Source organism: Pseudoalteromonas sp. CH_XMU1449-3, assembly GCF_037027245.1.
GTDB classification, from domain to species: Bacteria; Pseudomonadota; Gammaproteobacteria; order Enterobacterales; family Alteromonadaceae; genus Pseudoalteromonas; species Pseudoalteromonas shioyasakiensis.
The window spans coordinates 1-230,686 of sequence record NZ_JAYMDY010000005.1 but is presented as its reverse complement, the minus strand read 5'-3'; the positions used below and the strand labels follow the sequence as shown (position 1 = coordinate 230,686).

General features: G+C 41.7%; 206 protein-coding genes, 3 pseudogenes and 1 riboswitch (1 of these 210 cut by a window edge). Of the genes and pseudogenes, 118 read left to right on the top strand and 91 right to left on the bottom strand.

Annotated elements, in window-relative coordinates; all coding sequences use genetic code 11:
- The 5 genes from WA256_RS08760 to lpxC form a co-directional block, all read left to right on the top strand.
- On the top strand, nucleotides 1–114 hold the 3' end of the coding sequence (locus tag WA256_RS08760; RefSeq protein WP_058585895.1) for a D-alanine--D-alanine ligase. The gene continues 807 nt to the left of window position 1, outside the view; 114 of the gene's 921 nt are visible here — the last part of the coding sequence; its start codon lies off the left edge, out of view; the stop codon is at nucleotides 112–114.
- A gap of 1 nt (nucleotide 115) precedes the next feature.
- Entirely contained in the window at nucleotides 116–895 is a 780-nt protein-coding gene (locus WA256_RS08755) for a cell division protein FtsQ/DivIB (protein ID WP_054561046.1), read from the top strand.
- A complete protein-coding gene (gene ftsA, locus WA256_RS08750; protein WP_054552726.1) occupies nucleotides 892–2,124 on the top strand; it encodes a cell division protein FtsA in 1,233 nt (410 codons plus the stop codon). The genes WA256_RS08755 and ftsA overlap by 4 nt, the downstream gene beginning before the upstream one ends.
- Nucleotides 2,125–2,145: 21 nt before the next feature.
- On the top strand, nucleotides 2,146–3,393 hold the full coding sequence (gene ftsZ / locus WA256_RS08745; RefSeq protein ID WP_054561045.1) for a cell division protein FtsZ: 1,248 nt from the start codon (nucleotides 2,146–2,148) through the stop codon (nucleotides 3,391–3,393).
- 104 nt (nucleotides 3,394–3,497) lie between these two features.
- Nucleotides 3,498–4,409, top strand: a complete 912-nt coding sequence (gene lpxC / locus WA256_RS08740; RefSeq protein WP_036971181.1) for a UDP-3-O-acyl-N-acetylglucosamine deacetylase — start codon at nucleotides 3,498–3,500, stop codon at nucleotides 4,407–4,409.
- A gap of 71 nt (nucleotides 4,410–4,480) precedes the next feature.
- On the opposite strand, the gene yjjG is transcribed toward lpxC, so the two are convergent.
- Genes yjjG through WA256_RS08725 form a run of 3 tightly spaced genes read right to left on the bottom strand, consistent with a single transcriptional unit; the run spans nucleotide 4,481 to nucleotide 6,655 of the window.
- Nucleotides 4,481–5,155, bottom strand: coding sequence for a pyrimidine 5'-nucleotidase (yjjG, locus tag WA256_RS08735; RefSeq protein WP_054561044.1), 675 nt, complete (start codon nucleotides 5,153–5,155; stop codon nucleotides 4,481–4,483).
- Nucleotides 5,156–5,166: 11 nt separating this feature from the next.
- Nucleotides 5,167–5,706, bottom strand: coding sequence for an inosine/xanthosine triphosphatase (gene yjjX, locus WA256_RS08730; RefSeq protein ID WP_054561043.1), 540 nt, complete (start codon nucleotides 5,704–5,706; stop codon nucleotides 5,167–5,169).
- 49 nt (nucleotides 5,707–5,755) lie between these two features.
- The gene (locus WA256_RS08725; protein ID WP_335990585.1) at nucleotides 5,756–6,655 is read right to left on the bottom strand and encodes a phosphoribulokinase; all 900 of its coding nucleotides are present in this window, start codon (nucleotides 6,653–6,655) and stop codon (nucleotides 5,756–5,758) included.
- 230 nt (nucleotides 6,656–6,885) lie between these two features.
- Here WA256_RS08725 and WA256_RS08720 point away from each other — a divergent pair, with 230 nt between their 5' ends.
- A complete protein-coding gene (locus WA256_RS08720; RefSeq protein ID WP_335990583.1) occupies nucleotides 6,886–7,755 on the top strand; it encodes a hypothetical protein in 870 nt (289 codons plus the stop codon).
- Nucleotides 7,756–7,820: 65 nt separating this feature from the next.
- The gene (locus WA256_RS08715; RefSeq protein ID WP_335990581.1) at nucleotides 7,821–8,186 is read left to right on the top strand and encodes a hypothetical protein; all 366 of its coding nucleotides are present in this window, start codon (nucleotides 7,821–7,823) and stop codon (nucleotides 8,184–8,186) included.
- A 39-nt stretch (nucleotides 8,187–8,225) separates the two neighbouring features.
- Here the strand turns inward: WA256_RS08715 and WA256_RS08710 are convergent, their stop codons facing one another.
- The 6 genes from WA256_RS08710 to WA256_RS08685 form a co-directional block, all read right to left on the bottom strand.
- Nucleotides 8,226–10,796, bottom strand: a complete 2,571-nt coding sequence (locus WA256_RS08710) for a M1 family metallopeptidase (protein ID WP_335990579.1) — start codon at nucleotides 10,794–10,796, stop codon at nucleotides 8,226–8,228.
- A gap of 112 nt (nucleotides 10,797–10,908) precedes the next feature.
- Nucleotides 10,909–11,586, bottom strand: a complete 678-nt coding sequence (locus WA256_RS08705; protein ID WP_335990577.1) for a hypothetical protein — start codon at nucleotides 11,584–11,586, stop codon at nucleotides 10,909–10,911.
- A gap of 217 nt (nucleotides 11,587–11,803) precedes the next feature.
- Nucleotides 11,804–12,154, bottom strand: a complete 351-nt coding sequence (locus tag WA256_RS08700; RefSeq protein WP_054552718.1) for a DUF2750 domain-containing protein — start codon at nucleotides 12,152–12,154, stop codon at nucleotides 11,804–11,806.
- A 17-nt stretch (nucleotides 12,155–12,171) separates the two neighbouring features.
- On the bottom strand, nucleotides 12,172–12,750 hold the full coding sequence (locus WA256_RS08695; RefSeq protein ID WP_269407368.1) for a glutathione S-transferase family protein: 579 nt from the start codon (nucleotides 12,748–12,750) through the stop codon (nucleotides 12,172–12,174).
- 59 nt (nucleotides 12,751–12,809) lie between these two features.
- Nucleotides 12,810–13,091, bottom strand: a complete 282-nt coding sequence (locus WA256_RS08690) for a peptidylprolyl isomerase (RefSeq protein ID WP_054552716.1) — start codon at nucleotides 13,089–13,091, stop codon at nucleotides 12,810–12,812.
- Between the two features lie 72 nt (nucleotides 13,092–13,163).
- Nucleotides 13,164–13,739, bottom strand: a complete 576-nt coding sequence (locus tag WA256_RS08685; protein ID WP_062566483.1) for a glutathione peroxidase — start codon at nucleotides 13,737–13,739, stop codon at nucleotides 13,164–13,166.
- Nucleotides 13,740–13,814: 75 nt separating this feature from the next.
- On the opposite strand from WA256_RS08685, the gene WA256_RS08680 reads away from it, so the two are divergent.
- The 3 genes from WA256_RS08680 to WA256_RS08670 all read left to right on the top strand — a co-directional run bounded on the left by WA256_RS08680 (nucleotide 13,815) and on the right by WA256_RS08670 (nucleotide 17,546).
- Nucleotides 13,815–14,306, top strand: a complete 492-nt coding sequence (locus tag WA256_RS08680; RefSeq protein WP_062566482.1) for a GNAT family N-acetyltransferase — start codon at nucleotides 13,815–13,817, stop codon at nucleotides 14,304–14,306.
- Between the two features lie 143 nt (nucleotides 14,307–14,449).
- A complete protein-coding gene (locus WA256_RS08675; RefSeq protein ID WP_062566601.1) occupies nucleotides 14,450–16,399 on the top strand; it encodes a hybrid sensor histidine kinase/response regulator in 1,950 nt (649 codons plus the stop codon).
- Nucleotides 16,400–16,418: 19 nt separating this feature from the next.
- Nucleotides 16,419–17,546, top strand: a complete 1,128-nt coding sequence (locus tag WA256_RS08670) for a response regulator (protein WP_062566481.1) — start codon at nucleotides 16,419–16,421, stop codon at nucleotides 17,544–17,546.
- A gap of 20 nt (nucleotides 17,547–17,566) precedes the next feature.
- Here the strand turns inward: WA256_RS08670 and queG are convergent, their stop codons facing one another.
- From queG to WA256_RS08630, 8 genes are all read right to left on the bottom strand, one after another.
- Nucleotides 17,567–18,700 (bottom strand): tRNA epoxyqueuosine(34) reductase QueG, encoded by a 1,134-nt coding sequence (gene queG, locus WA256_RS08665; RefSeq protein ID WP_269407471.1) that lies wholly within the window; start codon nucleotides 18,698–18,700, stop codon nucleotides 17,567–17,569.
- Between the two features lie 70 nt (nucleotides 18,701–18,770).
- Entirely contained in the window at nucleotides 18,771–19,433 is a 663-nt protein-coding gene (locus WA256_RS08660) for a hypothetical protein (RefSeq protein WP_335990571.1), read from the bottom strand.
- Nucleotides 19,434–19,493: 60 nt separating this feature from the next.
- A complete protein-coding gene (locus WA256_RS08655) occupies nucleotides 19,494–20,711 on the bottom strand; it encodes a methyl-accepting chemotaxis protein (protein WP_289097019.1) in 1,218 nt (405 codons plus the stop codon).
- Between the two features lie 84 nt (nucleotides 20,712–20,795).
- Nucleotides 20,796–21,494 carry a glycerophosphodiester phosphodiesterase gene (locus WA256_RS08650; protein WP_335990569.1) on the bottom strand — a complete coding sequence of 233 codons (699 nt, stop codon included), beginning with the start codon at nucleotides 21,492–21,494 and terminating at the stop codon, nucleotides 20,796–20,798.
- A complete protein-coding gene (locus tag WA256_RS08645; RefSeq protein ID WP_058585886.1) occupies nucleotides 21,491–22,357 on the bottom strand; it encodes a DMT family transporter in 867 nt (288 codons plus the stop codon). Before WA256_RS08645 ends, WA256_RS08650 begins: the two co-directional genes overlap by 4 nt.
- An 87-nt stretch (nucleotides 22,358–22,444) precedes the next feature.
- Nucleotides 22,445–23,971: a polyamine aminopropyltransferase gene (locus WA256_RS08640; RefSeq protein ID WP_335990565.1), complete on the bottom strand. Its 1,527-nt coding sequence runs from the start codon at nucleotides 23,969–23,971 to the stop codon at nucleotides 22,445–22,447.
- On the bottom strand, nucleotides 23,961–24,779 hold the full coding sequence (locus WA256_RS08635; protein ID WP_063527314.1) for a hypothetical protein: 819 nt from the start codon (nucleotides 24,777–24,779) through the stop codon (nucleotides 23,961–23,963). The genes WA256_RS08640 and WA256_RS08635 overlap by 11 nt, the downstream gene beginning before the upstream one ends.
- A gap of 20 nt (nucleotides 24,780–24,799) precedes the next feature.
- Nucleotides 24,800–25,648, bottom strand: coding sequence for a DUF350 domain-containing protein (locus WA256_RS08630; protein ID WP_130166204.1), 849 nt, complete (start codon nucleotides 25,646–25,648; stop codon nucleotides 24,800–24,802).
- Nucleotides 25,649–25,829: 181 nt separating this feature from the next.
- On the opposite strand from WA256_RS08630, the gene rnr reads away from it, so the two are divergent.
- Together rnr and rlmB are read left to right on the top strand one after the other, a co-directional pair.
- Nucleotides 25,830–28,313, top strand: coding sequence for a ribonuclease R (rnr, locus tag WA256_RS08625; protein WP_335990561.1), 2,484 nt, complete (start codon nucleotides 25,830–25,832; stop codon nucleotides 28,311–28,313).
- The gene (gene rlmB, locus WA256_RS08620) at nucleotides 28,310–29,056 is read left to right on the top strand and encodes a 23S rRNA (guanosine(2251)-2'-O)-methyltransferase RlmB (RefSeq protein WP_054561023.1); all 747 of its coding nucleotides are present in this window, start codon (nucleotides 28,310–28,312) and stop codon (nucleotides 29,054–29,056) included. Before rnr ends, rlmB begins: the two co-directional genes overlap by 4 nt.
- Nucleotides 29,057–29,125: 69 nt before the next feature.
- On the opposite strand, the gene WA256_RS08615 is transcribed toward rlmB, so the two are convergent.
- Entirely contained in the window at nucleotides 29,126–30,052 is a 927-nt protein-coding gene (locus tag WA256_RS08615) for a manganese-dependent inorganic pyrophosphatase (protein ID WP_054552703.1), read from the bottom strand.
- 151 nt (nucleotides 30,053–30,203) lie between these two features.
- On the opposite strand from WA256_RS08615, the gene WA256_RS08610 reads away from it, so the two are divergent.
- The 5 genes from WA256_RS08610 (at nucleotide 30,204) to WA256_RS08590 (ending at nucleotide 37,317) form a co-directional block, all read left to right on the top strand.
- Complete coding sequence (locus WA256_RS08610; protein WP_335990557.1) at nucleotides 30,204–30,695, top strand: hypothetical protein; 492 nt, start codon at nucleotides 30,204–30,206, stop codon at nucleotides 30,693–30,695.
- Between the two features lie 11 nt (nucleotides 30,696–30,706).
- Complete coding sequence (gene mutM, locus WA256_RS08605; RefSeq protein WP_054552701.1) at nucleotides 30,707–31,516, top strand: bifunctional DNA-formamidopyrimidine glycosylase/DNA-(apurinic or apyrimidinic site) lyase; 810 nt, start codon at nucleotides 30,707–30,709, stop codon at nucleotides 31,514–31,516.
- A gap of 74 nt (nucleotides 31,517–31,590) precedes the next feature.
- Complete coding sequence (locus WA256_RS08600) at nucleotides 31,591–32,817, top strand: efflux RND transporter periplasmic adaptor subunit (protein WP_335990554.1); 1,227 nt, start codon at nucleotides 31,591–31,593, stop codon at nucleotides 32,815–32,817.
- Nucleotides 32,818–32,819: 2 nt separating this feature from the next.
- Nucleotides 32,820–35,954 (top strand): efflux RND transporter permease subunit, encoded by a 3,135-nt coding sequence (locus WA256_RS08595; protein WP_335990552.1) that lies wholly within the window; start codon nucleotides 32,820–32,822, stop codon nucleotides 35,952–35,954.
- Nucleotides 35,947–37,317: an efflux transporter outer membrane subunit gene (locus WA256_RS08590; protein WP_335990550.1), complete on the top strand. Its 1,371-nt coding sequence runs from the start codon at nucleotides 35,947–35,949 to the stop codon at nucleotides 37,315–37,317. The genes WA256_RS08595 and WA256_RS08590 overlap by 8 nt, the downstream gene beginning before the upstream one ends.
- 225 nt (nucleotides 37,318–37,542) lie before the next feature.
- On the opposite strand, the gene WA256_RS08585 is transcribed toward WA256_RS08590, so the two are convergent.
- Genes WA256_RS08585 through WA256_RS08570 form a run of 4 tightly spaced genes read right to left on the bottom strand, consistent with a single transcriptional unit; the run spans nucleotide 37,543 to nucleotide 41,137 of the window.
- The gene (locus WA256_RS08585) at nucleotides 37,543–38,031 is read right to left on the bottom strand and encodes a DUF3299 domain-containing protein (protein WP_054552700.1); all 489 of its coding nucleotides are present in this window, start codon (nucleotides 38,029–38,031) and stop codon (nucleotides 37,543–37,545) included.
- Nucleotides 38,032–38,039: 8 nt separating this feature from the next.
- Nucleotides 38,040–39,362, bottom strand: coding sequence for an ABC transporter permease (locus WA256_RS08580; RefSeq protein ID WP_335990546.1), 1,323 nt, complete (start codon nucleotides 39,360–39,362; stop codon nucleotides 38,040–38,042).
- Nucleotides 39,349–40,047: an ABC transporter ATP-binding protein gene (locus WA256_RS08575; protein ID WP_335990543.1), complete on the bottom strand. Its 699-nt coding sequence runs from the start codon at nucleotides 40,045–40,047 to the stop codon at nucleotides 39,349–39,351. The genes WA256_RS08580 and WA256_RS08575 overlap by 14 nt, the downstream gene beginning before the upstream one ends.
- Before the next feature lie 16 nt (nucleotides 40,048–40,063).
- Nucleotides 40,064–41,137 (bottom strand): CDP-glycerol glycerophosphotransferase family protein, encoded by a 1,074-nt coding sequence (locus WA256_RS08570; RefSeq protein WP_335990541.1) that lies wholly within the window; start codon nucleotides 41,135–41,137, stop codon nucleotides 40,064–40,066.
- Between the two features lie 217 nt (nucleotides 41,138–41,354).
- Between WA256_RS08570 and WA256_RS08565 the strand changes: the two genes are divergently transcribed.
- The 9 genes from WA256_RS08565 (at nucleotide 41,355) to WA256_RS08525 (ending at nucleotide 50,433) form a co-directional block, all read left to right on the top strand.
- Nucleotides 41,355–42,461 (top strand): phosphoribosylaminoimidazolesuccinocarboxamide synthase, encoded by a 1,107-nt coding sequence (locus WA256_RS08565; RefSeq protein WP_058585875.1) that lies wholly within the window; start codon nucleotides 41,355–41,357, stop codon nucleotides 42,459–42,461.
- A gap of 166 nt (nucleotides 42,462–42,627) precedes the next feature.
- Complete coding sequence (locus tag WA256_RS08560) at nucleotides 42,628–43,278, top strand: methylamine utilization protein (RefSeq protein WP_335990538.1); 651 nt, start codon at nucleotides 42,628–42,630, stop codon at nucleotides 43,276–43,278.
- A complete protein-coding gene (locus tag WA256_RS08555; RefSeq protein WP_055020757.1) occupies nucleotides 43,268–45,583 on the top strand; it encodes a bifunctional diguanylate cyclase/phosphodiesterase in 2,316 nt (771 codons plus the stop codon). Before WA256_RS08560 ends, WA256_RS08555 begins: the two co-directional genes overlap by 11 nt.
- Entirely contained in the window at nucleotides 45,570–46,403 is an 834-nt protein-coding gene (locus WA256_RS08550) for a DUF3034 family protein (protein WP_058585872.1), read from the top strand. The genes WA256_RS08555 and WA256_RS08550 overlap by 14 nt, the downstream gene beginning before the upstream one ends.
- Nucleotides 46,403–46,822, top strand: coding sequence for a group I truncated hemoglobin (locus WA256_RS08545; protein WP_442961423.1), 420 nt, complete (start codon nucleotides 46,403–46,405; stop codon nucleotides 46,820–46,822). Before WA256_RS08550 ends, WA256_RS08545 begins: the two co-directional genes overlap by 1 nt.
- A gap of 81 nt (nucleotides 46,823–46,903) precedes the next feature.
- Nucleotides 46,904–47,974: a CDP-glycerol glycerophosphotransferase family protein gene (locus WA256_RS08540; protein ID WP_335990533.1), complete on the top strand. Its 1,071-nt coding sequence runs from the start codon at nucleotides 46,904–46,906 to the stop codon at nucleotides 47,972–47,974.
- On the top strand, nucleotides 47,971–48,378 hold the full coding sequence (locus tag WA256_RS08535) for an adenylyltransferase/cytidyltransferase family protein (RefSeq protein WP_335990531.1): 408 nt from the start codon (nucleotides 47,971–47,973) through the stop codon (nucleotides 48,376–48,378). Before WA256_RS08540 ends, WA256_RS08535 begins: the two co-directional genes overlap by 4 nt.
- 145 nt (nucleotides 48,379–48,523) lie before the next feature.
- Nucleotides 48,524–49,594, top strand: a complete 1,071-nt coding sequence (locus WA256_RS08530) for a capsular polysaccharide export protein, LipB/KpsS family (RefSeq protein WP_335990529.1) — start codon at nucleotides 48,524–48,526, stop codon at nucleotides 49,592–49,594.
- Nucleotides 49,594–50,433 carry a sulfurtransferase gene (locus WA256_RS08525; RefSeq protein WP_335990527.1) on the top strand — a complete coding sequence of 280 codons (840 nt, stop codon included), beginning with the start codon at nucleotides 49,594–49,596 and terminating at the stop codon, nucleotides 50,431–50,433. Before WA256_RS08530 ends, WA256_RS08525 begins: the two co-directional genes overlap by 1 nt.
- Here WA256_RS08525 and WA256_RS08520 read toward each other — a convergent pair.
- The 3 genes from WA256_RS08520 to WA256_RS08510 all read right to left on the bottom strand — a co-directional run bounded on the left by WA256_RS08520 (nucleotide 50,408) and on the right by WA256_RS08510 (nucleotide 54,999).
- Entirely contained in the window at nucleotides 50,408–51,946 is a 1,539-nt protein-coding gene (locus WA256_RS08520; RefSeq protein WP_335990526.1) for a tetratricopeptide repeat-containing sulfotransferase family protein, read from the bottom strand. The genes WA256_RS08525 and WA256_RS08520 overlap by 26 nt on opposite strands.
- An 83-nt stretch (nucleotides 51,947–52,029) precedes the next feature.
- Nucleotides 52,030–54,462, bottom strand: a complete 2,433-nt coding sequence (locus WA256_RS08515) for a TonB-dependent receptor (protein WP_335990524.1) — start codon at nucleotides 54,460–54,462, stop codon at nucleotides 52,030–52,032.
- Between the two features lie 180 nt (nucleotides 54,463–54,642).
- On the bottom strand, nucleotides 54,643–54,999 hold the full coding sequence (locus WA256_RS08510) for a DUF5522 domain-containing protein (RefSeq protein ID WP_062566463.1): 357 nt from the start codon (nucleotides 54,997–54,999) through the stop codon (nucleotides 54,643–54,645).
- A gap of 43 nt (nucleotides 55,000–55,042) precedes the next feature.
- On the opposite strand from WA256_RS08510, the gene WA256_RS08505 reads away from it, so the two are divergent.
- Complete coding sequence (locus WA256_RS08505; RefSeq protein WP_062566462.1) at nucleotides 55,043–55,366, top strand: hypothetical protein; 324 nt, start codon at nucleotides 55,043–55,045, stop codon at nucleotides 55,364–55,366.
- Nucleotides 55,367–55,406: 40 nt separating this feature from the next.
- On the opposite strand, the gene WA256_RS08500 is transcribed toward WA256_RS08505, so the two are convergent.
- Nucleotides 55,407–56,375 carry a class 1 fructose-bisphosphatase gene (locus WA256_RS08500; protein ID WP_269407386.1) on the bottom strand — a complete coding sequence of 323 codons (969 nt, stop codon included), beginning with the start codon at nucleotides 56,373–56,375 and terminating at the stop codon, nucleotides 55,407–55,409.
- Nucleotides 56,376–56,535: 160 nt separating this feature from the next.
- On the opposite strand from WA256_RS08500, the gene WA256_RS08495 reads away from it, so the two are divergent.
- Entirely contained in the window at nucleotides 56,536–58,965 is a 2,430-nt protein-coding gene (locus WA256_RS08495) for a zinc-dependent metalloprotease (protein WP_335990520.1), read from the top strand.
- Nucleotides 58,966–59,070: 105 nt separating this feature from the next.
- On the top strand, nucleotides 59,071–59,853 hold the full coding sequence (locus tag WA256_RS08490; RefSeq protein WP_054551020.1) for a YggN family protein: 783 nt from the start codon (nucleotides 59,071–59,073) through the stop codon (nucleotides 59,851–59,853).
- 61 nt (nucleotides 59,854–59,914) lie between these two features.
- Here WA256_RS08490 and WA256_RS08485 read toward each other — a convergent pair whose 3' ends face one another.
- A complete protein-coding gene (locus WA256_RS08485) occupies nucleotides 59,915–61,489 on the bottom strand; it encodes a methyl-accepting chemotaxis protein (RefSeq protein ID WP_054561198.1) in 1,575 nt (524 codons plus the stop codon).
- A gap of 154 nt (nucleotides 61,490–61,643) precedes the next feature.
- Nucleotides 61,644–62,342: a 16S rRNA pseudouridine(516) synthase RsuA gene (gene rsuA, locus WA256_RS08480; protein ID WP_054551021.1), complete on the bottom strand. Its 699-nt coding sequence runs from the start codon at nucleotides 62,340–62,342 to the stop codon at nucleotides 61,644–61,646.
- A gap of 58 nt (nucleotides 62,343–62,400) precedes the next feature.
- On the opposite strand from rsuA, the gene zapE reads away from it, so the two are divergent.
- Entirely contained in the window at nucleotides 62,401–63,513 is a 1,113-nt protein-coding gene (gene zapE / locus WA256_RS08475; RefSeq protein WP_335990515.1) for a cell division protein ZapE, read from the top strand.
- A 59-nt stretch (nucleotides 63,514–63,572) separates the two neighbouring features.
- Here zapE and WA256_RS08470 read toward each other — a convergent pair whose 3' ends face one another.
- Nucleotides 63,573–66,593 carry a TonB-dependent receptor domain-containing protein gene (locus WA256_RS08470; RefSeq protein ID WP_335990513.1) on the bottom strand — a complete coding sequence of 1,007 codons (3,021 nt, stop codon included), beginning with the start codon at nucleotides 66,591–66,593 and terminating at the stop codon, nucleotides 63,573–63,575.
- Between the two features lie 330 nt (nucleotides 66,594–66,923).
- On the opposite strand from WA256_RS08470, the gene WA256_RS08465 reads away from it, so the two are divergent.
- A complete protein-coding gene (locus WA256_RS08465; RefSeq protein ID WP_335990511.1) occupies nucleotides 66,924–69,053 on the top strand; it encodes a winged helix-turn-helix domain-containing protein in 2,130 nt (709 codons plus the stop codon).
- Here the strand turns inward: WA256_RS08465 and WA256_RS08460 are convergent, their stop codons facing one another.
- Together WA256_RS08460 and WA256_RS08455 are read right to left on the bottom strand one after the other, a co-directional pair.
- Nucleotides 69,054–69,383 carry a 5-carboxymethyl-2-hydroxymuconate Delta-isomerase gene (locus WA256_RS08460; RefSeq protein ID WP_054560998.1) on the bottom strand — a complete coding sequence of 110 codons (330 nt, stop codon included), beginning with the start codon at nucleotides 69,381–69,383 and terminating at the stop codon, nucleotides 69,054–69,056.
- Nucleotides 69,384–69,393: 10 nt separating this feature from the next.
- Complete coding sequence (locus WA256_RS08455) at nucleotides 69,394–69,981, bottom strand: outer membrane beta-barrel protein (RefSeq protein WP_166340506.1); 588 nt, start codon at nucleotides 69,979–69,981, stop codon at nucleotides 69,394–69,396.
- Nucleotides 69,982–70,084: 103 nt separating this feature from the next.
- Between WA256_RS08455 and WA256_RS08450 the strand changes: the two genes are divergently transcribed.
- The 6 genes from WA256_RS08450 to WA256_RS08425 all read left to right on the top strand — a co-directional run bounded on the left by WA256_RS08450 (nucleotide 70,085) and on the right by WA256_RS08425 (nucleotide 75,024).
- A complete protein-coding gene (locus WA256_RS08450) occupies nucleotides 70,085–70,555 on the top strand; it encodes a CreA family protein (RefSeq protein ID WP_055196731.1) in 471 nt (156 codons plus the stop codon).
- 3 nt (nucleotides 70,556–70,558) lie between these two features.
- A complete protein-coding gene (locus tag WA256_RS08445; RefSeq protein ID WP_335990505.1) occupies nucleotides 70,559–71,341 on the top strand; it encodes a hypothetical protein in 783 nt (260 codons plus the stop codon).
- Nucleotides 71,342–71,347: 6 nt separating this feature from the next.
- On the top strand, nucleotides 71,348–71,968 hold the full coding sequence (locus WA256_RS08440; protein WP_054560994.1) for a LysE family translocator: 621 nt from the start codon (nucleotides 71,348–71,350) through the stop codon (nucleotides 71,966–71,968).
- A 7-nt stretch (nucleotides 71,969–71,975) separates the two neighbouring features.
- Entirely contained in the window at nucleotides 71,976–72,491 is a 516-nt protein-coding gene (locus WA256_RS08435; RefSeq protein ID WP_130166213.1) for a gamma-glutamylcyclotransferase family protein, read from the top strand.
- Entirely contained in the window at nucleotides 72,488–74,035 is a 1,548-nt protein-coding gene (locus WA256_RS08430) for a serine hydrolase (RefSeq protein ID WP_335990502.1), read from the top strand. Before WA256_RS08435 ends, WA256_RS08430 begins: the two co-directional genes overlap by 4 nt.
- A 68-nt stretch (nucleotides 74,036–74,103) precedes the next feature.
- On the top strand, nucleotides 74,104–75,024 hold the full coding sequence (locus WA256_RS08425) for a histone deacetylase family protein (protein ID WP_062566451.1): 921 nt from the start codon (nucleotides 74,104–74,106) through the stop codon (nucleotides 75,022–75,024).
- Here WA256_RS08425 and WA256_RS08420 read toward each other — a convergent pair.
- Nucleotides 75,021–75,314: a hypothetical protein gene (locus WA256_RS08420; protein WP_335990499.1), complete on the bottom strand. Its 294-nt coding sequence runs from the start codon at nucleotides 75,312–75,314 to the stop codon at nucleotides 75,021–75,023. The genes WA256_RS08425 and WA256_RS08420 overlap by 4 nt on opposite strands.
- A 78-nt stretch (nucleotides 75,315–75,392) precedes the next feature.
- On the opposite strand from WA256_RS08420, the gene WA256_RS08415 reads away from it, so the two are divergent.
- Nucleotides 75,393–77,897, top strand: coding sequence for an EAL domain-containing protein (locus WA256_RS08415; protein ID WP_335990497.1), 2,505 nt, complete (start codon nucleotides 75,393–75,395; stop codon nucleotides 77,895–77,897).
- Here WA256_RS08415 and WA256_RS08410 read toward each other — a convergent pair.
- From WA256_RS08410 to rsmD, 13 genes are all read right to left on the bottom strand, one after another.
- The gene (locus tag WA256_RS08410) at nucleotides 77,894–78,703 is read right to left on the bottom strand and encodes a DUF2797 domain-containing protein (protein ID WP_054560988.1); all 810 of its coding nucleotides are present in this window, start codon (nucleotides 78,701–78,703) and stop codon (nucleotides 77,894–77,896) included. The two genes, WA256_RS08415 and WA256_RS08410, sit on opposite strands and share 4 nt — an antisense overlap.
- Nucleotides 78,704–78,749: 46 nt before the next feature.
- Nucleotides 78,750–81,248, bottom strand: a complete 2,499-nt coding sequence (locus WA256_RS08405) for an EAL domain-containing protein (RefSeq protein WP_335990496.1) — start codon at nucleotides 81,246–81,248, stop codon at nucleotides 78,750–78,752.
- Between the two features lie 94 nt (nucleotides 81,249–81,342).
- Nucleotides 81,343–82,629, bottom strand: a complete 1,287-nt coding sequence (gene purD / locus WA256_RS08400) for a phosphoribosylamine--glycine ligase (RefSeq protein ID WP_335990493.1) — start codon at nucleotides 82,627–82,629, stop codon at nucleotides 81,343–81,345.
- Nucleotides 82,630–82,644: 15 nt separating this feature from the next.
- On the bottom strand, nucleotides 82,645–83,466 hold the full coding sequence (locus WA256_RS08395; protein WP_335990491.1) for a class I SAM-dependent methyltransferase: 822 nt from the start codon (nucleotides 83,464–83,466) through the stop codon (nucleotides 82,645–82,647).
- Between the two features lie 102 nt (nucleotides 83,467–83,568).
- The gene (gene purH, locus WA256_RS08390) at nucleotides 83,569–85,155 is read right to left on the bottom strand and encodes a bifunctional phosphoribosylaminoimidazolecarboxamide formyltransferase/IMP cyclohydrolase (protein WP_335990489.1); all 1,587 of its coding nucleotides are present in this window, start codon (nucleotides 85,153–85,155) and stop codon (nucleotides 83,569–83,571) included.
- A gap of 492 nt (nucleotides 85,156–85,647) precedes the next feature.
- Nucleotides 85,648–85,938, bottom strand: coding sequence for a DNA-binding transcriptional regulator Fis (gene fis / locus WA256_RS08385; RefSeq protein WP_002957804.1), 291 nt, complete (start codon nucleotides 85,936–85,938; stop codon nucleotides 85,648–85,650).
- 21 nt (nucleotides 85,939–85,959) lie between these two features.
- On the bottom strand, nucleotides 85,960–86,931 hold the full coding sequence (gene dusB, locus WA256_RS08380) for a tRNA dihydrouridine synthase DusB (RefSeq protein ID WP_054551040.1): 972 nt from the start codon (nucleotides 86,929–86,931) through the stop codon (nucleotides 85,960–85,962).
- Between the two features lie 271 nt (nucleotides 86,932–87,202).
- The gene (gene prmA, locus WA256_RS08375) at nucleotides 87,203–88,084 is read right to left on the bottom strand and encodes a 50S ribosomal protein L11 methyltransferase (RefSeq protein ID WP_055020740.1); all 882 of its coding nucleotides are present in this window, start codon (nucleotides 88,082–88,084) and stop codon (nucleotides 87,203–87,205) included.
- A 64-nt stretch (nucleotides 88,085–88,148) separates the two neighbouring features.
- Nucleotides 88,149–90,008 carry an RNA polymerase sigma factor RpoD gene (gene rpoD, locus WA256_RS08370; protein ID WP_062566445.1) on the bottom strand — a complete coding sequence of 620 codons (1,860 nt, stop codon included), beginning with the start codon at nucleotides 90,006–90,008 and terminating at the stop codon, nucleotides 88,149–88,151.
- 123 nt (nucleotides 90,009–90,131) lie between these two features.
- Entirely contained in the window at nucleotides 90,132–91,883 is a 1,752-nt protein-coding gene (gene dnaG, locus WA256_RS08365; protein WP_062566444.1) for a DNA primase, read from the bottom strand.
- 136 nt (nucleotides 91,884–92,019) lie between these two features.
- Entirely contained in the window at nucleotides 92,020–92,466 is a 447-nt protein-coding gene (locus WA256_RS08360; protein WP_054551044.1) for a GatB/YqeY domain-containing protein, read from the bottom strand.
- A 21-nt stretch (nucleotides 92,467–92,487) separates the two neighbouring features.
- Entirely contained in the window at nucleotides 92,488–92,703 is a 216-nt protein-coding gene (gene rpsU / locus WA256_RS08355) for a 30S ribosomal protein S21 (protein WP_002957797.1), read from the bottom strand.
- 145 nt (nucleotides 92,704–92,848) lie between these two features.
- Nucleotides 92,849–93,466 (bottom strand): 16S rRNA (guanine(966)-N(2))-methyltransferase RsmD, encoded by a 618-nt coding sequence (gene rsmD, locus WA256_RS08350; RefSeq protein WP_335990458.1) that lies wholly within the window; start codon nucleotides 93,464–93,466, stop codon nucleotides 92,849–92,851.
- 209 nt (nucleotides 93,467–93,675) lie between these two features.
- Between rsmD and ftsY the strand changes: the two genes are divergently transcribed.
- The 5 genes from ftsY to glsB all read left to right on the top strand — a co-directional run bounded on the left by ftsY (nucleotide 93,676) and on the right by glsB (nucleotide 99,666).
- The gene (gene ftsY, locus WA256_RS08345; RefSeq protein WP_335990456.1) at nucleotides 93,676–95,862 is read left to right on the top strand and encodes a signal recognition particle-docking protein FtsY; all 2,187 of its coding nucleotides are present in this window, start codon (nucleotides 93,676–93,678) and stop codon (nucleotides 95,860–95,862) included.
- 53 nt (nucleotides 95,863–95,915) lie between these two features.
- Nucleotides 95,916–96,593, top strand: coding sequence for a cell division ATP-binding protein FtsE (ftsE, locus tag WA256_RS08340; protein ID WP_054560978.1), 678 nt, complete (start codon nucleotides 95,916–95,918; stop codon nucleotides 96,591–96,593).
- Entirely contained in the window at nucleotides 96,590–97,576 is a 987-nt protein-coding gene (ftsX, locus tag WA256_RS08335) for a permease-like cell division protein FtsX (protein ID WP_335990453.1), read from the top strand. The genes ftsE and ftsX overlap by 4 nt, the downstream gene beginning before the upstream one ends.
- Before the next feature lie 225 nt (nucleotides 97,577–97,801).
- Nucleotides 97,802–98,665 carry an RNA polymerase sigma factor RpoH gene (gene rpoH / locus WA256_RS08330; RefSeq protein WP_054551048.1) on the top strand — a complete coding sequence of 288 codons (864 nt, stop codon included), beginning with the start codon at nucleotides 97,802–97,804 and terminating at the stop codon, nucleotides 98,663–98,665.
- 80 nt (nucleotides 98,666–98,745) lie between these two features.
- Nucleotides 98,746–99,666, top strand: coding sequence for a glutaminase B (gene glsB / locus WA256_RS08325; RefSeq protein ID WP_054560977.1), 921 nt, complete (start codon nucleotides 98,746–98,748; stop codon nucleotides 99,664–99,666).
- 6 nt (nucleotides 99,667–99,672) lie between these two features.
- On the opposite strand, the gene WA256_RS08320 is transcribed toward glsB, so the two are convergent.
- Nucleotides 99,673–100,977, bottom strand: a complete 1,305-nt coding sequence (locus WA256_RS08320) for an inosine/guanosine kinase (protein WP_054560976.1) — start codon at nucleotides 100,975–100,977, stop codon at nucleotides 99,673–99,675.
- 180 nt (nucleotides 100,978–101,157) lie between these two features.
- Here WA256_RS08320 and tadA point away from each other — a divergent pair, with 180 nt between their 5' ends.
- Nucleotides 101,158–101,655, top strand: coding sequence for a tRNA adenosine(34) deaminase TadA (gene tadA, locus WA256_RS08315; RefSeq protein ID WP_054560975.1), 498 nt, complete (start codon nucleotides 101,158–101,160; stop codon nucleotides 101,653–101,655).
- Here tadA and WA256_RS08310 read toward each other — a convergent pair whose 3' ends face one another.
- Nucleotides 101,656–101,826 carry a hypothetical protein gene (locus WA256_RS08310; protein WP_165385080.1) on the bottom strand — a complete coding sequence of 57 codons (171 nt, stop codon included), beginning with the start codon at nucleotides 101,824–101,826 and terminating at the stop codon, nucleotides 101,656–101,658.
- 94 nt (nucleotides 101,827–101,920) lie between these two features.
- Nucleotides 101,921–103,390, bottom strand: coding sequence for a membrane-bound lytic murein transglycosylase MltF (mltF, locus tag WA256_RS08305; protein ID WP_062566442.1), 1,470 nt, complete (start codon nucleotides 103,388–103,390; stop codon nucleotides 101,921–101,923).
- Between the two features lie 311 nt (nucleotides 103,391–103,701).
- Between mltF and purL the strand changes: the two genes are divergently transcribed.
- The 4 genes from purL (at nucleotide 103,702) to WA256_RS08285 (ending at nucleotide 110,765) form a co-directional block, all read left to right on the top strand.
- Nucleotides 103,702–107,586: a phosphoribosylformylglycinamidine synthase gene (gene purL / locus WA256_RS08300; RefSeq protein WP_058585839.1), complete on the top strand. Its 3,885-nt coding sequence runs from the start codon at nucleotides 103,702–103,704 to the stop codon at nucleotides 107,584–107,586.
- Between the two features lie 190 nt (nucleotides 107,587–107,776).
- Nucleotides 107,777–110,245: an intermembrane phospholipid transport protein YdbH family protein gene (locus WA256_RS08295; protein WP_335990440.1), complete on the top strand. Its 2,469-nt coding sequence runs from the start codon at nucleotides 107,777–107,779 to the stop codon at nucleotides 110,243–110,245.
- Entirely contained in the window at nucleotides 110,238–110,420 is a 183-nt protein-coding gene (locus WA256_RS08290) for a YnbE family lipoprotein (RefSeq protein ID WP_054551055.1), read from the top strand. Before WA256_RS08295 ends, WA256_RS08290 begins: the two co-directional genes overlap by 8 nt.
- A gap of 9 nt (nucleotides 110,421–110,429) precedes the next feature.
- Nucleotides 110,430–110,765: a YdbL family protein gene (locus tag WA256_RS08285; RefSeq protein WP_335990434.1), complete on the top strand. Its 336-nt coding sequence runs from the start codon at nucleotides 110,430–110,432 to the stop codon at nucleotides 110,763–110,765.
- Between the two features lie 75 nt (nucleotides 110,766–110,840).
- Here the strand turns inward: WA256_RS08285 and WA256_RS08280 are convergent, their stop codons facing one another.
- Together WA256_RS08280 and waaA are read right to left on the bottom strand one after the other, a co-directional pair.
- Nucleotides 110,841–111,383: a DUF1415 domain-containing protein gene (locus tag WA256_RS08280; RefSeq protein ID WP_063529699.1), complete on the bottom strand. Its 543-nt coding sequence runs from the start codon at nucleotides 111,381–111,383 to the stop codon at nucleotides 110,841–110,843.
- Nucleotides 111,384–111,433: 50 nt separating this feature from the next.
- Nucleotides 111,434–112,693 (bottom strand): lipid IV(A) 3-deoxy-D-manno-octulosonic acid transferase, encoded by a 1,260-nt coding sequence (gene waaA, locus WA256_RS08275; RefSeq protein WP_335990432.1) that lies wholly within the window; start codon nucleotides 112,691–112,693, stop codon nucleotides 111,434–111,436.
- Between the two features lie 153 nt (nucleotides 112,694–112,846).
- On the opposite strand from waaA, the gene WA256_RS08270 reads away from it, so the two are divergent.
- The 3 genes from WA256_RS08270 to hldE are packed head-to-tail and all read left to right on the top strand — an operon-like array spanning nucleotide 112,847 to nucleotide 116,394.
- Complete coding sequence (locus WA256_RS08270) at nucleotides 112,847–114,334, top strand: capsule assembly Wzi family protein (RefSeq protein ID WP_335990430.1); 1,488 nt, start codon at nucleotides 112,847–112,849, stop codon at nucleotides 114,332–114,334.
- Nucleotides 114,335–114,364: 30 nt separating this feature from the next.
- Nucleotides 114,365–114,955 (top strand): D-sedoheptulose-7-phosphate isomerase, encoded by a 591-nt coding sequence (locus WA256_RS08265; RefSeq protein WP_054560969.1) that lies wholly within the window; start codon nucleotides 114,365–114,367, stop codon nucleotides 114,953–114,955.
- Nucleotides 114,955–116,394, top strand: coding sequence for a bifunctional D-glycero-beta-D-manno-heptose-7-phosphate kinase/D-glycero-beta-D-manno-heptose 1-phosphate adenylyltransferase HldE (gene hldE / locus WA256_RS08260; protein WP_335990426.1), 1,440 nt, complete (start codon nucleotides 114,955–114,957; stop codon nucleotides 116,392–116,394). The genes WA256_RS08265 and hldE overlap by 1 nt, the downstream gene beginning before the upstream one ends.
- Here the strand turns inward: hldE and WA256_RS08255 are convergent.
- The gene (locus tag WA256_RS08255; RefSeq protein ID WP_335990424.1) at nucleotides 116,384–117,106 is read right to left on the bottom strand and encodes a 3-deoxy-D-manno-octulosonic acid kinase; all 723 of its coding nucleotides are present in this window, start codon (nucleotides 117,104–117,106) and stop codon (nucleotides 116,384–116,386) included. The genes hldE and WA256_RS08255 overlap by 11 nt on opposite strands.
- A gap of 124 nt (nucleotides 117,107–117,230) precedes the next feature.
- On the opposite strand from WA256_RS08255, the gene WA256_RS08250 reads away from it, so the two are divergent.
- The 6 genes from WA256_RS08250 to glpG all read left to right on the top strand — a co-directional run bounded on the left by WA256_RS08250 (nucleotide 117,231) and on the right by glpG (nucleotide 122,451).
- Nucleotides 117,231–118,289, top strand: coding sequence for a glycosyltransferase family 9 protein (locus WA256_RS08250; protein WP_335990422.1), 1,059 nt, complete (start codon nucleotides 117,231–117,233; stop codon nucleotides 118,287–118,289).
- Nucleotides 118,289–118,840, top strand: a complete 552-nt coding sequence (gene gmhB, locus WA256_RS08245) for a D-glycero-beta-D-manno-heptose 1,7-bisphosphate 7-phosphatase (protein ID WP_130166226.1) — start codon at nucleotides 118,289–118,291, stop codon at nucleotides 118,838–118,840. Before WA256_RS08250 ends, gmhB begins: the two co-directional genes overlap by 1 nt.
- A 149-nt stretch (nucleotides 118,841–118,989) precedes the next feature.
- Entirely contained in the window at nucleotides 118,990–120,186 is a 1,197-nt protein-coding gene (locus WA256_RS08240; RefSeq protein WP_054560964.1) for a glycine C-acetyltransferase, read from the top strand.
- A gap of 55 nt (nucleotides 120,187–120,241) precedes the next feature.
- Complete coding sequence (gene tdh / locus WA256_RS08235; protein ID WP_054551064.1) at nucleotides 120,242–121,267, top strand: L-threonine 3-dehydrogenase; 1,026 nt, start codon at nucleotides 120,242–120,244, stop codon at nucleotides 121,265–121,267.
- A gap of 54 nt (nucleotides 121,268–121,321) precedes the next feature.
- Nucleotides 121,322–121,639, top strand: coding sequence for a thiosulfate sulfurtransferase GlpE (glpE, locus tag WA256_RS08230; protein WP_054560963.1), 318 nt, complete (start codon nucleotides 121,322–121,324; stop codon nucleotides 121,637–121,639).
- Complete coding sequence (gene glpG, locus WA256_RS08225) at nucleotides 121,636–122,451, top strand: rhomboid family intramembrane serine protease GlpG (RefSeq protein WP_062566430.1); 816 nt, start codon at nucleotides 121,636–121,638, stop codon at nucleotides 122,449–122,451. The genes glpE and glpG overlap by 4 nt, the downstream gene beginning before the upstream one ends.
- A gap of 41 nt (nucleotides 122,452–122,492) precedes the next feature.
- On the opposite strand, the gene WA256_RS08220 is transcribed toward glpG, so the two are convergent.
- A complete protein-coding gene (locus tag WA256_RS08220) occupies nucleotides 122,493–122,861 on the bottom strand; it encodes a flagellar basal body-associated protein FliL (RefSeq protein ID WP_371351978.1) in 369 nt (122 codons plus the stop codon).
- A 201-nt stretch (nucleotides 122,862–123,062) separates the two neighbouring features.
- On the opposite strand from WA256_RS08220, the gene WA256_RS08215 reads away from it, so the two are divergent.
- Both WA256_RS08215 and ubiA read left to right on the top strand, forming a co-directional pair.
- On the top strand, nucleotides 123,063–123,608 hold the full coding sequence (locus tag WA256_RS08215) for a chorismate--pyruvate lyase family protein (RefSeq protein WP_063527719.1): 546 nt from the start codon (nucleotides 123,063–123,065) through the stop codon (nucleotides 123,606–123,608).
- Complete coding sequence (gene ubiA, locus WA256_RS08210) at nucleotides 123,605–124,483, top strand: 4-hydroxybenzoate octaprenyltransferase (protein WP_063527718.1); 879 nt, start codon at nucleotides 123,605–123,607, stop codon at nucleotides 124,481–124,483. Before WA256_RS08215 ends, ubiA begins: the two co-directional genes overlap by 4 nt.
- Here the strand turns inward: ubiA and WA256_RS08205 are convergent, their stop codons facing one another.
- The 4 genes from WA256_RS08205 to WA256_RS08190 form a co-directional block, all read right to left on the bottom strand.
- Entirely contained in the window at nucleotides 124,484–125,104 is a 621-nt protein-coding gene (locus WA256_RS08205; RefSeq protein ID WP_063527717.1) for a 2OG-Fe(II) oxygenase, read from the bottom strand. It abuts the gene before it with no gap.
- Between the two features lie 141 nt (nucleotides 125,105–125,245).
- Entirely contained in the window at nucleotides 125,246–126,133 is an 888-nt protein-coding gene (locus tag WA256_RS08200) for a LysR family transcriptional regulator (protein WP_063527716.1), read from the bottom strand.
- A 118-nt stretch (nucleotides 126,134–126,251) separates the two neighbouring features.
- Complete coding sequence (locus WA256_RS08195; RefSeq protein ID WP_058585823.1) at nucleotides 126,252–127,778, bottom strand: response regulator; 1,527 nt, start codon at nucleotides 127,776–127,778, stop codon at nucleotides 126,252–126,254.
- 51 nt (nucleotides 127,779–127,829) lie between these two features.
- Nucleotides 127,830–128,237, bottom strand: coding sequence for a DUF2721 domain-containing protein (locus tag WA256_RS08190; RefSeq protein ID WP_054560956.1), 408 nt, complete (start codon nucleotides 128,235–128,237; stop codon nucleotides 127,830–127,832).
- 86 nt (nucleotides 128,238–128,323) lie between these two features.
- Here WA256_RS08190 and WA256_RS08185 point away from each other — a divergent pair, with 86 nt between their 5' ends.
- The 3 genes from WA256_RS08185 to tsaD all read left to right on the top strand — a co-directional run bounded on the left by WA256_RS08185 (nucleotide 128,324) and on the right by tsaD (nucleotide 130,339).
- Nucleotides 128,324–128,689 carry a putative signal transducing protein gene (locus WA256_RS08185; RefSeq protein WP_055198283.1) on the top strand — a complete coding sequence of 122 codons (366 nt, stop codon included), beginning with the start codon at nucleotides 128,324–128,326 and terminating at the stop codon, nucleotides 128,687–128,689.
- Complete coding sequence (locus WA256_RS08180) at nucleotides 128,673–129,263, top strand: YjaG family protein (protein WP_058585822.1); 591 nt, start codon at nucleotides 128,673–128,675, stop codon at nucleotides 129,261–129,263. The genes WA256_RS08185 and WA256_RS08180 overlap by 17 nt, the downstream gene beginning before the upstream one ends.
- A gap of 62 nt (nucleotides 129,264–129,325) precedes the next feature.
- On the top strand, nucleotides 129,326–130,339 hold the full coding sequence (gene tsaD, locus WA256_RS08175; protein WP_054560954.1) for a tRNA (adenosine(37)-N6)-threonylcarbamoyltransferase complex transferase subunit TsaD: 1,014 nt from the start codon (nucleotides 129,326–129,328) through the stop codon (nucleotides 130,337–130,339).
- A gap of 9 nt (nucleotides 130,340–130,348) precedes the next feature.
- Here the strand turns inward: tsaD and plsY are convergent, their stop codons facing one another.
- A complete protein-coding gene (gene plsY, locus WA256_RS08170; protein WP_063527714.1) occupies nucleotides 130,349–130,951 on the bottom strand; it encodes a glycerol-3-phosphate 1-O-acyltransferase PlsY in 603 nt (200 codons plus the stop codon).
- A gap of 228 nt (nucleotides 130,952–131,179) precedes the next feature.
- On the opposite strand from plsY, the gene folB reads away from it, so the two are divergent.
- From folB to trmB, 8 genes are all read left to right on the top strand, one after another.
- The gene (folB, locus tag WA256_RS08165) at nucleotides 131,180–131,536 is read left to right on the top strand and encodes a dihydroneopterin aldolase (RefSeq protein ID WP_055021570.1); all 357 of its coding nucleotides are present in this window, start codon (nucleotides 131,180–131,182) and stop codon (nucleotides 131,534–131,536) included.
- Nucleotides 131,537–131,538: 2 nt separating this feature from the next.
- A complete protein-coding gene (gene folK / locus WA256_RS08160) occupies nucleotides 131,539–132,027 on the top strand; it encodes a 2-amino-4-hydroxy-6-hydroxymethyldihydropteridine diphosphokinase (protein WP_054560952.1) in 489 nt (162 codons plus the stop codon).
- Nucleotides 132,024–132,827 (top strand): undecaprenyl-diphosphate phosphatase, encoded by an 804-nt coding sequence (locus tag WA256_RS08155; protein ID WP_054560951.1) that lies wholly within the window; start codon nucleotides 132,024–132,026, stop codon nucleotides 132,825–132,827. Before folK ends, WA256_RS08155 begins: the two co-directional genes overlap by 4 nt.
- A gap of 160 nt (nucleotides 132,828–132,987) precedes the next feature.
- Nucleotides 132,988–134,331 carry a UDP-N-acetylmuramate:L-alanyl-gamma-D-glutamyl-meso-diaminopimelate ligase gene (mpl, locus tag WA256_RS08150; RefSeq protein ID WP_063529487.1) on the top strand — a complete coding sequence of 448 codons (1,344 nt, stop codon included), beginning with the start codon at nucleotides 132,988–132,990 and terminating at the stop codon, nucleotides 134,329–134,331.
- Nucleotides 134,332–134,353: 22 nt separating this feature from the next.
- A complete protein-coding gene (locus tag WA256_RS08145; RefSeq protein WP_054551081.1) occupies nucleotides 134,354–134,977 on the top strand; it encodes a flavin prenyltransferase UbiX in 624 nt (207 codons plus the stop codon).
- Nucleotides 134,974–135,903, top strand: coding sequence for an ABC transporter ATP-binding protein (locus WA256_RS08140; protein ID WP_054551082.1), 930 nt, complete (start codon nucleotides 134,974–134,976; stop codon nucleotides 135,901–135,903). The genes WA256_RS08145 and WA256_RS08140 overlap by 4 nt, the downstream gene beginning before the upstream one ends.
- Nucleotides 135,903–136,670: an ABC transporter permease gene (locus WA256_RS08135; RefSeq protein WP_036970898.1), complete on the top strand. Its 768-nt coding sequence runs from the start codon at nucleotides 135,903–135,905 to the stop codon at nucleotides 136,668–136,670. The genes WA256_RS08140 and WA256_RS08135 overlap by 1 nt, the downstream gene beginning before the upstream one ends.
- Nucleotides 136,670–137,335 carry a tRNA (guanine(46)-N(7))-methyltransferase TrmB gene (gene trmB, locus WA256_RS08130; protein WP_062566421.1) on the top strand — a complete coding sequence of 222 codons (666 nt, stop codon included), beginning with the start codon at nucleotides 136,670–136,672 and terminating at the stop codon, nucleotides 137,333–137,335. The genes WA256_RS08135 and trmB overlap by 1 nt, the downstream gene beginning before the upstream one ends.
- Here trmB and WA256_RS08125 read toward each other — a convergent pair.
- Nucleotides 137,332–139,182, bottom strand: a complete 1,851-nt coding sequence (locus tag WA256_RS08125; protein ID WP_287203427.1) for a bifunctional diguanylate cyclase/phosphodiesterase — start codon at nucleotides 139,180–139,182, stop codon at nucleotides 137,332–137,334. The two genes, trmB and WA256_RS08125, sit on opposite strands and share 4 nt — an antisense overlap.
- A gap of 248 nt (nucleotides 139,183–139,430) precedes the next feature.
- Here WA256_RS08125 and panP point away from each other — a divergent pair, with 248 nt between their 5' ends.
- The gene (panP, locus tag WA256_RS08120; RefSeq protein ID WP_058585814.1) at nucleotides 139,431–141,059 is read left to right on the top strand and encodes a pyridoxal-dependent aspartate 1-decarboxylase PanP; all 1,629 of its coding nucleotides are present in this window, start codon (nucleotides 139,431–139,433) and stop codon (nucleotides 141,057–141,059) included.
- A gap of 19 nt (nucleotides 141,060–141,078) precedes the next feature.
- Here panP and argE read toward each other — a convergent pair whose 3' ends face one another.
- Nucleotides 141,079–142,230, bottom strand: a complete 1,152-nt coding sequence (argE, locus tag WA256_RS08115; protein WP_335990398.1) for an acetylornithine deacetylase — start codon at nucleotides 142,228–142,230, stop codon at nucleotides 141,079–141,081.
- Between the two features lie 221 nt (nucleotides 142,231–142,451).
- On the opposite strand from argE, the gene argC reads away from it, so the two are divergent.
- From argC to WA256_RS08075, 8 genes and pseudogenes are all read left to right on the top strand, one after another.
- Nucleotides 142,452–143,462 (top strand): N-acetyl-gamma-glutamyl-phosphate reductase, encoded by a 1,011-nt coding sequence (gene argC / locus WA256_RS08110; protein ID WP_063528784.1) that lies wholly within the window; start codon nucleotides 142,452–142,454, stop codon nucleotides 143,460–143,462.
- Nucleotides 143,462–144,223: an acetylglutamate kinase gene (gene argB, locus WA256_RS08105; protein WP_054560942.1), complete on the top strand. Its 762-nt coding sequence runs from the start codon at nucleotides 143,462–143,464 to the stop codon at nucleotides 144,221–144,223. The genes argC and argB overlap by 1 nt, the downstream gene beginning before the upstream one ends.
- 7 nt (nucleotides 144,224–144,230) lie before the next feature.
- Complete coding sequence (locus tag WA256_RS08100) at nucleotides 144,231–145,151, top strand: ornithine carbamoyltransferase (RefSeq protein WP_054560941.1); 921 nt, start codon at nucleotides 144,231–144,233, stop codon at nucleotides 145,149–145,151.
- Nucleotides 145,152–145,160: 9 nt separating this feature from the next.
- Nucleotides 145,161–146,363, top strand: coding sequence for an argininosuccinate synthase (locus tag WA256_RS08095; protein ID WP_054551091.1), 1,203 nt, complete (start codon nucleotides 145,161–145,163; stop codon nucleotides 146,361–146,363).
- A 52-nt stretch (nucleotides 146,364–146,415) separates the two neighbouring features.
- A pseudogene (argH, locus tag WA256_RS08090) lies at nucleotides 146,416–148,280 on the top strand (argininosuccinate lyase).
- Nucleotides 148,281–148,531: 251 nt separating this feature from the next.
- Nucleotides 148,532–148,738 (top strand): hypothetical protein, encoded by a 207-nt coding sequence (locus WA256_RS08085; RefSeq protein ID WP_175078446.1) that lies wholly within the window; start codon nucleotides 148,532–148,534, stop codon nucleotides 148,736–148,738.
- A gap of 7 nt (nucleotides 148,739–148,745) precedes the next feature.
- Nucleotides 148,746–149,273: a hypothetical protein gene (locus WA256_RS08080; protein WP_335990392.1), complete on the top strand. Its 528-nt coding sequence runs from the start codon at nucleotides 148,746–148,748 to the stop codon at nucleotides 149,271–149,273.
- A 589-nt stretch (nucleotides 149,274–149,862) separates the two neighbouring features.
- On the top strand, nucleotides 149,863–150,396 hold the full coding sequence (locus WA256_RS08075) for a hypothetical protein (protein ID WP_335990389.1): 534 nt from the start codon (nucleotides 149,863–149,865) through the stop codon (nucleotides 150,394–150,396).
- A 9-nt stretch (nucleotides 150,397–150,405) separates the two neighbouring features.
- Here WA256_RS08075 and WA256_RS08070 read toward each other — a convergent pair whose 3' ends face one another.
- The gene (locus WA256_RS08070; protein WP_130166237.1) at nucleotides 150,406–151,782 is read right to left on the bottom strand and encodes a capsule assembly Wzi family protein; all 1,377 of its coding nucleotides are present in this window, start codon (nucleotides 151,780–151,782) and stop codon (nucleotides 150,406–150,408) included.
- The gene (coaD, locus tag WA256_RS08065; protein WP_130166238.1) at nucleotides 151,779–152,261 is read right to left on the bottom strand and encodes a pantetheine-phosphate adenylyltransferase; all 483 of its coding nucleotides are present in this window, start codon (nucleotides 152,259–152,261) and stop codon (nucleotides 151,779–151,781) included. Before coaD ends, WA256_RS08070 begins: the two co-directional genes overlap by 4 nt.
- Nucleotides 152,262–152,477: 216 nt before the next feature.
- On the opposite strand from coaD, the gene WA256_RS08060 reads away from it, so the two are divergent.
- Together WA256_RS08060 and thiI are read left to right on the top strand one after the other, a co-directional pair.
- Entirely contained in the window at nucleotides 152,478–153,131 is a 654-nt protein-coding gene (locus WA256_RS08060) for a TetR/AcrR family transcriptional regulator (protein ID WP_063529113.1), read from the top strand.
- Nucleotides 153,132–153,239: 108 nt separating this feature from the next.
- Entirely contained in the window at nucleotides 153,240–154,697 is a 1,458-nt protein-coding gene (gene thiI / locus WA256_RS08055) for a tRNA uracil 4-sulfurtransferase ThiI (protein WP_248528453.1), read from the top strand.
- Between the two features lie 128 nt (nucleotides 154,698–154,825).
- Here the strand turns inward: thiI and WA256_RS08050 are convergent, their stop codons facing one another.
- Both WA256_RS08050 and WA256_RS08045 read right to left on the bottom strand, forming a co-directional pair.
- Nucleotides 154,826–155,719, bottom strand: a complete 894-nt coding sequence (locus tag WA256_RS08050) for a ketopantoate reductase family protein (RefSeq protein ID WP_335990381.1) — start codon at nucleotides 155,717–155,719, stop codon at nucleotides 154,826–154,828.
- The gene (locus tag WA256_RS08045) at nucleotides 155,712–156,062 is read right to left on the bottom strand and encodes a VanZ family protein (protein WP_055021578.1); all 351 of its coding nucleotides are present in this window, start codon (nucleotides 156,060–156,062) and stop codon (nucleotides 155,712–155,714) included. The genes WA256_RS08050 and WA256_RS08045 overlap by 8 nt, the downstream gene beginning before the upstream one ends.
- Before the next feature lie 158 nt (nucleotides 156,063–156,220).
- On the opposite strand from WA256_RS08045, the gene WA256_RS08040 reads away from it, so the two are divergent.
- The 3 genes from WA256_RS08040 to WA256_RS08030 all read left to right on the top strand — a co-directional run bounded on the left by WA256_RS08040 (nucleotide 156,221) and on the right by WA256_RS08030 (nucleotide 159,294).
- Nucleotides 156,221–156,703: a YajQ family cyclic di-GMP-binding protein gene (locus WA256_RS08040; RefSeq protein ID WP_054551104.1), complete on the top strand. Its 483-nt coding sequence runs from the start codon at nucleotides 156,221–156,223 to the stop codon at nucleotides 156,701–156,703.
- 143 nt (nucleotides 156,704–156,846) lie between these two features.
- On the top strand, nucleotides 156,847–157,086 hold the full coding sequence (locus tag WA256_RS08035) for a hypothetical protein (protein ID WP_054551105.1): 240 nt from the start codon (nucleotides 156,847–156,849) through the stop codon (nucleotides 157,084–157,086).
- A 163-nt stretch (nucleotides 157,087–157,249) separates the two neighbouring features.
- Nucleotides 157,250–157,406: riboswitch (cobalamin riboswitch) on the top strand.
- Nucleotides 157,407–157,440: 34 nt separating this feature from the next.
- Nucleotides 157,441–159,294, top strand: a complete 1,854-nt coding sequence (locus WA256_RS08030; protein WP_335990376.1) for a TonB-dependent receptor domain-containing protein — start codon at nucleotides 157,441–157,443, stop codon at nucleotides 159,292–159,294.
- Between the two features lie 149 nt (nucleotides 159,295–159,443).
- On the opposite strand, the gene msrA is transcribed toward WA256_RS08030, so the two are convergent.
- From msrA to WA256_RS08015, 3 genes are all read right to left on the bottom strand, one after another.
- Nucleotides 159,444–159,977 carry a peptide-methionine (S)-S-oxide reductase MsrA gene (gene msrA / locus WA256_RS08025; protein WP_335990374.1) on the bottom strand — a complete coding sequence of 178 codons (534 nt, stop codon included), beginning with the start codon at nucleotides 159,975–159,977 and terminating at the stop codon, nucleotides 159,444–159,446.
- A gap of 84 nt (nucleotides 159,978–160,061) precedes the next feature.
- Nucleotides 160,062–163,160 carry an efflux RND transporter permease subunit gene (locus tag WA256_RS08020; protein WP_105181282.1) on the bottom strand — a complete coding sequence of 1,033 codons (3,099 nt, stop codon included), beginning with the start codon at nucleotides 163,158–163,160 and terminating at the stop codon, nucleotides 160,062–160,064.
- Nucleotides 163,161–163,162: 2 nt separating this feature from the next.
- Entirely contained in the window at nucleotides 163,163–164,215 is a 1,053-nt protein-coding gene (locus tag WA256_RS08015) for an efflux RND transporter periplasmic adaptor subunit (protein WP_130166251.1), read from the bottom strand.
- Nucleotides 164,216–164,456: 241 nt separating this feature from the next.
- Between WA256_RS08015 and WA256_RS08010 the strand changes: the two genes are divergently transcribed.
- The 4 genes from WA256_RS08010 (at nucleotide 164,457) to WA256_RS07995 (ending at nucleotide 167,813) form a co-directional block, all read left to right on the top strand.
- The gene (locus tag WA256_RS08010; RefSeq protein ID WP_335990371.1) at nucleotides 164,457–165,164 is read left to right on the top strand and encodes a DUF2982 domain-containing protein; all 708 of its coding nucleotides are present in this window, start codon (nucleotides 164,457–164,459) and stop codon (nucleotides 165,162–165,164) included.
- A 33-nt stretch (nucleotides 165,165–165,197) separates the two neighbouring features.
- Nucleotides 165,198–165,530: a hypothetical protein gene (locus WA256_RS08005; protein ID WP_062566407.1), complete on the top strand. Its 333-nt coding sequence runs from the start codon at nucleotides 165,198–165,200 to the stop codon at nucleotides 165,528–165,530.
- Between the two features lie 83 nt (nucleotides 165,531–165,613).
- Entirely contained in the window at nucleotides 165,614–167,290 is a 1,677-nt protein-coding gene (locus tag WA256_RS08000) for an Lcl C-terminal domain-containing protein (RefSeq protein WP_335990368.1), read from the top strand.
- Between the two features lies 1 nt (nucleotide 167,291).
- Nucleotides 167,292–167,813, top strand: coding sequence for an Lcl C-terminal domain-containing protein (locus WA256_RS07995; protein ID WP_304637865.1), 522 nt, complete (start codon nucleotides 167,292–167,294; stop codon nucleotides 167,811–167,813).
- Here the strand turns inward: WA256_RS07995 and WA256_RS07990 are convergent.
- A complete protein-coding gene (locus WA256_RS07990) occupies nucleotides 167,801–168,910 on the bottom strand; it encodes a tRNA nucleotidyltransferase (protein WP_335990365.1) in 1,110 nt (369 codons plus the stop codon). The two genes, WA256_RS07995 and WA256_RS07990, sit on opposite strands and share 13 nt — an antisense overlap.
- Nucleotides 168,911–169,035: 125 nt before the next feature.
- On the opposite strand from WA256_RS07990, the gene WA256_RS07985 reads away from it, so the two are divergent.
- Nucleotides 169,036–169,953 carry an ExeA family protein gene (locus WA256_RS07985; RefSeq protein WP_054560922.1) on the top strand — a complete coding sequence of 306 codons (918 nt, stop codon included), beginning with the start codon at nucleotides 169,036–169,038 and terminating at the stop codon, nucleotides 169,951–169,953.
- A gap of 13 nt (nucleotides 169,954–169,966) precedes the next feature.
- Complete coding sequence (locus tag WA256_RS07980) at nucleotides 169,967–171,019, top strand: general secretion pathway protein GspB (RefSeq protein WP_130166245.1); 1,053 nt, start codon at nucleotides 169,967–169,969, stop codon at nucleotides 171,017–171,019.
- 18 nt (nucleotides 171,020–171,037) lie between these two features.
- On the opposite strand, the gene WA256_RS07975 is transcribed toward WA256_RS07980, so the two are convergent.
- On the bottom strand, nucleotides 171,038–172,246 hold the full coding sequence (locus WA256_RS07975) for an HD-GYP domain-containing protein (RefSeq protein WP_062566401.1): 1,209 nt from the start codon (nucleotides 172,244–172,246) through the stop codon (nucleotides 171,038–171,040).
- A gap of 160 nt (nucleotides 172,247–172,406) precedes the next feature.
- Entirely contained in the window at nucleotides 172,407–176,210 is a 3,804-nt protein-coding gene (putA, locus tag WA256_RS07970) for a bifunctional proline dehydrogenase/L-glutamate gamma-semialdehyde dehydrogenase PutA (protein ID WP_062566400.1), read from the bottom strand.
- 166 nt (nucleotides 176,211–176,376) lie between these two features.
- Between putA and WA256_RS07965 the strand changes: the two genes are divergently transcribed.
- Nucleotides 176,377–176,859, top strand: a complete 483-nt coding sequence (locus tag WA256_RS07965; RefSeq protein ID WP_054551119.1) for a winged helix-turn-helix transcriptional regulator — start codon at nucleotides 176,377–176,379, stop codon at nucleotides 176,857–176,859.
- Between the two features lie 48 nt (nucleotides 176,860–176,907).
- Here the strand turns inward: WA256_RS07965 and WA256_RS07960 are convergent, their stop codons facing one another.
- Nucleotides 176,908–177,507 (bottom strand): TIGR04211 family SH3 domain-containing protein, encoded by a 600-nt coding sequence (locus tag WA256_RS07960; RefSeq protein ID WP_335990358.1) that lies wholly within the window; start codon nucleotides 177,505–177,507, stop codon nucleotides 176,908–176,910.
- Nucleotides 177,508–177,720: 213 nt separating this feature from the next.
- Between WA256_RS07960 and WA256_RS07955 the strand changes: the two genes are divergently transcribed.
- The 3 genes from WA256_RS07955 to WA256_RS07945 all read left to right on the top strand — a co-directional run bounded on the left by WA256_RS07955 (nucleotide 177,721) and on the right by WA256_RS07945 (nucleotide 180,371).
- Nucleotides 177,721–179,241: a CYTH and CHAD domain-containing protein gene (locus WA256_RS07955; protein WP_054560917.1), complete on the top strand. Its 1,521-nt coding sequence runs from the start codon at nucleotides 177,721–177,723 to the stop codon at nucleotides 179,239–179,241.
- A 37-nt stretch (nucleotides 179,242–179,278) separates the two neighbouring features.
- Nucleotides 179,279–179,887 (top strand): START domain-containing protein, encoded by a 609-nt coding sequence (locus WA256_RS07950; protein ID WP_335990356.1) that lies wholly within the window; start codon nucleotides 179,279–179,281, stop codon nucleotides 179,885–179,887.
- 79 nt (nucleotides 179,888–179,966) lie between these two features.
- Complete coding sequence (locus WA256_RS07945; RefSeq protein ID WP_063529953.1) at nucleotides 179,967–180,371, top strand: diacylglycerol kinase; 405 nt, start codon at nucleotides 179,967–179,969, stop codon at nucleotides 180,369–180,371.
- A gap of 52 nt (nucleotides 180,372–180,423) precedes the next feature.
- On the opposite strand, the gene metK is transcribed toward WA256_RS07945, so the two are convergent.
- A complete protein-coding gene (metK, locus tag WA256_RS07940; protein ID WP_054551125.1) occupies nucleotides 180,424–181,575 on the bottom strand; it encodes a methionine adenosyltransferase in 1,152 nt (383 codons plus the stop codon).
- A gap of 266 nt (nucleotides 181,576–181,841) precedes the next feature.
- Between metK and tkt the strand changes: the two genes are divergently transcribed.
- The 3 genes from tkt to WA256_RS07925 all read left to right on the top strand — a co-directional run bounded on the left by tkt (nucleotide 181,842) and on the right by WA256_RS07925 (nucleotide 185,018).
- Nucleotides 181,842–183,833 carry a transketolase gene (gene tkt / locus WA256_RS07935; RefSeq protein WP_054560913.1) on the top strand — a complete coding sequence of 664 codons (1,992 nt, stop codon included), beginning with the start codon at nucleotides 181,842–181,844 and terminating at the stop codon, nucleotides 183,831–183,833.
- A gap of 294 nt (nucleotides 183,834–184,127) precedes the next feature.
- Nucleotides 184,128–184,553, top strand: a complete 426-nt coding sequence (locus WA256_RS07930) for a GCN5 family acetyltransferase (protein WP_335990353.1) — start codon at nucleotides 184,128–184,130, stop codon at nucleotides 184,551–184,553.
- Nucleotides 184,554–184,658: 105 nt separating this feature from the next.
- Nucleotides 184,659–185,018: a DUF6559 family protein gene (locus WA256_RS07925; RefSeq protein WP_335990351.1), complete on the top strand. Its 360-nt coding sequence runs from the start codon at nucleotides 184,659–184,661 to the stop codon at nucleotides 185,016–185,018.
- Nucleotides 185,019–185,074: 56 nt separating this feature from the next.
- Here WA256_RS07925 and WA256_RS07920 read toward each other — a convergent pair whose 3' ends face one another.
- Complete coding sequence (locus WA256_RS07920; RefSeq protein WP_335990349.1) at nucleotides 185,075–185,317, bottom strand: hypothetical protein; 243 nt, start codon at nucleotides 185,315–185,317, stop codon at nucleotides 185,075–185,077.
- Between the two features lie 263 nt (nucleotides 185,318–185,580).
- On the opposite strand from WA256_RS07920, the gene ppnP reads away from it, so the two are divergent.
- From ppnP to WA256_RS07905, 3 genes are all read left to right on the top strand, one after another.
- Nucleotides 185,581–185,892 (top strand): pyrimidine/purine nucleoside phosphorylase, encoded by a 312-nt coding sequence (ppnP, locus tag WA256_RS07915; RefSeq protein WP_054551131.1) that lies wholly within the window; start codon nucleotides 185,581–185,583, stop codon nucleotides 185,890–185,892.
- 182 nt (nucleotides 185,893–186,074) lie between these two features.
- Entirely contained in the window at nucleotides 186,075–186,431 is a 357-nt protein-coding gene (gene hpf / locus WA256_RS07910; RefSeq protein ID WP_054551132.1) for a ribosome hibernation-promoting factor, HPF/YfiA family, read from the top strand.
- Between the two features lie 602 nt (nucleotides 186,432–187,033).
- Nucleotides 187,034–188,206 carry an NRAMP family divalent metal transporter gene (locus WA256_RS07905; protein WP_442961422.1) on the top strand — a complete coding sequence of 391 codons (1,173 nt, stop codon included), beginning with the start codon at nucleotides 187,034–187,036 and terminating at the stop codon, nucleotides 188,204–188,206.
- A 120-nt stretch (nucleotides 188,207–188,326) separates the two neighbouring features.
- On the opposite strand, the gene WA256_RS07900 is transcribed toward WA256_RS07905, so the two are convergent.
- Together WA256_RS07900 and WA256_RS07895 are read right to left on the bottom strand one after the other, a co-directional pair.
- Nucleotides 188,327–189,514: a vWA domain-containing protein gene (locus tag WA256_RS07900; RefSeq protein ID WP_335990342.1), complete on the bottom strand. Its 1,188-nt coding sequence runs from the start codon at nucleotides 189,512–189,514 to the stop codon at nucleotides 188,327–188,329.
- A 1-nt stretch (nucleotide 189,515) separates the two neighbouring features.
- A pseudogene (locus tag WA256_RS07895) lies at nucleotides 189,516–189,875 on the bottom strand (AAA family ATPase); the annotation flags it as partial.
- 264 nt (nucleotides 189,876–190,139) lie between these two features.
- Between WA256_RS07895 and WA256_RS07890 the strand changes: the two are divergent.
- Nucleotides 190,140–190,979, top strand: a complete 840-nt coding sequence (locus tag WA256_RS07890) for an AAA family ATPase (RefSeq protein WP_287201675.1) — start codon at nucleotides 190,140–190,142, stop codon at nucleotides 190,977–190,979.
- 45 nt (nucleotides 190,980–191,024) lie between these two features.
- Here the strand turns inward: WA256_RS07890 and WA256_RS07885 are convergent, their stop codons facing one another.
- The 8 genes from WA256_RS07885 to WA256_RS07850 form a co-directional block, all read right to left on the bottom strand.
- On the bottom strand, nucleotides 191,025–191,918 hold the full coding sequence (locus tag WA256_RS07885) for an HNH endonuclease (protein ID WP_335990340.1): 894 nt from the start codon (nucleotides 191,916–191,918) through the stop codon (nucleotides 191,025–191,027).
- A gap of 77 nt (nucleotides 191,919–191,995) precedes the next feature.
- On the bottom strand, nucleotides 191,996–194,107 hold the full coding sequence (locus WA256_RS07880; RefSeq protein WP_287201670.1) for a hypothetical protein: 2,112 nt from the start codon (nucleotides 194,105–194,107) through the stop codon (nucleotides 191,996–191,998).
- Nucleotides 194,108–194,117: 10 nt separating this feature from the next.
- Nucleotides 194,118–195,929, bottom strand: a complete 1,812-nt coding sequence (locus tag WA256_RS07875) for a DUF4209 domain-containing protein (protein WP_287201667.1) — start codon at nucleotides 195,927–195,929, stop codon at nucleotides 194,118–194,120.
- Between the two features lie 11 nt (nucleotides 195,930–195,940).
- Nucleotides 195,941–198,505: an EcoAI/FtnUII family type I restriction enzme subunit R gene (hsdR, locus tag WA256_RS07870; protein ID WP_287201666.1), complete on the bottom strand. Its 2,565-nt coding sequence runs from the start codon at nucleotides 198,503–198,505 to the stop codon at nucleotides 195,941–195,943.
- On the bottom strand, nucleotides 198,505–199,743 hold the full coding sequence (locus WA256_RS07865) for a restriction endonuclease subunit S (RefSeq protein WP_287201665.1): 1,239 nt from the start codon (nucleotides 199,741–199,743) through the stop codon (nucleotides 198,505–198,507). The genes hsdR and WA256_RS07865 overlap by 1 nt, the downstream gene beginning before the upstream one ends.
- A complete protein-coding gene (locus WA256_RS07860) occupies nucleotides 199,740–201,212 on the bottom strand; it encodes a class I SAM-dependent DNA methyltransferase (RefSeq protein WP_287201663.1) in 1,473 nt (490 codons plus the stop codon). The genes WA256_RS07865 and WA256_RS07860 overlap by 4 nt, the downstream gene beginning before the upstream one ends.
- Nucleotides 201,213–201,265: 53 nt before the next feature.
- Nucleotides 201,266–201,817, bottom strand: coding sequence for a recombinase family protein (locus WA256_RS07855; protein WP_287201692.1), 552 nt, complete (start codon nucleotides 201,815–201,817; stop codon nucleotides 201,266–201,268).
- A gap of 547 nt (nucleotides 201,818–202,364) precedes the next feature.
- Nucleotides 202,365–202,655, bottom strand: coding sequence for a hypothetical protein (locus WA256_RS07850; RefSeq protein ID WP_287201659.1), 291 nt, complete (start codon nucleotides 202,653–202,655; stop codon nucleotides 202,365–202,367).
- 386 nt (nucleotides 202,656–203,041) lie between these two features.
- Here WA256_RS07850 and WA256_RS07845 point away from each other — a divergent pair, with 386 nt between their 5' ends.
- Together WA256_RS07845 and WA256_RS07840 are read left to right on the top strand one after the other, a co-directional pair.
- The gene (locus WA256_RS07845; RefSeq protein ID WP_287201657.1) at nucleotides 203,042–203,770 is read left to right on the top strand and encodes a helix-turn-helix transcriptional regulator; all 729 of its coding nucleotides are present in this window, start codon (nucleotides 203,042–203,044) and stop codon (nucleotides 203,768–203,770) included.
- Between the two features lie 118 nt (nucleotides 203,771–203,888).
- Complete coding sequence (locus tag WA256_RS07840; protein WP_287201654.1) at nucleotides 203,889–204,110, top strand: AbrB/MazE/SpoVT family DNA-binding domain-containing protein; 222 nt, start codon at nucleotides 203,889–203,891, stop codon at nucleotides 204,108–204,110.
- A gap of 133 nt (nucleotides 204,111–204,243) precedes the next feature.
- Here WA256_RS07840 and WA256_RS07835 read toward each other — a convergent pair whose 3' ends face one another.
- The 6 genes and pseudogenes from WA256_RS07835 to WA256_RS07810 all read right to left on the bottom strand — a co-directional run bounded on the left by WA256_RS07835 (nucleotide 204,244) and on the right by WA256_RS07810 (nucleotide 211,658).
- Nucleotides 204,244–204,756, bottom strand: coding sequence for a hypothetical protein (locus tag WA256_RS07835; protein WP_287201651.1), 513 nt, complete (start codon nucleotides 204,754–204,756; stop codon nucleotides 204,244–204,246).
- A gap of 10 nt (nucleotides 204,757–204,766) precedes the next feature.
- The gene (locus tag WA256_RS07830) at nucleotides 204,767–206,923 is read right to left on the bottom strand and encodes a hypothetical protein (RefSeq protein WP_287201648.1); all 2,157 of its coding nucleotides are present in this window, start codon (nucleotides 206,921–206,923) and stop codon (nucleotides 204,767–204,769) included.
- Nucleotides 206,916–209,312: a hypothetical protein gene (locus WA256_RS07825; RefSeq protein ID WP_287201646.1), complete on the bottom strand. Its 2,397-nt coding sequence runs from the start codon at nucleotides 209,310–209,312 to the stop codon at nucleotides 206,916–206,918. Before WA256_RS07825 ends, WA256_RS07830 begins: the two co-directional genes overlap by 8 nt.
- Entirely contained in the window at nucleotides 209,313–210,773 is a 1,461-nt protein-coding gene (locus WA256_RS07820) for a tyrosine-type recombinase/integrase (protein WP_287201644.1), read from the bottom strand. It lies immediately after the preceding gene.
- Between the two features lie 95 nt (nucleotides 210,774–210,868).
- Nucleotides 210,869–211,372, bottom strand: a pseudogene (locus tag WA256_RS07815) (AAA family ATPase); the annotation flags it as partial.
- Nucleotides 211,373–211,424: 52 nt separating this feature from the next.
- Nucleotides 211,425–211,658 (bottom strand): DUF1653 domain-containing protein, encoded by a 234-nt coding sequence (locus WA256_RS07810; protein WP_371319660.1) that lies wholly within the window; start codon nucleotides 211,656–211,658, stop codon nucleotides 211,425–211,427.
- Nucleotides 211,659–211,721: 63 nt separating this feature from the next.
- On the opposite strand from WA256_RS07810, the gene WA256_RS07805 reads away from it, so the two are divergent.
- The 11 genes from WA256_RS07805 to rpoS are packed head-to-tail and all read left to right on the top strand — an operon-like array spanning nucleotide 211,722 to nucleotide 219,298.
- Nucleotides 211,722–212,204, top strand: coding sequence for a DUF2947 domain-containing protein (locus WA256_RS07805; RefSeq protein ID WP_058585776.1), 483 nt, complete (start codon nucleotides 211,722–211,724; stop codon nucleotides 212,202–212,204).
- Between the two features lie 59 nt (nucleotides 212,205–212,263).
- Nucleotides 212,264–212,896 carry a hypothetical protein gene (locus WA256_RS07800; protein WP_335990330.1) on the top strand — a complete coding sequence of 211 codons (633 nt, stop codon included), beginning with the start codon at nucleotides 212,264–212,266 and terminating at the stop codon, nucleotides 212,894–212,896.
- 22 nt (nucleotides 212,897–212,918) lie between these two features.
- A complete protein-coding gene (ftsB, locus tag WA256_RS07795) occupies nucleotides 212,919–213,209 on the top strand; it encodes a cell division protein FtsB (RefSeq protein WP_335990328.1) in 291 nt (96 codons plus the stop codon).
- Nucleotides 213,199–213,900 (top strand): 2-C-methyl-D-erythritol 4-phosphate cytidylyltransferase, encoded by a 702-nt coding sequence (gene ispD / locus WA256_RS07790; RefSeq protein ID WP_335990326.1) that lies wholly within the window; start codon nucleotides 213,199–213,201, stop codon nucleotides 213,898–213,900. Before ftsB ends, ispD begins: the two co-directional genes overlap by 11 nt.
- Nucleotides 213,897–214,379: a 2-C-methyl-D-erythritol 2,4-cyclodiphosphate synthase gene (gene ispF / locus WA256_RS07785; RefSeq protein WP_055198208.1), complete on the top strand. Its 483-nt coding sequence runs from the start codon at nucleotides 213,897–213,899 to the stop codon at nucleotides 214,377–214,379. The genes ispD and ispF overlap by 4 nt, the downstream gene beginning before the upstream one ends.
- The gene (truD, locus tag WA256_RS07780; RefSeq protein WP_062564836.1) at nucleotides 214,376–215,404 is read left to right on the top strand and encodes a tRNA pseudouridine(13) synthase TruD; all 1,029 of its coding nucleotides are present in this window, start codon (nucleotides 214,376–214,378) and stop codon (nucleotides 215,402–215,404) included. The genes ispF and truD overlap by 4 nt, the downstream gene beginning before the upstream one ends.
- Nucleotides 215,405–216,169, top strand: coding sequence for a 5'/3'-nucleotidase SurE (gene surE, locus WA256_RS07775; RefSeq protein WP_054560899.1), 765 nt, complete (start codon nucleotides 215,405–215,407; stop codon nucleotides 216,167–216,169). It abuts the gene before it with no gap.
- Nucleotides 216,159–216,797: a protein-L-isoaspartate(D-aspartate) O-methyltransferase gene (locus WA256_RS07770; protein ID WP_054551144.1), complete on the top strand. Its 639-nt coding sequence runs from the start codon at nucleotides 216,159–216,161 to the stop codon at nucleotides 216,795–216,797. Before surE ends, WA256_RS07770 begins: the two co-directional genes overlap by 11 nt.
- A gap of 11 nt (nucleotides 216,798–216,808) precedes the next feature.
- Complete coding sequence (locus WA256_RS07765) at nucleotides 216,809–217,387, top strand: YqaA family protein (protein WP_335990322.1); 579 nt, start codon at nucleotides 216,809–216,811, stop codon at nucleotides 217,385–217,387.
- 42 nt (nucleotides 217,388–217,429) lie between these two features.
- Nucleotides 217,430–218,254 carry a peptidoglycan DD-metalloendopeptidase family protein gene (locus WA256_RS07760; protein WP_287201630.1) on the top strand — a complete coding sequence of 275 codons (825 nt, stop codon included), beginning with the start codon at nucleotides 217,430–217,432 and terminating at the stop codon, nucleotides 218,252–218,254.
- Between the two features lie 60 nt (nucleotides 218,255–218,314).
- Complete coding sequence (gene rpoS / locus WA256_RS07755; RefSeq protein ID WP_335990320.1) at nucleotides 218,315–219,298, top strand: RNA polymerase sigma factor RpoS; 984 nt, start codon at nucleotides 218,315–218,317, stop codon at nucleotides 219,296–219,298.
- Between the two features lie 86 nt (nucleotides 219,299–219,384).
- Here the strand turns inward: rpoS and mutS are convergent, their stop codons facing one another.
- Nucleotides 219,385–221,958: a DNA mismatch repair protein MutS gene (gene mutS / locus WA256_RS07750; RefSeq protein WP_335990319.1), complete on the bottom strand. Its 2,574-nt coding sequence runs from the start codon at nucleotides 221,956–221,958 to the stop codon at nucleotides 219,385–219,387.
- A 21-nt stretch (nucleotides 221,959–221,979) separates the two neighbouring features.
- Between mutS and WA256_RS07745 the strand changes: the two genes are divergently transcribed.
- Nucleotides 221,980–222,477, top strand: coding sequence for a nicotinamide-nucleotide amidohydrolase family protein (locus tag WA256_RS07745; protein WP_054560895.1), 498 nt, complete (start codon nucleotides 221,980–221,982; stop codon nucleotides 222,475–222,477).
- Between the two features lie 58 nt (nucleotides 222,478–222,535).
- Nucleotides 222,536–223,582 carry a recombinase RecA gene (gene recA, locus WA256_RS07740; protein ID WP_054560894.1) on the top strand — a complete coding sequence of 349 codons (1,047 nt, stop codon included), beginning with the start codon at nucleotides 222,536–222,538 and terminating at the stop codon, nucleotides 223,580–223,582.
- Nucleotides 223,583–224,059: 477 nt separating this feature from the next.
- Here the strand turns inward: recA and WA256_RS07735 are convergent, their stop codons facing one another.
- Both WA256_RS07735 and WA256_RS07730 read right to left on the bottom strand, forming a co-directional pair.
- A complete protein-coding gene (locus tag WA256_RS07735) occupies nucleotides 224,060–226,183 on the bottom strand; it encodes a TonB-dependent siderophore receptor (protein WP_335990317.1) in 2,124 nt (707 codons plus the stop codon).
- Between the two features lie 192 nt (nucleotides 226,184–226,375).
- A complete protein-coding gene (locus WA256_RS07730) occupies nucleotides 226,376–227,542 on the bottom strand; it encodes a DcaP family trimeric outer membrane transporter (RefSeq protein WP_335990314.1) in 1,167 nt (388 codons plus the stop codon).
- 282 nt (nucleotides 227,543–227,824) lie between these two features.
- Here WA256_RS07730 and acs point away from each other — a divergent pair, with 282 nt between their 5' ends.
- Both acs and WA256_RS07720 read left to right on the top strand, forming a co-directional pair.
- Nucleotides 227,825–229,765, top strand: coding sequence for an acetate--CoA ligase (gene acs, locus WA256_RS07725; RefSeq protein WP_054551154.1), 1,941 nt, complete (start codon nucleotides 227,825–227,827; stop codon nucleotides 229,763–229,765).
- A gap of 96 nt (nucleotides 229,766–229,861) precedes the next feature.
- Complete coding sequence (locus WA256_RS07720; protein WP_054551155.1) at nucleotides 229,862–230,512, top strand: response regulator transcription factor; 651 nt, start codon at nucleotides 229,862–229,864, stop codon at nucleotides 230,510–230,512.
- The last annotated feature ends 174 nt before the right edge of the window (nucleotides 230,513–230,686 follow it).

The following is a 230,686-nucleotide window of genomic DNA, read 5'->3' as shown; positions in this document are numbered from 1 at the left end:
GAAGTAAACACGGTACCAGGCATGACAGAAAAGTCTTTAGTACCAATGGCAGCAAAAGCGAATGGTGCAAGCTTTGAGCAATTAGTTGTTCGCATTTTGGAGCAAACCCTTTAATATGCATCCTTTTTTAGAAAAAGCGCAACAATTAAAACAGCAGCTAAATTGGTCGTTGATTTTTGGTGTGAGCTTTTTTCTAGTAGTGATTTTTGCATTAGTAAAAATCACTACAGGCGTCTCAGATTGGTTGGTAGAGAACAAAGACGCACAAATAAAGCACTTATCAGTACTTGGGCAACCCCAATATACTGATGAGAAAGCAATTATTGGTGCAATAAAAAAAGCCGACTTATCGAGTTTTTTTGAATTAGACGTAAAACATGTGCAACGCTTAGTACAAGGCTTGCCGTGGGTGGCAACGGCATCGGTCAGAAAGCAATGGCCAGATACCTTGCAAGTATACGTTGTTGAGCATCAAGCTGTAGCGCATTGGAACAGTGACTTACTGTTAAACCAAGCTGGCGAAGTGTTCCAAGCAAGTAGTGATAAATTACCTACAAGCTTGCCACAGCTATATGGCCCAGAAGGCAGTGAAATCGAGGCGTGGACTGCTTTTAGTCAATTTCAAGAAATGCTCAAAGTGAATAACTTAGAGCTGACCAGTTTAGCGCTTTCTGAGCGCTTTTCGTGGCAGTTATGGCTTGATAACGGCATTCGCCTGAACTTAGGCCGCAAAGAAAAAGCAAAGCGTGTACAGCGTTTTATTGACGTGTATCCGCGCATGGAACAACGTGCAGATGCACAAATCGATGTTGTTGATTTACGGTATGATACCGGTCTTGCAGTGAGCTGGAAGCCAGTGCAAGAAGAACAATTAGAAAATAAGAGTAAGGCATGACCAAGTCAGCAGAAAGAAACCTAGTGATTGGATTAGACGTTGGCACATCGAAAGTTGTGGCCACCGTTGGTGAAATCACCGCAGATAACAAACTAAGCATTGTGGGTGTTGGCAGCCAAGTATCGCATGGTATGGATAAAGGCGGCGTTAACGACCTTAACCTTGTTTCTGAATCGATTCGTCGAGCTATAGATGAAGCTGAGTTGATGGCTGATTGTCGTATTAGCTCTGTTTATTTAGGTATTTCTGGAAAACATATCCAGTGCCAAAATGAAAGCGGTGTAGTGGCAATTAACAACACGGAAGTGACTGACGAAGATATTGAAAATGTCATTCACATTGCTCGTTCAGTGCCTATTTCGGCAGAACGAAAAATGCTCCATGCATTGCCACAAGAATACAGCATCGATATGCAAGAGGGGATTAAGAACCCACTTGGTATGAGTGGTGTGCGTATGGAAGCTCGCGCGCACATCATTACTTGCTCAAACGATATGGCAAAGAATATCGAGAAATGTGTTGAGCGTTGTGGCCTTGAAGTGGATCAGTTGATCTTTACTGCACTGGCATCATGTTATTCAGTACTCACAGATGACGAAAAAGAGCTCGGTGTAGCCGTGTTAGATATCGGTGGGGGCACCATGGATATCACCATTTATATTAATGGTGCGCTTCGTCATTCAGCGGTTATTCCAGTAGCGGGTAACCAAGTGACTGGTGATATTGCAAAAATATTTAGAACACCTATATCACATGCTGAGTCACTCAAAGTACAATATGCGTGTGCGAGTAGCCAAATGGCAAGCAACGAAGACACAATTGAAGTACCGAGTGTTGGTGGCCGACCTGCGCGTATTATGTCGCGCCATACTTTAGCTGAGGTTGTTGAGCCACGTTTTAGAGAATTATTCGAGTTGGCGATGGAAGAGATACGCCGCTCAGGTTTTGAAGACCAAATTGCTGCAGGTCTCGTCATTACTGGCGGAACAGCAAAAATGACGGGTGCAATGGAAGTGGCAGAAGACATTTTCCAAATGCCAGTCAGAATTGGCAAACCAATCGGGATTGTTGGTTTGACAGATTATGTAGATGATCCTTCGTACGCGACCGCGGTTGGTTTGTTACAATACGGCCGTACAATGCAATCGATGAATGCACAAAAGTCGAAAGCTGAAGGTGATAATAATTGGTGGAACCGTATTACTAAGTGGTTCCAAGGTGAGTTTTAAGACTCAAGTCGGAGAGTAAACATGTTTGATATGATGGAACAGCACAGCGAAGAAGCTGTCATTAAAGTAATTGGCGTGGGCGGTGGCGGCGGTAACGCTGTTGAGCACATGGTAAAACAACAAATTGAAGGCGTACGTTTCATTGCTGCGAATACGGATGCACAAGCATTACGTAATTCATCAGCAGATGTAACTGTACAGCTAGGTACACAAATCACCTCTGGTCTAGGTGCGGGTGCTAACCCTGAAGTGGGTCGTAACTCTGCTGAAGAAGATGCTGAGACTATCCGTGCCAGCCTTGAAGGCGCTGACATGGTGTTCATCGCAGCTGGTATGGGCGGTGGTACTGGTACAGGTGCTGCGCCAGTGGTTGCTAAAATTGCTAAAGAGTTAGGCATTTTAACGGTTGCTGTTGTAACGCGCCCGTTTGACTTTGAAGGTAAAAAGCGTGCTGCAGCTGCTGAACAAGGCATTAATGAATTGTCAGAAACTGTAGACTCACTTATTACAATTCCGAACAATAAATTGCTTAAAGTTTTGGGCAAAGGCACTACACTATTAGATGCCTTCGCAAAAGCGAATGACGTGTTATTTGGTGCGGTACAAGGTATTGCAGAGCTAATCACACGTTCTGGTCTAATCAACGTGGATTTCGCCGACGTACGTACTGTTATGTCAGCGATGGGTACTGCGATGATGGGTACAGCATCTGCGTCTGGTCCTGACCGTGCACAAGAAGCTGCAGAAGCGGCTATCTCAAGCCCACTACTTGAAGATGTCGATTTAACAGGTGCTAAAGGTATCCTAGTTAATATCACTGCAGGTATGGATATTGCGATTGAAGAATTTGAAATTGTTGGTAACCACGTTAAAGCACTTGCGTCAGAAAACGCAACAGTGGTTGTGGGTGCGGTAATTGACCCTGAAATGAGCGACGAGTTACGTGTAACGGTTGTTGCAACAGGTTTAGGCGGCGATCGTCGTCCACAGTTTGGTATTGTTGATAATGGCTTTAAGAAAGCATCAGGTTCTGATGTACAAAGCTCAATGAACCAAACAACTAGCAGCATGTATGTACCAAGCTTTGCAAGTCAAGGTAGCAGCGATGATGTAAGCATGTCATCAGCGTCTGAAAAGCAAGAGCCAGTACAACAAAGTACAACGAGCAGCTCAGTATCTAGCAGCACTGAGAGCAGCAAAAAATCTGATAAGTCAGAAGGGGGAGATTATTTCGATATCCCTGCTTTTCTTAGAAAGCAAGCTGACTAAATAGACTTTTACTGGTTATTTTGTTCGATAAATAAACAAATTGGCAGCTGGATGTATTTATGATACAATTCGCCGTCTAACTGTAACTATAAGTGAGCGAACCTATGATTAAACAGCGTACGATTGCAGAAGTAGTCAAAGCCATAGGAATTGGACTTCATAAAGGTGAGAAGGTCACTATTACTCTCCGACCTGCGAGCGCAAATACTGGGATAGTATTTCGTCGCGTAGACCTTGATCCGGTTGTTGATTTTGAAACAACACCAGAAGCCGTTGGTGATACGCAACTGTGTACCTGTTTAACAAACAAAGATGGCGTTCGCTTATCAACGACTGAGCACCTTATTGCGGCGGTAGCGGCAATGGGTATTGATAATCTAATTGTTGAATTAGACAGCTCAGAAGTACCAATTATGGATGGTAGTGCATTACCATTCATCTATTTGTTACAAAAAGGCGGCATTAAAGAAGTAAATGCAGCTAAGCGCTTTATTCGTATTAAAGAAAAAGTACGCATTGAAGAAGGCGATAAATGGGCTGAGATCGAACCATACGATGGTTTCCACATCGATTTTGAAATTGCGTTTGATCACCCAGCAATCAATGAAAGCCGCCAACGTATCGGTTTAGATATCACGGCACAAAGCTTCACTGAAGAAATCAGCCGCGCACGTACTTTCGGCTTTATGAAAGATATCGAGTATATGCACGCTAACAACCTAGCATTAGGTGGTAGCATGGATAACGCAGTTGTATTGGATGAGTTTAAAGTACTAAATCCAAACGGCTTACGTTACAGCGATGAGTTTGTTAAACACAAGATCTTAGACTGTGTGGGCGATATGTTTATGACAGGCCACAACATTCTAGGTAAAATCACGGCTTATAAATCAGGCCATGATTTAAACAATAAACTACTTCGTAAAATTATGGCGACTGAGTCAGCATGGGAATGGGCAACATTCGATACCCCAGTGACTATGCCAGCACCAGGCCTAGAAGTAGCGACAGCTTAATCGCAAGCATATTACAGTTATAAAAAATGACGCTTTAAGCGTCATTTTTTTTGCCAAACTATTATCAAGAATCATAAGCCTAGAATAGCTTCAAGCTCGACCAACTGATTGATTTGATAAGTTGGTTTAATATCCTCTGGTAGCTCAACTCCCGGGTGTTGTAACCAACACGTGTCGATACCCACATTGTGACCACCTAAAATATCGCTGGCAGCTGTATCGCCTACCATTAAAATCTGTTCTTTTGGCGGATTCCCCATTAATTGAAATGTATGTTGAAAAATCTCTGGGGCAGGTTTTGCTTTACCGACTAACTCTGAAATAACCAGCCAATCGAACATATCCTGTAAACCGGTGTGCTCTAGGCGTTTTTGTTGTAACTTAGCAAACCCATTGGTAATAATGCCTAGCTTGGCGTGTGGTTTTAACTTTGTAAGCAAGTCAACTGCACCAGGTAATGGCACACAAATAGAGGCCATAGCATCCAAGAAGCCATCGTTAAGCTCTTTTGCTGGCACATCGAGTCTATTAGCCCATTCTGTAAAGCGAGTTATCTGTAGCTCGCTGGCGGTAATTTCATGCTTTTGATAAGCAACCCAAAGCGGCTTATTGGTTGCTTGGTAATGATGATAATCTGACTCAGTAAATTCTACGCCGTAATGTGCAAACATCACTTTTAAACCTTCGAATGCATTAAAACTAAATAGCGTTTCATCTGCATCGAATAATACGTGGCTATACTTCATGGTTATCCTAATTACTGGTTGAATAGGGTAGGGTGTGAAAATGGCGCCATGGCCAATGTCAGCGCTTGTACATAAGTACTTTCGCGCGTAGCAAGATGATTGGTTAATAAGCCAATAGCACCACCTTGTTGTTTGATATTAACGGTATTGAACGCCTCATCCATGACATCACCTAGTTCTTTACCAGCTAGCAAGGCATCGTAAAAAGGTTGCGGTAACGGTAGGTTGCTACTGCGACCAACGCTAAATTGCTGCTTGTTTGCAATCACTACAAAGGCAAAGGTTGCAGCGCCATAACTAAATTGTTCTGCGCCGCCTTCCATTGCTGCATAAAAGTCGGCGTCAAAGTGATCTTGGCAATACTTAACACGGTTTTCAGCGCCGATACGGGTTTCATCTTCGCCTAGCGGCTGATCAGGCACACCAGAAGGTGCATCTTCACCTTTGCATTCAATGGTATGATTTGGGAAATAAAGACTAAAGACATGTTTAGCCGCGTTAATTTTAACGGGGTTCTTTGAACCAACAATAACACGTAAAGTTTGTTTCAAGCCGACGACTCCATTGTTTTCACCAGAGTCAGCAGTGTACCCGAGTGAGTTAAATCGGCAAGTCAACCGGGGCTAAATTTTCAAGGGCGCGTTTTTTCAAAATAATATCTTTGATCAACGGCGTTAACACAAGCTCCATAGCTAAGCCCATTTTACCTCCAGGTACCACAAGGGTGTTGATACGAGACATAAAGCTGCCTTCAATCATGCTCAAATAGTACGGAAAGTCGACGTCATCTATGCCACGAAAGCGAATAACAACAAAGCTTTCGTCTAAAGAAGGAATATCTTTTGCGCTGAATGGGTTTGAGGTATCAACCGTTGGCACTCGCTGGAAGTTAATATGAGTACGCGAAAACTGCGGAGTAATATGATTTATGTAATCGTCCATCGAGCGCACAATAGAGCCCATTACCGCTTCACGAGAGTGGCCTCGTTCAGAGGTGTCACGAATGAGCTTTTGGATCCACTCAAGGTTGATAATAGGCACCATACCAATCAATAAATCGACATGCTTAGCAACATTATGATTCTCATCGACAGCACCACCATGTAGACCTTCATAGAATAAGATATCTGTATTTGATTCTAAGTCTTGCCAAGGGGTAAAGGTGCCCGGTAATTGGTTATAAGGGACCGCTTCGTCGAAAGTATGTAAGTAGCGTCTGATTTTACCTTGCCCGGTTTCGCCATATTGATAAAAAAGCTCCTCAAGGGCGCCAAAATCGTTAGCTTCTCGGCCAAAGTAGCTAATATGCTTGCCTTCTTGTTGTGCTTCACGGACTTTTTTATCCATTTCTGGACGTGTATAACGATGAAAGCTATCGCCTTCGATGAAGGCTGCATCAATGCTTAAGCTTCTAAAAATGTGCTTAATCGCATTGGTGGTTGTAGTAGTCCCCGCCCCAGATGAACCGGTAATAGCGATGATAGGGTGTTTAGCTGACATAATTATTCTCGTTATTGTTGATACCAGTCGGCTTGAATTGTTAACCATTCTAGCGTGTTAAATGGTCAGTTACTTAGCTCGATTGGTATTATCGTGCATAAAATCAATCAGTAGAAACTGATAAAAAACGAACACGTCCTAGTTATAAAGGTCGAGCATGGTAAGGTCAAGTGACTGGCGGATTAATTAACGCTATCATGGGCTGATAAAAATTAAAACGAGAGAACAACATGAAATTGATTTCGTCTTTACTTTTCGTCGCAGCAGGGACATTTTTTACCAGTCACGTACATGCAGCGATGCCTAAAAGCGAAATATTACTTGCCGAGTTAGACACCCCATATGGTATGCAGGTGTCGCGAGTAACAGATGATAAAGCTTATAATAATCAACCATTTTTAGTTGATACAGGGCTTTACTATACCCATGAGGTTGTTGACGAAAATGGCCAGTCACAAACCGATATTGCGTTTTATGACTTTACATCTAAGAGCAGCGTGAATATCACCAACACGCCTGTCAGTGAATACTCGCCTACGCTGATGCCAAATCAGCAAGCCTTGTCGGCAATCGTGGTCGAAGCAGATGGCAAGCAAAAGTTATGGCAGTATCCATTAGCAGAAGAGCCAGCTGCAAGCCGAATTTTTGAATGGATTGAGCCGGTTGGCTACCACGCTTGGGGCGCTGATGAAGACCTGATCATGTTTATTTTAGGTGAGCCGCATACATTGAAATACACTCGTGTTGCAGCTGCTAAACCGCGTGTCATTGCCGGTGATATTGGCCGTACTTTAATTTTTGATGAGCACACAAACAGTTATTTATTTAGTTATAACAAAAACAACCAACATTGGGTTGCACGCTTTGCGCCGCAAACTGAGGAAGTTAGTGATTTATTTAGATTACCTGAGTCGGTGCAAGACTTTGCTTTAATTGACAAAGACACTGTGGCTTATGCGGTTAATAATCGAGTTCATAAGCGCAGCCTTACAGAGCCTGAAGTGGTATCACTGTGGCTCGATTTAAGACGCTTTTGTGAAGGCTCAATCTCACGGTTAAATTACAAACAGAGCAAACTGGCATTTGTATGTAATAAATGATTAACGCTTTCAGCCTGATTGCTGTACTGTGGCTAAACTATCCACGTTATATGTAAGGAATGCCTTTGTCTTTTTCTGCCGAGCAAGTGAGTGTACAGCTGGTAAAAGCGGGCTGCCGCAGTAATTTTAAGATTAAGAATATTAACGAATTTATGCCAGCTAGCTCAAAAGAGGCATTTTATGTTCATGAGCAAAGTGGCCAGGCTAAAATTGTTATTAGACCTATATTTGAAGTATTCAGTGCTGATTTTGAGTCAATAGAGGGCATTACGCGAATCAAAGGCTACTTTCACAGTAGTGAAATGACCCGCTTTCCAACTCGCATTTATAAAAGTGCACAGCCCATTCATTATGGTATTGCATTTAAAGTCACTTCACCTGACGCTGCTGAGCAATTTATAACTAAGTTAACTGCTATTTTAGCGCAATAAAAAAGGGCCACATTGTGGCCCTTTTCGCATTTGCTTTAATTAGCGTTTAAGGAAGCTATTCACCGAGTTTAGCTCACGGTTTTTCAGTGCAATACAATCATTGATGCTTTCTTCAAGCTTACTAAGAGAACGTGCATAACCTGGTACTTCAGTGATTTTATCGTTGAAGAAGGTTTTGGTTTTCTCTAGGCTTTTCGCATCGCAGCTTGCCGTCGTGAAGAACGGTAAGTTTGGAACAAAGAACGGCGGTAAGTTCTTAGTGATGGCATCGTAATTGTTGTAAATCCACTCAATAAACAGTGCTTCACGCTCTTTACCATAGCCTAACCCACCTAGTAAGGTACGCATATCAGAGGCTGTTACGTTATCTGTTAAGCTGTATTCTAGAACCGCTTTTTGTAACTCAGGTTTACCAAAGTAACCCATCGCTGCCAGCATCTTAGTACGAACTTGTGGATCTTTGGTGGTTTTAAAGGTTTGTTTGTACTTTTCAAGTAACTTTGCATCGCCATGGTAAGCCGCAAGGTTTAAGTAAGTTGAGGCTAAATATGGGTCAACATTTTCAGGGTTGTTTAAGTACAGTGCCGCTTGTGCTTTTGCGGTATCAATGACTTTTTGATCTTGGCCATCAAAACCTAGACGGGCAATAACTTGCGCACGTAACTGTGATACCGCCGCGTCTTCACCTGTTTTTGCCGTTAATCCATATTGCTTAGCAGCTGGTGCAATGCTGTTACGGATAAACTTAGGCCATAGGTCACGGTTGCTGTCGTCTTCGAATACGCGTTTTTGAGAAGCAAGGTAACCTAATGCTGTGTTTGCCACTAATGGGTGAGCATCACTCACAAAGGCTTCTAAAGTTTGCATTAAGTGAGCCGCAGAGATAACACCTGCATCAAGTAATGAATCAACCGCAGAAAGTAGCGCTAAGCGTTCACGAACAGTTAGCTTGTCAGCAGCGTTCTCTAGTAGGGCATTAAACTGAGCATCATCTAATACCCAGCGGTAATAACCCATGGCACCTTGATCTGGGTAGATCCACTCAGGTTCAAAGTCGAGAGTTAGTTGTTGTGTTTCTTTATTCAGCAGTACACTTGCGGTTTTAACTTTGTCGCCCGCACCATACTTGATTGCAACCGGAACATTCCACAGTTGTGCAGGCGCATCAACGCCAGCATTTACAAAGCGGCTTTGGCTGATATTAATTTTCTTACCGTCTTGCGTTACTTTGATAAGTGGGAAAGATGACTGTTCGATAAACGATTTAAGAACACTTGCTACATCTTTATTAGACGCTTCGCCTAGTGCTTGCCATAGATCAGCAGCTTCTGCATTTTTATACGAGAATTTCTTCAAATAAGCACGAATACCTTTCTGGAATGCCTCTTCGCCAATCCAGTTTTCAACCATAGATAAAACCGCACTCCCTTTACTGTAGGCAAGGCCAAGGCCATCCATGATATCAGCTTCAGTTTTGATTGGCTTACGAATAGGTTTAGTACTTAGACGCGCATCTAGTGCCATCACATGGTTTTGTGGTAAGTCTAAGTGCGACTCAAATTCTGGGTTGATTTGTGCAGTGATTTTCGCTGCCATCCAGCTTGCGAATGCTTCGTTTAACCATAAATCATTCCACCACTTCATAGTCACTAGGTTACCGTACCACTGGTGAGCTAACTCATGGGCAATGATTGATACATTACGCTCTTTTTTGCTGCGCGTTGCTGTTGCAAGATCTACTAGTAAAATGTCTTCACGATAAGTCACTAGGCCTGCGTTTTCCATTGCGCCAAATGGGAACTCTGGTACTGCCACTGAGTCTAGCTTTTTGTATACGTAAGGAATGCCAAAATAATCTTCTAGCGCTTTTAACACACGCGGCATATTTTCTTTTGCGTAATCAGCAAGGTGAATTTTACCTTGCGGAGTCAGTACACGGCCAGGGATTGGCATGCCTTTAATTTCAAGCTCTTCAAACGGGCCCACAGCCATAGCGACTAAGTACGAAGGAATAGGTGGCGTTTTGTCGAAAAAGTGCGTTGTCATATCGCCATCAACTTTGGTTTTTAAAACCGGTGTATTGGCATACACTTTTTGTGATGTTGGCGCTGTGATAGTTAGCTGAAATGGAATTTTATAACTTGGCTCGTCAAAAACCGGGAATGCACGACGCGCATCGCTCATTTCAAATTGCGTGAAAAGATAAGGTGTGCCTTGATCTAAAGTTTTATATAAACCAACACTTTGGCGGTTATAAGGTGCGGTAAAATCAACTTTTAAAGTGTATTTACCTGGCTGAATTTTTTCTTCACAAGCGAATTTAACTTTGCCTGTTTTTAGCATTTCAGCACTTAGGTCACAGTTTTCTGCACCTAAAATTTTCGCCATGCTAACTGCATAATCAATACCGTTTAATTCGATATAATTCGTTGCTTTTAGAACCTCTAAAGCAATTTCGGTATGACCAGAAAAATTGTCTTTTGCAGGATCAAGCGTAAGTTCTACTTGTTGTGAGCTAGGCTTGGCAAGCTTTTCGATAACATATTCATTGGCATGGGCAGAGCTAACAGCAAGTGCAACACTCACCGTTAATAGGCTTTTTAAGAACATAAGTATCCCTGATTTTTTGTTGTTAGAAAGGCACCTGCTATGAGGGGCGAGTCACCATGCTATCAGGTTTTAATTTGAACAGTAATAAATAGTTAGTAACAAAGTTTGTCAGTTAATTATGGCGGTCAATGAAACGCTGCCAATGCAGTTGCGGGTTTATTTGTCGTATGTTTTGCAGCACGGTATTTAATAACTGCATATCAGCAAAGCGTTGCTCGTTGAAATCTTTAAAACCAAGCAAGTAGTTAAAGGCGTCTTTGCAGCTGGCTTGCAGTGCATGAATTCGCACTTGTTGTTCAAAGTTGAGCCGTAAGCTGCTTATCGCGGTTTTCATACCTTGCTGATCAACAGTAGGAATAGCGCACTTTTGTAAATAACCAGCGCGTTCACCTTCACCCGAAAACCAAATACGTACTTTTTCGCTGTAGCGACCAGATTTAGCGGGTAAATCAAACATCAGTCGTTGCTGATTTTGCTCATTTAAATAGCCTAAGTATTGGTCAAGTCCTGCATCGAGTAATGCATTGTGGATAGGCACATAGCGGGGTTTTATCTTGCCATGTGTATGAAAATCAAAGCAGCGAATTCCATCAAGGGTGACAATATTATCAAGGGTTAAATGGCCAATTTCATCGCTGTAGGCACCGGTGTAATAGGCAAATAAAGGCAGCCAAAAGTGCCAATGCTTAGCTTGTTCACGTGCTAAACGCTGATCACCATAAATGTAACCATTATACAGGGTATGTAATTCCATGGCCGAAAAGGGCCTACGACCAAGATGGGACTTCAACCTAATACCTTGATAATAAAGATGTGTCGAAGAGTATAACTGATATACCCAAACCACCTCAAGATGCGAGCTTCAGTTGGAATTAAAAGCGATTTAGGCAAGGCATTGATTGCAAGTAATAGTGGTTCTATTGTTAAAATCAATATAAGTATCAAGTTTCCAGCTAAACGACACTGCCATAAATACGGCCGTGTCGTTATAAGCTTAAGGATTGCGATTAATCGCAAAGAGCTTTAGCTAGACCAACAGGTTCGATTTCAACGCATACTTGATCATCGTTCCAGTTTAAACCAACAAGCGCATCATCTTCGTTAAGGTCTTCAACCCACTCATCAAGAAATTCGTCTAGGCCAATTTCAACAGGGGTATAGTCTTGCCACTCATCTTTACATTGTGCTTTTGCAGCGTCTTCAGTACCCCAAAGTAATAGCACATCTGTGTCGCTAAATTGGTTTGATTCACAGACAACAAAACCACCATCTTCGGCACCCAGTGCCCACATAGATTCGTTCAAACGAACTTTTTCTACAAAGCTAACTAATTCTGATTCAATTTCGATATCGCTCATTTGCGTAACCCTTATCTTTATATTCGTGGATCTGTTTGTTGTACCGCCGCTTTATCGGCGAATTTATGATAAAAATCAACTAAGTTTTCTAGTTGGCTAAAATCAGTTAATTCGCGGAAGCGGATCCAATCTAGCAAGCAGTATAAACTGATGTTGAGGTATTCACAGCTTTTAAATACTGGCTCCGATAAATGAGTATTTAAATAGGTTAATGTTTCAACAATTCGTTCATTCTGTAAATTAAAAAATAGTTTGTCGCTGTTGGTATCAAACCCTGAACGCTGACAAAGTAAAATTTCTACCAGTGAATCATTGCAGGCATTGATAATGGTTAAGTAGTTCTCTTGCTGCCAGCTAAGTAACGGCTGATCAGCTTTTTCGAGCAGGTAGCGAATAATTGAGTTGGAATCACATAAGGTAAAATCATGGTCGATTAATACAGGAATTTTTCTGGCAGGGTTATGAGCAATCATGGTTTGTCTGTCTTGCTCAGAGAAAATATCCAAATTAACAAAATCAATAGGTAGGTTATTAAGTGCCGCCCAAATCCGAATACGGCGCACAAAAGGTGAGGTAGTAGAGCCTAGTAATTGCATGATGGTATCCTTTGCAAAAAAAGCCGCTGTGAAGCGGCTTTTTGAAATCAATTTGTCAATTAGTCAGTACGGCTTGTTACTTCTAGAAGATGATAACCAAACTGGGTTTGCACTGGGCCTTGAACTTGGTTAATTGGTGCAGAGAACACGACTTTGTCGAACTCTGGAACCATCATGCCAGGGCCAAACTCACCTAATGCGCCGCCATCTTGACCTGATGGGCAATTAGAATGAGCACGAGCAAGCTCTGCAAAGTCAGCTCCTTGCTCAATTTGCTGTTTTAAATCTAAACAGTGAGCTTCACTGTCTACGAGAATGTGTCTTGCACTGGCTACTGCCATAACATCTCCTAATGTGTGTTTTAGTATTAAATTACTAGTTTAGTTCAATATTTACCGAACGAAAAATTAAATTTATTTTGCAGTCAGCTCAGCTTCAATTGCATCGCGTAAAGTTTGCGATTGTGGCTTAGTTTTACTATTAAAGCGCTGCACTGTCTTACGGTCAGCAGACACTAAATATTTGTAAAAGTTCCAGTTAGGTGAGCTGGTTGCTTCGTTTAGGTGCTTGAATATCGGGTTTGCATCGCTACCGCGAACGGCACTGGTAGCAAGCATATTAAAGGTTACGCCATAATTGATGAAACATACTTTTGCAGTGTCTTTTTCATCGTCTTCTTCTTGGAAAAAGTCATCTGATGGAAATCCTAATACGACCAAGCCTTGGTCTTTATATTCTTTATGAATAGCCTCTAAGCCTTCAAACTGGCCGGTAAAACCACAATTACTAGCTGTATTGACTATTAGGAGTGGTTTGTCTTTGAATTCGCAGAAGTTAATTGACTCTTTTGAGCGTAACTTTCTCATAGTGACATTGGTAAAATCATCACATTGGCTGCTTGCTTTAGCAGCTGGCGTAGCCTCAGTAGTTTGTGCTGCAAGGTTGGTTGTTATTAGGCCTGCTGCAAGTAACAAAGCATATTTATACATAGTTATTTCCCGCTAGTTATTTCTGATGAATATACGCTAATATGCAGCAAAGTGATCATTTAATTTCAGCTATTTATGACGATTCGCAAAGCAACACAGACCGATTTAACTGACATAGTCGCTATTTATAACGAGACCATCCCTGGTCGTATGGTAACTGCAGATACAGAAGAGGTATCGGTTGCAGACAAACAAGCTTGGTTTGATAGCCATACAGAGAAAAGACCTATTTTTGTTTTTGAGCAACAAGGTAAAGTGCTTGCTTGGCTGAGTTATAAGTCATTTTATGGCCGACCTGCCTATGATGGTACAGTTGAAATTAGCATTTACATCACCCAGCAAGCTCAAGGGAAGGGGCTAGGTAAACAATTGCTTACATTTTCAGAACAGCATGCAAAAACACTTGATATCAAGGTGTTATTAGCTTTTATCTTTAGCCACAACCTACCGAGCATAAAACTGTTTAATCGCTTTGATTACAAGGTCTGGGGAGAGCTTCCTGAGATTGCGATCATGGATGATAAAGCCTATAGCCTTACTATTTTAGGTAAGCGTTTAGACAGTTAATTAGCTAAAAAGCTAATAAAAAATGCGGTACAAATTGTGACCCATTGCGATTTTAGGCTACGCTAAAATAGGTATTTATTATTAAGCGAGTCTAGTCTACTGTGCGAAGAATATTGATTGTTGATAGCAATAGTGTTTTAGCAATGCGGGTCAAGGTGCTGCTAGAGCTTATTGGCTGTCGAGTTGAGCTATTACATTTTGCAATGGTTGATGATGCTGTTTTAGAGCAAGACTTTGATCTTGTTGCAGCTTCTCATGGTGTGCCAACCACTGTTATTAAAACGCTAATGGGAGTGTTCTCACAAGAGCATTTCTTGCTGTTAGCGCCTAAAGCGCAGCGTAGTGATTTACTAGAGCATTTTAGTGAAGTAAATCGCCTATTACCTAATGCTGTGGTGATTTACCCCTTCTTTGCAAATAAAGAGATTAGCTCTTTATTAGAAGGGGTACTTGAGCTCGACAGCGATAATATTCTTCAACTTCCTACCGTGTTACTTGTCGATCACTGTGCTGAACGTTTGGCGCAAATAGCCCTAAACCTCAAAGGGGCACATATTAAAACCTTCACAGCTGATAATACTGCATCTGCTGTGGATGTTATTAAAGAACAGAGCATTGATTTACTCATTAGTGATTTTACTTTTACTGATGGCACAGGGCTTGAGCTCTTTAATAAGCTCAAAACATGTCAGCCTAATAGTCGTTGTTTACTTTATACCTCTAAGCCAGATCAAGTCTCGATGGTAGCAGCTATTCGTCAAGGGGTAGAAGATGTGCTCATCAAGCCGATTGATGATAATAGTCTGCTGCAATCAGTACATAAACTTTGGCAAACAGAACTATTAAGGCGTCATAACACTGAATTAGTAGAGCGTTTGCAAAATACAGTTGATGCACTCATTGAAAAAGACAGCTTATTACGGGTTATTTTTAAGCATACACCCGATGCCATCATTCTATTTGAGCGTGGTGGTAAGGTTATAGAAACTAACGACGCCTGCGAGCAGCTGTTTGAAAAGCCGCTGAAAGAATTTGAGAATTGCTCTGTTTTTGAATTTTTTGATGTGGCATCAACTGAGCGCATCAAAGATAAGATTGCGACTTTAAGTAAAAACCGACAATTTAGTTGTGACTTACGACTACTCAAGAAAAATGGCAGTGAGGTGCCTTTAGTTGGCTCGTTTAACGAAATCGACCACCACGGAGAAATTGCGCTAGCGGTGATCTTTAAGAACGTTACACATCTTAAAGAGAAAGAAGATTTACTCGTTGAAGCTAAAGATTTGCTTGAAGAAGAGGTCAAAGCCCGTACTGCTCAGTTAGAGCATGCTAAAAATGTGGCAGAAGCGGCAAATCATAGTAAATCTGAGTTTTTAGCGAACATGTCTCATGAACTTAGAACACCTATGCATTCTATTTTAAGCTTTGCTCGCTTTGGGCTTGATAAGGTTGCTAATGACGATTTAAGTAAAGACAAGTTAAACAAGTATCTATCTAGAATTGAGCAAAGTGGTGAGCGATTATTATCGCTGCTAAATAACTTACTCGATCTATCAAAGCTCGATGTCGGGAAATTCCCGTTCAATCCGCAAAAGCATAACTTAAGCAATATTATAAAAACCAGCATTGATGATGTGTCGGGCACAGCCCTTGAAAAAAGTATTGCTATTCGGCCTATAGGTTTTGAACAAGGCATTGTGCTTGAGTGCGACGAAGAACAAATTAATCAAATTATGCGTAACTTGATCGGTAATGCACTGAAGTTTAGTGAGCCGAATAGCGAAATTGATATTAGTTTAGCGGTGAATGAGCAGATGGCCGAAATCGCTGTTATTGACCGCGGAATAGGGATCCCTGAACAAGAGCTTGAAAAGATTTTTGCTAAGTTTGAGCAAAGCAGTAAAACCAACAGTGGTGCGGGAGGCACTGGGCTTGGATTAGCTATTTGTCGGGAATTTGTAGCCTTACATCAAGGCACTATTTCGGCAAGTAATAATGAGTACGGGGGGGCCACTATTTTGGTACGGCTGCCCTTAGAAATAGACTTGCCGCAACACTTGGCAAATGAACAACAGTCTATATCGATGAATTAATAAAACGGAAGAGATAATCATGGCCTTGAAACGTATTTTAGCGGTTGATGATGAACCATTTAATTTAGAAATTATTGAAGAGATCCTTGAGGATCTCGATTTTGAGCTGAAAATGGTTAATAGCGGCCCAGAATGCTTAGAAGTCGTTGAAGAGTTCGACCCTCAAGTGATTTTACTCGATGTGAGCATGCCACAAATGAGTGGTTACGATGTCTGTCGTAAGCTCAAAGAAAACCCCAATACGCAAAAAATTATTGTGATGTTTGTCTCAGCCAGAGGCACCGTTGAGGAGCGCATGGAAGGTTATTCTGTTGGTGCAGAAGACTACATTGTTAAACCATTTAGCCATAATGAGCTCAAGCTTAAGTTACAACATTTGAATCAAGTGCTAATTGAAAAGGAATCGCTAGAACAACAAGTTGAAGATGCTACGTCAACGGCATTTAATGCGATGGCAAACAGCAGTGAAATGGGACAAATTGTTAATTATATTGAGCATATAGGTTCAATAGATAACGAACATGAACTCGGCAAAGCCTTTTTAAACTGTTTAGGTGCATTTGATTTACAAAGTAACGTTGAGTTTAGGTTAGATAACGAAGTATTACATTTCTCTGTGTCGGGTGTGTGCTCGCCGATTGTGATCGAGCTGTTTGAAATGCTGAAAAGCAAAGGTCGATTGCACGAGTTCTCAAATCGGATTTTAGTAAACTATGAAATGATCAGTTTGCTTATCTTAAATATGCCTGGACAAGACCCCGATAAGCATGGTCGAATTCGAGATCATATTTGCTTTTTAGTCAGTGTTACAGAGCAGCAGCTTAAAGCGATTCTCACTAAAAAAGAGCTACTTCAGCAGCAGCAACAGTTAAATGATGCTGTAAGTAAGGTGCACAGCAAATTTACAGGTTTGATTGAGCTTTTAAATGAAAACCGTATCAATAACGAAGCTGTATTTAAGCGGCTTCAAGAAGACTTAGAAAGTCGCATACCGACCATGGGCTTAGATGAAGACCAAGAGGTGTTCATCTATCAAAAGGTCGATGAAACCATTCAAAACTCAGTGGCTCGAGAGGAGTCAGTAAAAGGGGTTAAAGCAGCCTTTAAAGAAATTGAAAATGACTTATCACTATTATTAACGCGATAGGGCAAAGCTTGAACTAGTCATCAAGCATCTCTGGGTAGGCCTTTTTCAACAATGCGAATTAAGCGCGCCGTTTTACGAAGCTTTAACTGGCGCTTATTTTTTTGCTGATCAAGCGCCCACTCGATATGCTCAGCGACCAAAGCTGTAGCGGTTGTTAACCTTTGCTCTAAAGCCTCGATTATTTGCTCGTTGTAATCAGCGTTACCTAATCCGACAGCAAGGTTTCTTAACCAGCGCTCGTGACCAATACGGCGTATAGGGCTGCCTTCGGTATTTTTAAGAAAGGTTGCTTCATCCCATGCAAATAAAGTCAGTAATTCTTGATCTTTAAGTTGCTTTCTTGGGTGAAAGTCAGCTTCATCGGTGAGTTGACCGTAGCGATTCCATGGGCATACTAACTGACAGTCATCACAGCCATAAATGCGATTCCCTAACAGTGGGCGATACTCTTCAGGAATTGCGCCTTGTAATTCAATAGTAAGGTAAGAGATACATTTACGGGCATCGACTACATAAGGCTCGACAATCGCACCGGTTGGGCACAGTGTCATACAGGCAACGCATTTCCCACAGCCTTCAAAGCTATTTTCTTCATCAATAGGGAGTGGTATATCAACAAACAGCTCCCCTAAGAAAAACCAAGAGCCCGCTTCTTTATTGATTAATAAACTATGTTTTCCACGCCAGCCCAAGCCTGCCTTTTCGGCTAGTTGCCTTTCAAGCACTGGAGCTGAGTCAACAAAGGGGCGAAAACCGAGCTGGCCAACTTGCTGCTCTATTTTTTGGCCTAACTTTTTCAGACGGTTGCGAATTAACTTATGATAGTCACGACCCAATGCATAGCGACTAATGTACGCTTTATCAGTCTGTTTGAGGTTTTTAGCAAAGCTTGCATCAGGCGGCAGGTAGTTCATTTTTACTGAGATGACTCGCTGCGTGCCAGGTACCAGCTCTGCTGGGCGCGCTCGCTTCATACCATGGGCTGCCATGTATTCCATCTCACCGTGATAGCCTAAATCTAACCAGCGCTGTAGCTGCGCTTCATGCTTCGTTAGGTCAATATCAGTGATCCCGACTTCTGCAAAGCCAAGGTCTTTTCCCCATTGCTTTATTTGCAGTGCGAGTTGTTCATAATCAATAGAAGGAGTTGTCACGGTCAATAAAAAAGTAGCCAAGAAGCGGCTACTTTAACATAGTTTGAGGTAGGCTCTGAACAATAATCACTTATTGTAGGGTAATTCCATCGTCAGTAATAACAGCGATTAGTAAGCCGTACTCGACATTGTTTTCAGTATAAACACGCGATAATCCACCTTTACTGTTTTGCCTCACAGTGTTGTTGCTGATTAAATCATCTAGGCTCTGGCTAATAGTATCTGTATTATCGCTTTGCAGAATAATGCCGCATAGTTGATTTGAGCACTGCATGTCATACACAGTAATGTCTGCGTGTTTTTCTTGGTATTTTATTGTTTCATCGTAAACCAGTTCTCTAATTTGCGCTTTGTTGGGATCAGTTAAGCCATTCGCTAACTCAGAAACATAATCTTGAATTTGTGCAAATCCCATTTCATTTAATGGCTGTGTATTAAACACTTTTTGACCGTTTTCTTTGTCTGCTACGAGTTCATCCAATGAGCTTAGTGCACCTATGGAGGTGTCTGTGTCGGTAAAAGCATCGTCAGAACTTAGTGAGTCAGTCTCTCGAGATAATTGCGGGTTTATTTTTGTTTGAAGTGTTGATGACTTAATAGCAAGGGATGCGGTTTCTTCTGCTGTTTCTTCAGCCGTAACATTGTGTGTAGTGTTATCCTCGAGCAGGTTAAAAACTTTATAAGTAATAAAAAGCGTGCATAGCGTGAGCACTGCAAAGAAAACATTTTTCATTTAAATTCCCTTTTGATGTTTTCTTATACAGTACTGTAACTAAATGAATTAAGTCAATTTTTACACAAAGCGTTTTAATTGCTCTTGGGTTTGTTGGCTCAGTTTGTGTGATTGTTGGCAATCAGCGAGTGATTCATCAATTTGCTGCTTAGCTTGCTCACCCAAAGCCACAATTTGCTCAACCGTTTGATGGGTCTGGGTTTGGGTTTGCTCTAGTAAATGCACCGCGCTGACAATCTGTTGTAGTTGTTGTTGGTTTTGCTCAAATTCGCCAAGCATATTGCTAAAGCCTGTTGAGGTGTTGCTAATCGCTGTTTCAGCTTCACTCGAGTGGCTAATTAACTGCTCAGACTCTTTATTGGTTTCGCTAACAAGGCTATTCATTTGATTAATAAAGTCACTGATCTGGCGAGTTGCGTCGTTAACTTTAACCGATAGCGATCTAACTTCATCGGCAACCACCGCAAAACCTCGGCCTGCTTCACCTGCACGTGCCGCTTCAATTGCAGCATTTAGGGCAAGCAAATTGGTTTGGTCAGAAAACTCTTCAACCATTTTTAAAATGGCGCGAATGTTCTCGCTGTTTTCTTTAAGGCCAGACACCGTTGCTGAGAAGTTACCCAAAATTTGGCTAATCATCGCGACCTTTTTAACTAATGCCGATAACTCAGTGGCTGAGTGCTTAACAAAGTTTAAGTGTTCACTATTAACATGATGCACGCTGTCAGTATTTGCTGAGATATTCTCAAGGCTTGAAGTAATTTGGTTGCTTGAATCAGTAATGGTTTGGCTGAATTTTATTTGCTGGTGGCTCATTTCTGCGGTTTGCTGCATTGAATGAGTCATCTTTGAACTACTATCTGCACTGGCTTGTGCACTTTGGTAAGTGGTGGCTAATAGGTTTGCTAAATGAACAGTAAAGGTATTGTACTGCTCACTTAAATCACGAAACTCATCATAGGTAAAATGCGGTAGCTTGGCAGATAAATCAGCATCATGGCGGTTGATTTGCTCAAGTGTATCGCGCATTGCTTGCACTGGGCGCACAATTAAAAAGCGCATGTAGAAAACAGTAAAAATAAAGCTGGCGACTATAACAAAGGTCATTAACCAAAATAGTCCCATACCAGCTTGCTGTTCTGAAAGGCTGCTATAAAGCCAGATCAAAGTAATGGCTTGAAACGCAAACACAAAACCTAAATTACCGACAATCTTACGTGTGAGGGTGTAAAAGAAAGTTTGTTCGATAAAATTGTAAATGCGCATATAGCTACTCATTAAGGTGTTGTGTTGATTCATTTTGGCGTAATTTTTTATTATTCAATGTCACATAATTCAACAGTATAGCTTAGTTTTGTTGAGTTACAGTGACTGCAGTGTCATTTGTGTATGACACGGAAAATTAGTAAAAATACCATCTACGCCATACTCTAGCATTAATTCGATATCTTCCACTTTATCGACCGTGTAAGCATAAACTTGAAGGCCGCGTTGTTTTGCGTCAGCAACAAACTCATGGTTTATAAAGTTTTTATCTACATGAATGCTATAGGCATGCAGTTTTTGCGCAAACTCGCTGTAATTAATTGGGATAGAAGCGGTAAGTGCACCAATCTTTACCCACGGCAATTTTTGCTTTAGCCACATCAGTTGGTGGTGATCGAATGAAGAGACTAGCAGGTTATCCCGAGAAATTTTCCCAGCGCTAACGTTTGATTCTATAAGCTCTACAAATTTATCTAACGAAAAAGTATGTTTAAGCTCTAAATTAAGTAAGGTTTTATCAGCAACCCAATCGATTGCCTGTTGTAAAGTCGGTACGACTTCGCCATTGCCTGCATCGTATTGTTGAATTTGCTCTTTTGAGCAGGCATTTACCTTACCGCGACCAGAGGTTGTACGATCAAGCCAAGTGTCGTGAATAATCATGTAATCATCAAGGCAGCTTTGCACATCAATTTCGATGCCATCTACTGCTAAATCAACAGCTGCGATAATAGCGCTTTGAGTATTTTCTGGGTAGGTACCACTGGCACCTCTGTGAGCGAATACTTTCATCATTGCTTATACCTACGAGTCACTGACCATGTTTCATAAAAAGCGGCACTAATCACCAGTGCGCCACCAATAAGAGTGCTAATTGAAGGTTGCTCATGCAAAATTAAAAAAGCGAAAAACGTACCGTATAAAGGCTGCAAACACGATATCAAACCAGCGGTTGAAGCTGATAAGTTTTTTAGGCTTGCTGCAAACAGTGAATGCGGTGCTGCTGTAAAAATAACCCCTACGGTAATTAATAGCAGCCAATTTATTGTATCAACTTGTAATGGCGGTACTTCGACAAAGGCGCACAGCATAATGCAGGCGATCCAAGTTTGATAAAGCATGGTTTGTGGGCCGCCATATTGGCTAAAGTAACGCTTGTGAACGATATTTCGAAACGCAAAAAAGAACGCTGACAAAATGCCAATAGCAATACCTAGGGTGACATCATTGCCTAAGCTGGCATCAGGAATAAGTAAATAAATACCAAGCATTACCACCAAAGCGCTAAAAATATCTTTGAGCTGTGGTTTACTGCCATGAAATAAAGGCTCTAAAAATACCGTGATAACAGGGTAAGTAAAAAAGGCAATCATACCGACTGCAATACCTGCTAGTTGCATACCTGCGAAGTAGGTGAGCCAATGTATTCCAACAGTGACTCCAAGTAACAAGGCTATAAGGTAGTCGCGACGCGAGTGAAGTTTAATCGCTTTGTGTTGAATTGTAAGTAAGATCAGTAAGGCACAGCCTGCAATTGCTGTTCGGTAAACGGTAATATCTAATGCACTTAGGCTGACTAGCTTGGCGAATAATGCAGTACCACCAAAGAGTAGCACTGCAATATGTAAGTATATTAGGCTCTGTTTGTGCGCCTGCATTACAAACCTTGTTATTGTTGTTATTAACTCTCTTTGTAACGGTAATCCTTTACTTTGTAAACTCCCCAAATGGGCTAATCCATTCGTTTAGTTCCAATATTTCCATCCCTGCAAGTAATAGTGCAGCACATTAGGCTCATCAAGCGTCGATACTTTTTCATTGTTAGCGCTAATATCCGGGGTAAAAATAAACAATTGTGCGTCATTTTCAGGGCGGTAAAAGCGGGTTTTAACATGCAATACTTGTTGGTTACTGCACATCAAGTTGCAAGCCATAACAAAGCCCCATTCGCCAAAAGAGGGCACATTCAAATGATAAGGCAAGGTGTGCGCAAAGCCTGCTGCACTGAGCGTGTTATTGATAGACCAAAATGCTTGCTTCGCAAAAAATGGGCTGGTGGCCTGGGTCACTACAATACCGTTATTTGGTAGTCGTGTTTTTACTAGTTGATAAAACTGCTGACTGTAAAGGCGAGCTAAATTGATTGCTTTTGGATCCGGTAAATCAATAAAAATAATATCGAACAGCTGTTCGTTTTGCTCAATAAACACATAAGCATCTTGATGAATAACCGTCACTTTAGGGTCACTGAGTGAGTGCTTGTTAAGTGTTGTCAGGTTGTGATTAGTTTGCGCAAGCTTAGCGACTGCTGGATCTAAATCGACTAGGGTAATAGATTCTATTTGCGGGTACTTCAAAAGCTCTCTAGCTGCTAAGCCATCGCCACCGCCTAAAATTAGAATACGTTTGGCATTACCATGGCGCACCATAGCGGGATGGATAAGCGCTTCGTGATAGCGATACTCATCAATCGATGAAAACTGTAAGCCACCGTTTAAATAAAGCCGAATATCATCTTTATGACGAGTCAGTACGATTTGCTGATAGGGCGTTTGCTCCGAGTGTACTACACGATCATCGTAGATTTGGCTTTGCCAAAGATGGGTGAGCTGTTTACTAGCAAATAAGCAAAGCACTAATACTGAGCAGACTAAAACTAATGTGAGTCTTAGCACTTTTCGACGATTTGGGCTGATATGGTCGATAAAGTACCACAGCAATAACAGCGCAATACTTAGATTCATTAAGCCAAAGCTTAAGGCTGTTTTAAAAACCCCAAGCCAAGGTAAAAATAGAAAAGGAAACAGTAAAGTCGCAAGCAGGGCGCCAAAGTAGTCAATAGATAACACATTAGCGAGGTTTGCTTTTAGCGCATAATGTTTTTCCATTAGGCGACTTAACAGCGGAATTTCTAAGCCAATCAAAATCCCTATTAGCGTAGTGAGTAAAATACTAATTGCTTGCAGTGGTAAGCCAAACGCATAACAGAAATACAATAAGGGCACACTTAAGCCACCAAGTAGTGCAAGCAGTAGCTCAAAACCGATGAAATACACCAGCAATGGCTTATCAGGCACAAAACGCGAAAAATAAGAGCCAACTCCCATTGCCGCCATATAGACGCCAATTGTCAGAGAGAATTGGGTGATGCTATCACCCAAAAAGTAGGCACCAGTGGTTGCGATCAGTAGCTCATAGATAATTGAGCAAAGGCCAGCAACAAAAATACTAAACAGTAAAATGTGGCTTTCGCGAATTGAGTTATTTTCCACCTGGGCCGCCTCGTGAACGGAAACCTGCACTGCCAATACTTTGTTCACGCAATTGTTTATCAACGCTTATCGTGAGGTGGTGATAGGAGTAAACTTGCCAATCTTGCTCTTTGTCACCTTTGCTATATGCCAAGAAGGAAAAGAAGAGCACGGGTGCTAAAAACAGTAACACAATAGGCCAAACAGAGATGCGCGATTCCATTGCTTTTATAGCCTCAGGGTTTAACTTATTGATTGGTTTATAAGTAATATCGGAGCCTTCACGCTCAGCTTCTAAACGATGCAGCATTACAAATAGCGCTACACCGCCGATGAAGCCAGAAATCCATAACAGCGGTAGCATGAAATTACTGTTACCTTTGATTGGGATAATACGAAACGTATAACTAAAATGTTCGGCACGCTTATTTGGGCCAAACGTACTACTGACGTAGGCGCTATATTGCCCCTTCTTAGGGAAGTGGACATCGTGATGAGTATAATCACGGTACTCAGTCCATTTACCATCTGAATCGTGTCCGGTTTCAGCCCAAAGCTCATCAGAGTAACTAAATAAATAGTGACCATCAGGGTCAAAAATTTCGATATCAATGGCTTTCCATGAGTTTAAAGGCAGTCTGCCTTTAATTTCTAAGCGCATCATTTGGCCATCTTCTGGCACTGTAAATAGGTAAGGTTTGTCTTGTCCGTCGTAGTCTTTAAAGTTGCCATATTGGCCACTAATAAGTGGCGCTTGTAGATCTGCACGTATCACTAAGCAAACAACAAATGTGATAGCGGCAATAATAAAAAGCTTATAGATGTTCATCCATTACTCCATAAATAAGCTTAAATAGCGATAGTGATGATAACAGCAACACAGATTGCAATGCTGCTTTCAATAACCGCAACGGCGGTGTTTTTGTCGTGCATTGCTTGGTCGAGTGAAATTTTGCTAAAGATAATTTTATCAACGAGGTAACGCACAATTGGTAAAATTAAAAAGCCAAATAATGCGTCAATAAAGAATAAGCTTAAGCTTTGTTGCCAAGTATGAAATCCACCAATGAGCGCATGACACAAGATAATAGCTAACGCCAACATAGTGCCTGAAAAGCTAAGTGCAACGGCTTTGTTGCCTTTTTCGAGCTGTTCATGAAGATTAAAAGCAGTGAGGTGATCATAGCCTTTGGCAAAAATGATCAGCATTAGTTGCCCTAAAAAATAAAACACTATGGCTGATAACCAGCTGCCTTCACCGGTTAATGCGCCACCAATGATCAGTGCTGCGGCCATATAGTTTGCTGCTTGTACTAAGCCCACAGCCTCATTTTGTTGGTTAATTAATTGCTCTTGGTTACAGAACAAACGCAGCAGTAATTTGTCATTTAAAATACGTGAGCAAGTTAGCAGCACCATACCTAATACACTGTACAGTGATACATTCATCAAATCGCTTAGTAAACCTTGACTAGGCCCAGCTAAAACAAAGCCATAAATAATGGTAATTGCCCCTAAGTAGCCGCCAATAGATAAACCCAAGGCACTGTTGGCATTATCGGTTAACTGGCTGGTGGTGTTATAAGGGGTTGCTAAGTTATACGACAGTTTTGCAACGGCTATGATTGCAATGAATAGACCAATATAGGCGCTGTTGTAGGCCATCGTTGCGAGGTAGTGGGTTACGTTAATATCCATATAATTATGTTAGCTTGTTGTTATTTTCCGAAAATATTAACACAGAGTGTTTGTTGCAAAGAATATCAAAGCTTCATTTTTGGCAGAATTAATCAATTTCTTAAAAGTTTCATAGCTTTTGCCTGTCTCATTGTTAGGTTATGGGTTAAAATAACAACATAACCAACTAACAAGATAGTGAATGTCAAAACAGGATCCAAATCTCAGTCGAGAACAAGAAAAGTACGAAAACCCCGTCCCTAGCCGTGAGTTTATACTTACTCACTTAGAATCTCGCGCCAAACCAGCAAACTTCACACAACTTTGTGACGAATTACATGTGAATGATACAGAGCGTCAAATTGCGTTCAAACGTCGTTTACGTGCTATGGAGCGCGATGGTCAACTGTATTTCAATAAGTTTAAATGCTACGCATTGATCGATGAATCAGGCCTAGTTAAAGGCAAGGTCATTGGTCATCGTGACGGATTCGGCTTTTTAGAAGTTGAAGGTGAGAGTAAAGATTGGTTTATCGCAAAGCACCAAATGAATATGGTGTTGCACGGTGACATTGTGCTTGCTAAAGGCAATCGCAAAGGCTCAAGTGGCAAATGCGATGCACGCATCATTAAGGTATTAACCAATGAACGTGCACCGATTGTTGGCCGCTATTTTGTTGAGCATGGTATTGCAGTTGTTGTGGCTGAAGACCCACGCATAACGCAAGATATTATGATACTACCGGGTAGTGAAAATGGCGCGCGCCACAACCAAATGGTGCAGGTGCAAATTACCCAAAACCCAAGCCGACATATGAATGCGGTAGGCAAAGTCACTGAGGTACTGGGAGAACACTTAGCACCGGGAATGGAAATTGAAGTTGCACTACGCAATCACGATATTCCTCACGTTTGGCCTGAAGCGGTTGAAAAGCAAGTTGCTCATTTAGGTGAGTTTGTTGATGAACAAGCAAAGCAAGGTCGCGTTGATTTACGTGACTTACCGCTGGTGACAATCGACGGTGAAGATGCCCGAGACTTTGACGATGCCGTTTATTGTGAGCGCAAACCATCAGGTGGTTGGCGTTTATGGGTGGCCATTGCCGATGTGTCGCACTACGTAGGAATGAACACGCCTCTGAATAAAGAAGCGATTGAACGTGGTAACTCAGTATACTTCCCTGAGCAAGTTATTCCGATGCTGCCAAAAGTGTTATCGAATGGCTTGTGCTCATTGAACCCAAAAGTTGACCGTTTATGTATGGTTGCTGAGATGACGGTGTCAGAAGCGGGTAAGTTGTCTGGGTATAAATTTTACGAAGCGGTGATGAATTCACACGCTCGTTTTACTTACACCAAAGTGAATGCAATTTTACAAGGCGATGAAAAGCTGCGTGAAGAGTACGCCAAGATGGTGCCACATTTAACTGACTTACAGCAAATGTACATGGCACTTAAAGCTGCTCGCCAAGAGCGTGGTGCGATTGAGTTTGAAACCTTAGAAACGCGCTTTGTGTTTAATGCACATCGTAAGATTGAATCAATCGTGCCAGTGGTTCGCAATGATGCACACAAACTTATCGAAGAGTGCATGATTTTAGCGAACGTATCGGCAGCCCGATTATTAGAAAAGCACGAGGCAAGTGCGCTTTATCGTGTGCATGATGAGCCTGATGCTGAAAAACTTGGTTTCTTCAGAAACTTTTTATCAGAGCTTGGTATCGAAACTGCGATTTCTGATGAGCCAACACCAAAAGAAATAACGCAAGTGTTAGCTAAATTAGGCGACCGCCCAGAAGCTGAGCTTATTCAAACCATGTTGCTCCGTTCAATGAAGCAAGCGGTTTATCAGCCAGATAACATTGGCCACTTTGGTTTAGCTTTACCAGCCTATGCCCACTTTACATCGCCAATTCGTCGTTACCCTGATTTAGTGGTGCACCGTGCAATTAAAGCGGTACTTAAAGCGCAAGGTCAGCAAACATCGGGTGAGTATGCCTACACTGATGACGAAGTTGATATTTTAGGTGAGCAGTGTTCAACCACTGAACGCCGTGCTGATGATGCGACTCGCGAAGTGGCAGATTGGCTTAAATGTGAATTTATGCAAGACCATGTTGGTGACGAATTTGGTGGGGTGATCTCATCGGTAACTAACTTTGGTTTATTTGTACGCTTAGATGATTTACAAATCGACGGCATGATCCATGTAACTAACCTGGGTAATGAGTACTTCCATTACGATGGTGCTAAGCATTGCTTGATTGGTGAACAAACTCACACCGTTTATCGTCTAGGCGATAAATTAACGGTTCAGGTGTCATCTGTCAGTCTTGATGAGCGACGTATAAACTTAGTGTTAGCAGGTGAGGCGCAACCAGACCGTTATGCGCGTCGTCGTGGTCGTAGTGCCCCTGCAAAACCAAGTGTTCGTGCCCAGCTCAAAGCAGGTAAAATTCCTGGTAAAAAACCGCAGTCAGGCAGCTTTGAGGCAAAATCAGGCGACAAAGAGAATGAAAAACGTGGCAAGTCTTCACCTTCTAAAGGGCGCAAAAAGCCTAATAGTAAACAAGCTGATGCTGTAAAAGCCGGCAAAAAGAAGAGTAAGAAAAAAGCCACCAAAAAGGCAAAAAGACCGGGTAAGAATGCCCGTAAACGTAATGGCCGAGGAGCAAATAATACGTGAGTAATGAATTAATTTTTGGTTTTCACTCAGTTGAAGCAATATTAGCAAAAGAGCCTGAGCGCTTTTTAGAAATATACGCTTTAAAAGGGCGTGAAGATAAACGTTTAAACCCGGTTATTGACCAAGCACGTAAATTCGGTATTTCTGTACAATTTATGCAGCGTAAAGCGCTTGATAATAAAGCAAATGGTGAGCAGCACCAAGGCATTATCGCTAATGTGAAAGCGGCGCGCATGTATAACGAAAAAGATCTAGATGAGATCATAGCCCGTGAAGAAACGCCTTTCTTATTGGTGCTTGATGGTATAACTGATCCGCATAACTTAGGTGCCTGTTTACGTAGTGCAGATGCTGCGGGCGTGCACGCGATTATCGTTCCTAAAGATAAGTCTGCAAAACTGAACGGCACAGCGCGTAAAGTAGCATGCGGTGCGGCAGAAACAGTGCCATTGGTGCAAGTAACCAATCTTGCGCGTACGTTACGTGAAATTAAAGATGCTGGCGTTTGGGTTGTCGGCACTGCCGGTGAAACAGATACAGAGTTATTTGATGCAAATCTAACAGGGCCAATGGCTGTTGTTATGGGTGCTGAAGGGGATGGTATGCGCCGCCTTACTCGTGAGCATTGTGATTTATTAGTTAAAATCCCAATGGCTGGTTCGGTATCTAGTTTAAATGTGTCAGTTGCGACCGGTATTTGTTTATTTGAAGTGTTACGCCAGCGTAATGCAACGCAAATCTAACTGCCGCGAAAATTTCAGACACAAAAAAAGCCGATGTTACATCGGCTTTTTTGTATCTATTTCGTAAGATTAGATCTTTGCGAAAGCGTCTTGTAGTGGTGGTACTACTTGCTTCTTACGGCTTAATACGCCATCTAACCATACGCGACCGTCTTCTGATTTAACATCATAGGCAGCTTCGATTACTGATACGTCATCAGACGCAATTAGCATTTCAGAGCCTTCTTTCATGATATCAGTTAACAGGAGTAATACTGAGTGGCGACCGCCTTCTTCTTTAAGCTTTGCGATGTCAGCTTCAAGGTCTGCTTTGATCTCATCAAATACAGCAAGGTCGATAACTTCTAGCTGGCCAATACCTACTAGCTTACCGTTCATGTTGAAGTCTTTGAAATCACGCATTACTAAATCGCGTGCAGGCGTGCCTTCAACTGCTGATTTAACCTTGAACATTTCCATGCCAAGTTCTTTGAAATCTTCAATACCAGCGATTTCAGCAAGTGCTTCAACACACTTGATGTCAGCTGTTGTACACGTTGGTGATTTAAAGATTACAGTGTCGCTTAAGATAGCGCATAACATGATGCCTGCGATATCTTTTGGAATCTCTACGTTGTAGAAGTCATACATCATTTTGATGATAGTGTTTGAACAACCAACTGGACGGATCCAACACTCAAGTGGTGTTGATGATGTTAAATCGCCTAGTTTGTGGTGATCAACAACACCTACAACACGTGCTTCATCGATGTCATCAGGTGCTTGTGTTTTTTCTGTGTGGTCAACGATATAAACGTCTTCGCCTGCGTAGCTAAGTTTTAGCTCAGGTGCTTCGAAACCGAATTTATCTAGGATAAATTGTGTTTCAGGTGATACTTCACCTAAACGCGTCGGGATCGCAGGTTCATTGATCTGGTTTTTTAAGTAAGCAAGCGCAATTGCACCGCAAATTGAATCTGAATCAGGGATCTTATGACCCACTACATACATTGACATTGACGGAACTCCTTTAAATTTGGCGGATATTTTAGCAAAGTATCGACAGATTGATACATAACAGACATGAAATTTTGTTGATCAATTACAACTGCCAATTAATGTCCTTTTTGGTTACACTTTAAGATATTGAAAACTGAGGAAGATACTGATGCGCTTGAGCCGAAAAGCATGGAATAATGTGGTGATTATTTCGATGCTATTGATGATTTTTTTCTTCAATGGCCTACATAAAAAGCTCAATACACAGCCCGTTGAAGAAGGAGTACAAGCATTACTCCCAGAGCAAAGCTTCATTTTAGCAATGGCATTTCCAGAATTAAAAATCGAGCGTATCGGCACCTCTTGGCGTAGCCAATCACAGCAAGAAACCACATGGCAAGGCAATGAGCAGCAGCTCGAACAACTTGTTGAACTTTGGCAACATCAAAAACTGACTATTGCCAGTCTCCCTGTTAGTAAAATTTCACAGACATCGGCTGATTATGTTGCCTCAGTATGGTTAGCAGGGGAGCAGTTGCCAGCGGTGTATCAGTTGTACAACATAGATCAGCAATACTATTTATTAGATAAGCGGTTACAACGAGTATTTGAGCTTGAACAAGCTGATGCTGCTAAGTTATTTCCGTTATACCCGTTTTAAGAGAGTCACAAATGCCTGAATTACCAGAAGTTGAAGTTAGCCGTTTGGGAATAACGCCGCATGTGCTTAACCAAACAGTGACCAAAGTAAATATTCATAACGCCAGTATGCGTTGGCCTGTGCCTGATGATGTATATCAATTACAAGGACTTAAAGTTACTTCAGTGGAGCGTAGAGCAAAATATTTATTACTCGGTTGTGAGCTGGGTAGTGTTATTTTGCACTTAGGAATGTCGGGCAACTTACGAGTTGTGAGCGCAGATGAGCCATTAAAAAAGCACGACCATATCGAATTTATTTTAGCCTCAGGTAAAGCGCTAAGACTCAACGACGCACGTCGCTTTGGTGCCTGCTTATGGCAAGCACCAGGCGAATGTCATACCTTGCTAACCAAGCTTGGGCCGGAGCCACTTACCGATGAGTTTGCTGCAAAGCGTGTTTACGAACAGTCTAGAAATAAAAAAGTACCAATTAAACAGTTTATTATGGATAACGCTGTAGTAGTTGGTGTAGGTAATATCTATGCCAATGAGTCGTTATTTAAGGCCGGAATTCACCCGAAACGAGAAGCCGGCAAGGTGTCTTTAAAGCGTTATCAGCAATTAGTGCCTATTATTAAAGAAACACTTGCTGCGGCTATCACGCAAGGCGGCACAACATTAAAAGATTTTGCTCAAAGTGATGGTAAGCCCGGTTATTTTGCCCAACAATTACTAGTTTATGGTCGCAAAGGTGAGCCATGTGTAACGTGTAAAGAGCCATTAAAAGAAATTAGATTAGGGCAAAGAAGCACTGTGTACTGCTCTAATTGTCAAAAATAACAAAGAATCCCTCATCTATGTAGTATTGCAACAGATAGCAAGATAGAGACAGGCTTAAGGAATGAGAAGGTTTTATGCTATTAAACAAATACGTCATAGGGTGCGTGTGCTTAGCGGCACTGCTGGGTTGTTCTAAAGAGCAACCTCAAGTTATCGTTGAGGAAGTGGTTACCGCTGAGGTTAAGCAGTTTGATGTGCCGCTGTATGGGAATTACGTGGCACGTACAGATGCATCACTTGATGTTGAAGTACGCGCAAGGATCACTGGCTTTGTACAAAGCGTAGAATTTGTTGAAGGTAGCTGGGTAAACGAAGGTGATTTACTCTACACCATTGATGATAGACCTTACCGAGCTAAGCTTAATCGCGTTAAAGCCGCACTACAAAAAGACCAAGCGGCGCTGGCAAAAGCAAAGCGCGATGTAACCCGTTTAAAACCCCTCTTCGAGCAAGACGCAGCAAGTCAGCTCGACTACGACAATGCAATTTCTATTCAAGAGCAAGCGCAAGCGTCATTATCAGCAACCCAAGCAGAACTTGAAGAAACCAAGCTTGATTTAGAATATACCCGTATTACAGCGCCAATTAGTGGTATGGTTGGTAGCTCTGAAGCCGATCTCGGTGCTTTGGTCGGCAGTAACGGTATTTCACTCCTTACTACTATTCAGCAAATAGACCCTATTTTCGTTAATTTTAATATGTCGGCACTTGATTATTTGAATGCCAAGCGGCGTATGACCAGCATGATGGAGCAGCTACAAGCCGAACAACAAGGCAAGGCGCTAGAAGGCTTTGTACGTATTTCTTTACCTGATGGCAGCGAGTATCGATATTGGGGTGATGTGAGTTTTACCGACCCTAAAATTAGCCCGAAAACGGGCACCTTTAAAGTAAGAGCAAAGCTACCTAACCCTAATAGTGAGCTATTACCTGGGCAATATACAAAAGCACGGATTAAATTATCTGAGTTGAAAGATGCCATTGTCGTCCCTGAGGAAGCCACCCAAGTTGAACAGGGTGGTATTTATGTGATGGTGGTACTTGATTCAGGTGAGATAGAGCGGCGCTTTATTGTTGTTGAGCATTACGGTGAACAAGGAATTGTTGCTAGCGGTGGCTTGAGTGCGGGTGAGCAAGTGGTGGTGAAAGGTTTACACCGTATTCGTCATGGTCAGCAAGTTAAGGCGATTTCGTTAGCCGAGTTTGAAAAGCGCCAATTAACGCCAAACACGGGCTCCATTCCACTGGCGCCAGATAAACCAAGCAAACAAGATGATGAAAAAAATCAGCAGGGAGCTTAACTATGTTTTCGCATTTTTTTATCAAGCGTCCAGTGTTTGCTATCGTTATTTCGTTAGTTATTTTACTCACAGGCTTGGTCTCGCTCTTTACTCTACCGATTGATCAATACCCTGATATTGCTCCGCCGTCGGTTAAAGTGTCTGCTTCATTCCCTGGCGCAACGGCTGAGACCGCATCGGAGTCGGTAGCCATTCCTCTTGAGCAAGAATTAAATGGCACACCGAATATGTTGTATATGGAGTCAAAGGCAACTAACTCTGGCAGTGTTGGGATCACACTCACCTTTGATGTTGGCACCGACCCAGATCTCGCCCTTGTTGATGTGCAAAACACCGCAAGCCAAGCAGGTAGTAATTTACCTGTTGATGTGCAAACTGAAGGGGTGAATGTCTCTAATGAAAGTTCCGTTGAGCTGTTGAAACTGGCACTGACCTCTGATGATCCTCGCTATGACGAAATCTATTTGAGTAACTACGCCAGCATCAATGTTGAGGCGGCTTTAAAGCGTGTTCCGGGGGTTGGTAAAGTGCGTAACACCGGCTCGCGTTCTTATGCTATGCGGGTCTGGTTAAAGCCCGATATTTTAGCGGGTTACGAATTAACCGTGAATGATGTGACCGCAGCAATCAAAGCACAAAATAAAGAGGCCGCTGCTGGGGAGATCGGGGCTCAGCCAATGAGCGATGCAATTAAGCTTAATTTTCCGGTGCGGGCACAAGGACGGCTTAATAAGGTTGATGAGTTTAATAACATTATGCTGCGAGTTAACAGTGATGGCTCGATGATCCGTTTGCGAGATGTTGCAAGGGTTGAGCTGGCATCGTCTGCGTACACTTTAAATTCAAAACTAAATGAACAGCCCGCCACTATTTTGCAGGTTTATATGTTACCAGGCTCTAATGCATTAGCGGTTACTGAACGTGTTAAGGCTGAGATGGAACGCCTGAGCGCGGCTTTTCCAAAGGGAGTGAAATGGCAGTTATTTTATGATGCATCTGAGTTTATCAAGCTGTCGATTAATGAGGTGATCAATACCCTTATTCAAGCGCTGATCTTAGTGATTTTAGTGGTGTATTTATTTTTGCAAAACTGGCGAACAACTTTAATACCCGCTTTAGCTGTGCCGGTGTCAATAGTGGGTACCTTTATCGCCTTGGCTGCATTTGGATTTACCATTAACAATGTCAGTTTATTGGCTATGGTATTGGCAATCGGCATCGTCGTTGATGATGCGATTGTTGTAGTCGAAAGTGTTGAGCGACTGATCAATGAGCAAAATATGGAGGTAGTTGCTGCTACTAAGCAAGCGATGACAGAGCTTTCTGGCGCCATAGTGGCAACCTCTTTAGTACTGGCAGCGGTGTTTGTGCCGGTGTCATTTTTAGCCGGTATTACGGGCATTATGTACCGAGAATTTGCGATTTCAATTACCGTTGCGGTACTCATTTCGACCCTAGTTGCGTTAACCTTAAGCCCTGCTTTATGTGCGATTTTCTTAAAACCTAGCCTCCCATCAAACAATAAGATTTTTGTTAAATTTAATAATTGGCTTGAAGGTGTTGGCAAAAAATACACCTGGCTTGTAAAGGCATGCTCTGAAAAAGCAAAACGTAGTTATATTGGCTTTTTTATAATGCTAGGTGGCTGTTACTTTGTGTTCAGCCAATTACCAAGTAGCTTTATGCCGCAAGAAGATCAAGGACGCTTTTTTGTTGATATCACCTTGCCAGATGCGGCAACGGTCTCACGTACCAATGAGGTGATAAGTAAAGCTAACCAATTTGTTATGAGCCATGCTGGGGTGGCTTATTCATTCACGCTAGCAGGTGAAAACCGCCGTGCTGGTAGTGCGCAATCACATGGTCAAATGGAGGTGATTTTAAAGCCTTGGCAAGTGCGTGCAGAGCAAGGTTTTACGGTCACGAGTGTGATGAATGATATTCGTAAGCAGCTGTACGCCATTCCCGATGCTGAATTTAATGTGTTTCAGCCATCGGCTGTGGCGGGGCTTGGTTCGGGCTCTGGCGTTGAGTTTGCACTACAAGAAAAAACAGGAGGCAACTTAACAAGCCTAGTTGAATCGCTTGAGGTTTTACTGGCAAATTTAAATAACCGCCCTGAAGTTGCTAAAGCAAGTAGCTCACTGCGTGGCTCAGTACCTCAGCTGTTTTTAGAGTTAGATAGAGAAAAAGCCATGGCATTAGAGGTGCCGATTGCCGATGTTTACAGCACAATGAAAGTGCTTACTGGCTCATCAACAATTAACGACTTCAACTTATTTGGCCGGGTTTATCGGGTTAAAGTTCAAGCTGAAGATGAATTTAGAGCACGCCCTGAAAACCTCAACGAATTTTATGTGCGTTCTAAAAATGGCGCTATGGTGCCATCAAATGTGCTTGCTAAGCTTAATCTAACAACCGGTCCGTCTGCGATAAATCGCTTTAATATGTTTACCAGTGCCATGGTGAATGTATCGCCAGCTGAAGGCTATGCATCGGGTGATGTAATTAACGTAATTAAAGAAGAAATGGCAAAACTACCGCCTAACCTTGGCTATGAATGGACAGGATTAACCTATCAAGAAATTCGCTCATCGGGTCAGCTAAGTATCGCTATCAGCCTTGCTATTGTGTTTGTATTTTTATTTTTAGCGGCGCTCTATGAAAGTTGGAGCTTGCCGTTTGCTGTACTACTAATAAGCCCGATAGCCATGTTGGGAGCCTCTGTATTGACCTTAGTGACGGGGCATGAAAACAATTTATTCTTTCAAGTCGCCTTTATTGCCTTGATTGGCCTTGCGGCAAAGAACTCAATTTTGATTGTTGAGGTGGCTAATCAGCTTTATCAAGAAGGTATGGACGCCGCTGATGCAGCAATAGAAGCCGCCCGTTCTCGCTTTCGGCCTATATTAATGACTGCAGCCTCTTTTGTGCTTGGTGTATTGCCGTTAGTACTTGCTTCTGGCCCCGGAGCGGTTGGTCGACAGTCAGTATCTATGCCTATTTTAGGGGGGATGATACTGGCAAGCTCTGTCGGCATAATATTAGTGCCGCTGTTTTTTATTACCGCGGCACGCTTTGTAAAAAAACAGCAAACACCGGCCTCTAAAGTAGTAGAGGAGCAAGTCGATGCATAAATTGTTACCATTGCTTTGTTTCGCCTGCATTCAAGGCTGTGCTGTAGGGCCTGATTTTGAAGCACCTGAGCATAGTGAAGTTGCTAATTTTATGGGCGCAACAGCTACACCACAGTCGGAGGCTTTAGCGGGCTGGAAGCAAATTTATAGCGACCCTCATTTGCAAAAGCTGATTAGCCAAGCGCTTCTTAACAACCAAGATATGTTAATTGCGCAATCGAAAATTATTGAAGCGCGAGCTCGGTATCGAATTACGGATGCCGCTTTATGGCCAGATGTGAATGTAGGGCTTACTTCAGAGCGAGAAGAAGAACTCAATAGCAGCCCAGAAAATACCTTTGACTTAAAAGGTTATTTAAGTTGGGAGCTAGATTTATTTGGTAGTAACCGACGCGCAAGCGAAGCCGCACTGGCAAATTATTATAGTCAAGAGCAAGCAAGAAACGCGTTGCAGCTCGCCTTGATTGCTGATGTTGCGCAGCAGTTTTTTGCCCTCAAAAAAGTTGAAGAGCAATTAAAAATTAGCCTGAGTACGATAAAGCTTCGCGAGAAGGAACTTGAAATTGCGCGTATTCGTAAAAAAGGCGGTATTATTTCAGGGTTAGAACAGCGCCAAGCCGAGGTTGAATTAGAGTCAGCGAAAGTGAAGATCCCGCCTTTACAGCACAGTGAAAGGCGGATTATTAATCAGTTAAAGTTTTTGATTGGTGATGCCAATGCTGATGTGCAAGGGGGGAATGAGTTATCTGTGCAAACTCTTCCTAAGCAATTACCCACAGGACTACCTAGTGAACTGTTAAAGCGTAGACCAGATGTGCAGCAAGCAATGTATCAATGGCAAGCGGCCATGGCTGAAATTGGGGTCGCAAAAGCGGCGTTATTCCCAAAACTTAAGTTGTATGCCGAATATGGCAGTGAAAGCACTGATTTTAGTGATTTGCTCGCCAGTAATTCGCAGGTTTGGTTGCTGGGCTCAGAGCTGTTAATGCCAATATTTAATATGGGACGCAATCAGGCAAATTTAACGGTGGCGGAACAACGAGCTTATCAGGCAAGTATTCAATACCAAAAAACAGTGCTGGTGGCACTGCAAGAAGTAAGCAATCAGCTTTCGAACTATCAGTCGGCAGAGCAAAGCTATGATGCGCAAAGGAGCTTGGTGCTCAGTAGCCAAGATTACTATCGCTTAGCACGCCTTAGGTATAGCAATGGTGTTGCCAGCTCCCTTGATTTAATGGATGCACAGCGCCAGTTATTTTCGGCAGAAATAGCTTTATCGCAGGCAAAGAATGATCGTCTGCAAAGCCTAGCAACGCTTTATAAAGCCCTTGGTGGCGGATGGTATGATACCAATCCGCAATAATACTTAATCATTTTGAGGGATTAAACCTGTCGCTATCTGCGTTAAAAATTTCTGATTTAGAACAACTAAATAACGAAATTTTTGCCTTGCTATCAACGAGGTTTTATTGCCTCAAAATAGATCACTTAATTAAGCGAATTGGTATGAATTGAGCGAACAGGAACTGGAAAAAGAAAAAGTGGTAGATTAATTAAAAGAGCATGCAAAAGCATGCTCTTTAAAAACTTATAACTCAAATGGTGCTACGCCAACGGCTTTCATCTTGTAGCCTACTTGAGCAATTTCACCAGACCAGGTTTCTGTGCTGATAACGCCAGTCACGACAATCGCATCGTATAGGCTTTCGATTGGTACACCGTCTTTAATCGTGACATGCACAATTTGGTTTGGCGGCGGTGGTGGTACGTGAATACAAGCACCAAAGTAAGGTACCAATAAAAACTCGGTGATCACTTCGCTGTCGCCTTCAAGGGGAACAACAAAACCAGGCAAACTTACTGATTGACCATTAAGTTCTTTTACCACGGGAGCATCAAGGTCTGGTTGCACCCAGTTTTGTTCTGAGCCTTCATGGTTTGCTTGCGCTTGGGTATCGATTTGCACATGACCTTTTGGAATTAAATCTTCCCAGAAGATTTCTTTAGGTGCGCCAGCATTAGCTCCAGCACACACAACTAATGCGACTAAAGCGACGAATTTTCGAAAAAACGGCATAACATTCCTTAAATTTTAATACTCATACCATCAGCAAGAGAGTAGAAATACGCGCGAGTTGCGGGAATTAACCCAACAATAAAGCCTGCAACCATTATCGCAGCTAAAAGCATGAGTTCATAGGATGACAATAAGGCTATATTTAGGCTTATTCCGGCATGGCTTTGCAAGTAATCTGCGCCGAGTAGCATTAAAGCATAGAATAATGCGATACCAACAATGCAGCCAAGCCCTGTAATGAGTAATGATTCGACACTGATCAAGGTGAAAATATGCCATGGCCTTGCGCCAACAGAGCGCAAAATTGCAAGTTCTCTGCGGCGTTGATTTAAGCTTGAAAGCAGGCTCGTTAACATGCCAAGCAAACTGATCAGCACCACGACGATAGAAAATAATAGCAAGATTTTTTCAACGATAGAGAGCATTTCCCATAGTTCACGCAAAGTAACCCCCGGCATGATGGCAAGCAGTGCCTCATCTTTGTATTGGTTGATATTACGACGTACTTGTAAGGTATAAAGTGGTGAATCGAAACCAAGTAAAAAAGCGGTTATTTGTTTTGGTGTGCCAACTAAATCAACATCATCATGCTGGTCGTGGTCGTGGTCGTGGTCGTGGTCGTGGTCGTGGTCGTGGTCGTGGTCGTGGTCGTGGTCATTTGCATCAGCCTGAGCGGCTTCATGCTGATGAGCATGACCACCATGAATCGCTTCAATTGCTGCAAGTGGAATATGCAGGGTTTTATCAACAGGCGTGCCCGTTGGATTTAAAATACCGACCACTTTAAATGGGTTATCGTCATGATTATGAAAACTGGTATTGCCCATGCCGTGCGCAATCACCACTTCATCGCCTAGCTGATAGCCTAAGCTGCTGGCAACCTCTGCACCTAAAACAACCTCAAATAAGTGATTAAATTCATGACCTTGTGAAAAACTCAACGACTGCTTTTTAGCAAAACGATAGTGCTCAAAATAGTCTTTATTTGTACCAAGTACAGCTAAACCTTTATGGCTGTCGCCAAGTGACATAGGAATAGCCCATTTTACACCCCGTTGCCCAGAGATGTATTGGTAACTTTTCCAACTCACGCCATTATTAGCATGACCAATGCGAAATACCGAAGACAGCAGCAACTGGATATCACCGGTACGCGCACCTACAATTAAATCAGTGCCAGAAATTGTATTGCTAAAGCTACTTTTAGCATCAACTCGAACCCGCTCAATCGACATCAATAACATTACGCTGATAGCAATGGTAAATAGAGTGAGTAGGGCGCTGGCCTTTCGGTTTAATAAACTTTTTGTGGCGAGTTTAATGAGTAGCATCTGTGCCTCCTTGTAACTCAACAAGGCTGATACTGCGGGTAAATAGCGTTTGTAATGTTTCATCATGGCTAACAAAAATTAGCGTGCTATTTGCTGCGCTTGCCTGCTCAAATAACAATTTTACGAAGGCTTGGCGATTTTGCGTGTCGAGTGCTGAGGTAGGTTCATCTGCAATAATAATTTCAGGGCTGCCTATAAAGGCTCGCGCAGCGGCAACTCTTTGTTGCTGGCCAATACTCAGCTGTGCAACGGCTTGATGTTGCAAGTTATCATTTAGCCCTAGAGCGCTCAGTAAGCGGCTTGCTTCAGCGGCTATTGTTGCACTATTTTTTAATGCGTTTATTTGCCTTTGCTTTGAAAATTGGCAACCCAAAGTCACATTTTCAATAGGCGATAAATAAGGTAGTAAATTAAAGTTTTGAAAAATATAGCCAATATGGTCGGCACGAAAACGGTCCCGTTTACTATTACTAAGTTGGTTAATCGCTTTACCAAGCAGCTCGATATTGCCCTGTGTTGGCACTGTGACGCCAGCAAGCAATGATAGTAACGTTGATTTACCACAACCACTCGGACCGTGAAGAAAAACATGTTCGCCTTGATCAATATCTAGCTTAGTAATATTGATCGTCGGCTCGGGTTGTTTTGCGTGCCATTTAAAAAGCACATTTTCAAGCGTGATCATAACGACCTATGAATTGTTACCATCGCCAGTAATTTAATTTTCTACGCATTTTAAAATTACGAATAAAATTACGTGGTTTCGGCTTAAGTGCAGGATTGCTCAATAGTAATTCATTGCTAGCAGCAAGTACACGTTGACTCGATAAGCCGTCTTGATATGGATGCAGTTGCTGGCAGAAGTGCTCAATTTTCGCCATTAATTCAGCAGGCTGTGTGAAGGCATAATCAATCGCTTCAGTTAGTTTATTGACATCTGTAATATCAATAAGATGTTCGCCAGGTGCTTGATTGCAGAAAGTTACGACGGGTTTTCTTTGTAAGATAAACATAAGCAAAATAGATGAGGTATCACACAGCATGACATCCGCTGCTTGCAACAGCGGTAATACATTATCTGTCTCGACAAAGGTTAGGTTTTCGTTTTGTAGAGCCTTGTATCGTTCAACAAGCTCGCTTGGCATTTTCGGGTGAAATTGCACCAAAATTCGCCATTTACCTTGCTCACTGTACGCTTTTATTTGTTCGTATAATTTAGGTGCAAGAGAAAGGTTTCTAGAAAAAGTTGAACAAATTAAAAGAGTTTGCCTTTTATCGCCTTCATCTACGTATGGATTGTTTTCTATTTTTGAAAATAATGGATCTAGAGTAGGCCAACCTGTTTCTTTAGTTAAAAAGAAACCATGCTTTTTAGCTAGTTTCTCAAACTTAGAAGTTGTATTAGGGCCTTGGGTACAATACAGGTCAAAGCAGCCTCGGATGTTAAAATGATCTTCGTATCCTTTTCGATTTAGTTTTCCAGAATTAAAGCCGTGAAAAACAGCTACTTTTTTGCCTGGGATAAAGTTTGGAATTACATTCCCGGGAATGTATGAAATGTCTGGTTGCCACTGGATTACATCATCTATAGTTTCTAAACACGATTCATCTGAACGAAGGAAGTTCTGATTAACTTCATCACCATAGAAAAACCATTTAACTTCACCACCACGAGCTAAAATCTCCCGTTGCAATGGGCGTAAGATCGCGTACGAATAGTTCTGCGAAATAAACATTAAATATTTTTTTTCTGCGGTAGTTGCTAAGTAATCCAAGAAAACCTCCTATTTCGAGGGCACTAGTATAGCGAAATAATGTTTATGACAGCAAAATTACTGAAAGTTTAAATTTTTATGGTTTTTATTACATCCGCAGGCTGCTGATGATAGTGCAATGATTGAGCTTTCAAAGCGTCTAGATTATTATAGGCGGCCATAACCCCAATCCCATACATGTGCTCACAAGAGCATGCCAAATACTATCGGAGATAGCATGACTAGCTATAAAGTTTTAGACGTAAACGATGATTTACCGATCCGTACTAAAGGTGCGGTACACAGTGGTAAAGTGCGTTCAGTTTATTGGTTAACTGATGAAGACAGCGCTCGTTTAATTAATGAAAAAGGTTATCAAGTTCCAAAAGGAACTGAGCTAGCTATTATGGTTATTTCTGACCGTATTTCTGCGTTTGATTGTATTTGGCAAGGTGAAAACGGTTTAAATGGTGTGCCTGGTAAAGGCATCGCGCTAAACTCTGTGGCATCTCATTGGTTTAAGTTATTTGATAAAGCAGGCCTTGCTGGTAACCATATTGTTGATATTCCACACCCTTATGTATGGATTGTGCGTAAAGCAAGTACTGTAAAAGTTGAAGCCATCGCTCGCCAATATATTACTGGTAGTATGTGGCGTGATTATGCGAAAGGCACGCGTAATTTCTGTGGTATTGATTTACCAGAGGGACTAGCTGCGAACCAAAAGCTAGATGAAGTGTTAATTACGCCATCAACGAAAGGCATTATCACCGGTGTTGCTGATATTCCTGAAGTAGATGATGTGAACATTACCCGTGAAAACATCACCAATAACCTATCTGTTTTCAACTTCAAATCTGAAGACGATGTCGCTAAATATGAGCAACTACTTGTTGAAGGTTTTAAGCTGATCAGTGATGAACTTGCACAGCTAGACCAAATCTTTGTCGATACTAAATTTGAATTTGGTTATGTTGAAGACATTGATGGTTCAGATAAGCTTATCTACATTGATGAAGTGGGTACGCCTGATTCGTCACGTATCTGGGATGGCCCAGCTTACCGTGACGGTAAAATCATTGAAAACTCAAAAGAGGGTTTCCGCCAGCTATTAATTAATAACGTGCCAGACAGCGATGTGTTATTAAATAAAGACCGCATGGACGAGCGTGAGCAGCTTGCTAAAGACTATACCTTGCCAGAATCAGTGATGCTTGAAGTGTCTGATACTTACGTTGGCATTGCGAGTAAAATCATTGGTCAAGAAATTACTATTCCAAGCGACCCACGTAGTGAAGTAATCGCTATTTTAGATAAAGAATACGGCTTAATTAAGCACAATTAATTGCTATTTTTTAACTTAGATATGCTCTAAGTCAATATTATTAAAGCCAAGTTGGTTTTCTAGTAAAACTGCTTGGCTTTTTTCTTGCTTTTCATACCCTCTCTCATTAACTTAAGCTAAGATTAATCTATACTTATTAGCAAACTAGGCTAAGCAAGGTTCAATTATGACGTTTTTTGCGCACTGTGCTCGCACGGTATATTCTTTTGTAGTTCTGTGCAGCGCAGCAACTGCATTCGCTGCTGATATTTCATTTACCGTTCGTGATCAATTTGGTAAGCCTTTGGCTGATGCTGTCATCGAATTAGAAAATAATGCGAACTCACCGAGCACGCAATTACCCATAGCGATAATGGACCAGGTTGATAAACAATTTTCACCTAATGTATTGGTGATACAACAAGGGCAGTCTGTTGATTTTCCTAATAGCGATAATATCCGCCATCATGTTTATTCTTTTTCAAGTGCTAAACCATTTAATATTAAGCTTTACGCTGACCGTCCAGAAAAACCAGAGTTGTTTGATAACAGCGGAGTTGTAGTCTTAGGCTGTAATATTCACGACTCTATGGTGGGTTATATCTATGTCGCAAATAGTGCTAATACACTAAAAACAGCAGAGGATGGCAAAGTACAATTAAAAGGTATTACTGTTCCAACTAGCATAACGATTTGGCACCCAAACCAAGCAAGTGAAATCAATAAAAAATTATCAGTCACTGTAACTGAGCAAGTCGCTGATATTACAATTAATACGAATGAACCTGCACCGCGTAATACGTTTGGTGAGATGTTTAAGGCAGATAATGATTCATAGTTTAAGAGGGCGGATCATAGCCTTATGCGTAAGCCTGGTTTTATTAACTAGTTTAGTCAGTTTAGCGAGCTCTTGGTGGTCGACAAATCGCTTTAACGATCAAAAGCTACGTGAAGATATTAATGTCGCTGAAAATGTTTTTAAGCAATATTTAAGCGCTAAAGAAAGCCTGTTATTAACGGCTGCAAAGGTGCTGACCGCAGATTTTGGCTTTAAACAAGCGGTCGCAACTCAAGACGCCGATACCATTAGTAGTGTATTGAATAACCACAGTCGCCGAATAAATGCTGATTTGATGTTGCTTGTGGATTTATCAGGGCAATTGGTTTCAGCAAATACTGAATTTAATCATAGGCCAGATGAGTTTTCTGCATTGATGAATGAATTACTCATTGATGCTGAGCAATCAAATTTCATTGTACTTGATCAAACCCTTTACCAAGTTATTTTACTGCCAGTGCGCGCACCTCGAACTGTTGCCTATAGTTTAGTGGGCTTCGAGATTAACGATCTGGTTGCTGCAGAGCTTAAAAACCTCACCACAATGGATGTGAGTTTTATTGGTGAAGATGATGGTGTGGTAGAGACATCGCTGCCCAAGCAACCACAAAGCACTTCTGTATTAGCGCATTTTAATAACGAGACAACGCAGCGCATATTTGGTGAAAAGCCGGTCTATAGAAACCGCCTGGTTGAACTACCATCTTTGCCCGGACACCTAGTTTCTGTGCTATTAAGTGCTGATTTAACCCAGAGTTATCGTGAGTTTGAACAGCTGTTTTTCACCATTATTGTGCTTGCTGCTATTACGGTTGTGATAGGCGTATTGACCAGTGGAATCTTAGCTAAAAATCTCACAACACCGCTTTCAAAGCTTACTTTACTTGCTCAGCAATTTGCCCGTGGCAACTATAAAGCTGAATTTGTAGGTAAAAAGCAAAGTAGTGAAATCACCACCTTAATTGATGCCTTTAACAACATGGGTAACGACATTAAAGAGCGTGAACAGCAAATAAGTTTTCAAGCTAGCCATGATTCATTAACTGGCTTTTATACCCGTTCTGCTATGTTAGAAAACATGGAAAACTTGTTTGCCGAAGGGGCTGAGTACACACTGGTTGCTATAGATATCCGCGGCCTTCGCCATATCAATGATAAATTAGGCCCGCGTATTGGCGATGATTGTTTAAAAGCGGTTGCTGAGCGGATTGGTGAATACTCAGCTCATCATAATGGTGTTAATGCTCGGATTGGCGGTGACGAATTTTTAACTTTATTGCCAGCCGATGAAACGAAACAGTTTAAAGATGCGGTAATGAAGTTAGTTGCTCAGTTACAGGCTGGCTACTTAATTCAAGGCTTAAACATTACGTTACGCTTTAGTGTTGGGGTGGTGCATTGCCTTTCGCAAAATGTCAGCCCTGAGGATTTAATGCGTCGCTCGTTAATTGCTGTTGATACTGCATCTTGCGAGCATAAAACTATTCATTATTATCAAGAAGGTGAAGACGAAGAACATCTTGAGCGCCTTGCAATAATTGATGAACTTAAGCAAGCCCTTGTTGATGATGACGGTCAGCTGTTCATGACCTATCAGCCAAAACTAAATATTAAAACTAATAGCATTGATAAAGTTGAGTCGTTAATCCGCTGGCAGCGCAAAGACGGTCAGTGGGTTTCACCAGAACTGTTTATTGATTTAGCAGAGCAATCGGGGGTGATTGTTGAGTTAACTTCTTGGGTTGTTAAAACCGTAGTGTCGCAAGTTGCAGCATGGCAACAGCAAGGTATTACTATGCAGGCTGCAATTAATGTCTCTGCGCAAGATATTGCATACCCAAGCTTTTACTCACACCTTGCTAAACAGTTAGAAAAACATGCTGTTAATGGGCGCTTGATCACAATTGAGCTTACAGAACGCGATATGATTGAGAACGAAGAGCAAGGTATTAAGGCGCTAGAAAACCTCAAAACCTTGGGGGTTAAAATCTCGTTGGATGACTATGGTGTAGGGCAAACATCGCTTGGGCGCTTAAAGTCATTACCGATTGATGAGCTAAAACTTGATAAGTGTTTTATTTTGCAATTAGATCAGTCACGTCAAGATCAATACATAGTGCAATCTACGGTGACTCTAGGTCATCAGCTGGGCTTTTCGGTTGTTGCTGAAGGGGTTGAGAACAAAAATTCACTGGATATTTTAGTGCAAAATAAATGCGATTATGCACAAGGGTATTATTTAAGTAGGCCACTAAAATCAGAGCAGTTTTTGCAGTGGTTAGAGGTGTACAATGAAGCGTCTTAATTGGTTGTTTTGTCTGGCTTGCCTCGGTTTTGCAAGTTCAGGATTAGCTGCATCGGGTAAATTACTAGCAACGCCTGGTGTCTCACAAGTTGAAGGTAGTGCGGGTGGTGGTATTGTCCCTTGGGCGCAGCTTGCAGGCTATGCAAGTGATGATGAAATAGCAATAAATGGTTTTTGCAGCCGTGCAGATGTGAGCGATTACCGCTTAGATGTTTGTGGCGCGCAGCTAAATATTTATGATCGCGTTGAATTTAGTTACGCAGAGCAACGCTTCGAAGTTCCCGCATTAAATACCGATATTGAGCAATCAATTACAGGGGCAAAAGTGCGCTTATACGGTGATATCGTTTACAGTAAATGGCCGCAGTTGAGCTTGGGTGTACAACATAAATCACTTGATGACGGCAGTATCGCAAACTTACTCGGCGCCAAAGATACCAGCGGTACCGATGTATACCTTGCTGCTAGTAAATTACATTTGGGCGCGCTTGCTGGGTATAACTGGTTTTGGAACACCACCTTTCGTTATAGCGATGCTAATCAGCTTGGCTTGTTAGGCTTTGGCGGCCCTGATAGCGATAAAGAATTGTTATTTGAAGCATCGACAGCTGTGTTTTTAACCCACCAAATAGCTGTGGGTGTTGAGTATCGTGAAAAGTCCAATAACCTAGGCTTAGGGGAGCAAGATTGGCAGGATGTGTTTGTTGCTTGGTTTCCTAATAAGTATGTTAGCGTGACTGCTGCTTGGTTAGATTTAGGAAGTATTGCTGGGGCTAAGGATCAAACAGGTTGGTATCTTTCTGTAACAGGGTATTGGTAATGATGAAAACACTTTTTACATTTGTATTTGCCGTTATGTTATTTGGTTGTGCAAGTAGCAACAATAGCACCTTGTATCAGCAAATTAATGGCGAACAAGGAGTTGAAAAACTGGTTGATAGTTTTATCAATCAAATAGGCCGTGACGAACAAATTTTAGCTTATTTTAAACAAACGAATGTCGCCCATTTTCGACAAGGTTTTATTACTCATTTGTGTAGCGTCACCAACGGTCCTTGTGAATACAAAGGCGACAATATGGTTGATATCCACACTGGAATGAACATCCCTGAAAAAGACTTTAACCGAGTGGTAGAGCTTTTGATTAATGCTATGGACGAACAACAGATCCCGCAAACGGTACAAAATAAGATTCTGAGTCGCTTAGCACCGCTGCGCCCTGAGGTAATTGATATTTAGCTAATATAAACTTTAATTGTGGGCTGAAACAAAAATGTAATTTATGTACAATAGCTATTGATTTAAGTTATTAAGTTGTAAATGATGCAGTTATATTTTGATGTTCAACATCTATATTATATTCCACAATACCTGCCTGTTTTAAAGGAGTTAAAAGCAAAAGGCCACAAAGTCTCAATGGTTTTTTATAAAGAACAAGATGAGCGCAGTCGTGCAGTATGCTGTGACTTTATAGATAAAAATGCAATAGTTGCAAAGTGGTTAACAAACACAAGTGAAACCTTTGACTTTTATCAGAACTCAGATGCAGATTGGGTCGTATTTGGCAATACATTCGCAGGTGCTGAGGATTTAAATAAAAAGACTGTACTGATGCAGCATGGGATAGGCCCAAAACAGTGTTATTACGACGTATCGAACAACAAGATGACAGTGCGGTTTGTTGAAGGTGAACACCGACTTCAACGTTTAAAAACACTCTATCCCGAAGGTAACTTTATTGATAGTGGTTACGCAAAATTAGACCCTATTTTTAATCAAACACTTGACTCTATAAATCTCAGAAAGCTAGGTCTAGATCCAACAAAGAAAACCTTGCTGTATGCACCTACTTTTTATCCAAGTTCTTTAGAATGTTTTAGCGATGATTTTCCTGAGCATTTTGATGAATTTAATATTATCGTTAAGCCTCATTTCTTTAGTTTGTTTAAGAAAAAATATAAAAAACAACGTTTAAAGCTTGAGAAGTGGGCTAGCGCTAAGAATGTTTACCTTGCTAATGAGTACGATTTTGACCTTACTCCTTTTTTAGAACTTGCTGATATAATGATTTCTGATGCATCATCAGCCATATTTGAGTTTGCAGCATTAGAAAAGCGTGTTATTTGGTGTGATTTCTATGAGCTGCGCTGGTCTTACAGAGGTATTTTTTCTTACAGGTTAAAAGCTCGACTTGATGAAGATATCGAATACTTCAATGAGCTATGTACTCGTGCAGGAAGTTATAAAGATTTAAAGCAGTTATTAACTTCAAGTGTTAACGAAACAGCCGAATTTAAAGAAAAAAGAAAAGAAATAGTCTATAAACTGGCAGGTATTACGGATGGTCACTCTGCTAAGAGAATTGTATCATATTTAGAGGAGCACCAATGAAGCGGGTAATTACATTTGGCACGTTCGATATTTTTCATGTGGGACACATCAATATATTAGAACGAGCTAAAGCGTTAGGAGATTATTTAATTGTTGGTGTATCTTCCGATGAACTAAACTTCTCAAAGAAAGGTCGAAAGCCCGTATATAGTGAAGCTGATAGGCTTAAAATTATTAGTTCATTGAAGTGTGTCGACGAAGTATTTGTAGAGCATTCTCTAGAATTAAAAGGTGAGTACATAAAAAATCATCAAGCCCATTTGCTAGTTATGGGGGACGATTGGGCTGGTCGATTTGATCAATTTAGCCAACTTTGTGATGTAACTTATTTAGAGCGTACTCCCTCTATCTCTACAACAGAAATCATAGAAGTTGTGAGGCAACCTTCAAACTGTCATTTATAATTAATAAAATAGCTGTATGCGCTTACGTTCAATCAAAAAATAAGATGTGTATATGGCTTTTTTATTTATCTCTCGCAACAATGTGCACGCCCGCTATTACAAAGAACTGACTAGGAAACTGCCTTTAAAGAGTAAAGTGCACTGCATGGGCTTACCTAGATTTACTGCTCTTAAATACTTTAGCAAGGCAATACAAATTGATTTTAGTAAAATAATTTCGGAGCAACTATTACGTAAACAAGCTCGTAATGGTTTGTGGCATAACCCGCTAATAATTAAAAGTTACTCTGCTTTGATGCTGCTGGTGGAGCGGTGTCGGTTCGCTAAGTATTATGATTTATTGAAGTCAGAATCGCCACAAGCTTTAGTCATTTGGAATGGTAATAAATTACCGAATGTTACTGTTTGTATGGCTGCTAAGGCTTTAGGAGTGACCACCTATTACTATGAAAATGGGTTACTGCCCGGAACAACAAGCTTAGATCCAAAAGGTATTAATTTTGCGGCTTCTGTACCGCGGGATAGTCAGTTCTATTTAAACTTTGATCCGCAGGGGAAGTTGCCATTTTCTGCGCCTGATTTAATTCCTAGAGCGAACCATAAAAAGCGTTGTAAGTTTGACGCAATCGAGTTACCCAAAAAATACTTATTTGTGCCATTTCAAGTTCCACACGATACCCAAATAGCTTGTTACTCTCCTTGGCTTAAGTCAATGGAAGAGTATTACGATGCTGTTGTTTCAGCTGTAAAACAGTTAAATGATCCAGAACTTAAAGCTGTTTTTAAAGAACATCCTTCATGGCATAAGCACTATGAGCACTTGTACGATAGAAATGATGTTGCCGTTTTTGCCAACGGAAATTGTACTCGAGAGCTTATCAATGGCGCTGAAGCCGTGCTCACTATTAACTCGACCGTTGGCTTAGAATCTTTATTACTTGATAAAAAAGTGATTACCTTAGGGCTTGCTTGTTACAACATTGATGAGCTTGTACTACACGCGAGTGATCAAGCGACTTTGATTAAGTGCTTAGAAAAACTACAAAATGGCTGGCAGTCTAACAGTATTCTGAGAGATAAGTTTTTTACCTACTTAAAGCATGTGTATTGCTTGCCTGGTGTTTGGAAAGAATGTACAACTGAGCATGTTGAAGCGGTCGAAAAGCGCTTAACTCAACAAGATACATTTGCACAGCTATCGCAAAAGGAAAGCTAATGAAGAACATCGTCTCGCCAGAATGGCTTAACGAGCATTTAAACCAGGATAACTTGGTTATCTTCGATGCAGGAATGGTACGTCCTGGTTTACCGGGTGAGTATGCGCCTAAGGCTATGCTTCCTAATGCACAGCGTTTTGATTTCAAGAAGGCGCTAGCAGATAACAGTAATCCTGTACCAAGCATGATGTGCAATAGCGAGCAGTTTGAAGAGCATATGCAGCTTGCTGGTGTTAACCAAGACTCTCTAGTTGTGATTTATGAAGACCAAGGCTTGTTCAGTTCTGCCCGTGCGTGGTGGATGTTTAAAGCTATGGGCTTTGATAACGTAAAAGTTTTAAGTGGCGGTTTAGCTAAGTGGCAGGTACTTGGTTTTGCTACACAAGCAAGCTATTCAGCTGCTTCTGGTCAAGGCAATTTTGTTGCCAGCCCGCGTGCTGATTACTTTATTAGTGCTGAGCAAGTACTTAACTCACTTGATGAACAAAGCACACTAACACTCGATGCTCGCCCTTATGAGCGCTTTACCGGTGAACACGCTGAGCCGCGCGAAGGTATGCGCAGTGGTCATATTCCAAATAGTCGCAGTTTATCTTTAGCAACAGTGCTAAATAACGGTGAACTTAAACCCCTTAGCGAATTGCAGGCATTATTTGAACAACACATAGCGCCGCATCACACCCAGTTGCAGTTTAGCTGTGGTTCAGGTGTAACCGCTTGTGCAATTGCATTGTGTGCCGATGAATGCGGTTACGCTAACTTACGTGTTTACGATGGCTCATGGAGTGAGTGGGGCGCTCGTCACGACCTACCTATTGAAACAGGCCCGCATCAATAAAATCGGCGTAATTTTGCCAGCTGTCTATACTATTTTTATTCAGTGGCTGGCGGATTTGCTTTTTACTCGCCGTGGCTGATGCCGCATTGCTTTTATAAAAAGTGAGGCAGTTTTCCTGCCAGCTTAAATCACAAAACGCATAGAGCTTTTGCGTTTGTTGGGTAGGCTCTGCTACTAATTGCTCATAGCTTTGCAAAAAAACATTTTCAGGATACTTGTTGGCAAAATGACTGACTAATGCCGAGTAATCTTGATGGAACGAGGCAATATCTTCAAGTGTAAAACTGTAGTGATGGAGCACACTTTGCGGGCTATACATCTGCCTAAAATTGGCAATGCTGCAATCTTGCCAGCCCCGCTGCATACAAACGATTTTAGCATTAGGAAAAGCCGCTAAAATAAAATCAATATAGTAAAAGTTAAATGGCTGTTTATCACAACTTCTTAGGCCGTCACTTAGCAGCTCGGCTCTTTGTTGATAGCTAGCCAATGCTGTTTTTATTGCCTCAGATTCATAAGCCTTATCGAGCATTTCGCTGTCTATTACACGCGCTGATTGCGTGGCGTGTTGTATGAGTTGAGCAATATCATTTAATTCCCCAACCCCTTGCAGTTGTGTACTTTGATTAAGGATTTTTTCAACTAAGGTTGTGCCAGAGCGGGGCATGCCAACAACAAAAACTGGCGAGAACTCAGAGTCACTACTTGCAGGTGCTTGTTGTTTGCTTTGCGTAATGAGTTTTTGACAAAAGTGCTGGTGTTGGCTTGCTTGATAGTTAAGTTTACCGGCTATCGCTTGCTTACTTAGTGCAAAGTATTTAAATGCATTTTTGTAGTCATTAAGGTGCTCATAATTAAGGGCAAGACTATGAAAATACACTTGCTGTTCAACAATGTTTTTTTCTTTATCCGCCAAGGCTTGTAGTTTTTGGATATGTTGCTCAGCATCTATAACAGTATTAAGTTCAGCCTGCGAATAGTGGGCTTGATAAAAGCTAGGTTGCTTTGTGGTTAGTTGCTGAAGCAAGCTTTTAGCTTCATCGAACAGTCCGTGAATTTTATAACACACCGCTAAATTATAGCTAATTTGTGGGTTATCTTTATTGCGCTGGTAGGCTGCTTGTTGGAAGCTAAGAGCGTCGTCATAATGCCCTAAACGGGTCGCAATGTTGGCTAATGTATCAAAGTCTGCGCCACTAAAACCAGCTGTTTGTATAGCGCTTTGATAATGCACAGCTGCATTACTTACTTTGCCTAACAGTACGTATAACTTGGCAAGTGCTAAATGATAAACAGCAAAAGGGGCTAGGCTTAGCGCTTTTTCAAGGAGCTTAATCGCTTTGTTGATATCGCCAGCTGCGGTGTTGACTTCGCTTAGTAAAAAGTAACAAACATGGTCTTCAGGATTTTGTTTTAGGCGCTGCACAAGTAAGTGATGTGCATCGGTCAGTTGTTTGTTGTTTAACAACTGTTGGATATGAGCGCGAAGCGCTTGTTGGGTATCATTTAGCATAAGCGCATAGTATACCAATTAATTATTTTCAGGTATTAAAAAGCCCTGCCTAAAGGTGGCAAGGCTTTTATGGGTATGTTTAATTACAGCTCAAAGTTGTAGCTAAACTTCATACCGATAGTACGAGGCGCTGTGGTGTAGTGACCATAAACACGCTGTAGCTCAGGTAGTTCTTTGTTTAGCTCAGCATATTGTGACATACCTGCCCAAGACTTATCACGACGTACAGAAGTGAATGCATATTTATCGAATAAATTGTCTACGTAAAGCGTTGCAGACCACATATCACCAGTAATTTTGGCAGATAAGTTACTTAGTGCATAACCAGGTAATACTTCGCCGTCTGCTTTTAGGCCTACTTTGGTGATCACATCGCTTTGCGCTGTGATACCGTAGTTTACACTTAATAACTTATCACCTAAGACATCTTGCTCGTAACGAAGACCAAACGAGAATTGATGCTCAGGAGCGCCCGGTAAACGGTCGCCTTTAGCACCATCATAGTAGCTTTGGTACTGCGCTAAGTCATCGCCTAACACACCAAATAAGTAAGGTGCATCTTCGGTCAATTCAGCCTTTGCATACGCGTATGTCGCATATGCAGCCCAGTTATCACCAATCATTGCGCGAGTAGAAAGCTCAACACCTTTCGAATTAGCAGAGCCTGCGTTCGAGGTAATTAACTCTTGACCATTTACAGTGCTGCTACCTACTTGCGCATCTTTCCAATCAACATTAAATAGTGCAGCATTGAAGTGTAGGCGGTTACGTAACCATGATGACTTAAAGCCTAGCTCGTAGTTGACTGTTGTATCTGGTTTGTAATCTTCTTCGTTTGGCAGGGCACAAACAATTTGTTGCTCAGGTAATACATCAGGGCAAGGAGCAATACCGTTACCACCACCAATACGGAAACCTTCACTCACTGTAAAGTAAGCAAGTACACCATTATCGAATGTATAGTTAGCATTAAACTTAAATAAGTTACCGTTATCACTAGCGCTCACATTTTCCATAACAAGGTTATCTAGTGAATCAAAATCACCAGAATAAAGCGGCGTTGCAGAGCCTGATGTTGTTGATACATCGTATTCGTAAAAACGAGCACCTAAAGTTACATCAAACTGATCAGTGATGCTGTAGCCGATTTCACCAAAAAGTGCTTTTTCAGTGGTTTCGCTATCTGAAATTAGAATGTACTCAAGGTCTTGTTCAACATTTGGAATACCACCACCCCAGTACTCAGTCAGACCCGGCGTGTACTCACGATCATCAGAGTAACTTTCTACTTTGTTGTAGAAGCCGCCTACAATCCAGCTAAAAGCACTATTACTATTTGAAACTAAACGAAGTTCTTGCGTAAATGTATCGCGATCTGAGGTATCGTGCGTGTAGCCAACAAAAGAAGGGAAGTCGGCATAACCTGACCAAATATCGTAAAGTAGATCAGTTTGATCGCGTTGACCAGACTGCTCATAGCTAGACCAACCAGATGCAGATACCAGCTCAGCAAAACCAAGATCTGCTTTTACTTCTAAACTTAATAAATCATTTTCTTCTTCACCAGGCTCAAGTACACGAGCTACGTTTTCGTACTTTCCTGGGACACCTTGTAGTGCACTACTATCAGCAAGTGAGCCGTATTGCGATGTCGAGTTACCGCCATTTTCTTGCTTTTGATAGAAGTAGTTAAGCGTTGCATCAACATCTTCGGTTGCAAGCCAACGCAGTGATAAACGTGCTGTGGTGATTTGCTCATCGTTAACATCGCTTACGCTTTTTAAGTTGGCATTTACATCGCTGCTGTCTGAAAAGTCAGGGTTTGGGTTTGATACACCCGGTTCTTGAACCACGTGAGTGTAGTCAATGTAACCAGGGTTATCGTAATAATTTAAGCTAGCACGAAGCGCTAATTTTTCTTCAATTAGCGGGGTATTGAATACAGCACCAAACTCACCGCCAGTGCCGTCACTTTCGTTAATGCTAAATACATCGCCTGTAATCTTACCTTCGGTGATATCAAGCTCAGGTTGCTTTAGTAAGTAACGAATTGCACCACCTAAAGTACCTGCACCATACAGTGTACCTTGTGGGCCAATTAGCACTTCAACACGGTCAACATCAGTTAAACGTAAGTCGATGCTCAGTGGAATTTCACCAACATAGGTTGCCACTGTGCCACTATCAGAAATACGGTCAGAAGTATTTGTATTCAAACCACGAACGATAATCGGAGAACCTTCACGACCACCTTGATCAGAAATTGTTAAGCCAGGTACCCAGCGTGCGACATCTTCTAAATCGCCAATGTTTTGGTCGCTAATTACATCGCCATTGAGCGCTGTGATATTAAGCGGTGCATCTTGCACAGAGCCTGCACGTCGTGTTGCAGTAATTTGAATAGTTTCAATTGATTTATCAACTTCGATAGCATCTTCTGCAGCAAACGCCATATTGCTATTGATTAAAACTGCAGAAATTGCACTTGCAAGTAGAGCAGGCTTAAAAGTGTTCATGATTGATTCCGACTTAGTTACAGTAAATTTATGCTTAAAAAATAGACATTACTAGTGATTTAAGCTTAAAAATTGATGATTTAGTGAATTTATATCCAATTATAGTGTATTTTTATTCTTATCGTCCATGCGTTATTTGCAATTAAATGCAAAATAATTGAATAAATACTCTGTAAGGGATTAGCTATCGGAATAAGGACAATGAGTACAGCCATTACTACAGCAATGGCCGCGTTTTAAAAAGAACCAGCGGCTAAATACCATGTAGTTGTTTTGCATGGTGTAATCGAGATTTTCTATTAAATTACCTTGAGTAAAATAAGGCTTAGCAAAGGCAAGCTGCTGTTCAAGAGGCTGTTGGTAAAGTTTAGATAAAAATGAATTTATCTTTTTTATAGTGCAGTCTCGGCATAAACACTCTGTTGCTGCCTCATCGAGTGGTAAAATGTTGGGCAGCTCATTACACCAACAGGCATTAATATTGTCGGCCTGGCAGTTAAGCGTTGCTTTGCATTGTGAGCAAGTAAGGGTTGTCATTAAGTAAAAAGATGCTTTGAGATTGAAAAGGTAAGCATAGCAAATGGATAAATTAGACGCATTAGATGAGTTTGCCCGCTTTGGTGATAACCGATTTGAGGCAATCTCAGTAATTACCAGTACTCCAGACACGCAAGGTGGTATCTATACTCTGACGCAAGATGTTTTCTGCCAGGTTTTACAGCGTGTTATAGACGGCGAAATAGATATCGATGAATTAGAACTTTGGGCAAACGTAGTAGAGTCTAGGCAAGACATCGACGAAAGTGCCGTTGAAGGGGCTATTTATGCGCTAAGTAATAACGAGCAAATGGGTGAGTTGAGTACAAGTACGCTAAAGAAGTTATTAGCAGTGACTTTAGGCTGAAAGAATTTTATACCTTTCAGCCTAAGGCATTTACTGCTTGCTATTTATGGTAGCTTAAGCAGGTTTCCACTTCGTTCTTCGAACCTAAGATCACCGCCACACGTTGGTGAATAGCATCAGGTTGAATGTCCATGATGCGCTCAGTGCCTGTTGAGGCAATACCGCCAGCTTGTTCGATTAACATTGCCATTGGGTTTGCTTCGTATAATAAACGTAATTTGTTAGGTTTATTTGGATCTTTCGTGTCGGTTGGGTAAGTAAAAATACCACCTCGGCATAATACACGGTGCACATCACCCACCATTGCCGCAATCCAGCGCATGTTGAAGTTACGGCCACGTGGGCCTGTATCACCAGCAATTAAGTCATTGATGTAATTTTGCATTGCTGGTTGCCAATGGCGTTGGTTTGAAGCATTGATTGCAAATTCGCTAGTCTCTTCAGGTACGGTTGCAAAATCTTGCGTTAATAAGAAGGTACCGTGCGTTTTATCTAAGGTGAAAAAGCGTGTGCCTTTGCCGGTTGTTAACGCCAGCACGGTTGATGGGCCATATAATACATAACCCGCTGCAACTTGGTTTTTACCCGGTTGCATAAAAATACTAGGATCAGCCGGATCTGAACCTTCAGGCGCCGCCATAATTGAGAAAATCGTACCAACGAGTGAGTTGATATCAGTATTTGATGAGCCATCAAGTGGGTCGAATGCAACAATGTAGTTGGCATCTGGATTACCCGCAACGGTGAAATCTTCTTCTTCAGAGGCAATGGCTTTTACGTAGCCCGATTCTAATAAAATATCTTTTAAAAGTTGGTTAGTTAGAACGTCGAGTTTTTTCTGTGTTTCACCCTGAATGTTTTCGTCTAGAGTTGAGCCTAATACGCCAGATAGGGCGCCTTGACCAACACGAAATGAAATTTCTTTACATGCCGCAAGTACCGTTCTGATCAATGAGATCAGTTCACGAGGGCAACCATCTTCTAACAATACCGGTGGGAGTCTACGCATTCTATTTTCCTGATAACGTTGTAGCCAGACATTTTTAGTGTGAGAGAGAATGTCTTAGCAAGCGCTGAATTTCGTCTTAAATAGCTGATTTTTCTTGGCGGTACTTTATACTGCTTAATACCTATACAGTATTTAAAACGCGAATAACAAAGATAAGATTATGCAAAAAATACCATTACTACGATATCTGCTCTTAGCTGTGCTACTTACTATGATAACTCAAGCACACGCAGCAATTAAGTCTATAAATGATTTTACTGAAAAAATGACTCATTTTTCAGGCTATTTTTCATTTTACTACGACACAGAAAACGGCAAATTGTATCTTGAGGTGGATAAACTCGAGCAACAATTTTTATTACAACAAAGCTTACCTTACGGTGTTGGTTCAAATGATATTGGCTTAGATCGCGGTCAGTTAGGCGATACTCACTTAGTTCAATTTGAGCGTTTTGGCGATAAAGTGATGTTAAGAGCTATTAATACTTATTACCGTGCTAATACTAATAACCTTGCGGAACAACAAAGTATTAAAGAGGCGTTCGCATCAAGTATTTTAGCGGGCTTTAGTGTTGTAGCTCAGTCAGACACTGCAGTACTTGTGGATTACACCCCTTATTTATTAAGCGATGTTCATGGTGTAAGCCGTCGTTTATCAGCAACCGGGCAGGGAAGTTTTAACTTAGATAGCAACCGCAGTGCGGTATATTTAGCACGCTCAAAAGCGTTTGAAAAAAATACTGAATTAGAAGCCGTGCTTACTTTTCAAGGTAATAACCCAGGAAAGTATGTACGCCAAGTGAGTGCAGACCCTTATGCACTGACAGTGCATATGCATCACTCATTAATTGAGTTACCGGACGATAACTACACCCCTCGCAAATTCCACCCCCAAGCAGGTTTTTGGAGCATTGAGCACAAAGATTATGCGGCAGCGCTGGGTGAGTCTATGTATGTGCGTTACATCCCGCGTCATCGTTTAGCGAAAAAAGATCCGAGCCTGCCAATCAGCGAGCCCGTTGAGCCGATTGTTTATTACTTAGATCCGGGTGTCCCAGAGCCAGTTAAAACAGCGTTACTTGATGGTGCTAAATGGTGGAATGATGCCTTTAATGCAGCAGGTTATAAGAACGCATTTATTGTTAAAGTGCTCCCTGATGATGCAGACCCTATGGATATCCGCTACAACGTAATTCAATGGGTGCACCGTGCAACCCGTGGTTGGTCGTATGGCAGCTCAGTGATTGACCCTCGAACAGGTGAAATCATCAAAGGTCATGTGACACTGGGTTCACTGCGTGTTCGTCAAGACATCCTAATTGCAGAAGCATTAGCTGCCCCATATTTTGAAGGCAATGAAGTGGCTAAGCGCTTACAAGCCATGGCACTTGACCGTATTCGTCAATTAAGCGCCCATGAAGTCGGGCATACTTTAGGTATTTCGCATAACTTTGCAGCGTCAGTGGCAGACAGAGCCTCTGTGATGGATTATCCACACCCACTACTGAGCTTTAATGAGCAAGGTAAATTAGATGTAAGTCGAGGCTATGCTACTGGCATGGGCGTGTGGGATACCCAAGTGGTCAAATACGGTTATAGCGACTTCACCAATCAAGATGAAGCACAGCAATTGGCCGCAATTTTAGCTGAAAACAAAAGCAAAGGGCTGGAATTTATCTCAGACAGTGATGCCCGCGCTCAAGGTGGTGCTCACCCAACAGGGCATTTATGGGATAACGGCAGTTCACCAAGTGATGAGCTAATGCGTGTACTTGATGTTCGAAAACAAGCGCTGACGAGCTTTGGTATCGAAAACATCAAAACAGGCACTGCTTTATCGCAATTAGAAGAAATGCTGGTGCCACTTTATTTGTTCCATCGCTATCAAGTAGAAGCTGCGGTTAAACTAATTGCTGGTGTGAATTACGAATATGAAGTACGTGACGGCTCGCAACCAAAAGGGGCACAGGTTGTGGCAAAGCAAACGCAACAAGCAGCAGTAGATGCACTCCTTGCAACGCTAAAAGCCGAAAACCTTGTTTTACCTGAGTCAGTATTAGCGCTTATTCCACCAAAAGCGTATGGTGAATCTAAATCACGCGAAAGTATTGTTGGTCGCACAGGACTCACGCTTGATGCGATGGCGCTGCCTGAGGTTGCTGCAGCACATAGCTTGAGCCTACTTTTTAATAGCCAACGCATTAACCGTTTAGCACAGCAGCAAGCACGAAGCGATGCATTTTATGGTTTAGATGCGCTATTAGCACAAACTTATCAGCAAGTTTTTGAGCAAAAAATTGCTTCAGGGATGGCAGGTAAAATTAGCCAACGTGTGCAGCTTTTAACGGCGAAACAGTTTGCTGACTTAGTGGCAAGCAATGAGGTGGCACCCGAAGTACAAGCACAGCTTCGTTACTACTTAGCTAAACTTGCAAAGAGTTACCAACAAGAATCAATGCTAGGCAGTGCATCCGTTGGTAATAGTGCATTTAAGCAATACTTAAGCGAGCAAATCAGCTTGTTTTTAGAAAGCGGTGAATGGCCTGCAAACTTTAAAGTGTTGCCAATGCCACCGGGCTCACCAATTTAATCCACCTTTCTTTTAAGACGCCTAGCATAGCTAGGCGTTTTACTTGCATAAAATTGGATATTTGCTAATCTAGCGGCCTTCCTTTTTTGTCTTTTTGAGGTGTATATGGCGTTCTTTTCTCGCTCGTTGTTAGCAGCGGCCATTACATTCTCTAGCTTTTCCAGCTACGCAACCCTAGAAAAAAAACAATGCGATGTAGAGCTAAGCCATGGCTTAATAATCACTGATGATGTCATTCGTATTGTTGATAAAGGTCAAACTCGCGTACAGATCAATAACGATAACCAATTGTTTATAAGAGGTTATTGGGTTGATTTAAGCCCAGATGAAAGCAAAGTTGTAGAGCAGTTCAGCCGCGGTATCAGGCAAACAGTCCCTGAACTTGTTGACTTGGCGACCGATGGTGTAAACCTTGGCTTAAGTGCCATCGAGCAAGTTGTTGAGGGCATGTCAGACAAAGAGCCCGAAGTACTAAAAACTCAGCTGCAATATGTTGAGCGTGCGCTGATGGATAAATTTAAGCGTGGTGATGACTTTTTCTTTATTGCTCCGCAGTCGCTGTCGAAAATAGATGACTTTTTTACCAAAGAAATCAGCCAAAAAATTCACTCTGCAGTGCATGGCTCACTTGGCGCTATTTTAGTCTCGTTAGGCGATGCTTTTAAATCGCGCGAAGGTAACATCGAAGACCGTATCAATGATATGGGGCAGCGTATGGATATCATCTCAAAAGAAATTGATAAATCACTACAAAAGAAAGCAGAGCAATTAGAGATGAAAGCCTCTGAGTATTGTGAGTGTTTGAACTCATTAGATGTCACCGAATCACGATTACAACAAATGGTGCCGGGGATGGCCGATTTTGATTTGGTACAAATAAAATCTTAATGCGAATTTAAAACGAAAAAGCCCAGCAGTTGCTGGGCTTTTTCGTTTTTACTTGTTTGAATTAACTGAATTTAGCGGTTTCAGTTTCTAAATTGCTAGTAAGGCCTTTGATCAAATCGGTTGCTGTATGAGCCTGATTTGATACATCAGCCGTTTGTGAAGCCGTGTCTGAGATAGTCACGATACGTTTGGCAGTGTCTTCACCTGCATCAAGCTGCTCTTTTGCAGCAATAGCTATCTGATGGCTCATTTGCGCGATGGCGCTGAGTGAACTGGCAACGCGTTTTAGTTCTTCATTGGCTTTAGTCGACTTTTCAACGGTTTGTTCACTGGTACTAATACTAAGCGAAACAGATGATTTGGCATCTTGGGTTGCAGCTTGTAGTTTGCCAATCATATTGCGGATTTCTTCAGTACTGGTTTGTGTGCGCTGAGCAAGCCCACGAACTTCATCAGCAACAACAGCAAAGCCTCGTCCTTGCTCACCTGCACGGGCAGCTTCTATCGCTGCGTTAAGCGCAAGTAAGTTCGTTTGTTCGGCAATACCTTGAATAACACTCAGCACATTTGCGATGTTATTTACCTCATCATCTAGCACTTGAATATTATTACCAGCGCTGTCAATTTGCTGCTCTAAAAGCGCGATGGTATCAGCAGCCTCGCTGGTTAAGTGGCTGGCACTTTGACCTTGTTGCTCAGCTTCTTGCACTGAGTAAGCGGCTTGTTCAGCATGTTCAACAACGGTTTGCGCTGAGGCTGTTAACTCGGTAATAGCTGAAGCAACCATTTGAGTTTCTTCGTTTAGGCTACGAGTGAGTTTGTCGAGCTCAACAGAGCGAGATTCGTTATCAACACTTTGATTTTTTAAGCTATCTGTAACGCCTTTAATGCCACCAACAACGCCACGCAACCCTTGCTGCATATAATGCATGGCAGCAATAATGCTCTCAGGTGGGGCATCTTGGCGAATATGTGAGTTTAAGTTGCCGCGAGAGACGTTTTTAACAATACCGATTACTTCATCAATTTCGCCGCCTAAGGCATTAGTGAGCGATGAGCCAAAGCGAGCAATAGCAAAGGTCAGTGCAATGGCAATAAGCATAGATAAGCCCAGCAACCACTTTGCAGTATTCCAATAACGTTCATCAACTTCTTTGGCGCTAATGCCTGTACCAACATACCAACCAAACAGCGGTGTTTTTTGTACTACAGAGGTTAAATCAACGGTTTCACCATCTCGCACTGAATCCCAGTGATAGGTGATGATTTTATTGGTCGTGTTACCCACGAGATTTTCGACCATACGGCCGATGCTGTTGCCGCTGGCATCTTTAAAATCGTTAAAGCTGGTGCCGTGTAGCTCTGGATCGTGCGGAGTAGCAACAAAATCTAAGTTGTTGTCGACGACGTAGACATATTCTGAGTCGTGGTATTTATTTTCTCGAAGCACCTGAATAGCGAGCTTCTTTGCTTGTGCTTCTTCGAGTTGATTGCTTTTAACCATCAACTCAAATTGCTCAACAATATTGGTGGTGCTCTTCATGAGCTGGTTGATACGCGCGATGTTGTCGCTTTCGCTAGCATGGCGTAAAGATTGTAAGCCAAGTAACGCTATCGCAGATAACGCAATAAACATAGCGATAGCAAATAAGGTGATTTTTGTTTTTAAAGCTAATCCTGATAACACAGTCAGCCTCCTTTATTATTTCCCCTGTTAACTTTTACCACGTTTGTCTGGTTTTATTAAGGAAAAATGACAGCGTTATCATGACTTTTGCTCAAGTACCTATTTAGAGCTTCAGTTCGGCTTCTGTAAGGGCACGATATTCACCGCTTGCAAGGCTTTCGTCGAGGGTGATGTCAGCTATTTTTTCACGATGTAATTCAACAACTTTATTACCTACAGCAGCAAGCATTCGCTTAACTTGATGGTATTTACCTTCGCAAATTGAAAGGCGTAAGCTGTAGCTTGCAAGTTTTTCAACAATCGCAGGGCGAGTTAGCTCTTTTTCGTTGTGCAATTGCACCCCTTGCTCTAACGCTGCAATGGCTTCTTCATCGATAGGTTCTTGAGTTTCAACTAAATATGTTTTGAATTTGTTATGCTTTGGTGCAGTAATTTTGTGTGACCAGTCGCCGTCATTAGTGATGATCACTAACCCTGTGGTATCGATATCTAAACGGCCTGCAACATGAAAGTCGCTCATATTTGGTTCATCAAGTAAATCGAATACAGTCGGGTGAAGGTCATCTTTATTGGCACATACATAGCCAGCTGGCTTATGGAGCATGAAGTAGCGCTTACCTAAAAATACCAGTGGCTCGCCTTGCCAGCGCACATCGTCATCTTGGTTGATTGAATAATCAAATGAGGTGATCACCTCGCCATTAACAGTGGCGTATTTACGTTTGATACCTGCTTTGGTTTTGCTGCGAGGTAACTCGGCAATATGGCTAATAAATTTATCTAAACGGCATGGAAATTTCATTGGGATCACATTTTTAGTCGGCTACAATGGCGGCGAGTATAGCGGATACTAGTTACCTATGACAGTACAGCAAGGACAAATATTACAGCATTACCAAGCGCAAATAGCCAAAGGTGATTTGCAAGAAGACCGTGCCCAGCGCACAGCGATAAATGCTCTTGATAATCTAGCCACAGAATTAGCTGCACCAAGCCATTGGTGGCAAAGCGCTAAGCCAATAAAAGGGGTTTACTTATATGGTCCAGTAGGGCGTGGTAAATCTATGTTAATGGACGTGTTTTTCAAGCTTGTTAACATTGAAGCTAAGCAGCGTTTGCACTTTCATCATTTTATGAAGCAAGTGCATGAGCGCTTAACTCAGCTGCAAGGGCAGAAAAATCCGCTGACTGTGATTGCTAAAGAGTGGGCAGAGCACATTCGCTTGATTTGTTTTGATGAGTTTTTTGTTTCTGATATTGGTGATGCCATGATCTTGGGTGGCTTATTCAAAGCCCTGTTTGAGCAGCAAGTAGTGTTAGTCGCGACCTCAAACTGCCAACCGGAGCAGTTATATCGCAACGGTTTACAGCGAGCACGATTTATACCCACTATCGATTTATTAAATGAGCATTGCCATGTTTTAAGTGTTGAAGGCGACACAGATCATCGCTTTCGCTTTGGCAAACAAACCGCACATTATTTTATTAATAACAAAGAGGCGCTAACAGAGCGCTTTTTAGAGCACGAGCAAGCTATACAAAAGCAAACAACGATAGCGATTTGCCACCGCGAGCTTAGTTGTGTAATGCAAGCTCAAGACGCCATTATGTTTGATTTTATGATGCTTTGCTCAGGACCTAGAAGTACCGCGGATTATATTTATTTGGCAGAGCGTTTTCAGCGGGTGTATTTACTCAATGTGCCAGTAATGGGGCGTGGAGCAACAGGCAAACAAATTGTGCATGGCATTGAAGATAGTTATCAGCGAGAAAAGCAGGATTTACAAGAACACTTTTTAGATGATGAAGCGCGGCGCTTTATTGCTTTGGTTGATGAGTTTTATGATCGCAGCCGATTACTGGTGATTTCGGCCGATGTGGGTATTAGCGATTTATATCAAGGCCAAAAACTGGCATTTGAATATGCACGTACCGAGTCTCGATTAGTTGAGATGCAAAGCTGGAAAAGATAAAAGGCGCAATGAAATGCGCCTTTGTTGTCAGCCTAGCTGGGGATCTTCATATGAAACGGTTAAAAGCTATATTGAGCACCTACATACACGTAGCGACCAGCACCACCGCCGTATGCGCTGTAGTAGTTACCACGGCCATATGGATAAAAGTCACCTTTATTATCAAATACGTTATTCACACCACCGAATACGCGCAATTGGCTCTGTTCACCAAGTGACATGGTGTAAGACGCTGAAAGGCTGTGCTTTAAGAACGAACCATAATCTTGGTAGGCAAGTTTTTCTGGATTACTGATACAAGTATCTTCACCAGCCTCACAGCGGGCATCATTTTCGGCAATATACTCTTGATAATCTTCTTCAAGACTCTGGCTTGCTTTAAACGAGCCTAAGTAATTTGTACGCCAGCGAATACGTAAGTTATCGTTACGCCATGTCAGTGACATTGAGGCTTTATCTTTGCTGCTGCCGTAACCTGCGTAGTGACTGGTTACTAAGCTGCCATCAAGGCCTTCATAAGTTTGCGAGTTTTCGATTACATGGTTGTAATCTAGTTTAAATGACAACTGACCTAGGTTATCTAAGTCTAATTTGTACTGTGCAACCACATCATAACCACGTGCAGTTAGCTCATCGAGGTTATATTGACGCTGAAGAATTTTGATAATGTTACCTTCGCTATTACGGGTAATATCATTACAAAATACGTTGTCTTCACCCCATGCTGCTTCTGAGTCGTAACATTCACGCATGATGTTTTCATTGCTGATCTGCGAAATCGCATCAACAATAGCAATATCGTAGTAATCAACAGCAAGATTAAAGTTTTCTAAAAAGGCAGGAGCTACTGTCACACCAAAGGTATAAGTATCAGCAGTTTCTTCTTTTAGATTTTCGTTGCCTGCCCCTGGAGAGTAACTGTTGTTCTCATCGCTAAATTCAAAGTTAGGATCAGCAGCAAGTTGCGCAGCTAACGTAGGTTCTTTGCGGCAGTTATCGTGACCTGCTTTAGTTGATGTTGCTGTTAAACCGTCACAAATATCATCATAGCTGTCGTAATCGCCACGCGGTGGTGACATAAGCTCAGTGATTGTGGGAGCACGTTGAGCGCGAGCGTAGTTTGCTCTAAATGCATAGCCTTCGATTGGTTCCCAAAATACACCTAGCTTGTAGCTGGCAACAGTGTTGACGTTTTCCATGCTGTAGTTAGCTAATCGTAATGAAGTTTCTGCACTTAAATTTTTTGCTAAAGGAGCATCTTTTAAAAGTGGGATCGCAAGCTCTGCAAAGGCTTCATAGACCTCAACTTCACCATAAAAATTTGGTACATAGTTGAAGGTAATACCGCCTGCCTTCATGTCGTCGCTGGTTGATAGGTCTTGGCTGTCTTTACGGTATTCGCCACCAAATACTGCGGATACTGAGCCTGCTGGTAATTCAAATAAATCACCCGCAACGTAGCCAACCACACCGTATTGTTTTATTTCGGTATCAATAATTGGGTTGGTACGGATCCAAGCAGCCATCTCTTCGGTGATAGATCCCTCACCAAATAAGTTAATTGGCACACAGCCTTCAGCACGAGCTGCTTCATCAATACATTGAATGGTGCCATCCGCTAATTCTTCTGCTTGCAAAGCTTGATTAAGTTTTACAGTATTTAATTCATTGCTACGAATTTGGTGTTGGGTAAAACGACCATAACTTGCAGATACATCCCAGTCCCACTCATCGTTAAATAATGTGCCTTGGAGACCTGCCCAACTACGAATCGTTTTACGGGTATTATCGGTGCTGATATTCCCCACTTCACTGAAGCGGCGATCCCAATAAATACGATCTTTGTATGGGTTAGCATCGAGGATTTCTTGCGGAACATATGGGTTGTCGATAGGGATGTAACCCGGTGCTACATCTGCAAGGGGCTCGCCAGTGGTCGGGTCGTAACGCGGTACATACGCACCTTCGTATTCATCTTCAGGCGACTTATTGTTAAAAGAACCACTTTCACTGTATTGAACTTGCGCGTAGAACATCACATCGTCAGTTAAATCGTAATCAATTTTAACTGCAGCAGATACGTTATCGCTTGGTACATCAAGCATCACGTATTGATTTGAATTCACACCGTAAATTTCTTCGTTGCCTTTCCAGTCATCACGTAGAGTTTGGCCGTCATACCAAAATTGTGTGTCGTTACGGCTGTTTTCTAAGAACACACCGCCAGGAATACCGTCACTTTTGCTTACCCAATCAGCTTGTGTGATGTCACGCATACATTGATCGCCATCTGCTGTTTGCATTACATTACACATGCGATCTGGATCGTAATCGTAACTATCTTCGATTTGTGCGCGTTTACGATCGTAAAAAGTCATACCGAAATCACGGTCCCAGTTGGCACTGAAATAGGCGTAACCGCGATCTTCAGCAAACGAGGTACCGTAGTTTAAATCAAGGGTAAATTCTTTACCGCCGCCATCGGTGGTTTCACCTGTGTTCGCTTTAAAATCAAAGCCTTCTTTTTTGGATTGGGTGATAATATTCACCACACCCGCTACAGCATCGGCACCATAGGTTGCAGATGCACCGCCACTGATTATTTCAACGCGCTCAACCATACCGCTCGGAATGGTATTTAAACTGACATAGTTGCCACTGTAGCTGTTTGAAACAACACGACGACCATCAATCAATGTTAGGGTACGGTTAGCGCCTAAATCTCGAAGCTGTACTGTTGATAAACCGGTCGCTGAAACACTTGATTGGCTGGTGGTATTACCTATGCTCTCACTCAGTGCAGGCATGTTATCAACCAAAATGTCTGATAAGTTGGTTAAACCTGTATCGGCAATGGCTTCGCGGTCCATTGTGACCAGCGGTGTTGGAATTGAAAAACTATCGCGTTTAATACGTGAACCCGTTACAACGATTTTTTCCGGCTCTTCAGTTTGTTCATTAGCTGCTGGAGTGGTGTTGGCAGGGCGGGCAATCTCAGCCTCATTGGCAAATGCATGTTGGCTAAAACCACTGGCAACAGCAAGTGCAATAGCACAAGGTTTGGTTAGTAGATTTCTCACAGGCGTTCCTAGTTGTTTTATTTTTAGTTTTTAGAACCAGAGTGATGCTCTTTTTAAGGGCAGTTAAAATTTACAGTGAGCAACACTCTGGTTGGTCGGTATTGACGTAAAAATTTTTATAGAAATGTGAACCTAACTACAATCTTAGGTGGCTCGTTTATGTCTCTATTTTATATCTATTGAATATCTATTTATTTAAAATCAGCGAGTTAAGAAATGTTCATTGTTAACTGTTTTGCAACGTTAAAGCTGGTGAAAGGGCTGCTTTTACGATAAATTGATAGGGCTTTATACTGCTGTACTTCTAAAATGGGGTTTTATTTAGAGTAAATGGAAACATCTAATCGCGTTTATCAGCTGGGCTCATGTATTGTTAACCCACTCGAAAATAAACTGATCTGCAATGGTAGTGAACAGCTTTTGCAGCCTAAGTTTATTGAGTTGTTAGCTTGCTTAGTTGCGCGTTACCCCGAACCCATCACCCGTGAAGAGCTCATCAATAATGTTTGGGAGGGCAATTTTTACGTGGGTGAAAAAGCCTTAACAAATGCAATTTGGCATTTACGAAAAGCATTTAAGGAACTCGATCCAGAACAAACTTATATAGAGACACTGCGTAAAACGGGTTATCGCGTTTTATTAAAGCCCGAGCCAATAGATACAGCCGATAAAGAAAACCCTGTGGGTTTTAGTATCACTACTGCGCAAATCCGCCAGCTGTTTGTGGCTTTGTGTGTCATTAGCTTGGTTGTGATGTATTGGTTGTTCTCTTCGCCTGCAAAGCAAACTAACTCAAGCTTTGTGTTGCCGCTTAATAGCATCGAAAGCGTGACGGCTAGCCCTGGTCGTGAGATTTATCCTTCAATTTCTGATGATCAGCACTATTTGGTGTATTCATGGCGACAGCTTGGTAAACCAAATAACCTATATTTACGTGATTTACATTTTCCTGAGCACCCAGCAAAGCAATTAACGGACTCACCTTTTACAGAAGGGCGCTCTGTGTTTAGCCCTGATGCAAACACATTATATTATTACCGTATGGCGTCAGATGTTTGTGAAATTGTAAAACTCTCTTTGGTAAATGCCACCAGTGTCGTGCTAGGGGAGTGCAGTAATAACTATGCGCCTGATCTTGATATCAGTAGTGATGGTAAAACCTTGGCCTACATTGTTGATCATACAAGCAAGACAGGTGATTATGTCACTCGTATCAAACTGCTCGATTTACAGGCAAAACAAACAAAAGAAACAGTTATTCCTTGTAATGATGACTGCGAAACTATGTATGAGTCAGTGTCGTTTTCGCCAGATGCACAGCGAGTTGTGGTTACGCGTAATGTTAAAAACAACCAAAAAGCGCTGTTTTTAATAGATGTAAAAACAGGACAAAGCCAACGGCTAACTCATGATTTTGTTGATATTCATGGTGTAGATTGGCATCCGTCTAAAGAGCAATTGGCGTTTAGTGCAGTTGAGGGCGGTAAACGTTATGGCTACTTCTTTGACATTAAGAATCAAACCCTAATCAACACGCAAATTGCGGGCATGAGTTCACCTAATTACAGTAGTGATGGTAGTGTTTATTACCATCAGTGGGATTTAGATAAGGTGATCACGCGTCTGAAAATAGACGAACAAGTGGCTAACTCGCCGTTTTCTATGTTGTCGACCAATTTTAGCTCGCTATTCCCTGAATATAATCAGCAGCAAAATAAACTATTGTATGTGTCCAATGAATCTGGCAGTTCACAGCTTTGGATTGTTAACCCTGATAGCAGCTCGCGAAAGCAGCTTACTGACTTTGCACATAACACGGGGGAAGTTCGTGATCCAACCTGGTCAGCTGATGGACGCTATATTTTGTTTTCATTGTATGACAATGGCAGTACCCGCTTATATATTTATGATTTCAAAGTAGAGCAAAGTCAGCAAATCAAACTGCCATTTAGTCATGCAATTAAACCCAAGTTTAGCGCTGATAGCCAGCATATTTTAGTCTCTGATGGTGACTACTTATATCGTTATGACTTAACAGGTAAAAGCCTAGGTAAAGCTGTTGAAGTGCCAGCGCAGTATGGCGTTGAAACACAATCGGGCGATATTTTATTTACCAACTCGCGCCATGCTATTTGGATAAAACATCATGATACGGGTGTTGAAGAAATGCTGGTGAACGATATTAAGTTGGCGCGCAGTTATGCATGGTTGCTGGTGGCAAAGAACGCGTATCATGAGGGGCGTATTTATTATTATAAAGAACGCTTAGGTGATTACCGGATTAGCTACTACGACTTAGCAAGTAAGCAGCATCATGATTTAATTGCTTTACCGGAGCGAGCTTATAGTCGCTCATCGGGCTTGACCTACATACCCAATGAGCGTTGGCTGGTTTATACAGCGTACTTATCGCCTGAGATAGAAATCAAGCGTTTACCCGCAGCCTATTTACCAAAGTAGTTAACACTTACGGTAGATGTCAGCATCCATATCGTAAATATTAACGCTTAAGCTATACGAGCGGCGGCAGTATGTTCTTAAGCAACTTAGTAATTGCTCACTGAGCATTTGCTTTTGCTCTATAGTTCTGCCTGCCATGATTGATGCGCCGATGTGAATAAAGCCATCTTTGCCTTCACCTAATTCGTAATGCTGGTAAGCAATTGCACGAGTCTTTATGGTCGAAAGCTCAAATAAGCCTGAGTCAAAAACGGCTTGGTGAACTTTTTCAACTAACACTTGTGGCAGAATTGGCAAGTCTTCTGAGTGTTCTATAACAATGTGCGGCATGGGGTCTTCCTTAAAAGCGGTAACTAAAACCGATGTTTGTCTGAAATTGGTTTAACACATCACCATCAAAGTGCCATAGACATTGGTCGTCTTCTGATGTTGGCAATGTGCACGATACGTTACTTGCATTATTTACAATAGTTGCCAGCCAGCGAGTTTCAACATAAACCCGTGCTTGTTCAGTAAATAAATAATCTGCGCCAGCATAAAGGCCAGAGGTAAAATATGTATCAGAGTCGGCAAAGTCAGTGCTGACGTGGTTTGCGCCAATTTGGGCACCAACAAAACCAACTATACGGTCAGCTAATGGCACTTCTACGGCACTTTGAAATAGCAGGTATTGCATCTCGACTTGCTTGTTGGTTTGGTCTTTCATATCAAGCTCGGTTGCTGAATAAAAGAACCCATAGCGAGCATTATCAATGGTTCTATCTAGGCTGACAGTAAAATGGCTGTCATCCTCAAGCTCAATTTTTAGGTTTTCTTCGGTTTGCACCGAGTTAGTAAAGTTTTTGCCGAAACCAGCGCTAATAGAGTAGTCAGCGTGAGCTGTACTACTTAAGAACATTAAACACAGTAAACCAAGCGATTTTTTCATTGTTTAGGTGCTCGTTGTTGAAGATATTTTGAGATAGTATTGAAACATAGCAAGCAAATCGTTGTAAACGGACAACTATCGCTTTTTAATAAGGAACACTAGGATGAAGTTACTAAAATTAGCTGCACTTACTGCGCCACTAATTTTGTTGAGCGGTTGCTCGGATGATGCTGCTTCGGTGAGTTTGGGGTTATTTACGACCAAAGATATTAAAGTGGTATCACAACAAGACCCGCTGATCAGCGGTGTAACTTGTCACATTAGCCATATTGAAGCGAACCTTGATTTTGCTGATCCATCCGATATGTCTATTGCCTGTCGTCAAACAGGCCCCATTACCGCTGACCAATTACAACAAATTGATCGCAGTAAATCGGGCGAAGTGGTATTTAAATCATCGAAAAGTATTTTGTTTAAATCGTTAAAAGTACGTCGTATTTATGATGCGCCAACACGCACACTTTTATATTTGTCTTATTCAACGAAAGAGTCGAGCGGTAGCCATCATCATGCTTTATCAACTGTGCCTCTTTACAATACGGATGCATGGCAATGGGCACAATCACAAGAGTAATTTATGTTAGCGTTATTTAAGTCAGCCCCACTTGTTGATGAGCAAGAGCAGCAGTGGTTAATCGATACCTTTTTATGGGCTGTTGAACACTTTGATAGTGAATATTTTTTAAAACACACACAAATCATTTTACCTAACGGGCAGTTCTTTCCGGATAGGGTGTCGAGCGTCAATGAAATGGCTGAAAAGGTATTTAGCCGAGTTGTTGATTATGCGGGGATGCAGGCGTGGCCAATTAACTTAGTTGCGCCATCTGGGCTTACACCGCAGGTGTTTCCGCATTTTGAATTTCAAGACAATTTACGCGGTAGCGAGGCGAGCTTAATTGTGCCGGCAAATCATCCGGTGAATATCTCGTTTAACCCGAACCAAATCAATCAACCGCAAGATTTAGTGGCAAGTTTTGCTGGTACCTTAGCGACCATTTTGATTCACCATGTGGGTGTCTTACCTCCCGGCGGTAAAGAGTACTTACCGCAAGCAAGCGATGCGTTGGCATGCTATTTAGGCTTTGGGGTGATGATGAGTAATACGGTGTATCAATTTAAAGGTGGCTGCGGCTGCGGTTATAACCCTTATGCCAATCGCCAAGCAGCGCTGACTGAGCCACAAACGCTATTTATGCATGCGCTGGTTACGCATTTTAAAGGGGACAATCAGTCGAAGAAGTTTTTAAAACCCCATTTACGCAGCCAATATAAAAAAGCGCAAAAGCAAATTAAAGCATTGGTGAGTGACAGTGCAAATCCGTTGTTATTAGCATTAGATGAACAAGCAGTAGGGTAATATTGAGTGCAGTATTTAGATGAGTTTTTATTGATAGCCATAGCTCACTTTTTTGCGGTAGCAAGCCCAGGTCCTGACTTTGCAATTGTACTCAAGCAAAGTATTCAACAAGGTCGTAAAAATGCGCTTTGGACCAGTGCTGGGGTTGGTGCGGCTATTTTGCTGCATATTGCTTATTGTGTATTAGGTGTGGCATTAATTCTATCCCAGTCACCTAGCTTATTTATGGCTTTAAAATACCTTGCAGGGGCTTATTTGGCATACTTGGGTGTGCAAGCTTTACGAAGCGCAAAACCTAGCGATAGTAAACAGCAAACCCTTGCCCCTGCTGAGCCTGAATCTGTGTATAAAGCATTTCGACGCGGTTTTTTTACCAATGCCCTTAATCCCAAAGCAACACTGTTTTTTATGTCGTTGTTTACTCTTGTAATAAGCCCTGAAACACCTGTTGTAGTGCAGGCTGGTTATGGCGTGTATATGGCAATGGCGACTTGGCTATGGTTTTCATTTTTATCATTGGTGTTATCAAAAGCATCAGTGCGAGCATTTTTCTTAAAAAGCGGATACTGGTTTGATAGAGGCATTGGCGTGATCTTAATTGCCTTAGCTATTCGCGTTGTTGTGTGAGGTAAGTATGGCGCTATATAACTTTTCATTTGGTTCAAATATGTCATCGAGCAGATTGCTGGCAAGGTTACCTGAAGCAAAGCGGGTAGGCACAGCTATTTTAAAAGGCTATGAACTGACGTTTGATATGGTAAGTACCGACGGCTCTGCAAAGTGTAGCGTGCGCAAAACAGATCAGGCAGATGCCTTGGTATATGGTGTTGTGTATCAGTTAAACGAAGCTGAAAAGTCGATTCTTGATGATATCGAAGGGCCGCGTTATGACTGTGTAGATATCACCGTTGAACTACTAGATGGCGAGCAACTTGCTGCCCATTGTTATATCGCTAACACCTTAGATGAGTCTTTACTGCCATTCGACTGGTATCTTCAGCATGTTCATCGCGGAGCGCTTGAAGCAGGTGTACCAAATCATTACAGTGAAGCAATACTCGCAAGACCAAGTTGCGATGATCCAGATAAAACTCGGGCAGCGAAAGAGTTCGCTATTCACAACAATAAAAATCACCAAGGGATATTATGATATTTCGTAAATTAGCCGTTGCAGCGGCGCTGTTATCGAGCTGTTCGTTTTACAGTTATGCCGATATTGATACTAAAAAAATTGAAAAAGTAATCGAAACGTCAATGGCACGTTTTGACGTACCGGGTATGGCTGTAGCGATTGTTGAAAATGACCAGGTCGTGTTAGCAAAAGGTTTTGGTGTATCTCACCTTGATACCGGTAAAAAAGTAAATAAAGACACCTTATTCGGTATCGCGTCAAACACCAAAGCATTTACCGCAGCAGCGTTAGCTAAATTAATTGATGAAGGTAAGCTTAGCTGGGATGACAAAGTAATTGATCATCTTCCTGAGTTTCGTCTGTATGACCCTTACGTAACACGTGAAATGACCATTCGCGATTTATTAAGCCACCGTAGCGGTTTGGGTTTAGGGCAAGGCGATTTAATGATTTGGCCAGATACTGACAAATCGATTGATGAAATTATCGCAGGGCTAAAATACTTAAAACCGGCGAGTAGTTTTCGCAGTAAATACGCCTATAACAACTTAATGTTTGTCACTGCCGGTGAGGTGGTAGCCCGTGTGTCTGGCATGAGCTGGAATGATTACATCGAGAAAAATATTCTTCAGCCACTTGATATGAAAAACTCACGCGCAGGTTTTTCACGTATTCCTAGTAGCAATAAAAACTGGGCGACGGGTCATATTCCAATGGATGGCCAACTACACCCATTTTTTGTGAACTACCTTGAAGATTTCCGTGGCGCTGGTGCGATTGCATCAAGCGTAAGCGATATGAGCCAATGGCTACGCACGCAGCTTGCACATGGAAAAATGCCAAATGGCCAGCAGTTATTTACTGAAAAGCAACAGCAACAAATGTGGCACCCGCACATTACCTCAATGGCATCAAAAAGTGCTTATGAAGCTTACCACCAACAATTTAGAGGTTATGGTTTAGGCTGGAGCATTGAAGATTTCCACGGCATTAAAAAGCTAGGCCATGGTGGTGGTATTTTAGGTATGGTGTCTCAAGTGACATTATTACCAGAGAAAAACCTCGGTATTGTTATTTTGAGTAACCAGCAAGCATTCAGCGCGCTCTCTGCGGTGACTTACGAAGTATTAGAAGATGCATTAAATCTTGAAGATAAAGACTGGGTTGAAGATCTTGCTAAAAAGCACTTTGAAGGTAAAAAAGAAGCTTACGCAAACGCAAAACCAGAAACACCTGCTGATTATCAAGCGAAACTACCAAACATCAACTACACAGGCACGCTGCACGATAACTGGTATGGTGATGTGGTAATCGAGGAGTTAAATGGTCAGCTACGTATTGATTTTACTCATACAAAGCGTTTGAAAGGTCAGCTTGAGCATTACACAGGCAATACGTTTATTGTGAAGTGGGATGAAAAGTTACTCGAAGCAGATGCTTACATTGAGTTTCAAATGAGCCCAGATAACCGAGTGAGTAGTGCAAAAATGCGCGCTGTCTCAACGGCGGTCACAGACTTTAGTTTTGACTTTAGGAATTTAGATTTACGCGCTAAAAAGTAAACCAAAGTCGCAAAGCCACCATTAGGTGGCTTTGTTATACTGGGGGAAAATAATTCAAGGAGCGTATTATGAGAACGGCAGTTATCTCACATCCATTTTGTCGTAAACATAAAATGATTGAGGATCACCCCGAATGCCCCGCGCGTTTAGATGTGATCACCGACCGCTTGCTAGCAAGTGGTGTTGATATAGCAATTACTCACTTACAAGCTCCTAAAGCCAGCCGCGACGACTTTTTACTTGCTCATGATGAACCTTTGGTAAGCCATGTAGAGCAAACAATTCCCGATGAAGGGCTTGCTGAATTAGACGGCGACACTTGGTTGTGCCCAGATTCAATGAAAGCAATTGAACGAGCCGTTGGTGCTGGATTACTCGCCGTTGATGAAATCCTTGCTGATAAACTGGATGCCGCATTTTGCTCGGTTAGACCACCAGGGCATCATGCAAACCGTAGCACCTCTGCAGGGTTTTGCGTTTTTAATAACCTAGCCATTGCCGTGAAATACGCGCAAAGCAAAGGTGTTAAACGTATCGCTATTTTGGACTTTGATGTACACCACGGTAATGGCACGCAAGATATCTTTTTAGATGATGACAATGTGTTGTTTTGCTCTTTGTTTCAACACCCTTTTTACCCAAATACTGCGGTTGAAAATAACGCGACTTTAGTTAACTCACCGCTGCCAATTGCCAGTGATGGTAATGACTTAAAAGCTGTTTACCTTGAGCAGTGGCTACCAAAACTCAATGAATTTAAACCTGAACTGTTGTTTATTAGTGCAGGTTTTGATGCTCACCTCGAAGATGACATGGCAAGCCTGAAGTTTGTTGAAGACGATTACGCATGGCTAACCACGCAATTAGCTGAATTTTGTCAGCAGCAAGATTGCAAAGGGATTATCTCTTATCTTGAAGGGGGTTATGCTTTATCAGCCCTTGGCCGTAGTGCCGTTGCGCATATTAAAGCGCTGGTGGATGCGCCTTAATCTGCCAGCATCGCAAAGGCTTGCGTTGGTGTAAGCCGAGTAACCTTACTTAAACAGCATACTCCCTCTTGTGCTAGGTGCTCAGTCACTCTATTAGCTAGCTCTATATCAGTTAATGCTTTCACGCTTTCTCCTTGCAAGTTGACATACTGCCCTGTTGCCAAAAGTAGCATCGCTTCTTGTTGCTGCTCTTCACTCAAGCTATATACAAAGTTTTCTATATCGGCTTCGTCTTCAACTAATGCTAATTCATGGTCTGAAAAAATAATCTTAGGAAATGATGAGTGCATTTATTGTCCTGTGTCAAAGTTGCATAGGTTGAAATGATTATAATTGCCAATTCATGTAAGAACTAGGAAAGTCGACTTATGAATCAACCAAGACGACATCAAAAGGTGAGTGATGTCTTTTCGCAAAAGCTGGTATCGTGTCCTGCGCATACGCCTTTGGTCGATGCGGTAAGGTTGATGCATGTTCACAATGTGACGGCGATTTTTATCAAGCATGAGCAGTCTGTTGTTGGTATTTGGACTGAGGCTGATTGTTTGAAAATTGACATCAGCAGCCCGCTCTATAAGAACCTTGCCATTCACGAGGTCATGTCAGCACCTGTTATTACAGTGCCAAATCAATGCTCTGTCAGTGATGCAACCTTGCGTTTTCAACAACATGGCATTCGTCATTTATTGGTGATGGATAGCGAGAATCAGCCTGAAGGTATGTTGAACTTATCTGATATTGTGCATAACCAAGGTTTGGACCACTACTTACAATTTCGGCCTATTCATGAGCAGTATCGCACTGACCTAGAGATAGTTGATGCGCAAACCCCGATAGAAGAGGTTGTGCAACTGATGCGCGCAGGCCGCCTTGATAGTGTACTGGTTTATAACCGCGAGCTTGAACTGCACGGTATTATTACTCAGCGTGATATTGTTGAGCTGATCATTCAAACCGAGTGGCTAAATCCTTGTTGGCAATATGCTAGCTACCCGTTAATTGAAATTGATTGTGAAAGCAGTTTATTTGATGCGTATCGTACTATGACAGAGCGTAATGTGCGTCATTTGGTGGTCAGAGATGATGAAATTTGCGGGGTGATTTCATTTGCTGATTTGATCACAGAGATTGAGTCAGCTTATTGCTGCGAGCTTGAGCGTGCTATTGAGCAGCGTGATATTGCCTTGCAAAAATCACAACGTAACTTGTTTTTAGCAAATAAAATTATTGATGCCTCACTTGATGGCATTATGTTAACCCGTAAAGACGGCACTATTATTCAAGTTAACCCTGCTTTTACTAAACTGACCGGCTTTGCTGAGCATGAGGTAATCGGTAAGCGTCCCAATATTTTAAGCTCTACAAAACATAGCCGTTCGTTTTATCAAAAAATGTGGCATGCCATTGAATACGAAGGGGTCTGGCAAGGGGAGATCTGCAATTGCAAAAAAGATGGTGAAGAGTTTGTAGAGTGGCTCACCATTATCCAAATTAAAGACCCTAACTTTGATGAAGTACTTTATGCGGCAATTTTTAGCGACATTACAGAGCGTAAACGTGCAGAAGAAAAAATTGCCCAGCTTGCCTATTACGATGAGCTAACCGGCCTGCCTAATCGACGCTTATTTCATGACAGACTCTCTATTGCACTGAGTTCTGCCAAACGAAACCATGATCTATTAGCGGTGATGTTTATCGACTTAGACCGCTTCAAAGAGGTTAACGACAGCTTAGGGCATGACGCTGGTGATAACTTATTGCAGCAAGTGGCAGAGCGTATTTTATCAATTCTACCTGAAGGGGATACTCTTGCGCGCTTAGGTGGCGATGAGTTTGTTTTATTATGCGAAGTAAATCGGGTTGAAACACTGCTCAACTTTGCCGAACAAGTATTGCAGCAAGTGAGTATGCCGCTTGCTATTAACGAGCATGTGGTTGCAATTACAGCTTCTATTGGCGCTGCAGTTTACCCTGATGATGGCGTAGATAGTGCTACACTGCTTAAGCATGCAGATATTGCTATGTACCGTGCTAAAGAAGTGGGGCGTAATTCATTTCAATTATTCAAACCTGCGATGAATGCACGCTCTCTAGAGCGATTGGCAATGATGAGCCGATTACAAAACGCTATCGAAAGCGATGAGTTTGAGCTTTATTTCCAACCTAAGCAGGAGTTAAATTCAGGCAAAATTTTAGGGGTAGAGGCTCTCTTACGTTGGCATGAGCCAAACCTTGGGGTGATATCACCCGCTAAATTTATTCCCCTTGCTGAAGAACTAGGCCTAATTGTGAAACTTGATTTATGGGTCATCGAGCAAGCTTGTAAAGAGTTAGAAAAATGGCAGCAACAAGGCATTGAGGCAGGGCGCTTAGCAATTAATATTTCGGCAAATCACTTACGTCAGGGGCAACTAGCATCGAATGTTGAGCGCTTACTTGAGCGTTACGATGTAGACCCATACAAGCTTGAAGTAGAGCTTACTGAAAGCTGTTTTATCAGCCACTTTAGTGAAGCTAAACAAGAGTTACTCGCGCTTAAAAAGCTAGGTGTGCATATTACGTTAGATGACTTTGGCACGGGCTATTCGGCTTTAAGTTACTTAACTAAACTGCCAATTGATACGTTAAAAATAGATGCCAGCTTTATCGCAAAAGTGCCAGATGAATACGGAAATAGTGAAATTGTTACGGCGATTATTAGCCTTGCGAAAAGCTTGAGTATTCATGTTGTCGCAGAAGGGGTAGAGAAGGTAGAGCAGTTAAATTACTTACGTTCACTTAACTGCGATACCATTCAAGGCTATTACTTTTGCCGCCCAATAGCGAAGCAGCAATGGTATGATTTTTATCTCAATACCGAAAAAAGAGCCTAAGCTAGGCTAATTTCGTAAGAAGTGAACTTACGAATATTAATGACGCCAGTATCAAAAATTAAGTACTGGCCTTTAATGCCTTTTAAAATGCCCGATACTTCTGGTGCTTTATCAAAATTGAAAGAACTGATTTTGCTTGGGTATTCACTTACTGGGTAGTCTAGTTCAACTACATCTTCATCGAGCTTTTCAATGGCTGTTGCGCCAAATAGCTCTGCAAGTTCACTTAACTTAGCATCAATTTGTGGGATCAACTCTGCAGCAGCAGCTTTTAAATCAATCGCTTCAGATTGACCTTTTAGCATGTTTCGCCAATTGGTTTTATCAGCAATAAATTCGGCTAAGGCAACCTCAACTAAACCCGATTGAAGACGGGTTTGTACTTTGAAGATAGGCAAAGCTTGCGTCGCACCTTGGTCAATCCAGCGTGTAGGAATTTGAGTATGGCGGGTAATACCTACTTTTAGGCCTGAAGTGTTGGCTAAATACACGTAATGCGGGATCATGCAGTTTTCTTCACCCCACTGTGGCTCACGACAGGTGCCCTTATCAAAGTGGCACGTTTCAGGTTTCATGATACACATGTCACAACTAGCCAGTTTGCGCATACACACAAAACAGTGGCCTTGAGAGTAGCTTTTCTTGGTTTTTTTACCACAGTTACAGCAAAAAATATTGCCTGTGAAAGTCAGCGTGAGCGGCTTACCAATATAGTCATTTAATGAAACTAGCTCATCACCGATAGGTAGTTGATATTCGACAGGAGAGGTCAGTGTCGACTTTAATTTTCTGATCGTACCTTGCATCTTTACATGGCCCCTAAAGATGTTAAAAAGGGCAGTGTAACACGGCCTATTTAAATTGTGAGGCAATAAAGCTTAGATACTCATTAATCGGTACCGCTTTGCTGTAATAATAGCCTTGCCCTTGATCTGCGCCCATCTTGATCAGCATTTTTTCTGTTTCTTGGTCTTCAATGCCTTCGATGGTGATGTTCATATCAAGGTTATGGGCCATATCAATGGCGGTTTTTACCACTACCTGGTTGGTGGTGTTATTCACTAAATCAAGAATAAAGCTCTTATCGACTTTAATCGTGCTAAATGAATAATTTACCAAGTAGTTTAACGACGAGTAACCAGTACCAAAATCATCGAGTACCACCTTGCTACCGAGTTTATTGAGTTCGCTGATAAAGCTGACCATTTCATCATGGTTTTTGATAAGCGCAAACTCAGTTAACTCAAACTTTAACTGATCCGCAGTTATGCCATGTTTCAAAATGGTGTTTTCGACCTTTTCGACAAGCTTAGGGATAGCTAGATTCTTGGCACTTAAATTAACGCTAATGGTATGCTCGCGATAGCCTTGTCGATTTAGCAGGGCAGCAGCTAGGCAAGCCTGATCAATCACCCATAAGCTCAACTCGTTAATTAAACCAGTACGTTCAGCCAATAAAATGAGTTGCTCAATGTCCAGGTATTTACCCGCTGTAGGCCAGCGTAACAATGCCTCTGCGCCACAGATAGCACCGCTGCGTAAATTGATAATGGGCTGTAAGTAAATGGCTAAGGTATTGCTTCGCATTGCTTGTTGTAACTCAGCGGCAAGGCTGACATCCATATCGATATGCGGTGTGTTAAAGTCGATGTTTTGCTGCTTTTGTGACAACCCTAAGTAGCCACGTTGTAGCCAAATATCAAAGCCATCATCACTCACTGGCTCAGTAATGCTATAGCGGTAGTAAAGCTGCAGGTCTAAGCCTGCCACTTTATATTGCTTAGGCAGCTGTTTGCATAAGTTGCTAAGTTCTTGGTTTAGCTCTGCTTGCGATTGAATTTTGGTAGAAATAAAAGCCAGTACACCATTGCCTAAGTCAGCTACTTTTGGACTGTTATCTAACGCTGACTCTAAATTAATAAATTGCCTATTCTTATTAATTTGATGCTCTAAAGATTGAGCCACAGTGATAATTATTTGGCTGCTTTGGCTTGGCTTTAGAATGCTCATTAGGGCATTAAATTGCTCTATTTTCACTAAACAAAGATTAGCGAGTCTTTGCTCCGAGGTAATCGCCATATAGGCTTGTTTGAGCATTGCTTGGTTGAGTAGTTCAGTTTGTTGGGTATGGGTTGCATGATAAAGCGCTTTTTCACGTTGATAACGAACGCGATCTGCCAACGCCATTGCCATGAGCACAATCTCACAGAGAATGGCGACTAAAAATATGTGCCTAACTGCAAAGCTGTAGGGAATAAAGCCAGTTAATTCTAACGGCTGAATTGCCGCGCCTACAATCAATGGCACCCACGACATGACATAAAATTTTGCCCACCGAAAACCACTCACCAACTTTTTGTAAATCATGCAAATACATAGAATGTATAGCGGCACCATGATGGCAAAAAAGATTTTTGAAGAATGGTATTCCAGCATAAAAAAGCTGATAAGACTGAGGCTGAACAGCAGAGCTAAAAAGCTGATACTGAGCTTGTATAGGCGGCAATTGTCTTTATGGTAGCGTAAGAACATAGTGCAAAACGCGACGGTGAAAAATGCAATCGCGTAGTTACTGAACACCACTTGCTCATTAAAAAAGATTTGCCACGATAACGGCCATAAGTAAAAACCAAAGCCGAGCACTGAGCCCATAAGTAACAGTGCTGAGATGATGTAGCCTATATAAATAAGGTAGACGCGGTCACGGATCCCTAAAAATAATACCAAGTTATACAGGGCAGCCATGATCAGCACACCTATGAAGATCCCCCAAATTCCTGATTGCGAACGTAGTAAATCTTGAAACTCTTTTTCACCATAAATATTAATAGGTGTTTTGCTAATACCCACCGTATCTATTTTTATTATGAGGGATGTTTGCTCATAGCCCTGCATTGTAAGCATGCTGTGTGGTGTACTGTACTGAAACAAACTAAGACCAGATACTTTATCACCCAACTCGGTTGTATCTATAAGCTGCCCCTTATCATCAACATGATAAACGCTAAGGTAATCAACCATAGGGTTGTCAAAGTGAATCGCCAGCTCCACAGGCTTTGCTTGGCGGTTTTCTAAATCAAGCTTTAACCAATAATCTTGCGCCGCTAAATCCCACTCAACATCTTTAAAAGGGCGTTGTTTAAGTTTGTCTGGTTCAGCTAAAAACTGCTCGAGAGTCAGCGCTTTACTACTATCTATTCGATAAGCTGTATTACTGTAGATGGGGGCTGTTTTATCTATGGTGTAGCGGGTAGGGCTGGCTAAATGTGCAGCTAGGGTAGCAATGATAAAAAACAAAATTGTCAGAATAAGAAATGAAACAAAGTTATATTTCAGTGCTTTATTATTCAAAATTAGTTCTTTATCTAGGTAAATGTTCTTAACAGTGTAGCATTAAAAAAGCGCAGATAAACTGCGCTTTTTTCAGAATTAGACTGGTTTGACCTTAATTCTGTTCGCGAGCAATTGCACGGTAAGCGATATCAGTACGATATTCCATGCCTTCCCAGCTGATTTGTTCAACCAGTTTATAAGCACGTTGTTGCGCTTCGGTTACTGTGTTGCCAAGTGCCGTAGCACAAAGCACACGACCGCCAGCAGTTACAACGTTTTCGCCATCTTGCTTAGTACCTGCGTGGAATACTTTCTCACCTTCAGGGTAAGTAACTTGCAAGCCGCTGATTGCATCACCTTTCGGGTAGCTATCTGGGTAGCCTTTAGCTGCTAATACAACACCGACTGCTGCACGTGGGTCGAACTCGATTGCTGTTTTATCTAGTTCTTCACGGTTAGCCGCTTCGATAAGTTCAACAAGGTCAGACTTAAGACGAAGCATCATAGGTTGTGTTTCAGGGTCGCCAAAACGACAGTTGTATTCGATTACTTTTGGCGTACCATCAGCGGTGATCATTAAACCTGCGTATAAGAAACCTGTGTAAGGGTGGCCTTCTTTTGCCATACCTTCAACCGTTGGGTTGATCACTTCGTTCATAATACGTTGGTGAATTTCATCAGTCACCACTGGAGCCGGTGAGTATGCACCCATGCCACCAGTGTTTGGACCTTGGTCACCGTTGTAAGCGCGTTTGTGGTCTTGGCTAGTTGCGAATGGCAGTACGTTCTTACCATCAACCATCACGATGAAAGAAGCTTCTTCACCTTCTAAGAACTCTTCGATAACCACGCGGCTACCCGCTTCACCGAAGCTGTTGCCTGCAAGCATATCGCGGATAGCTTCTTCAGCTTCAAGCTCTGTCATCGCAACGATAACGCCTTTACCAGCTGCTAAGCCATCAGCTTTAACAACAATTGGCGCACCTTTTTCTTTTAGGTAAGCAAGTGCAGGGTCGATTTGTTCAAACGTTTGGTAATCAGCTGTTGGAATGTCGTGACGTGCTAAGAAGTCTTTAGTGAATGACTTAGAGCCTTCTAGCTGTGCAGCACCTGCTGTTGGGCCAAAGATAGCTAGACCGTTTTCACGGAAAGTATCAACGACACCTAAAACAAGCGGTACTTCTGGACCAACAATAGTTAACTCAACGTGGTTTTCTTTAGCAAAAGTAACTAAACCTGCTAGGTCTTCAACGTTGATAGCAACGTTTTCAAGTTTTGGCTCTAGTGCAGTACCTGCGTTACCTGGAGCAACGAAAACGGTGTTTACTTTAGTATTTTGTGCAGCCTTAAACGCAAGAGCGTGTTCGCGGCCGCCACTGCCGATGACAAGTACATTCATGGCGTATAATCCTATTTATAGCGGTTTTTTAAACTTCAGCGTCATACGATCACTCTCACCAATCGCTTTGTATTTAGCAGCGTCTTTTTCGTCAAGTGCTAAACGCGGTGGTAGTGTCCACACCCCTTTAGGGTGATCCGCTGTATCAAGAGGGTTTGCATTAATGTCACTGCTTGCCACTAGTTCAAAGCCAGCTTGCTTTGCAATTTCAATTACATAGCTTTGCTTCATATAACCTGATGATTTCTGATCTTCATCGCTGCGCGCTTCAGGTAGGCGGTGTTCAACCACACCTAAAGTGCCGCCTGGTTTAAGTGCTTTATAAAATGCTTTAAACGCACTTAACGCGCCTTCTTTATCTTTACCCATGTACCAGTTGTGTACATTTCTAAATGTTAAGACAAGATCTGCGCTACCCGCTGGTGCAATATCAAGATGTGTTACTGGCGCAAATTCAGTTAGTTTAACTTCACTGAAGCGTGCGTCATCGCTCATCTTTTTCTTAAAACCAGCTAATGAACGTTGGTAATAACCCACGTCAGAATCAGCAGGGAAATGTGCCGCGTAGTAAACACCATGGCCTTTTACAGCTGGCGCAAGGATTTCACTGTACCAACCACCGCCAGGTGCAATTTCAACAACTGTCATGTTTGGCTTAAAGCCAAAGAACTCAAGTGTCTCAACTGGATGGCGATATTTATCACGTGCGCTATTTTTAGCATCACGTTCGCTTGATTGCACAGCTTGTGTAAGCGCTGATTCATGAGAATGGCTTAAAGCCTGTGCTGATGTCAGTGCAAGGCTGGCAACGAGTAACGATTTTACGGCAAATTTCATCATCTGTTCCTTCATTATATGGGTAATTATTATTATTAATCAGAATACGTGAATTTGTGGCAAACAAAAAGGGTTAAGCTATTCGCTTAACCCTTTATGTGATTAGTGGCGGAAATGGCGCATACCTGTAAATACCATTGCCATACCAGCTTCGTCAGCTGCAGCGATAACTTCTTCATCGCGCATTGAACCACCTGGTTGAATAACAGCGGTGATGCCAGCTTCTGCAGCTGCATCAATACCGTCACGGAATGGGAAGAATGCATCCGATGCCATAACTGAACCTTTTACTTCAAGGTTTTCGTCAGCAGCTTTGATACCAGCAATTTTCGCTGAGTAAACGCGGCTCATTTGACCTGCACCTACACCGATAGTCATACCGTCACGTGCATAAACAATTGCGTTAGACTTAACGAATTTAGCTACCTTCCAGCAGAATAATAAATCTTTTAATTCTTGCTCAGTTGGTTGACGCTTAGATACAACTTTAAGGTCGCCTTGTGTAACCATGCCTAGGTCGCGGTCTTGAACTAGAATACCGCCATTAACACGCTTGATGTCGTGACCTGTTGCATTACCCGTCCATTCACCACATTCTAATAAACGTACGTTTTGCTTAGCAGATACGATTTGTGCAGCTGCTTCAGATACTTTAGGTGCAATGATAACTTCAACGAATTGACGAGCAACAATTGCTTCAGCTGTGTCTGCATCAAGCTCTTTGTTGAATGCGATGATGCCACCAAATGCTGATGTAGGGTCAGTTTTGAATGCACGATCATAGGCTTCAAGAATGTTGTCACCAATTGACACACCACAAGGGTTCGCATGTTTTACGATAACACACGCTGGTACGTCGAATTCTTTTACACACTCTAATGCTGCGTCAGTATCAGCAATGTTGTTGTAAGAAAGTGCTTTACCTTGCAATTGAAGCGCAGTCGCAACAGATGCTTCAGTTAAGTCGTTTTCAACATAAAAAGCAGCGTCTTGGTGTGAGTTCTCACCGTAGCGCATATCTTGCTTCTTAGTGAACTGCATGTTGATAGTGCGTGGGAACTTAGTCTCTTCAGCAGCTTCCTCTGTGTAGTCAGGAACCATTTTGCCGAAGTAGTTTGCAATCATGCCATCGTACTGAGCTGTGTGCTCGTAAGCAGCAATAGCTAGATCAAAACGTGTTTTATACGTTGTTGAACCGTTGTTGCTTTGCATTTCGCTGATCACACGGTCGTAATCTTTTGCATTTACCACGATAGTCACGTCTTTATGGTTTTTCGCCGCAGCGCGAACCATAGTTGGACCACCGATATCAATGTTTTCAATCGCATCTTCTAGGCTGCAGTCTTCTTTCGCAACAGTGTTTGCGAAGGGGTATAAGTTAACTACAACGATATCGATAGCAGAGATGTTATTCTCGCTCATTACGTCTTCATCTTGACCGCGACGCGCTAGGATGCCGCCGTGAATTTTTGGATGAAGTGTTTTTACGCGACCATCCATGATCTCAGGGTGACCAGTATGGTCAGATACTTCAGTGACTTTGATGCCGTTATCAGCAAGTAATTTGCAAGTACCGCCAGTTGATAAAATATCCACGCCTTGTGCTTCAAGAGCGCGAGCAAATTCAACGATACCGGTTTTATCTGACACACTTAATAGTGCGCGACGAATTGGACGATGTGTATCCATTGTAGTTTTGATTACCTCAATGTTTGAGCTAGCTTAGAAAGGCGGTATTTTAACTGAATCTGCTTTAAAAAACGACGTTTAAAGCGTGAGGATTTTGCATAGTTTTTAACAGCTATAAAAAAAGCACCCTAAGGTGCTTTTTTCAAATAACTTATTACCAGTTACTATGAAGCTGTAAGCAATTATAACGATGGCTCGTAAAACTGATTACGGATTCAGATATACCCAAGCCTCCTCAAGGTGCAGAATTCAGCGTTTCACAGGTGCTTAATATCAAGGCGTTACTTTGCAAGAATGGCAATCCCTTTTAAGAAGTAACAACGATGAGAGTGAGTGCCTGTGAAACGCCCAAAGGGTTGGTTTAAAAGCGATTTATACTGCGTTATTGATTTTAACAATAGAACCACTATTACTTGCAATCAATGCCTTGCCTAAATCGCTTTTAATTCCAACTGAAACTTGCACCTTGAGGTGGTTTGGGTATAACCAGTATTAGTTCATGCCGTACTTTTTAAGTTTCTTACGTAAAGTACCACGGTTGATACCTAGTAAGATTGCAGCACGAGTTTGGTTACCACGCGTGTACGTCATTACTTCTTCAAGTAATGGTGCTTCTAGCTCAGAAAGAACAAGGTCGTATACGTCTTGTACGTCTTGACCATTAAGTTGCTTTAAGTAGTGATGAACAGCTTTTTTCACTGCATCACGCAACGGCTGTGGTTTCTCGTGTGACTGTACATGAGGGTTTGTGATAAATGGAGAAGTCACGTTTTGTTCGAACATCGTTATATGTCTCTTTCTTTCTTAGTTAGCTGCTAGTGTTTTAAAGTATTCTTCTAATGCGTCGACTTGTGCCTGTGGGTTATCTAACGCATTAAATACTCGCCTAAACTGACCGTCACTGTCATGGGTTTGCAAATACCAAGATACATGCTTTCGAGCGATACGCGCTCCCATTGGCTCCCCGTAAAACTGATGAAGATTGTCTAAATGCTCCATCAAAATGCTACGCACCTCTGCAATTTCAGGTGCTGGCAAATGTTCTCCAGTTCGCAAATAGTGGTCTATCTCCCTAAAAATCCAAGGGCGACCTTGGGCGGCTCGACCAATCATAATGGCATCTGCACCCGTATAATCCAAAACCTGCTTTGCTTTTTCTGGTGAAGTAATATCACCATTGGCAACGACAGGGATAGACACTGAACGTTTAATATCCCTAATTGTGGCGTACTCTGCTTCACCTTTATACATACATGCGCGCGTTCGCCCATGTACTGCCAGTGAAGCAATGCCATAACGTTCAGCTATTCTCGCAATCTCGACACCATTACGGTTATCCTGATCCCATCCGGTACGGATTTTTAAAGTTACAGGGACATCGACAGCATTAACAACGGCATCGAGTATCTCTTGTACTAATTCAGGAAACTGTAATAAGGCAGAGCCTGCGAGTTTCTTATTCACTTTTTTAGCTGGGCACCCCATATTGATATCTATGATCTGTGCACCATTGCTGACATTGAATTGTGCTGCCTGTGCCATAAGCTCAGGATCGGCTCCGGCGATTTGCACCGAACGAATTCCCGACTCACCGCTGTGATCCATACGGTTCATCGATTTTTCAGTTTTCCATACTTTCGGGTTTGACGAGAGCATTTCAGAAACAGCAAGGCCCGCACCTAAGCGACGGCAAAGTTGTCTAAAAGGTCTGTCTGTAATGCCTGCCATTGGCGCGACAATTACATTGTTCTCAAGTTGGTATGAACCGATACGCACTGTTATTCAATTGGCCTCTTTTCAAGGGGCGCTAAGTTTACGGCTTTTTTTACAAAAATCAAAGGCTATAAATTGAACAAAAGTGACTTTTTTTTGCCCTTTTCGTATTGACTTTTGATAACAGTTTGACGGGTAGGTTGATTTGTTTGATATTTGAACAGAAAAATTTTTTACTCACAAAAAAGTGAGAAACTACTAACTGTAAAAATAAGGTAAAGCCTGTTAAATACTGGCTTTACCTATTATGTTTGAGTAAATACTCTAGTGCTATTTAGGCTTTCTTGATGCCGCTGACTCGGGTCCATTCACCCTCAACAGCCACGTCATCAAGTGCTAAAAACGGGGCGTAAACATCGGCTACAGACTGAGCTTGTTCTTCTAAAATGCCTGACATAGCAATTTTACCATTCGGTTTTAAAAGACCTAAAATCACTTCATGTAGTTCACGAAGTGGTTGAGCTAAGATGTTTGCAACCACAATATCGGCTGTAAACTCTGGTTGATCTTCAGGTAAATACACTTCAAGTTTATCTGCAACGCCATTACGTTTTGCATTATCGCGGCTTGCTTCAAGGGCTTGAGGATCTATATCGATACCGATCATACGTTCAGCGCCGAGTTTGATCGCCGCAATTCCTAAAATACCTGAGCCACAACCAAAATCGACCACGGTTTTACCTGTTAAATCTTGGCTTTCTAGCCATTTTAAACAAAGCGCAGTGGTTGCATGGGTACCTGTGCCAAAAGCAAGGCCAGGGTCGAGCAATACATTAACCGCATCAGGATCTGGAATATCGCGCCAGCTTGGGCAGATCCATAAGCGCTCACCGAATTGAATAGGGTGGAAGTTATCCATCCATTCACGTTCCCAATCTTTATCTTCAAGCTGTTCAATTTTATAAACGAGCTTATCGGCGAGTGTTGCTTCAGCATTTAATGTTGCTACTACGCTGTCCATATCGTGGTTAGCGTCATACAGGCCAATCACAGTGGTATCAGCCCATAACTGCACAGTACCAAGTTTTGGCTCATAAATAGGGGTATCTTTGGCATCAACATAGGTGACTGACGCACTGCCAGTGTCCATGAGTAAGTCGCTGATTAATTCTGCGTTGTCTGCATTTGCGTTGATGCGAATTTGGATCCAAGCCATGAATATCTCTCGAATAGAAAAAAGGCCGCAACAGCGGCCTTTTAGTTAATAACGCGATACTAAATTACTTAGCATCTAAGAAGCTTTTTAGTAAGTCAGAGCGAGAAGGGTGACGTAATTTACGTAACGCTTTCGCTTCGATTTGACGAATACGCTCACGTGTTACGTCAAATTGTTTACCTACTTCTTCTAATGTATGGTCAGTGTTCATGTCGATACCGAAACGCATACGTAGTACTTTAGCTTCACGTGCTGTTAAGCCCGCTAGTACATCGTTTGTTGCGCCACGTAGTGATTCCATGGTTGCAGAATCAATAGGTGAGTCGATAGTGGTATCTTCAATGAAGTCACCTAAGTGCGAATCTTCATCATCACCGATTGGTGTTTCCATTGAAATTGGCTCTTTAGCGATTTTAAGTACCTTACGGATCTTGTCTTCAGGCATTAACATACGCTCAGCTAATTCTTCTGGGCTCGGCTCACGACCCATCTCTTGTAGCATTTGACGAGAGATACGGTTTAATTTGTTGATCGTCTCAATCATGTGCACAGGAATACGGATGGTACGTGCTTGGTCAGCAATCGAACGCGTGATTGCTTGACGGATCCACCATGTTGCATAAGTTGAGAACTTATAACCACGGCGGTATTCGAACTTATCAACCGCTTTCATTAGACCAATATTACCTTCTTGGATAAGGTCTAAGAACTGTAAACCACGGTTGGTGTATTTTTTCGCAATTGAAATTACAAGACGTAAGTTCGCTTCAACCATTTCTTTCTTCGCACGGCGAGCTTTCGCTTCACCAATACTCATACGACGGTTGATATCTTTAATTCGTTCGATGCTAAGACCCGTGCTTTCTTCAATTGCACTTAGTTTGCTGATGCAACGAATTATTTCTGGTTTAACTGATTCAAGTGCTACTGAGTATTTCTCGTTTGCAGCAATCTCAAGGTCAATCCAGCTTGTGTCTGTTTCGTTATTTGCAAAGTGCTTGATGAAGTTCTTTTTCGGTAACTTAGCAATTTGTACAGCTTGCTTCATGATGATACGTTCTTGTACACGAACGCGGTCCATCATTTCACGCATGTTGTTAACCATGCGGTCAAACTGTTTTGGCACTAATTTAAATGTTTTAAATAGTTCGCCGATTTCTGCAATAGCTTCAAGTGAATCAGGGTGTGAGCGACCTTTTTCTTCGAACGTTTCGCGTGCTTTGTTATAAAGCTCACGTAAGTTTTCGAAGTGAATACGGGCTTCTTCAGGATCTGGACCTGTGTCGCCATCGCTATCATCATCGCTATCATCATCACTATCTTCGTCATCATCGTCTTCGTCGTCTTCTTCGTCGAGTTGCTCTTCGTTTAACTCAGAACCGATGTGTGTTGCAGAAATTTGTGATTCGTCTTCATTATTAGGATCAAAGAAGCCAGAGATAATATCGCTTAAGCGCATTTCTTCAGCTTCGAATTTGTCCCATTGCTCTAGTAGATAAGTAATTGCTTCAGGGTATTCAGCAACTGAAATCTGTACTTGGTTAATACCTTCCTCAATACGCTTAGCGATAACGATTTCGCCTTCACGCGTAAGAAGTTCAACAGTACCCATTTCACGCATATACATACGTACAGGGTCAGTTGTTCGACCGATCTCTTTTTCTACAGTCGCAAGTGCAGCTGCCGCGGCTTCTGCTGCGTCTTCGTCTGTCGTTGTTTCTTGCATCATTAATTCATCGGCATCAGGTGCGTTTTCGCTTACCTTGATACCCATATCATTAATCATGCTAATGATATCTTCTACCTGATCTGAGTCGATAATGTCTTGTGGAAGGTGATCATTAACTTCTGCAAAAGTTAAATAACCTTGCTCTTTACCTTTTTGAATCAGAAGCTTTAATTGTGACTGAGGAGTTGGATCCATAGAGATTTATTCTTCCACTCTGAAAGTTGATACAACAGGCGCCAGCTCGCTTACTAATTAAGCGACACGAAAACTAACTAGACGCAGTGAATAGCACAGTATAACAGCATTATTCAATTCTGACTAGCTGTTGCTGCCTTTTAACGCTTGCGTCAGTAAGTGGCATTCTAGCCTTTCTTCGCTGCTTAAGCCTTGGGTCTTGTCTTTTATTAATAGGGTCTCTAGTCGATAATTTAAACACTGGTCTTCAATAAATTTAAAAGTATTTTTAAAAACCGTCTCTAAACGATCGTCATTTATTTGGTGCTGCCAAGTTGCTAGTTTCACTAGCGCGTCATATTCAGCGCCATCCCTAAATGACTCTAAAATTTGTGCCGTCGTGATACCTTCACGTTCTAGTGCTAAGTGCTGAATGCGTAAAAATAGCTCAATACCGGCTATTTTCATCTCAGCTAACTCTGGCATATAAGCAATGCTGGTCGCCAAATTTGGGTGTTGCAATAAAATACCAATCGCTTGGCGCATCGGCGTTATTTTAAATTTACGCTCAATCGCATGCTGTTGCTTTGGCGACTTAACGCGATTATTTAATTGCTCTCTTGTTCGACCAATTAAGCGGCCAAGATGTTCCAAAATATTTTCTTGGTAAAAATCACTAGGGATTTTTTCAATTAGTGGCAGGGCATCACTAAGGAGCTTTGCTTTACCTGCGTCTTGAGTAAGGTCTATCTCTTGGCTGAGCTTATTAAACAGCACCTTAGTAAAATCATCCGCTTCGCTTAACCTAGCTTCAAAAGCGTCTTTGCCTTCTTGTTGTACCAGTGAATCAGGGTCTTCACCATCTGGTAAAAACACAAACTTTAACGACTTACCATCACCAAGATAAGGCAGTGCATTTTCTAGTGCACGCCAAGCAGCATCGCGGCCAGCACGGTCACCGTCGTAGCAGCAAATCACTTTATCTGTGGTTCTAAATAAAGTGTGCATATGTTCTGCAGTCGTTGCTGTGCCAAGGGCGGCAACGGCGTATTCGATGCCTTGCTCAGCTAAAGCAACAACATCCATATAACCTTCAACAATTAAAATATGTTCAAGTTTTTTATGTGCTTGCTTGGCTTCGTATAAACCATATAGCTCAAAGCCTTTATGGAAAATACGGGTTTCTGGTGAGTTAAGGTATTTAGGACCTTGATCCGCTTGCATAACACGGCCACCAAAGGCAATCACCCGACCGCGTTTATCGCGAATAGGGAACATGAGTCGATCACGGAAGAAGTCAAATTGGCGACCAGGCGACTTTTCAGAGGCTAGTTTTAGTTCTACAAGCTGCTCTTTTTGTTCTTTGTTGCGGCCAAGTTGCTGGCATAGCGCTTCCCATTCACTTGGCGCATAACCAATCATGAACTTTTTCGCTGTTTCACCGCTTAAACCACGACCCTTAATATAGTCGATAACCGTTTTCGAGTTGGCATGATGCTTTAACTGATGCTGATAAAAGCGAGCAGCATGTAACATTAAATCGTAATCAGAGCGCTTTTGTTCTGCGGTGCGTTGTGGGCCTGAACTTGTGCCTTGTTCGCGAGGTACGTCTAAATTGAGCATACTCGCTAATTCTTCAATAGCATCAACGAACTCTAATTTGTCGTATTCCATGACAAACGAAATTGCATTGCCATTGGCACCACAACCAAAGCAATGGTAAAACTGTTTATCTTGAGAAACGGTAAATGAAGGTGATTTTTCGTTATGGAATGGGCAACAGGCTTGGTAGTCTTTACCTGCTTTTTTAAGGCCAACTCTCGAATCAATTAACTCAACAATATCTGTGCGAGCGAGTAAATCATCAATAAACTGTCGAGGGATCTTTCCGGCCATAGCTGTTGTATTTTCCTGCGCTATCTATGCGTTGTAAAATAAGATTTGAACACAATTACTGTGTTTATGAAAGACTAAAAGCAAGAAACCGAGCACTAGGCTCGGTTTGCTTGAATCATACATCTGTATGTGGGGGTTAGGCAGTTAATCGTTGCTTGATTAAGCCAGAAATCTTACCTAAATCGGCACGACCTTCAGCTTTGCTTTTGATAACTCCCATTACCTTACCCATGTCTTGCATACCCGCTGCGTTTGTATCAGCTATAGCCGAGTCAATAAGAGCAATGATTTCTTCTTCACTCAATTGTTGAGGTAAGAATTCTTCAAGTGCTTTAATCTCACTGGCTTCAATTTCAGCTAAATCTTCACGACCCGCATCAATGTACTGGGTGTAAGAATCGCGACGTTGCTTAACAAGCTTTACTAAAACAGCGGTAATACCGTCGTCGTCAAGCGTAATTTGCTCGTCAATTTCACGTTGCTTGATTGCAGCAAGTACCATGCGGATAGGTTTAAGACGTTCTTTGTCTTTTGCCTTCATCGCATCTTTTTGCGCATCTTTTAGCGTTAATAAAAGGCTCATTTATACAAGACCAAATACTGATTAGTATAATTTAACGCGACGTGCGTTATCGCGAGAAAGCTTCTTCATGTGACGCTTTACTGCAGCAGCTTTTTTACGCTTACGCTCAGCTGTTGGTTTTTCATAGTGCTCGCGACGACGAACTTCTGAAAGGATACCTGCTTTTTCACATGAACGCTTGAAGCGACGAAGTGCTACGTCAAACGGTTCGTTCTCTCTTACTTTAATTACTGGCATTAAAAATTCACCTACCTAAATAATGAGCGTTGCTCAAGTTGATCGAATAACGACCAAGTGGTTCAAAAATGGTGCGGTATTGTAATCCGAAGCAACACCACATGTAAAGAATAATATTAACAGAAACTAGGTTTGCAAAACAGGGTTAATTTGTCTCGCGTTGATATAGTCGACAAATCACTTGTCCGGCAGCTTTTTCTTTTAAAAGCATCCAGTTATCTGGAGTATCTAGGTCGCTTAGTTCGCTTTCGACCTCAACATATATAAGTGCTTGGGCAGATAACCAGTTATTTTTTTCGAGTAAAAAACAACTTTTTTCAGCCAAGTTTTGTCGAAATGGCGGGTCAACAAAAATTAGATCAAATTGTTCGTTTTGCGTGTTTTGTTCTAATAATGAAAGGCTATTGCCTTGTTTTACGACGGCATTATCCAATTTAAGGGTGCTAATGTTTTCTTTTAGTTGGCTAGCGGCGCCTTTATCTAGTTCGAAAAACACAGCATGATCAGCAAAGCGTGATAACGCCTCAAAACCTAAACCGCCGGAACCGGCAAAGCAATCGAGTATCGCTGCGCCTCGGGTATCTTGCATTAGCCAGTTAAATACAGTTTCTTTTATACGGTCTGTGGTTGGGCGCAAGCCTTGCACATCTTTTACGGGTAATTTTCTACCGCGAAATTGCCCACTTATAATACGAATAAAACCATTTGCTGATTTATTGTTCGCTGCTTTTGCTTGGCGGTTAGCTGTTGATTTTTTTCTCATTTAACTCACTAATCATTGGTAACTGACCACTAGCTCAGATAATATTGTATGCAATAGCTAGCGCGTCATTTTTCTACTGCGCTAAAAGTGATAGTATTGCGACCTTAGCGATAGATGGTACCTGTTTATGTTTGGCTAAAAAGCTGAACTGTCACCAAACTATTATTCATGTAAGTTTATCAGATTTTTATAAGTGGTTATTAGCAAGTATGGCAAAAAAAAGTAAATTCCTGTCTTGGTTTGGTTTTGGCAAATCAGATAAGCAACAAGCAGAGCAAGCAGCAAAAGAGGCTGATAACCAGAAGCAAATAGAAGAACAACAGCGAATTGAAGCCGAAAAGGCAGAAGCTGAACGTTTAGAACAAGAACGCATTGCTGCAGAAAAGGCAGAGGCTGAACGCTTAGAACAAGAGCGAATCGCTGCAGAAAAGGCAGAGGCTGAACGTTTAGAGCAAGAGCGTATCGCTGCTGAAAGAGCAGAAGCGGAGCGTTTAGAGCAAGAGCGCATTGCGGCAGAAAAAGCAGAAGCGGAGCGTTTAGAGCAAGAGCGCATTGCTGCAGAAAAGGCAGAAGCTGAGCGTTTAGAGCAAGAACGCATTGCGGCAGAACAAGCAGAAGCTGAACGTTTAGAGCAAGAGCGTATCGCTGCAGAAAAGGCAGAAGCTGAACGTTTAGAACAAGAACGCATTGCTGCTGAAAATGCAGAAGCGGAGCGTTTAGAGCAAGAGCGCATTGCTGCAGAAAAGGCAGAAGCTGAACGTTTAGAGCAAGAACGCATTGCGGCAGAACAAGCAGAAGCTGAACGTTTAGTTCAAGAACAGCAAGCGGCAGAACAACAACGTCAAGAACAACAAGCTCGTCTTGCTGAGCAAGAAGCAGCAATGAAATTAGAGCAAGAGCGTGCTGCAGCAGAACAGGCGCAGCGTGAAGCCGAGCAAGTTGCTGCGCAGAAGGCCGAGGCAGAACGTCTAGAGCAAGAACGTATTGCGGCAGAAAAGGCAGAAGCTGAACGTATAGAACAAGAACGCATTGCTGCAGAGAAGGCCGAGGCAGAACGTCTAGAACAAGAACGTATTGCTGCTGAAAAAGCAGAAGCTGCTCGCTTAGAGCAAGAACGCATTGCTGCTGAACAAGCAGAGGCGGAGCGCTTAGAGCAAGAACGTATCGCGGCAGAAAAGGCAGAAGCTGCTCGCTTAGAGCAAGAACGTATCGCGGCAGAAAAGGCAGAAGCAGAACGTTTAGAACAAGAGCGTATTGCTGCAGAAAAGGCGGAAGCGGAACGTTTAGAACAAGAACGCATTGCTGCAGAAAAGGCAGAAGCAGAGCGTTTAGAGCAAGAGCGCATTGCTGCAGAAAAGGCAGAAGCGGAGCGTTTAGAGCAAGAACGCATTGCTGCAGAGAAGGCAGAAGCTGAGCGTTTAGAGCAAGAGAAAGCTGCTCAAGCCGCTTCTGAAAAACCAAAGAAAGAAGGTTTCTTCGCACGCCTTAAAAAAGGTCTATTAAAAACTCGCGTTAATATTGGTTCAGGCTTTGCGTCTATTTTTAGTGGTAAGAAAATTGACGATGAGTTATTTGAAGAACTAGAAACACAATTACTAACAGCCGATTTAGGTGTTGATACAACAATGAAGTTGATTGATAACCTAACCGATGCCGCTGATCGTAAGCAATTAAAAGATGGCGATGCTTTATATGAGTTAATGAAGCAAGAAATGGCTAGTATGCTTAAAACCGCCGAGCAGCCGCTGGTTGTAAGTGGTGATAAAAAGCCATTTGTTATCTTAATGGTGGGTGTAAATGGGGTAGGTAAAACCACCACGATTGGTAAATTAGCTAAGCAGTTCCAAAACGAAGGTAAGTCAGTAATGCTTGCTGCGGGTGATACGTTCCGCGCTGCAGCGGTTGAGCAGTTACAAGTATGGGGTGAGCGTAATAGCATCCCAGTGATTGCTCAGCATACAGGTGCAGACAGTGCGTCAGTGGTATTTGATGCATTTCAGGCTGCAAAGGCTCGTAATGTTGATGTGTTAATCGCCGATACAGCAGGTCGCTTGCAAAATAAAGATAACCTAATGCAAGAGCTTGAAAAAATTGCCCGTGTAATGAAGAAAATTGACCCAGATGCGCCACATGAAGTTATGCTAACGATTGATGCAGGTACAGGTCAAAACGCAATTAGCCAAGTTAAATTATTTAATGAGTGTGTTGGTTTAACGGGCATTACTTTATCTAAACTAGATGGTACCGCCAAAGGTGGTGTGATTTTCGCCGTTGCAGATAAATTTAATATCCCAATTCGTTACATTGGTGTTGGTGAAGGTATTGATGATTTACGTACCTTTAATAGTAGTGACTTTATTGATGCACTATTTAGCCAAGACGAGGATGACGCATAATTAACTAAAGGGAGCTTGCTCCCTTTTTCGCTGCAAGATGATTGATAACTAAAATGATAAATTTTCAGCAAGTCAGTAAAACATATCCAGGTGGCCATCGTGCCCTTGAAAAAGTCAGCTTTCATATTAAGCCTGGCGAACTGGCCTTTTTAACCGGGCACAGTGGGGCAGGTAAAAGTACACTATTGAAGCTTATCAGCTTGATGGAGCGTCCATCAGCCGGGCAGGTGCTTATTAATGGTGTTGATTTAAATGCTGTTAAATCACGCCAGATCCCTTATGTGCGCCGCGATATTGGTATCATCTTTCAGAATCACCGCTTACTAGAACGTTACTCAGTGTTTGATAATGTTGCCTTACCTTTAATCATTGAAGGTACGCACCATAAGCAAATAGCTAAACGTGTTCACGGTGCGCTTGATAAAGTAGGGTTACTTGATAAAGCTAAGTGTAATCCAGCAACCTTATCAGGTGGTGAGCAGCAGCGTGTTGGTATTGCTCGCGCTATTGTCAATTCACCGCCAATCCTATTAGCCGATGAGCCAACTGGTAACTTAGACCCTGAACTTTCGATGGACATTTTACGTTTATTCGAAGACTTTAATAATCATGGTACAACCGTGCTGATTGCAACCCATGATATTGGTTTAATTGCGCGTATGCGTTATCGCAGTCTAACACTGAAAGATGGCCGTATGATTGACGATCCGTTAGCTGAGGGGGCACTATGAGTTTATTGTTTAAAAGCCGCAACAGCCAAAACGAACGTCAGAAGAAGTCATTTTTAGCAGCGCCTTATTTCTTCTTTATTAATCTTATTCGCCAAGGTGTGCACAGCCTCGGTGAAATGTGGCGAACGCCTTTAGCCTCATTGATGACCATTGCGGTATTGGGATTAAGCTTAACACTGCCAGCGACGCTTTATTTAGTGGTTAAAAATGTCTCGCAAGTGAGCAGTGGCTTTGAAGATGCCGCAGAGATCTCGTTGTTCGTAAAAGAAACTATGAACGAACAGCAAACGCAAACCTTGGTTAAGCGTTTAGCACTCTACCCTGAAGTAGATAAAGTGGAGTTTATATCAAAAGGTGATGCCCTCACTGAATTTAAACAAGTATCAGGATTTGGCCAAGCACTTGAATATTTAGATGCGAACCCGTTACCTGATGTTGTTATTGTTACGCCGACAGCACGATACCGTCAGCCAAATACGGCAAAACAATTATTGCACAAGCTTGAAGCCGAGAGAGAAGTTGATTTTGGTAAACTCGATATTGCTTGGCTTGAGCGATTAAATGCACTTTTAAGTTTATTAAAAGAAAGCGTGATCACCATTGCTCTACTATTATTAACCTCCGTCACCCTGATCATTGGAAATACTATCCGCTTATCAATCATGGATAAGAAAGATGAAATTCAAGTGATGAAGTTAGTTGGGGCGACAAACACCTTTATTCATGCGCCATTTTTATGGACAGGGATTTGGTACGGTATTATTGGTGGTTTGTTCTCTTTTATTTGTGTTGCGTTAATGATGTGGTGGCTTGGTGCTGCTGTAAGTGATGTTGCGGGTGTTTATGAAACCAGCTTTGACTTAATTGGTTTAACACTCACAGAGTTTGGCATTTTAGTCGCTCTTGCAACAGGCTTAGGATTTGTTGGTTCTTATCTATCAGTTAACCGCTACATAAAAGAAATTGAACCCGATAAAGTGTAACAATTCGTTGTTACACTGCTCTTTTAGCGATAAATGGTAGTCGCTGTTAATTTGTCAAAATATCACTCGAAGCTAGAATTCATCGCTTATTCAGCGTGTTAGCGTAGACTAAAAATAGATGCAAAAACCACTTGATTTGAACTTTAAAAAAGTTTTTAATTGAAGTTAGCACTCTCGCTTAAAGAGTGCTAAGATGGTTTCAAATGTTTATCACTGAGGTGAAAAATGAGTAAAGATTTATACGCAATGGCACTTACTGCAGGTCAACAGAGCGCAAGTATGGACGGCTACCTTCAAGCGGTTAGCACTATTCCTATGCTTGATGCAGAGAAAGAAAAGCAGTTGGCGACACGTCTTCAGGAAGAAGGTGATCTTGAAGCTGCGAAGCAACTCATTATGTCGCATCTACGCTTTGTTGCTCATATTGCGAAAAGCTATTCAGGTTATGGCTTACCGCAAGCTGATTTAATTCAGGAAGGTAACATCGGTCTGATGAAAGCGGTAAAACGTTTCGACCCAAGTGTAGGTGTTCGCTTAGTTTCATTCGCAGTACACTGGATCAAAGCTGAAATTCATGAATACGTACTGAAAAACTGGCGTATCGTGAAAGTTGCAACTACAAAAGCGCAACGTAAATTATTCTTCAACCTGCGTAAAAACAAAAAGCGTTTAGGTTGGTTTAACCAAGCTGAGGTTAGCACAGTTGCTAATGAGCTAGGTGTAAGTGAAAAAGAAGTACGTGAGATGGAATCACGTATGAGTGGCCAAGATATGGGCTTTGACTTAACGGGCGACGACAATGACGACGCACCGACAAGCACATACTCGCCAGTACAGTATTTAACAGATGGCAGTGCTGACCTTGCTGATGATATCGAAGAGCAGCAATGGCAAGAACAGTCTCATGCACGTTTATTCAGCGCCTTAAAAACCCTTGATGAACGTTCTCAAGACATCGTAAGTGCACGTTGGTTAGCTGACGATAAAGCAACATTACAAGAGCTTGCTGAGAAATATAACGTTTCAGCAGAGCGTGTTCGTCAGCTAGAAAAAACAGCGATGAAAAAACTGCAATCAGCGATGAGCTAATAGCAATCGCTATAGCAAACCATCTTTAGTAGACTACAAAGCCTCGCAAATGCGGGGCTTTTTGTTTTAAAGGACGCGGTATGTCACAGATTGATTATCAACATGTATTAGATGAAATCACAAAAGAAGTTCAACCATTACTGAGCCAAGGTAAGGTTGCTGATTATATTCCTGCGCTTGCAGAGGTTGAGCCAAACCAGTTTGCCATTGCTATTCATACAGTAGATGGGCAAACCTATTGCGCGGGTGATTGTAGTGCGCGTTTTACAATTCAATCTGTTTCGAAAGTAATGACCTTAACTTTAGCACTTCAGCGTTATGGTGATGAGCTGTGGCAACGAGTCGGTAAAGAGCCTTCAGGCACCGCTTTTAACTCACTTACACAGCTTGAGTTTGAACAAGGCATACCACGCAACCCATTTATTAATGCCGGCGCGATTGTCACCTGTGACGCGTTATATAGCCGTTTATCTGCGCCGATGCACTCTATGCTTGAGTCATTTCGTCAGTTATCAGGAAATGCTCAGGTTGTTATTGATAAGAAAGTGGCAAATTCTGAATATGAGTTTCGTCATCGCAACGCCGCGATGGGGCATCTAATGAAGTCATTCGGCAACTTTAATAATGAAGTAGATGATGTGTTATGGGCTTACTTTAACTTCTGTGCCATAGAGTTAAACTGCGTAGAATTAGCAAAAGCTTACAATTACTTAGCAAACCAAGGTAAAGATGCCAATGGCCAAGAAGTACTCAGTGCAAGGCAAAATAAGCAGTTAAACTCGTTACTGTTTACCAGTGGTTTATACGATGCTGCAGGGGATTTTGGCTACCGTGTTGGTATGCCGGGTAAGTCTGGGGTGTCGGGTACTATTTTAGCTGTGTTACCGAATCAATTTACTGTGGCTGTGTGGGCGCCAAGACTTAACTCGTATGGTAACTCTGTAGCTGGGATAGCGGCTCTTGAGCGTTTATCCCAGAAACTGGATATTTCGATTTTTTAGTCGCGCTTACTGATCCCAGTAAACTTGCTCTAAACAATCTTCACGTTCAGGTAAGCCACGAGATAAACGTGGCGAGTGCTGAACAAGTACTTCATAACTTGCACGGTTAGCGTATTTACTAATTTGTGCAAGCGATGAGTAGGTCATAGCAGGCTGCTGATGCTTCGCTGAGTTTGCCACATTAAGTTTGTGGTAAACGTTTGCTGATAAGTCATGTAGTACCGCGGCCAGAGCACAATCGCCTGCGCCATTGGTATTTTTAATACTATCTGGGCCGCCCATAAACGGTGCTGTGTGGCTGTACGCACGAATAGGGTTTTGGCAGTCGTCTTTACGCATTGCGCGCGAAAATTCATAACGGTTAAAGTCAGCAATCGCGCCTGGTAATAACGGGTATTCTGTTTCACGCTTGAATGAGTCGTCTACGTAACCGGCCATAAACAAGCCTTTTTCGCCAGCCGTGCAAATAACTAAATCAGTCCAATCTAGCGCTTTGTCGGCTGCCAGAAGCGGATCTTCAAAGCCAGTAATCGCAAGGCCTTCCTCTTCGTTCATCGCAAGAATATCAACATGCTCTTTTACAAAGTCAGCCCACCAAGCAGGGTCTTGTTCAATTAGAAACTTAGTACCAAGGGTTAAAACCACAGGGACACCTGCATCATTGGCATATTTCACTGCCTGCATGGTCGCTTCTGTCATGGTTTCATCACCTTGAGTACGCATTAGGTATGCGCTGATCACCAGTGCTGATGAATTCTCAATAAGTGCCTGATCGATTGATTCAGGGCGAAGGTGATTCATAAGCCCCGCGCTGATTGCGAAGGTACGCTCACCGGTCTCGTCAATTAAGGTAAAACAACGACCAATAGGGCCATCTACAGGCTGAAGGTAGTCAAGGTCAACGCGGCTAGAGGTGTTACATAAAAAACGGTATGCATAGCTGCCGATTTTGATATTCTCACTCATTACCCCTAACAGTACTGATCGGTCGTCAGCTAGGGTAGAGTAGTTGTGCATGGTGTTACCTACCGTACCACCGGCAAACTCATAATCGATCATATTGTCGAGTTTTAGTCTGTCGTATAGTGCGTTGGTAATATCGTTATCGATCACTTGCGACATGCCACGGCGCAATTGAAATTCATCTAGGAAAGCTTGATCAACTTTCGCTTCAATATCTACCACAATTTGGTCGATACCCGTAATATAACTACGTTGTAGTCGGTCGGTTGAGTTAAGTTGATTCGTCAGTGGATCTTTGGCTTCCACCGGAAAATAATGTTTATGCCTGCGGCGTCCAGGAAATTTCATTTGCTACCCGTGTTGTAAGCTAAATAAAAAAAGCGCGAGATTATAGCGCAATATGGGTCCATTGAGCCATGAAAAAGCCACTAAATTTTGCGTTAATTTTTAAGTGTAGCAGTATTTATTGCCGACATTTTTCACTAACTAGGTATAATTACTCACAGTTTTACAAGATTTGTGTGATATATGAGCGAACAATTTAGCGACCAATATTGGATGGAAAAAGCATTAAACTACGCTAATGAAGCGGCTGCTATTAATGAAATTCCGGTTGGTGCTGTGCTGGTAAAAGACAATCAACTGATCTCCTATGGTTATAACCGCTCAATTATCGATAACGACCCATCCGCTCATGCTGAAATGATGGCAATCCGCGAAGCAGGTAAAGTACTTAATAACTACCGATTAATCGATTGCACCTTGTATGTTACGTTAGAACCTTGTTCTATGTGCGCAGGTCTGTTGGTACATAGCCGTATTAAGCGATTGGTATTTGGTGCTAAAGATGCCAAAACGGGATCGGCAGGATCAATTATGAATCTGCTGCAAGAACCTAGGCTTAATCATCAAGTTGAAGTAACCGGTGATGTTATGAGTGAGCAGTGTGGGGCGGTAATTTCAGCGTTTTTTAAGCGTCGTAGAGAAGAGAAAAAGGCGGCAAAGCAGGCTGCTCGCAACGCCTAGTTATACAACCGGCGTTGCAGGAACTTGTGCTTCCATTAACTGCATCGCAAATAAGCGGCGACGCCAAATAACTTTTTTGTGTGTATTACGTAGCATGATACGACGGCGGGTCGCCGTTGAGTAAATAACATTACGCTTGAACTTATGTGTCGTGCGTCTTCTTTTTAACATGAGTGCTCCTTAAGTGAGAGTAAAGCATTATATTGATCTCTACAGGAAGATAATGATCATTTGATGACAAGTAAACAGATTTCGGTGCTTGAAGTTAGTTGTTTTCTAATTCTTGCTGCTCCGAGTTGGTTTGTTGCGTGTTGTCATTTGGCTTTGGTTCGCTCGCTTGCGCTTCAGGTTGAGCTTCTTCAGTGCTTTGTTCTTCTTCGCTTGGGTTAGCAATCGCATCATTTTCATCAAGCCAAACCAGTGCGTCGTAATAGCGACGGATATTATCAACGTACTTTACTGCAACATCGCCACGGGCATAACCATATTTGGTTTTTCGATAGTAACGCTTTTTAATTAAAAGCGGTAAGCGCTTTTTAACATCAGCCCACTTATCGGGGCTTGCACCTTCTTGCTCGGTAATAATACGTGCGTCGTTGACGTGTCCCCAGCCAACATTGTAAGAGGCTAAGGCAAACCAGGTTCTGTCGGGCTGCGGAATGCGTTCAGGGATCCAAGAAATCACTTTGGCAAGATACTGCGCACCGCCTTTAATATTTTGCTCAGGCTCTAGTCGATTTGTTACGCCGACCTGTTTTGCTGTTGCTTGGGTTAGCATCATTATGCCACGTACACCGGTTGGTGACTTAGCCCTTGGGTTCCACATTGATTCTTGATAACTCAAAGCTGCCAGTAATCGCCAGTCTATGTTACCTGCGTATTGCTCAAACCAAGGTTGGTATTTAGGTAAGGTGTCTTTTATTGCTTCGATATAAGCAAGGGTATTCACATAGTTAAACTGACGAACATGGCCGAAGTATTTTTCTTCTAACACATAAAGCTGGTTGCTTTTCTTAACGTCGCCAAAAAATGGCACCATCAAGGCATATAAAGAGTCGTCACCATCTTTTCTTAGTAACCAAGCGATAGGGTCGTTACGGGTAACCGAAAAGCCGATACTCAAATTTGGGTGATAGCGGCGAAACAGCGATAAGGTGTGTGAATCTGCTAGAGTGTAATCAATTTCACCATCGATAACTGCTTGCAGAAGCTCTTCTTCATCCATGTCTTCTGTTTCGTTCCAGCTAAGTTCAGGATGCAGTTGTTTTAATTGCTGTAGTGCTAACGAGTGGCTGCTTTTGGCTAAAACAGTGAGATTACCGGTTAAATCCTCAAACTCTCGAGGGCGAGTACGGCCTTGTTTATAAACTAACTTTTGGCTAATTGTTCGGTAGGTTGGGCCAAATCGATAATGCTCTGCCCGAATCGTATTATAGGTAAGACCTGAAGCTATAATATCTAAATCGCCACTTTCTAAGCGTGCAAACATATCGGATAGATTAAAAAAAGGCACCATCTCGAGCTCTACACCAACATAGTCAGCAAACTCTTGGGCAAGCTCATATTCAAAGCCTTGCACACCTTGTGGAGCCTGATAGTAGTTACTCGCGCCAGCTAATGTGCCTACTCTAATTTTGTTCTGTGCCTTGATATGAGCAAGTTGCGACGGTTGCTGTTGCATATCACACGCACATAACATGAGCACTAAACTAAAAATAGCGAGTAACTTTTGCATAGATTATAAATGCCCCTTAAACCATTACATTAGTGTTATAACAAAACTTCTAAGCCACGTCACTTGGCGAATAGTTTTAGTTATCTATTTAAAAATTAATAACTATAACAAGGCATCTGGTAGATAAGTCATACAGAACAAGTACCTGCAGAGAAATAAAGACGACTAAGATAGTTAATTGTTGCAACCATAAAAGCGGTTATGAAGATTATTTAAATAAAAGCGTAATTTTGAGTTAAATCTAGACGTTATTTGCACTATAATATGCGCCTAAAATATCGTTCAATCCCTAACCCCGGATGAAAATACCTATGTTGATCCTTCGTGGTGCACCAGCACTTTCCGATTTTAGAGTTCAGAAAATTTTAGCGCGTTGCCAACAGGCACAACTTCCAGTCACTGACGTTTATGCTGAGTTCATGCATTTTGCTGATCTTACAGCCGAGCTTTCAGCTGATGAGCAAACCAAGCTGGAAAAACTGCTTACTTATGGTCCAACAATTGCCGAGCATACCCCTGCTGGCACGTTAATTCTTGTAACGCCGCGTCCAGGTACTATCTCGCCTTGGGCATCAAAAGCAACTGACATCGCACATAACTGTGGCTTAAGCCAAGTTCACCGTGTTGAGCGTGGTATTGCATACTACGTAGAAGGTAATTTATCAGCTGAGCAAACAGCTGAAGTTGCAGCGTTATTACATGACCGCATGACTGAAGCAACGCACGCGGATATGGCTGATGCAGCTAAATTATTCCGTCACGATGAGCCGCGTCCAATGTCATCAGTTGACATTTTAGGTGGTGGCCGTGAAGCGCTTGCTAAAGCAAACGTCGAGCAAGGTTTTGCGCTTGCAGATGACGAAATTGATTACTTGGTAGAAAACTTCCAAAAGTTAGGGCGTAACCCGAACGACATCGAATTATTCATGTTTGCGCAAGCAAACTCTGAGCATTGTCGTCACAAAATCTTTAACGCCGATTGGACAATTGATGGCATCGAACAGCCAAAATCATTGTTCAAAATGATCAAAAACACTTACGAGCAAAACCCTGAAAACGTGCTATCTGCATATAAAGATAACGCAGCGGTAATGAAGGGCTCGTTAGCAGGTCGTTTCTTCCCTAATGTTGAGGGTGAGTACGCGTACCATCAAGAAAACATCGAAATCTTGATGAAAGTTGAAACTCACAACCACCCAACAGCGATTGCGCCATTCTCAGGTGCATCAACAGGTTCTGGTGGTGAGATCCGTGATGAAGGTGCAACAGGCCGCGGCTCTAAACCTAAAGCTGGTTTAGTTGGCTTCACTGTATCTAACCTACGTATTCCTGGTTATGAGCAGCCATGGGAAACAGACTTTGGTAAGCCTGGTCGTATCGTTAATGCACTTGATATCATGACTGAAGGTCCATTAGGTGGCGCGGCATTCAATAACGAATTTGGTCGTCCTAACTTACTTGGTTACTTCCGTACATACGAAGAGAAAGTATCAAGCCATAACGGTGAAGAAGTACGTGGTTACCACAAGCCAATCATGCTTGCAGGTGGTTTAGGTAACATTCGTTCTGAACATGTTCAAAAAGGTGAAATCCCTGTAGGTGCTAAGCTAATTGCACTAGGTGGTCCGGCAATGAACATCGGTCTTGGTGGTGGTGCTGCCTCTAGTATGACATCAGGTCAATCAAACGAAGACTTAGACTTTGCATCTGTTCAGCGTGAAAACCCAGAAATGGAACGTCGTTGTCAGGAAGTTATCGACAAATGTTGGCAGTTAGGTGATGCAAACCCAATCGCTTTCATTCACGATGTGGGTGCAGGTGGTCTTTCAAACGCATTCCCTGAGCTTGTAGACGACGGTGGTCGTGGTGGTAAATTCCAACTTCGTGACATTCCAAACGATGAGCCGGGTATGGCACCACACGAAATTTGGTGTAACGAATCTCAAGAGCGTTACGTATTAGCTGTTGCAGCAGAAGACTTCGCGCGCTTCGAAGCAATCTGTAAACGTGAGCGTGCAGAATACGCTGTTATTGGTGAAGCAACAGAAGAGCGTCACTTAACGGTTGAAGATAGCCACTTCGGTAACAACCCAGTTGATCTTCCGCTTGATGTTTTACTTGGTAAAGCACCAAAAATGCACCGTGAAGTTGAATCGAAAAAAGCGCAATCTCAACCATTAGACGTTGCTAATATTGATGCTGCAGACGCTGCACAGCGTTTATTACGCTTACCAACGATTGCTGAGAAAACATTCTTAATCACCATTGGTGACCGTACGGTAACGGGTTTAGTTGCGCGTGACCAAATGGTAGGTCCTTGGCAGGTGCCAGTAGCAAACTGTGCGGTAACAGCCGCTGCGTTTGATACTTACCACGGTGAAGCAATGTCACTAGGTGAACGTACACCAGCTGCACTTTTAAACTATGGTGCTTCTGCTCGTTTAGCTGTGGCTGAGTCACTAACGAACATCGCGTGTGCTAACATCGGTGGCCTTGAAAATATCAAGCTATCTGCAAACTGGATGGCTGCAGCAGGTCACCCAGGCGAAGATGCGGGTCTTTACGAAGCTGTTAAAGCGGTAGGTGAAGAGCTTTGTCCGGCACTTGGTTTAACTATTCCTGTGGGTAAAGACTCAATGTCGATGAAAACTCAATGGGATGAAAACGGCGAGCAAAAATCGGTTACTGCACCATTATCATTGATCATTACTGCCTTTGGTCGTGTTGAAGATGTGCGTAAAACAGTAACGCCACAGCTACGTACTGATAAAGGTGAGTCATCACTATTATTAGTTGATTTAGGTGCGGGTCAAAACCGTATGGGCGCATCAAGCCTTGCACAGGTTTATAAGCAACTAGGGGATGTAACGCCTGACGTTGATAACCCTGCATTATTAAAAGGCTTCTACGAAGCAATGCAAGCGCTTGTTGCTGATAACAAGCTACTTGCTTACCATGACCGTTCAGACGGTGGTTTATTCACTACGGTTGCTGAAATGGCATTTGCTGGTCACACAGGTGTTACTGTTGACCTTGCTGGCTTAACAGGTTCAGACATCGAAGCGCTTTACAATGAAGAGCTAGGTGCGGTTATCCAAGTGGCAAACGCTGACTTAGACGCAGTGAAAGCCGTTCTTGCAGACCATGGCTTAGCAGCTATCAGCCATGAAATTGGCGCACTAAACGCTGATGATCGTGTGGTATTCACTCGTGGTGATGATGTGGTTCTTAACCACACGCGTACTGAGCTTCGTACTATTTGGGCAGAAACAACTTACCAAATGCAAGCACGTCGCGATAACCCTGAGTGTGCTAAGCAAGAGTTTGACGCTAAGTTTGACGCAAAAGACCCTGGTCTTAATGTAAAACTAAACTTTGACTTAAACGAAGATGTTGCAGCGCCTTACATTGCAACTGGTGCGAAGCCGAAAATGGCGATTCTACGTGAGCAAGGTGTTAACTCTCACTTAGAAATGGCGGCGGCATTTAACCGTGCAGGCTTTGCCGCGGTTGACGTGCACATGAGCGACATTCTTGAAGGTCGTTTAACACTTGAGCAATTTAAAGGCTTAGTGGCATGTGGTGGTTTCTCTTACGGTGACGTATTAGGTGCTGGTGAAGGCTGGGCTAAGTCAATCTTATTTAATGAGATGGCGCGTGAGCAGTTCCAAAGCTTCTTCCACCGCGAAGATACATTCAGCTTAGGTGTGTGTAATGGCTGTCAAATGCTTTCAACATTGAAAGAATTGATCCCAGGCACTGAGCACTGGCCACGTTTCGTAACGAATAAGTCAGAGCGTTTTGAAGCTCGCTTTAGCCTTGTAGAAGTACAAGAAAACCCATCGGTATTCTTTAACGGTATGGCAGGTTCACGTATGCCTATCGCTGTTTCTCATGGTGAAGGTCATGCTGAGTTCGCAAACGGTGATGCAGTTAAAGCAGCGCTTGAATCAGGTACTGTGGCAGTGAAGTTTGTTGATAACTACGGTAACCCAACAACGCAATACCCAGCTAACCCGAATGGCTCGCCAGAAGGTATCACAGGTATTACCTCTACTGATGGCCGTGCAACGGTTATGATGCCGCACCCAGAGCGTGTATTCCGTACTGTTGCTAACTCATGGCACCCAGATGAGTGGACTGAGGATAGCCCATGGATGCGTATGTTCCGCAACGCTCGTAAAAACGTTGGCTAGAACTTAATTGTGTGCCTAGCTATACAAGCTAGGTTCATACAAACCGTTTAAACTAAAAAGGCTGCACTATCATGTGTGGCCTTTTTGTTTATAATGACGCTAGTTGCTAGTTGCTAGTTGCTAGTTGCTAGTTGCTAGTTGCTAGTTGCTAGTTGCTAGTAATTGTAAGTTCAAAAGCAAGGAGAGTTTTTTGAGTTTTAAGCGGGCGTGTATTGGGTTACTTGGTATCGTGCTAAGCATGGTGCTGTTGGCGTATCTGTTCAGATTACCACTGACATCGTGGTACTTAACGCCTATGCTCAGTAAAAATGGCGCTGAGCTTCACTGCATTGATTGGTCATTGACTCGCAAGCTTGATTTGAATATCGAGAAATTATGCTTAACCTACCAAGGACAGCAAATTGAGTTAGCTGGCATTATTGCGAATAAGCAACAGGTTAGTGTTTCTCGCGCTAACCTCATCGTTAGTGACCTTACAAATAAACAACAACCAGACGCTTCACAGACTGAATTTAAAAAGCTTGCCTTGGTATTACCCGAGCAAAGACCGCTAATAAGCATTGAGCAGCTTGATGTAGTCTCACCGTTTACCGACACCCCTGTTAGGTTGGCGATACAAGAAAAACGCCTGAACCATTTTACGATTTCGCGGGATCTTAATGCAGACGTTGCAATATCTAATTATGAAGTCAAAGCCAATGTCACGTTTGATGAGCTAGTGGCAGAGCGATTCGTAACATTGCCAACAAACAGCCATTTTACCACTCAGTCACAGATTAAGTTTGATGGAATTACGGTTGCAATTGAAAGCTCAATTAATGCAAGTTATCAGCATGTGGTAGAACAGTGCGACCTAGGCTTTACCACTGAAGGGCAATTGAGTGCTAAGTATCAATTAAATCAACAGCACTTATACGCGGAATTATCAGCTTTACAAAATCAGCTTAGCGCAAACCGAGATTGCTTAAACACCATAGCAGATCAACAGCATCAATCATTTATTGAAGCGCAGTTACCGCTTACTTGGCAGTTACACATTGAAAAACCAGTCAGTGTAGAAGGTGAGCTGCTATCAATCCCAACTGTAAAGCTGCAAGCTACAGAAGGGCAAAGTGAGGTGACAGTCAGTAATACGAGCCTTTCTTTACAGGATCCGCTGGCATCACTTAATAGCCAAGTTAGCATTGATTTTAATAGTAAAGATATAGATGAGCTTAAACTCAATGCGCATTTGCATGAAAGCAGCGTTAGCGCTGATTTTCAACTTTCAATGGAGTCATTACCAGCATTTTTAGATTTTCAGGCTGACGGTGCTCTGGTTGAGGGTATTGGGGCTAAAGGAAAGCTAGATATCGATGAGTTATTTACTAGTCCTACAGCTAAACTGAATACCAATATCAGTGCTAAAAATGCGCTAATATCAGGTGCACAGTTAGCTGATTTTAGCAGCGCGATTGACGCTGAGTATAATGCCCAGCAGCACCTTGTTGTTAAAGCCAATAGCAAGGTTAAATCATTAAATTATGATGATATTAGCGCAGTAAAAATAAGTAATGAGCTAACCCTTAGTACAGACCTCAGTGTGGGGGAATTATTTGCTGATATTGATGCCAAAACCACTGCCGCCAAATTATCAACAGCAGAGCTTAGCTTAAATAAGCTGTCTGTTGTGTCAAAGGCTCTTCAAAGCCGCGCCTTGCAGGCAACGCATCATGTATTTGCAGATGGCTTTGAAGCGCTTGTCAGTCATCATATGTCTGAGGTTGCGCATCCGTTTGAGTTGGTGATACCAGAGCAAGCCGTATCCAAACTTAACCCAATAATTGCTCAGTTTGAGCCGCTTGCTACAGTCACCGACGGAGTCGTTTCGGGCAATATAAAAGGGGATGTAAATCTTCAACAAGCACAGGGCACTTTGCAGGTAGATAAACTTAGTGCGCTTTATAATGATTATCTAGCGAATGATTTTGCAGTGAATTTGAACGGCACGTTTAATTCAGGCCAGCTTAATATTGCAGCGACTAAATTTACACTCAATGAACTGCGCGCAGGTGCCGTGGTCAAAAATATACAAGGTCAGTTGCAGGTAACAGCTAATCAGCCTTGTGCAGCTAATCTAACTGGTCAGGTTATGGGCGGGGCATTTGTGGTGAATAAGTACTGTCCACTCAGTGATAACCAAACCGCGACTGTTAAATTTGAAAATATTGATGCCAGTAAATTGGTCACCCTTGATGCAGAGTCTGGCATTAGCTTAAGCGGGCGCTTAGCTGGCACCTTACCTGTTGTTATAAATAAACAGGGCATAGAGGTAAAGCAAGGGCAGCTAGTTAATCAAGGTGATGGTAAATTACTGATTACTAATAATGCAGGTTTTGAAGCTGTAAAAGCGCAGCAACAGGAGCTGAGCACAACGCTGAGTTTACTTGAGAATTTAGATATTAAAAAACTACGTAGCAGTGTTAACCTCAAACCAGATGGTTGGTTACATTTAGGTGTTAATTTAGAGGGTTATAATGAAGCGCAGCAGCAAGCAGTGAACTTTAATTATAACCATGAAGAGAATGTATTTACCTTGCTTAGAGCGCTGCGTTTAAGTGATGAAATTACTCAAAAAGTTGAGAAAGAGTATGCAAAAAAAGGAAGCAATGATGGCTAAGTGGTTAGTAATGCTGACGGCGGTAGGCATGCTGAGTGCCTGTACCCACCGTGTTGAGGTGGCAGCAAAAGAGCCGATTACAATCAACTTAAATGTAAAAGTTGACCATGAGATCCGCGTAAAAGTGGATAAAGAACTTGATACCTTATTCAGTGATGACAGCGAATTATTCTAAGGAGCACACATGCGTAAATTACAACTTAAAAAACTAAATGTGATCACCTTGATCAGTGCTGTTTGTTTATCTTTCTCAGCTTGGGCTATCAGCCTTGATAATGCAAAGAGCCAAGGTTTAGTGGGTGAAGACAGCTCAGGCTATTTAGGTTTAGTGGTTAATAACAGCGAAGCAAAAGCGGTCGTTGATGAAATTAATGCAAAGCGTAAAGAGCAATATTTAAAACTTGCGAAAAAGAATAATCTTTCGTTAGCGCAAGTTGAAGCCCTTGCTGCGGCAAAAACTATCGAAAAAACGAAGCCGGGTCACTACATTGAAGTGAACGGTGAGTGGGTAAAAAAATAGCTCACTAAATTTAATAGCTATAAAAAATAAAAAGCCAGCATTGCTGGCTTTTTATCTATTAAACGCCGGTAGGTGTTAGCGCTTATCGATGCAGTTTTGCAGCAGCTGCTGCCAAAAGTCGATGCCTTTGCGCCTTGCTAGTTTAATGTTGTGCTCTGGGATAGATTCGGGTTCATCGTAGCTGTCTAACGCTTCGCTCATGCTGGCTTCACGGATCAAATGCAGTGTTGGGTAAGGTGCACGATTCGTATAGTTTGCAGCATCGCTGTCATCGCTATCAGCAAACACATAGTCAGGATGAAAGTTGGCTATTTGATACTTACCTTCATAGCCTTGCGCAGCTAAAAGCGCATTGGCTAAATCGACTAAATCTAAGAACTCTTCAAAATCCTTAAAGCCTTGCTCAAACATTAACAAAGTGGTTTCGCGCTCTGCTTGTTGGTCTAATGCGCTACATTGCTCAAGCATATCCATTACTGCATCATCAAGAGTAGTAGACTGGCTGATTTGATAATGAATGCAATTGCTTTCAACTTCTTTACGGGCAAACGGGCAGAAATTGTATTTTACGATTACGCTTGATACCCATTCGCGCATTTGTATTTCTGGGCGATTCATCGCTTGCTTTGAAGTCACATTATTTCTCTATTCTATTTTACTTTTCTATCTTACTTTTCTAAGTAATGCTCAATTAAATTAACCGTTTTACTGATGGCGCCTTGATTGTTAGCAACGCATTTCGCAGCTTTTTGACCGAGCTTAATCGTCTTTTGTACATCAGTGCTCAAAGCGATAAGTGTGTCAGCAAGGTGATTTTCATCGGTAACGGTTTTAGCTCCCTGAGCACTAATCAGTTCAGGATAAATATGGTCGAAGTTATAGGTATGAGGGCCTGCTAATACGCCAACAGAAAACGCTGCTGACTCTAACGGGTTATGGCCGCCTCGCTCTATTAAACTACCGCCAACATAGCTGATGTTTGCCACACCATATAAGCATTGTAACTCACCTAACGTGTCAGCTAACACAACTTGTTGGTTGTTATAGTTATCTTCACTGCGACGACTAAAGCTCAAATTTGAGCTTTTTAATATCTCCGCGACTTTATCAAATTGCTCTGGGTGACGTGGAGCAATAATCAAAAGTGCGTGGGGTAACGCTTTTAACAGCTTTTCATGAGCAGTTAAAATAAGCTCATGTTCAACAGGGTGAGTGGAGCCTGCAACCCAGATAAAGCGCTCGTTGTTATACTGTTTTTTTAGTGCTGCAACTTTATTTAATTGCTCTTCTGTAGGCGTGATATCAAATTTAATTGAGCCAAATACGCGTGCCTTTTCAGGTTTTAAACCAAGTTCAATAAAACGTTTGGCATCATTTTGATTATGACTAGCAAGATCGCTAATTGACTGCATGATCACCTTAGTTAAAGGCATTACCTTTTTGTAGCCTTGCTGTGATTTAGCTGAAAGTCGGGCATTTAAAACAAGTACTTTTGTGCCGGTGTTGTTGCTTTGCGCCATAAGGTTTGGCCAAAGCTCAGTTTCTAAAATACACAGTACCTTTGGCTGGATTCGTTTTAAAAATCGATTCGTAGCGAAGAAAAAATCAATCGGTAAATAACAGCAGCTAACCGCATCTTTAAAGTTATTTTTTATTTGCTCGCGACCCGTTGGGGTATTACAGGTTACTAAAATAGTAAGTGTTGGATTTTCTGATTGAACGGCCTTAATAAGCGGCGTTGCTGCTAACACTTCCCCTACAGAGGCACAATGGAAAACAACATCGTGATGTGACAAATTCGAAAAGCCAAAGCGCTCAGCAAAATGCTCACGGTAACCCTTATTCTTTTTGCCACGTAAAACATACAGGTAAAAAACAACCAGTGGGCTTAGTAGGTATAAAAGTAAAGAGTATAAAATGCGCGCCATTGCTTAGCCTAAATGGGTAAAACGTTATGATAGCGTGGAACATACTCGATCTAAATATAAAATGTTAAAAAGGGTTATCAATGAGAGTTTTGAGTGTTTCGCAGTGGCATATTTGGTAATATTTCGGTTACTTAAGAAATCAACGAAGCAGTTATGAAATTTAAAATGATAAAAGCCACGGTAATTGGTGCTTTTTTTTGTTGCTCAATGCCTTTATTTGCAACACCAACCGCCTACTTACCTATTGGCATGGATGCACAGCTAGATCATCAATTAGATACTTTGTTTGCACTAACCTTTGGCACACCTATGGCTAAACCCTATCGTTTAGCAGAAGTCGAGAAAGCGCTTTTGGTGCTTGAAAAGGAAAAGCCAGAGTTAGCAGCCGCTATTCGCTTTAAAATCAAACCCTATCAAAGTAATGATGCAGTGACTCGTGTCGGTGTAAAATTACAAGTGGATACAGATAATTCAATGAAAATTGCTAACCAACGCGGACTCAGCTCTGATGAGTGGGGACAAGGCTTTTTCGAAGGTATTTGGCGTGCCAATGACTACACGTTAGTACAAGTTGGTGTTGATTATCGAGCCAAAGCAAATAAGTTTGTAAATTACAATTCGTTTATCAGTTTTGCCGGTGAAGATTTGCAGTTAAATCTTGGTTATAAAGAACACTGGTTCTCGCCGTTTAAGCATTCTGCGCAAATCATTTCTACCAATGCTAAAACTGCACCCTCTATTTCGATTGGCATGGTAAAGCCTGCTCATAACTGGTGGAATTTTGATTTTGAATTGTATTATTCAGAGTTAGAACATGTTGATAATGGTATTCTATATCAAGGTGAACTTCATAGTGGTACACCAAAGCTTGCAGGAACGCATTTTAGTATTGAGCCACTTGATGGTTGGAAGCTGGGTCTTAATCGAATGATGCAGTTTGGCGGTGGTCCTCGTAAAGTAGATGCTGGTGATGTGGTGGACGCATTTTTTGATCCGGCAGGTAATGACAACTCAGGCCTTACTGGTAGTAAAGATAATGAGTTAGGTGATCAATACGTAACAATTACCAGCACTGTGAATTTTAATTGGGGAATGCCAGTTGAGCTTTACTTTGAATATGGTGGTGAAGACACAAAAAATCATAAGAACTACCAATTTGGTAATACTGTTAGTAATTTTGGTTTCTTCTTACCAAAGCTGAGTAATGAGATGTCGCTTAGGTATGAATATACCAATATGCACAGCTTGTGGTACGTCAATGAAATTTACCCTGCATATGGTAATACGGTTGGTGGTTTTGTAACCGGTCACTATGCGGCTGATCAGCGATATACTGACTTACATGCCAATAGCGTTGCGAGAGTTTACGCTGATGCGCCTCCCACACAAGTGCATAGCATGGAGTTAACTTATAGTGAAAGCTACCGTTCATTCTGGCGCAGTAAGCTAACATTGATAGAGAATGAAAGTAACTATTTAAATGAGTGGGGTCAAACGACTGGCGATTATGAACGTGCCGTTGAACTTCAACTAAGTAATACACGTCTATTAAATGAGCATACACTAGAGACAACTCTTACCTATGGTGAAGATGTATTTGGCGATAACTATACTTGGTTATCTGTTGCCTATTTTTGGTAAGCAAGCCGTTAATACTTTTAAGGAATATTTATGTCTAATCTTGATTCTGTAGCGGCAAGCTACCTCGAAAGTTTAAATCGTCATCAAATGTTGTTTGAAACGATGGAAACCTACCACCCTGAAGTAATGCAACTACTCGAAGCTTGCCACAGTGCTTTGCAAGCAGGTGGTAAGGTTATTTGGTTTGGTAATGGTGGTAGCGCGGCTGATGCGCAGCATTTAGCTGCAGAGTTTGTTGTGCGTTATAAATTGGAACGTGGCCCACTTGCTTCTATCGCATTAACAACAGACACCTCAATTTTAACCGCTCACAGTAACGACTATCATTTTGATACTGTATTTGAGCGCCAAGTGCAGGCGTTATGTAAACCTGAAGATTTGGTGATTGGCTTAACCACCTCAGGCACTAGTCCTAACATCAATCTTGCACTGGCAGCGGCAAATGAAATCGGCGCCTTTACTGTGGCATTAACTGGCCGAGATGGTGGCAAGGTAAAAGATATCGCTAAGCTACCTATTATTATTAAAAATGATGAAACCGCGCGTATCCAAGAAGCGCATATGTTTATCGGGCATTGGCTATGCGAAGCCATCGATATGGTTGTAGCGGAGCAAAAGTAATGGATTTAGCGTTACTAAAGAACCTTTCAAAGGCACGTATTTTGGTCGTTGGTGATGTCATGCTAGATAGGTACTGGCATGGCGACTCAGGGCGTATTTCACCTGAAGCCCCTGTACCTGTTGTAAAAGTCAGTAAATTTGAAGACAAAGCTGGTGGTGCAGCAAACGTCGCAAAAAATATTGCCCGTTTAGATGGTAGAGTGGGCCTACTAGGATTAGTTGGTGAAGATGAAAGTGGGCAAATCCTCGAAACAATTTTAAGTTCAGAGAAAATTGATTCGCAATTAGTCAGTGTTTGCGATTTACCGACTATTTCTAAAATGCGAGTAATCAGCCGTCATCAGCAAGTTGTGCGTTTAGACCTTGAAGAGAGCTTTACTGAGCAACACAGCCAATTGTTGTTAAATCGTTTAGAGCTGGTTTTAGATGACTACGATTTTGTGTTGTTTTCTGATTACAACAAAGGCTCACTGAGCTTAATTCAACAAATGGTTCAGGTTGCAAAGAAAGCAGGTAAAACGGTTCTTATTGATCCTAAATCATCTGATTTAAGCTTGTATCGTGGTGCCGATTACATAACCCCTAACTTAAACGAATTTAAGCTTGCTGGTGGTTTGACGGACTCTGAGCAAAACTTGACAGACAGCGCTCGTAAGTTAATTAGTGAAGCGGGCATCACTGCTATGTTGTTAACGCGCTCAGAGCAGGGTATGTCGTTAATCAGCCAAGCAGAAAAACATGATTTTGCAGCCCAGCAGCTAGAAGTTAGCGATGTTACTGGTGCCGGCGATACTGTAATTGCAACATTAGCAGTGATGCTTGGTGCGGGTATGGCTGCAAAAGATGCCGTTGAAATTGCCAACCTTGCTGCCGGAATTGCGGTGAGTAAACTGGGTGCCGCAACCGTGTCGCCAGAAGAGTTGAGCCGTAAGCTTGGTCAATATTTACAGCAAACTGGCGAGCATTACCAAACGCCGTTTGAAGATGTGCTTCAGCACATTGAGTTTGCTAAGCAAAATGGTGAAAAAATAGTGTTCACTAATGGCTGTTTTGACATTCTTCACGCAGGTCATGTGCGCTACCTAGCACAGGCAAAAGCACGAGGAGACAGGCTGGTTGTTGGCTTAAATAATGACGAATCAATCTCTCGTTTAAAAGGCCCAGAAAGACCAATTAATCCGCTGGATGAACGTGCCATGGTATTAAGTGCGCTAGCGTCAGTTGATTGGGTTATTCCATTTGGCAGCATTGAAGAAAATGACACGCCAGCTAAGCTTATTGAGCAAATTAGCCCTGATGTACTGGTTAAAGGCGGTGATTACACCGTTGACCAAATTGCTGGTGCCGATCATGTATTACGCCATGGCGGCAAAGTCGAAGTACTTGAGTTTCTTAATGGGTGCTCAACATCAAACGTAATTAGCAAAATTAAGTCTTAAGCAATTCTTGGTAGTCACACACCAGTGACTGCCAATCACTTTGTTGCCAATGCATCACTTCATTACGGCCTTGCTCTTTTGCAAACGAACGGGCAAGGCGCTTAATGTTCTCTGTTTGCCAGCTAGCATGTGGCTGTTTGATTTCACCGCGGTCAAAGTCAATGATAAACACCTTACCTGTATCATCGAACAAGATGTTATTAATGTTTAAATCTGCGTGATAGACGCCATGATTGTGAAACTCGCTGAGAGTCACTGCTATCGCTTTTAGCTCAGACTGGCTAAGTGGGCGCGTGATTAAAATATCTAACACGCTTTTTGCGCCAGTTACAGCTTCGGTAATGATATCGCCGCGATAGATTAAGCCACGGGTGGTCACTTTTGCCGCAATAGGTGTCGGCACGTTTAGGCCAAGCTCAAGTAAGCGGATCATCAGTGTAAACTCTTTATAAACACGAGTTTGCTTTAAACCAAAATATAAGTACTGATCGCTCAGCAACTTACCTATTAAACCACCACGCCAATAGTGGCGAAGAACGCCTGTAAGCTGTTGATGTTTAAAAAACCATGCTGTTGCGCGACCTTTTTTTGCTCCAACGATTTTATCTTGTTGTTGCCAATAATTGGCATCGAACCACTGTTGCGTGAGCTCATCTTTATAAGCTGGGTGACACAAAAGGGTGGTGTTCTGCAGATGCTGAGTTTCAAACATAACAACTTCAAGATTAAATAAAATAAGCGCTATCTTACCGTATTTTTAGCTTTTCGCATAAGTGCTTGCATTAGCATCAAGTTAATTTAAGATCGCATATTATTTGCTGTAGCTAAGGGCGCACGTGACTCAATCAACCTCCTATTCAGATATTTGTATTTTAAGGCTTTCGGCTATTGGTGATGTATGTCATGCCGTATCAGCAGTGCAAGCAATTCAAAAGGCACATCCGAAGGCAAAAATTACCTGGGTGATTGGTAAAGTTGAGGCCATGTTACTGGCTGATTTACCAGGTGTTGAGTTTGTTGTATTCGATAAAAAGCAGGGCAAACAGGCTTATCAGCAACTAAAAGATACGTTCAAGGGGCGTAAATTTGATGTGCTCTTACATATGCAAGTCGCACTAAGAGCGAATCTAGCTGCCCGCTGTATTCCGGCAAAAGTCAAAGTGGGGTTTGATTGGGCGCGCTCAAAAGAGTTACATAGCTTGTTTATTAATAAGCGTATTGCCCCGCAATCAGAGGCGCATGTATTAGAAGGCTTTAAAGGTTTTGCTCAAGCAATTGGGTCGCCTGATTACAAACCTCAATGGCAAATGCCAATTACCGAGCAGCACCAACAAGCAGCCGATGCGCTATTAGGTGAAGAACGTTTAGCCGGGCGTATTTTTGTTATCTCGCCTGCGGCAAGTAAAAAAGAGCGTAATTGGTTACCCGAGCGTTATGCTGCACTTGCTGAACATGCTCATCAACAAGGCTTTTCGGTAGTTATAACTGGCGGTCCAACTCCTTTAGAAATTGAACTTGCCGAGCAAATTATCGCGCAGAGTTCGGCACCTGTGCTTAACTTAGTAGGGAAAACCCAACTAAAAGAACTGTTATGTGTTTTGAAATGTGCGGCGTTAGTGCTAGCTCCTGATACTGGGCCTGCACACATGGCTGTAACGGTAGGAACGCCTGTTATTGGTTTGTATGCCCACTCAAACCCAAAACGCACAGGGCCTTATTTATATCAAGATTATGTTGTTGAGGTTTATCACCAAAATTTACGTGAGCAAACAGGCAAAACAGCGCAAGAGCTACCTTGGGGAACACGCGTTAAAGGGGCTGATTTAATGGCGCAAATAAGTGTTGAAAAGGTGATTTCGATGTTTGACCACGTGGTAGATAAAGAGCAATTGTAATGAGCAAAGTTTTATTTTTAGACCGTGATGGTGTGGTCAATATTGATCATGGCTATGTATACAAACCAGAAGAGTTTGAATTTGTACCCGGTGTATTTGAGGCGTGCAAAGCCTTTACTGATGCGGGCTATAAAATTGTGGTGGTAACTAACCAGTCAGGTATTGGCCGTGGTTATTATTCAGAGCAAGATTTTTACAACCTCACTGAGTGGATGAAGAGCGAATTTTTACGCCATGGCGTTACTATTCTTGATGTCTATTTTTGTCCGCATCATCCAAGCAAAGCTGAGCCTGCCTATTTGCAAGAATGTAATTGTCGCAAGCCTGCCCCAGGTATGCTTTTACAAGCCATTGATGAGCATCAAATAGACCCATCACACAGCATTATGGTTGGCGATAAACTTGGTGACCTTATTGCCGCTGAAAGAGCCAACATCGCGACCCGAGTTTTAGTTCGCTCAGGGCAAAGTTATGCCGAGTCAACAGAACAACACGCCGATGTAGTCTGTGAGTCTTTAGCTGAGTTACCTGCTTTAGTTTTACAGTCTTAGCAGGTAAGACCAGTTTTATTTCGCAAGCCTTAAGGTCTGCGACGAACTGCAAACAGTGCAATTGTTCGTCTAAGCTTTTACAATAGGCGCAAAATTTAATGTCATGCTAATCATTTCTGGTTAGATACAAGAATATGTGGAGATTACAGATGAGAGCATCTGCGTTTTTTAATCAGTTGCAGCAGCAAATTGATGAAGTGAAAGCTGAAGGCTTATACAAAAGCGAGCGTGTTATCACGTCACAGCAACAGGCTCAAATTGAAGTTGCCTCTGGTGATAAGGTCATTAACTTTTGTGCTAATAACTACCTTGGCTTAGCAAATAGCCCAGAGTTAATTAAAGCAGCTCAACAAGGCCTTGACGATCATGGTTTTGGTGTTGCGTCTGTACGCTTTATTTGTGGTACTCAAGATATTCATAAAACTTTAGAGCAAAAGATCTCTGAGTTCTTAGAAACCGAAGACACTATTCTTTACTCATCATGTTTTGATGCCAACGCAGGTTTATTCGAAACAATCTTAGGCCCAGATGATGCAATCATCTCTGACGCGCTAAACCACGCTTCGATCATTGACGGTGTGCGTCTTTGTAAAGCAAAGCGTTTCCGCTATGCAAATAACGACATGAGCGACCTTGAAAAACAACTTATTGCTGCTGATGAAGCGGGTGCTAAAACTAAGCTAATCGCCACTGACGGTGTTTTCTCAATGGACGGCGTAATTTGTAATCTAGAAGCGGTTTGTGACCTAGCTGATAAATATGATGCATTAGTGATGGTTGATGACTCTCACGCGGTTGGTTTTGTTGGTGAAAATGGTAAAGGTACGCCAGAGTACTGCGGTGTACTAGACCGTGTTGATATCATCACAGGTACCCTTGGTAAAGCACTTGGTGGCGCATCAGGTGGTTACACTTCAGGTAAAAAAGAAATTGTTGAGTGGTTACGCCAACGCTCTCGTCCATACCTTTTCTCAAACTCACTTGCACCATCAATTGTTACTGCATCAATTAAAGTACTTGAGATGCTAAGCAATGGCGGCGAATTACGCGCTAAGCTTTGGGATAACGCAAAGTATTTCCGTGAACAAATGGAAGCAGCAGGATTTACCTGTGCAGGTAAAGACCACGCTATTATCCCTGTCATGTTAGGCGATGCTAAAGTTGCCTCAGCCATGGCTGACAAATTACTTGCTGAAGGTATTTACGTAACAGGTTTCTCATTCCCTGTAGTACCAAAAGGCCAAGCACGTATTCGTACGCAAATTTCTGCGGCGCATACAAAAGAGCAATTAGATACCGCTATTGCTGCCTTTACCCGTATTGGTAAAGAAATGGGTGTTATCTAATTTTATTTCCTAAACCGAAGCTTTTGCTTCGGTTTTGTTTAATTGAGTATAAATCATGAAAGCATTATCTAAATTAAAAGCAGAACCAGGGATCTGGATGACTGATGCGCCAAAACCTGAAGTTGGCCATAACGATCTGCTTATTAAAATCCGCAAAACAGCAATTTGTGGAACGGATGTCCATATTTATAAATGGGATGAGTGGGCACAAAATACAATTCCTACGCCAATGGTTGTTGGTCACGAATATGTAGGTGAAGTGGTTGATATGGGTCAGGAAGTCCGTGGTTTCCAAGTGGGTGACCGTGTTTCTGGCGAAGGTCATATTACCTGTGGTCACTGTCGTAACTGTCGCGCTGGTCGAGTGCATTTATGCCGTAATACAACTGGTGTTGGTGTAAACCGCGAAGGTGCATTTGCTGAATACCTTGTTATCCCAGCTTTCAACGCATTTAAAATTCCAGATAACATTCCTGATGAACTAGCATCAATCTTTGACCCATTCGGTAATGCAGTGCACACAGCGTTGTCGTTTGACTTAGTAGGTGAAGACGTATTAATCACAGGTGCTGGTCCTATTGGTATCATGGCTGCTGCTGTTGCCAAACATGTTGGTGCACGTCATGTGGTTATCACCGATGTAAACGAATACCGCTTAGATTTAGCACGTAAAATGGGCGCGACTCGTGCTGTAAACGTAGCAACTGAAAAGCTTGAAGATGTAATGAAAGAGCTTGGCATGACCGAAGGCTTTGATATTGGTCTTGAAATGTCAGGTGTGCCAGTTGCATTTAACAGCATGCTAAACAACATGAATCACGGCGGTAAAATTGCCATGTTAGGTATTCCACCTTCAGATATGGCGGTTGATTGGAACCAGGTTATTTTCAAAGGTCTAATTATTAAAGGTATTTACGGCCGTGAAATGTTTGAAACTTGGTACAAGATGGCGAGTCTAATTCAGTCAGGTCTTGATCTGAAACCAATTATCACTCACCAGTTCTCCGTGGATGACTTCCAAGCAGGCTTTGATACAATGATTTCAGGCCAATCAGGTAAAGTAATCCTCAACTGGGATTAATACCGAGTAATTTGATAAGGCGGCTTTGGCCGCCTTTTTAGTTTAGAGAGTACTATGTCGTATAAACATATTTCAGTGAGCGAAACATTTGCGCTGTTAGATAAAGAAGAGGTTGTGATTGCTGATATTCGCGATCCTAACTCATTTCAAACTGGGCATATCCCAGGCGCTGAGCATTTATCAAATGCTAATATCAGCGAATTTATGATGCATAAAGAGTTTGATCAGCCAATCATCATCGTTTGCTATCATGGTGTGAGTTCTCAAGGTGCTGCGAGCTATTTAGTAGAGCAGGGGTTTGAAGACGTATACAGCATGGATGGTGGCTTTACAGCTTGGCAAACGCAACTTCCGGAGCACATTGAACGATGATTGAGTTGGGTAGCATAAATAACCCTCGCGCCGCACAAGGCTTTATAGATTACATAAAAAGTAAGGGCTTACATGGAGAGCTGCGCTCGCAAGATGGACAAACTGTGATTATTTGTGTTGCTCCAGAGCACTTTCATCAAGCTCAACCACTTTGGCAGGAGTTTGCTGCTAACCCTCATGACGAAAAATACCAACAAGCTTCATGGCAGGTAGGCAGTACACAATCGCCTCTGTCATATCAAGGGCAATCCCTTAATTTAAAAGCTCGCTTTAAGGCATTAAGCTGGCTAAACCGTACAGTTACTTTAGTCTCGATAGCAATATTTATTGCCTTCTTATTAGGTGGTTTTGAAACTATTTACAGTATGTTGCAGTTCAACCCTGCACAGCCACTAACTTGGTTTACACCTGCCATTGTGCATTTTAGCGCTATTCATCTTATTTTTAATTTGATCTGGTGGATGACGCTGGGTAACGATATAGAAAAACGCAGTGGCAAAATAACCTTAGTGGGTTTATTTTTAGTGACGGCATTCATTAGTAACTGGGCACAGTTTTTAGTAGTTGGGCCTAACTTTGGTGGTTTAAGCGGCGTTGTGTATGGTTTACTGGGTTTTTGTTGGATCTACAGCGTAATGAGGCCAACAGAGCCGCCACTAGTAAGTAATAGCATTGTCGGTTTTATGCTGGTATGGCTTATTCTAGGCTTTGTAGATATGTTGCCTGTGAGTATGGCGAACTGGGCGCATTTAGCGGGGTTATTGGCTGGTATGGCTTATGCCGTGTCAGACAAGCTGCTTTCACGAAAATAATCGCGTAAATAAAAATGGCGGCTAATGCCGCCATCTTACAATTAATGATATAAATACTTAGTAAATAACACTTCTCGGACAATCTCTTGTCCTGTTTCTTGTTTTAGCAGTGCTTTTAGCTTTTCGGTGCAGCGCTTTCTGATTTCTTCGCGACCGGTAAGCGATTTAATGTTTTCTTCAGGCTCTTTTGAGAGTATTTCAACAATCGCATCACGCAATAGTGGAGTGTGATGTTCTACGATTGCGATATCAGATAGATCATTGAGCATGAGATCCACCGTTATACGAACATAGCCAAGCTTTTTATTACCTTGACCTATGTAGTTTGTGATGATGTCAGGCTCAAAACCAAAGTAGCCAACATTTGATTCAGCGCGTACAGACCAACTTGTTGCAGTAACAAGTAGCATGCTTATCAAGTAAATTGATAACAATGATTTTTTCATAGTTAAGAATATTCCACCCTTTCAATGATTTTTAGTCTATACCCAAATTCACTTAAGATACAGGCTGTTCTGCGTTTTTTAACCCTGCTTGAGATTAAATCATGACTTTTTCGAAACGTGCAGCAGTGATATCATTTGCACGGTTTTTAAAAATAATGAGTCGTTGTGATCACATTCCCAGTTTCATTAGCTGCAAATTGGCAGCCTGCTTCAGCATTTCCAGATTTGACGCAACAACAGAAAAGTTGGTTGCTTGAAGCTGGGTCATTAACAGCCAAGCTTAAAAGTCACTGTCAGGCCTTTTCAGTTGAAGTTTTAAACGAAGCACCCTTTGACCTAACCTGCGAGCAACAAGCGTTACTCAATACCTCTCTAAGTCAGGCTTTAAACCGCGAAGTGTTACTTCTATGCGATGGTAAACCAATGGTGTATGCACAAAGCTGGTTGCCGGCAGATGATACATTAAAAAAGCAGCAGTTACTAAGTATGGGAACAAGGCCGCTTGGTGATGTTATTTTTCAAGACCCAAGCTTATCGCGCACAGAAATAGAAGTTGCTGAATTTTCACAGCAGCACGCTATCCAAGCTTTAACATCTGAAATCGGCTTCTCTTCACAACCATTGTGGGGAAGACGCAGTGTTTTTAGCTTATCTAATGCTCATTTTCTCGTGGCTGAAGTATTCTTACCTGGAGCGTATATTTACCTATGAAGCTAGCTGCACTTAAGGTCGCACATATACCTTACTATAAACAGTTAATGCGTACCGATAAGCCAATTGGCACCTTGTTGCTATTATGGCCAACTTATTGGGCGCTGTGGCTTGCTGAGCTTGGCACACCGAGCTTATTAAATTTTGTGGTTTTTAGTTTGGGCGTCTTTGTGATGCGTAGTGCCGGCTGTGTAATTAATGACTTTGCCGATCGTAAAATAGATGGCTCTGTTAAGCGCACAGCCCAGCGACCGCTGGCAGCAGGTTTGGTATCAAGTGGTGAAGCTCTGAGCTTATTTGTACTGCTTATTGTGGTGGCCTTTGGTTTAGTATTAACACTAGGGTGGTCAACGATATTACTGTCGTTTGGTGCCTTAACACTGGCGTTTTGTTATCCCTTTATGAAACGCTACACGCAATTACCGCAAGTTGTGCTTGGTGCTGCATTCAGTTGGGCTATTCCAATGGCCTATATGGCATCAATTGGCTCAGTACCATTAGAAGCATGGCTCCTATTTACCGCGAATCTTGTGTGGACTGTGGCTTATGACACTATGTATGCCATGGTTGATAGAGATGATGATTTAAAGATTGGCGTTAAATCAACGGCAATCTTGTTTGCCAGCTATGACAGACACATCATCTTTTTACTCAATGCCTTGTTTATTACGATTCTTGCTTACATAGGTATGAGTAATCACCTTGGCTTGCCTTATTGGCTGGGCTTAGCTGCAGCGGTTGGTTTTTTACTTTATCAACAAATGCTTATTCATAAACGAGAGCGAGATCCTTGTTTCAAAGCATTTTTGAATAACCATTATGTAGGGCTAGTGATTTTTATCGGTATAGCAGCATCCTTGCCACTGACATTTTGATTACCTTGGTGGGTCGATAATACCGCTGATTGAGGCATTTTTTCTGAACCAGCCCGCAATAGAGTAGCGTACATCGTTTGCGGGTAATACTTCATGCATAAAGCGTTCGCTTTCAAACATCACCAATAAGCCCGCTTGAGGTTTAATGACAATTTCAATGTCTTTACTTTTTGGTTTGTAGATCACCAATTCACCGCCAGACTCTGGCGTATTTAAGTAACAAACCGTAGTAAAAATGCGATTCGAACGGCCTTTGAAGGCATCATAGTGCTTTTTATAAAAGTCACCTTTTTGATACTTTGCATAATGGCATTCATAGTCAAATAAGCCTAAATAGAAGCCACGGTTTAGCTGTGTCTTTATCGCTTCCATGGTCGCAAGATAAGTAATTTGTGCTTGGCTTGAGCTATCAAACCAAAAGGTTTTATCTTTACGCACAGTTTTATCTATTTGTTGGTCGTTTAATCGGCCAATACCTGCGGTATGAAAATGCGGGTTAATGCGATAGCAATCTGCAATTAAATCAGCAATTAAGCTTTCATCAATCGCGTTTTCAACAACAGCATATCCTGTACGTTCAATAGCATCTAAGTATGTGTCGGTAATTAGCGGTGCGGTCATTCATGTGCACAATCAAAAAAAGGTGCGTAAGTGTATATGAAAAATTCTGCGATGCACGCTTTTTATGCAGTAAAAAAATGAAGAAATAAAGAGGATTGGCTAGCCTGAACAATTACAGGCTAGCAGTATATATTATAGCTATTAGCTTTGGCTTGATAACGCCGTTTTTTCAATGAGGTCAAGTAAATGACTAACATGAGAATTCTCATTGATTTGTTGATTTGTTTGGATCACAAGCTGCTCGTGTGCGATACCTTTATTGGTTTTCAATAACAGTAAATCTGGGTCTGAAGAGACAATATTTGTGTGTTCAATACTGGCTATTGCGATGTGGTTTGACTTTTTAAGGCCATCCATTACTTGTTCAATACTACCTACTTTGATGCTAGATGTTTTATCAAAAGATTCGATAGCATCGTTTAGCATAGCTTGCACTTGTTTAGACTGTGAAAAACAGCTGTACATTGGATAGTCAGCAAAATCGCGTTTACTAATGTCGCTCTTATGCGCAAGTGGGTGGTTTTTAGCTACAAAAATAATCAGTTGATCAGGTAAATGTATATCACTACCAATGCTGTTCATTGCCTGCGAGCATACGCTAATATCAATTTCACCTAATTGCAGTTTACGTACAAGTTCACTTTGCTCTTGTAGTTGCATCTCGATTTTTACATGCGGATACTGCGCTAAAAATTGGCCGCAAGAAACAGGCACGACCGTGCTTGCTTTGTTGGTATAACCAATAACTAATTTTTCGTTAGTGCAACCGTTTAAAGATTCGAATAAACGCTTTTTGGTTTCTTCTAGGTTGTCGAGGGTTTGTTTAGCGTACTCAAGGAAAAGTTCACCTTCTTTGGTTAACTTAACTGAGCGTGTAGAGCGTGTAACGAGCTCATAACCAATTTCATCTTCGAGCGTCTGAATACTGCGAGTTAACGCTGAAGTGCTGATTTGGGTTTTTTCTGCAGCTTGTCGGAAATGCCTCAGCAGCCCGAGCGCCACAAATTGTTCAAGTTGTTCAAATCTCACTTTAATAGTCCCTTGTTATAAGTAAGCCTTTTACGTCCAGGCAATATTATTATACTTCACGGTAGGCATAGTAAATTATTGTACCTATTTTGGGAAGTGTTTTACAGAAAAGTTACATCTAATCAGGATAACGGTCCTTAATCTCTAAGAAAAGTGGTAAATTTTCAAGTAATAAGTCGACTAGAATTGGATCAAAATGTTTCGCCCGCTGATCTTTTATGAGAGTTAACGCCTCTTCTAATGGCCAAGCCTTCTTATAACAACGGTCGCTGCAAAGGGCGTCAAACACATCGGCGAGGGCGGTTATGCGGCCAACTATATTAATATCGTCTGCCATTAAACCTTGCGGATACCCTGAACCATCCCACTTTTCATGATGCTGGTAAGAAATTAAAGCACCGCATGTCAATATCTCGTTACTTGAGTTTTTTAATATTTCATAGCCGATTTCTGCATGGGTTTTCATTATTTCCCACTCATCATCAGTGAGTTTACCAGGTTTATTCAATATGCTGTCTGGAATGCTTATTTTACCAATGTCATGTAGTGGTGAAGCAAGCTTAATGATTTCACATTGAAATGGGTTAAGCTCTGAAAGCTGAGCAAGTAATTCACTATATAAAGCAACACGTTTAACGTGAGAGCCGGTTTCTTTAGAGCGTTTTTCTACTGCTTCTCCAAGAATGTACGACAGCTCTTTTTGCGACTCTTTTACCATTTCTCTGAGTTTTAAATTATCGTAAGCAAGCGCGATATTGTTGGCATAAAACTCTAACAGTTGATGTTCTGTGGCCTGTAACTTACTGCCTTTATGAACATAAAGCATGGTTTCAAGGCCGGCTTTGGTAGGGAAGTAACCAATATAATCATTACTTGTTTTTAGTGATGATTTTCGCTCATGTGCATCTATAAATAAGTTTTTTACTTCATCAGGAATGGTGTTTTGCTGTGGTGTGGGGCCTACACCTGAGGCTGCAAGTAATTGAAAATCTTTTGCTGGTGACGATTGTAGATTAACGGCCGCAGCACAATAAATTTGCGTATCATTAATGCCCATCACGTTAGTAACATGGCTTAAAATTGTTGAAGCAAATTCATGAACACTGTCACATTTTAAAAAGTTAGCAGACGCGTTGATGATCTGTTCAAGACCATGCTTGTGCCGGTCTATAATTTGAATATCGCGGTGTGCTCTTAAGGCTGAGTAGAGCAGGGTTTTAATTTTAATCGCGGTGAGCTCAGTTTTGTTTTTATAATCGTTGATGTCGTAATCGCGGATAATCGCTTCTTCAGGGGCTTCACCTGGCTGACCTGTGCGAAGAATTAAACGAATATCGTGGTTTTCTATTTCATCGCGAATGTATTGAATAAGCTCAAGACCAGCATGGTTGGTTTCCATTACCACATCAACTAGAGCAACAGAAAAGGGAATATCTTTTTTTAAAAACTCTTTTGCTTCCGCCGCAGAGTAGGCGTCATAAAAGCGCAGACCTTTATTTTCGAAAGTGAAGCCAGCTAATACTAGTTTCGTAACTTGATGGATATCTTCTTCATCATCAACAACAAGAATATGCCAGTATTCAGGCTCTTCAGTTTCTATATTATTTTCTTCTAACTGTTCTTCAGAAAATAAGAAATCATCCACAAAAACACCACTTATTGTTGTATCTCATACAATAAGTATAGAGGCAGAAATTTACTCTGCCTTATCTGAAACTGGTTTTTTTTCGATATTCTTTAATTCGATTTCAATAGCATCACAAGAAATGTGGATCTCATACAAAGAGGTGAGAAGCGACAAAGCTAAGCAAGCGAGGCTGATGCCAAATAAAATGATTCCTGTGGTATTAAACTCAATAAATAAAGCAAACATTGATAATGTACACATCAGAAAAGAGGCTACGCCATAAACCTGCATCACCCGAATGAGTTTAATGCGTTTTCTTAAATTGGTAATTTGCGCAACAACTAACGGGCGGATACTTTCCCCTTCACGTGCATTGAGCTCTCGAATAAGCTGAGCAAGCACCAAAAAACGGTTGGTGTAAGCAAGTAACAGTAAAGAAATTGCTGGGAATAACAGTCCCGGTGTTGTTAAAGTCATGTGGCTACCTTGAAATAAGCATTGCAGCGAAGTTAGTTGCTAGCGTAGTTTAGGATTTAAAGATAGAAAAGTAAAAGGGAAGTGATTTGCAAAACAATAATTTAAATCAACCTGCTAAGCAGGACCCATTCGCTTGGGTGAAAGTGTTTCAGGCTGAAAATGGCTTAGAAGCCAACATTATTAAAGGGCTTTTAAAAAGTAAAGGGATCGAATCGCAACTGCAAGGTGAGCTTTTACAAGGGGCGCTTGGAGAGATCCCATTTGAACAAACAGGGGTCGATATACTCGTTTACGCATTAAAAGAGCGCCAGGCGCAAGAAATATTGCTAAACTACCGGCAATTAAAACAATCGGCTCCTGACTGGGTATGCCCTAAGTGTCATGAGCTTAACGGAGCAACATTTGAAATATGTTGGTCTTGTGGGACTGTAAAGAATGACAAAAGCGAATAATTTTCAACGTATTAGAGAATTAAACTATTTGCAAAAAGCGGTATTAGGTGGCGCATTACTTGAGCGTATGCTGCCTAATTACAGCTTATTTAGTGAAGCAACAGGGTTTGGTGATGCCGCGGTTTTTCGTAGCGCATTAAGTGTCTGCTGGGAAAAAATCTTACTACCAAAAAGTAAGATTAGCCTTGAAAAGCAAATTGAAAAAATAGAGCCGAATGTGCCAGAGCTTACTGACTTTGACATGTTCGGGACTTATCCCGCAATCGATACAGCAACCGCTTTGCTTGGCATGTTGCACGGTTTGATAGCTAAAGATGAACAAGAGTTTTTAAATATTAGTAAAATTTCACAGGCTTCAGTGGCTCGTTTTATTGAATATCAACTAACAGTAGATGGTGAAATTGCTGATAACAAAGCTGTTCGTGAACACCCTTTAATGCAGTATGAAATTGATGTGCTTGCAGAGCTTATTGATTTTGTAGAGCAAATGGGCCGAATTACCTCCCAGAACGTAAAAGAGCTTAAGCAACTTGCTGTATCTGACGGCCAAACCAACATAGGTATTGCAATTTAATATTCAGTAATGCGTATTTTCACTGTAAAATACGCGTTTGTTTTTTCTTGGCGGAGTAATTGATGCGAATTTTAGGTATTGAATCATCATGTGATGAAACGGGTATTGCCATTTATGATGATGAACAAGGCTTATTAGCACATCAACTGTATAGCCAAGTAAAAGTGCATGCCGATTACGGCGGTGTGGTACCTGAGCTTGCGTCACGCGATCACGTACGTAAAACCTTACCTTTGATTGATGCTGCTTTTGCACAAGCTGGTTGTGGCCCAGAAGACTTAGATGGCATTGCTTACACCGCAGGCCCTGGACTTGTTGGTGCACTCCTTGTGGGAACTTCTATTGGTCGCTCATTGGCCTATGGTTGGAATATTCCTGCTGTTGCTGTTCATCATATGGAAGGCCACCTACTTGCGCCAATGCTTGAAGAGGACAAACCGGAATTTCCGTTTATCGCACTACTGGTGTCTGGCGGTCATACTATGATGGTTAAAGTATCTGGCATTGGTGAATACGAAGTGCTGGGAGAGTCAGTTGATGACGCTGCCGGTGAAGCATTCGATAAAACCGCGAAGTTATTAGGTCTTGATTACCCTGGTGGCCCACGTCTAGCAAAACTTGCGGAGCAAGGTACGCCTGAGCGTTTTGTATTCCCACGTCCGATGACTGATAAACCAGGCTTAGATTTTAGCTTCAGTGGCTTAAAAACAGCAGCGTCTCTTGCGATTCGTGATAGCGATGATGACGAGCAAACCAAAGCTGATATTGCTCATGCATTCCAAACAGCGGTAATAGATACTCTAATCATTAAATGTAAGCGTGCATTAAAGCAAACAGGTATCAAACGTTTAGTGATTGCCGGTGGTGTAAGTGCAAACGTGCAATTGCGTGCGCAACTTGAACGAGTAATGCAAGGCATGAAAGGGCGCGTTTATTACCCACGCACAGAGTTTTGTACAGATAACGGCGCTATGATTGCTTATGCTGGTATGCAGCGTTTGAAAGCAGGTCAGTTTGCTAGCCTTGATATGAAAACAAAGCCGCGCTGGCCTATTGATTCACTCGAAGCACTTTAATTTATAACACTATTCCTGCTCTGGGGCTTTTTTCTTAGCCCCTACTTTAGGCTCTTCCCCCGCCATCAAGCGAGTAATATTTGCTCTGTGACGGAAAATTATCAACACGGTTAAAAAGGTAACTGGCAAGGTATACAAAGGTTTTATCCACCAAGTATAAAGAGGTGCTAATGAAACCGTAACCAGTGCCGCAAGTGATGAATAACGTGTGATAGCAATAATTATGAGCCAGGTTGCGATCAGCATCCCACCTAGCGATAAACCAATGGGTAATAACGTGCCAAAAGCGGTCGCGACAGCCTTACCACCTTTAAAGCTAAAAAACAGCGGATACATATGCCCTAAACAGGCTGCTACACCAATTAAACCTAGCATTAGCGGGTCTATTTTTAAAAAGTAGGCACCCCAGACAGGGATGGTTCCTTTTAAAATATCAAAGACAAGAACTAAAACAGCGGGGACTTTTCCACCAAGGCGATAAACATTTGTAGCACCAGGGTTATTCGATCCATGACTGCGTGGGTCTGGTAGTTTAAACAGCCGTGATACAAGGATAGCGGAAGAGACCGATCCCAGTATGTAAGCTAAAACTAACATTAAAACTTCTAACACGCGCTTCCTTATTTTTTAATCTGCACTTTTGGGCTATCATTGGCGGCAAAACCATCTGCCGCTCTCATCGAGTAGAATGTAAGCACCTTATTGCAATGCATCTATCCGTTATTGTAGGGGTAATTTTTATATATTAAAACAGTATGACAGCTTATATAGCGCATTATTGTTATCAATAAGCGTTTAGTATGAGGAGTTGTTTTAATATTCATGTCACTTGGAGTATCAATGGACAAGGTATATATATCACAACTACATGTAGACACCATTATTGGCGTGTATGATTTTGAAAAAGAAAGTAAACAAAGCCTGTATTTTGATATCGAAATGTTATGTGATATTTCTGCCGCAGCGGCAACTGATGATATAAATTTAGCACTTGATTACGCCAAAGTGAGTGAGCGAGTGATTGAACACACAACGGCAAAACCAGTTGAGTTACTTGAAACTTTAGTTGAGCAATTAGCTGCCATTATTTTAGCTGAGTTTGCTACTAACCAAGTCACTATACGTGTTAGTAAACCAGCCGCAGTGCCACAAGCGCAAACTGTGGGAGTTGAGATCACCCGTCGTAAGGCAAACTAACCATGGCGCAAATTTTTATAAGCTTAGGCTCTAATGTCAATAAAGAGCATTATCTTCGACAAGCGCTTATTGCCTTAAAGCCTCACTTTCCAGACTTTATACATTCGTCTGTTTATGAAAGTGAAGCGGTGGGGTTTGCAGGTAGTAATTTTTATAATTCAGTGGTCGCAGCAAAAACAGATATGCCATTAGCTGAACTATGTAAACTACTGAAAAAAATTGAGCTTGATAATGGCCGCACTCGTGAGGATAAAAAGTTTAGTCCTCGCACATTAGACCTTGATTTATTGTTTTATGATGACATTATCTGTGATTCGCCTGCGCAATTACCGCGGGATGAAATAACCAAAAATGCGTTTGTATTGCAGCCTCTAGCTGAAATTGCTCCCGATTTTTATCACCCCGTAGCTAAGCTAACTTTGGCTGAGTTATGGAATAATTATAACAACCCACAACAAAAACTATGGAAGGTGGAGTTTTCTAACCCATGAGTATTATTGAGATAATTGTTTTAGCCTTAATTCAAGGATTGACTGAGTTTTTACCTATTTCGAGCTCAGCACATTTAATTTTACCCTCACAAGTTTTAGGTTGGCACGACCAAGGCTTGGCATTTGATGTTGCGGTACACGTAGGTACGCTAGGTGCTGTGGTACTGTATTTTCGTAAAGAAGTGGTGGATATTCTCGGTGCGTGGTTTAAATCGTTTGGTTCACAAGGCGCAACCGATGATAGTCGTTTAGGCTGGTGGATTATTGTTGCGACCATTCCAGCATTATTAATTGGTTATTTATTTAAAGATTTTGTGGAAAGCTACTCGCGTAATGCCTGGGTTATTGCTACTTCAACCATCGTATTTGGTTTGTTACTTTGGTATGCCGATGTAAAAGCAAAGCAAGTTAAGAATATTTACCAAGTAAACTTTTTCAGTGCGCTTTTATTAGGCTTCTCGCAAGTGCTCGCTATGGTATTTCCTGGCACATCCCGTTCAGGTATTACCATTACTGTGGGCTTAATGTTGGGTCTAAACAAGCAAAGCGCCGCACGTTTTTCGTTTTTAATGTCAATTCCAGTTATTGCTGCAGCTGGTTCATATTATGTGTATCAGTTGGCTACAGCGGGCGAGGCGATTGATTGGCATGCAATTCTATTAGGCGCAGGTTTATCATTTGTATCGGCTTATGCATGTATTTTCTTTTTCTTGAAAGTGATTGAGCGCATGGGCATGATGCCATTTGTTATCTATCGCTTACTATTAGGTGTCGGTTTGTTTGCATTCTTAATGCTGTAAAATAGGCTTTAAACTTAATTAAAAAACACCTCAAGTTGAGGTGTTTTTTTATGTTGGCTATTTGGCAATACTCTAATGCCGTGTAGTAATGGTAAGTAAAGCTTATATTTGGCATTATAACGCCTTACTTATCTCTTATTCATTTTGCTCAGGACAGTAGATGCATATTCACATTCTTGGAATTTGTGGCACCTTTATGGGTGGTATTGCCGCAATCGCTAAATCGTTAGGTCATACAGTGACAGGCTCTGATCAAAATGTGTACCCGCCGATGAGCACGCAATTAGAAGAGCTAGGGATTACACTCACCCAAGGTTATGACGTTGCCCAACTAGAACCCGCGCCAGATATGGTGGTGATTGGTAATGCTATGAGCCGAGGCAACCCTTGTGTTGAATACGTTCTTGATAAAGGCTTGCCTTATACTTCTGGTCCAGAATGGTTAAAGCATAATTTACTGCAAAACTCTTGGGTGTTGGCTGTGGCCGGAACACACGGCAAAACGACTACAGCCAGTATGCTGGCATGGTTACTAGAATACGCAGGAATGAAACCGGGCTTTTTAATTGGTGGTATAGTACAAAACTTTGGTGTGTCTGCTCGTGTTGGCGAAACGCCATTTTTTGTTATTGAAGCCGACGAATACGACACGGCGTTTTTCGATAAACGCAGTAAATTTGTTCATTACTTACCACGCACCTTAATTCTAAATAATCTTGAATTTGATCATGCTGATATTTTTGAAGATTTAAACGCGATAAAGAAACAATTTCACCACTTGATGCGTACATTACCCTGTAGTGGCAAAGTGATTTGGCCAAGCCAAGACGAAGCACTACAAGATGTGATTGAACGCGGCCTTTGGAGCGAGAGCGAAACACTGGCGGGTGATTGGGATTATCGCTTACTTAAAGCTGATGGTAGTGAATTTGAAGTGCTACTAAATTCACAAGTGCAAGGTGTTGTCAGTTGGCAAGCTATGGGCGAGCACAATGTCAAAAATGCCATTATGGCCATTGCAGCAGCCAGACACGTAGGCATCGCGGTATCAGTCAGTATTGCAGGATTAGCTGAGTTTATCTCACCTAAGCGCCGTATGGAGCTTAAAGCCGACGTTAACTCAATAAAAGTGTATGACGATTTTGCTCATCATCCAACGGCAATTAAAACGACCTTAGCAGGGCTACGTGCAAAAGTAGGCACTGAGAAGATAATTGCTATTTTAGAGCCTCGTTCAAACACCATGAAAATGGGCGTGCATCAACAAACCCTGATTGATTCACTCGATGCAGCAGATGATGTGTATTTATTTGAGCCAGAAAATTTAAGCTGGTCACTTAAAGAGTACGCAGACAAAGCAGGTATGCATTGCATGAAAAGCACTGAGGAAATCATTACTCAGGTTGTTGCCAATAGTGCGCCGTCACAACATATTTTAATTATGAGTAATGGTGGTTTTGAAGGTATTCATCAGCGTTTAATCACTGCCCTTGAACAAAACTAACCAGTATACGGAGCTTAACTGTATGCAATTTAAAGATAAAATAACGTTAGCTTTTAGTGGTGCCTCTGGGGCTCCTTATGGCTTAAGGTTATTAGAAGTATTACTTGAACAGCAGTTTCAGGTGTATGTATTGATCTCAAGTGCGGCAAGAGTGGTCTTTGATACTGAATCGAATATCAAACTTTCAGGTAATGAAGATAAAGCGACAGAGCAACTGAGTACACTTTTTAATGCCGCTCCTGAGCAACTTAAAGTATTTGGTAAAGACAACTGGTTTAGCCCAGTTGCATCTGGCTCAGCTGCGCCGAAAAAAATGGTGGTATGCCCTTGTAGTGCAGGTTCAGTATCTGCAATTGCAGTCGGGGCATCAGATAACTTACTCGAACGCGCTGCTGACGTGGTTATTAAAGAGCGTGGGCAGCTGATTTTAGTCCCGCGTGAAACGCCATTTAGCGAAATCCACCTTGAAAACATGCTGAAGCTAGCACGACTAGGCGTAACTATTATGCCTGCGGCACCGGGGTTTTATCATCAACCAGAGCAGATTTCCGATTTGGTTGATTTTATGGTGGCGCGAATTTTAGATCATTTAAACATTGAACATACTTTGACGAAACGTTGGGGTTATGGAGAGGGCAAACAGTGAGCGAAAAAACGATCGCATTAAATATTGAAGGCCTAAAAAAGGTTTATAAAAATGGTGTTGAAGCCGTAAAAGGCATTGATTTACAAGTTCAGCAAGGCGACTTCTTTGCCTTACTTGGACCAAACGGGGCAGGTAAATCAACCACTATTGGTGTTATCTCATCGTTAGTGAATAAAAGTGCCGGTCGTGTCCAAGTATTTGGTCACGATATTGATACAGACCTTGAAGCTGCTAAGTCTGAACTTGGCTTAGTACCGCAAGAATTTAATTTCAGTCAGTTTGAAACACTAAATCAAATCTTAGTTAACCAAGCGGGTTATTACGGTGTGCCAAGAAAGCTGGCACATGAGCGTGCTGAAAAATACTTAAAGCAGCTAGGTTTATTTGAGAAAAAAGATAAACAAGCGCGCACCCTTTCAGGTGGTATGAAACGCCGTTTAATGATTGCTCGTGCACTGATGCATGAACCTAAATTACTCATTTTAGATGAACCAACAGCGGGTGTTGATATTGAGCTACGCCGCTCTATGTGGGATTTTCTTCGCGAGATTAATAAGCAAGGTGTGACCATCATCTTGACCACCCATTATCTAGAAGAAGCCGAGCTGTTATGTAAAAACATCGCGATTATCGACAGTGGTGTGATTGTTGAAAACACCACCATTAAAGCGTTACTTGCCAAGCTTGATAAAGAAACTTTCGTACTTGATTTAAAGCAACCAGTGCAGCCAATTAGCATTGAAGGTTATAAATACACACTGACCGATGATCACACTTTAGAAGTTGAAGTGGCGAAGTCTCAGGGCTTAAACCAGGTGTTTAGTGCGCTGACTGAACAAGGTAATACTGTGCTGAGTATGCGAAATAAAGCAAACCGTTTAGAAGAGCTGTTTGTAGGTTTATTAGAACAAGGGCGAGGCGAATAATGTTTAAATATGGAGTAGCGCTAAAAAGTATTTGGATCAAAGAGTGTATTCGCTTTTTACGTATTTGGGTGCAAACCTTAGTTCCGCCGGCAATCACGATGAGCCTGTATTTTGTGATTTTTGGTAATCTGATTGGTTCTCGTATCGGTGATATGGGTGGCTTTAGTTATATGGAGTTTATTGTCCCGGGTCTGATTATGATGTCGGTGATCACCAACTCTTACTCGAATGTTGCCTCGAGTTTTTATTCGACTAAATTTCAAAAAAGCATTGAAGAGCTCTTAGTTGCACCAGTGCCAAACTACATCATTGTACTTGGCTACATGGGCGGTGGTATGACACGAGGTATGCTGGTTGGTTTAATTGTTACCTGTGTCTCTTTGCTATTTGTTGATATTCAAATTCATAATATTTTTGTGATTATGGCTACGGTTATTTTAACGTCGGCTGTATTTGCGTTAGGCGGACTTATCAATGCAATTTATGCTAATAGCTTTGATGATATTAGTATTATCCCGACCTTTATTTTAACGCCGCTGACTTATCTCGGTGGGGTGTTTTACTCTATCACCTTGTTGCCAGAATTTTGGCAAGGCGTATCGCAAGTAAACCCAATTATTTATATGGTGAATGCATTTAGATATGGTTTCTTAGGTGTGTCTGATGTCGATTTATCGGTAGCATTTGGTGTACTTGGTTTATTTATTGTGGGTTTATTTACGTTAGCATTAACCCTTATTAAACGTGGTGTGGGGCTTAGACACTGATGACGGATGCAAATTCGAGAAGTATTGTATCGAATCAACCTGGCTTACATGAAAAGCTAGACGAAATTGTTTTAAAGCACTTAAGTGCTGAATTTAAAAAGCCGATTGCAGAGCATACGCAAGCGGCTTTTGATCAGGTTAACGAAAAGGTGCAGGCATTTAACGGGCCTATTATTCTTGATTCGTGTTGTGGTGTGGGTGAAAGCACCGCTAACTTAGCTAAACGTCACCCTGATGCATTGGTGATTGGCATTGATAAATCATCTCATCGCTTAGATAAGCATGATATTGAATACAAGCAAACAGATGCAGGGCAGTACATTTTAGTACAAGCTGATTTAAACGATTTTTGGCGCTTAGCGGTGGCTGCAAACTGGCAACCTAGTCATCATTACCTGTTGTATCCAAATCCTTGGCCAAAAGCAAAGCACTTGCAAAGACGCTGGCACGGCGCTGCAATTTTTCCGTATATCGTTAAATTAGGCGGCCGCTTAGAGCTGAGAAGCAACTGGGATATATACGTAAAAGAGTTTGCTCGCTCATTAGAGCTTGCAGGGCATAAGTGCGATGTTGAGCTGTATGAAAGCGATACTGCAATTACTCCATTCGAACGTAAATATTGGGCCAGTGGTCAACAAAGTCACCGTTTGGTGATCAACCTTTAATGAATATAGGGGGTCGGTGGTGCAAAATGACTCCCTTGCATTAAAGTAACACCCGCTCGAGCAAGCGCGTCAGCTATTTGTTCGTTATCAACTTGCTCAGCAATTACATCTAACTTTAATTGCTGAGCATATTTCACCAAGTTTTCAATAAACAGATAGTTATCAGTATTGGTATGAATTTGGCTCACCAACCCTTTATCTAGCTTCAAGCCATCAATTTCTAGCTTCCTAATGTGGGGTAAGTTTGAAAAGCCCGCGCCGAATTCATTGATAATAACCTGAGCACCTTTATTTTTTAGGGTGTTAATAAAGGTTTTTACTTCACTAAAGTAAGCAATGGCATCACGCTCATAAAACTGAAAAATAATATTATGAGGCTGCGGATAGCGCCTAAGTTGTAACTCTAAAAACTCGCTTAAGCTTGGGTCGAGAATATCTTGTGCGGTAATGTTGATACTCCATCGCACATTGGTTTTCCTAAACTGCTCAATGCAGCGAGTAAACATGGTGCGCCTTAAAAGACCGTCCATACGTGAGCGCTTTAGCACCATCATAAAGTAATCTGGCGCATGAATACGACCTGTAGCACTGGCCATTCTGGCTAGGCATTGATAATGGTCAATGTGTTTGCTTTGGTTATTATAGACCGCTTGAAAGTAAGGTACGATACGATTGTTATCGAAGGCTTCTTTTACTTCTTTGGCAAGCGTAACATTGCTTCTAAATTTCTCTTCAACCTGCTTAAACACATTTTCATAACGTACAATACGCTGATTATTAAGCTTTGCTTGCTGCAGCGCAACATGGGCATTTTCAATCAGCATTAATTTATTACCTGTAGCAATACCTGCATACAAGCTCACGTAGATATAAGGCTCTTTCAACGCAGGAATTGCATAGTTAAAAGCATTAATAACATCATCGATATTACGCTCATCACTATGCGTTCTTAATAGCGCAATTTTATTCGTTGCTAATCGATAGACAAACCCTTCGCTAGGCATCCTTGATTGAAAATAGCTAAGCAAGTTAGCCATTACTTTGTCGCTCACTTCAGTGCCATAAAAACTGCTAATATCTTCTAACTCATTAATGGCAATAACTGCTAGCTCCATACGGTGTTTGGTGGTTTTCTTTATGTAGTATTCCAGCGCGACATGGTTAGCAAAGCCGGTGCGGGCATCTGTTGAGAGGGAGCGTTTTAGTTGTAAAAAATACAGCCCAGCAATTAGCGCTGCAATAAAGAAAAAGAAACAGCCTGTGATCATTGCACGGGTCACACTGTGCTGCAGTTGCTGATTTAAGTCACTAATGGTTATGTCGGCACCCGTTATATAGGTGTGACCATTATCATCAACAAAAGTCACAAAGATGCTTTTAAAATAGCCCCATTGATCTTTTGATACCTCAAATACCGGTTCTGTTGAAAAAAAAGCTTCTTTGTTAAGCTCTGTCGCTTCGGGGTAGGCATCTAGAAACTGTGTTACGCGGCCATTGTTTTGATCTTTTTGCGTGTAACTCGACGCACTAAAGTAGACTTTGCCGTCGCGCAGTACCATTGCGTACACATAGGCAAGCTGCATTTGTTTTGCATACTCAGATAGGGCTCGGCTTTTGTCTTTATATATTGCCGAAGAGATTGGTAAGCCTGCATTAACTATATTGTGATAGTCATCACCTAGGATATGTTTGACACTGACCGCAGCATTAAGCAGTTTGGTATCGATATTCTCCATGATCTCACTACGCGTGGTTTCATAGGTGTAATAGATATAGCCAAATAAGCTAATAAAAAATGCGGCGAAGCCATATAGCAGCCAGCTGGTTTTTTGCATTCCTTTGGGCATAGAGGTTCCCTTTGCAGTTATCGTTTGATTATACTCAAAAAAAGCGTATCTGATAGTATAAAATGACTGCAAATTTCATTAACTGATCACTTTTTTGTCATCGAAATTAGCGCTTTTTTGCTTTATGCGAGACATTTTCGTGATATTCCAGTAAAGTTAGCCAATTTCGTAGAAACAGTGCCGCAAAAGTGCTTACCTAGATGTCCCATCATCGGGTGCATTTTTAGCTGCTAATTATGGGTATTAGGATGGATCAAAAGCGTTGTGCCGTCGCCTCTAAAGAAAGCTTGATTCGTATTTTTACGGTGCCAGAAGCACCAGACTCGACATTAAGTAAAATCGAATCTGAAATTTCTAGCAACTTAGCAGGGTTCTTAAATGAGAACATAGCTGCTATCGAAAAGCCTTTGCACGAAATTGAAAAAGACTTTCAAACGGCTACTATTCCAGAAGAGCCGACCTTTGTATCTGACTATGCTCAAGACATTATGGAGCAGTTGGTTGCTCATTCTGTTCATACCGCTGCGCCGAGCTTTATTGGCCATATGACCTCAGCATTACCGCATTTTGTGTTACCGCTGTCTAAGTTAATGGTCGGTCTTAACCAAAACCTAGTAAAAATTGAAACCTCTAAGGCATTTACGCCTCTTGAAAGACAAGTTTTGGGCATGATGCATCACCTTGCTTATGGTGAGGACGACAGCTTTTATAGTAAATGGATGCACAGTGCGAAAACGTCATTAGGCGCATTTTGTTCAGGCGGCACTGTCGCTAACATTACTGCTTTATGGATAGCCCGAAACCGTTTATTAAAAGCGGATGGTGACTATAAAGGCATTGCTGCACAGGGTTTAATCTCTGGAATGCTGCATTATGGTTATAAAGGCTTAGCTGTGCTTGTTTCTGAGCGAGGCCATTACTCATTAGGCAAAACCGTTGATCTACTGGGTATTGGTCGCGATAACATTGTCGCAATTGCAACCGGCGAAAATAATAAAGTTGATGTTGATGCGATGCGTAAAAAGGCTCATGAGCTTGAAGCCTCTGGCATTAAGGTAATGGCACTTGTGGGTGTTGCAGGGACGACTGAAACAGGCAGCATAGATCCACTAAATGAAATGGCTGATTTGAGCGAAGAACTTGGCTGTCATTTTCATGTCGATGCTGCATGGGGTGGTTCAACCTTATTATCTTCAAATTACCGCCACCTATTGAGCGGTATCGAACGCGCTGATTCAATAACCATTGATGCACACAAACAAATGTATGTACCAATGGGGGCTGGTCTGGTGTTATTTAAAGACCCAGCTGCGACGGATGCTATTGAGCATCATGCGGAATATATTCTTCGTAAAGGCTCAAAAGATTTAGGCAGTCATACCCTTGAGGGCAGCCGCCCTGGTATGGCAATGTTAGTGCATGCTTGCTTACGTGTTATTGGCCGTAAAGGCTACGAGATGCTAATTGATCGCAGTATCGTGAAAGCCCGCACTTTTGCCGACATGATCAAGCAGGATGAAGACTTTGAATTAATCTCAGAGCCTGAGCTTTGCTTATTAACCTATCGTTACGTACCAAAAGAAATCCAAGCGAAGCTTAAAGATGCTGACGAAGAAACGAAATTAGATATTTACGCTTCGTTGAATCGCTTTACTGCAAGCATGCAAAAACGTCAGCGTGAAGCGGGTCGTTCTTTTGTATCGCGTACTCGTTTAACTCCTGCAAAATATGACCATCAACCCACCGTGGTTTTTCGCGTTGTATTAGCCAACCCGTTAACCTCTAAAGCAATTCTAAAAGATATTTTAGCGGAGCAAAAAGAGCTGGCGAAAACTGATCCGGTATTTAAAAAGTACTTGAGTAAGTATATGGATTAGAAAAGGGAGCGTGATGCTCCTATTCGCTAAAGCAGCTTGCTTTAATCATGTTACTGATAATCGCTTGCGAAGGTTTAATTTTTTCCATCGCCAAAAACTCATCTGGCTGGTGGGCTTGGTTAATTGAGCCAGGTCCCATGACGATGGTTTCACAGCCAAGCTGTTGAATAAAAGGAGCTTCGGTACAATAGTTTACAGCGACAGCTGGTTGACCCGAGATTTTTTCGGCCAGCTTTACTAATGCTGTATCAGTGCTACCACTAAATGCTGGGATAGGTTCATGCATGTCGATAACGCTCACTGCATTTGGGTATTGGGCATTAATCTCTTCTGCGGCTGTTAGCAAAATCGCTTGTAGCTCTTGCACACTTAAACCAGGTAAAGGCCGCATATCAATGTGCATTTCACAGCAACCACAAATGCGGTTGGCATTATCGCCACCATGGATATGGCCAAGGTTCAAAGTAGGGTACGGAATTTCAAAGTGCTCAACTGAATATTTATTCTTTAATTCTTCTTTGATGATTAACAATTTTGTAATCATTTTATGCATGACTTCGATGGCGTTTAAACCACGTTCAGGGTCAGAGCTATGGCCTGAGCGACCAATTACTCTAATAGCTGTACTCATATGGCCTTTATGAGTAAATACTGGTGTCATATCAGTTGGTTCACCAATAATACAGCGCGCTGGTTTTAAGTCTGGGTGGCGGCAAATTTGTTGTGCTCCTGCCATTGTGGTTTCTTCGTCGGCTGTGGCTAGAATTAAAAGTGGCTCTGTTTGTTTAGTTTCATCGAGCTCGCTAATTGCTTGCAATACAAAGGCAAAAAAGCCCTTCATATCAATACTACCTAAACCATAAAGTTTATTGTCATGCTCACTAAGTTTGAACGGATCGTAGTTCCAGCGGCTATCATCAAATGGCACAGTATCAGTATGACCTGCAAGCATTAAACCGCCATCTCCTTCACCGCGTTTCGCTAATAAGTTGTAACGGCCTTTACCGTTTTCAAGCTCTGTGATTTCACATGTAAAACCAAGGCTTTCGCACCAGTTTGCGAGCAAGGTAATAACCCCTTTATTGCTCATGCACAAAGAATCTTCAATCGCACTAATTGAAGGGGCAGCAATTAGCTGCTGATACATAGATATAAAAGAGGGTAGCGACATAAAAAAATCCAAAAATAATTATTCAATCTAATTGCATAACAATATAAAAGTATTTATGATGAATATCAATTCACTTTTTAAGCATAAATATTAGTAAAGCTGTACGATGAACACGAAACGACGATAACCTGATTTCATTACTTTAGACAGTGTTTTTATTCGCAATTGAGCGAGTAATTTTAGGCGTATCGATAAACAGATTTAATAGGTAAAAGTAAGCAATGAATGTAGTGATTATTGGCGCAAGTGGTTATAGCGGCGCAGAGCTAGCAAGTTTAGTTGCTAAGCATCCAAAATTGACCCTACAAGCATGTTATGTGTCTGAAGGGAGTTTAGATAAAGGTAAGTTATTAAGCGATTTATACCCTGAGCACCTTGGATTGTTAGAGTATCCACTACAACCTCTAACTGCTGGAGCGTATAAAGATATCGAAAGCAATGCTGACTATGTATGCCTGTGTACAGATCACAAGGTCAGTGTTGACCTTGCTCCCCAATTTTTAGCCATGGGTAAAAAAGTATTCGACCTATCTGGTGGTTTCCGTTTAGCTGGGAATGAGGATTACCTAACTTATTACGGTTTCGCACATGAACATCCTGAGCTTTTAGAGCAAGCAGCATATGGTTTAGCTGAATGGAATAGCGATGCGATTAGTAAAGCAAACCTTGTTGCTGTAGCGGGTTGTTACCCTACAGCAGCACTTAATTCTTTAAAACCACTTAAAGAAGCGGGTTTATTAGCTGATCAAGCCATTATTGTTAATGCGGTGTCAGGTGTTACAGGCGCTGGTAGAAAAGCCAGTGTTAATACCCACTTTTGCGAAGTGTCACTTGCTCCTTATGGCTTGTTTAACCACAGACACACACCTGAGATTGAGCAGCACCTTGGTCACCCTGTGCTATTCACCCCACATTTGGGTAACTTCCCCCGTGGAATTTTAGAAACTATTTATGTGCAATTAAAACCAGGCGTAACTGCAGAGCAAGTGAATGCGGCTTATCAAGTATTAGCAAACGAGCCGTTAATTCGTTTACTTGGCAATAAAATTCCAAGCATTAAAGGCGTGGCTAAGCAACCATTTGTTGATATTGCATGGCAACAAAAAGGTGAGCAACTCATCGTTATGTCAGCGATTGATAACCTTCTAAAAGGTGCAGCTGGGCAAGCATTACAGTGCATTAATTTAGCCATGGGTGAACCTCACCATACTGGCTTAGTAGGAGCGCTGTAATGAAAACTTGGATCATTAAAGTCGGTGGTGCTGTGTTAAATAGCGCAGATGCCGCAAAAGCGCTTTTTGATGTTTTAGCCTCTGAGCAACAAGATAACTTTGTCATTGTTCATGGTGGTGGAGCCTTGGTGGATGCTTGGCTTAAAGACGCCGGCTTTGTAACTGCAAAACATCAAGGTTTACGTATCAGCCCAAATGAGCAAATGCCATATATTGTTGGTGCTCTTGCCGGTTGTGCCAATAAACAATTGATGAGCCAAGCAATCAGCGCTGGCCACAAACCTGTGGGTTTAAGCCTTTATGAAGCGGGTGTACTGGTATCTGAAAAACTTAAAGTATTGGCGCAAGTAGGTCAGTGCTCAGGTAGTTGTGACAGCGTGCTACCTAGCATGCTTGAACAAGGTCGTTTACCCCTAGTGAGCTCTATTGGCTTTGGGGAAGATGGCCAATGGTACAACGTGAATGCAGATGAAGCTGCAGCGGCTATCGCTAAAGAGCTTAATGCAGAACTTATTTTTATGACAGACGTAGAAGCTGTGCTTGATGCCAATAAGCAGCCTCTACATCAACTTAATACGCAGCAAATCGAAACACTTATCCTTGAAGGAGTCATTCAGGGCGGGATGGAGGTCAAAGTAAAGACCAGCCTTCTTGCTGCCCAACATTTACGACGTGGTGTGTATATCTCAAGCTGGCTGAAGCCAGAGAACTTAGTCGCTTTATTAAAAGGCGAACATGTAGGAACGAAAATTACACCATAGGTATTTCATGTTAAAGAATTTCTTAAATGGTCTTGAGTTAGACCAAAAAGGCGCCCTTAAATTACTAAACTTAGCGCAAAAAATTAAAGCAAACCCAACAGACTTTAGCCAAGCATTAGCGGGCAAATCAGTGGTTACATTGTTTGAAAAGCCGAGTTTACGTACTCGTTTATCATTTGATATTGGTATTAATAAACTGGGTGGTCACGCAGTTTATTTAGATTCACAAAATGGTGCCATGGGCGCTCGTGAATCGGTTAAAGACTTTGCTCTTAATATCTCAACTTGGGCTGATGGCATTGTTGCTCGCGTGAATGCACACAAAACACTGACCACGCTTGCTGAATATTCATCGGTGCCTGTTGTTAATAGCTTATGTGACTTATATCACCCGTGCCAAGCGCTTGCTGACTTTTTAACGTTGCAAGAAGTGCATGGCGATGTTAGCAAACTAAAGCTTGCTTACTTAGGTGAAGGTAACAACGTAACACACTCTCTAATGTTATTAGCAGCCACTTTAGGTACTGATTTTGTTGCAGTTTGTCCTAAAGGCAGTTCGCCAGATTCGCAAATTCTTAAGCAAGCCGAGCAAATTGCAGCAATGAATGGTGCGTCTGTTATGGTGAGTGACAGAATTGAGGCGGCAGTTGGCGCAAATGCAGTCTATGCTGATACCTGGGTTTCAATGGGTGATAAAACACCGCTTGAGCAGGTTAAAGCTAAATATATGCCATATCAGCTTAACCAAGCCCTACTAGAGAAAACCGGTGCGCAAACTGTACTGCATTGTCAGCCAGCGCATCGTGAGTTTGAAATTACCTCTGAGGTAATGGATGGCCCAGCATCAAAAATTATTCAACAAGCAGAGAATCGTATGCACGCGCAAAATGCTCTACTTGTCACATTATTAAATCCAAATTTTGTTTAAGGAACACCAATGAGTTCAATTAAAAAAGTCGTATTAGCCTATTCTGGTGGTCTTGATACATCGGCAATCGTGCCATGGTTAAAAGAAAACTACGGCTGTGAAGTAATCGCGTTTGTTGCTGATGTTGGCCAAGGCGCAGAGGAGCTTGAAGGCGTTGAAGAAAAAGCCATTGCTTCAGGTGCCTCAGAGTGTCATATCGTTGACTTAAAAGACGAAATGGTCAGTGACTATATTTACCCAACTTTAAAAACGGGTTCTATTTACGAAGGCACTTATTTACTAGGTACATCTATGGCGCGTCCAATCATTGCTAAAGCGCAGGTTGAAATTGCCCGTAAAGTAGGTGCTGATGCGCTTTCACATGGTTGTACTGGTAAAGGTAACGACCAAGTACGTTTTGAGTCATGTTTCGCAGCCCTTGCACCAGATCTAAAAGTGATTGCACCATGGCGTGAGTGGGACTTATCAAGCCGTGAATCATTACTTGATTACTTAGCTGAGCGTAATATTCCGTGCTCTGCGTCAGCAACAAAAATTTATAGCCGTGATGCGAATGCTTGGCATATTTCTCACGAAGGTGGTGAGCTTGAAGATCCATGGTGCCAACCAAGTGATCAAGTATGGACTTGGACTAACTCGCCAGAGCAAGCACCTAATGAAGCAGAATATGTAACATTGAATGTGGTTGAAGGTGAAGTAGTTGCTGTAAATGGTGAATCGCTTAAACCATATGACTGCTTAGTTAAATTAAATGACATTGCTGCGCCGCATGGTGTGGGTCGTGTTGATATCGTAGAAAACCGCTTAGTGGGTATGAAGTCGCGTGGCTGTTATGAAACACCAGGGGGCACTGTGATCATGGCTGCTCTTCAAGCGATTGACGAGCTAGTACTAGATAAATCAAGCCGTAAATGGAAAGAAGTACTTGGTGGCGAGTTCTCTCACTTAGTCTATGACGGTCGTTGGTTTACGCCATTAAAAGACTCGATTCTAGCTGGTGCTGAATCACTGTCTAAGTTAGCAACGGGTGAAGTAGTGCTTAAGCTTTATAAAGGCCAAGTTACTGCGGTACAGAAGAAATCACCGAATAGCTTATACAGTGAAGATTTCGCAACCTTCGGCGAAGATGATGTGTATGACCAATCACATGCTGAAGGCTTCATTCGTTTATTCTCGCTATCAAGCAGAATCTCAGCACTAACGAAAAAGTAATTTAATTATTGCCCTGCATTGCAGGGCAATAGCCGAATTTGGAGACAGTTCAATGGCACTATGGGGCGGACGTTTTTCTACGGGTCCAGATGAAGCGTTTAAACAATTCAACGATTCACTTCCTTTTGATTATCAACTTGCAGAGCAAGACATTATTGGTTCAGTTGCTTGGGCTGGAGCGTTAAAACAAGTAAACGTTTTAAACCAGCAAGAATACGATGACCTAGTTGCAGCACTTAATAAGCTGTTAGATGAAGTTAAAGCGAACCCACAAGCAGTGGCTGTAGCAGGACATGAAGATATTCATTCTTATGTTGAATCAGCACTGATTGATAAAGTGGGTGACCTTGCTAAAAAGTTACACACCGGTCGTAGCCGTAATGACCAAGTAGCAACAGATTTCCGTTTATGGTGTCGTGATACAGCTGAGCATATTCTTGAAGCAATCGCAGAGCTGAAAGGTGAGTTTATTGCCTTAGCTGAGCGTGAGCTTGGCACTATTTTACCGGGTTACACACACTTACAGCGCGCACAACCTGTGTTATTTAGTCATTGGTGTATGGCCTATGTTGAAATGCTTGAACGTGATGAAAGCCGTTTAAGTGATGCGAAAAACCGTATGAATTATTGCCCACTTGGTAGCGGTGCATTGGCCGGAACTGCGTACCCAATTGATAGGCAAACTCTTGCCGAAGGGTTAGGTTTTACCGGTGCTACACGCAATAGCCTTGATGCTGTATCTGACCGTGATTTTGTAGTTGAGCTATTAAGCTGTGCATCGATCTCGATGATCCACTTGTCGCGCATGGCTGAAGATTTAATTTTCTATAACTCGGGTGAAGCGGGCTTTATTGAGCTTTCTGATGGGGTAACATCAGGCTCTTCACTAATGCCGCAAAAGAAAAACCCAGATGCACTAGAGTTAATTCGTGGTAAAACTGGCCGTGTTTTTGGCGCATTCAGTGCCATGATGATGACATTAAAAGCGCTACCACTTGCTTACAATAAAGATATGCAAGAGGACAAAGAAGGCTTATTTGATGCGATGCCAACTTGGCTGGCATGTATTCATATGGCGCAAGCGTGTATCAAAGGCATTAAAGTTAATGCAGATAAAACATTAGCAGCTGCAAAAGGTGGTCACTCAAATGCGACTGAACTTGCTGACTATTTAGTGGCTAAAGGTATTCCATTTAGAGAGGGTCACCATATTGTTGGTACGCTCGTGCAAATGGCTATTGCACAAGGGAATAACTTAGAAGATTTAAGTTTAGAGCAATTTAAGTCAGTGCATAGCATTTTCGAATCAGATGTATATCCTGTATTAGAAATAGACGCCTGTATTAAAGCAAGACAAGCGCAGGGTGGTACCTCTCTTGAGCAAGTAACAAGTGCCATCAAATACGCAAAAAAAAACAGCAAATAGCGGTACGTGACGCAACCTTAAATGATGTTGAGTCTATTGCTAAGCTAATTCAGCATTGGGCTACGGTAGGTGAAAACCTACCACGAGCTAAAAGCGACATGATTCACTCAATTAATGAGTTTGCTGTCACTGAAGTTGAAAACCAAGTTGCAGGCTGTGCCTCGCTGTATATTTACGACACTGGTCTTGCTGAAATTCGCTCGCTCGGGGTGGACCCCGAATCACGAATTGCCGGCCAGGGGCGTCAACTTGTTGAACATTTGCTAAAAAAAGCCAAAAGCTTGGCGCTTAGTCGGGTAATTGTTCTGACAAGAGTGCCAGAGTTTTTTGCAAGCCAAGGTTTCAGCTTTTGTAGCAAAGACAGTTTGCCAGAAAAAGTGATCAAAGATTGTGAGCTTTGCCTTCGCAAAGAGAACTGCGATGAAGTGGCAATGGAATATATTTTAAAGCCAAGTAATAGCGCGGTGATCCCGTGTAAACACGTGGCTTAAATTCCCTGGATGAGAAAAACGCACGGTTACCCCTGTGCGTTTTTTTATACCTGAAATTTAGATTTGCTGACTTTTATGATCAAAAAGATCAAAATTTATAAAAGTTGGATCGTTAATTGCTTTTATTATCAGCGCGGTGGCAACGTCGCGATGAAGTATAAAAAAGCGTCAAAAAAATGAGAACGCTTAACTCAGCTTGCAAGCTATTGTAAGCTGTACTGAAAAAACAATTAACTTAAAGGAATTAATTTATGCAAATTTCAAACAATAGCCAATTGCAAATGCAAGCATACAGCCAAATGCAACAAACAAAGCCTGCTTTGGAACAAACTACTAGTAATAAAACCCTGCAATCTGATACAGTAACTTTATCGAGTGAAGCCTTGGCTTTATCCGGCGGGGCTGAAATCCAACGTGGTGGTGGTGCAATGCTCCCGCCTAGTAAGAAAGAGCAATAGGTACTGAATGTCTTTTATTGAGCAACTAGGTTTTTTTTCCCTATCTGCAATGAGTGCATGGGGATTTTTAATGGCATTTTTTTTTAATATTTTTGTTTATTGTATAGATGAAAATAAAAGAAAAACCACGTTGCTCATAAGCTCATTCATAATGATGTTCTCCTACTTAGCTGGAGATTACTTTTTTAATTGGATAACTTACACCGCTACCACTTTTCTAGATTGGGCGCTGTATGATCTAGCAACACTTACATTTTTGGCTATTTCTTTCTATTTTGTAAGACGCACTACACCTTCATTTATCTATCTCATTGCTGGCTTGATAATCAATACAATCTTGTTCCTTTCTGTTTATGTAGACGTTGAAGTCTACCAGAACACAACTCATTGGATTTTATGGGATGTATATTCGATTGGGGTTAATATTGTTGATTTTACAATGATCATTGCTCTAATTGTTGATCGTGACTTCCTACTATTGGACAAACTAAAAAGCCTTGTATTGTCTTCTGCAAATAACCATAAGTTAGCTTAATATTAAAAGCCATGTATATAAGTGATGTTGTTGGAAGTTTGATAGGATCCTTCATTGAATGGGGGTTCTTGATGGTTTTTCTATTTAGTTTAGTGACCCACATTAATAAACCTGATAAACGCTTGGTTATCTTGGCGTTTATAATGATGATTTCATACTTTCTAAGTGGTGTTTTTAACTTATCTATCTATAGCTATCTAAACTGGTTTTATTTCGACCTGCTAACCATAACAACAATTTTAGCGTGGACTTACTATGCAAAAATAGGCGCTTTTAATGCGATCTACTACATAGTCTTGGGATTGTTTTTAAACGCAATTTTGATGATTTGCATATTTATAGATATTGTAGTTACCGAAAACAGAACACCTTGGGCACTCTGGAGTATCTATTCGTTTGGAGTAAATACTATTGATATAATGATGCTCATTGCATTGATTACAAATCGCGACTTTTTACTATTTCATAAATTTTGCAGTTATATGAAATATAAAATTAGACCGTCATTTTTAGATAAATCAGAGCACCTTACTAACGCTTAATGAAACTCGCCGTATTTTAAGAGTATCTGAATTTTAAGACTTACTTCATGCTTAAACTAATCCAAGACAATTTTGGAGTATACCTCGCAGCATTTATTATGTGGGGTTTCTTGATGTCGTTTCTTTATAACATGGTAAAGAAATCATCAGCGCCAAATGGTGACAAAACAGTGATGTGGATTTCACTTGCACTGTTTATCTCCTATATGATGAGCGACCCATTACTTAACGTGGCGCTTGGCTATGATATGTTAGACTCAAGCTTTGCTTATGTAATTTGGGCGCTTTCTGATTTAACAATACTACTCATTGTGTGGTTAATTGCACGTAAGCGAAATCTTGAGCAGGTTCCGGCAAAACTTTATATATACACAGGGCTTATAGTTAACTCATCACTGTTTTTAGGCATGTATTTCGATATTAACTACGCCTATACAGGAAGCTGGTGGTTTTGGGATGTCTACAGTATCACTGTGAACCTGATGGATATCATGATGCTCATCGCACTTTTCAGTAATAAAGACTTTTTAGGGCTTGTGAAGCTTTATAGGCGAATTCGAGGTCAAGCTGAACCAGCTTAACCTCAATAGTTAAAAGCGGTATTCCCAACTGGTTCTAAGTGCTGTGTTTGTTTCTGACTCATCACCAATTTCATCTTTTGAAACAAGCCCTGTCACTTTCCACAGGCCGTTAAACACAGATTGCTGATAACCGAGTTCTAACTGCAGCTGACTCATATCTGACGCGAGCTCAGCGTGTTTGGTTTCGCTTTCAATCCAACGAAGCTTAGCATGGCCACCATAACCGTTTAGAGTGTGGTAATAGGCGCCAAGGATAGCCGATTTACTTTGTAGTGGTGTTGAGCTGCCAATTAAGCGCGAGCGTTGTGTATAGCTACCAGAGCCATATACGCAATCGCTAATTTGCTCACAAGTTTGTTCTGTATTTGAGTATTCAAAATAGCTTTTTAATAGGCTCTCTTTCGAGCCAAAATAGCTTTCAACACCCAGTGTATAAAATGGCTCGCTCGGTGCTAAGCCACTTTCATTTCGACCCATTACCTCAGCATAAAAAGCAATAGGTTGAGCCGCTAAAGTGGTTGAGTACTTAACATCTAAACTAGTTAAACGATGTGTTGATTCATTGCTTTCGAGTGTAACAGGGTCAATTTCTAGGTTAGTTAAATAATCAGAGCCTGCACTGTTAATTGCTATTTCAAGGCCTGTTAATGGGGTGCTTGCAAATCGGAGCGCCCAAAAGTCACCGTCATCTGAGTTATTTAGATATGGCTTTTGTTTGGCGTAAATACCCGTTAACTGCCAGTTACCGATAAATGATAACCAAGTTGGACCGACATATTGTGTATTTGCTCTGGTAAAGCGCACGCCTTTCATGGGCGCCGCATTATTTGATAGTAGTAGGGCGTTATCGTTACTTGGCCCCCACCAATGGCTTACTTGCTCCGCACTAAGTGACCAATTACCCAGGAGTACGGCTAAATAGCTATCTTGGTAAGTAACATGCTGCTTATCAAGGGCGTCATCGGCGTAATTTACACTGACTTTAGCGCTAACACGCTTCCCTGTGATTGAACCATAACTATTTACACCGTTTTCTTGCTGGTGGCGTTTACCAAAACCTTGCTGAGCGAGAGGTTCGCTGTTGTAGTTTAGGCGAATACCTGAGCTGCTTTTTTGTTTAGCATTATCAAGGGCATGCTTAACATGCTGGTAGGCAAATAAGCTTCGTTCATCTAGTTGGCTGGTATTGGCAACGTCTAGGTCGCGTGCGATACCTTGCCACATTAATGGGTAGCTATTAATAGGCTGTTTAATAATGCCTTGGTTAAATAGCATTTCGATTGAAGCGCGAAGTAAAGGGTCGTCACTTTCTATCCATGGCCCAGCAACACTTGGTGCAGAGATCATTAGTAATGCAGTTAAGCTAATGAACTTTTTTAATTTCATCCGTGAATTTTATCCTGTAAGGCTTTAGCTACAATAGGGTCAACAAACTCGCTCACATCGCCATTGTGGCGTGCGACTTCTTTGACGAGTGTCGATGAAATAAATGAATTTTTTTCTGCCGGTGTTAAAAATACACTTTCTAGATCTGGGTTTAGGCGACGATTCATATTCGCTAACTGAAATTCATAGTCAAAGTCAGACACCGCACGAATTCCACGAATAAGCACTTCGGCATTGTGGTCGCGAGCTAAATCAGCCAATAAGCCAGAAAAACCAATCACACTCACATTATCAAGGTGCGCCAAAATCTTATTAGCAAGTTCAACGCGCTCATCAAGGGTAAAGCAAGGTTGTTTACTTGGATTATGCGCAATGGCAACAATCACTTTATCGAACATTTTTGCCGCGCGATGAATTAAGTCTGTATGGCCATTTGTAAGTGGGTCGAAAGTGCCCGGATAGATTGCAGTAACGTTCATAACATTCAGCGATTTATAAATTTGCTTGCTATATTAACAGTGTTTTCTCGACGATGCAGCTTCGAAAATACGCGTATCGGATTAGGAACCTTCACCTATATAAGGTACTAAACCGATTGAGGTTAATATTTTTCAAGGTAGTATTTAATTGCTGCGCATTTGTTTATACTGCTCGGCTGGGGACCGTAATAATCATAAAAACAGAGTAAATAAGCTATGAGCACAAAGGACAAAATCATACACACCAGCATCGAGTTATTTAATCGCCATGGTGAGCGTGCCATAACAACTAACCATATTGCTTCGCATATGGGGATAAGCCCAGGTAACTTGTATTATCACTTTAAAAATAAAGAAGATATTATTCGCCACATATTTGCTTTGTATAGCGATCATTTACACACTCACTTTAAGCCACTGGCTCCTGATGATGATGCACTAGAGAATTTAGCCGGTTATCTAGATTCACTGTTTGAATTAATGTGGCGTTTTCAGTTTTTCTACGACAACTTAGGCGATATTTTATCTCGTGATGAAGAGCTGAAAAAAGGCTATATTGCGTTTCAAGCTGAGCTTTTAGAGCAAGTCAAAGATGTGCTGTTTGCATTACGTGAAGGCGGTGTTATTTGCATTGAAGATGAAGATGTCACAGAACTTGCGCATATGCTTAAAATGACCGTAAGCTTTTGGACGCCTTACATCAAAGCTCGCCGCTTAAGTGGTGAACTTGCCAGAGCTGATATTTATAACGGTATTTTAAAAGTATTACTGCTATTAAAAGCTCATTGCACCGAGCAACACCTAGAGCAAGTTAACCAATTAAGAGCTAAGTATTTAGCCCTTGCTGAAACAGAGCAAAGCGAACAATAATCCCGCAAAGCAGTTTATTTCCTAGACGCTATAATTTTTGTTATAATCGCGCGCCCTTGAGGTTGCTATACCTTAGGGCGTGTGAAATCCACAGTCTAAGAGTGAACTATGCTTAAATTTATCGTCAAATTACACCCTGAAATCGCGATCAAGAGTAAATCTGTTCGTAAGCGTTTTACCAAGTTATTAGAAAATAACATTAAGATCGTTTTGCGTCGTGTTGACGAAAAAGTTCAGGTAAGAAACAACTGGGACAATATCTCTGTTGTTAGCTTACTAGAATCTGAGCAAGTTCGCTTAGATATTATCGATGGCTTAAAACGCATTCCAGGTATCGTACAGTTTATTGAAGTAACAGAAACAGACTTCGACTCAATCGACGATATTTACCAAAAAGCACTTGAACTAATCGGCCATACGATTGCGGGCAAAACCTTCTGTGTGCGTTGTAAACGTTCTGGTAAGCATGATTTCACATCGAGCGATGTAGAGCGCTACGTAGGTGGTGGTTTAAACCAGCATGTTGAAGGTGCGCGCGTTAAATTATCTCACCCTGAAGTGACTGTTCGCTTAGAAGTACGTGATGATAAAGCATACATTGTTACTCAAACTCACTTAGGTATGGCGGGCTTCCCGCTGCCAACACAAGAAGATGTATTGTCGCTTATGTCGGGTGGCTTCGACTCTGGTGTTGCCAGCTATCAAATGATCCGTAAAGGTGCGCGTACTCACTTCTTGTTCTTTAACTTAGGTGGTGCTGCGCACGAAATCGGTGTTAAGCAGGCGAGTTATTATATCTGGAAACAGTTTAGCTCTACTCATAAAGTGAAGTTTGTTACTGTTGATTTTGAACCTGTTGTTGCTGAGATTTTAGAGAACGTTGAAAACAGTCAAATGGGTGTTGTACTTAAGCGTATGATGATGCGTGCCGGTAGCCAAGTTGCAGAAAAACTAGGTGTACAAGCGCTAGTGACTGGTGAAAGTATTGGCCAGGTATCAAGCCAAACACTGGCTAATCTGAGTGTGATTGACCGTGTGACGGAAACTTTAATCATTCGCCCGTTAATCCAACACGACAAGCAAGATATTATCAATATTGCGCGTCAAATCGGCACGGCTGAGATGGCAGAAAGCATGCCTGAATACTGTGGCGTAATTTCTAAAAAGCCAACAGTTAAAGCTAAAATCAAAACTATTCTTGCCGAAGAAGCTAAGTTTGACTTCGACGTGCTAAATACAGTTGTTGAGAATGCGCGTGTGATGGATATTCGCGATATCGACACCGAAGCAAAAGAAGAAGTGAAAGAAGCTGAGTCTGTATCTGACTTACCTAAGGGGGCGGTTGTTGTTGATATTCGCTCACCTGAAGAAGAAGACGCAAACCCATTAGAGCTTGAAGGTATTGAAGTTGTACATTTACCTTTCTTCCGCTTAGCGACTAAATTTGGTGACTTACCAAAAGATAAAGAATATTACTTATATTGTGCTAAAGGTGTGATGAGCCAGCTACAAGCGCTGATCTTGCACGAAGAAGGCTTTAGCAACGTCAAAGTGTATCGCCCGTAAGGGATGCTAATAAAAGCGCGACATGTTCGCGCTTTTTTAATGCCTGAAATAATTACGAGAACTTTCCTCTTGAAACTTTCCTCTTTCCCCTTTCCCCTAGTAACTAGTAACTAGTAACTAGTAGCTCATTAACTTTTTATTTTTATCATGCTCAGCATGGCCTGATTATAGGGAGTTTTTACCCCTAACTTAGCGCCTTGCTCGCACACATAACCACAAATTGCATCAATTTCAGATTCTCGATTATGGCTGATGTCTTGCTGCATAGAAGAAAAGTTTTCAGCGGTGGCTGTCATCACAGAATAGGCTTGATCCAGCGCCTCGCTGAGTTTTACTTTAACCCCTTGTTTATTGGCGACCAGGCACGCTTCACTAAGTAAATTGATTATGCGCGTGCTAAATTGCGGTGCACGTAGCTGGCCATTTTTTACGTTATGAATCGCTGTTAACGGGTTAATTGCAATATTCACTAACAGTTTTTGCCATCGCAATGAGTGAATATCATCGCTCACAGAAAAGTGTGGTAAGTAACTAAACTGCTGCTTAAGCTCACCGAGGTTTTTGCTTGCAGCTGCATTACATGCACCTAACACACTTTCGCCATTACCTGTATGGCTTACACTATAAGGCGTTGTTTTAAAACCAGCTAAACGCGTTGTTAAAAACGCTAACCCTTGCGTGTTTAAAAGTTGGGTATTGAGCTCATCGACATTCCCCATGCCATTGTGAGAAAGAATGATTTGGCATGTTTTACTGAGATAAGGTTCTACTTGTCCAAAGGCAGTTTGCACCTGAAATGCTTTTACTGTTATTAACACCAAGTCAAAGGGGGCGGATTGGCTTAGCTCTTTGTGGTGAATAAGGCGAGCTTTAATTGGGTGTGATTTACCATTAGTCGCTTGATAAAAACGCGTGGTCAGGGTCGGCTTACGGGTCAGCAATGTAATGTCATGTTGTGCAGATAAAAAATGGCTAAACAATAAGCCAATCGCACCGTCGCCAACAATTAAAATGTTAGCCATTACGTTGCTTACTACCTAAATGAAAACCAAGTTTAATAATAAAGTAACTTACAGCGCCGATAAAATCAGCTACAAAATCCCCAACCGAAGCTTGACGATAAGGCAGCATATCTTGCATAAACTCTATGGCTGCACCATATCCGGCTAACAGTAAAATTTGCACCATAAGTGGCAATTTAAAGGCTTTGTCCATCACCATGGCCAGTACAAAGAAAATACCAAAATGCGCCACTTTATCAACGTGTGGAAAGAGGTTGCTCACCCCTTTAATTTCTTTGGCAAATAAAATAGTAAAGCCAATAATGCTGGCTAAAAAGATAACTTGGTAAACACGCCTTGTCACAATAAACCCTAAAAAATGCCGAAATTGAATGGCCAGTATATCAAACAATTTTTGCATCGCACCTGAACAAGTCGGATAAAAATAGAAAGAATCGACAAATAAGCGTTATAATTGCCAACCATAAATGAATTTAAAAAAGACTATGTTAGGAGAACCCCATGCCTTCATTTGATATTGTTTCTGAAGTAGAAATGAACGAAGCGCAGAATGCAGTAGATAATGCAAAGCGTGAACTAGAGACGCGTTTTGATTTTCGTGGTGTTGATGCATCAATCGAACTAAGTGACAAAGTAATTAAGTTAAAAGCAGAAGCACCACAACAAGTTATGCAACTTTTTGACATTCTTGCTGCGAAAATTTCAAAGCGTGGTTTAGATGTATCTAGCCTTGAGCTTAAAGATGAGTCGCGTAGCGGTAAATACGTAATGCGTGACGTTGCTCTTAAGCAAGGTATCGAAAAAGACGTAGCGAAGAAAATCGTTAAGTTAATCAAAGACTCAAAGATCAAAGTACAAGCTGCTATTCAAGGTGAAGAATTACGTGTAACTGGTAAAAAGCGTGATGATTTACAAGAAGCAATGCAAGTTGTTCGCACTGCTGATTTAGGTCAACCATTCCAGTTCAAAAATTTCCGCGATTAATACTCTATGTTTTTAGCTTTAAGCTGTAAGTTTTAAGCTATAAGCCTACAAGTTTCTGAACTTTACAAGGAGCGTATTTTGAGACAAATATTAGGTTACAGAGAAAAAGATATCTTCTAGCTATTTTCAGCTAGAGGATATTTATGTCAGTAAAAAACAAAGCAATAGATCGTAATAAACACGGTAAAATAAACAGAAAATACACAGGCCCACACAGTACTTATTTTTACCAACAAACACCAAGTTGGTGGGTGAAAATGACGATGACCAAGCCAAGAAGACGTTTAAATAAAGCTCTTTGTAAGCTTGTGCTGAATGGTGCTGACCCAGAAGGAATTGTTTTTCCGTTAGGAAACTCGAAACCTCATGAGTATTTCTGGTAATCATTGTTTTATAAAAGCCAATCAGCCATGCTGATTGGCTTTTTTACTTTCGGCTTACAGCTTAAAGCTTAAAACTTTATTTTAGCAGTATAGCCGTCCATTGACTTTCTTCCCCAAAATCATCACAATAACGGCCTATTTTCGAGGTGCTTGCTGTATCTTCAGATACGTTTTATTTCAAAGGGTGAAATAGTCGCAAGATAATCGGGAAGTCGGTGCGTTTTCAGGGAGAAAACAATGCCAACACTGCCCCCGCAACGGTAATGTATATGCCCATGCATTTACAGAGTCCGGAGACCGGCCTTGAAGTAACTTACTATTCGCGTGTGCGGTGGGCACAGGCTAGGGGATATCATGCTAAATAAATCTGCGTTAGGCGTAGCGGTTGCTGCTGCGTTGTCTTTTTCTGTATCTGCTGACGAGCAATCAATCGAGCACATCACAGTTACTGCCAATAAATTCGAACAATCAATTAATGATGTATTAGCCAGCGTTACTGTCATTGACCGTGCTGATATTGAAGCAAGCTATGTTCGTGACTTACCAAGCTTACTGGCCACTCAAGCAGGCTTTCAAATTAATGCTAATGGTGGTTTTGGGCAAAGCTCAGGTGTGTCATTACGTGGTGCAAGTTCTCGTCATACACTTATTTTAATTGATGGTGTACGCACCGGCTCTGCAACACTTGGCTATAAAAGTATTAGCAATATTCCTTTAAACAGTATTGAGCGTGTTGAAGTAATTAAAGGCTCACGTGCTGCTGTATATGGTTCTGATGCGCTAGCTGGTGTGATTAATATCATTACCCGTAAAGCACAAAATACGACCTTAGATGTTACTTTTGGCTCAGACTCTTACCAAGAGTACCAAGTAGCGACAGGTGGCCAGTTTGCGGGTGTTGATGTGGCCGTTAATGCCGGTTATGAAAAAACAGATGGATTTGATGTTCTGCAAGGCTTAGCCCCAGATGAAGACGGCTACGAGAACAAAAACCTTGGCTTTAACCTAGGTTATCAAAATGAGCAGTTAGGTGAGTTTTTAGCGCAAGCACAATACTCAGAAGGCGAAGCAAAATACGATAGCGCTTATAGCCCTGCAGACAGCACTGTAGAAAAAGGCGAATTCGAAAATTACCAAGCTTCACTAGGTTGGAAAAAAGCTTTCGAAAAACACAGCCATGCCATTGATATTGCAATATCAAGTGATAGTTCAGATGACTCACGTATTGATTACACAGGCGCAACGGTGGTCGATAAGTTTGAAACTGAGCGTGAGCAAATCGATTACAATGGCCAATACTTTTTCAATCAAGCGCTGACTCTTAGTGGCGGTTTGAATTGGTATAAAGATGAAGTGAACACTAACTCAGGTACTTACTTAAAAGACAGCCGTGAAGTATTCGCTGCGTTTGTTGGCGCTTATTATGACGACGAACAAGTACTGGCAAACCTAACCGTTCGCCAAGATGATGATCAACAGTTTGGTGATGAAACAACTTACACCGCAGCTGTTGGCTATCACTTAAATGACATCGCTACATTCCGCGTAAGTCAAAGTACGGGTTTTAAATCTCCAACATTTAATGACCTATATTACCCTGGCTCAGGTAACCCAGAGTTAAATCCTGAAACATCAGATAACCAAGAGCTTGGTTTATCACTCAATGTGAATGATATCAGCCTTGATATTGCGATTTTCCGCAGCGAAATCGACAACAAAATCGCTTGGGCACCAAATGCATCAGGGCAGTGGATCCCAACCAATATAAACGAAGCTCGCCACGAAGGTGTTGAGTTTAGCTTTAAAAACCAAGTGTTTGGCTTTGAACACAGCTTTAACTTTACCTACCTTTCAGCGGAAGATACTGAGACAGGTCAATCACTAACTTATGTGTCAAATCACAGTGTGAATTGGTCATTAAACAAAGCATGGGGTGATTTTGATGCCGGTATCGATATGCAATACCGTGGTGATCGTGATGGCAAGTTAACGCACTTACCTTCGTATACGTTATGGAATTTAGTAGGTCACTACCAAGCAACTGACAACTTAACTGTGTCACTACGTGTAGAAAACCTATTCGATAAAGAGTACAACGCCGTTGATGCCTATGGTACAGACCTAGATGGTGATTACATCAACGACGAATTTTATTACTACAACACGGCCGAGCGTCGCCTGTTTGTAGGTGCCCGCTGTCAGTTCTAATAACCAATAAGGTCAGTTGAGCTGTTTGCTTAAAGCGAGTAATTGACATTAATTTGCCCGTTGATGTCATTAGTCTTTAAGTTAAAACACGCTCAGCGTTATTATTAGTTCTGCGTCTAAAAGCTCGCTACCTACTTAGCGGGCTTTTTTCATTTTAGTTTATCTGCGTAATACTGTTCGAACTTAGCAAGCTTAGGGGCAATCAGAATACTGCAGTAACCTTGATTTGGGTTTTCATTGTAATAGTCTTGATGGTACTGCTCTGCAGGGTAAAAGTTTGTAAGCGGGCTCAGCTCGGTGACTATCGGCTCACGAATTTGCTTTTGTAAAGCTGCTATCATGGCTTCAGATTCTGCTTTTTGCTTTTCATCATGATAGTAAATAACACTTCGATACTGGGTGCCGACATCATTACCTTGGCGGTTTAACTGTGTGGCATCGTGTAAAGTGAAGAACATTTCAAGTAGGGTGTTATAGCTTACAATACTGCTGTCAAAATCGAGCTGAACAACTTCAGCGTGACCCGTTAAGCCAGTACAAATTTGCTGATAACTTGGGTTTTCAATCTCACCGCCGGCATAGCCAGAGCTGACATTAAGCACGCCTTTTACGCGTCTAAATGCAGCATCAATACACCAAAAGCAGCCGCCGCCAAAAGTGGCGATTTGTATGTTGTTATCCATATTTCACTCCCTTACCGTTTTGCTGACTATAGCCGAAAAAACAAAACGCCGTAAAGACGGCGTTTTGCTAAAGCTCAAGCTTGTTTAAATTTCTTCTAACGGCTTGTCTTTTGCTTGTTGTTCTAACTTGCTCTGCAAGTACTCAGGCGACTGGGTATTTCGGGCAAGTGCGCTGTATGCTGCAGGTACAACGAACAAGGTTAGTAAGGTTGCAACAATAACACCTGTAAATACCACCACACCAATTACCATGCGACTTTCTGCACCTGGGCCACTTGCAAGAACTAGCGGTACCGAGCTCATCACGGTGGTCAATGAGGTCATAATAATTGGGCGTAAACGTTGTGTCGCAGCTTGGCTAATCGCTTCGTTAAACTCAACGCCTTTATCGCGCAGCTGGTTTGCAAACTCAACAATCAAGATACCGTTTTTCGCACTTAAACCTATCAGCATTACGATACCAATTTGGCTGTAAATATTTAGAGTAAGTCCGGTGTACCACAAGCCAAATAACGCACCCACTAAACCAAGTGGCACAGTAAGCATGATCACAAATGGGTGAATAAAGCTTTCAAACTGGGCTGCAAGTACTAAGAAGGTGACTGTCAGTGCCAGTATGAATACATAGGTCATCGCCGATGCACCTTCATAGAACAGCTGAGATTCACCCTTGTAGTCAATTGCACCGTCGATATCGTTTTCTTCTGCTGCAACTTGATTTAAGAAGTTAAGCGCTTCTTCTAGGGTATAACCATCTGCTAAGTTCGCACTTAAAGTAATTGCGCGCATACGGTTATAACGGTTTAAACGCGATGCAGTGGCTTCTTCTTTTAAGCTAATTAAGCTATCAAGCGGTACTAATTCGCCACTACGTGATTTTAAATAGATATTTGAGATATCAGTCGGGTTAGCAAAGTCTTCTTTGGTGCCTTTTAAAATCACATCGTATTCTTCACCACGATCGATAAAGGTCGTTACGCGGCGTTGGCCTAACATGGTTTCTAGCGTGCGACCTACATCCGATACAGAAACTCCTAAATCAGCGGCTTTGTTTTTATCAATGTTGATTAAAAACTGCGGGAATGTTTCTTTGTAATCATGATCGATTCTTACCAAGCCTGGGTTTTTCTCAGCACGCTCAATAATACGGTCTCGCCAATCGGCTAGTTGGTCGTAATCGTTACCTTGCAGTACAAATTCAATCGGGCGAGATGAACCACCGCCACCAATACCACGGCGCATAATGGCAAACGCACGCACATCAGTCACTTCAGTCATTTTACCGCTGATTTCATCCATTACTTCCCATGTAGAGCGCTTACGCTTATCCCAGTCAGCCATACCTATGATAGCAACACCGCCTTGACCACCCCAGCCCGGCACACGAACAAGCACTCGGCTCAATTCACCAGACTCAGAGTAAGGCATTAAACGTTCTTCAATTTTAGCCATGTTTGCAGCGTTATTTTCATAACTTGCGCCCTCTGGGCCACTCATCATGATAAAGAAAGTACCGCGGTCTTCTTTTGGAGTAAGCTCTGAAGGCACTTTTTGAAACAGCATAAAGCTGGCAACACCGGCCAAAATCATAGTCAGTAGCAAGCTCCACTTACGACCCATATTTGAAGCCAGCGAGTTACGATAGGCGTTTTCGATTTTGGCGAAGGTTCTATCCATCCACTGGCTAAATTTACTCTCTTTTTCTGAAGCTTTTAACACTTTAGAGCAAAGCGCCGGAGATAGGGTTAATGCCGTAATACTCGAGAAGAACACTGCGGCGCTTACTGCCATCGCAAATTCTGTGAATAGGGCACCAATACGGCCATCCATAAACACTAGCGGTACGAAGACCGCAATCAATACGAGGGTAGTGGCAATAATCGCAAAGCCAACTTCACGGGCACCACGAAACGCAGCAAGCAGTGGTGGTTCACCTAGCTCTATACGGCGGTGAATATTCTCAAGCATTACAATCGCATCATCTACTACTAAACCGATAGCAAGCACGAGTGCCAGAAGAGTTAACAAATTGATTGAGTAACCCATAGCCAGCAAGAACATAAAGCTGCCTACTAACGCCACTGGTACGGTTACAGCAGGTACTAGGGTTGCGCGGATATTGCCTAAAAATAGGTAAATAACCAAGACAACTAGCGCCATTGAAATCCCAAGGGTTCTGTATACTTCATCAATTGATTCTTTGATGAAAATTGATGAGTCATAGCTGTCTTGAATGGTGGTGCCTTCTGGCAGGTTACGCTTAATTTTTTCAAGCTCTGCGCGGGCATTATCAACCACGGTTAGGGTATTGGCTTTGGCTTGTTTTACAATACCCAAACCAATCATATTACGGCCATTGCCACGGAATAAGCTTTCGTCGTCAGCAGCTTCTAAGTGAACATCAGCCACTTCACCTAAACGTACTAAATAGCCATCATCGCCACGTTTGATTACTAGGTTTCGAAAGTCTCGCTGATCTTTATAACTACGCGCGGTACGTACTGTAAAATCACGGTCGATAGATTCGATTTCACCGGCAGGTAATTCAACGTTTTCAGTGCGTAAGGTGTTTTCAATATCGCTACTGGTAATACCGCGTGCTGCCATCGCTTTACGGTTTAACCAGATTTTCATTGCGTATTTACGCTCGCCACCAACGCGTACGTTAGAGACACCATCAACAACGGCTAATCGGTCAACAATAAAGCGCTGTGCGTAATCAGATAACTGCAATGAATCCATAGTGGTACTGTTTAGTACAAACCAGGCAATTGGGCTTTCATCACTATTTGACTTAGAGACCTCTGGTGGGCGAACTTGCTCTGGTAAGCTATCAAGGGCACGGGCTACACGTTCGCGTACATCGTTTGATGCGGCATCGATATCGCGGCTGATATTAAACTCAATGGTGATATTTGAGCGACCATTTCGGCTTGATGAGTTAATACTTTTAATGCCTTCGATACCCGAAATGCGGTTTTCGAGTACTTGGGTGATTTTCGTTTCAATAATCTCTGCGCTGGCACCTGTGTAATCAGTGCTAACGCTGACAATCGGTGTTTCAATATCTGGGTATTCGCGCAGTGGCAGCATAGAAAATGCCACTAAACCAAAGGTAAGTAACAACAGGTTTATTACGATCGCAAAGACCGGGCGTTTAACACTAGTATCAGTAATTTTCATGTTTAGCCCTTGATACTTACTTTGCTGCCAGTACGGATTTTAATGATGCCTTCAGTCACGACTTGCTGACCATTTTCAAGGCCTTTATCAATAGCTACCCAGCCATTGTGACGACCCGCCACATGTACTTCGACTTTGTTAGCAACGCCATCTTCAATTTGGAACACGTAGTGTTTGTCTTGCTGAGGAATGACGGCTTTCTCTGGTACCATAAGCGCTTGGTTTGAGCTTAACTCTAATGCGGTATTTAACAGCATACCTGGGCGTAATAGGCCTTTTTCATTGATAAAGCTTGCAGTCACTTCAACGCTACGAGTGACTGAATCGATACGCGAGCTAATATGCGTCACTTTACCGTTAAAGGTTTTATCTGGGTAAGCATCGTTTTGTGTCATCACTTTCATTCCTAGCTGTAACTGCGCTAGGTATTTTTCTGGTACTTTAAAGTCGACTTTAATGATGCTGATATCATCGAGTGTGGTGATGTTTGTAGTATTGCTAACATAAGTACCAATTGAAATTTCGCGCTTGCCAAGTAAGCCAGAAAACGGTGCTTTAATTGTCATTTCGGCAAGTTTTGTTTTAGCGCTTTCAAGTTGTGCTTCGGTTGCGTCTACGCGAGATAGCTGCTCTTCTAGTAACGATTTAGCCGTAGCCTGTGAGCGAGATAGCTCAGTAAGGCGTTCAAGTTGACGGCGTTCTTCACGTAAATTAATGCTTAACTCTTTCACTGCTAACTCTTCTTCTTGAGCTTGCAATTGAACCAGCTTTTGACCTTTACTAACTAAGTCGCCATCATTGAAAAAGATATCGGTAACATAATCGTTTTGTGCACTGCGAATATAAATAGCTTGGTTAGCACGAGCACTACCAATTGCTTCTATTAGCACAGCATTTTCTTCGGCTGTAACAGTGTGCGCTGTCACCTGCGTTGCTCTGTCGCCAAAGTTGCTTTGCTCACCTTGGCTTGAAGGTAAATACAAATAAATACATAACCCTAGTAAAAGGGTAATAATAAAAGGAAAAAGTGCTTTACCAGATTGTGTAGAATACATCATCGTGTTACCAGAAAATTAGTTGAGTGTAGTGTACAAAATTAGTACGTGCCCCGTATGTCAGGTATCTCATAAATTTGTGCATTTGGCGTAAAAGTTAAAAGTTCGGCTAATTTGTTCCTTTATTGTGACTAAAAGAGAGGTTTTAGTATGGGTAAAGAGCCAAAATGTAATTATTGTTTAACGCTTAGAAAGATAGTTTTGGTCACAATTGTGATGTTTATTTTTTACTTTTCTATTTATGGATAAGAAACCTCCTGCACTTAGAGTGCGCGCACAAGCATCCCGCCATGGCAGTGAGTTTTTAATTGTGGGCGGTATTGGGTTAATCATTATTATGCTAGCTAACCTATTGAGGCCCGGTGAAATTAGCATTGTTGAGATTTTTTTAGCCACAACCTGCATAGCGGCAATTTTTATTGGCTTTTTAAAAACTCAAGAACCATACTTTAGCCTAACATTTACTCAGAATTTACTTATTTATCATCACAAAGTTGGGAATTGGCAGCTAAATCATGCTAATTTTCATCATAGTGGTATACCAAAAGTGGAACAGGGCTTAGAATACCTTGAGTTAAATGCAGTTGGTATTAAACTCAATAACATAGATGAATTTTTAACACAGATTCACCCAAGAATTGCCGGACGATTACTAATAGAGCAGCGTCATCTATTTATGCAAGTTATTCAAAAACATTGCAAAAATGGTGATTGCCCATCAAAATGGTTAATAGAAGAGACGGACTACACTGCCCCAAGTGGTCAGCTTTACAAAGGATTGATTGCCATGTTTGCCAATCGTACGCAGCATTTAAGGCAGTTGACAGGATACGATTTATTATTGCCTGCCAATGTACTTGATGTTGATATTTGGCAATTTAGTGCTGATTTGAATCGTTGGAAACTGAATCCTAGTGAGTTTATAGAGACTCGCTTACAGAAAAAGTAAGCTATAGGTGGCAGTAAGTAGTAGGAAAAGACTATGAGTCAAGAACGTTCTTTTATTAAAAGCGGTCGAAACACAATTATACATAAAGATAAAAAACTCGACTTAGTGATTGTGAATGGTGAGAACCACCCACGCATTAAAGTTACTCAAAATGGTTTAGAGCCGTTTAAAGAAGACCTGCCAAAAAACCGTCGTGAAGCCAAAGAGCGCTACTTAGAGATGGTGTATGTATCAAGCCCAGATGTATTTGCAGAAGAAAAGCGTTTGTTGTTTATCCAAGCCTTAGATGGCAGAGAGTACAAAGTTGATTACAGTAAAATAGGCACTAAGCTCTTCGTACGTATCCACCAAGAAAGTTATTTATAACCCCGACTCTGGCACTTTAATTGCTTGTTATTAGCTTATTTGGCAGTCGGCCATGACCGACTTTGCATTTTAAGGTGGTAAACATGAGATTAGTGCCTCTTACCCTAGTTGCATTAACGACATTAACAGCCTGTGGCGGCGGTGGCGGTTCGAGTGATTCGAATCCAGTGGCAGCAACAGTTAATGCAGGCTCAGATCAGCAAATTATTGAAAAAAGTGAATTTACTGTCTCTGCCCAAGGCTCACCAGCTGATGGCACCTTTACTTGGGAGCGAGTCAGTGGCCCCGCACTAGAAGGGTTCCCTGCAGAGGGCGCTGAACAAACCATTACCGCGCCTGATATTAAACTCGACTCTGAACTTGTTTTAAAAGTGAATTATCAAACCGATGGGCAACTTGTTTCCGATCAGGTCAGTATTTTTATTACATCAAATAACCAACTGCCTGTTGCAGTGATCACGCAAACAGCTCCTGAAGAGTTACCATCACAATATAATGATGTGATCACATTAAGTGGCGAAGAGTCTGTTGATATTGATGAAAATGGCTCAGTTGACAGTTACTTGTGGACGCAACTTGATGGCCCTGATTTAACGGCTGACAGCTACAACAATCAAACTATTAGCTTTACTCACCCACTACTTGAATCAAATACCGCGATGACATGGCGTTTAACTGTAACGGATGATGAAGGTGGCTCAGCAAGCACTGAGGCGTCGTTTACCTTAAACAAAACCGTTGAAGTTATTATTGCGGATGCAGGTGAAGATCAACAGGTTATTGAATTTGATACTGTAACCCTTGATGCCAGCAATAGTGAAATTGTGACGGCAACAAAGTCATGTTTTTGGGAGCAATTAACAGGCGAAACTGTGACCTTGGCAAACCAGAACCAGTGTATCACGACATTTGTAGCCCCTGATGTTGATACCGATTCAGAGCTTAGTTTTGAAGTTACCGTGACCGACAGTAAATCGCGAAGCGACACTGATACTGTGATTATCGATATTAGCCCAAAACCACTTGGTTTAATTAACGATACAGGCATGAGTGATTGCTATAACAACTCACAAAAAATTAATTGTGAGAGCGAAGACTTCCCAAGCCAAGACGCCGATGTAGGTCGTGATAGTGTCGCAAACCAACTAGATAAAGTAGGTCAGGGCGACTTAGCATTTGATTTTACTAAAATGAACGAATATGCCGACGAACTCCCTGATGATGCGACCAGCTTTAGTTGTGTACGCGATAACGTCACGGGGCTTATTTGGGAAGTAAAAGAAGCCAGTTCAACATTACCGCCGTCGACAACTGATCGTGCAGCAACAAACCATTATACCTGGTATTTAAATGGTTCAAGTGGTGTGCAAACGGGTAGTGTGCAAGGGGCTGCGAGCTCTACTTGCCCAAGCACCAGTGACTGTGGCCTGCAAACTTACATTAATGATGTGAACAGCAACGATTTTTGCGGTGGTACAAATTGGCGTGTGCCAACTTACACCGAGTTATTAGGGTTATTAGATTATGCCAAGCAAGGTGAGTCTACGTTACTTAATAGTGATTTCTTCCCAAATCAACCAAGTGATATTCAGCTAAGCAGTGATAGCAGCTCATTTATGCCTTATTGGACTTCGCAAACAGCGGCAGATGGTACGAGTTTATCGCAAGCTTATATTATCGATATGAGTAGTGCTAATGACTTAGCATATCCAAAAAGTAATACCGCCTTTGTGCGCTTAGTTAGAACGCCGGGAGAGTAATATGCGAAAGTTACCTTTAATTACAGTGCTTACCGTTATTGCTCTGCAATCGGGCTATGCTGCTGCGCAAGTATGTTATAGCGCAGTCAATGAGACGACCCCTGATAGCCGTTTTGTAATTAACGAAGATGGCACTGTAAGTGACAGTGAAACGGGTCTTATGTGGCAACGTTGTACCTTTGGTCAAAGCTATGATAGTGACACAGATACTTGCGAGGGCACGAGCCAGCAGCTTACGTGGGGCGAAGCTTTACGCGGGGCTGAAAATGCAACCTTTGCTGATTACAGCGATTGGCATGTGCCAAATGTTAAAGAGTTAGCAAGTATTTTAGAGCATAGTTGCGTGCAGCCTAGTATCAATGAAAACGCATTTTTATCGACTAAGCTGCAAAACTATTGGAGTAGCACTTCAGGGATCAGTCGCACTGATCTAGCTTGGGTGTATCAATTTGATAAAGGCATCAACAGCCTTCACGCAAAAACGTCCGATGTTTATTTGCGTTTAGTGCGCTACGAAAAGTAGCCTTTAATAATCTCTAACCGCGCTTGCTCAAGCGCGGTTTTTATTTCTGCGCCTTTAATACCTTGTGCAATAAACTGTTGCGGGTTGACTGCTCGTGCTTGCGTGGCTGCATTTACTAAAGAGTCATAGCTGGCTACTGGCTGTTGCTGACTTATCTCTAACACCTTTAATACTTGCTCAAAACGCTCAGGGCGACGCCATAAATCAAGTTGATTAAAGCAGGCAAAAACAGCCTCGCTAGATGGTTTTTCTGCACTTAACGTTGTTTGATGTGTTTGGCTAAACAGCGCTAAGTCGCGCACTTCATTAGGTAAGCGTATCTTACTAGCTATCGCTTTTATCTCGTCGCTTGAAAGCGCTAAGGTAACTTGGCTAAATAACAACGCAGTGTCACTAACTTGCAGTTTATTCGCATAGGCAAAGCGAGCTTGTAAGGTACGGTAAAGCTCATCACACCATTTACTTTCAAGCTCAGGGCTAATTGCATGCAGGCCGCCAATGCTGGCAAGCACATTTAAAAACTCGCTAAATGCGCCATCAATGAGGGATTTTTCGCATTCTAACCAAACGCGCTCAGCAGTGAGGGTACTCAGTTCACCGGCTTTAACCATCTCGGTTAATAGTGATTTGGTTTCTGGGGCGATAGTAAAGCTGAGGTAATGATAACGAGCAGCAAAACGGGCTACTCGCAATATGCGCAAAGGGTCTTCACTAAAGGCATCGGAGACATGACGTAATACACGATTTTCAAGGTCTTGTTGGCCAGAAAAAGGGTCAACTAAGCTGCCATCTTGAGCTTGAGCAATGGCATTTACGGTGAGATCTCGACGAATTAAGTCTTGCTCTAATGTGACATCAGGCGCGAAATCACAAATGAAGCCGGTATAACCTTGGCCTTGTTTTCGCTCGGTGCGCGCTAGCGCATACTCTTCTTTACTTTGTGGGTGTAAAAATACCGGAAAATCTTTACCAACTTGTTGATAGCCTTGGTTGATAAGTTGTTCAGGCGTTGCACCAACCACCACATAATCGCGCTCTTTAACGTCACGACCAAGTAGGGCGTCTCTGACTGCACCACCAACTAAATAAACCTGCATAAAACACCTATAATTTTGCCTTTTCGCTATTTTACGTTATTTAGCCAATAAAATGTAAACAAGGTTTTAAGTAGCGATGTTTTTTGCCATTATAGACCGTGATTTTAAACGCAAGGAATAACACGGTGTATTTAAGCTATTTTGGCTTGTCAGAAAAACCCTTTTCGATTGCCCCAAATCCTGAGTATTTATTTCTTAGTGAGCGCCATAAAGAGGCGTTAGCGCACCTTACCTATGGATTAGGTGAAGCGGGTGGCTTCGTTTTGTTAACAGGCGAAGTGGGTACAGGTAAAACAACACTAACAAGAAGTCTGCAAGAGCAGTTACCTGAAAACACCCAAGTGGCACAAATTCATAATCCGGCTTTGTCACAGCTTGAACTGCTTGCCAGTATTTGTGATGAATTAAAGATTGAGTACGACGGTACTAATGCGACTCTGAAGACCCTAACTGATGTGATTAAAAAGCACCTTGAGGCAAACAATCAAGCGGGCGGTCACACCATCTTAATTATTGATGAAGCACAATTACTCGCACCTGATGTGCTAGAGCAGCTGCGCTTGTTAACCAATATCGAAACAGATCATAAAAAGCTGCTGCAAATTGTATTAGTAGGACAACCTGAACTGCAAGAGTTACTAAAACGCACTGAATTAAGACAACTTGCTCAGCGTATTACTGCGCGCTATCACTTATTGCCACTGACAGAAGGGCAAGTATTTGCCTATGTTAAGCACCGTTTATTTAAAGCGGGCACAGAGCAAGCCTTGTTCTCAGGTGATGCGTTAAAAGCAATTTATCAAGTCACTCAAGGTGTACCAAGATTAATCAATTTATTGTGTGAGCGTTGTTTAGTAGGGGCTTTTTCGCAGCAAAAATTGAGTATTGATAGTGAGCTTGTGATGCGCTCAGCTGCTGAAGCATTGCCGCCAACCAGCACTCCTGTTGCTGTAGCAAATAAAGAGCCGAGTTATGTTTGGCTTTACCCAGTTTCATTTTTAGCCGTATTAGGAATGGGTATTGGTTTATCCTACCTAATATAACGAGTGTTCATTTATGTCATTATTACTAGATGCAATTAAACAATCAGATCAGCACGCACAAACTGCCGTTGATCATGACCAAGCCGCACTTGCGCTCAAACAACAGCAAGAATTAACACGGTATCGACGCTTAGCTTTTTCATTTGGGCTATTACTGGCGGCAATATTGACGCTTATGGCAGGATTTTCGATTGGTAAATGGTTACAGCAAACTAAACCTGCTGCTGAGCAGCCAAAGCTTGTTAATAACAGCAATGAAACCACAGAAAGCGTTGCCACTGAGGCTCAGGCAAGTCCTGAAACACAGCAACCCGCTAAGCAACAGCAAGTAGCGCAAAGCCAAACCCCGCAAGCGACCAATAACCCAGCCCAAGTAACAACGATGCAACAAGGGCAAGTGCAACAATCTGTACCGCAACAAATGATGCAGCAGGTTCCGGTGCAAGGTCAGCAATATCAGTGGGTACAAGTTCCGGTAAATTCAGCCCCTGTGTATGCAAATCAAGGTTATCAAGTACAACCTCAGTACCAGCAACAAGCTGTGTATCAAAATCAGCCAGTGTATCAATCACAGCCACAGTTTTCGCAGCCAATGCAACAAATCAACCCGCAGCAAATGAGCAGTAATGGCATTGATTTAAGTAAATACAAGGTGCTCGGCAAGCCACTTAATGGTCAGCCAACTCAACCAGCTTCTCAACCATCAACAAATGATGAGCTCAAAGATGTACCAGATACATTGAAAGATGCTTTTGCTAAAGCGGTTGAAGATGTTGATAACAAACATAGTGTTGATATTACCCGTAGCACTAAAAATACGTCTTATGCAGAGCCAATTGAGCTCTTGCCTGATGCATTACAAAACCTAATTCCTACCATTAAATACCAAGCGCATATTTATGCTTCAGAAACATCAAAGCGCTGGATTAAGTTAAATGGTCGTGAGTTATACGAAGGCGATAACATCGGCGTGTTATCAGTCATTGAAATCACTCCAGAGCAGAGCTTATTAAGCTACGATGGCTATGAGTTTACTTTAAAAGCATTACAAGACTGGCCTGAGTAGCCAGTCTTTATTTTAGGACTAAGGTAAAATAGCACTCTTAAAAAAGCGGATCAGGTCGATGTTAAAGTCTCTCGGCCTGACTGCTGATTCTAAGCTATCGTGGCAACGGCTGTTAGCCAAATCAATATCTTGCACTTCGGTATAGCGTGCATGTTTAGCGTTATAAAACACTTTAACTTGAGGTTTTAAAGGACTAGTAGGGTTACTGTGAGTGACCACACCTAATTTTTGGCTCTCAAGTTTCACTAAGGTGCCGACTGGGTGAACACCGATGCACTGAATAAACTTAGTGACTAGGTCTCCGTCAAAGCTATCTGGGCAGCCATCTTTAAGTATCTTAAACGCCTTAATTGGCTCCATGCCTGCTTTGTAAACCCGCTCAGCGGTTAATGCATCATACACATCAACAATCGAAGCCATGCGTACGTACAAGCTTATCTCGTCACCACTTTTACCAAATGGGTAGCCACTGCCATCTAAACGTTCGTGATGGAAGCCAGCTATATCTACAGCAATCCCGCTCAAGCCTGCTTGCTCTAAAATTTCTTTACTGAAACGAGCATGGTCTTGAATTACTTGGTACTCTTCGTCGGTTAATTTGCCAGGCTTATTGAGTATCTCATCGGGAATATTGATCTTGCCAATATCGTGAAGTAAAGCACCGGTCGCAAGCTCTTCAATAATGGCTTTTTCAATACCTAAGTGCTTAGCAAAAATACTCATCAAAATTGATACATTGATAGAATGCTCAAGTAGGTAAGCATCCTTTTCACGCATACGAGTGATACAGGCAAGCGCATCTTGGTTACGAAAAACCGAATCAATAAAGCCACTTGCGAGTTCTTTAAAAGGGGCTATATCAATTTTGTTGCCATCGCGGATATCGTCAAAGGCTTTGCTTTGTAATGACCTTGCTTCGTTATATAAGCTGTTTGCTTTGCCCATTTCTGCCGACACACTGTGAGTGGTGTGCCAAGGATCGAATGCGGTCGTCTCGCCAACAGGTTGCGGATTATGTTGCTGCTCAACCACTTTATTCTCACTGTCTAAGGTCAGTGTTTTGTCTGGGTCGATAGCTATTTCTAATATGCCAGCCTTGATCAGCTTATCTATACTTCCCTGTGTTTTTACCCAACCTTGGTTTTTTATACGGATCTTGCCTGTTTGTTTTGTCACACTTTGGACAAACATGCCGGGCTTTAGTTGATTGATAGGGAGTGTTTTCAAAGCCTTTACTTCTAGTCGAATACATTACTATAAAACTAGCAGAAAATTTGTAGCTCGGTAAACAAGAATAGTAAAAAGGTATCTGTAAAATCAAAAGCCCCCGCAAATGCGAGGGCTTTTAATTAGCTCAGGAAAGTTTAATTTCCTTTAACTTATACGATTACTCGTCGTCTTCAACTAAGGTCATTAGTGATGTGTTACCACCTGATGCGGTTGTATCAACACTGATGGTTTTCTCAGTGAGTAAGCGCTTGATTAGCGTGTCGTAGTACTCAGAGCTGATCACAGGCAGAATCGCACCTTTACGTTGTGCTAGCTGCTGGCTAAAGTAGCCTAAGCGTGATGAACGAGCAGCAACAACCGCACCTGCAAGGTGAGGGTGCGCCAAGATAGCTTGTAACTGATTAGGTTTAGCTACTTGGAATACACCTTCAGCGATACCTGTTGAGATAAACTTGTCTCTGAATGCAACTGCTTCGTCAAAGAATAACTCAGAAGCAACCGTGATTACTGTGTTACCAGCAGCAAGTGCTGTGATAATCGAAATTGCCCAGAAGTTAAATGACGTACTCTTATCAGCATAACAAACCACACAGCCACGAGGCTCTAAGTGAAGTGTGTTTGACTCACCCGTTGGTCCAGGTAACACAGTGTGCTTACGCATGTGTTTTTCAAGACGGTTAAGTTGCGCACGAGCATCAGCTAGCGTTAATGCCAAATCATCGGCAAGCTCGTCGATAATTTCTACAGTCGCTACTTTTGCAAGTAATTGACGTACAGCAGAAACTCGGTCGTTCAGTGGTGTCGCACGCCAGATTTTCTCGTCGCGTAATGAGTTATCCATTAGCGTAGCAACTTGCTCAGCTGCACCTGAATAGTGGTGAGTATCTAACTCATCAGGTGTTAGGTTAGTCATTTGTACGTTATCTGGTGATGCTTTTTCTTTCACTAGGCGTTGTAGGTAATTAGGACCACCCGCTTTAGGGCCTGTACCAGATAAACCACGTCCACCGAAAGGTTGTACGCCAACAATCGCGCCGATCATATTACGGTTGATGTAAACGTTACCTGCACGTGACATTTTCGCTAGGTATTCACAGCGCTCTTCGATACGCGAATGCACACCCATAGTTAAGCCAAAGCCCGTGCCATTGATTTGGTCAATCACGTTATCAAGCTCTGTGCCTTTAAAGCGGATGATATGTACACATGGGCCAAATACTTCGCGCTTAAGTACAGATAAATCTTTGATTTCGTATAAACGAGGCGCGAAGAAGTAAGCACCATTTTCATTGTTATCAGGAATAGCACACTCATAGTGAAGTGTTGCATTACCTTTTAAGTATTCAACATGGTCATTTAAATTTTTCAGTGCTTTTTCGTCGATAACAGGACCGATATCAGTTGAAAGCAATGACGGGTCGCCAACGTGAAGCTCTTTTAAAGCACCTTTGATCATCTCAATGATGCCATCAGCAACGTCTTCTTGTAAGAATAATACACGCAGTGCAGAACAGCGTTGACCAGCACTTTGGAAACCTGAACTGATCACATCGTCAACAACTTGCTCTGGTAGAGCGGTTGAGTCAACGATCATACAGTTTTGACCACCAGTTTCAGCAATAAGCGGTACTTGAATATCATTACGCGCAGCAAGTGTTTGCGAAATAACAGTACCTGTTTCTGTAGAACCTGTGAACATAACAGCTTGAATACGCTCATCAGGAACGATGGTTTTACCTACTTCGCTACCACGAGCAATAACAGGTTGTACAACGTGCTCTGGTAAACCTACAGATAGCATAAGTTCAATGGTACGAAGTGCGATTAAGCTTGTTTGCTCAGCTGGTTTCGCAATAACTGTGTTACCTGTCACGATTGCTGCAGCTACTTGACCTAAGAAGATTGCAAGTGGGAAGTTCCATGGGCTGATACATAAGATCACACCACGTGCTTCAAAGCGCTCATCTTCAGAAAGTTCTTCAGCGCGTGCTGCGTAGTAGCGGCAGAAATCCACTGCTTCACGAACTTCATCGATACCATCTTGCGTTACTTTACCTGCTTCTTTGATACATAGTGCCACTAACTCATCGTGGTGACGCTCTAAGATGTCAGCAACACGACGTAATAAGTTTGCGCGCTCTTTTACTGGCGTTTGTGACCATGACTCAAATGCTTTTTCTGCATTTTCTAAAAGAGCAGTCATTTCGTCAGAAGATTGTAGTTTCACATGACCAATGATTTCTTTGTGATTTGCAGGGTTCTTCACAGGAAGAGAGCCTTCTGGCACATCGCTTAATTCAATGCGGTGCTCAGCAAACCAGGTATCAAGGTTTTCTTTAAATGGTGTGATTACATTGATATCAGTTAAGTCCATGCCTTTTGAGTTAGCACGTTCTTCACCGTATAAATCAATAGGCATCTTAATTTGCGTGTTGTACTTGTTACGTAAACCTTGCAGTGTTTCTACAGGGTCAGGTAATAGTGATTCAACAGGCTTAGTCGTATCAACAATCGCATTAACGAATGACGAGTTAGCACCGTTTTCTAATAAACGACGTACTAAGTAGGCAAGTAAGTCTTCGTGTTGACCCACTGGTGCGTAAACACGACATTGAATTTTCTCTTGGGTTACGATTTGGTCGAATAACGACTCACCCATACCGTGTAGGCGTTGGAATTCAAAACCTTCGTTGTCGCCTTTTGCAACTTCTAAGATTGTTGCTGCAGTGTAGGCGTTGTGTGTAGCAAATTGCGGGTACAGTACATCACGTGCTTCTAGAAGCTTAATTGCACAAGCTTTGTAAGAAACGTCAGTGGTCGCTTTACGTGTAAATACCGGGTAATGATCTAAACCATCTTGTTGAGTGGTTTTGATTTCTGTATCCCAGTATGCACCTTTTACAAGGCGAACCATTAGTTTACGACCAACGCGACGAGCTAGCTCTGCAACCCACTCAACGACAAAAATAGCGCGCTTTTGGTATGCTTGAACTGCTAAACCAAAGCCGTTCCAGTTACCTAAATCGTCATCACTGAATACCGCTTCAATAACATCTAAAGAGATATCTAAACGGTCAGCTTCTTCAGCATCAACAGTAAAGCCGATATCGTAGCTTTTCGCTGCAAGCGCAAGTTCTTTTAACTTAGGTACGATTTCAGCAATAACACGTTCACGATGTGTGAATTCATAACGTGGGTGAATCGCAGAAATTTTAACTGAGATACCAGGGCTCTTGATTGGACCACGGCCATTTGCTGCTTTACCAATCGCGTGGATAGCTGTCATGTAGCTGTTGAAGTAACGCTCTGCATCTTTCATTGTGCGTGCGCCTTCACCTAGCATATCGTATGAGTATACGTAGCCTTTTTGCTCTTTATCGGCTGCACGTTCAATTGCTTCGTCGATAGTACGACCCATAACGAATTGCTTACCCATGATCTTCATCGCGAAGTTCACAGATTTACGAATAACAGGCTCACCTAAACGACCAATTGTTTTTTTAAGAACACCGAATTGCTGCTCTTTTGATTTGTCGCTGTAGTTAACCATTTTACCGGTTACTAACAGACCCCAAGAAGAGGCGTTTACAAATAAAGAATCGCTGCTACCTAAATGCGAGCTCCAGTCGCCTTTAGCAAGTTTGTCACGAATTAGTGACTCTTGCGTTGCTTTATCTGGAACACGTAATAGTGCTTCTGCAAGACACATTAATACAACGCCTTCCTCACTTGAAAGTGAGAATTCATTTAATAGTGCATCTACACCGCTTTGACCATCCTGATCGCGACGGATATTTAAAACCATTTGACGAGCACGTTCCCACGCTCGGCTACGCGCTTTCACGCCTACTTCAGCCAAAGGCAAAATATGATCAATAACCGCATTTTCGTCAATACGGTAGAAATCACGGATCTTTTGTCTAATTGGACATTCAGTTGTCAAATCGCCATTAAATAGCATATGTAACCCTCTGGTATGTGGAGTCTAGAAATGAACTTATTGCATTTCTTACCATTGATATAATTCGTGCATTCTAATTAAAATCCAGCAGAATATGCTGGTTAAATTTTTCGATTTACGATAATTTACAGGGCATACCGTTAACTTAGCCGCATAAAATTCTGTTATGACCAGTCCGAATAGATTACGCATGTTAGATCGCATCGATTTAGCAATTTTAGACGCTCTGCAAAAAAATGGCAGAATATCGAACGTAAACCTCGCAAAACAGGTAAATCTGAGCCCAAGCCCGTGTCTAGATCGTGTAAAACGTTTAGAGCAAGAAGGCTACATCGAAGGCTATTACGCAAAGCTTAGCGAAGCAAAGCTTAACCAGAGCTTGTTAGCACATGTGCAGGTATCGTTAGTGACCTCGAATACATCGGTATTTAAAGTGTTTCGTGAATATATTTTAAATATTCCACAAGTGGTTGAATGCGACATGGTTGCTGGTGGCTATGACTACTTATTAAAAGTACGAGTCTCAGATATGGATGAATACCGCCAAGTGCTGGGGGATTTAGTTGATATCCCAGGGGTAGGTACGCATCACACCTATATGGTGATCGAAAAAATTAAACAAGATACCGGACTAAGGTTCGATATATAGATACAAAAAAAGCACCATCAGGTGCTTTTTTATTGACTATTTAGTGGCTTATGCCCAGCCGTCGTAACGTTTACGGCGAGATAACACCACGGTTAAGATAATACCTAACAGTAAGCCGATAAATGCAATTGCGCCGCCATATGTAAGTAGCTTACGCTTCTCTTTAGCACTGGCTGTTTGCTTTGCATTGCGCTCAGACTCAATGGTGTTCTTAAGTGTTTCGATTTGCTTGCTAAGAGCTAGGTTTTGCTCTGTAAGTGATTTGTTCTGCTCTTGAAGTTGTGGCAGTTCAATTTCAGCTTGGCGAAGCTGCTCTTGCATGACCGTCATGTCGTTATTCAGCGCTTGAAACTGTTGTTGAATACCCGCGTTTTCAGTAACAAATTTTGACTCTACCCAACCTTCACGATCTTTATCATCACGAATTTTAAAGTAGCCATTATCTTCACCTGACAACAACACAACTTGCGTACCAGCATCAACTGAACCCAAAATGCGGTAGTTTTTGCTTGGGCCTGAGTGCATAAAGGTATACAGGTTATCGACTATGTATGCGGTGTTTTGGCTGTCGCTGCTTGGTGCTTCTTCTGCGTAGCTAATAAAAGAGGTGGCCGCAAGGAGCAACCCAAAAATACACTGTTTTAACATCAATCTACCTTGTTAATGTGATCTTGCCTAGAAGTGGCTAAATTTATAATTTCTTTATGTATAGAGATAGTAGGGATTTCAACTATTAATAGCAAGGCTGATATTGTAATCCGTGCGTGAGCTTAACCGTAAAAAACAGGAAAAAATTTGCATTAACAGTCTGCTTTGTTTATTTTGATCACTTATTTATTTTAAATGTACTCCGCAAAGCGAATGGATACTGAGATAGAACTGAAGTTTTTGGTGTCAGATGCCGTTGTTCCACTGATCCCCGCATTAATTACCCAATTTGCAAAAACCGTTACTAACAAACCGTCACGCAATTTACAAAATGCTTATTACGATACGCCAAGCCGAGAATTACGCGCTTTAGATATTGGCCTTCGTACTCGCTGTTGCGATGGTGAGTGTGAACAAACTATCAAGCTTGCTGGCGAAGTGGTTGGCGGCTTACATCAGCGCCCAGAATACAACTTACCACTGTCAGGTAACCGCCCTGATTTACTCGCATTTGATGCTGCTATTTGGCCGCATGGCATGCAAGTGTCTGGTATTGCTGAAAACCTATACCCAATTTTTAGCACTAACTTTATACGCCGTACTTGGTTACTCGAAACCGAAAATGGCGCAAAAATTGAAGTGGTATTAGATAAAGGTGAAGTTGCTGCCTCGGGTCAGGTTGAGCCAATCTCTGAACTTGAAATCGAACTGATTGAAGGTAGTCGTAATGAGTTGTTTGCTTTGGCAGATAAACTGGTTAGTGAAAGCCATGTTCGCTTAGGGCTTTATTCTAAAGCTGCTCGAGGTTATCGTCTTGCAGATGACAAACCATTAAAAGCAAGCAAATCAATTGGCTTTGTGCCACTAAAACGTGGTGCAACCCAAGAACAAGCTTTAGTAGAAAGCATTAACTACGCGATTCGCTTTGTACAAAAACATGAAGCCTGCTACTTCATAAAACCAAGCTTAAAAACCCTAAAGCGTGTCACCGACGGTATTCGTTTAATTCGCCATACATTTTGGCTGTTTGACGATATTGTTAGTAAAGACGATACCGACTCATTGCGTACAGAGTTAAAGTGGTTATTGAGCGAATTAGCGTGGGTTGAAAATGCTATTCAGCTAAAAACCTACACATCTAAGCGCCACGCATACTACAAAAAAATCAACAGTGCGCCTGAGCTCACACAAGTTATTAATGACTTAAAAGAGTTACAGCCAAGCATTGATGATATTGAAACTCTTTTTCACAGCACCCGATACAACCGCTTATTATTACAATTAACAACCTGGTTAATTGAAAAACAATGGCGCAAATCATGGGGGCAGGCTGAGTTTCAGGCAGCAGAAAAACCAGTTGCCGATATTGCTAAGCGTTTATTTGCTAAAGATTGGCACGACATGCACGAGCTTATTCCTGAGCAGCAAGTGTTTACAGATAAAGACTATTTGGCACTACGCACCCGCCTTGAAAACTCATTGCTCAGCGGCAACTGCTTAGGTGCCTTGTTCGATAAAGAAGATCGAAATGAGTTCCGTATGCCGTGGGTTGATATCTCTCATGGTATTTATGAATTAAGCACCCTTGAGTACTTAAAGCAGTTATGCGCAGGGCAAGACGACTTAGAGCTGACCAAAATTCAATCATGGCTTGATCAAAAGTCTGAGTTTTTGGTCAGTGCGATGGAGCAAAGTCGCCACGCGTCATTTAATACAGACCCTTATTGGTTTTAAATAAATGCGCTTGTGCCTATGGGTAGGGTTAGCATGTTTGAGTCTCTCGGCAGTAGCTAACCCTATTGAATGGCAAACCTATAAACAGCAAGACGACATAAAGGTTAGTTATAAAAAGCACGAAACTGGTATTATAGAAATTAATGCTTCTGTGCTGGTAAAAAATGCCAAGGCCAGTGATTTTATGGCATTGCTCAGTGATACCGACAACGCCGCAAACTGGCTCGAAAATGTCAAAAGCGTGACCTTAATGGAGCGCTTAAGCCCTTCAGAAACCCTTGTTTATACCCACTTTAACTCGCCTTGGCCGGTGTCAGACCGAGATTTAGTAAGTTACTCTTGTTATCGCGCTTTAGATGAGCACAAAACCGAGTTACAAATCAAAAGCCAACCTTATGCAAAAGCCGAAGTCTCTGGCGTTGTGCGTATTAAAGACCTCACCGCTTATTGGCGTTTAGAACAGCAACAAAGTAATTTGTTGGTCAGCCATCAAGCCTACGCAGATCCTGGAGGTTCCATTCCGCATTGGTTAAGTAACAAGGTTTCGCTAAAAAGTGTTTATAAAACGCTACAAGCACTGAGAGAACAATTAACTAATGATCAGTTTTCCCGCGCAAACACCAGCAGTATTCCAGGTGATTGCTAGCGTTTAATCAAGCGTATTTGGGTGACAGAGTAAGAATTTATCATTATGATCGGGCTAATTCTGAGCGGGTAGGTAAAAAATGAAAGAACCAAAAATTCCCCTAGTTAATAAGCCAAATGGTATTGGCTTTGGGCGTATTTTAAAAGCAACCAAGTGTTCTATTAAAGGCTTTAAAGCGGCATTTAAAGAAGAGTCGGCATTTCGCTCTGAAATCTATCTAGGGGTGTGTTTATTACCCTTGTCAGTGGTTCTTGCGCAGTCATTAAATCATTGGTTAGTGTTGTTTATTCCTTACTTATTATTGTTAATTGTTGAGTTACTGAACTCGTCGATAGAAGCGCTCACTGACCGAGTAGGGATTGAGTATCATGTATTATCGGGACGAGCTAAAGATATGGCTTCTGCGGCAGTGACATTGAGTTTGCTAATTCTAGCTTTAGTTTGGGGTGTCGCAGTTTACGAAAAGATAGTGAGTTACTTATAAATCAGACACAAAAAAAGCGCCAAACGGCGCTTTCTTCATTTTATCAAACCTATTACAGGCCAGCAGCTGCGCGAAGTGCGTCTGCTTTGTCTGTACGCTCCCAAGGGAACTCATCACGACCGAAGTGACCGTATGCCGCAGTCGGTTGATAGATAGGACGCTCAAGATCAAGCATTTGGATTAAGCCGTAAGGGCGTAGGTCGAAGTGCTCACGTACTAATTCAATTAGACGCGCTTCTTCTAATTTACCTGTACCAAATGTCTCGATGCTGATAGATGTTGGCTCTGCAACACCGATAGCGTAAGAAACTTGTAGCTCACATTTGTCAGCAAGGCCAGCAGCAACCACGTTTTTAGCAACGTAACGAGCAGCATATGCAGCTGAACGGTCAACTTTTGATGGATCTTTACCAGAGAAAGCACCACCACCGTGACGAGCCATACCACCGTATGTATCAACGATGATTTTACGACCTGTAAGACCACAGTCACCCATTGGGCCACCGATTACGAAACGGCCAGTTGGGTTGATGAAGAACTTAGTTGCGCTTGAGATTAGCTCAGCAGGAAGAACCGGCTTAATGATAGTTTCCATTACCGCTTCAACTAAGTCGTTTTGTGAGATTGAATCACAGTGTTGAGTTGAAAGAACAACTGCATCAATACCAACAGGCTTGCCATTTTCGTATGCAAACGTTACTTGAGATTTTGCATCTGGGCGTAACCAGTTAAGCTCACCGCTTTTACGAACTTCAGCTTGGCGCTGAACTAGACGGTGCGAATAAGTGATTGGTGCAGGCATTAAAACGTCAGTTTCATTACATGCGTAACCGAACATTAGACCTTGGTCACCAGCGCCTTGCTCTTCAGGGCGAGCACGGTCAACACCTTGGTTGATGTCTGGAGATTGTTTACCGATAGTGTTTAGGATTGCACAAGAGTCAGCATCGAAACCCATGTCTGAGTGCGTGTAACCGATTTCACGTACTGTTTTACGTGTGATTTCTTCGATATCAACCCAAGCGCTAGTTGTGATTTCACCACCAACCATCACCATACCGGTCTTAACGTAAGTCTCACATGCAACACGGGCATGAGAATCTTGCTCAAGGATAGCATCTAGAACCGCGTCAGAGATTTGGTCCGCGATTTTATCCGGATGACCTTCAGAAACAGATTCAGAAGTAAATAAATGTTTTGCCATTGTATTTCTGCTCACAAATATTGCGCTTCACAAACGTCGGTAATAGCGCTAAAAAATTAAGGGGCGTATTTTATCTAAAACAAATATGTTTGCATAGTAATTTTACGCCTAGACGTCTATTTAAAATTACTAATAACGTATTGTTCTTAACAAACGCCCATAATTGGTGCATTTAATGCGGATTTTTAATTGCACTGTACCCTTACAATAAGTAAGAATGGGGCTTCATAAACAACCAGCGCAAATACATAAAGGTAGGAGAATTCATGCCATCACGCAAAGAACTTGCAAATGCTATTCGCGTCTTATCAATGGACGCAGTACAACAGGCCAAATCTGGTCACCCTGGCGCCCCTATGGGCATGGCAGATATCGCAGAAGTACTATGGCGCGATTATCTAAAGCACAATCCAACGAATCCAGAGTGGGCAGACCGAGATCGATTTATTCTTTCGAATGGCCACGGTTCAATGCTGATCTATTCTCTACTGCACTTAAGTGGCTATGACTTACCACTAGAGGAAATTAAAAACTTCCGTCAAATGCACTCAAAAACACCAGGTCACCCAGAGTATGGATATGCACCAGGTATTGAGACTACTACGGGTCCATTAGGTCAAGGGATCACAAATGCAGTGGGCATGGCAATTGCCGAAAAAGCGCTAGCTGCACAGTTTAACCGTGAAGGCCACGATATTGTTGATCACTTCACGTATGCATTCATGGGTGATGGCTGTTTAATGGAAGGTATTTCACACGAAGCCTGTTCATTAGCCGGTACATTAGGCCTAGGTAAACTAGTTGCGTTTTGGGATGACAACGGCATCTCAATTGATGGTGAAGTAGAAGGTTGGTTCAGCGATGACACACCAGCGCGCTTCAAAGCATACGGCTGGCACGTAGTAAGCGATGTTGATGGTCATAACCCTGATGCAATTCGCGCCGCTATCGAAGAAGCGCGCAGCATTACTGATAAGCCATCATTAATTTGTTGTAAAACAGTAATTGGTTACGGTTCACCTAATAAATCAGGTAGCCATGACTGTCACGGTGCGCCACTAGGTGAAGACGAAATTAAAGCATCTCGTGAATTCCTCGGTTGGACTGGCGATGCATTTGAAATCCCAGCTGATATCTACAGCGAGTGGGATGGCAAAGAAAAAGGTAAGCAACTAGAAGCAAGCTGGGACGAAAAGTTTGCAGCATACGCAAGTGCACACCCTGAACTTGCTGCTGAATTTAAACGCCGTACAAATGGTGAGTTACCAGCTGATTGGGCTGAAAAGTCACAAGCTTACATCGAAGAGCTACAAGCAAACCCAGCAAACCCAGCAACACGTAAAGCATCACAAAATGCATTAAACGCGTTTGGTCCGTTACTTCCAGAATTCATGGGTGGCTCTGCTGACCTTGCAGGCTCTAACTTAACACTTTGGGATGGCTCAAAAGGCCTAGAAGCTAACGATGCTAGCGGTAACTACATTTTCTACGGTGTACGTGAATTTGGTATGTCAGCGATTATGAATGGTATTGCATTACATAAAGGCTTTATTCCTTACGGTGCTACCTTCTTAATGTTCATGGAATACGCACGTAACGCAGTACGTATGGCGGCATTAATGAAGCAGCCAAGCATCTTCGTTTACACACACGATTCAATTGGTCTAGGTGAAGATGGTCCAACGCACCAACCAGTAGAGCAAATCGCAAGCATGCGTTTAACGCCTAATCTAGTGAACTGGCGCCCATGTGACCAAGTTGAGTCAGCGATTGCATGGCAACAAGCAATTGAGCGTAAAGATGGCCCAACATCACTGATTTTCACTCGCCAAGGCCTAGAGCAACAAACGCGTACTGCACAGCAGTTAGCAGATGTGAAAAAAGGTGGTTACGTACTTAGCTGTGACGGTGAGCCAGAGCTTATCCTTATTGCAACAGGTTCTGAAGTACAGCTTGCACAAGATGCCGCTGCAGAACTTCGTTCACAAGGTAAAAAAGTACGCGTGGTATCTATGCCTTCAACTGATTTATTTGATGAGCAAGACGCTGCGTATAAAGAAAGCGTACTACCAGCAAGCGTTACACGTCGCGTAGCAATCGAAGCGGGCATCGCAGACTACTGGTACAAATATGTAGGCCTAAACGGCGCAGTAGTTGGTATGACGACCTTCGGTGAGTCAGCACCTGCAGGCGAGTTATTCAAGCACTTTGGTTTCACTGTTGAAAACATCGTAAACAAAGCAAACGCCTTGTTCTAAGCTTAAGCCACTAAAATTTAAAAGCCCGCCCTGTAAAACCACAGCGCGGGCTTTTTTATGCCCCGTAGGTTGGGTAGAACGGAGTGAAACCCAACGGTTTTAGCTCTCAGCCATCAGCCATCAGCCATCAGTTTTAAAAGCTCCTCACCGTAGGCGTGAAATTTATTTCGCGCGAAAATTGTGTCTAGCTATTAACCAATAGCTTTGATATTAATAGGCTATAAAAGAAGCAAAAAAAGCTGCGATAAAGCGCCTATTTGTTTTTTTACTTATATTTTCTGCTCAAGGATGGTTATGAAAAGTTATCCAAAAGTGTTGGACCCAAATAAAGTCGGCGAATATGCTGGTTTGGCAAAATCTGGTGGTGGTTACGTGTGGGATGAGGTACTTGAATATCGAGTTTGGTGCCACCCTCATAACGGTGCTCCTGATTTAGAAGAGGGGAGCGATTATTACTATGCTTTCGACACTTATGAAGAAGCACTGGAATGCAGTAATGACATACCTGGAGCTGAAGAGCCACTAGCATTAATTCTCCAGCGTGAATATATAGATGAGCCATCAACAGGCCAGTATAAGCATGTGAAAGAAGAAAGGATCACAGAATGGCCAGTACAATTTCTTGAGCGGCCAAGAAGAACCGAATCGACTATTCCCAATTTTATGTCTGTTGATGCACCAGAAAATAAACTGGATATCATTCGTGGTTTTGCTTCATAGCAATGTAAGGAAAGATATTTGCATTAGCTACAGACACTCTCAGGTTTGTCGGGGGTTACTTGTCAAACTCTTTTAGGAAAGCTTTATAAAAAAGGAGCTACTTTAATGTTTGGTAAAAGTTCTACAATCAGAAAGTATAAATACAAATTAAGACCTGCCTTAGCGAAAAGATACGGTGGCTCTGTAACGTATACAAAAGCTCAGGTTGATAAAACAATAGACGTTATGGGCTTTAATAAAAAACACATACATTACGCATATTTTATGTACTGTGATATTGCAACTTATAAAGCTAATCTCCCTGAAGGCGAATCATTAGAGTCTATGAATAATACGATTACCAATATATCGGGTATCGGTGTTTTAGGAGTGCTCTTAGGTTCATCAATGTTTAGTGATATAGATAGTGGCTCGGACGGAGATGGGGATGGTGGCTTCGGCGGTGGAGATGGTGGTGCATTCTAGTTTTTGCAATTTCCAAGCTAGTATAGTCAAGGTATATAAATAACTAATCAAGGTTATCACCAGATAGTTAGGTTGGTGTGTTTCATCATGAAGAAATCACATAAAAGAATAATCTCTTCAATATCTTCGCTAATAGGTTTGCTTGTCGGGTTCAAGCTATTGGACTTTCTAAGAAGTGATAGATGCTTAGAGTTAAGTGGCAGCTTAACAAATTGGGGAGCGTGTGATTTTGGTAATGCAAGAGCAGAAGCAATACCCATTGGCCTGCCCTCATTGGCTTTAGTAATTACTGTAAGCATTGTTTGGACTTCCCAGAGTTTGCTAGACACCCAATGAGAATTGCAATTTGTTACAGCTCAGAATTCATGACTCAGCATAGATACTCTTTCTCGTAGTGTTTAACTTGACGCGCTAAAGCACGACCTACCACAATTGCTCCTTCGGCTTAAAACTGACAGCTTACAGCTAGCCCGACTTGATTATTTCTCACCCAGCTTCCCTTGAATGCTAAACCGACAACTGGCACTGTCTGTAGCTTAATAACAAAACAACAGGAGTGAGGATGTCTCAGTTTGATAATGTAAGTGTGCTGAAAAAAGCCAATGTGTATTTTGACGGTAAAGTGTCTAGCCGTACTGTGGTATTTGCTGATGGCAGCACGAAAACGTTAGGCTTTATGCAACCAGGTGAGTTTGAGTTTGCTACGAGCAAAAAAGAGTTGATGGAGCTTAACGGTGGCAGTTGGCAAGTGCTATTACCCGGTGAGAGCGAATGGCAAACAATGCAAGCTGGAGAGTCTTTTACCGTTGATGCAAATGTTACCTTTCTTGTAAAGGTCAGCGAGTTTGCCGACTACTGTTGCTCGTACAGTTAATGAGCAGTTGTTAACCTCTCTGAAAAGCCCGTGTGATGCGGGCTTTTGCATATTTTATCCGCAACGCATGATCTAAATCATCTGTGGTTACAATCAATTACTAATTATCTGCAATTTTCGCTTGTGTTAATTCAATTCGCCCCCAATACTAACTGTGAGGTAACAAGAAAAAAGGATACCCTATGAAGATTAATATTTCTGGTCATCATGTTGACGTTACTGAGGCTGTTAGAGCTCATATCAACGAGAAGTTCTCGAAAATTGCTAGCCATTTTCCATCATTAATATCACTCGATATTATTCTTTCAAAAGAACACAATAAGTATCAGGCTGAGATTAGTACAACCTATGAAGGCGCACGTTTATCAGTAAAAGCTGAAGATGATGTGATGTACCCAGCTATCGCAGGTGCTGCTAAAAAACTAGATGCATCACTTAAACATCGTAAAGGGCAAATGAAAGCCAAACTACACGAAAAGCCGGTCAGTACAACACCGGAAATTGCCCACGAAATCATTCAGGAAATGAACCTGAGCTAATTACAGAGCACTAGCCTAAGCGGCTAGACTTAAAACTAAATCTGAAAAAGCCAACCGTTGCGAAACGCTTGGCTTTTTTGGTTTTAATATTTAACTATTAGCCGTCAGCCGTCAGCCGTCAGCCGTCAGCCGTCAGCCGTCAGCCGTCAGCCGTCAGCCGTCAGCCGTCAGCCGTCAGCCGTCAGCCGTCAGCCGTCAGCCGTCAGCCGTCAGATTGAAGTTCCAAAAGTTAGTGAGTTAGAAAGAGTAAAGGGGAAAGTTTGCGAGTTAGAGACGTAGGAGGCGTTTTAACGCCGAACAAAAATGGAGATATTAGATATCAGTCGTTAGAAGTCAGATTAAAAAACCAAAGAGTAGCGAGTTACTTGACACAAGTGGTAGGCAGTCTAGAGTTGCTAACTTGCTAACTTGCTAACTTGCTAACTTGCTAACTTGCTAACTTGCTAACTTGCTAACTTGCTAACTTGCTAACTTGCTCTGCTTCCAATCTCACCTAAAACGCTGTAAGTTGCTTGTTACTAAGAATAAAACACACACAACTTATGCAATCAGCAGTATCAAATTGGCAATCTAAATTAAATGCATTAGGGCCGGGAATTTTAATGGCTACAGCCGCCATTGGTGGCTCACATCTAGTAGCATCAACACAAGCAGGATCATTATTCGGCTGGCAGCTATTTTGGCTAATCATTGTAGTAAACGTATTGAAGTACCCATTCTTTCGATTTGGCATGGAGTACACCCTTGCGACCAAACAAAGTTTAGTTGAGGGCTACAAGCAAAAAGGGCCGGGGTATTTCTATAGTTTTATTGCGCTTAATATTGTCGCTGCGGTAGTAAATACTGCAGGGGTTTTATTATTAACGGCAAGTCTGCTGCACTATGCATTACCTGTCACTGTTTCTGTAACCTTATTATGCTGGCTGATCTTAGCTGTGTGTTTGCTTATTTTGTTGTTGGGGCACTTTAAGGCGCTCGATAATGTCTCAAAGCTCATTATGGGGCTGTTAACGGTTACAACCGTGGCTGCGCTAGTTGTCGCTATTAATAATGGCCCAATGGCACCGGTTGACTATGTAGGCCCGTCGCCGTATGAACTTGTCATGCTTGGCTTTATGGTCGCGCTCATGGGCTGGATGCCTGCACCCATTGAAATATCAGCAATCAGCTCACTGTGGCTAAAAGAAAAGCAGCATCAACAAGCCGTGACAAAGCAACAAGGCTTGTTTGATTTTAATTTGGGCTACTGGCTTACCGCAGCACTTGCGTTAGTGTTTTTCTCATTAGGTGTGTTAGTACAATATGGCCAAGCACAAGCAGTGCAATTAGGTGGAGTTGCTTTTGCAAAGCAGCTAATTGATATGTATGCCCTCACTATGGGCGAGTGGGCAAGGCCACTGGTTTCAGGTATCGCTTTTTTATGTATGTTTGGCACTACGCTAACAGTGCTTGATGGCTACGCCAGAACATTAAATGAGTCGCATAAACTGCTACCGATTAAACAATCTAAACACAGTTTAAACATGTGGTTATTACTACAAGCATTTGCAGGTATGGCAGTGATTTTATTCTTTAAATCAGCCCTTGGCCCAATGCTGACTTTTGCTATGACCCTCGCTTTTGTAACCACTCCCGTATTTGCATGGCTGAACTTTAGTTTAGTACGCTCAGAACCCAGCATTCATCACTCACCTTTATTACGCACCCTAAGCTGGCTAGGCTTGGTTTATTTGGTGGGCTTTGCGCTGGTGTTTTTGGTTTGGAAGGTAATGTAAAGGGAGCTGTCAGCTTTCAGCCGTCAGTTTATAGCTGATCGAGAAGGGGCTTAGTTATTTGTGTTTATAAACAATTGTAACTTTACATTCATGTCTCGGTTTTTATGCTGTTTGACGGCTCTAACTCAACTCCCTAATTGCATTACTAATCCCATCTAGCGTGAGTGGGTACATACGGTTGTCCATTAACTGCTTTATAAAATCAATTGATTGATAATAGCGCCAGTGTTCAACGGGTTGCGGGTTGAGCCAAGCGACTTTATCAAAGTGATTAGTTATGCGGTTTAGCCAAGCGCTGCCGGGTTCTTCATTCCAATGCTCAACGCTGCCACCGGGGTAGGCGATTTCGTAGGGACCCATGGTGGCATCGCCAACAAAGATCACCTTGTAGTCGCTGGTGAACTTGTTAATCAAGGTCATGGTATCAATTACGTTTGAGTGACGACGCTGATTATCTTGCCAAACATGCTCATATAAACAGTTATGAAAATAGTAAAACTCTAGGTGCTTAAATTCGCTATGAGCGACGCTAAATAGCTCTTCGCAGGTATGAATGTAATCATCCATAGAACCGCCGATATCAAACAGCATCAATACTTTTACTGCATTGTGGCGCTCAGGTGCCATTTTTACATCGAGCATGCCGCCTTGCTTTGCAGTTGCGCGGATGGTTTCGGTTAAATCGAGAGTATCGCTTGCACCAGTACGGGCAAATTTACGCAGTTTTTTTAGAGCGAGTTTAATGGTGCGCGAGCCGATTTCACGGTCACTATCAAGGTTTCGGTAGCTGCGTTTATCCCATACTTTTACCGCACGGCGATGTCGGTTACCGTCTTGACCAATACGCACACCTTCAGGGTTATACCCATAGGCGCCAAATGGTGAAGTACCACCGGTACCCACCCACTTATTGCCCCCTGCATGGCGCTTTTTCTGCTCTTCAAGGCGTTGCTTGAGGGTTTCCATGAGTTTATCAAGACCGCCCATGGCTTGTAATTGCGCTTTTTCTTCTTCGCTTAGGTGCTTTTCAAACTCTTTGCGTAGCCAATCATTAGGCAAGTCGTGTTGCTGTTTTAAACTTTCGAGCAGATCAAGGTCGGCCACGCCACTAAAGTAATCTGCAAAGGCTTTATCAAAACGATCAAAGTGGGTTTCGTCTTTTACCATGATGGTACGCGCCAAATAATAAAACGCGTCAACGTCGGCAAAAATAACCCCTTGCTTGAGCGCATTGATCAAATCAAGTAGCTCTCGCAAACTAACAGGTAAGCGGTATTCTCGAAGCTTGAAGAAAAACGCAATTAACATATTAACGGCGGCTCATAAACGCAAGTTTTTCGACTAAGCTAATGTCTTGCTCGTTCTTTAATAACGCGCCAAACATTGGCATTAAGCCGCCTTTTTGGCTTTTATCATGCAGTGTTTTAGCGTCTATATCTTCAGCCATCAGCAGTTTTAACCAATCAAGCAATTCGCTGGTTGATGGTTTTTTCTTAATGCCATTAACTTCACGTAGATTAAAGAACACCTCAAGTGCTTGGCGAACTAAATCTTGTTTAACATGCGGGTGATGCACATCGATAATTTGTGCCATTTCTTCACTACTAGGGAAATCAATGTAATGGAAAAAACAACGACGTAAAAAGGCATCTGGCAAGAATTTAAAATTGGGGGGTAATAAAGACAAAAAGTAAGACTGAAACTTATCATTCCCAATAAATACGTGGGTTTCAGGTGAATCAAAAGCCGCTAACATTAGAAAATTCCCATTAAGTCTTATTTTTTAATTTAAAGTTAAAAAAACTGTTTTTAAGTCTTATTTTTTCAACCCAATATGTTTCTGATTGTACATTTTACATTTTCACAATGCATTCAATTGTATACATAGGAGTGTATAATCATCAAATCTTGTAGGAATTAAGGTTATTGAAAAATGAAATTTAAAGGGTCTGATACCTACTTAGCTACTGAAGAGCTTCAACTCGCAGTCCATGCTGCAATGACACTCGGGCGACCACTATTAATTAAAGGTGAACCAGGTACCGGAAAAACAAGGCTTGCAGAGGAGTTAGCTAATTCATTAGACACAGAGTTGATTCAATGGCATATAAAATCAACGACAAAAGCGCAACAAGGTCTTTATGAGTATGATGCGGTTTCTCGCCTAAGAGACAGTCAACTTGGCGATGAAAAGGTCAATGATATTAGCAATTACATAGTTAAGGGGAAGCTTTGGGAAGCATTCGAATCAAATAAACAACCTGTTTTATTAATTGATGAAATTGATAAAGCCGATATCGAGTTTCCAAACGATCTATTACTTGAATTAGATAAGATGTGTTTTTATGTCTACGAATTAAAAAAAGAAGTCGTTGCAAAGCAACGTCCAATAATTATCATCACAAGTAATAATGAAAAGGAACTACCCCCTGCATTTCTGAGGCGATGTTTTTTTCATTACATTAATTTCCCAACTCGCGATGAAATGACTAAGATCATAGACCTTCATTACCCTAATATTCAACAGAATTTGCTGACTGAAGCTTTAGAGGTATTCTTTGGGTTAAGAGAAATAGATGGACTAAAAAAGCAACCATCTACATCTGAACTAATTGATTGGCTGAAGCTATTGTTAGCAGACGACTTGGCTCAAGAAACACTGATAAATAAAACTTCTGATGTAATTCCATTATTCGGTGCCTTACTCAAAAATGAACAAGACACTAGTCTACTAGAAAAGCTAGCTTTTATGAGCCGTAGACACTCTCGCTAATCTAACCGACTGAAAGATTATTAATCTTTAATGGAAACGATGGAGCTAACAGTCAGATTTTATAAAAAATTGACTGTTATGCTCAGCCATATAGTTTTCAAATCGTTCTCGGTGTAAATTACTTAACCTGTCGGTACATAACTCGTAGCCAGCCTCTATTCCCAGGCCTTTTAGTGTGGATGGGTCAATCTTAGACGATAGTTTCAAAATGAATTTTGAGCCTTGTTTAACAAAAGTTAGTAAGTGCGCGTCAAAAAGTTTATCAATATGGGCACATAACAATATCCCGTTTGCACCATCAAGCCGCTGTTCGTTACTGTTGCATTTCGACCAAGGAACTATATGTGATGCGATCAGCATTTCACGAATATTCGTAAGGGTCAGAGCACAACTTTCACCGTTACCCCAAGCGTCTATAACATTTTGCCTAAACTTACCTTGACCGATGCGAGCTAAAACCATACTTTCCCGCTCAGTCTTCTCAACTATTGTGTCGAATATGTCAGTTACGTCTTGAGCAACGCTCGACGGCGCTTTTTTAGAAACTCTAACATCATGATTACCAACAGCGTAGTAATCTCCATTTATAACCTCAAGAGACATATCTGAGACAACTGCGATGTAATCTTTTATCTTTGCTCTTGTTGTTCCTGTTTTTTTGTCATATTCCTCTCCCAATATCATAGGGAATGTCTTTAACGAATAACCTTCATTTTCAACGAGTCCAATATACTCTATAGCTTCGCCATAAGCGTTTTGCTTTCGCCCTAACTCATTTCGCTCCCAATTCGTGGACATTATTAGCGCCCTGTCAGGTTCAGTATGAACATCCCAAGCACCAAAAATAACTACTTTATCGGCATGATTTACAAAAGCCCATCCATAGCGGTCGTTTCGATTTGTAGCTCCGTGATATTCCATAAATTTTTTTCGAGACATCGTTTTCTCATTCATTATTTGGTTAACTATTGTGGGGGATTTATAGGTGCCTATCCATACTTCCTATATAATTTACCCTATACATCAGCAATTATTTTGTCACATTCTTTCACGACATATTCGGGAATTAAGTCAAACTGAGTAGGATTTAACTGAAAAATAAACTCATTCTCAATATGGTAAGTTTCGTTAATGAACTTTCGAATGACTGAGTTTCTAATTCCATCAATGTCCGATAGGATTCTGGTTAACTGGAGCTTTTCGTAGCCATTAGTGCTTGCATGATATAAGCCTTTTATATGTTCGCCATCATTAAACATGGCCACTAGAGCATCATACTCAGTGGCAAGAACAGGTATAAATTCACATATTTCATTTACACCTGTACCGAGAACATTTGCATGCATCAATTGAGTTTCACCTTCAACAGACTCTATTCTGTGATCTACAGGCTCAATGCGCTTCTTAAATATGTTGGAAAGAACTTGATAAGCATCACCTAAGTCACCTAAAACTTCGTATCGTCTACGCAGGTAGATTAGTTTTATGATTGGGTCGATATTACTTTGCAATATTTGTTCGCATATTTGCACAAAGGTCTTAATATCATCGCTATTGATTCTTTGTTCCCTAATTTCCCCATTCTTGAGTTGCAAATAAGCAGCCGATACTTGGTTGTTGAATTGCCCTCTAACTGACCTCAAAGTGTCAATGATGGGCTCAACATCATGCGTCAACATTAGAACAGTTCTCCCCTTGAAGCATTCTCTAGCCTCACGCCGAAATAACATTTGCATAATGGCGTACTTCTTGTTTTTGTCGAACGATGAAATAGGGTCGTCAAGAATTATCAGGTTTGGGTTTTTAGCAATACACTCATACATGAAAAGCACTATTGAAAAAGCGTTCCGCTCGCCAAAACTTAGGTGCTGGCTACCTCCGCTAAGGTGACTTGCGAGATCTAGATGACGCAGTTTTAGTTGTGATTGTTCTCCTTTACCTACAATTTGTACTTGATAGCGATACCCTGCAAAAGTCAGAAAGTCATTAATATCTTGTTGATGCTTCTCAACAAGGCGCCTCATTTCGGCTCGTTGTTGATTAAGCTTTCCCTGCAATGGGCCTGCTTTCTGTATTAATCCATCAACTGACTGATTGATAGTATCAATAGCTTCTTTTGTCTTATCAGAGTTCAATACATCGAAAAATTGAAGGTCAATCTTATAGGCATCTAGCTTTTCTCTAACATTGTCGCCATCTTCAAAGTCAAAGCCGGTAAGGCTTTTTAACTTTGTAAGCTTTAGCACCAAATCATCTATTTGAGATTTGACGGTTACGAGGAATGTTTCATGCTCTTTTTCTAGCCCATTTTCTAAAGATTTTATAACGGTTAATTTTTCAAGTGCACCATCAGAAAAATACTCGCCTAACTCATCAATCACACTGACTATTTTCACCAAGTTCTTAATGAGGTTTTTATCGTATTCATCTCCAACCCGAGCAATTATTGCTTTTTGGTCAGTTGAATCGTTTGTGCAAAATGGACATGACTCAGACAAATGAGAAAATTCATTGTGTCCTTTTGATTGCCAATCAACCCAAGTTACACTCTTTTCACTTTGAATGAATGGCTTATAAGACTCTAACCCCTTAGGGATATGATCAATTTTATTGGCACCTGATAGTGCTTTAGCTCCTGTAGATGTCTTTGCTAAGCTACCAGAAGCTGTGACTTTAAACGCACTAGACAACTCTTGTAGATGAGTTAAAAAAGCATCTAGATCAGGTGAATTGTCAAATTGCACTCGCACTTCTTGTATAAACCCTTGTATTTCTTCTTCTTTTTCTTTGTAAGAATCAGTTCGAATAAATATATCAAAGCTATTATTTACTAGCTCATCGGGTTGAAAGGTGAATTTATTTACGTATTCCTCATTAAAACAAAGCACTTTAAAGTCAGGCTCCACTCCAATAACCTCAGGTTGAATGTTATCTGGATTATCTTCACGAAGCTTGAAAGGTAATAGGCTAGCCAAATCCGCCTCATCATTCATTGAAGCGAACAAAATTGCTTTAGAAATAGTGCTTTTGCCTGTTCCATTCGGAGCAAATTTTATATTTAGTTTATTTAGTGCAATTGAAATATCTGCTGTATTGATGCTATTACAATTGTTAATTTTAATGTCCATATCCTATTTCCTACTCTTTCTCGGCACTATAAAGAGACCGAACAACTAACCGTAAAATCATCCACCAACTATATACACTGGCTACGCTACTTGAGCTTCCATCGCTAAGTAAACCATGAGCAACTTCATTACGTAGATTAGGCCCCACTGACTCGGTGAATACTGCTTTTAGTTCAAACAGTAAGTCTTCTCCTAAAATTTCTTCAGCTCGTTCGTTATTTAGCAATGTAGTTAGCCCGTTTTCATTTTCAATACCTTCTCTATCGATATTTGAGGTATGAACTCCTTCGCTCTTTAAAATCATCCTTACAAGATGCTCTACTTGTGGAGCCAATAAATGAATACCATTCCCAAAATCATGTTCGAAACCACTCCATAGTGCACTGGCCATTAGGTACTCTCTTCCTTCAGGTACAACTGGTGAGTGATAACAAATTAATCTTAAATATTCCTTAGTTACTCTGAACTCAGACAATATTTGATTTAAGGCGGGAATGATTTGTCCCTCTACAGTTAATTGCATGTCTTGATGAAAAGTTTGAACAACTTTATTAAAAATGGACTTTTCGCTCTGATGTGAATCAATATCGAAATTGATAGCTGGTGTTTTAGCAATTACTCTTCCATCACCCGCCATATGGGTTCCTGCGAATAAATTACTGAGCGGAAATTGTTGAATGTTCTTAACTGTCCTTTGGCGTAAATCTTGATATTTTTGAACAGAAAAGCCTGTAAAACACAGCAAGGCAAGCTCTAGAGTTTCCTTTTGCCCAACGTGTTTCCTTGCGCCAATAACTAGCTCTGATATATCAATTCCTGGGCTTTTTATAAGGGCCATTTCGCCTAATGAACCTGAACCTGCTTCGGTGATTTTATCTCTTATCGACTTTAGCTTTTCAGTTACTCCCAGCTCATCTCTTCTTGCAATAGGTATTCTTCGATATGCTTGTAATGCATTTTCATAAAATGAATTCGCAACCATCTGGCTAGGAGCATTACTTCCAGCCTTAGAGTCACCTTCTAATTCAAAACAGTCAGCTGCTATCAATAAACAATCTAGCCAACTTTCCTCATTACCTAACGATTTAAAAATACGTTCAGACAGAGATAAATACTCTCTAGCTTCTCTATAACCTAGATTTGTATGAAAGTCTTTAGCCTTATCAAATAGTAGCTCTGCCAATGGTTCCATTTGGTCTCTACATAATCCATTACCGTTAATTATTTCTGCAATCCATAGGTGCATGAATGAACTATCTGGATATTCACTTTTAAGTGCTGACTGTAATGTATTTTCGATATTTTCTATTGAGTCTGTATCTCTAATCTGTCTGGCTAGCCTGATACACCTTTTCCAACAGTCCCCGATATCTGAATGCCAAGTATCTGGGTGGATAGGAAGAGTTAGGTAACTTTCAATAGCTGTACGAACATGGGATACTTTTTTAGGGTTTACACACAACCACAATAAATCTGCAAACCGAGCTTTAACTAAATGATCTTCAATACCTACTAATACATTTTCAATGAAAGATAATTGTTCAGTGTTAAAGTCATCAGCAATTGCGGAACGCTTACCTTCCAATCGTATAAATGGCAGAAATGGTTCATTGGCACTGTCTGGCTTAAGCACCATAGAACAAATAGCGGCAGCAAGGTCTAATGCATTTGCTAGTGCTTCATTGTTATTTTCTCGCTCTAATTTTGAATGCTCCCTATAAGTAGAGCTGATTGAATAATATCCGTGCTCAAATGGGGGCTTAATTATCTCATTGCTTTTAGATATAAAAGCATCAGGCAAACATAACTCTGTTGATTCCATTCAAATTTTCCTTACTCATATAAATATCTCTGAAACCCGACAAAGGTTTCTCTGATTACTGAAGGCTGGCCTAATTCGGCGATTGCATCATCGATTGTGCCGTATTTCAGGTCTATTAGGCTGCGCATCTTCTTCCTAGATAGTTCTGTAACACCATCTTCCACATATTTGTCTAGTACAAAATCAATGAACTGTTGCTGTTTATCGCTTACATATGTTGCGCTGATTTTTGGATGAGCAGTTGAAGCACGTTGTTTGCGTGTCAGGGCTTCTGCGGCAAACGCTACGTAGCGCAGCACGTCGTATACGTCACTATCTTTGGCATCGATTAGGTCTTTCATGCCTTCAAGTTTATCCTCGTCGTAACCAGCCTCAGTTAAGTTTTCGAGCAGCTTCTCGCGTGTGGTTGGATCGCTCCAAATAGCCCTTAACTGATCTTCATCTTCGAAGAACTTTGGCAAGTCATCAAATAACCGCTCGATAAATTCTTTTGCCGTAATAGGTTTATCACCAAACCAATACATAGCGGACTTAATGTGCTTAATTTCACGTGTTTTCCCATCGTTTAATTTGATGAGAATTTTCTCAGTTCGGTTACAAATACATGGCTCTTCACCACATACCCCGCATGGTTCGGGTACACATACACATGGGCTCTCACCACACTGCTCACAGGGTGGCTGCAAGCATATACATGGCTCTTCATCACATACGCCACATGGTTCGGGAGGGCAATTGCAAGGAGAAAAGCCACAAACCTCACATGGTGCCTGTTCGCAACTACAAGGGTTATCTCCACAGACATCACATAATTCTGGAGGTGGTAATGGCTCACCATCCCACTCGGGATCAGCAAAATTATGATGTGCTTTAACAAAGTCATAAATGGTGAAGAAGTCTTTCCCTTCATACATCCGCGTACCACGCCCGATGATTTGTTTAAATTCAACTATGTCGTTACATGGACGCATCAGCACTATATTGCGAACGTTTCTAGCATCTACACCGGTAGAGAGCTTTTTAGAGGTTGTTAGTATGGTCGGAATGGTTTTCTCGTTGTCTGAGAATGTATTTAAGTCATTTTCACCAGCTTGGCCATCATTAGCTGTAACACGCACACAATAGCTGTTATTTGTCGTCCATCCTTTATGTTTAGCATATTGATTAATATAGTCGCGCACGCGTCCTGCATGTTCTTGAGTGGCACAAAACACGATGGTTTTTTCATTGGGCTTGAATGCATCCATCCAATAGTGAACTCGCTTTTCTTCACGTTCGGGGATGGTGATAATACGGTTAAAGTCGCCTTCTCGATATACTCGCCCCGGCTCTGGATTACCCTCAACTACCACACCGTCACCTTCGGTATATACATACTCATCCATAGTGCCGACAATCGGAAACACTCTAAATGGTGTTAAGTAACCGTCGTTAATACCTTCTTTCAACGTATAGCTATAAACAGGCTCGCCAAAATAGCGATAAGTGTCGGCATTCACTCGGCGTTTAGGAGTTGCTGTTAATCCAATCTGCACCGCAGGCTCAAAGTATTCCATGATGCGCCGCCAGGTGCTCTCGTCGCTAGCACCACCACGGTGACATTCATCAATAATGATTAAGTCGAAAAAGTCACGTGGATACTGTCTGTAGTACGCATTTTCATCTTCAACTAACTCAGCTTCATCGTCTTCTTCAACCTCGGAGTTTGGCCCACTCATCAAGGTGTGAAAGATAGTGAAGAAGACACTTGCGTTCTTAGGCACTCCACCGCGTTTTCTAATATCTGCTGGGGTAATCCGCACAATTGCATCTTCACCAAATGGACCAAAATCATTGAATGCTTGATTAGCTAGTATGTTTCTGTCCGCTAGAAATAAAATACGAGGACGGCGCTTTGCCTCATCTGGATTTTTTTGTGCTGTTAAACTCCAGCGGCTTTGAAACAGCTTCCAAGAGGTTTGAAAAGCGATACAAGTTTTACCAGTACCTGTCGCTAACGTAAGTAGTACTCTTGGACTACCCGCAGATATCGCATTCAATGCGTTGGTAATTGCATTTTCTTGATAGTAACGTGGTTGCCAATCCCCCTTAGTTTCAAAAGGAATAGCAGCAAAGCGCTCTTGCCATACCCGTTTGAAATCTGGGGTGTCATTGGGTTCTTCGTTAATAATTCGTGCATACATTTCAGCAGGTGAAAGGTAGTTGTCTACTAGACCTTCTTCACCTGTTAGCATGTCTATTAAGTAAATCTCATGACCATTAGTGGCATAGGCAAACCTGCACTGTAAGCGCTTGGCATAGTCTAGCGCTTGACGAACGCCGTCAGCGTAACTTAGACCTTCTTTTTTTGCTTCCACTACGGCCAGGCGCTGGCCTTTGTATATAAGTAAGTAGTCTGCACTCAGTGGTTTGGTACGTTTGCCTCCGACTAGTATTCGGCCAAGAGTAATTGGATATTCCCGACGAATACGGCTATCGGTGTCTTTTCCCCAGCCATGAAACTCTAAGCGAGGATCAATGTGGTCGGCACGTGTTTCTGCCTCGTTGCGATTAGCTTTCTTCTTCGGGATAAACATCAGGCAGCAGCTCCTTTGCTTTGTGTGAGTTCGCCAGTAAAGGCTTTTTGGAGTAGTGAGCTTTTCAATTCACTCAGGGCTTCAATTTTACCTAGATAAATTGATTTAAGCTTGAGGACATTAGCCTCCAAAGTAGACAGCTTGTTAATGAAGTCGTGCTGATCTTTAAGCTCAATTGGATAAGATATTTCAAACGACTCAATTTGGGCTTTTGTTATCGCTTGTCGAGTTGAGCCTGCTTCACCTATGCCAAGAAGCAAGTCTTTGTAATATTTTGAAGTTAACAAAAAGCATAATAATTCAGGCCTTATGGTTCCTGGCCTAACGCGAATAATTGAAACGTGCTGATTAACTCTTGCAGGAAGGTACTCTTTTTGTACTAAGCAACATCTAGCCACCGATGCACCAGTTATGTTGAGTAGCACGTCACCTTCGTTTAATTCGACGTTACTTAGTTTTGAAGCCTGGTTTTCATCTATAAAAGCTAAATCTTTCTCCATGAACTGCCTATCATGAACATTCATACTTCGTATGAGAGAGATTCCTTCGCTTTTGTATGCTGCCTTGCCTCCTCTAGGCGTAGCACCACTACCTATTTTAGATGTGATTAACTTTAAACTATTCGTAACCCATCCTTCATGATTGCCTCTAAATGTTTGTTGCAAGCAGCTTTCAAAAAGCTCTGTAACGTTGTCGAGATTTTTTTCGGTGGTTTCCCGAGCTTTATCGATGTCAGCAAAGGCTTGATCAAGAGTTGCGACGATTTGTTTTTGCTCTTCTATAGACGGTAAAGGTATTTCAGTATGCTCAATAAATTCTTTTGGGACTCGCCTATGACCCACAGCTCCAGTCATTACAGCTGCACCTTCTTCCCGAAAAATGGGCCTAAGCAAAAAATAGTACAAATATTCCGCAAGCAATTCTTTATTGGGCCTAAATACAATAAATTCACTAGAACCAAAACCAATACCATTAGTAAGGCCTTTCGCGATACCTAGTTTTCCATTTTCAAAGCACGGTGTTATCTTCGCCAACAAGACATCATTGTCGGCAAAGTAGGTATAGCTTCCAGTCACCTGAGAAAGTGGCTTTTGCTCGTCCAAAACTAGGTCTTTTCTATTTATACCTAGATTATTCATCGGTACAAACGAGACCATATCTGTTTCGTTGAGTAACTTTTTAGCTTCAGCTTTTGGTGGTTTAATGATGCAACAATCTTTAAGTTTTACGACTCTCATGTGCGGAATACCTTTTGAATGTCCGCCAGAATAACTTCAGATCTCTTATCGAGAGCTATGATTTCTTCAATAATTTCAGACGGCTCTCTTAAAGCTACTTTGTCTTCCACGTTTGGGTTTTTAACTGACAAGTCCCATGTAGACTCACTTAACTCACTCTTACTAATAGACCATGACTTAGATGAGTCGGAAAATGTTCTCTGTAGTTCGACAAAGTCTTCTAAGTCAACGTCATTTAACGGGTTAGTTTTACCCAAACTACGGCCTGGTTCGAGTTGGTAGAACCATGTTTTTTGCGTGGGCTCACCTTTGGTAAAAAACAGCACCACGGTTTTTACACCAGCACCCAAGAAGGTTTTGGCAGGGCAGTCAAGCACAGTATGCAGGTTACAAGTTTCTAATAACTCTTTACGCAACGCTACAGCAGCGTTATCAGCGTTCGACAAGAAAGTATTCTTGATAACAATTGCCGCACGGCCGCCCGGTTTAAGGGATTTCATAAAGTGCTGCAAAAATAGAAATGCAGTTTCGCCCGTTTTAATAGGGAAATTTTGCTGCACTTCTTTTCGCTCTTTGCCACCGAATGGAGGGTTCGCCAAAATAATATCGTGCTGGTTATTTGGGGTGATGTCCTGCAAATTTTCGGAAAGGGTATTGGTATGAATAACGTTCGGAGCTTCAATACCATGTAGGATCATATTCATTATGGCAATTACATACGCCAGTGATTTTTTTTCTTTTGCGTGAAATGTGTTTTCTTGCAGAAATTTAAGCTCATCTGTTTTTAGTTTACGCTTTTCTGCTCCGCCTTGCCTAAGGTAGTCATACGCTTCACACAAGAAGCCCGCGGATCCTGCGGCACCATCGTATATGGTTTCACCTATTTGTGGCTGTAAGATATCAATCATGGCACGAATGAGGGGGCGAGGCGTATAGTACTCACCACCATTTCGACCAGCGTTACCCATGTTCTTAATTTTCACTTCGTATAGATGTGAAAGTTCGTGTTTTTCTTCTTGTGAGCGGAAACGTAGTTCGTCGACCTTTTCTAATGCGTCGCGTAACGAATATCCGCTTTGAATTTTATTTTTGATTTCACCAAATATTTCGCCAATTTTGTACTCAATAGTGTTTGGACTGTCGGCCCGCTGTTTGAATGACTTAAGGTAAGGGAATAATTCTTGGTCTACGTAATCAATAAGATCGCTACCGGTAAGGGCATTATCGTGGTCAAACTCACCATTGGCTTTTTTGGGCGCAGCCCAGCTGCTCCAGCGGTGTTCTTCATCGATAATAAACTGATAATCTTCTCCGTCCATATCTGCATATTGTGACTTAGCTCGTTCTAAATCATCGAGGTACTTTAGGAATAACATCCATGAAGTTTGTTCTGTGTAATCTAATTCGCTAGAACAACCAGCATCTTTATGAAGAATGTCATCGATATTTTTAAACGTTTGTTCAAACATTATTATTTTGTCCCTGATAGGCGTTTGCCTAATAAAATATTTCTATTAATTTTTTAACTATTTTCTAGCGCTTTATTTAATGTTGGCCGGCTCACATTAAAGTGCTTGGCTACTTCAGCTTTGGTCATAGCTGGGTCGAGCAACATTGCATGTGCTTTTTTTACATCAGTAGATGTTAGCTTTTGTTTCCTACCACCTCTGCGGCCTCTTGCTCTCGCAGCTTCAAGACCTGCTTTGGTTCTTTCTGATATTAATCTACGTTCAAATTGAGCAATTGAACCGATCATATGAAACGCTAGCTCACCAACAGCCGTTGTTGTGTCTATGTTTTCATTAAGGCTGATAAAATGTACTTGCTCAGATTTAAAACCATCAAGTAACTCAATTAAGTCCTTTAAGCTACGACCAAGCCTATCTAATCGCTGAACGACTACAACATCTTCAGCTCGCAATGTATCTATCATACGTTCGAGCTCTGGTCGTTGCTTTGATCTACCACTGCATTTTTCTTTATATATACGCTCACAGCCTGCCGCTTTTAAAGCATCAAGCTGAGCGCTTTCTGATTGTTCGTCCGTGCTAACTCGTGCATAGCCGATTTTCATCATAATCCTAAAATCAAAGGTAGGTTTACTTTACTTTGATTACTTTACGGATTGTTTTACGCTTAGGCAAGCCAATTGAGACATATATCGTGAGGTTAACGATGGTAAATTAAACGACCGTTTATTTTACATGCGAAATTAAAATATCAATATTTAGATCAGAATCAAGGCTTGATTCTAGTATCCTCGACTAGCGAGGTTTATAAATAACTCTAACATCTTTAGCCGAGTATTCTTGTTTCGCATGCCAAAGATCAAAACTTGATTGCTGATTAAGCCACGGCAACGCTGTTCCACCAAAGGCCTTTGCTAGCTTAATTGGTATTATAGGAGTAACGCCGCGTTTTCCGTTTAATATTTGATTTAATTGGTTCAATAGCTAACTTAGCAGCAGTGCTGTTCACATCTAAATTAAGGGGTTTAAAATACAATTCATCCAAGCTTTCACCAGGGTGTGGAGGACTAAACATTTGCATATTATTTCCTTCATTAATCAACTATAAATGAATTTATACCAGCCCCTTAACTTAATGACTTTACTTTATTTCTAGGAGTACATGCTACTTACTTCATAGAAGTTTTCGAGTTGTGTTAGGGTTACTTTAATGCGCTTGGCCAGCATCATGCGGCCCTCCAAGTCCAGAAAGCGGGATTTGGCCAGAGCCCTAAGGTTTGTATCAACATTTTCAAATACCTCCATCTTTTCTGCAATGTAGCATTCGTCTAAGCCCTTTTCTTCAAGTACTGCACATATATCATGAACAATGGAAGGGGTTGAGTCTTGGACAGTTAGATGGGGGCACTCAGAATGAGATTTTGAATCAAGGTTTTCAGACATAGCAAAGCTCCAAAACAACATATTGTTGTTTGTTAAAAGAGTGACATTGCTCTATGTCTAATTAAGAAATTTGTGATTCTAGGCCACGCAATCAAGCACAGCTTAGAAGTATTAAGGTCAGTTAATACTTCTTCAATGCTATAACATATGTGAGAAAAGTCAAATTCCATATTTATCTGGTATCGAATAATAACCCCCTCTTAGAAGTCTTCATCTTGGTCGAAATACTTAATTAAGGCTTCATTCTGATCTGCATATTGAAATAAGGCTTCATTTAGATCTAGACACTTAATTAAGGCTTGATTCTGATCTAAATCTTATTGAAATACTGCTTTCTCTTATAGTTATGTTAGCCTTTGTTAGAAAAGCTTTGGATATTTTCTGATATGGCAAAAGAAAGCAAACCACGACAATCCAATTCATTTAAAAATACTTCATTAAAGAACCCTGGAGTTGACGTTTTTACTTCAAGAAAAAGAAGCAAGAGTAAACTTGAACAAATCAACGGTGCCAATTCAAAAATATCTTCGCCACCAAGGATAGACATTGACGCATTAATAGAGGGTTTAAGTTTTTTTAAACGAGATACTGATACGAGCGGTTTTGTGAATGTCCCTAACAACAAGCAAACACTGCACCCTGCAACGATCTTCAAAAACTTATATTTGACCAAAGCTCAAGCAAATGGCCTAGACAATAAAGATTTAATTGTCAGCTTAGGTATCACTGAGCAGCAATTTAATGGCTTTCTGAACAAAGATGTTCGGGTTAATAGGGCTTTAGCAAGCAAGCTGAGAATGGTTACAGGTATGCCGGACGAATTCTGGCTGCGAGTTCAAGCTAAGTTTGATAGCTATTACAAAGAACATACGGATTGTAAAAGTATGGAATTATTTGAAATCACAATTCATCTGAACATTGGTGACTCATCGCTTAGTATGGATGATATTGACGACCATCTGTATGAAGCTGGGTTTGATGACGCATTCATTAGTCACAATGGAAAAGGAGCGATCTCTGTATCCATAGAGCGAGTCGCTTCGACAGAAAAAGAGTTGTTCGATGAAGTTAAGGAATACCTCAACATTTTATTTCCAAATGCAGTATTGCTTTAGTTGGGGATAAACAGAATAAGCCTTAACTTGATCTATCTAGTTTGATTATAAATGTCTAAAACACAAACAAAAAATTTTTTCTATAATGAAAGATAATCACAACTTGGGGTGTTGTTTGATGATTTTGACAGTCGGTAAAAACGGAGCGATTCCACTACCTAATGAACTATGTGAAGATAGTAAAATTAGTATCGGTGATATTTTAATTTTTACCATCATAGAAGATAACCGTTCAATTAAACTTGAAAAGTTTGAAGATCAAACATTAAGTGATGAACAAATAGAAGCGCACGGCAATTTAACCCGTGTCGAAGAGATAAACCTGAAAGATTTCGAATAAAAAATAAAGTTCGCTAGTGTTCGCCGTTTGTTATTCTGTGTCCGGAGTTTCGCTCTTTCTGAATAGTCCAAGCCTATTTATCGAAACATATAGATCAGATATGAGTTACTTCAGATAAAGTTAAAGCATTTGACTATTTTTTAATTTGAATCACGTTATTTGAATAGCGTTGAGATAGTTTCTCAAACAAGTCTTGTCGCTCTTCTTGAGGTATCAAGTCGAACAATGCAGACGTAAGCTGTATATAATCAGCATGAATTTCTTTATTAATTTTTTCTAGTGATTGATGTTTTGAATACTCCAATTGAGACTTTTGGGTCAGCTCTCTCTTTTGCTTCTGAAGTTCTTTTTTCTGCTTTCTAAGCTTAGTTATCTGATTTTGAAGATGATAAATATCAGAGCTATCTGCGCTTAAATTATCTTGACCCATGGGATTGTTTTGATTTTCAATTAAAGCAAGAATATCAGGGTGATTTCTGAGGCTACTTACGCTTAATCCAGCTTCCATTTCTACGGTAGACTGATTCAGTTTTACTTTTTTTCTCTTTTTCAGGGTTTTGTTTGTGTATGTGCCTTCGACTATCCGTGTAATTGCGGCTTGAGCTTTGGCAGCTGTGTTTTCTTTTTTTACATCTCTAATTGGCATGCATTTCTCCCTAAATTGAAACAACATCTGGAATAAGAAAATTTTCAACACTTTGAGGCAAGATAATTTGCTCAAACGGTATTTCAAGATCACTTAATATGCGTTCACAACTTCTAATTTGAACCACTAATTGTGAGGCTACACTGCTGTTTAGCTCACCTTGCTCATCTAAGATAGATAAGTTCCTATGCGCATTAAGGCGCTTACCCTCTGCATATAAGCCATCCATAATTACATCGAATTCGCAATCAACACATTCATCAAGTGAAACATTGATTCGCATGTCACATTGGTTATTAGTGCAGTACATCCCGGGGGCAATAGCATGAATATGACTCTTTCCTGACTTTAATAATTCGCGCCAATAACCCACGTCTAGTTTTCGCTTATTGTCACCTAATTCGAAATAATTATGGCTTCCAGCTATTTTCTTAAGAGCCTTACCTTTACCTCCTGCAATGCGACCATTTTGGGCAATACGCTCATAGACGTTGCTAAGCAATTTAGATCTTTGAAGAACCCGCTCTTCATCAAGCTCATTGCGAAGTTTTCCCCAGTATGTAGCATTATTAGCATAGTGCCGAGTCATTGCAGTCGACAAGTGAGATAACTGTTTTTTGAGCTGTGGAAAGGCCATTAACTCAAGGCCAATCATATAGAAAGCAAAACTACGGCGTGTTTGATGTGGTGTAAACTTGTAATTCAATCCTACACTATGTTCTTGATCTGGATTTGATGTTTGCAGAAAGCTAACATCGTCCACTGTTAAGCGATTCAAACAATTGGCATTCAACCATTTATTGACGTTCTCTCTCAATGACGCGTTCCAGCCTGCTTTAGTGTTTGTAGTCAAAAAATTTGACGCTTTAAGTGAAGCGAAGAATCCAGAAGGCTCTTTAATTCTTTTTAAGTATGGACGGTGTATAGTACTCAATAATTTAAAGGCGTTATGTCCTGTCTGAGTGGTTACAAATATATCTTCAATTGTTTGAATACCGGTTTTAATTTTTGATTGCCTTGTGGTGAACACGTGAATTTTTTGCTGATTGTAAGTATAACTTTGAGCTCCAAAATCAGGGTGCATTGAATTCAACTCATCAATTCTCATCCCACTTAAGATTAAACACATCGCTTTGCATTTATAATCTAACTCGAAAAGGTAATCTTTAAAGCTACCGATGGTAGCAAATGAAAGCTTACCGAGTTTGAAAGGTTCAAAACTCCATGTGGATAACTCGCTGTAAGCAGAAAACCCCTTCAGAGAAGGCTTCAATTCCTCCATTAGCTCTTCCCATTTACCAGGCTTAGTGACCTCAGAGCTAAAATTATCGACTAGCTCAATTCCATTCTGTGTGAAGTGGCCTTGGATATATTCATATACTTGCATGTTTTTGAATGGGAATGGAGCCGAAGACGCTCCCTCACGCAGACATCTGAATAAATAATCTTTAAAACGTTGCTGAATATCCAACATACGCTCAATTTCTGACTCTAGTTGAGGTAAGTGACGCAAAGTGAGATTTATTTGAACTGTATAATCGTTAATCAAGTTGTGAAAAATTCGAGGCGGAATCACTAAGTGTTGTTTTTTAGGACGATAAACGATTCCAAGCTTTCTAGCCGTTTGCTTTGTGAAGTTAACGCTGAAAGGTAAGTGATCATAATGCTTAATGATAATGTTCAATACTGACAGAATACGACCATCTGAAAACAGTTCATAATTGTCATTTGCGAGCTCTTTCAGCACTCTATTGTTTAGCATTGAAAAACTATCTAACCCTCTCTCTAGCATAACGGTAGCTAATTTTTTCAAAACATTTACATCTCCTCGTATAGAACCGAAGCTTATGAGACTTTTACCTGTGTATATTCTAGCAAGCGAGAACGACTTTATTTCGTTTGTGATATTGCGTTCTAATTTTCTATCATCAACAGTGAAGGTGAGGCTTTCAATTTCATGTTTGCTAATCACATCGCCAGCCCATTTATCTTCATCAAAGCTTACCGAATTTCCATTAGCTGAAAATAATGCAGGTAAAGCTCCCACTTCCTTCCATTTACACTCTTTCATCAGCGGAAGTAATTTATCACGGTAGTAATTTTCGTCATTGTTACAAAATGGGGTAGATAAAAATTGATAGCTAATGCCTTCTCTAAGTTTAAGCATTGTAGTTAGTTCCTTCCATTGATAATAAGAAATCTTCATTGTGAAGAGGGTAACGCCCTTCATTACTCAATTTTTCTTCAGCGAGTTCTAGTATTGAAGCTGATAAATTGCTTTGAGCTAAATCCAACAAAGATTCAGCTCGCATGCTCAACTCCTGCTCTCGTTCAGGTAAGGAGTATGTTGATTCTTCAAGTAACTCTACGAATGAAAGTAGCTTGTATGCGCTTTGAACGTCATTTACTAATTTGGCACTTTTGCATTCAATACATTTATCATATTGAAAGCATTTTAGAGTTATTTCATCTGGAACTATTCTCTTAGCCCTAGTTGACGTAGAGCGATGTTCCTTAAGAGCTTCTCCACTTGGCTTACCATCACAAAGTAGTCCATTGGGATTAGTTGCAACTCTTTGTTTTTTCCACTCATCATATTCAAGGACTGTTATATTTCTTCTTGTTTTAACTCTATTTTTTGCATCATCAATAGACTCTGAACGTGCAAATTCTTCCAAGACTTCAATTGCTTGGCTGGCAATTACTTGGTTTTGGACAATGTCACCTTCTAGGTAATGGTCATGTAGTGTTTTTATGTTATTTTGCAGCAATGATGTGGCAACGCTTAAGCCACCATTTTCATTGTCATAGTTATCAGAAGCACCAGAAGAGCGAAATTTTTGAGCTGTTATCCCAATATAATAATCGTCGGTATGGATGCCCACTTGCCGTAAGACAAACTTGACTGGCAACTCTGGACCATCCCATTGATGAGTTTGCCATTTATATCCCAGCGGCAGTAAAAATGGAGTTAATCTTTGATTTGGGTGGTATTGACTCTTTAAGACTGGGTTATAATAGGCTGAGTAGCTTTCAAGCCGACGAATAAAAGTAACATACCTACTTTCAGTAAAAAAGCTTCCAGTCGTTCCATTGCTGTAGCTAAAAGATATTTCAACTTTGCCCTCTTCATCAATGTCCGAATACTTCAGAGGCATATATATATTCTTTAAGCTTATATTAGTCATACTTCGAAGCGCAGCGAAAGCTAGTGGTATTGCAGTCCGTTTTACGTCTTTCGGGCGTAGTTCATGTATTTCTTTTATTACTCTACCATTTGATATTTTGACCTTTGTAATGATCTTTTTATCAATAACTTCAAAAAATCGCTCCACAAGGTAAGGGGTATGCAAAGACTTTTTGTCACTGTATACACTAAGAATCGAATCTACACTGATCGTTCTGTTAGGCTTAAAAGGTTTTAACTTACCCTCGTATGAAAGTAGGTAAAACAATGGCGGATGCTTTGAATTACGATAGTGTGAATTGTATTGTTTTGACAATTCACTTAATGCATTGATAAACGTAATCCCATCCGTTTTTTCAATCTGAAAGTAAAGATCTTTACTCTCAATTGTATCGTGGTCATCAATATCAGAAAAAAATGCTTCAACCTGCTTATTCGCTCTGCCTTTCCATGCTCGTATGGTTGTGTATCGGGTAGTTCTATTTTCTTTCTGTAAACTTGATGATTCGATTGGATGAGATACATTTATTATCGAAGTTGTGTTTAAGTTACTGTAGTAACAGAATAGGTAATAGCCCATTGTCATCGCGACATTGAACGGTGATGACATGTTGATATCGCCTGTTTTTGGTTTATTGTTTAATAACTCTAAAGATAATATTTCGCCATTTTCGAGCTCGTCTAAGACAGCCGTTATGTTTTCGGGAATAATAGTTGTCTTTTTATTAGCCAACAACTCACTGCAAATGGAAAAAAACAAGAATTGAACGCGGCGAAGAAGTTTACTTTTTTCATTTTCAGAAAAAGGTTTAGTAGGGTTCTTATCACTTGTTATCCTTGGAACATCTCTGCTCCATGATTCTTGAAATGTTTTCGCCCGAACTAACATTTTTGTTATTCCAACCAGTCTCGCTTCAGCCGTTGTAGCTTTAATACCAAGCTCTTCATTATCTTTGTACATATATGCAAATGCATGAGGTTTGTTTGCAAGTTCTATAAGGCGCATCAACTCCCCACTTCGACCACAATAACTTAGGTACCCTTTTCGCGAAAACGGATCAATACCTTTGGCGTCGCAATAATTCATATAAACAAGGAAGCTTTGAAACATTGAGTATTCGCTATCCTTTGATTTACCATCGCGAAGGCTTTCTTTAATTTGAACGGCTATGTTGATGATGTATGATTTTTGCTTGTCGGATTGAACAAGTTTAAGGAGCGATTCGAAATCCAAAACAACATCTTGATTATTACTTAACCTAAATTGTTGTTTTAAGATATGCAGATCAACAACATCCCTGTTTCGAGGGGTTATAGATTGTTCAGCTTTTAACGCTGTTTTCAAAGGGCTAGATCTTAATTTTGTCATCTAACCTCCTAAAGAAAGGCTATTTTTAAGAGCGCTCCTTGCAACTTTATTTTTGCGTGCTGCAAAATTAAGCTTAGCTTGGCGGTCGTTCATGAAATTGATGTATTTCTCAGTCTCTTTTGTTGACTCGTGCCCCATCAATGTAGCGAGCTCTTGCACTAATAAATCAAATACTAGGTTACGCTCACTGGCATGTTTTCTTAACCAATGAGTTGCAAATGTGGAGCGCAAATCGTGAACACGGTAGTACCAGTTTTCATGTTTTTTTGTAATCAATGAACGAATGTCACTCATACACTTTTGTATCGTTTGCTTGCTGTAAGGGAGGCCGTTGTTATTTATAAATAATCGCTTGTGCTCATTTTTTTCCTCAACAAATAACTCTTTTTTGAAATTTTCTTCAATCCCGCCTTTTGCAAAGTGCACTTCCTTTTTGGCGTTCATCTTTGCTTCATGTTGATTTTTCAGTCGTTTCAACCCTTTGGCTAGAAGCTCGATTCTTTCATCGCTGTGAAGATACTCATGCAATCTGAGCATTAATGAGAAAGGGATCTCTATAGTGCGCTGTTTATCAAATTTCGTTTTACAACCATTCGCTGGCCCAATTGTGAATGGTATTACCTCAGAGTCAGATGTTGGATAATGGATGCCAGACTCAGGAAATGATACCAATTCTTCAACTCTAAGACCTGTCTCAATTGCAAGTTCTAGCATTAGGCCTTTTGTATCTGTAAAACTCGATTGTTCATCAGATTTGAGATGAGTGATAAAGATATCTTTATCCTCGTAACTCATTGGCTTCAGTTTCAAATGACTAGGAGTTGATTGCACCTTGGGAAAACGTTTCATTAAGTCAGTTGTTTGAACTTGGATTGCTTTTTTCTTATTTTTAACATGGCCAAGTAAATCATTATTGTCGATTGATTGATCTAGTCTTAATCTAATTTCTTTAAATTCGAATGGTCTTTTCTCTCTTGTTATGAAAAATAGGCCAGAAGTGTGCAGCCACTTATAAAACTTAATTACGATACCCATATATAATCGAGCTGTTGTAATTGAGTATCCATCAGGGTTTTTTATTACTTCGTTCGTTGTTGGATCAACCTCTTTAAGGTTATCAAGCAGGTAATCAGCATACATCCAAGCAACACCTTCTTCAGGGATACGTGTAAGAGAAGTGTAAGATTTATTTATAAGGTGGAGGAAACGCTGGAAAGATAATAAAGCGTAAGCTTCAGATGAGGTATTCTTATTTCCTTCTTGCAACTGTGCATACAGGAATTGAGTATGTGGGTAAAGTGGAAAGCCATTTCTACCAAGGATGGTCGTCAGTTTTTTCTTTCTTTTAGATGACTCTTTTAAACTGAGTTGTATTTCGCCGGACTCAGACTCAACTGAAGTGACAAGCTTCGGGAAAGATAAAACATCGACATCTATCGTTGTAAAATCATCAATACTCATTTGACAATCCTTATCAAAAAGTTCAGTCAAACTATAGGTCTTATTTTTTTAAAAGTAAAGTAGCAACTGTAAGAGTCTTAATTAATCGCCAACTTTAGTTCTTTTTCGTTATTTGACGTAATGATCACAATCGGACGCTGCTTTGCAATAACTCGCTCGCCGGTTTCATAAACATGAAACTCCATTTTATCGAGCTCTAATAGCAAGTCGTTGGGAAATTCAATATCGGCTTTGTCGATTTCATCAATCAATAGCACAGGGCGTTTGTTATGTTGCTCACCATAGGTAAAGGCTTGCCATAATTTCCCCTTTACAATGTAGTTGCTGATATCGTGCACACGCTCATCACCTAACTGGCTGTCGCGAAGGCGCGATACCGCATCATATTCATACAGGCCTTGCTGCGCCTTAGTGGTTGATTTGATGTGCCACTGAATTAGTGTGGTGTTTAAGCTTTTTGCAAGCTCCTCGGCTAGCATGGTTTTACCTGTTCCGGGCTCACCTTTTATTAGCAGCGGCTTTTCGAGCAAGATCGCTGCGTTAACGGCTTGTTTTAATGAGTTACTGGCAATGTAGTTGTCGGTTGAATTAAAAAGCACGATGTCACCTTATCTGGTCTGAGCAGTGATTAATAGCGTCATGATGCCACAGTTAGTCGGCGTCTGAAAGGTATGCAAAACGCGGTATCGTTTTACCCTCCACAGTGACGGTTTCTGTAAACATACTAAGCGGGCGTGCCCACATCCCAAATTCGCCATATAGCGCTTGATAAATTACCAGTGGCTCATTCGTTTCGCTATGAGTAGCAACATATTCAACTTTGTATTTTGGACCTTTGTAATGTTGGTAAATACCGGGTTTGATTGTCATGTGTTTATCTCGCATCTTGGAGTCATTTGGGTATAATTGCAGTTTGCACATTTTACGCTGAAACAAACTGCCTAAACTATGAATTATATTTCGTTAGATGAATACAAAAAAGCCTGGGTTTTTCGTCATAAAGATATGCCGATAAGCAGCGAAGACGCAGCGCAAATAAAACCAATGAGTGCTGAACGCGCTGCGGTTTTATGGACTACCATGGTGAGCCGAGAGCATGATCACCCTGACTTTTTTGATAAAACAGATTGGTGCGGCAAAGACGACAGCTTTTCAGAGACCATTAACTGGGAAAGTGCATGGGAAGCTGGCGACGAGCAGTTACCAGAAGAAATCCTTAACCACTTAGCGTGGGAAGCAAACACCACTGTTTATTTTTGCATGGCTCGCGACAATATTATTGAAACCAGCTTTGCCGTTTTTAAACGTTGTTGGCAAAACTTTATGTTTTTAGCTGATGGTAGTTTGTTATTAGGTAAAAAGCGTGATGCAGTGGTGCAGTTTTTAGAAACTGGTAACGCAAAATTGGGTAAAAAAGGCGCAGTAAAGTAGCGCTCAATAAACGCTCTATGCTATAAAACAGTCAAGCAATTGTTTTATAAGAGCGCGCATTGTCTAAACCAACTTCACAGAGCGAACACTCGCAACAAGCCGAAATTTGGCAAACTGATGCCGAGCGAGCTTTGTATGCGCAGTTATGTAATGCATTTTATGCTCGTGAGATCCCGCGTTTAGTTGATGAACCTGATGCAGCAAGGCTTAGACGCTTATTAGCAAGCCTGCCATACTATATTGAGCGTTTAGCCATGCGTATTGTCAGTGGTGATGCGCCATTACAGCTTGACTCACAAAATGGCAGTTGGCTTGAAAAACAAAAAACAACGCCGCCTGTTTATAACAAAAAAGACTCAAAAGACTTTTATAGTCAATATGCTAAGCGCGGGTTAATTGTTCCCGTGTTAATTAATGACGAGCAATGTACAAGGGTGCGCATAGACAGCTTAGATCAAGTAAGCGACAATAAGGTACATTGCAACGAGCTTGGTTGGTTTGATACTTCCGGTGAATCGCTTGAAAACACGCATATTCAATTGCTTAAGCCTGCGAAAGCGGTGATGGCAGCAGCGTGTTGCGGTCATCAATGGCAATTTAATAAACGCATCACACCTAAGCGTTTGTCATTAAGAGAAATGCTGCTAGCAAGCAATATAAATTGGCGTAATTTAAAACGCCCTTTGACTTAATTTAACCGCGAAGGAGTGTTCAATGCGGGTTTTTCAATTCGCCTTGTTGTGTTTGGCTTTATTTATTCAGTACCGCTTATGGTTTGGCCATAATGGGGTGCAAGATTACACTCGTTTAAAACAAGCGGTTATCTCCCATCAAGACACCAATACGAAATTATTAAAGCGCAACAAAGTGCTCAAAGCCGATATTGAAGACTTAAAACTCGGTCAAGAGGGCATTGAAGAGCGGGCGCGTAATGAATTAGGAATGATAAAACCTGGCGAAACCTTTATTCGCGTATTACCAGGTCAACAACAAAATGAACACTAAGCAAACTATTACCGCCATTGTTCCCGCTGCGGGAGTAGGGAGTCGAATGCAGCATTCGGCGCCAAAGCAGTATATTGAACTTGCGGGTAAAACTATTTTAGAACATACCCTAAGTAAACTTGCAGAACTTAACGAGTTAAACACCATTAAAGTAGCAATCAGCGATGATGACGGCTACTTTGCTGATTTACCACACATAGATAAGCGTATTGAGCGCGTGAGTGGTGGTAAAGAACGCGCTGATTCAGTACTAAACGCCTTACTATCACTTGCTAATAACCCACCTGATTGGGTGCTCGTTCACGATGCAGCAAGGCCGTTAGTGTGTCTGGCAGATATTCAGCGTTTAATGACAGAATGCATCGCTGCTAATGAAGGCGGTATTTTAGCGTCAAAAGTAAAAGACACCATTAAGCGCGGCCATACCCACAGTGAGCAAACGGTGCCACGTGATGATTTATGGCAGGCACTCACCCCTCAGTTTTTCCCTTATCAAGCGCTGACAAATGCGCTATCAAGTGCCCTTAAAACTGGTGTGACTATCACTGATGAAGCATCGGCAATTGAATGGGCTAAGCAGCCTGTTAAGCTGGTTGCTGGTCGCAGTGACAATATTAAAATCACCACCCCAGAAGATTTAGATTTAGCAGCATTTTTACTGCAAAAACAACAAAACGAGAGTACCTCATGATTCGAATTGGCCATGGCTTTGATGTACACAAATTTGGCGGCGAAGGCCCGCTGGTAATTTGTGGTGAAAAAATAGATTACCCACAAGGCTTTTTAGCACATTCAGATGGTGATGTTGCTATTCATGCATTGTGTGATGCCATATTAGGTGCATTAGCAATGGGTGATATTGGTAAGCATTTTCCAGACACCGCGAGCGAATACGAAAATATTGATAGCCGAATTTTACTACGCCACGTGGTTGGGCTTGCTAAAGAGCAAGGTTATGTACTTGGCAATGCCGATGTCACGATTGTGGCACAAGCACCAAAAATGTTGCCACATATTCAAGCAATGCGTGAAAACTTATGCCAAGACCTTGAAGCTGATATTTCACAAGTCAATGTGAAAGCAACAACTACAGAAAAGCTAGGGTTTGAAGGCCGCAAAGAAGGTATCTCAAGCCACGCAGTCGTGATTATGAGCAAACAAAGCGCATGAGTGAGTTAAACTACCTATACGGTAAACCTCTTTCTAAGGCTGACTTTAAAACCCATGCTGAAGACTTCATGGTTGATGAAGACTTAGGTATTGAGTTTACCGGTTCTGGTGAACATGTTTGCTTGCAGGTTGTAAAAAAAGGCGAAAATACTCAGTTTATTGCGAAACGCATTGCCGAAAAAGCAGGGGTATCTCCACGTGATGTGAGTTATGCAGGCTTAAAAGACCGCCATGGCGTGTGTACCCAATGGTTTAGCGTGCCAGTTCCCATTAAAAAGCACATAGAATTTAGCGAACTGAATAACGAGCAGTTTTTTGTAATATCGCAACAGCGCCATAACCGTAAGCTCAGAACCGGTTGTCATAAAGGCAATCGCTTTACCATTACATTACGTAATGTCACTGAGCCGCTGGATATTTTGTGCCGTATCAACGCGGTGCGTGCTGGTGTGCCTAATTACTTTGGTGAGCAGCGCTTTGGCCATGGTGGTCACAACCTTGAAATGGCAAAGCGCATGTTTGCTGGTGAGCGTATCCGCGATAAAAAATTGCGTGGCTTAGTTATTTCAGCTGCGCGCTCTTATGTATTTAATGAGATCGTGAGTATGCGAGTTGCCGAGCATGGCCTTGCGAAAACAATGCACCGCGAAGTGTTTATGCTCAGCGGCAGTAATGCATTTTTTGAAGACAATATTAGTGATGACAATATTGCGCGCTTAGCGTCTGGCGATATTGTGATGTCGGCACCTATGGTGGGTAAAGGCGAAAAAGGCCTGACCGAAACCGAAAAAGTGTGGCTCGAACCTTATCAGTCTTGGATAGATGGCCTTAGCGAACTTGGCCTTAAGAATGAGCGTAGAATGTTACGACTTATTCCTGATTCATTAGCTGTTGAAACGATTGATGAAACTACTTTAAAGTTAAGTTTTGGTTTACCAAAAGGCTGTTTTGCTACCGCCCTGCTGCGTGAGCTGGTGGACTATCAAGATACAAGCCCCAGAGAACAAAAACAAAAGGATGCGTAAATGAAAATCTTATTGAGCAATGATGATGGCGTACATGCTAAAGGGATTGCGGTTTTGTATCATGCATTGACGCAAATAGCAGATGTGACCTTAGTAGCGCCAGATCGTAATTGTAGTGGCGCAAGTAATTCATTAACGCTCATGAACCCATTGCGTGCAACCACCCTTGATAATGGCTTTATTTCGATTAATGGCACGCCGACTGACTGTGTGCATTTGGGAGTTAATGAATTAGTCGAGCAGCAGCCAGATCTAGTGGTTGCAGGAATAAACCACGGCGCCAACCTAGGTGATGATACCTTGTATTCAGGTACAGTAGCAGCGGCCACTGAAGGGCGCCACTTAGGACTGCCGGCGATTGCTGTGTCGTTATGCTCTAAAGAAGGAAATCACTTTGAAACTGCAGCTGCGGTTGCGGTGAGTATTATCAAAGAGTTGGCATCGCACCCATTACCGAAAGATCAAATCATCAACTTAAACGTGCCAGATATTCCGCTTACAGAGCTTAAAGGAGTTAAGGTAACCCGTTTAGGTTCGCGTCATAAAGCTGAAACCATGACGAAACAACAAGACCCATGGGGCCGTGACATTTATTGGTATGGTACCCTTGGTGCTGAAAGTGATGCAGGTGAAGGCACTGATTTTTATGCCATTAATAATGGTTATGCATCAGTGACCCCGCTTAGTGTTGATATGACGGCGAAAGAGAGCTTACAAGCCGTCGATAGCTGGTTAGCAAATATGGAGATTAATAGTGCTGACTAATTATAATCGCAGTGCACTGGCATTAGCTGAACTATTAAAACGCGAGGGTGTAGAAGATAGTACTGTGCTTGAAGCGATAGCCTCAACACCCAGACACATTTTTATCGATGATGTTTTGCAACACAAAGCTTATCAAAATACTGCACTGCCAATCGGTCAAGGGCAAACGATTTCGCAGCCATATATTGTCGCACGCATGACTGAGCTGCTTCGCTTAGCGGGCGTACGTGATAAAGTGCTCGAAATTGGCACAGGCTCTGGCTACCAAACGGCAATACTGGCAAAAACCTTCACTAAAGTATGCTCGGTAGAGCGTATAAAAGCATTGCAATGGCAAGCAAAACGCCGTTTGCACAAGCTTGATTTATATAATGTCACCATGAAACACGGTGACGGCTGGCAAGGTTGGCAGTCGCAAGCTCCATTTGAGGGGATTATTGTTACTGCCGCTGCGGCCACTATGCCACAAGGACTTCTGGCACAACTTGCTGATGGGGGCGTTATGATTGCACCTATTGGTGAGCAAGATCAGCAATTAATGATGGTCGTTAGAAATGGCGACACTTTTACAGAACATAAAGTTGCACCAGTACGATTTGTACCTTTGGTACCTGGTGATATTGAATAGGACGTTAAACTTTGAAGTTGTTTACTAAGTTATATGATATGGCGCTGATATGGGCCAAACATCGCCATGCGGAGCGTTATTTAGCAGGGATGAGTTTTGCTGAATCTGTTTTTTTTCCGGTGCCACCGGATGTCATGCTAGCACCTATGTCGCTTGCTCAGCCAGATAAAGCATGGCGCTTTGCCAGCTTTACGACTATTGCTTCAGTGATTGGCGGTATTTTAGGTTACTTACTTGGCTTTTGGTTATTCGAACCAGTAGTTGAACCGCTAATTGCGCAAATGGGTTGGCAAGCCAAATTTGACACAGCGCTAAGTTGGTTTGAAAACTATGGTGTATGGGTGGTGTTTTTAGCGGGCTTCTCTCCTATACCTTATAAGGTTTTCACCATAGGTGCAGGTTTGATGCAAATGGCATTCTTGCCATTTTTAATTGCCTCGGCAATAGGTCGTGGCGCGCGTTTCTTCTTAGTGTCGGCTTTAATGAAGTGGGGCGGCGTTAAAATGGAGCAAAAATTACGTCAATATGTTGAAGCGCTTGGCTGGGGATTAGTTGTTTTAGTTGTGGTTGCGTACTTTTTACTACGATAACCCGTAAAACCATTAAACTAGTACGATAAGGAGCATTTTACGATGAGCAGGCAGTTAACAGTCTATGTTACTTTGTTTCTTAGTATTTTGCTCTTTGGTTGTACTTCTCGCGAAGCACCGGCACCGGTTAGTAGTTTAGATAATAAAGTTAAACCCGCCACACGCAAAGTAAATATCTCTGGCTCAAAATATTTAGTCAAAAAGGGCGATACTTTGTATTCAATTGCTTTTAGCGCTCAGCAAGATTTTCGAACGCTTGCAAAAATAAACGATATTCCAGCACCTTATACCATCTTCCCCGGACAGAGTATTTCGCTCACAAAATCGGCACAAAAATCAAAAAAGACGAAAAAATATACGAATTCGAGTAAAAAGTCTACCGTTTCTATACAAAAAAATAACAAAAAATTAAAGAAAGGGCTTGATCAGCCAAAACAACGAGAGTATGTTCAGAAACAAGCCAACAAAATAATTAGTGAGAAAAAGCGTAATTCTAATGCCAAAGTTGTATGGGGCTGGCCTGCAAAAGGTAAAGTCACAAAACGCTTCTCTAATAAAGAGAACGGCTTTAAAGGATTACAAATCACTAATAAACAAGGGGCTTCTGTTTTAGCTGCTGCACATGGAACTGTGGTATACGCGGGCAACGCATTGAGGGGTTACGGTAATTTAATCATATTGAAACACAATGATGATTACCTAAGCGCTTACGCGCACAATTCAAAGTTGCTTGTAAAGGAAAAACAGGAAGTAAAGGCAGGGCAGAAAATAGCAGAAATGGGCAGTTCAGACTCTTCGGTTACGGCTTTGAGATTTGAAATTCGTTATCGAGGTCAAGCAGTCAATCCTGCTAAGTATCTACCTTAGCCATTTAGGGTATTGATAAAGTGATTTAGCTCAATCACATATTTGCTCGGGAGGACGCTTATGGGTCACACAGCAAAACTTGAGAAAAAAACTGACGCGATTGACGATAAATTTGATGACACGGTAGTCGAAGAACAATCTTCTGAATTACTTGAAGAAGTCGACAACGAAGATGAAATTTTTGCAAAAGAAGAAGTTGCCAAGAATTTAGATGCTACACAGCTGTATCTTGGTGAGATTGGTTTTTCTCCGCTGCTAAGCGCAGAAGAAGAAGTTTATTTTGCTCGAAAAGCACTGAAAGGCTGTGAAGCCTCTCGCAAGCGAATGATTGAAAGTAATTTACGTTTAGTGGTGAAAATTGCCCGCCGCTATAACAACCGTGGCCTTGCGCTACTAGACCTTATTGAAGAAGGTAATTTAGGCCTTATCAGAGCCGTTGAGAAATTTGACCCAGAACGTGGTTTTCGTTTTTCAACTTATGCAACTTGGTGGATACGTCAAACCATTGAACGTGCCATCATGAACCAAACACGTACGATTCGTTTACCTATTCACGTGGTTAAAGAGCTGAATGTTTATTTAAGAACAGCCCGTGAATTAACGCAGAAACTTGACCATGAACCAACCGCAGAAGAAATTGCAGAGTGCTTAGACAAGCCGGTTGAAGATGTTACTAAGATGCTGCGTTTAAACGAAAAAATCACCTCGGTGGATACACCTATCGGCGGTGAAAATGACAAAGCGTTATTAGATATTATCGCCGATGAGAAAGACTATGGTCCAGAGGGCGAAGTACAGAGTAATGACATTAACAAGCACATTGTTGATTGGCTTGGAGAGTTAAACCCGAAACAGCGTGAAGTACTTGCTCGTCGTTTTGGTTTACTAGGCTATGAGCCATCAACCCTTGAAGATGTTGGTCGTGAAATTGGCTTAACACGTGAACGTGTAAGACAAATACAAGTGGAAGCATTACGTCGCTTAAAAGACATTTTGCAACACGAAGGGTTAAGTACAGATAGCCTATTCGACCAATTCACCTGATTTGACAACAATACATAGGCCTTCGGGTCTAGAACACACAAAAAAGCTGACACTACGTCAGCTTTTTTTATGCCTCTTTTATTTCACTACAGTAAATCTTTTAATTGATACAGTAGTTGGTGTGCTTGTCTTGGCGTTAAGCTGTCTGGATCAAGCTGTTTTAAGGTTAATTCAAGCTCAGAAGGCTCATCATCAAAACTTAACGTTTGCTGTTGCTGCTCAATAGGAGCAGTAACAGGTTGATGGTTCTCAAGCATTTTAAGCTTTTGTTTTGCTTGTTGGATCACCGCTTTTGGTACACCAGCCAAGGCAGCAACTTGTAAACCAAAGCTCTTGCTTGCTGCGCCTTCAAGCACGGTATGCATAAAGGCAATGGTGTCGTTGTGTTCAATGGCATCTAGGTGCACATTAACCAATCCCGTTTTTTGTTCGGCCAGTTCGGTTAACTCAAAATAGTGAGTTGCAAATAAGGTTTTAGCGGCAATTTTTGATGCTAAATAATCAGCCGTTGCATAGGCAAGCGATAAGCCATCATAAGTCGAAGTACCGCGACCAATTTCATCCATCAGTACTAGTGATTGCGCTGTGGCGTTATTTAAAATTGTTGCTGTTTCGGTCATTTCAACCATGAAGGTTGAGCGTCCTGATGCTAGGTCATCACTTGCGCCAATACGCGTAAAGATACGGTCAATATTACCAATCTCTGCACTATCAGCAGGAACGTAACAACCAATGTGAGCCATTAGAACAATAAGTGCAGTTTGGCGCATATAGGTCGATTTACCACCCATATTTGGACCTGTGATAATCAGCATTTTACGGTCGTTATTAAGCTCCACAGGGTTAGCTATAAACGGGTCTTTCATTACCTGCTCTACTACCGGGTGGCGACCTTGCTTAATACTGATGTTATCGTTATCGCACAGAGTTGGCTTAGCATAATTAAGCGCTTGCGCACGTTCGGCTAAATTGTTCAGTACATCTAAATCTGCTAGAACAGCTGCCATTGTTTGTAGCTGCTCAATGTGCGGAGCAATAAACTCAAAGAGTTGCTCGTAAAGCTGTTTTTCAAGCGCTAGCGCTTTTGACTGGCTACCAAGTACTTTATCTTCGTGCTCTTTAAGCTCAGGAATAATATAACGCTCATTATTTTTTAGCGTTTGACGGCGAATATAATCGGCAGGAACTAAATGCGAGTTCGCACGGCTTACCTCAATAAAAAAGCCATGCACCTTGTTATAGCCAATTTTTAAGGTGCTAATGCCAGTGCGTTCACGCTCACGTTCTTCAAGCTTTTCAAGAATATCGGTAGCACCTTGGCTTAGGGCACGCCATTCATCAAGTTCGCTGTTGTAACCTGGTGCAATCACACCCCCATCACGAATAAGCACCGGTGGGGTTTCGATTACAGCACGCTCTAGTAAATCTTGTAGTTCAGGTAACTGTTGCGACTTAGCAATAATTTGACTAATACGCGGATCGTTAGCATCTAGTAATAGTTCGTGAAGTGGCGCGAGAGCTTGCAGCGCGCTACGCAGGCGCGTTAAATCTCGCGGCCTAGCAGTGCAAAGCGCTAGGCGTGCAATAACACGTTCAATATCGCCAATTTGCTTTAATGACTCTTGTAGCTCACCACATAATTGCGCATCGATAATTGCGCTAATAGCGTTTAGTCGAGAGTTGAGCTCTGTTTTACTGCGCACCGGTGTATGAATACGGCGTTTTAATAAGCGTGACCCCATAGCTGTGGCTGTTTTATCAAGTACTTGCGCAAGAGTGTTTTCGTAACCACCCGATAAATTAACCGTTAGTTCAAGGTTTTTACGAGTTGCTGCATCTAAGATCACCGCGTGTTCGTTTTGTTCAAGGGTGATTGCACGGATATGCGGCAGGGCCATACGCTGAGTGTCTTTTACGTATTGCATTAAGCAGCCTGCAGCGACTAAAGCTGCGTGTGCTTTGTCTACTCCAAAACCAACTAAATCTTTGGTGCCAAATTGGTCGCAAAGTAAATGCTGCGCAGTATCTAGATCAAATTCCCATTCCGGGCGACGACGCGCGCCTTTGATATGTTCAATTAAGTGCACATTTGCAAATGTTTCACTGTAAAGTAGCTCAGCAGGGGCTAAACGCTGTAATGTTGAGCTAAATGCTTCGTCGGTATTAACTTCTAACACATTGAACCGGCCAGAGTTAATATCTAAATAAGCAATACCATATAGGCCTTGTTTGTTTTGCCATACACTGGTTAGCAGGTTGTCTTGGCGTTCTTGTAATAATGCTTCGTCAGAAATTGTGCCCGGTGTAACAATACGTACAACTTTACGCTCAACAGGGCCTTTGCTAGTTGCTGGGTCACCAACTTGTTCACAAATAGCTACTGACTCACCCATTTGTACAAGGCGAGCTAAGTAGTTTTCGACTGCGTGATAGGGTACGCCCGCCATTGGAATGGGGTCGCCACCGGCTTTACCTCGATGGGTTTGAGAAATATCAAGAAGTTGCGCTGCACGCTTGGCATCATCAAAGAAAAGTTCGTAAAAGTCGCCCATACGATAAAACAATAAAATATCCCGATGCTCGGCTTTTATTTTTAGATACTGCTGCATCATAGGGGTTTGTTGTTTTATAGTGTGCGGTGCATAAAGATCAAACGACATGTATTTACCCAAAGGCTGAATATGGAATTACATCAAGAGATTAAAACACTTGCTGCGAAATTAGGAGCTATTTTAACGGATAAACGCTTATGGATCACTACCGCAGAATCATGCACTGGCGGTGGAGTGAGTTATGCACTAACCGATACCCCAGGCAGCTCTAATTATATTGACCGAGCGTTTGTCACTTATAGTAACCAAGCAAAACATGAGCTCATTGGCGTTAGCGAGCAAACCTTAAACAGCTTTGGTGCGGTGAGTGAGCAAACCGTTGTTGAAATGGCATCGGGGGCGGCAAAAGCTGCAAACGCAGATATCGCAATAGCTATTTCGGGGATAGCAGGCCCCGGTGGTGGAACACTGGATAAACCTGTGGGATTAGTATGGTTTTGCATTCATTTTGCTGGTCAAAACTACCCAAGTCAGCAAGTTTTCTCTGGCGATCGAGCTGAAGTTAGACTGCAAGCTATTGTTTACTCATTAAAAAATATAATTGAATTGATAAAATCTGAAAATTAGCTTGATACTGTGATTTCATACAGTATACTGTCTGCATTAGCCGGATTTGGAGAACAGAATGAACGATAACAAACAAAAAGCCTTAGACGCTGCTTTATCACAAATTGAGCGTCAATTTGGTAAAGGCTCAATTATGAAACTGGGCGACAATAAAGCCCTAGATATTGAAGCAATCTCAACAGGTTCACTAGGTATCGATATCGCATTAGGTATTGGTGGTTTACCTACGGGTCGTATTGTTGAAGTGTATGGTCCTGAATCATCAGGTAAAACAACGCTTACTTTACAAGTTATCGCTGAAGCTCAAAAGCAAGGTAAAACGTGTGCATTCGTAGATGCTGAGCACGCTCTAGATCCTGTATACGCACAAAAATTGGGAGTAAACATTGATGACTTACTTGTTTCTCAACCAGATACTGGTGAGCAAGCATTAGAAATCTGTGACATGTTAGTTCGTTCAAGTGCTGTTGATGTTGTGATTGTTGACTCGGTAGCAGCTTTAACACCTAAAGCTGAAATCGAAGGTGACATGGGTGACTCACACATGGGTCTACAAGCTCGCTTAATGTCACAGGCATTACGTAAGCTTACAGGTAACATCAAGCGTTCAAACACACTATGTATTTTTATCAACCAAATCCGTATGAAAATTGGTGTTATGTTTGGTAACCCTGAAACAACAACAGGTGGTAACGCACTTAAATTCTACTCTTCAGTACGTATCGATATTCGTCGTATTGGTTCTGTGAAAGAAGGCGACGAGGTTGTTGGTAACGAAACTCGCGTTAAAGTTGTTAAGAACAAGGTTGCTCCGCCGTTTAAACAAGCTGAGTTCATCATCATGTATGGCGAAGGTATTTCTAAACAAGGCGAGTTAATTGACCTAGGTGTTAAGCATAAGATTGTTGAAAAATCAGGTGCTTGGTACAGCTACAATGGCAGCAAAGTTGGTCAAGGTAAAGCAAACTCAATTAAGTTCTTAAAAGACAACCCAGAGATCGCAGATGAGATCGAAGGTAAGTTACGTGAGATGCTATTACTTCAGGCAACAGAACAACCAGAAGATGGTGAAGATGCAGGCCTATTAGCTGAAGACGAGCTATAAACACCGCAAAAGGGTACAGTTAAGCGTGATTTGACCCGCACTTAACACAAAAAAGACCGCTACATAGTTAGCGGTTTTTTTATGGGTGAAAGTTAGAAAGGGAAAAGTTAGCAAGGGCAAAGTTAGAAAGAGTAAAGTTAGAAAGAGTAAAGTTAGAAAGAGTAAAGTTAGAAAGAGTAAAGTTAGAAAGGGGAAAGTTAGAAAGGGGAAAGTTAGAAAGGGTAAAGTTAGCGAGAGTAAAGTTAGAAAAAGTAAAGTTAAAAAGAGTAAAGTTAGCGAGAGTAAAGTTAGAAAAGGTAAACTTTACTCTTGCAACTATTACATGAAAAAGCCGCATATAATGCGGCTTTTCATGTGCTTAAAGCTTAAAACTTACAGCTTACAGCTTACAGCTTACAGCTTACAGCTTACAGCTTACAGCTTACAGCTTACAGCTTACAGCTTACAGCTTACAGCTTACAGCTTCTAGCTCAAAGCTTACAGCTGCCAGTTGAAAGACACTGAGTAGTTACGCGGTGCGCCGTAATAACCTTGAGCCCAGAAAAGACTATGGATGTACTTTTCGTTGGTCACGTTATTAACGTTCAAGTTAACGCTCATATTGTCGTTAATATCGTACGTTGCCATTAGGTTTAATAGGCCGTACGCATCTTGCGTTGTGGTGATAAGTGCAGCATTCGTAGCCGCATCACGCACTTGTACGCGCTTTGTGTCGTCTTGCCAACGATAGTTTAGGCCAAAGGTTAAACCATCAATCTCAGGCACTTTATGAGTTACAGCAAGTTTGAATTGGTTTTCAGGTGTGTAGTCTTTTACTAACTCATCACCATCAATGTTTAGATTACTGTAGCTGAAGCTTGCACTTAGTGTTTCGTTGATTTGACCACTAAGTTCTACTTCAATACCGTCGCTGTTAATACCATCTGCGCCATAGTAGCGAGTGTCATCAGGTAATGAGTCAGGGATAGCAACAGCAAGGCCAACTTGTTTAGCGTCAAAGTAAGCAACTGTTACAAATAAGTCGTCATCAAGTAGCTGAGCTTTCACACCAATTTCGCTGCTTTTACCTGTGATTGGATCTAAGTAATCGCCATTGATGTCACGCTCTGTTTGCGGTACGAAGGTTTCTGTGTAACTTGCATAAGTTGAGAAGCTTTCGTTGATATCATATACAGCACCGAAGTAAGGCACCGTTTGGTCGCTATCTTTGTCTTTTGCAACGCCGTAAGAGGCACCTTCAGTTTCCCAATTTACTTGGCTCACACCTGCTAAAATGCTGAATGCGTCAGTTGCACGAATACGTGTTGAAATATATGCAGAGCGTTGACGGCTAGTGATATCAGCACCTGTTAAACCATCAGTAAGTGTTGGTACTGGCGCAACACCGTCCCAACCACCTAGCTCAGGCATTGCAGGGAAACCATTGCCTGTAGTGTAGTCATACAATGATTTATCTTTGTTATCCATATCTGCTTGGTTTACACCAAACGACAGATCATGTTCCATACCAAATAAATCAAATTTACCTGTTGCGTAGATATCTAAAATGTCGTGCTTATCTTTGTGGTCATATTCACTGGCATAACCAGTTAGGCCAAGACCTGTTTCTCTGTCTGGTGTGCCGTAAACATAGAAAAGCTCAGAATCTTGCTCATTTTCTAAGTGCGCGTAGCTTGCTTTTAAGAACCAAGTATTGGTGATTGCTTGCTCAATTGATAAGAACAGCTGCTCAGTTGTGTTATTCCAGTATGACCAATCAGACGCTGTGCTAGTTGAAGCGTCAAAGTTTGTTGCTGAACCATCGCTGTAATAAAGCGGTAAGGCACCCCACAGTGGGCTATCAGCATCTTTCTTTTGATTTACATAGTTTGCAGTTACTACTGTGCTATCAGTTAGCTGGCCTTCGTAGGCTAGGTAATAAATTGTTTTATCTTGCTCGTAACGGTCAAGGTATGACTCAGTTTTGTGCTTGGTAAATACAGCACGTACAGCGTGGTTTTCGTTGATAGCAGTTGAAGCGTCAAGCTCTAAACGCTTGTTATCCCAAGAACCATACGATACAGACGCATTTACTTGCGTTTGATAAGTAGGGCGCTTTAGAACCATGTTGACTGTTGCTGATGGGTTACCAGCACCTGTCATTAAACCATTGGCACCACGTACAATTTCAACACTATCGAAAATAGAAGTATCAAGAGTACCTTGGATTGAACCGTTGTCTTGCGGCATACCCATGCCATTAACTTGGAAGTTGGTGATCTCAAAACCACGAGCTTTAAAATAAGTACGGTCAGTTTCTATTTGCTCAACAGTCACACCCGGTGTGCTTTCAAGTACAGCGTTTAAATTATCGAGTGAGAAGTCATCCATTAGCGCACGTGATACAACAGAGATTGACTGTGGCGTTTCTTTAATTGTTAGCCCTAATTTGGTTGCTGACTGTGCTTCTTCAGTGATGTAGTTTTTATGATGCTGGCCATACACGGCAATTTTTTCAATTGCTTGTTCTTCTTTTTGTTGTTCTGCAAAAGCGTGGCCACTTAAAAGTGCTGAGGTCACAAGGCTTAATTGAGATAAGCGCAAAAATTTTGTTGATGACATGCAAAGTTCCAATTAGTTCAATGAATAGTGAAATTAATGCGTAATTTAATCTAAATGAAAATAATTTGCAATTAGGGTTTTCTGTTTTAGTGAATAATTGTTTGCAAAAAAGTTTAAAGGGCACAGAAATATAAAAAGAAGATATAAAAAAAGCGGCCGAAGCCGCTTCAGGAAGTAAAATAAGTTTAAATCTTAAAATACGTATTTTGCAGAGAACTGCAGACGGTCCATATCGCCGTCAACACCGCTTTCTAGCTCACGCTCAGCATGTTTAAACTCAACACCAAATGTAAGCTTTTTAACAGGCGAATATAAAAGGTTGGCACTATAGCTTTGGCTCATTTCTGTAGGGGCGCCAGTCACAGCAAGTAAATCTGTGTTGTTATCTGCTGAGAAGAATGAATAAAGGAAAGTTGAGCGCCATTGGCTGTTCCAGTGTTGTTGATAGGCAATGAAACCTGATGTTGAATCAATTGCATCTAAATCATCACCGTCAAGCACCGCACCATTTGCTACGTTTAAACCAACATAACGGCCTAAACCTGTGCCTTGAGTTAGCATAAATTTAAGGTTATTTTGGCCAAAATTTACTTTACCAGATGCACTGATACCGAACGATGATGTATCTGCATCAATGCCATTTTGTTTATAAGTTAACTGACGAGCAAGACCGGTAAATACTAATTCACCCCAGTCAGCTTTATGTGCGTAACGTGCTGTAAAGTCAGGCATTGATGCATCATCAGTAGCTACACGTGCGCCGCCAACTGTAACTGTGCTCTCTGGGTTTTCGATAGAGAATGACCAATTACCGGTAGTGTAACGTGCCTGTGCTTGACGTACGAACACAGTACCTTCTGCAGGACCAACGAAGTCGAGTGTTTCAGGTAATGCACCTACGTTTTGAAAGTTTGACCAAGCTTGACCAAATAACCAACCATCATAAGTCACAAATGCTTGACGAATACGAGGCGCGTAAGAGTTACTAACACGTTCGTTACCGCCTGGCGCTGAAGCAATAAAGTCTATTTCAATTTTAGTTTTGATGGTTTTACCATCGTCTAATTTTGTTGCTGTACCTAGGTTAAAGCGAGATTGGCGTGCATGCATGTCAAATACTGCATCGCTATCGCTGTCTGCGCCTACAGGTGTTGTACCTGGTACGTAGAAGTCACGGCCAATGCTGCCGCCAGCTGGTACGCCTGCAGAGTAATCACTCCACATAGCATCAAGTTTTACATAGCCACCATAAGAAACGTCTGTGTTACCAATGGTTGCGGCGTTAGCGGTACCTGCAAGTGCACATAAAACAGCTGAAGCTGTGAGTGTCTTTAATGCGGTTACTTTTGTTGTTGTCATAATGTGTATTCCTGTCGAAGCTACTTGTTGATTGCATTAATGTTGTTGTATCACTGTTGTTTAAGAAATGACTTCTCTCAATTATCTATTGGTCTATTAGACTAAGGTGGAATGGGTAGTTAAATCGCATCCAACCTAACATTGGACTAGATTATAGAAGGCAATTTTAAAGTTTTTTGTTAAATGACAAGATATACAACTAAGGTCTAATACTTTCAGGGGCTTTGCTGAGTGATCCTTGAAGCAGGCCGTAGGCAAGTAATTAAAATGGAGACGACAACAATGTCAGAAAGTATCTATCCAGTACCAGCGCATATCAAGAATGCAGCACTAGTTGATAACGATAAATATAATACACTGTACAAGCAATCTATTGATGACCCTGAAGGATTTTGGCGAGAGCACGGTAAACGCCTTGATTGGTCAACTCCTTATAACAAAGTAAAGAACACCTCATTCGACAAAGGCCACATCAGCATTCGCTGGTATGAAGACGGCCAACTTAACGCTTCTTACAACTGTATTGACCGCCACCTTGCCACTAAAGCCGATAAAACAGCTCTTATTTGGGAAGGCGATAACCCTGAACACAACGAAAATATTAGCTACCAACAGCTTCACGACGAAGTAGCTAAACTGGCCAACGGCCTTAAAAAATTAGGTGTATCAAAAGGTGACCGTGTCGCTATTTACATGCCAATGACACCGCAGGCTATTTACGCTATGCAAGCGTGTGCGCGTATTGGTGCTATTCACTCTGTAGTATTTGGTGGTTTCTCTCCATCAGCGATTGCTGACCGAATTAATGACTCAGGCGCTAAAGTGGTAATTACTTCAGACGAAGGTCGCCGTGCTGGCAACTGCGTACCACTTAAAGCAAATGTTGATGAAGCGGTATCACAAGACTCAGTAACCACTGTTGAGCACGTTATTGTTCATCAGCTAACGGGTGGTGAAGTTGAGTGGAATAGTCATGATGTTTGGTGGCATGAGCTTGTCGCTGACTTACCAGCCGAGTGCGAACCAGAGCCAATGAATGCAGAAGATCCACTTTTCATTCTTTATACTTCAGGCTCAACGGGTCAACCAAAAGGTGTGGTTCATACTACCGGTGGTTACCTTGTTTATGCATCGATGACACATGAATATGTGTTTGATCTTAAAGAAGACGATATTTTCTGGTGTAGTGCCGATGTTGGCTGGATCACAGGTCACAGCTACATTGCTTATGGCCCATTAGTGAATGGCTGCACGCAAGTCGTATTTGAAGGTGTACCAACTTACCCAACAGCGGGCCGTATGGGTGAAGTAATTGATAAGCACAACGTGACTATTCTTTACACAGCACCAACTGCTATTCGTGCCCTAATGGCGAAAGGCGATGAGCCAACAGCGACTTCAACTCGTAAAAGTCTTCGTGTTATGGGTTCTGTAGGTGAGCCAATTAACCCAGAAGCGTGGGCATGGTATTACGAGCATATTGGTAACGAAAACTGCCCAATCGTAGATACCTGGTGGCAAACAGAGACTGGCGGCATCATGATCACACCATTACCAGGTGCGACAGATATGAAGCCTGGCTCAGCAACACGTCCATTCTTTGGTATTGCACCAGCACTATTTGATGCTGAGGGTAATACACTAGAAGGCGCGGTTGACGGTAACCTTGTTATTTTAGATAGCTGGCCATCACAAGCACGTACAGTTTATGGCGACCATGAACGCTTTGAACAAACCTATTTCTCAGCATACCCAGGCGTGTACTTCACAGGTGATGGTTGTCGCCGTGATGAAGATGGTTACTACTGGATCACAGGCCGTGTAGATGACGTACTTAACGTATCAGGTCACCGCCTAGGTACTGCAGAAATCGAGAGTGCATTGGTTGCTCACGAAGCAGTTGCAGAAGCAGCTGTAGTGGGTTACCCGCATGATATTAAAGGTCAGGGCATCTATGTTTACATCACTCCAAATGAGGGGGTTGTAGTGAGCGATGAACTAACAAAAGAGGTACGTAACTGGGTTCGTAAAGAGTTAAGCCCAATTGCATCACCAGATATGATCCAATGGTCTCCAGGTTTACCGAAGACTCGTTCTGGTAAGATCATGCGTCGAATTTTACGTAAAATTGCGGCAAATGAGCACCAACAGCTTGGAGATACTTCTACACTAGCCGATCCGAGCGTTGTTGATGAGCTAATCGAAAACCGATTAAATCGTTAAAATCGCGTTAAAAACTTGATTAGAAGTTGATTCTAAACGTAGTATATCGGCTGTCACTTAGAAATAGGTGTCAGCCGAATTTATTAGGAGTGAACCATGAGTCAGTTTTTAATAGCGGACGATCATCCGTTATTTCGTGAAGCGCTGAAAGGGGCATTGAGTGCTAAGTTCGCTGATTTAGAAGTGTTTGAATCGGAAAACTTTGATACCACCTTGCAGGTGCTGAGCGAGCAAGAAGATCTTGATATCTTACTACTAGACCTTCACATGCCAGGCAATGGCGATTTATACGGCCTTATTCGCATTCGCGAAGACTATCCAAGCTTACCAATAGCTGTTGTTTCTGGCAGCGAAGACATCAATGTAGTTTCTAAAGTAATGGGTTATGGTGCGATGGGATTTATTCCTAAATCATCTTCATCAGATGATATTGCGCTGGCAATTAACCACATTCTTGAAGGCGATGTTTGGCTTCCACTTGAGCTTAAAGATAAAGTGGCTGCCGTAGATGGCGAAGACAAGGAAATTGCAGCGCAAGTGGCTTCACTGACGCCGCAGCAATACAAGGTGTTGCAATACTTACACGAAGGCTTGTTAAACAAACAGATTGCTTACGAGTTACATATCTCTGAAGCAACCGTTAAAGCACACATTACGGCAATTTTTAGAAAGCTAGGTGTGTATAACCGTACTCAAGCGGTATTAATTGCCTCTAAGTTACAATTAGAGCCTATTGAGTCGGCATAACAAAAGATAATAAAAACAATAAAGAGGCCACTCAGCCCAATGCCAGTCAGTTAAGCTGACTGGCATTTCTTTTTTTATGTGGGTACTTTGATGGCTTAGGCTTTATCGCTCTTGGGTATCGCCTATCTTCTCTTCTAGGTGGCAGTTTAAATAGTCTCAGCGTACCTAACAGAT

Excerpts from the sequence above, each read along its gene's own strand:
- WA256_RS08755 (WP_054561046.1), top strand. The coding sequence starts at position 116 with ATGCATCCTTTTTTAGAAAAAGCGCAACAATTAAAACAGCAGCTAAAT.
- ftsA (WP_054552726.1), top strand. The coding sequence starts at position 892 with ATGACCAAGTCAGCAGAAAGAAACCTAGTGATTGGATTAGACGTTGGC.
- ftsZ (WP_054561045.1), top strand. The coding sequence starts at position 2,146 with ATGTTTGATATGATGGAACAGCACAGCGAAGAAGCTGTCATTAAAGTA.
- lpxC (WP_036971181.1), top strand. The coding sequence starts at position 3,498 with ATGATTAAACAGCGTACGATTGCAGAAGTAGTCAAAGCCATAGGAATT.
- yjjG (WP_054561044.1), bottom strand. The coding sequence starts at position 5,155 with ATGAAGTATAGCCACGTATTATTCGATGCAGATGAAACGCTATTTAGT.
- WA256_RS08725 (WP_335990585.1), bottom strand. The coding sequence starts at position 6,655 with ATGTCAGCTAAACACCCTATCATCGCTATTACCGGTTCATCTGGGGCG.
- WA256_RS08720 (WP_335990583.1), top strand. The coding sequence starts at position 6,886 with ATGAAATTGATTTCGTCTTTACTTTTCGTCGCAGCAGGGACATTTTTT.
- WA256_RS08710 (WP_335990579.1), bottom strand. The coding sequence starts at position 10,796 with ATGTTCTTAAAAAGCCTATTAACGGTGAGTGTTGCACTTGCTGTTAGC.
- WA256_RS08700 (WP_054552718.1), bottom strand. The coding sequence starts at position 12,154 with ATGAGCGATATCGAAATTGAATCAGAATTAGTTAGCTTTGTAGAAAAA.
- WA256_RS08695 (WP_269407368.1), bottom strand. The coding sequence starts at position 12,750 with ATGCAATTACTAGGCTCTACTACCTCACCTTTTGTGCGCCGTATTCGG.
- WA256_RS08690 (WP_054552716.1), bottom strand. The coding sequence starts at position 13,091 with ATGGCAGTAGCCAGTGCAAGACACATTCTCGTAGACAGTGAAGCTCAC.
- WA256_RS08685 (WP_062566483.1), bottom strand. The coding sequence starts at position 13,739 with ATGTATAAATATGCTTTGTTACTTGCAGCAGGCCTAATAACAACCAAC.
- WA256_RS08680 (WP_062566482.1), top strand. The coding sequence starts at position 13,815 with ATGACGATTCGCAAAGCAACACAGACCGATTTAACTGACATAGTCGCT.
- WA256_RS08675 (WP_062566601.1), top strand. The coding sequence starts at position 14,450 with ATGCGGGTCAAGGTGCTGCTAGAGCTTATTGGCTGTCGAGTTGAGCTA.
- WA256_RS08670 (WP_062566481.1), top strand. The coding sequence starts at position 16,419 with ATGGCCTTGAAACGTATTTTAGCGGTTGATGATGAACCATTTAATTTA.
- WA256_RS08660 (WP_335990571.1), bottom strand. The coding sequence starts at position 19,433 with ATGAAAAATGTTTTCTTTGCAGTGCTCACGCTATGCACGCTTTTTATT.
- WA256_RS08655 (WP_289097019.1), bottom strand. The coding sequence starts at position 20,711 with ATGAGTAGCTATATGCGCATTTACAATTTTATCGAACAAACTTTCTTT.
- WA256_RS08650 (WP_335990569.1), bottom strand. The coding sequence starts at position 21,494 with ATGATGAAAGTATTCGCTCACAGAGGTGCCAGTGGTACCTACCCAGAA.
- WA256_RS08645 (WP_058585886.1), bottom strand. The coding sequence starts at position 22,357 with ATGCAGGCGCACAAACAGAGCCTAATATACTTACATATTGCAGTGCTA.
- WA256_RS08635 (WP_063527314.1), bottom strand. The coding sequence starts at position 24,779 with ATGAACATCTATAAGCTTTTTATTATTGCCGCTATCACATTTGTTGTT.
- WA256_RS08630 (WP_130166204.1), bottom strand. The coding sequence starts at position 25,648 with ATGGATATTAACGTAACCCACTACCTCGCAACGATGGCCTACAACAGC.
- rnr (WP_335990561.1), top strand. The coding sequence starts at position 25,830 with ATGTCAAAACAGGATCCAAATCTCAGTCGAGAACAAGAAAAGTACGAA.
- WA256_RS08615 (WP_054552703.1), bottom strand. The coding sequence starts at position 30,052 with ATGTCAATGTATGTAGTGGGTCATAAGATCCCTGATTCAGATTCAATT.
- WA256_RS08610 (WP_335990557.1), top strand. The coding sequence starts at position 30,204 with ATGCGCTTGAGCCGAAAAGCATGGAATAATGTGGTGATTATTTCGATG.
- mutM (WP_054552701.1), top strand. The coding sequence starts at position 30,707 with ATGCCTGAATTACCAGAAGTTGAAGTTAGCCGTTTGGGAATAACGCCG.
- WA256_RS08600 (WP_335990554.1), top strand. The coding sequence starts at position 31,591 with ATGCTATTAAACAAATACGTCATAGGGTGCGTGTGCTTAGCGGCACTG.
- WA256_RS08595 (WP_335990552.1), top strand. The coding sequence starts at position 32,820 with ATGTTTTCGCATTTTTTTATCAAGCGTCCAGTGTTTGCTATCGTTATT.
- WA256_RS08590 (WP_335990550.1), top strand. The coding sequence starts at position 35,947 with ATGCATAAATTGTTACCATTGCTTTGTTTCGCCTGCATTCAAGGCTGT.
- WA256_RS08585 (WP_054552700.1), bottom strand. The coding sequence starts at position 38,031 with ATGCCGTTTTTTCGAAAATTCGTCGCTTTAGTCGCATTAGTTGTGTGT.
- WA256_RS08580 (WP_335990546.1), bottom strand. The coding sequence starts at position 39,362 with ATGCTACTCATTAAACTCGCCACAAAAAGTTTATTAAACCGAAAGGCC.
- WA256_RS08575 (WP_335990543.1), bottom strand. The coding sequence starts at position 40,047 with ATGATCACGCTTGAAAATGTGCTTTTTAAATGGCACGCAAAACAACCC.
- WA256_RS08565 (WP_058585875.1), top strand. The coding sequence starts at position 41,355 with ATGACTAGCTATAAAGTTTTAGACGTAAACGATGATTTACCGATCCGT.
- WA256_RS08560 (WP_335990538.1), top strand. The coding sequence starts at position 42,628 with ATGACGTTTTTTGCGCACTGTGCTCGCACGGTATATTCTTTTGTAGTT.
- WA256_RS08555 (WP_055020757.1), top strand. The coding sequence starts at position 43,268 with ATGATTCATAGTTTAAGAGGGCGGATCATAGCCTTATGCGTAAGCCTG.
- WA256_RS08550 (WP_058585872.1), top strand. The coding sequence starts at position 45,570 with ATGAAGCGTCTTAATTGGTTGTTTTGTCTGGCTTGCCTCGGTTTTGCA.
- WA256_RS08545 (WP_442961423.1), top strand. The coding sequence starts at position 46,403 with ATGATGAAAACACTTTTTACATTTGTATTTGCCGTTATGTTATTTGGT.
- WA256_RS08540 (WP_335990533.1), top strand. The coding sequence starts at position 46,904 with ATGATGCAGTTATATTTTGATGTTCAACATCTATATTATATTCCACAA.
- WA256_RS08535 (WP_335990531.1), top strand. The coding sequence starts at position 47,971 with ATGAAGCGGGTAATTACATTTGGCACGTTCGATATTTTTCATGTGGGA.
- WA256_RS08530 (WP_335990529.1), top strand. The coding sequence starts at position 48,524 with ATGGGCTTACCTAGATTTACTGCTCTTAAATACTTTAGCAAGGCAATA.
- WA256_RS08525 (WP_335990527.1), top strand. The coding sequence starts at position 49,594 with ATGAAGAACATCGTCTCGCCAGAATGGCTTAACGAGCATTTAAACCAG.
- WA256_RS08520 (WP_335990526.1), bottom strand. The coding sequence starts at position 51,946 with ATGCTAAATGATACCCAACAAGCGCTTCGCGCTCATATCCAACAGTTG.
- WA256_RS08515 (WP_335990524.1), bottom strand. The coding sequence starts at position 54,462 with ATGAACACTTTTAAGCCTGCTCTACTTGCAAGTGCAATTTCTGCAGTT.
- WA256_RS08510 (WP_062566463.1), bottom strand. The coding sequence starts at position 54,999 with ATGACAACCCTTACTTGCTCACAATGCAAAGCAACGCTTAACTGCCAG.
- WA256_RS08505 (WP_062566462.1), top strand. The coding sequence starts at position 55,043 with ATGGATAAATTAGACGCATTAGATGAGTTTGCCCGCTTTGGTGATAAC.
- WA256_RS08500 (WP_269407386.1), bottom strand. The coding sequence starts at position 56,375 with ATGCGTAGACTCCCACCGGTATTGTTAGAAGATGGTTGCCCTCGTGAA.
- WA256_RS08495 (WP_335990520.1), top strand. The coding sequence starts at position 56,536 with ATGCAAAAAATACCATTACTACGATATCTGCTCTTAGCTGTGCTACTT.
- WA256_RS08490 (WP_054551020.1), top strand. The coding sequence starts at position 59,071 with ATGGCGTTCTTTTCTCGCTCGTTGTTAGCAGCGGCCATTACATTCTCT.
- WA256_RS08485 (WP_054561198.1), bottom strand. The coding sequence starts at position 61,489 with ATGTTTATTGCGTTATCTGCGATAGCGTTACTTGGCTTACAATCTTTA.
- rsuA (WP_054551021.1), bottom strand. The coding sequence starts at position 62,342 with ATGAAATTTCCATGCCGTTTAGATAAATTTATTAGCCATATTGCCGAG.
- zapE (WP_335990515.1), top strand. The coding sequence starts at position 62,401 with ATGACAGTACAGCAAGGACAAATATTACAGCATTACCAAGCGCAAATA.
- WA256_RS08465 (WP_335990511.1), top strand. The coding sequence starts at position 66,924 with ATGGAAACATCTAATCGCGTTTATCAGCTGGGCTCATGTATTGTTAAC.
- WA256_RS08460 (WP_054560998.1), bottom strand. The coding sequence starts at position 69,383 with ATGCCGCACATTGTTATAGAACACTCAGAAGACTTGCCAATTCTGCCA.
- WA256_RS08455 (WP_166340506.1), bottom strand. The coding sequence starts at position 69,981 with ATGAAAAAATCGCTTGGTTTACTGTGTTTAATGTTCTTAAGTAGTACA.
- WA256_RS08450 (WP_055196731.1), top strand. The coding sequence starts at position 70,085 with ATGAAGTTACTAAAATTAGCTGCACTTACTGCGCCACTAATTTTGTTG.
- WA256_RS08445 (WP_335990505.1), top strand. The coding sequence starts at position 70,559 with ATGTTAGCGTTATTTAAGTCAGCCCCACTTGTTGATGAGCAAGAGCAG.
- WA256_RS08435 (WP_130166213.1), top strand. The coding sequence starts at position 71,976 with ATGGCGCTATATAACTTTTCATTTGGTTCAAATATGTCATCGAGCAGA.
- WA256_RS08430 (WP_335990502.1), top strand. The coding sequence starts at position 72,488 with ATGATATTTCGTAAATTAGCCGTTGCAGCGGCGCTGTTATCGAGCTGT.
- WA256_RS08425 (WP_062566451.1), top strand. The coding sequence starts at position 74,104 with ATGAGAACGGCAGTTATCTCACATCCATTTTGTCGTAAACATAAAATG.
- WA256_RS08420 (WP_335990499.1), bottom strand. The coding sequence starts at position 75,314 with ATGCACTCATCATTTCCTAAGATTATTTTTTCAGACCATGAATTAGCA.
- WA256_RS08415 (WP_335990497.1), top strand. The coding sequence starts at position 75,393 with ATGAATCAACCAAGACGACATCAAAAGGTGAGTGATGTCTTTTCGCAA.
- WA256_RS08410 (WP_054560988.1), bottom strand. The coding sequence starts at position 78,703 with ATGCAAGGTACGATCAGAAAATTAAAGTCGACACTGACCTCTCCTGTC.
- purD (WP_335990493.1), bottom strand. The coding sequence starts at position 82,629 with ATGAATGTACTTGTCATCGGCAGTGGCGGCCGCGAACACGCTCTTGCG.
- WA256_RS08395 (WP_335990491.1), bottom strand. The coding sequence starts at position 83,466 with ATGAAATTTGCCGTAAAATCGTTACTCGTTGCCAGCCTTGCACTGACA.
- purH (WP_335990489.1), bottom strand. The coding sequence starts at position 85,155 with ATGGATACACATCGTCCAATTCGTCGCGCACTATTAAGTGTGTCAGAT.
- fis (WP_002957804.1), bottom strand. The coding sequence starts at position 85,938 with ATGTTCGAACAAAACGTGACTTCTCCATTTATCACAAACCCTCATGTA.
- prmA (WP_055020740.1), bottom strand. The coding sequence starts at position 88,084 with ATGGCTTGGATCCAAATTCGCATCAACGCAAATGCAGACAACGCAGAA.
- rpoD (WP_062566445.1), bottom strand. The coding sequence starts at position 90,008 with ATGGATCCAACTCCTCAGTCACAATTAAAGCTTCTGATTCAAAAAGGT.
- dnaG (WP_062566444.1), bottom strand. The coding sequence starts at position 91,883 with ATGGCCGGAAAGATCCCTCGACAGTTTATTGATGATTTACTCGCTCGC.
- WA256_RS08360 (WP_054551044.1), bottom strand. The coding sequence starts at position 92,466 with ATGAGCCTTTTATTAACGCTAAAAGATGCGCAAAAAGATGCGATGAAG.
- rpsU (WP_002957797.1), bottom strand. The coding sequence starts at position 92,703 with ATGCCAGTAATTAAAGTAAGAGAGAACGAACCGTTTGACGTAGCACTT.
- rsmD (WP_335990458.1), bottom strand. The coding sequence starts at position 93,466 with ATGAGAAAAAAATCAACAGCTAACCGCCAAGCAAAAGCAGCGAACAAT.
- ftsY (WP_335990456.1), top strand. The coding sequence starts at position 93,676 with ATGGCAAAAAAAAGTAAATTCCTGTCTTGGTTTGGTTTTGGCAAATCA.
- ftsE (WP_054560978.1), top strand. The coding sequence starts at position 95,916 with ATGATAAATTTTCAGCAAGTCAGTAAAACATATCCAGGTGGCCATCGT.
- ftsX (WP_335990453.1), top strand. The coding sequence starts at position 96,590 with ATGAGTTTATTGTTTAAAAGCCGCAACAGCCAAAACGAACGTCAGAAG.
- rpoH (WP_054551048.1), top strand. The coding sequence starts at position 97,802 with ATGAGTAAAGATTTATACGCAATGGCACTTACTGCAGGTCAACAGAGC.
- glsB (WP_054560977.1), top strand. The coding sequence starts at position 98,746 with ATGTCACAGATTGATTATCAACATGTATTAGATGAAATCACAAAAGAA.
- WA256_RS08320 (WP_054560976.1), bottom strand. The coding sequence starts at position 100,977 with ATGAAATTTCCTGGACGCCGCAGGCATAAACATTATTTTCCGGTGGAA.
- tadA (WP_054560975.1), top strand. The coding sequence starts at position 101,158 with ATGAGCGAACAATTTAGCGACCAATATTGGATGGAAAAAGCATTAAAC.
- WA256_RS08310 (WP_165385080.1), bottom strand. The coding sequence starts at position 101,826 with ATGTTAAAAAGAAGACGCACGACACATAAGTTCAAGCGTAATGTTATT.
- mltF (WP_062566442.1), bottom strand. The coding sequence starts at position 103,390 with ATGCAAAAGTTACTCGCTATTTTTAGTTTAGTGCTCATGTTATGTGCG.
- purL (WP_058585839.1), top strand. The coding sequence starts at position 103,702 with ATGTTGATCCTTCGTGGTGCACCAGCACTTTCCGATTTTAGAGTTCAG.
- WA256_RS08290 (WP_054551055.1), top strand. The coding sequence starts at position 110,238 with ATGGCTAAGTGGTTAGTAATGCTGACGGCGGTAGGCATGCTGAGTGCC.
- WA256_RS08285 (WP_335990434.1), top strand. The coding sequence starts at position 110,430 with ATGCGTAAATTACAACTTAAAAAACTAAATGTGATCACCTTGATCAGT.
- WA256_RS08280 (WP_063529699.1), bottom strand. The coding sequence starts at position 111,383 with ATGAATCGCCCAGAAATACAAATGCGCGAATGGGTATCAAGCGTAATC.
- waaA (WP_335990432.1), bottom strand. The coding sequence starts at position 112,693 with ATGGCGCGCATTTTATACTCTTTACTTTTATACCTACTAAGCCCACTG.
- WA256_RS08270 (WP_335990430.1), top strand. The coding sequence starts at position 112,847 with ATGAAATTTAAAATGATAAAAGCCACGGTAATTGGTGCTTTTTTTTGT.
- WA256_RS08265 (WP_054560969.1), top strand. The coding sequence starts at position 114,365 with ATGTCTAATCTTGATTCTGTAGCGGCAAGCTACCTCGAAAGTTTAAAT.
- hldE (WP_335990426.1), top strand. The coding sequence starts at position 114,955 with ATGGATTTAGCGTTACTAAAGAACCTTTCAAAGGCACGTATTTTGGTC.
- WA256_RS08255 (WP_335990424.1), bottom strand. The coding sequence starts at position 117,106 with ATGTTTGAAACTCAGCATCTGCAGAACACCACCCTTTTGTGTCACCCA.
- gmhB (WP_130166226.1), top strand. The coding sequence starts at position 118,289 with ATGAGCAAAGTTTTATTTTTAGACCGTGATGGTGTGGTCAATATTGAT.
- WA256_RS08240 (WP_054560964.1), top strand. The coding sequence starts at position 118,990 with ATGAGAGCATCTGCGTTTTTTAATCAGTTGCAGCAGCAAATTGATGAA.
- tdh (WP_054551064.1), top strand. The coding sequence starts at position 120,242 with ATGAAAGCATTATCTAAATTAAAAGCAGAACCAGGGATCTGGATGACT.
- glpE (WP_054560963.1), top strand. The coding sequence starts at position 121,322 with ATGTCGTATAAACATATTTCAGTGAGCGAAACATTTGCGCTGTTAGAT.
- glpG (WP_062566430.1), top strand. The coding sequence starts at position 121,636 with ATGATTGAGTTGGGTAGCATAAATAACCCTCGCGCCGCACAAGGCTTT.
- WA256_RS08220 (WP_371351978.1), bottom strand. The coding sequence starts at position 122,861 with ATGCTACTTGTTACTGCAACAAGTTGGTCTGTACGCGCTGAATCAAAT.
- ubiA (WP_063527718.1), top strand. The coding sequence starts at position 123,605 with ATGAAGCTAGCTGCACTTAAGGTCGCACATATACCTTACTATAAACAG.
- WA256_RS08205 (WP_063527717.1), bottom strand. The coding sequence starts at position 125,104 with ATGACCGCACCGCTAATTACCGACACATACTTAGATGCTATTGAACGT.
- WA256_RS08190 (WP_054560956.1), bottom strand. The coding sequence starts at position 128,237 with ATGACTTTAACAACACCGGGACTGTTATTCCCAGCAATTTCTTTACTG.
- WA256_RS08180 (WP_058585822.1), top strand. The coding sequence starts at position 128,673 with ATGACAAAAGCGAATAATTTTCAACGTATTAGAGAATTAAACTATTTG.
- tsaD (WP_054560954.1), top strand. The coding sequence starts at position 129,326 with ATGCGAATTTTAGGTATTGAATCATCATGTGATGAAACGGGTATTGCC.
- folB (WP_055021570.1), top strand. The coding sequence starts at position 131,180 with ATGGACAAGGTATATATATCACAACTACATGTAGACACCATTATTGGC.
- folK (WP_054560952.1), top strand. The coding sequence starts at position 131,539 with ATGGCGCAAATTTTTATAAGCTTAGGCTCTAATGTCAATAAAGAGCAT.
- WA256_RS08155 (WP_054560951.1), top strand. The coding sequence starts at position 132,024 with ATGAGTATTATTGAGATAATTGTTTTAGCCTTAATTCAAGGATTGACT.
- mpl (WP_063529487.1), top strand. The coding sequence starts at position 132,988 with ATGCATATTCACATTCTTGGAATTTGTGGCACCTTTATGGGTGGTATT.
- WA256_RS08145 (WP_054551081.1), top strand. The coding sequence starts at position 134,354 with ATGCAATTTAAAGATAAAATAACGTTAGCTTTTAGTGGTGCCTCTGGG.
- WA256_RS08135 (WP_036970898.1), top strand. The coding sequence starts at position 135,903 with ATGTTTAAATATGGAGTAGCGCTAAAAAGTATTTGGATCAAAGAGTGT.
- trmB (WP_062566421.1), top strand. The coding sequence starts at position 136,670 with ATGACGGATGCAAATTCGAGAAGTATTGTATCGAATCAACCTGGCTTA.
- WA256_RS08125 (WP_287203427.1), bottom strand. The coding sequence starts at position 139,182 with ATGCCCAAAGGAATGCAAAAAACCAGCTGGCTGCTATATGGCTTCGCC.
- panP (WP_058585814.1), top strand. The coding sequence starts at position 139,431 with ATGGATCAAAAGCGTTGTGCCGTCGCCTCTAAAGAAAGCTTGATTCGT.
- argE (WP_335990398.1), bottom strand. The coding sequence starts at position 142,230 with ATGTCGCTACCCTCTTTTATATCTATGTATCAGCAGCTAATTGCTGCC.
- argC (WP_063528784.1), top strand. The coding sequence starts at position 142,452 with ATGAATGTAGTGATTATTGGCGCAAGTGGTTATAGCGGCGCAGAGCTA.
- argB (WP_054560942.1), top strand. The coding sequence starts at position 143,462 with ATGAAAACTTGGATCATTAAAGTCGGTGGTGCTGTGTTAAATAGCGCA.
- WA256_RS08100 (WP_054560941.1), top strand. The coding sequence starts at position 144,231 with ATGTTAAAGAATTTCTTAAATGGTCTTGAGTTAGACCAAAAAGGCGCC.
- WA256_RS08095 (WP_054551091.1), top strand. The coding sequence starts at position 145,161 with ATGAGTTCAATTAAAAAAGTCGTATTAGCCTATTCTGGTGGTCTTGAT.
- WA256_RS08085 (WP_175078446.1), top strand. The coding sequence starts at position 148,532 with ATGCAAATTTCAAACAATAGCCAATTGCAAATGCAAGCATACAGCCAA.
- WA256_RS08080 (WP_335990392.1), top strand. The coding sequence starts at position 148,746 with ATGTCTTTTATTGAGCAACTAGGTTTTTTTTCCCTATCTGCAATGAGT.
- WA256_RS08075 (WP_335990389.1), top strand. The coding sequence starts at position 149,863 with ATGCTTAAACTAATCCAAGACAATTTTGGAGTATACCTCGCAGCATTT.
- WA256_RS08070 (WP_130166237.1), bottom strand. The coding sequence starts at position 151,782 with ATGAAATTAAAAAAGTTCATTAGCTTAACTGCATTACTAATGATCTCT.
- coaD (WP_130166238.1), bottom strand. The coding sequence starts at position 152,261 with ATGAACGTTACTGCAATCTATCCGGGCACTTTCGACCCACTTACAAAT.
- WA256_RS08060 (WP_063529113.1), top strand. The coding sequence starts at position 152,478 with ATGAGCACAAAGGACAAAATCATACACACCAGCATCGAGTTATTTAAT.
- thiI (WP_248528453.1), top strand. The coding sequence starts at position 153,240 with ATGCTTAAATTTATCGTCAAATTACACCCTGAAATCGCGATCAAGAGT.
- WA256_RS08050 (WP_335990381.1), bottom strand. The coding sequence starts at position 155,719 with ATGGCTAACATTTTAATTGTTGGCGACGGTGCGATTGGCTTATTGTTT.
- WA256_RS08040 (WP_054551104.1), top strand. The coding sequence starts at position 156,221 with ATGCCTTCATTTGATATTGTTTCTGAAGTAGAAATGAACGAAGCGCAG.
- WA256_RS08035 (WP_054551105.1), top strand. The coding sequence starts at position 156,847 with ATGTCAGTAAAAAACAAAGCAATAGATCGTAATAAACACGGTAAAATA.
- WA256_RS08030 (WP_335990376.1), top strand. The coding sequence starts at position 157,441 with ATGCTAAATAAATCTGCGTTAGGCGTAGCGGTTGCTGCTGCGTTGTCT.
- msrA (WP_335990374.1), bottom strand. The coding sequence starts at position 159,977 with ATGGATAACAACATACAAATCGCCACTTTTGGCGGCGGCTGCTTTTGG.
- WA256_RS08020 (WP_105181282.1), bottom strand. The coding sequence starts at position 163,160 with ATGAAAATTACTGATACTAGTGTTAAACGCCCGGTCTTTGCGATCGTA.
- WA256_RS08015 (WP_130166251.1), bottom strand. The coding sequence starts at position 164,215 with ATGTATTCTACACAATCTGGTAAAGCACTTTTTCCTTTTATTATTACC.
- WA256_RS08010 (WP_335990371.1), top strand. The coding sequence starts at position 164,457 with ATGGATAAGAAACCTCCTGCACTTAGAGTGCGCGCACAAGCATCCCGC.
- WA256_RS08005 (WP_062566407.1), top strand. The coding sequence starts at position 165,198 with ATGAGTCAAGAACGTTCTTTTATTAAAAGCGGTCGAAACACAATTATA.
- WA256_RS08000 (WP_335990368.1), top strand. The coding sequence starts at position 165,614 with ATGAGATTAGTGCCTCTTACCCTAGTTGCATTAACGACATTAACAGCC.
- WA256_RS07995 (WP_304637865.1), top strand. The coding sequence starts at position 167,292 with ATGCGAAAGTTACCTTTAATTACAGTGCTTACCGTTATTGCTCTGCAA.
- WA256_RS07990 (WP_335990365.1), bottom strand. The coding sequence starts at position 168,910 with ATGCAGGTTTATTTAGTTGGTGGTGCAGTCAGAGACGCCCTACTTGGT.
- WA256_RS07980 (WP_130166245.1), top strand. The coding sequence starts at position 169,967 with ATGTCATTATTACTAGATGCAATTAAACAATCAGATCAGCACGCACAA.
- putA (WP_062566400.1), bottom strand. The coding sequence starts at position 176,210 with ATGCTATTTAATGGCGATTTGACAACTGAATGTCCAATTAGACAAAAG.
- WA256_RS07965 (WP_054551119.1), top strand. The coding sequence starts at position 176,377 with ATGACCAGTCCGAATAGATTACGCATGTTAGATCGCATCGATTTAGCA.
- WA256_RS07960 (WP_335990358.1), bottom strand. The coding sequence starts at position 177,507 with ATGTTAAAACAGTGTATTTTTGGGTTGCTCCTTGCGGCCACCTCTTTT.
- WA256_RS07955 (WP_054560917.1), top strand. The coding sequence starts at position 177,721 with ATGGATACTGAGATAGAACTGAAGTTTTTGGTGTCAGATGCCGTTGTT.
- WA256_RS07945 (WP_063529953.1), top strand. The coding sequence starts at position 179,967 with ATGAAAGAACCAAAAATTCCCCTAGTTAATAAGCCAAATGGTATTGGC.
- metK (WP_054551125.1), bottom strand. The coding sequence starts at position 181,575 with ATGGCAAAACATTTATTTACTTCTGAATCTGTTTCTGAAGGTCATCCG.
- tkt (WP_054560913.1), top strand. The coding sequence starts at position 181,842 with ATGCCATCACGCAAAGAACTTGCAAATGCTATTCGCGTCTTATCAATG.
- WA256_RS07930 (WP_335990353.1), top strand. The coding sequence starts at position 184,128 with ATGAAAAGTTATCCAAAAGTGTTGGACCCAAATAAAGTCGGCGAATAT.
- WA256_RS07925 (WP_335990351.1), top strand. The coding sequence starts at position 184,659 with ATGTTTGGTAAAAGTTCTACAATCAGAAAGTATAAATACAAATTAAGA.
- WA256_RS07920 (WP_335990349.1), bottom strand. The coding sequence starts at position 185,317 with ATGCTTACAGTAATTACTAAAGCCAATGAGGGCAGGCCAATGGGTATT.
- ppnP (WP_054551131.1), top strand. The coding sequence starts at position 185,581 with ATGTCTCAGTTTGATAATGTAAGTGTGCTGAAAAAAGCCAATGTGTAT.
- hpf (WP_054551132.1), top strand. The coding sequence starts at position 186,075 with ATGAAGATTAATATTTCTGGTCATCATGTTGACGTTACTGAGGCTGTT.
- WA256_RS07905 (WP_442961422.1), top strand. The coding sequence starts at position 187,034 with ATGGCTACAGCCGCCATTGGTGGCTCACATCTAGTAGCATCAACACAA.
- WA256_RS07900 (WP_335990342.1), bottom strand. The coding sequence starts at position 189,514 with ATGTTAATTGCGTTTTTCTTCAAGCTTCGAGAATACCGCTTACCTGTT.
- WA256_RS07890 (WP_287201675.1), top strand. The coding sequence starts at position 190,140 with ATGAAATTTAAAGGGTCTGATACCTACTTAGCTACTGAAGAGCTTCAA.
- WA256_RS07885 (WP_335990340.1), bottom strand. The coding sequence starts at position 191,918 with ATGTCTCGAAAAAAATTTATGGAATATCACGGAGCTACAAATCGAAAC.
- WA256_RS07880 (WP_287201670.1), bottom strand. The coding sequence starts at position 194,107 with ATGGACATTAAAATTAACAATTGTAATAGCATCAATACAGCAGATATT.
- WA256_RS07875 (WP_287201667.1), bottom strand. The coding sequence starts at position 195,929 with ATGGAATCAACAGAGTTATGTTTGCCTGATGCTTTTATATCTAAAAGC.
- hsdR (WP_287201666.1), bottom strand. The coding sequence starts at position 198,505 with ATGTTTATCCCGAAGAAGAAAGCTAATCGCAACGAGGCAGAAACACGT.
- WA256_RS07865 (WP_287201665.1), bottom strand. The coding sequence starts at position 199,743 with ATGAGAGTCGTAAAACTTAAAGATTGTTGCATCATTAAACCACCAAAA.
- WA256_RS07860 (WP_287201663.1), bottom strand. The coding sequence starts at position 201,212 with ATGTTTGAACAAACGTTTAAAAATATCGATGACATTCTTCATAAAGAT.
- WA256_RS07855 (WP_287201692.1), bottom strand. The coding sequence starts at position 201,817 with ATGAAAATCGGCTATGCACGAGTTAGCACGGACGAACAATCAGAAAGC.
- WA256_RS07850 (WP_287201659.1), bottom strand. The coding sequence starts at position 202,655 with ATGTCTGAAAACCTTGATTCAAAATCTCATTCTGAGTGCCCCCATCTA.
- WA256_RS07845 (WP_287201657.1), top strand. The coding sequence starts at position 203,042 with ATGGCAAAAGAAAGCAAACCACGACAATCCAATTCATTTAAAAATACT.
- WA256_RS07840 (WP_287201654.1), top strand. The coding sequence starts at position 203,889 with ATGATTTTGACAGTCGGTAAAAACGGAGCGATTCCACTACCTAATGAA.
- WA256_RS07835 (WP_287201651.1), bottom strand. The coding sequence starts at position 204,756 with ATGCCAATTAGAGATGTAAAAAAAGAAAACACAGCTGCCAAAGCTCAA.
- WA256_RS07830 (WP_287201648.1), bottom strand. The coding sequence starts at position 206,923 with ATGCTTAAACTTAGAGAAGGCATTAGCTATCAATTTTTATCTACCCCA.
- WA256_RS07825 (WP_287201646.1), bottom strand. The coding sequence starts at position 209,312 with ATGACAAAATTAAGATCTAGCCCTTTGAAAACAGCGTTAAAAGCTGAA.
- WA256_RS07820 (WP_287201644.1), bottom strand. The coding sequence starts at position 210,773 with ATGAGTATTGATGATTTTACAACGATAGATGTCGATGTTTTATCTTTC.
- WA256_RS07810 (WP_371319660.1), bottom strand. The coding sequence starts at position 211,658 with ATGCGAGATAAACACATGACAATCAAACCCGGTATTTACCAACATTAC.
- WA256_RS07805 (WP_058585776.1), top strand. The coding sequence starts at position 211,722 with ATGAATTATATTTCGTTAGATGAATACAAAAAAGCCTGGGTTTTTCGT.
- ftsB (WP_335990328.1), top strand. The coding sequence starts at position 212,919 with ATGCGGGTTTTTCAATTCGCCTTGTTGTGTTTGGCTTTATTTATTCAG.
- ispD (WP_335990326.1), top strand. The coding sequence starts at position 213,199 with ATGAACACTAAGCAAACTATTACCGCCATTGTTCCCGCTGCGGGAGTA.
- ispF (WP_055198208.1), top strand. The coding sequence starts at position 213,897 with ATGATTCGAATTGGCCATGGCTTTGATGTACACAAATTTGGCGGCGAA.
- truD (WP_062564836.1), top strand. The coding sequence starts at position 214,376 with ATGAGTGAGTTAAACTACCTATACGGTAAACCTCTTTCTAAGGCTGAC.
- surE (WP_054560899.1), top strand. The coding sequence starts at position 215,405 with ATGAAAATCTTATTGAGCAATGATGATGGCGTACATGCTAAAGGGATT.
- WA256_RS07760 (WP_287201630.1), top strand. The coding sequence starts at position 217,430 with ATGAGCAGGCAGTTAACAGTCTATGTTACTTTGTTTCTTAGTATTTTG.
- rpoS (WP_335990320.1), top strand. The coding sequence starts at position 218,315 with ATGGGTCACACAGCAAAACTTGAGAAAAAAACTGACGCGATTGACGAT.
- mutS (WP_335990319.1), bottom strand. The coding sequence starts at position 221,958 with ATGTCGTTTGATCTTTATGCACCGCACACTATAAAACAACAAACCCCT.
- WA256_RS07745 (WP_054560895.1), top strand. The coding sequence starts at position 221,980 with ATGGAATTACATCAAGAGATTAAAACACTTGCTGCGAAATTAGGAGCT.
- recA (WP_054560894.1), top strand. The coding sequence starts at position 222,536 with ATGAACGATAACAAACAAAAAGCCTTAGACGCTGCTTTATCACAAATT.
- WA256_RS07735 (WP_335990317.1), bottom strand. The coding sequence starts at position 226,183 with ATGTCATCAACAAAATTTTTGCGCTTATCTCAATTAAGCCTTGTGACC.
- WA256_RS07730 (WP_335990314.1), bottom strand. The coding sequence starts at position 227,542 with ATGACAACAACAAAAGTAACCGCATTAAAGACACTCACAGCTTCAGCT.
- acs (WP_054551154.1), top strand. The coding sequence starts at position 227,825 with ATGTCAGAAAGTATCTATCCAGTACCAGCGCATATCAAGAATGCAGCA.
- WA256_RS07720 (WP_054551155.1), top strand. The coding sequence starts at position 229,862 with ATGAGTCAGTTTTTAATAGCGGACGATCATCCGTTATTTCGTGAAGCG.